The 230,686-nt window shown below is 37.3% G+C and carries 188 protein-coding genes, 2 tRNA genes, 1 other RNA gene and 2 riboswitches (2 of these 193 cut by a window edge); of the genes, 66 read left to right on the top strand and 125 right to left on the bottom strand.

What is annotated here, in order from left to right; genetic code table 11:
• Both EV201_RS03510 and EV201_RS03515 read right to left on the bottom strand, forming a co-directional pair.
• Positions 1 to 266 carry the start of a 3-hydroxyacyl-CoA dehydrogenase family protein gene (locus tag EV201_RS03510; RefSeq protein WP_130306014.1) on the bottom strand. The gene continues 1,066 nt to the left of window position 1, outside the view, so 266 of the gene's 1,332 nt are visible here — the first part of the coding sequence; the start codon lies at positions 264 to 266; the stop codon falls past the left edge of the window.
• Positions 267 to 299: 33 nt separating this feature from the next.
• Complete coding sequence (locus EV201_RS03515) at positions 300 to 1,079, bottom strand: enoyl-CoA hydratase/isomerase family protein (protein ID WP_130306015.1); 780 nt, start codon at positions 1,077 to 1,079, stop codon at positions 300 to 302.
• Positions 1,080 to 1,377: 298 nt separating this feature from the next.
• Here EV201_RS03515 and EV201_RS03520 point away from each other — a divergent pair, with 298 nt between their 5' ends.
• On the top strand, positions 1,378 to 3,204 hold the full coding sequence (locus EV201_RS03520) for a peptidase U32 family protein (protein WP_130306016.1): 1,827 nt from the start codon (positions 1,378 to 1,380) through the stop codon (positions 3,202 to 3,204).
• Positions 3,205 to 3,276: 72 nt separating this feature from the next.
• Here EV201_RS03520 and pyk read toward each other — a convergent pair whose 3' ends face one another.
• Positions 3,277 to 4,689: a pyruvate kinase gene (gene pyk, locus EV201_RS03525; protein ID WP_130306017.1), complete on the bottom strand. Its 1,413-nt coding sequence runs from the start codon at positions 4,687 to 4,689 to the stop codon at positions 3,277 to 3,279.
• A gap of 581 nt (positions 4,690 to 5,270) precedes the next feature.
• Positions 5,271 to 5,702 (bottom strand): type II 3-dehydroquinate dehydratase, encoded by a 432-nt coding sequence (gene aroQ, locus EV201_RS03530; RefSeq protein ID WP_130306018.1) that lies wholly within the window; start codon positions 5,700 to 5,702, stop codon positions 5,271 to 5,273.
• A 187-nt stretch (positions 5,703 to 5,889) separates the two neighbouring features.
• Between aroQ and xerD the strand changes: the two genes are divergently transcribed.
• The gene (xerD, locus tag EV201_RS03535) at positions 5,890 to 6,795 is read left to right on the top strand and encodes a site-specific tyrosine recombinase XerD (protein ID WP_130306019.1); all 906 of its coding nucleotides are present in this window, start codon (positions 5,890 to 5,892) and stop codon (positions 6,793 to 6,795) included.
• A gap of 79 nt (positions 6,796 to 6,874) precedes the next feature.
• Here the strand turns inward: xerD and EV201_RS03540 are convergent, their stop codons facing one another.
• The gene (locus EV201_RS03540) at positions 6,875 to 7,504 is read right to left on the bottom strand and encodes a hypothetical protein (RefSeq protein ID WP_130306020.1); all 630 of its coding nucleotides are present in this window, start codon (positions 7,502 to 7,504) and stop codon (positions 6,875 to 6,877) included.
• Positions 7,505 to 7,618: 114 nt separating this feature from the next.
• A complete protein-coding gene (locus tag EV201_RS03545) occupies positions 7,619 to 8,878 on the bottom strand; it encodes an S-adenosylmethionine:tRNA ribosyltransferase-isomerase (RefSeq protein WP_242610451.1) in 1,260 nt (419 codons plus the stop codon).
• Between the two features lie 142 nt (positions 8,879 to 9,020).
• Between EV201_RS03545 and EV201_RS03550 the strand changes: the two genes are divergently transcribed.
• Positions 9,021 to 10,040, top strand: coding sequence for a Smr/MutS family protein (locus tag EV201_RS03550; RefSeq protein WP_130306021.1), 1,020 nt, complete (start codon positions 9,021 to 9,023; stop codon positions 10,038 to 10,040).
• 77 nt (positions 10,041 to 10,117) lie between these two features.
• On the opposite strand, the gene EV201_RS03555 is transcribed toward EV201_RS03550, so the two are convergent.
• The 3 genes from EV201_RS03555 to EV201_RS03565 form a co-directional block, all read right to left on the bottom strand.
• Complete coding sequence (locus EV201_RS03555; RefSeq protein WP_130306022.1) at positions 10,118 to 10,723, bottom strand: LysE family translocator; 606 nt, start codon at positions 10,721 to 10,723, stop codon at positions 10,118 to 10,120.
• Between the two features lie 146 nt (positions 10,724 to 10,869).
• A complete protein-coding gene (locus EV201_RS03560) occupies positions 10,870 to 12,672 on the bottom strand; it encodes a lysophospholipid acyltransferase family protein (RefSeq protein ID WP_130306023.1) in 1,803 nt (600 codons plus the stop codon).
• A 284-nt stretch (positions 12,673 to 12,956) separates the two neighbouring features.
• Positions 12,957 to 13,793: a histidinol-phosphatase gene (locus EV201_RS03565; protein WP_130306024.1), complete on the bottom strand. Its 837-nt coding sequence runs from the start codon at positions 13,791 to 13,793 to the stop codon at positions 12,957 to 12,959.
• Positions 13,794 to 14,025: 232 nt separating this feature from the next.
• Between EV201_RS03565 and EV201_RS03570 the strand changes: the two genes are divergently transcribed.
• The gene (locus EV201_RS03570; RefSeq protein ID WP_130306025.1) at positions 14,026 to 15,870 is read left to right on the top strand and encodes a YgiQ family radical SAM protein; all 1,845 of its coding nucleotides are present in this window, start codon (positions 14,026 to 14,028) and stop codon (positions 15,868 to 15,870) included.
• An 89-nt stretch (positions 15,871 to 15,959) separates the two neighbouring features.
• Positions 15,960 to 16,685: a tetratricopeptide repeat protein gene (locus EV201_RS03575; RefSeq protein ID WP_130306026.1), complete on the top strand. Its 726-nt coding sequence runs from the start codon at positions 15,960 to 15,962 to the stop codon at positions 16,683 to 16,685.
• Positions 16,686 to 16,730: 45 nt separating this feature from the next.
• Here EV201_RS03575 and mnmL read toward each other — a convergent pair whose 3' ends face one another.
• On the bottom strand, positions 16,731 to 17,681 hold the full coding sequence (gene mnmL / locus EV201_RS03580; protein WP_130306027.1) for a tRNA modification radical SAM protein MnmL/YtqA: 951 nt from the start codon (positions 17,679 to 17,681) through the stop codon (positions 16,731 to 16,733).
• Between the two features lie 267 nt (positions 17,682 to 17,948).
• Here mnmL and EV201_RS03585 point away from each other — a divergent pair, with 267 nt between their 5' ends.
• Entirely contained in the window at positions 17,949 to 19,505 is a 1,557-nt protein-coding gene (locus EV201_RS03585) for a DUF4301 family protein (RefSeq protein ID WP_130306028.1), read from the top strand.
• Positions 19,506 to 19,583: 78 nt separating this feature from the next.
• Here the strand turns inward: EV201_RS03585 and EV201_RS03590 are convergent, their stop codons facing one another.
• From EV201_RS03590 to EV201_RS03635, 10 genes are all read right to left on the bottom strand, one after another.
• Entirely contained in the window at positions 19,584 to 20,273 is a 690-nt protein-coding gene (locus EV201_RS03590; RefSeq protein WP_130306029.1) for an IspD/TarI family cytidylyltransferase, read from the bottom strand.
• A gap of 75 nt (positions 20,274 to 20,348) precedes the next feature.
• Entirely contained in the window at positions 20,349 to 21,128 is a 780-nt protein-coding gene (gene map, locus EV201_RS03595; protein ID WP_130306030.1) for a type I methionyl aminopeptidase, read from the bottom strand.
• A 224-nt stretch (positions 21,129 to 21,352) separates the two neighbouring features.
• Positions 21,353 to 21,832 carry an S-ribosylhomocysteine lyase gene (locus EV201_RS03600; RefSeq protein WP_130306031.1) on the bottom strand — a complete coding sequence of 160 codons (480 nt, stop codon included), beginning with the start codon at positions 21,830 to 21,832 and terminating at the stop codon, positions 21,353 to 21,355.
• 66 nt (positions 21,833 to 21,898) lie between these two features.
• Positions 21,899 to 22,633, bottom strand: a complete 735-nt coding sequence (locus EV201_RS03605) for a 50S ribosomal protein L11 methyltransferase (protein ID WP_130306032.1) — start codon at positions 22,631 to 22,633, stop codon at positions 21,899 to 21,901.
• Between the two features lie 19 nt (positions 22,634 to 22,652).
• Positions 22,653 to 23,810 carry a trans-sulfuration enzyme family protein gene (locus EV201_RS03610; RefSeq protein WP_130306033.1) on the bottom strand — a complete coding sequence of 386 codons (1,158 nt, stop codon included), beginning with the start codon at positions 23,808 to 23,810 and terminating at the stop codon, positions 22,653 to 22,655.
• A 26-nt stretch (positions 23,811 to 23,836) separates the two neighbouring features.
• The gene (locus EV201_RS03615; RefSeq protein WP_130306034.1) at positions 23,837 to 24,832 is read right to left on the bottom strand and encodes a PLP-dependent cysteine synthase family protein; all 996 of its coding nucleotides are present in this window, start codon (positions 24,830 to 24,832) and stop codon (positions 23,837 to 23,839) included.
• Between the two features lie 765 nt (positions 24,833 to 25,597).
• Positions 25,598 to 26,176 (bottom strand): cytochrome b/b6 domain-containing protein, encoded by a 579-nt coding sequence (locus tag EV201_RS03620; RefSeq protein WP_130306035.1) that lies wholly within the window; start codon positions 26,174 to 26,176, stop codon positions 25,598 to 25,600.
• Positions 26,177 to 26,445: 269 nt separating this feature from the next.
• The gene (locus EV201_RS03625) at positions 26,446 to 26,664 is read right to left on the bottom strand and encodes a DUF6500 family protein (RefSeq protein WP_130306036.1); all 219 of its coding nucleotides are present in this window, start codon (positions 26,662 to 26,664) and stop codon (positions 26,446 to 26,448) included.
• Positions 26,665 to 26,788: 124 nt separating this feature from the next.
• Positions 26,789 to 27,631, bottom strand: a complete 843-nt coding sequence (blaOXA, locus tag EV201_RS03630; RefSeq protein ID WP_130306037.1) for a class D beta-lactamase — start codon at positions 27,629 to 27,631, stop codon at positions 26,789 to 26,791.
• 151 nt (positions 27,632 to 27,782) lie between these two features.
• Positions 27,783 to 28,691: a cation diffusion facilitator family transporter gene (locus EV201_RS03635; protein WP_130306038.1), complete on the bottom strand. Its 909-nt coding sequence runs from the start codon at positions 28,689 to 28,691 to the stop codon at positions 27,783 to 27,785.
• 280 nt (positions 28,692 to 28,971) lie between these two features.
• On the opposite strand from EV201_RS03635, the gene lon reads away from it, so the two are divergent.
• The gene (lon, locus tag EV201_RS03640; RefSeq protein ID WP_130306039.1) at positions 28,972 to 31,332 is read left to right on the top strand and encodes an endopeptidase La; all 2,361 of its coding nucleotides are present in this window, start codon (positions 28,972 to 28,974) and stop codon (positions 31,330 to 31,332) included.
• Between the two features lie 110 nt (positions 31,333 to 31,442).
• On the opposite strand, the gene EV201_RS03645 is transcribed toward lon, so the two are convergent.
• The 4 genes from EV201_RS03645 to tnpA all read right to left on the bottom strand — a co-directional run bounded on the left by EV201_RS03645 (position 31,443) and on the right by tnpA (position 35,729).
• On the bottom strand, positions 31,443 to 32,162 hold the full coding sequence (locus EV201_RS03645; protein WP_130306040.1) for a DUF6567 family protein: 720 nt from the start codon (positions 32,160 to 32,162) through the stop codon (positions 31,443 to 31,445).
• Positions 32,163 to 32,353: 191 nt separating this feature from the next.
• Positions 32,354 to 33,253: a hypothetical protein gene (locus EV201_RS03650; RefSeq protein WP_130306041.1), complete on the bottom strand. Its 900-nt coding sequence runs from the start codon at positions 33,251 to 33,253 to the stop codon at positions 32,354 to 32,356.
• Between the two features lie 400 nt (positions 33,254 to 33,653).
• Entirely contained in the window at positions 33,654 to 34,883 is a 1,230-nt protein-coding gene (rocD, locus tag EV201_RS03655) for an ornithine--oxo-acid transaminase (protein ID WP_207224370.1), read from the bottom strand.
• A gap of 390 nt (positions 34,884 to 35,273) precedes the next feature.
• Positions 35,274 to 35,729 (bottom strand): IS200/IS605 family transposase, encoded by a 456-nt coding sequence (gene tnpA / locus EV201_RS03660; RefSeq protein WP_130306042.1) that lies wholly within the window; start codon positions 35,727 to 35,729, stop codon positions 35,274 to 35,276.
• 265 nt (positions 35,730 to 35,994) lie between these two features.
• On the opposite strand from tnpA, the gene EV201_RS03665 reads away from it, so the two are divergent.
• Entirely contained in the window at positions 35,995 to 38,334 is a 2,340-nt protein-coding gene (locus EV201_RS03665) for a TonB-dependent receptor (RefSeq protein ID WP_165389572.1), read from the top strand.
• A 25-nt stretch (positions 38,335 to 38,359) separates the two neighbouring features.
• On the top strand, positions 38,360 to 40,405 hold the full coding sequence (locus EV201_RS03670; protein WP_130306044.1) for a BatA domain-containing protein: 2,046 nt from the start codon (positions 38,360 to 38,362) through the stop codon (positions 40,403 to 40,405).
• A gap of 95 nt (positions 40,406 to 40,500) precedes the next feature.
• Here EV201_RS03670 and EV201_RS03675 read toward each other — a convergent pair whose 3' ends face one another.
• The 7 genes from EV201_RS03675 to EV201_RS03705 form a co-directional block, all read right to left on the bottom strand.
• Positions 40,501 to 40,869, bottom strand: coding sequence for a NifB/NifX family molybdenum-iron cluster-binding protein (locus EV201_RS03675; RefSeq protein ID WP_130306045.1), 369 nt, complete (start codon positions 40,867 to 40,869; stop codon positions 40,501 to 40,503).
• 50 nt (positions 40,870 to 40,919) lie between these two features.
• Complete coding sequence (locus EV201_RS03680; protein WP_130306046.1) at positions 40,920 to 41,243, bottom strand: NifB/NifX family molybdenum-iron cluster-binding protein; 324 nt, start codon at positions 41,241 to 41,243, stop codon at positions 40,920 to 40,922.
• Positions 41,243 to 41,650, bottom strand: a complete 408-nt coding sequence (locus tag EV201_RS03685; RefSeq protein ID WP_130306047.1) for a DUF134 domain-containing protein — start codon at positions 41,648 to 41,650, stop codon at positions 41,243 to 41,245. The genes EV201_RS03680 and EV201_RS03685 overlap by 1 nt, the downstream gene beginning before the upstream one ends.
• Before the next feature lie 154 nt (positions 41,651 to 41,804).
• Positions 41,805 to 42,168: RNase P RNA component class A (rnpB, locus tag EV201_RS03690), an RNA gene on the bottom strand.
• A gap of 108 nt (positions 42,169 to 42,276) precedes the next feature.
• Positions 42,277 to 42,663: a YchJ family protein gene (locus EV201_RS03695; protein WP_130306048.1), complete on the bottom strand. Its 387-nt coding sequence runs from the start codon at positions 42,661 to 42,663 to the stop codon at positions 42,277 to 42,279.
• Between the two features lie 36 nt (positions 42,664 to 42,699).
• Positions 42,700 to 43,545, bottom strand: coding sequence for a hypothetical protein (locus EV201_RS03700; RefSeq protein WP_130306049.1), 846 nt, complete (start codon positions 43,543 to 43,545; stop codon positions 42,700 to 42,702).
• Between the two features lie 23 nt (positions 43,546 to 43,568).
• A complete protein-coding gene (locus EV201_RS03705) occupies positions 43,569 to 44,705 on the bottom strand; it encodes an MFS transporter (protein ID WP_207224371.1) in 1,137 nt (378 codons plus the stop codon).
• A gap of 93 nt (positions 44,706 to 44,798) precedes the next feature.
• Here EV201_RS03705 and EV201_RS03710 point away from each other — a divergent pair, with 93 nt between their 5' ends.
• Together EV201_RS03710 and EV201_RS03715 are read left to right on the top strand one after the other, a co-directional pair.
• Positions 44,799 to 45,314: a nitroreductase family protein gene (locus EV201_RS03710; protein ID WP_130306050.1), complete on the top strand. Its 516-nt coding sequence runs from the start codon at positions 44,799 to 44,801 to the stop codon at positions 45,312 to 45,314.
• Positions 45,315 to 45,382: 68 nt separating this feature from the next.
• Positions 45,383 to 46,339 carry a CobW family GTP-binding protein gene (locus tag EV201_RS03715; protein ID WP_130306051.1) on the top strand — a complete coding sequence of 319 codons (957 nt, stop codon included), beginning with the start codon at positions 45,383 to 45,385 and terminating at the stop codon, positions 46,337 to 46,339.
• A 62-nt stretch (positions 46,340 to 46,401) separates the two neighbouring features.
• Here EV201_RS03715 and EV201_RS03720 read toward each other — a convergent pair whose 3' ends face one another.
• Positions 46,402 to 48,333, bottom strand: a complete 1,932-nt coding sequence (locus EV201_RS03720) for a sensor histidine kinase (RefSeq protein ID WP_130306052.1) — start codon at positions 48,331 to 48,333, stop codon at positions 46,402 to 46,404.
• A 375-nt stretch (positions 48,334 to 48,708) separates the two neighbouring features.
• Between EV201_RS03720 and EV201_RS03725 the strand changes: the two genes are divergently transcribed.
• The gene (locus tag EV201_RS03725; RefSeq protein WP_130306053.1) at positions 48,709 to 49,974 is read left to right on the top strand and encodes a metallophosphoesterase; all 1,266 of its coding nucleotides are present in this window, start codon (positions 48,709 to 48,711) and stop codon (positions 49,972 to 49,974) included.
• A gap of 101 nt (positions 49,975 to 50,075) precedes the next feature.
• On the opposite strand, the gene EV201_RS03730 is transcribed toward EV201_RS03725, so the two are convergent.
• The 5 genes from EV201_RS03730 to EV201_RS03750 all read right to left on the bottom strand — a co-directional run bounded on the left by EV201_RS03730 (position 50,076) and on the right by EV201_RS03750 (position 56,465).
• The gene (locus EV201_RS03730; protein ID WP_130306054.1) at positions 50,076 to 51,260 is read right to left on the bottom strand and encodes a SpoIIE family protein phosphatase; all 1,185 of its coding nucleotides are present in this window, start codon (positions 51,258 to 51,260) and stop codon (positions 50,076 to 50,078) included.
• A 48-nt stretch (positions 51,261 to 51,308) separates the two neighbouring features.
• Positions 51,309 to 53,147, bottom strand: a complete 1,839-nt coding sequence (locus tag EV201_RS03735) for a [Fe-Fe] hydrogenase large subunit C-terminal domain-containing protein (protein WP_130306055.1) — start codon at positions 53,145 to 53,147, stop codon at positions 51,309 to 51,311.
• 48 nt (positions 53,148 to 53,195) lie between these two features.
• The gene (locus tag EV201_RS03740) at positions 53,196 to 53,447 is read right to left on the bottom strand and encodes a (2Fe-2S) ferredoxin domain-containing protein (protein WP_130306056.1); all 252 of its coding nucleotides are present in this window, start codon (positions 53,445 to 53,447) and stop codon (positions 53,196 to 53,198) included.
• Positions 53,448 to 53,527: 80 nt separating this feature from the next.
• On the bottom strand, positions 53,528 to 54,712 hold the full coding sequence (locus EV201_RS03745) for a SpoIIE family protein phosphatase (protein WP_130306057.1): 1,185 nt from the start codon (positions 54,710 to 54,712) through the stop codon (positions 53,528 to 53,530).
• 34 nt (positions 54,713 to 54,746) lie between these two features.
• On the bottom strand, positions 54,747 to 56,465 hold the full coding sequence (locus tag EV201_RS03750) for a [Fe-Fe] hydrogenase large subunit C-terminal domain-containing protein (protein ID WP_130306058.1): 1,719 nt from the start codon (positions 56,463 to 56,465) through the stop codon (positions 54,747 to 54,749).
• A 407-nt stretch (positions 56,466 to 56,872) separates the two neighbouring features.
• Between EV201_RS03750 and EV201_RS03755 the strand changes: the two genes are divergently transcribed.
• The 9 genes from EV201_RS03755 to EV201_RS03790 all read left to right on the top strand — a co-directional run bounded on the left by EV201_RS03755 (position 56,873) and on the right by EV201_RS03790 (position 63,398).
• Positions 56,873 to 58,738 (top strand): carbamoyltransferase family protein, encoded by a 1,866-nt coding sequence (locus tag EV201_RS03755; RefSeq protein WP_130306059.1) that lies wholly within the window; start codon positions 56,873 to 56,875, stop codon positions 58,736 to 58,738.
• A 109-nt stretch (positions 58,739 to 58,847) separates the two neighbouring features.
• A complete protein-coding gene (locus EV201_RS16340) occupies positions 58,848 to 58,997 on the top strand; it encodes a DUF5989 family protein (RefSeq protein ID WP_164977437.1) in 150 nt (49 codons plus the stop codon).
• A gap of 5 nt (positions 58,998 to 59,002) precedes the next feature.
• The gene (locus EV201_RS03760) at positions 59,003 to 59,377 is read left to right on the top strand and encodes an SxtJ family membrane protein (protein ID WP_130306060.1); all 375 of its coding nucleotides are present in this window, start codon (positions 59,003 to 59,005) and stop codon (positions 59,375 to 59,377) included.
• Positions 59,378 to 59,590: 213 nt separating this feature from the next.
• Complete coding sequence (locus EV201_RS03765) at positions 59,591 to 59,851, top strand: YtxH domain-containing protein (protein WP_130306061.1); 261 nt, start codon at positions 59,591 to 59,593, stop codon at positions 59,849 to 59,851.
• A gap of 71 nt (positions 59,852 to 59,922) precedes the next feature.
• Entirely contained in the window at positions 59,923 to 60,279 is a 357-nt protein-coding gene (locus EV201_RS03770; protein WP_130306062.1) for a hypothetical protein, read from the top strand.
• A 22-nt stretch (positions 60,280 to 60,301) separates the two neighbouring features.
• Positions 60,302 to 60,505, top strand: coding sequence for a hypothetical protein (locus EV201_RS03775; RefSeq protein ID WP_130306063.1), 204 nt, complete (start codon positions 60,302 to 60,304; stop codon positions 60,503 to 60,505).
• A 418-nt stretch (positions 60,506 to 60,923) separates the two neighbouring features.
• Entirely contained in the window at positions 60,924 to 61,508 is a 585-nt protein-coding gene (locus tag EV201_RS03780) for a Crp/Fnr family transcriptional regulator (RefSeq protein ID WP_165389573.1), read from the top strand.
• A 44-nt stretch (positions 61,509 to 61,552) separates the two neighbouring features.
• The gene (locus tag EV201_RS03785; protein ID WP_207224372.1) at positions 61,553 to 62,167 is read left to right on the top strand and encodes a cysteine hydrolase family protein; all 615 of its coding nucleotides are present in this window, start codon (positions 61,553 to 61,555) and stop codon (positions 62,165 to 62,167) included.
• A 31-nt stretch (positions 62,168 to 62,198) separates the two neighbouring features.
• Positions 62,199 to 63,398: a winged helix-turn-helix domain-containing protein gene (locus EV201_RS03790; RefSeq protein ID WP_130306065.1), complete on the top strand. Its 1,200-nt coding sequence runs from the start codon at positions 62,199 to 62,201 to the stop codon at positions 63,396 to 63,398.
• A 716-nt stretch (positions 63,399 to 64,114) separates the two neighbouring features.
• On the opposite strand, the gene EV201_RS03795 is transcribed toward EV201_RS03790, so the two are convergent.
• Both EV201_RS03795 and EV201_RS03800 read right to left on the bottom strand, forming a co-directional pair.
• Entirely contained in the window at positions 64,115 to 64,822 is a 708-nt protein-coding gene (locus tag EV201_RS03795; RefSeq protein ID WP_130306066.1) for a hypothetical protein, read from the bottom strand.
• 224 nt (positions 64,823 to 65,046) lie between these two features.
• Positions 65,047 to 65,229 (bottom strand): hypothetical protein, encoded by a 183-nt coding sequence (locus tag EV201_RS03800; RefSeq protein ID WP_130306067.1) that lies wholly within the window; start codon positions 65,227 to 65,229, stop codon positions 65,047 to 65,049.
• A gap of 654 nt (positions 65,230 to 65,883) precedes the next feature.
• Here EV201_RS03800 and EV201_RS03805 point away from each other — a divergent pair.
• The 7 genes from EV201_RS03805 (at position 65,884) to EV201_RS03835 (ending at position 74,282) form a co-directional block, all read left to right on the top strand.
• Positions 65,884 to 66,540 (top strand): hypothetical protein, encoded by a 657-nt coding sequence (locus EV201_RS03805; RefSeq protein ID WP_130306068.1) that lies wholly within the window; start codon positions 65,884 to 65,886, stop codon positions 66,538 to 66,540.
• A gap of 225 nt (positions 66,541 to 66,765) precedes the next feature.
• Entirely contained in the window at positions 66,766 to 68,964 is a 2,199-nt protein-coding gene (locus tag EV201_RS03810; RefSeq protein ID WP_130306069.1) for an AAA family ATPase, read from the top strand.
• 11 nt (positions 68,965 to 68,975) lie between these two features.
• Positions 68,976 to 70,865 (top strand): UvrD-helicase domain-containing protein, encoded by a 1,890-nt coding sequence (locus EV201_RS03815; protein ID WP_130306070.1) that lies wholly within the window; start codon positions 68,976 to 68,978, stop codon positions 70,863 to 70,865.
• 135 nt (positions 70,866 to 71,000) lie between these two features.
• Positions 71,001 to 71,756 (top strand): hypothetical protein, encoded by a 756-nt coding sequence (locus EV201_RS03820; RefSeq protein ID WP_130306071.1) that lies wholly within the window; start codon positions 71,001 to 71,003, stop codon positions 71,754 to 71,756.
• Between the two features lie 312 nt (positions 71,757 to 72,068).
• Positions 72,069 to 72,650 (top strand): Crp/Fnr family transcriptional regulator, encoded by a 582-nt coding sequence (locus EV201_RS03825; RefSeq protein ID WP_130306072.1) that lies wholly within the window; start codon positions 72,069 to 72,071, stop codon positions 72,648 to 72,650.
• Positions 72,651 to 72,701: 51 nt separating this feature from the next.
• On the top strand, positions 72,702 to 73,568 hold the full coding sequence (locus tag EV201_RS03830; RefSeq protein ID WP_130306073.1) for an SDR family oxidoreductase: 867 nt from the start codon (positions 72,702 to 72,704) through the stop codon (positions 73,566 to 73,568).
• Positions 73,569 to 73,730: 162 nt separating this feature from the next.
• Positions 73,731 to 74,282: a GNAT family N-acetyltransferase gene (locus EV201_RS03835; protein WP_130306074.1), complete on the top strand. Its 552-nt coding sequence runs from the start codon at positions 73,731 to 73,733 to the stop codon at positions 74,280 to 74,282.
• A gap of 154 nt (positions 74,283 to 74,436) precedes the next feature.
• On the opposite strand, the gene EV201_RS03840 is transcribed toward EV201_RS03835, so the two are convergent.
• Positions 74,437 to 75,030, bottom strand: a complete 594-nt coding sequence (locus EV201_RS03840; protein ID WP_130306075.1) for a 2OG-Fe(II) oxygenase — start codon at positions 75,028 to 75,030, stop codon at positions 74,437 to 74,439.
• Between the two features lie 262 nt (positions 75,031 to 75,292).
• Positions 75,293 to 76,579: a citrate (Si)-synthase gene (locus tag EV201_RS03845; protein ID WP_165389574.1), complete on the bottom strand. Its 1,287-nt coding sequence runs from the start codon at positions 76,577 to 76,579 to the stop codon at positions 75,293 to 75,295.
• Between the two features lie 327 nt (positions 76,580 to 76,906).
• Here EV201_RS03845 and EV201_RS03850 point away from each other — a divergent pair, with 327 nt between their 5' ends.
• Positions 76,907 to 77,056 carry a PspC domain-containing protein gene (locus EV201_RS03850; protein ID WP_129253925.1) on the top strand — a complete coding sequence of 50 codons (150 nt, stop codon included), beginning with the start codon at positions 76,907 to 76,909 and terminating at the stop codon, positions 77,054 to 77,056.
• A 94-nt stretch (positions 77,057 to 77,150) separates the two neighbouring features.
• Here EV201_RS03850 and EV201_RS03855 read toward each other — a convergent pair whose 3' ends face one another.
• Positions 77,151 to 77,528, bottom strand: coding sequence for a RidA family protein (locus EV201_RS03855; protein ID WP_129253924.1), 378 nt, complete (start codon positions 77,526 to 77,528; stop codon positions 77,151 to 77,153).
• 195 nt (positions 77,529 to 77,723) lie between these two features.
• Here EV201_RS03855 and EV201_RS03860 point away from each other — a divergent pair, with 195 nt between their 5' ends.
• The 3 genes from EV201_RS03860 (at position 77,724) to EV201_RS03870 (ending at position 80,997) form a co-directional block, all read left to right on the top strand.
• Positions 77,724 to 78,137 (top strand): VOC family protein, encoded by a 414-nt coding sequence (locus EV201_RS03860; RefSeq protein ID WP_130306077.1) that lies wholly within the window; start codon positions 77,724 to 77,726, stop codon positions 78,135 to 78,137.
• A 428-nt stretch (positions 78,138 to 78,565) separates the two neighbouring features.
• Entirely contained in the window at positions 78,566 to 79,795 is a 1,230-nt protein-coding gene (locus EV201_RS03865; RefSeq protein ID WP_130306078.1) for a PQQ-binding-like beta-propeller repeat protein, read from the top strand.
• 38 nt (positions 79,796 to 79,833) lie between these two features.
• Positions 79,834 to 80,997, top strand: a complete 1,164-nt coding sequence (locus EV201_RS03870; protein WP_130306079.1) for a hypothetical protein — start codon at positions 79,834 to 79,836, stop codon at positions 80,995 to 80,997.
• 145 nt (positions 80,998 to 81,142) lie between these two features.
• Here the strand turns inward: EV201_RS03870 and EV201_RS03875 are convergent, their stop codons facing one another.
• The gene (locus EV201_RS03875; RefSeq protein ID WP_130306080.1) at positions 81,143 to 84,166 is read right to left on the bottom strand and encodes a hypothetical protein; all 3,024 of its coding nucleotides are present in this window, start codon (positions 84,164 to 84,166) and stop codon (positions 81,143 to 81,145) included.
• A gap of 180 nt (positions 84,167 to 84,346) precedes the next feature.
• Here EV201_RS03875 and EV201_RS03880 point away from each other — a divergent pair, with 180 nt between their 5' ends.
• From EV201_RS03880 to EV201_RS03910, 7 genes are all read left to right on the top strand, one after another.
• A complete protein-coding gene (locus EV201_RS03880; protein ID WP_130306081.1) occupies positions 84,347 to 84,673 on the top strand; it encodes an ArsR/SmtB family transcription factor in 327 nt (108 codons plus the stop codon).
• Between the two features lie 77 nt (positions 84,674 to 84,750).
• A complete protein-coding gene (locus tag EV201_RS03885; RefSeq protein WP_130306082.1) occupies positions 84,751 to 85,182 on the top strand; it encodes an arsenate reductase ArsC in 432 nt (143 codons plus the stop codon).
• A 75-nt stretch (positions 85,183 to 85,257) separates the two neighbouring features.
• Entirely contained in the window at positions 85,258 to 86,337 is a 1,080-nt protein-coding gene (gene arsB / locus EV201_RS03890; RefSeq protein WP_130306083.1) for an ACR3 family arsenite efflux transporter, read from the top strand.
• Positions 86,338 to 86,602: 265 nt separating this feature from the next.
• Positions 86,603 to 87,133 (top strand): NADPH-dependent FMN reductase, encoded by a 531-nt coding sequence (locus EV201_RS03895; protein WP_130306084.1) that lies wholly within the window; start codon positions 86,603 to 86,605, stop codon positions 87,131 to 87,133.
• Positions 87,134 to 87,383: 250 nt separating this feature from the next.
• Positions 87,384 to 88,088, top strand: coding sequence for an SIMPL domain-containing protein (locus EV201_RS03900; RefSeq protein WP_130306085.1), 705 nt, complete (start codon positions 87,384 to 87,386; stop codon positions 88,086 to 88,088).
• Between the two features lie 188 nt (positions 88,089 to 88,276).
• The gene (locus EV201_RS03905) at positions 88,277 to 89,011 is read left to right on the top strand and encodes a lysophospholipid acyltransferase family protein (protein WP_130306086.1); all 735 of its coding nucleotides are present in this window, start codon (positions 88,277 to 88,279) and stop codon (positions 89,009 to 89,011) included.
• 10 nt (positions 89,012 to 89,021) lie between these two features.
• Complete coding sequence (locus EV201_RS03910; RefSeq protein ID WP_130306087.1) at positions 89,022 to 89,864, top strand: patatin-like phospholipase family protein; 843 nt, start codon at positions 89,022 to 89,024, stop codon at positions 89,862 to 89,864.
• 90 nt (positions 89,865 to 89,954) lie between these two features.
• Here EV201_RS03910 and rplS read toward each other — a convergent pair whose 3' ends face one another.
• The 5 genes from rplS to EV201_RS03935 all read right to left on the bottom strand — a co-directional run bounded on the left by rplS (position 89,955) and on the right by EV201_RS03935 (position 94,392).
• Positions 89,955 to 90,302 carry a 50S ribosomal protein L19 gene (gene rplS / locus EV201_RS03915; RefSeq protein ID WP_130306088.1) on the bottom strand — a complete coding sequence of 116 codons (348 nt, stop codon included), beginning with the start codon at positions 90,300 to 90,302 and terminating at the stop codon, positions 89,955 to 89,957.
• Positions 90,303 to 90,494: 192 nt separating this feature from the next.
• A complete protein-coding gene (locus tag EV201_RS03920; RefSeq protein ID WP_130306089.1) occupies positions 90,495 to 91,499 on the bottom strand; it encodes a dihydroorotate dehydrogenase-like protein in 1,005 nt (334 codons plus the stop codon).
• A 134-nt stretch (positions 91,500 to 91,633) separates the two neighbouring features.
• Positions 91,634 to 92,296, bottom strand: coding sequence for a YggS family pyridoxal phosphate-dependent enzyme (locus tag EV201_RS03925; protein ID WP_130306090.1), 663 nt, complete (start codon positions 92,294 to 92,296; stop codon positions 91,634 to 91,636).
• Between the two features lie 156 nt (positions 92,297 to 92,452).
• Positions 92,453 to 93,154: a response regulator transcription factor gene (locus tag EV201_RS03930; RefSeq protein WP_207224373.1), complete on the bottom strand. Its 702-nt coding sequence runs from the start codon at positions 93,152 to 93,154 to the stop codon at positions 92,453 to 92,455.
• A 5-nt stretch (positions 93,155 to 93,159) separates the two neighbouring features.
• Positions 93,160 to 94,392, bottom strand: coding sequence for a sensor histidine kinase (locus EV201_RS03935; protein ID WP_130306091.1), 1,233 nt, complete (start codon positions 94,390 to 94,392; stop codon positions 93,160 to 93,162).
• A gap of 302 nt (positions 94,393 to 94,694) precedes the next feature.
• On the opposite strand from EV201_RS03935, the gene EV201_RS03940 reads away from it, so the two are divergent.
• Complete coding sequence (locus EV201_RS03940; protein ID WP_130306092.1) at positions 94,695 to 95,102, top strand: hypothetical protein; 408 nt, start codon at positions 94,695 to 94,697, stop codon at positions 95,100 to 95,102.
• Between the two features lie 78 nt (positions 95,103 to 95,180).
• Here EV201_RS03940 and EV201_RS03945 read toward each other — a convergent pair whose 3' ends face one another.
• The 7 genes from EV201_RS03945 to EV201_RS03975 form a co-directional block, all read right to left on the bottom strand.
• Positions 95,181 to 95,804: a rhodanese-like domain-containing protein gene (locus tag EV201_RS03945; protein ID WP_130306093.1), complete on the bottom strand. Its 624-nt coding sequence runs from the start codon at positions 95,802 to 95,804 to the stop codon at positions 95,181 to 95,183.
• 68 nt (positions 95,805 to 95,872) lie between these two features.
• Positions 95,873 to 96,463 carry a YeeE/YedE thiosulfate transporter family protein gene (locus tag EV201_RS03950; RefSeq protein ID WP_130306094.1) on the bottom strand — a complete coding sequence of 197 codons (591 nt, stop codon included), beginning with the start codon at positions 96,461 to 96,463 and terminating at the stop codon, positions 95,873 to 95,875.
• A 69-nt stretch (positions 96,464 to 96,532) separates the two neighbouring features.
• Positions 96,533 to 97,054 (bottom strand): YeeE/YedE thiosulfate transporter family protein, encoded by a 522-nt coding sequence (locus EV201_RS03955; RefSeq protein ID WP_130306095.1) that lies wholly within the window; start codon positions 97,052 to 97,054, stop codon positions 96,533 to 96,535.
• Positions 97,055 to 97,121: 67 nt separating this feature from the next.
• Positions 97,122 to 98,063, bottom strand: a complete 942-nt coding sequence (nrfD, locus tag EV201_RS03960) for an NrfD/PsrC family molybdoenzyme membrane anchor subunit (RefSeq protein ID WP_130306096.1) — start codon at positions 98,061 to 98,063, stop codon at positions 97,122 to 97,124.
• Between the two features lie 21 nt (positions 98,064 to 98,084).
• Positions 98,085 to 98,618: a 4Fe-4S dicluster domain-containing protein gene (locus tag EV201_RS03965; protein ID WP_130306097.1), complete on the bottom strand. Its 534-nt coding sequence runs from the start codon at positions 98,616 to 98,618 to the stop codon at positions 98,085 to 98,087.
• A 3-nt stretch (positions 98,619 to 98,621) separates the two neighbouring features.
• Positions 98,622 to 100,856, bottom strand: coding sequence for a molybdopterin-containing oxidoreductase family protein (locus EV201_RS03970; protein WP_130306098.1), 2,235 nt, complete (start codon positions 100,854 to 100,856; stop codon positions 98,622 to 98,624).
• 341 nt (positions 100,857 to 101,197) lie between these two features.
• Complete coding sequence (locus tag EV201_RS03975) at positions 101,198 to 101,782, bottom strand: molybdenum cofactor guanylyltransferase (RefSeq protein ID WP_130306099.1); 585 nt, start codon at positions 101,780 to 101,782, stop codon at positions 101,198 to 101,200.
• Between the two features lie 198 nt (positions 101,783 to 101,980).
• Here EV201_RS03975 and msrA point away from each other — a divergent pair, with 198 nt between their 5' ends.
• Positions 101,981 to 102,595: a peptide-methionine (S)-S-oxide reductase MsrA gene (gene msrA, locus EV201_RS03980; protein ID WP_130306100.1), complete on the top strand. Its 615-nt coding sequence runs from the start codon at positions 101,981 to 101,983 to the stop codon at positions 102,593 to 102,595.
• 139 nt (positions 102,596 to 102,734) lie between these two features.
• Positions 102,735 to 103,313: a tetratricopeptide repeat protein gene (locus EV201_RS03985; RefSeq protein ID WP_130306101.1), complete on the top strand. Its 579-nt coding sequence runs from the start codon at positions 102,735 to 102,737 to the stop codon at positions 103,311 to 103,313.
• A gap of 91 nt (positions 103,314 to 103,404) precedes the next feature.
• Here EV201_RS03985 and EV201_RS16480 read toward each other — a convergent pair whose 3' ends face one another.
• Positions 103,405 to 106,851 (bottom strand): hypothetical protein, encoded by a 3,447-nt coding sequence (locus EV201_RS16480; RefSeq protein WP_207224374.1) that lies wholly within the window; start codon positions 106,849 to 106,851, stop codon positions 103,405 to 103,407.
• 520 nt (positions 106,852 to 107,371) lie between these two features.
• Between EV201_RS16480 and EV201_RS03995 the strand changes: the two genes are divergently transcribed.
• A complete protein-coding gene (locus EV201_RS03995) occupies positions 107,372 to 108,601 on the top strand; it encodes an MFS transporter (RefSeq protein ID WP_130306102.1) in 1,230 nt (409 codons plus the stop codon).
• 101 nt (positions 108,602 to 108,702) lie between these two features.
• Complete coding sequence (locus tag EV201_RS04000) at positions 108,703 to 109,617, top strand: glutaminase (RefSeq protein ID WP_130306103.1); 915 nt, start codon at positions 108,703 to 108,705, stop codon at positions 109,615 to 109,617.
• Between the two features lie 78 nt (positions 109,618 to 109,695).
• On the opposite strand, the gene EV201_RS04005 is transcribed toward EV201_RS04000, so the two are convergent.
• Positions 109,696 to 110,985 carry a cysteate synthase gene (locus EV201_RS04005; protein WP_207224375.1) on the bottom strand — a complete coding sequence of 430 codons (1,290 nt, stop codon included), beginning with the start codon at positions 110,983 to 110,985 and terminating at the stop codon, positions 109,696 to 109,698.
• Between the two features lie 269 nt (positions 110,986 to 111,254).
• Here EV201_RS04005 and EV201_RS04010 point away from each other — a divergent pair, with 269 nt between their 5' ends.
• Together EV201_RS04010 and EV201_RS04015 are read left to right on the top strand one after the other, a co-directional pair.
• Entirely contained in the window at positions 111,255 to 112,697 is a 1,443-nt protein-coding gene (locus EV201_RS04010; protein ID WP_130306104.1) for a TlpA family protein disulfide reductase, read from the top strand.
• An 83-nt stretch (positions 112,698 to 112,780) separates the two neighbouring features.
• Positions 112,781 to 113,128 (top strand): DUF6122 family protein, encoded by a 348-nt coding sequence (locus EV201_RS04015; RefSeq protein ID WP_130306105.1) that lies wholly within the window; start codon positions 112,781 to 112,783, stop codon positions 113,126 to 113,128.
• Positions 113,129 to 113,188: 60 nt separating this feature from the next.
• On the opposite strand, the gene EV201_RS04020 is transcribed toward EV201_RS04015, so the two are convergent.
• The 11 genes from EV201_RS04020 to EV201_RS04070 all read right to left on the bottom strand — a co-directional run bounded on the left by EV201_RS04020 (position 113,189) and on the right by EV201_RS04070 (position 130,647).
• Positions 113,189 to 113,710, bottom strand: a complete 522-nt coding sequence (locus EV201_RS04020) for an SRPBCC family protein (RefSeq protein ID WP_130306106.1) — start codon at positions 113,708 to 113,710, stop codon at positions 113,189 to 113,191.
• Between the two features lie 5 nt (positions 113,711 to 113,715).
• Complete coding sequence (locus EV201_RS04025) at positions 113,716 to 114,846, bottom strand: TlpA disulfide reductase family protein (protein ID WP_130306107.1); 1,131 nt, start codon at positions 114,844 to 114,846, stop codon at positions 113,716 to 113,718.
• A 144-nt stretch (positions 114,847 to 114,990) separates the two neighbouring features.
• Positions 114,991 to 116,256, bottom strand: a complete 1,266-nt coding sequence (locus tag EV201_RS04030; RefSeq protein WP_130306108.1) for a thioredoxin family protein — start codon at positions 116,254 to 116,256, stop codon at positions 114,991 to 114,993.
• Between the two features lie 227 nt (positions 116,257 to 116,483).
• The gene (locus tag EV201_RS04035; protein ID WP_130306109.1) at positions 116,484 to 117,629 is read right to left on the bottom strand and encodes a thioredoxin family protein; all 1,146 of its coding nucleotides are present in this window, start codon (positions 117,627 to 117,629) and stop codon (positions 116,484 to 116,486) included.
• Between the two features lie 132 nt (positions 117,630 to 117,761).
• The gene (locus tag EV201_RS04040) at positions 117,762 to 119,210 is read right to left on the bottom strand and encodes a RagB/SusD family nutrient uptake outer membrane protein (RefSeq protein WP_130306110.1); all 1,449 of its coding nucleotides are present in this window, start codon (positions 119,208 to 119,210) and stop codon (positions 117,762 to 117,764) included.
• Positions 119,211 to 119,276: 66 nt separating this feature from the next.
• Positions 119,277 to 122,414: a SusC/RagA family TonB-linked outer membrane protein gene (locus tag EV201_RS04045; protein ID WP_130306111.1), complete on the bottom strand. Its 3,138-nt coding sequence runs from the start codon at positions 122,412 to 122,414 to the stop codon at positions 119,277 to 119,279.
• Positions 122,415 to 122,516: 102 nt separating this feature from the next.
• Positions 122,517 to 123,959 (bottom strand): Kelch repeat-containing protein, encoded by a 1,443-nt coding sequence (locus EV201_RS04050; protein ID WP_130306112.1) that lies wholly within the window; start codon positions 123,957 to 123,959, stop codon positions 122,517 to 122,519.
• Between the two features lie 323 nt (positions 123,960 to 124,282).
• On the bottom strand, positions 124,283 to 127,552 hold the full coding sequence (locus tag EV201_RS04055) for a SusC/RagA family TonB-linked outer membrane protein (protein WP_242610479.1): 3,270 nt from the start codon (positions 127,550 to 127,552) through the stop codon (positions 124,283 to 124,285).
• 282 nt (positions 127,553 to 127,834) lie between these two features.
• A complete protein-coding gene (locus EV201_RS04060) occupies positions 127,835 to 128,842 on the bottom strand; it encodes a FecR family protein (protein WP_130306114.1) in 1,008 nt (335 codons plus the stop codon).
• Between the two features lie 140 nt (positions 128,843 to 128,982).
• Entirely contained in the window at positions 128,983 to 129,567 is a 585-nt protein-coding gene (locus tag EV201_RS04065; protein ID WP_129253885.1) for an RNA polymerase sigma-70 factor, read from the bottom strand.
• A gap of 144 nt (positions 129,568 to 129,711) precedes the next feature.
• A complete protein-coding gene (locus EV201_RS04070; RefSeq protein WP_130306115.1) occupies positions 129,712 to 130,647 on the bottom strand; it encodes a cation diffusion facilitator family transporter in 936 nt (311 codons plus the stop codon).
• Between the two features lie 269 nt (positions 130,648 to 130,916).
• Positions 130,917 to 131,048, top strand: a riboswitch (molybdenum cofactor riboswitch).
• A 97-nt stretch (positions 131,049 to 131,145) separates the two neighbouring features.
• Between EV201_RS04070 and EV201_RS04075 the strand changes: the two genes are divergently transcribed.
• From EV201_RS04075 to EV201_RS04110, 8 genes are all read left to right on the top strand, one after another.
• A complete protein-coding gene (locus tag EV201_RS04075; protein ID WP_130306116.1) occupies positions 131,146 to 131,691 on the top strand; it encodes a hypothetical protein in 546 nt (181 codons plus the stop codon).
• A gap of 4 nt (positions 131,692 to 131,695) precedes the next feature.
• Complete coding sequence (locus EV201_RS04080; RefSeq protein ID WP_165389576.1) at positions 131,696 to 132,871, top strand: molybdopterin molybdotransferase MoeA; 1,176 nt, start codon at positions 131,696 to 131,698, stop codon at positions 132,869 to 132,871.
• The gene (locus tag EV201_RS04085; RefSeq protein ID WP_130306118.1) at positions 132,855 to 133,655 is read left to right on the top strand and encodes a GTP 3',8-cyclase MoaA; all 801 of its coding nucleotides are present in this window, start codon (positions 132,855 to 132,857) and stop codon (positions 133,653 to 133,655) included. The genes EV201_RS04080 and EV201_RS04085 overlap by 17 nt, the downstream gene beginning before the upstream one ends.
• Positions 133,656 to 133,784: 129 nt before the next feature.
• Entirely contained in the window at positions 133,785 to 134,243 is a 459-nt protein-coding gene (gene moaC / locus EV201_RS04090; RefSeq protein ID WP_130306119.1) for a cyclic pyranopterin monophosphate synthase MoaC, read from the top strand.
• 45 nt (positions 134,244 to 134,288) lie between these two features.
• On the top strand, positions 134,289 to 135,224 hold the full coding sequence (locus EV201_RS04095; protein ID WP_130306120.1) for an MOSC domain-containing protein: 936 nt from the start codon (positions 134,289 to 134,291) through the stop codon (positions 135,222 to 135,224).
• Between the two features lie 136 nt (positions 135,225 to 135,360).
• A tRNA-Ser gene (locus EV201_RS04100) sits at positions 135,361 to 135,445 on the top strand.
• A gap of 684 nt (positions 135,446 to 136,129) precedes the next feature.
• Positions 136,130 to 138,580, top strand: coding sequence for a PAS domain-containing sensor histidine kinase (locus tag EV201_RS04105; protein WP_130306121.1), 2,451 nt, complete (start codon positions 136,130 to 136,132; stop codon positions 138,578 to 138,580).
• Between the two features lie 427 nt (positions 138,581 to 139,007).
• On the top strand, positions 139,008 to 139,220 hold the full coding sequence (locus tag EV201_RS04110) for a DUF5808 domain-containing protein (protein WP_207224376.1): 213 nt from the start codon (positions 139,008 to 139,010) through the stop codon (positions 139,218 to 139,220).
• A 58-nt stretch (positions 139,221 to 139,278) separates the two neighbouring features.
• Here the strand turns inward: EV201_RS04110 and EV201_RS04115 are convergent, their stop codons facing one another.
• From EV201_RS04115 to EV201_RS04190, 16 genes are all read right to left on the bottom strand, one after another.
• Positions 139,279 to 142,929, bottom strand: a complete 3,651-nt coding sequence (locus EV201_RS04115) for a sensor histidine kinase (protein ID WP_130306122.1) — start codon at positions 142,927 to 142,929, stop codon at positions 139,279 to 139,281.
• 107 nt (positions 142,930 to 143,036) lie between these two features.
• Positions 143,037 to 144,239, bottom strand: coding sequence for a 3-oxoadipyl-CoA thiolase (pcaF, locus tag EV201_RS04120; protein ID WP_130306123.1), 1,203 nt, complete (start codon positions 144,237 to 144,239; stop codon positions 143,037 to 143,039).
• Between the two features lie 18 nt (positions 144,240 to 144,257).
• The gene (locus tag EV201_RS04125; RefSeq protein ID WP_130306124.1) at positions 144,258 to 145,610 is read right to left on the bottom strand and encodes an aspartate aminotransferase family protein; all 1,353 of its coding nucleotides are present in this window, start codon (positions 145,608 to 145,610) and stop codon (positions 144,258 to 144,260) included.
• A 32-nt stretch (positions 145,611 to 145,642) separates the two neighbouring features.
• The gene (locus tag EV201_RS04130; protein WP_130306125.1) at positions 145,643 to 146,293 is read right to left on the bottom strand and encodes a 3-oxoacid CoA-transferase subunit B; all 651 of its coding nucleotides are present in this window, start codon (positions 146,291 to 146,293) and stop codon (positions 145,643 to 145,645) included.
• A gap of 2 nt (positions 146,294 to 146,295) precedes the next feature.
• A complete protein-coding gene (locus EV201_RS04135) occupies positions 146,296 to 147,012 on the bottom strand; it encodes a 3-oxoacid CoA-transferase subunit A (RefSeq protein WP_130306126.1) in 717 nt (238 codons plus the stop codon).
• Between the two features lie 36 nt (positions 147,013 to 147,048).
• A complete protein-coding gene (locus tag EV201_RS04140; protein WP_130306127.1) occupies positions 147,049 to 148,593 on the bottom strand; it encodes a hypothetical protein in 1,545 nt (514 codons plus the stop codon).
• A 274-nt stretch (positions 148,594 to 148,867) separates the two neighbouring features.
• Positions 148,868 to 149,518 carry a hypothetical protein gene (locus EV201_RS04145; protein ID WP_130306128.1) on the bottom strand — a complete coding sequence of 217 codons (651 nt, stop codon included), beginning with the start codon at positions 149,516 to 149,518 and terminating at the stop codon, positions 148,868 to 148,870.
• A gap of 31 nt (positions 149,519 to 149,549) precedes the next feature.
• On the bottom strand, positions 149,550 to 150,152 hold the full coding sequence (locus EV201_RS04150) for a hypothetical protein (protein ID WP_130306129.1): 603 nt from the start codon (positions 150,150 to 150,152) through the stop codon (positions 149,550 to 149,552).
• A 19-nt stretch (positions 150,153 to 150,171) separates the two neighbouring features.
• Positions 150,172 to 151,608: an alpha/beta hydrolase family protein gene (locus tag EV201_RS04155; protein WP_130306130.1), complete on the bottom strand. Its 1,437-nt coding sequence runs from the start codon at positions 151,606 to 151,608 to the stop codon at positions 150,172 to 150,174.
• A 324-nt stretch (positions 151,609 to 151,932) separates the two neighbouring features.
• Positions 151,933 to 152,142: a hypothetical protein gene (locus EV201_RS04160; protein WP_130306131.1), complete on the bottom strand. Its 210-nt coding sequence runs from the start codon at positions 152,140 to 152,142 to the stop codon at positions 151,933 to 151,935.
• A gap of 215 nt (positions 152,143 to 152,357) precedes the next feature.
• Entirely contained in the window at positions 152,358 to 152,588 is a 231-nt protein-coding gene (locus EV201_RS04165) for a hypothetical protein (RefSeq protein WP_130306132.1), read from the bottom strand.
• A 25-nt stretch (positions 152,589 to 152,613) separates the two neighbouring features.
• A complete protein-coding gene (locus tag EV201_RS04170) occupies positions 152,614 to 153,054 on the bottom strand; it encodes a hypothetical protein (RefSeq protein ID WP_130306133.1) in 441 nt (146 codons plus the stop codon).
• 377 nt (positions 153,055 to 153,431) lie between these two features.
• On the bottom strand, positions 153,432 to 153,674 hold the full coding sequence (locus EV201_RS04175) for a hypothetical protein (protein ID WP_130306134.1): 243 nt from the start codon (positions 153,672 to 153,674) through the stop codon (positions 153,432 to 153,434).
• Positions 153,675 to 154,210: 536 nt separating this feature from the next.
• On the bottom strand, positions 154,211 to 155,269 hold the full coding sequence (locus tag EV201_RS04180) for an HAD family hydrolase (protein WP_130306135.1): 1,059 nt from the start codon (positions 155,267 to 155,269) through the stop codon (positions 154,211 to 154,213).
• A 142-nt stretch (positions 155,270 to 155,411) separates the two neighbouring features.
• A complete protein-coding gene (locus EV201_RS04185) occupies positions 155,412 to 156,143 on the bottom strand; it encodes a hypothetical protein (RefSeq protein ID WP_130306136.1) in 732 nt (243 codons plus the stop codon).
• A gap of 467 nt (positions 156,144 to 156,610) precedes the next feature.
• Positions 156,611 to 157,537 carry a peptidase associated/transthyretin-like domain-containing protein gene (locus EV201_RS04190; protein WP_130306137.1) on the bottom strand — a complete coding sequence of 309 codons (927 nt, stop codon included), beginning with the start codon at positions 157,535 to 157,537 and terminating at the stop codon, positions 156,611 to 156,613.
• 1,129 nt (positions 157,538 to 158,666) lie between these two features.
• Here EV201_RS04190 and EV201_RS04195 point away from each other — a divergent pair.
• Entirely contained in the window at positions 158,667 to 159,410 is a 744-nt protein-coding gene (locus EV201_RS04195) for a slipin family protein (protein ID WP_130306138.1), read from the top strand.
• 250 nt (positions 159,411 to 159,660) lie between these two features.
• On the opposite strand, the gene EV201_RS04200 is transcribed toward EV201_RS04195, so the two are convergent.
• From EV201_RS04200 to EV201_RS04210, 3 genes are all read right to left on the bottom strand, one after another.
• On the bottom strand, positions 159,661 to 160,464 hold the full coding sequence (locus tag EV201_RS04200; RefSeq protein WP_130306139.1) for a Cof-type HAD-IIB family hydrolase: 804 nt from the start codon (positions 160,462 to 160,464) through the stop codon (positions 159,661 to 159,663).
• Between the two features lie 635 nt (positions 160,465 to 161,099).
• Positions 161,100 to 162,446 (bottom strand): sensor histidine kinase, encoded by a 1,347-nt coding sequence (locus tag EV201_RS04205; protein ID WP_130306140.1) that lies wholly within the window; start codon positions 162,444 to 162,446, stop codon positions 161,100 to 161,102.
• Positions 162,436 to 163,800, bottom strand: coding sequence for a sigma-54-dependent transcriptional regulator (locus tag EV201_RS04210; RefSeq protein ID WP_130306141.1), 1,365 nt, complete (start codon positions 163,798 to 163,800; stop codon positions 162,436 to 162,438). The genes EV201_RS04205 and EV201_RS04210 overlap by 11 nt, the downstream gene beginning before the upstream one ends.
• 265 nt (positions 163,801 to 164,065) lie before the next feature.
• On the opposite strand from EV201_RS04210, the gene EV201_RS04215 reads away from it, so the two are divergent.
• The 3 genes from EV201_RS04215 (at position 164,066) to EV201_RS04225 (ending at position 168,242) form a co-directional block, all read left to right on the top strand.
• Complete coding sequence (locus EV201_RS04215; protein ID WP_130306142.1) at positions 164,066 to 164,764, top strand: ABC transporter ATP-binding protein; 699 nt, start codon at positions 164,066 to 164,068, stop codon at positions 164,762 to 164,764.
• A 16-nt stretch (positions 164,765 to 164,780) separates the two neighbouring features.
• Positions 164,781 to 167,213 (top strand): ABC transporter permease, encoded by a 2,433-nt coding sequence (locus tag EV201_RS04220; RefSeq protein WP_130306143.1) that lies wholly within the window; start codon positions 164,781 to 164,783, stop codon positions 167,211 to 167,213.
• A gap of 195 nt (positions 167,214 to 167,408) precedes the next feature.
• Positions 167,409 to 168,242, top strand: coding sequence for an MBL fold metallo-hydrolase (locus EV201_RS04225; RefSeq protein ID WP_130306144.1), 834 nt, complete (start codon positions 167,409 to 167,411; stop codon positions 168,240 to 168,242).
• A gap of 268 nt (positions 168,243 to 168,510) precedes the next feature.
• Here EV201_RS04225 and EV201_RS04230 read toward each other — a convergent pair whose 3' ends face one another.
• The 27 genes from EV201_RS04230 to EV201_RS04355 form a co-directional block, all read right to left on the bottom strand.
• On the bottom strand, positions 168,511 to 170,385 hold the full coding sequence (locus EV201_RS04230) for a PQQ-binding-like beta-propeller repeat protein (RefSeq protein WP_130306145.1): 1,875 nt from the start codon (positions 170,383 to 170,385) through the stop codon (positions 168,511 to 168,513).
• A 663-nt stretch (positions 170,386 to 171,048) separates the two neighbouring features.
• The gene (locus EV201_RS04235) at positions 171,049 to 171,495 is read right to left on the bottom strand and encodes a C-GCAxxG-C-C family protein (RefSeq protein WP_130306146.1); all 447 of its coding nucleotides are present in this window, start codon (positions 171,493 to 171,495) and stop codon (positions 171,049 to 171,051) included.
• Positions 171,496 to 171,648: 153 nt separating this feature from the next.
• The gene (locus EV201_RS04240; protein WP_130306147.1) at positions 171,649 to 173,160 is read right to left on the bottom strand and encodes a glutamate synthase-related protein; all 1,512 of its coding nucleotides are present in this window, start codon (positions 173,158 to 173,160) and stop codon (positions 171,649 to 171,651) included.
• A gap of 209 nt (positions 173,161 to 173,369) precedes the next feature.
• Positions 173,370 to 176,192, bottom strand: a complete 2,823-nt coding sequence (locus EV201_RS04245; RefSeq protein ID WP_130306148.1) for a TonB-dependent receptor — start codon at positions 176,190 to 176,192, stop codon at positions 173,370 to 173,372.
• Positions 176,193 to 176,317: 125 nt separating this feature from the next.
• Positions 176,318 to 176,458 carry a hypothetical protein gene (locus EV201_RS16345; protein WP_165389577.1) on the bottom strand — a complete coding sequence of 47 codons (141 nt, stop codon included), beginning with the start codon at positions 176,456 to 176,458 and terminating at the stop codon, positions 176,318 to 176,320.
• 189 nt (positions 176,459 to 176,647) lie between these two features.
• The gene (locus EV201_RS04250) at positions 176,648 to 177,970 is read right to left on the bottom strand and encodes a Na+/H+ antiporter NhaC family protein (protein ID WP_130306149.1); all 1,323 of its coding nucleotides are present in this window, start codon (positions 177,968 to 177,970) and stop codon (positions 176,648 to 176,650) included.
• A gap of 354 nt (positions 177,971 to 178,324) precedes the next feature.
• Positions 178,325 to 178,427: riboswitch (SAM riboswitch) on the bottom strand.
• 375 nt (positions 178,428 to 178,802) lie between these two features.
• On the bottom strand, positions 178,803 to 181,394 hold the full coding sequence (clpB, locus tag EV201_RS04255) for an ATP-dependent chaperone ClpB (protein WP_130306150.1): 2,592 nt from the start codon (positions 181,392 to 181,394) through the stop codon (positions 178,803 to 178,805).
• A gap of 206 nt (positions 181,395 to 181,600) precedes the next feature.
• Positions 181,601 to 182,032: a VOC family protein gene (locus EV201_RS04260; RefSeq protein WP_130306151.1), complete on the bottom strand. Its 432-nt coding sequence runs from the start codon at positions 182,030 to 182,032 to the stop codon at positions 181,601 to 181,603.
• A 218-nt stretch (positions 182,033 to 182,250) separates the two neighbouring features.
• A complete protein-coding gene (locus EV201_RS04265) occupies positions 182,251 to 182,781 on the bottom strand; it encodes a hypothetical protein (RefSeq protein ID WP_130306152.1) in 531 nt (176 codons plus the stop codon).
• 195 nt (positions 182,782 to 182,976) lie between these two features.
• Positions 182,977 to 184,992: an ATP-binding response regulator gene (locus EV201_RS04270; RefSeq protein ID WP_130306153.1), complete on the bottom strand. Its 2,016-nt coding sequence runs from the start codon at positions 184,990 to 184,992 to the stop codon at positions 182,977 to 182,979.
• Complete coding sequence (locus EV201_RS04275) at positions 184,986 to 186,095, bottom strand: FIST signal transduction protein (protein ID WP_130306154.1); 1,110 nt, start codon at positions 186,093 to 186,095, stop codon at positions 184,986 to 184,988. The genes EV201_RS04270 and EV201_RS04275 overlap by 7 nt, the downstream gene beginning before the upstream one ends.
• A 163-nt stretch (positions 186,096 to 186,258) precedes the next feature.
• Positions 186,259 to 187,560: an amidohydrolase gene (locus tag EV201_RS04280; RefSeq protein WP_130306155.1), complete on the bottom strand. Its 1,302-nt coding sequence runs from the start codon at positions 187,558 to 187,560 to the stop codon at positions 186,259 to 186,261.
• Between the two features lie 49 nt (positions 187,561 to 187,609).
• Positions 187,610 to 189,496, bottom strand: coding sequence for a DUF4139 domain-containing protein (locus tag EV201_RS04285; RefSeq protein ID WP_130306156.1), 1,887 nt, complete (start codon positions 189,494 to 189,496; stop codon positions 187,610 to 187,612).
• Between the two features lie 231 nt (positions 189,497 to 189,727).
• On the bottom strand, positions 189,728 to 189,982 hold the full coding sequence (locus EV201_RS04290; RefSeq protein WP_130306157.1) for a hypothetical protein: 255 nt from the start codon (positions 189,980 to 189,982) through the stop codon (positions 189,728 to 189,730).
• Between the two features lie 123 nt (positions 189,983 to 190,105).
• Complete coding sequence (locus tag EV201_RS04295; protein WP_130306158.1) at positions 190,106 to 190,459, bottom strand: DUF190 domain-containing protein; 354 nt, start codon at positions 190,457 to 190,459, stop codon at positions 190,106 to 190,108.
• Position 190,460: 1 nt separating this feature from the next.
• Complete coding sequence (gene crcB, locus EV201_RS04300; protein ID WP_242610452.1) at positions 190,461 to 190,838, bottom strand: fluoride efflux transporter CrcB; 378 nt, start codon at positions 190,836 to 190,838, stop codon at positions 190,461 to 190,463.
• A gap of 504 nt (positions 190,839 to 191,342) precedes the next feature.
• Positions 191,343 to 192,353 carry a hypothetical protein gene (locus tag EV201_RS04305; RefSeq protein ID WP_130306159.1) on the bottom strand — a complete coding sequence of 337 codons (1,011 nt, stop codon included), beginning with the start codon at positions 192,351 to 192,353 and terminating at the stop codon, positions 191,343 to 191,345.
• A gap of 48 nt (positions 192,354 to 192,401) precedes the next feature.
• Positions 192,402 to 193,463, bottom strand: coding sequence for a hypothetical protein (locus tag EV201_RS04310; RefSeq protein ID WP_130306160.1), 1,062 nt, complete (start codon positions 193,461 to 193,463; stop codon positions 192,402 to 192,404).
• Between the two features lie 116 nt (positions 193,464 to 193,579).
• On the bottom strand, positions 193,580 to 194,998 hold the full coding sequence (locus tag EV201_RS04315; RefSeq protein ID WP_130306161.1) for a hypothetical protein: 1,419 nt from the start codon (positions 194,996 to 194,998) through the stop codon (positions 193,580 to 193,582).
• Between the two features lie 205 nt (positions 194,999 to 195,203).
• Positions 195,204 to 195,680 (bottom strand): hypothetical protein, encoded by a 477-nt coding sequence (locus EV201_RS04320; RefSeq protein WP_130306162.1) that lies wholly within the window; start codon positions 195,678 to 195,680, stop codon positions 195,204 to 195,206.
• Between the two features lie 1,092 nt (positions 195,681 to 196,772).
• A complete protein-coding gene (locus tag EV201_RS04325) occupies positions 196,773 to 197,066 on the bottom strand; it encodes a chaperone modulator CbpM (RefSeq protein WP_130306163.1) in 294 nt (97 codons plus the stop codon).
• Between the two features lies 1 nt (position 197,067).
• A complete protein-coding gene (locus EV201_RS04330; RefSeq protein WP_130306164.1) occupies positions 197,068 to 197,955 on the bottom strand; it encodes a DnaJ C-terminal domain-containing protein in 888 nt (295 codons plus the stop codon).
• A 388-nt stretch (positions 197,956 to 198,343) separates the two neighbouring features.
• A complete protein-coding gene (locus EV201_RS04335; protein ID WP_130306165.1) occupies positions 198,344 to 199,264 on the bottom strand; it encodes a peptidase associated/transthyretin-like domain-containing protein in 921 nt (306 codons plus the stop codon).
• A 1,089-nt stretch (positions 199,265 to 200,353) separates the two neighbouring features.
• On the bottom strand, positions 200,354 to 201,484 hold the full coding sequence (locus EV201_RS04340) for a transglutaminase domain-containing protein (protein ID WP_130306166.1): 1,131 nt from the start codon (positions 201,482 to 201,484) through the stop codon (positions 200,354 to 200,356).
• 231 nt (positions 201,485 to 201,715) lie between these two features.
• Complete coding sequence (locus EV201_RS04345; protein WP_165389578.1) at positions 201,716 to 202,375, bottom strand: hypothetical protein; 660 nt, start codon at positions 202,373 to 202,375, stop codon at positions 201,716 to 201,718.
• Positions 202,376 to 203,544: 1,169 nt separating this feature from the next.
• Entirely contained in the window at positions 203,545 to 204,183 is a 639-nt protein-coding gene (locus tag EV201_RS04350; RefSeq protein WP_130306168.1) for a hypothetical protein, read from the bottom strand.
• A 744-nt stretch (positions 204,184 to 204,927) separates the two neighbouring features.
• Complete coding sequence (locus EV201_RS04355) at positions 204,928 to 206,709, bottom strand: potassium channel family protein (protein WP_130306169.1); 1,782 nt, start codon at positions 206,707 to 206,709, stop codon at positions 204,928 to 204,930.
• Positions 206,710 to 207,536: 827 nt separating this feature from the next.
• Here EV201_RS04355 and EV201_RS04360 point away from each other — a divergent pair.
• The 3 genes from EV201_RS04360 (at position 207,537) to EV201_RS16600 (ending at position 214,302) form a co-directional block, all read left to right on the top strand.
• Positions 207,537 to 210,491 carry a M4 family metallopeptidase gene (locus EV201_RS04360; RefSeq protein ID WP_130306170.1) on the top strand — a complete coding sequence of 985 codons (2,955 nt, stop codon included), beginning with the start codon at positions 207,537 to 207,539 and terminating at the stop codon, positions 210,489 to 210,491.
• Positions 210,492 to 210,867: 376 nt separating this feature from the next.
• A complete protein-coding gene (locus EV201_RS04365; RefSeq protein ID WP_130306171.1) occupies positions 210,868 to 211,584 on the top strand; it encodes a LytR/AlgR family response regulator transcription factor in 717 nt (238 codons plus the stop codon).
• 261 nt (positions 211,585 to 211,845) lie between these two features.
• Positions 211,846 to 214,302, top strand: a complete 2,457-nt coding sequence (locus EV201_RS16600; RefSeq protein ID WP_130306172.1) for a helix-turn-helix domain-containing protein — start codon at positions 211,846 to 211,848, stop codon at positions 214,300 to 214,302.
• Positions 214,303 to 214,608: 306 nt separating this feature from the next.
• Here EV201_RS16600 and EV201_RS04375 read toward each other — a convergent pair whose 3' ends face one another.
• Positions 214,609 to 216,003 (bottom strand): MFS transporter, encoded by a 1,395-nt coding sequence (locus EV201_RS04375; protein ID WP_130306173.1) that lies wholly within the window; start codon positions 216,001 to 216,003, stop codon positions 214,609 to 214,611.
• A 339-nt stretch (positions 216,004 to 216,342) separates the two neighbouring features.
• Between EV201_RS04375 and EV201_RS04380 the strand changes: the two genes are divergently transcribed.
• Together EV201_RS04380 and EV201_RS04385 are read left to right on the top strand one after the other, a co-directional pair.
• Positions 216,343 to 216,427: transfer RNA gene (locus EV201_RS04380), tRNA-Ser, on the top strand.
• A 468-nt stretch (positions 216,428 to 216,895) separates the two neighbouring features.
• Positions 216,896 to 217,132 (top strand): GIY-YIG nuclease family protein, encoded by a 237-nt coding sequence (locus tag EV201_RS04385; RefSeq protein WP_130306174.1) that lies wholly within the window; start codon positions 216,896 to 216,898, stop codon positions 217,130 to 217,132.
• Positions 217,133 to 217,398: 266 nt separating this feature from the next.
• On the opposite strand, the gene EV201_RS04390 is transcribed toward EV201_RS04385, so the two are convergent.
• The 4 genes from EV201_RS04390 to corA form a co-directional block, all read right to left on the bottom strand.
• The gene (locus EV201_RS04390; RefSeq protein ID WP_130306175.1) at positions 217,399 to 219,303 is read right to left on the bottom strand and encodes a pyruvate carboxylase subunit B; all 1,905 of its coding nucleotides are present in this window, start codon (positions 219,301 to 219,303) and stop codon (positions 217,399 to 217,401) included.
• Positions 219,304 to 219,356: 53 nt separating this feature from the next.
• Complete coding sequence (locus tag EV201_RS04395) at positions 219,357 to 219,545, bottom strand: hypothetical protein (RefSeq protein WP_130306176.1); 189 nt, start codon at positions 219,543 to 219,545, stop codon at positions 219,357 to 219,359.
• A gap of 38 nt (positions 219,546 to 219,583) precedes the next feature.
• Positions 219,584 to 221,140 carry an acyl-CoA carboxylase subunit beta gene (locus tag EV201_RS04400; protein WP_130306177.1) on the bottom strand — a complete coding sequence of 519 codons (1,557 nt, stop codon included), beginning with the start codon at positions 221,138 to 221,140 and terminating at the stop codon, positions 219,584 to 219,586.
• A gap of 1,008 nt (positions 221,141 to 222,148) precedes the next feature.
• Entirely contained in the window at positions 222,149 to 223,204 is a 1,056-nt protein-coding gene (gene corA / locus EV201_RS04405) for a magnesium/cobalt transporter CorA (RefSeq protein WP_165389579.1), read from the bottom strand.
• An 86-nt stretch (positions 223,205 to 223,290) separates the two neighbouring features.
• On the opposite strand from corA, the gene EV201_RS04410 reads away from it, so the two are divergent.
• Positions 223,291 to 224,154, top strand: coding sequence for a mechanosensitive ion channel family protein (locus EV201_RS04410; protein ID WP_130306179.1), 864 nt, complete (start codon positions 223,291 to 223,293; stop codon positions 224,152 to 224,154).
• 85 nt (positions 224,155 to 224,239) lie between these two features.
• On the opposite strand, the gene trhA is transcribed toward EV201_RS04410, so the two are convergent.
• The 6 genes from trhA to EV201_RS04440 all read right to left on the bottom strand — a co-directional run bounded on the left by trhA (position 224,240) and on the right by EV201_RS04440 (position 229,277).
• Positions 224,240 to 224,887 carry a PAQR family membrane homeostasis protein TrhA gene (trhA, locus tag EV201_RS04415; protein ID WP_207224377.1) on the bottom strand — a complete coding sequence of 216 codons (648 nt, stop codon included), beginning with the start codon at positions 224,885 to 224,887 and terminating at the stop codon, positions 224,240 to 224,242.
• A 137-nt stretch (positions 224,888 to 225,024) separates the two neighbouring features.
• Entirely contained in the window at positions 225,025 to 225,690 is a 666-nt protein-coding gene (locus EV201_RS04420) for a hypothetical protein (protein WP_207224378.1), read from the bottom strand.
• 218 nt (positions 225,691 to 225,908) lie between these two features.
• Positions 225,909 to 227,219, bottom strand: a complete 1,311-nt coding sequence (locus EV201_RS04425; protein ID WP_130306181.1) for a glycosyltransferase family 4 protein — start codon at positions 227,217 to 227,219, stop codon at positions 225,909 to 225,911.
• A gap of 133 nt (positions 227,220 to 227,352) precedes the next feature.
• On the bottom strand, positions 227,353 to 228,318 hold the full coding sequence (gene rlmF / locus EV201_RS04430; RefSeq protein ID WP_130306182.1) for a 23S rRNA (adenine(1618)-N(6))-methyltransferase RlmF: 966 nt from the start codon (positions 228,316 to 228,318) through the stop codon (positions 227,353 to 227,355).
• 116 nt (positions 228,319 to 228,434) lie between these two features.
• Positions 228,435 to 228,713: a cupin domain-containing protein gene (locus tag EV201_RS04435; RefSeq protein ID WP_130306183.1), complete on the bottom strand. Its 279-nt coding sequence runs from the start codon at positions 228,711 to 228,713 to the stop codon at positions 228,435 to 228,437.
• 12 nt (positions 228,714 to 228,725) lie between these two features.
• The gene (locus tag EV201_RS04440; RefSeq protein WP_130306184.1) at positions 228,726 to 229,277 is read right to left on the bottom strand and encodes a GNAT family N-acetyltransferase; all 552 of its coding nucleotides are present in this window, start codon (positions 229,275 to 229,277) and stop codon (positions 228,726 to 228,728) included.
• Positions 229,278 to 229,542: 265 nt separating this feature from the next.
• Here EV201_RS04440 and EV201_RS04445 point away from each other — a divergent pair, with 265 nt between their 5' ends.
• Positions 229,543 to 230,442 carry a 4Fe-4S dicluster domain-containing protein gene (locus EV201_RS04445; protein WP_130306185.1) on the top strand — a complete coding sequence of 300 codons (900 nt, stop codon included), beginning with the start codon at positions 229,543 to 229,545 and terminating at the stop codon, positions 230,440 to 230,442.
• Positions 230,443 to 230,461: 19 nt separating this feature from the next.
• A protein-coding gene (nrfD, locus tag EV201_RS04450) for an NrfD/PsrC family molybdoenzyme membrane anchor subunit (RefSeq protein WP_130306186.1) crosses the window boundary here: on the top strand, positions 230,462 to 230,686 show its start. It continues 1,098 nt past the right edge of the window; the window shows 225 of its 1,323 coding nt (coding positions 1–225); the start codon lies at positions 230,462 to 230,464; the stop codon falls past the right edge of the window.

The following is a 230,686-nucleotide window of genomic DNA, read 5'->3' on the forward strand; positions in this document are numbered from 1 at the left end:
ACCAATTCGGTCGCATCTTTATACCATTCTCTAAGTTCAACGATGTTTTTCTCACCCGACTTTATTAATTGAGATTTAAGGTATTTCAACAAGCCCTCAAGTGCCTCAGGCGAAACATCAATAGCATTGATAACAAAACTTTCTTCGCGTTTGGCACCCAATTTCAATTTTCCAACTTCGAATGCCAAAAGAGCCATGATACCACTACCCATTTTACCAGCAGCACCAAGAAGACTTATGTTTGTGTATTTATTAATATATTTCATCTTAAAATTATGATTTTGAATTTTAAATAATAATTATTTCCAGTTTGGTTTTCTTTTTTCAATAAAGGCATTAACCCCCTCGATACGTTCAGTTTGGTCTGCCTGAAACAATTTTCCAAATTCTTTCGATTCAAGCGCTTCGGCTTCAGTACGAGTCATTTCTTTCCCTTCTCGAAGAATTCTCTTTAATACCTGAAGTGAGTTCGGACTATTCTTTGTTATTTTCTTAGCCAAATCCACTGCCACTATCATGACCTGATCAGCATCAGTCAATTTCTGCACCAAGCCCAAATCAAATGCCTCTGTTGCCTTTATACCACCAGCAAGCATCATTAAATACATGGCATGTCCCAAACCAATTTGTTTAAGAGCTTCAACAGTTCCGTTAAATCCCGGGATTAATCCAAGAGAAGCTTCCGGCAAACCAAGACGCGTTTCTTTATTTGCAATACGAATATCGCAAGCCAATGCCAACTCGAGCCCGCCACCAAGAGCAAACCCATTAATGGCAGCAATAACCGGAATGGGTAACTGAGCAATATGACGAAACACAGATTTGCCCTTTTCTGCAAAATCATAACCTTCCTGTTCGGTCATATCCTGAAAAGCTTTGATATCTGCACCAGCAACGAAAGCTTTTCCCGCACCTGTAATAATTAGGGCTCTAATATTAATCGACTCTTTTAGAGAATCAAGAAAAGCCTGCAACTCATCAAAAACTTCATCGTTGAGTGCATTTAAAGCATTCGGACGGTTCAAAGTCAGAATACCGATCTCTTCCCTTTCTTCATAAATCAGATAAGAAAAATTCATAAGATTGTTTATTGTGTAAGTTTTATTTGAAATCAATTTGTTGATTTATAATCAGAACGCATAAAAAAACAGAAACCATTTAAATTGCATTTCCGGTTTTCGAAATCCTTTGCGTAAGAGATCATAAATTTAGAAAAAAATGTCAGGAAATAAATTATATATTGATGAGATAATCAGGCTTGAACCTATTTGATGGAAGTGATACCATATAAAGCATTCGTTTTAGGCTAACTATGACTCCTCTTATTCGACGAAAAAATCAGCTTAAAAGCTTATCTTCGCAATCAAAATAAAGAATATGCGTAAAATTGAACTTTTAGCACCTGCTAAGAATCTGGAAACAGGGATTGCCGCCATTAACTATGGCGCAGATGCTGTATATATAGGCGCTCCGAAATTTGGAGCTCGTGCCGCTGTTGGGAATACTTTGGAAGATATTGGAGAATTAATTAAATACGCACACCAATATTGGGCAAAGGTGTTCATCACAATGAATACCATTTTGTATGACAATGAGCTTAAGGAGGCTGAAGCACTTATTCATCAGCTCTATAAATTGGGAGCCGATGCCCTTATTGTACAGGATATGGGAATTTTGGAGATGGATCTGCCTCCCATTGAATTGCATGCCAGTACACAGACGCATAACTTTGATTTGGAGCGTATTCAATTTCTTGAAAAAGCGGGGTTCAAACGTATTATTCTTGCCCGTGAACTTTCGTTAGAACAAATAAAAGAAATTCGAGCCAACACAAGTGTCGATTTGGAATACTTTGTGAACGGAGCATTATGTGTTTGCTTAAGTGGGCAATGCTATTTTTCTCATGCCATAACAGGACGTTCGGCAAATCGTGGCGAATGCAGTCAGGCTTGTCGAATGAAATACAATCTTGAAGATGCGGATGGCAATATCTTAGCTAAAGATCAACACCTCCTTTCGTTAAAAGATTTAAACCTTTCAAACGAAATAACAGATATTGTAAATGCCGGAATTTGTTCTCTTAAAATTGAAGGTCGATTAAAAGACATTTCTTATATCAAGAATATTACGAGCCATTACAGCGAAAAGCTGGATGCAGCCATTCATCACAACAAGGAACTTGAACGAGCATCATCCGGACATACTAAGGTCAACTTTAAGCCAGATCCTGAACGAACATTCAATCGTGGCTTTACTTCATATTTTTTTAAAGGTCGCATACCTGAAATTGCAAACTTCTTCTCTCCAAAATCACTTGGAAAAGAAGTCGGTAAAATCATAGCCGTTCGAAAAGATCATTTTCTTGTTAAGAGTAAATATCCCCTGCATAATGGAGATGGCTTGTGTTTTTTTAATAAAAATAAACTGCTTAAAGGTATTCAGGTTAATGGTGTTAAGGGCGATAAAATTTATCCTAACGACATGAGTATGATTTGTGATGGCGTCACGCTTTATCGCAATAACGATCATGAGTTTGCTAAAGAACTTAAACAAGATAAAAGTACACGTAAAATCGCCATTGATATTCTTTTAGAGCAGGTGGAAAATCAAATCTCCCTACAAATAACCGATGAGAATGGTGTTAGTGCCTCGAACTGTTTATCAGAAAGTTTCGAATTAGCCAAAAATGAAGAAATGGCCCAGGCCAATATCACGAAACAACTCTCAAAACTAGGGGATTCCATATATGATTTGAATACCATCCGTTTAAATTTGCAGAATACGCCCTTCATTCAAGCTAAAATATTGAATGAACTCAGACGTAAAACTCTGGATGACTTAACATCAAATCGAATTGAACTGGCACAGAAAGAAGAAACCAGGCCTCTCATCACTCACCCAAAATATTATGCCGATAAAATTACCTATATGGGAAATGTGAGTAATTGTAAAGCCGAGGATTTCTATAAAAAATGTGGTGTTGAAAATATCGAGAAAGCTTTTGAACTACAGAAGAATTTCGACGGAAAGACCATAATGATAACCAAACATTGCCTGCGTTATGAATTTGGCAAGTGTCCAAAAAAAATGAAGTCTATTGGAGATAAACCAGGACCGCTTTATTTAGTTGATAACAATAGAAAATACAGCCTGGAATTTAACTGCCAACGTTGTGAAATGAAAGTTGTTTTAATGCCAAAATAAACCTAAATCAAAAAAAAAGCAGATGTTCAAATAGAATTTGAACATCTGCTTTTTATATAAATATGTCATCAACTACACTTTATGCGTCAATTGGTAAACGTTTGATATTTCCATGAAATTAACCCCTTTTGAAGGGCCGAAACTACCTCCTAAGATAATCACTGAGTCTTCGTTAGTAAAATAGCCTTTTCCCATTAAGGTCAACATCGCTTCCTTCACATATTCATCACGGCTAGCCAATAGCTCTTTATAATCAGCTTCAACGCCATAAGAAAGAGCCAGTTCACGCATAACACGTTTCGAATAACAAAGAGCGTAAACAGGAACAGTCCCTCGGTAAGCCGATAAATAACGTCCGGTTCTACCCGTTAGCGTATCAGTTACAATTGCCTTTGTTGAAAGGAATTGAGATGCATTAACAGCTGATCGTGCCAAAACCGATGTAACCTCTTTATGTCTGGGTTCGCGTTGCAATTTATCAGGAACCAATTCTTTCTCAACTTCCATTGCGACCTCCGTCATGACTCTAACAGCCTCAATAGGATAATCACCATAAGCCGTTTCGCCACTCAGCATAATAGCATCCGTTCTATTGTATATCGCATTGGCAATATCACTCACTTCGGCACGAGTTGGACGAGGATTCTCTATCATCGAATGCAACATTTGCGTGGCAATAATAACAGATTTTTTAGCATCGATACATTTACGAACAATTCGTCTTTGAATCACTGGTATTTTAGCTGCTGGTATTTCAATTGCTAAATCTCCACGGGCAACCATAACACCATAAACGTATTCCAGAATCTCATCGATATTGTCTACACCTTCCTGATTCTCGATTTTGGCAATAAGCTTTATTTTAGATTCTCTTGCATCAAGAATTTTCTGAATCTCGATAACATCTTCTTTTTTACGAACAAATGAATGAGCAATAAAATCGATATCCTGATCAATTGCGAATTGAATAAAATCCCTATCCTTATCACTCAAGGATGGTAAGTTAATTGAGACACCTGGAATATTGACACTCTTACGATTCTTTAAAAAACCTTCGTTTTGAGCTTCAACTTTTAAATAATCATCTGTTTTCTCAATAACTAACAGCTCCAAATCACCATCATCAATCAGAATTCGGTTTCCCAATTCAATATCCTGCACAAAGAATTCATAACTCACTGCAAAGGTCTTTTCATCAGCAAAATCAGATTGAGAACCGACGATTTTCACCTGATCTCCTTTGGAAAGATAAATGTCTTTTTCAATTCCTATTGTTCTAATTTCAGGCCCTTTTGTATCAATCAATAAAGCTATCTTATCGGATACCTGACGCACATTATCTATAACCTTTTGAGCGTCGGCATGAGACTGATGCGCCGTATTAAGGCGGACAACATTCATACCCTCTTCAAAGAGTTCAGTTAAAAATTTCACATCACATTTCTTATCAGAAATTGTAGCTATAATTTTGGTACCTTTCTTCATAATTGAGTTTAAATTAATACAAAACACGCTAATTCGACACAAATATCGAATTTATGAAAAGGATAATGATCTTTATCAGAATTAACTAACGAGTATAATTTCAGATTAAAGGATAAGTAAAATTTTTAACAATGCAAAATAATTCTGGAAGTCGATAATCTTAACTAAACACATAAGAACATATTGCAAACAGGTGGTTTTTTAACAAAAAAGCCATTCTTCTATCAAATATATAACTCAATACTCTATCAGAGTTAAAAAATCAAGAGTTGAATATTCACACATTATCGTTAATTGAATTCACTAAAAATATGAATTCAATCTTCAGCATTTCCTTTTCAAAAACTAAGGTATGTATTTTATAAACTTTAAAATAGCGTACTACAGAATATTAAGAATGAGAGCTTTTATAAAACGTTTGCGGAACGAAAATTGGAATAAATCTAAATAAGCAAGTCAAATTTAACGATAAATTTCTCTAATGAATTTTAATCAATTCAAAACATTTATTCGTCAATTTTGATAAATAACAAAAAGGCAAATTGAATTTCAAACAAAACTTACCATTTGTCAAAAAAAAATTATTTGCTATTATTTAATTTTGTAAGAGCTTCAATTCCCAGGCGGTACGAATCCAAACCAAAACCTGCAATAACGCCAACACAACTTACACTAATTAAACTAACATGTCTGAACGGCTCTCTTTTATGAACATTTGAAATATGAACTTCAATCACAGGAATATCAACAGCCGAAATTGCATCACGTATAGCGACTGAAGTATGCGTGTAAGCAGCTGCATTTAAGACAATACCCTCATGAGACAATCGGCATTCATGTATCTTATTTATAATTTCCCCCTCTATGTTTGATTGAAAGTAATCTAAGGTGAAATCCGGAAATATTTGCTTGAGTTCCTCAAGATATTCTTCGAAACATTGCGCCCCATAAATCGTCTTTTCTCTGCTTCCTAATAGGTTTAAATTAGGTCCGTTTATGATTAAAATAGTCATTTCGTCAAAATTTCGGCTTAGTTTAACATAGAGTTTTTATTATCTTTTTGCAAATCTTACGTAATAATTTTTGACTCTGAATTATCATATTATCATAAAAGTACGTATATTGCTATCGTTAAAGCAAAACTAATAAAATAGTTTGATTAACAATTACAACTAAACTACATACTTAAAATTAATTGAAATGAATTGGACAACAACAATTGAGAATTTCAAGACTTATCTCACATTGGAAAAGTCTTTGTCTAAGAATTCTATTGATGCTTACATCAATGACATCACTAAACTAACAACTTTTTTCAAAGAGCAAGGCAGAACTGTCTCTCCAGAACAAGTTGTTTTGCAAGACCTTAAGGATTTCGTAACCTGGATTAATGATGCAGGAACAAGTCCTCGTACTCAAGCTCGAGTAATTTCGGGTATTAAAGCTTACTTCAAATATTTATTACTTGAAGAGGTTATTGACAGAAACCCAACCGCTTTGTTGGAAGCTCCAAAAATCGGACGTAAACTTCCTCACACTTTAACCGTGGAAGAAATTGACGTGTTGGTTAAGGCAGTTGACACAAACAAAGCTGAAGGACAAAGAAACAGAGCAATTCTTGAAACGCTTTATTCTTGTGGATTACGTGTTTCTGAATTGATCGATCTTAGAGTTTCGAATTTACATTTCAGAATGGGTTTCATTAAAATTCATGGTAAAGGAAACAAAGAGCGTTTAATTCCAATTGGAAAGAGAGCTAAAAAAGAAATCAAACTTTATCTTAAAAACTACAGAGGTAAATTAAACATCGATAAGGATAGCGAGGATATTTTATTCCTAAACCGAAGAGGTCGCAAACTTTCTCGTGTGATGATTTTCACTATCATTAAGAACCTTTCGAAAAAAGTTGGTTTAACTAAGAATGTTTCTCCTCATACTTTCCGTCACTCATTTGCTTCACATCTTGTAGAAGGTGGTGCTGACTTAAGAGCTGTTCAGGAAATGTTAGGACATGAGTCTATTTTGACAACTGAAATCTATACCCATCTAGATAGAGATTATCTAAAAGAGACAATTAAAAATTGTCATCCAAGATCTAAAGATTAATAATCAAAAAAAAGAGTAGCAAATTGCTACTCTTTTTTTTGTATCTGTATATTCCAGAAATTGTGATCTCTCATTCTATTTATAACTTCACAATATAGGCATCTGGAAAACCTTTTGAACGCACATCTCTCAACTCGCGTCTACAAACCCAATAGTTATCATAGCTGCGGTAAAAGTAGCGATAAAGATGTTCATCCTTATCAAAATTTTCATACAGTCCGGTCAATTTCAGCAAACTCAGGCGCGTTGCATTTTTGCTGGCAAAAACGTGAATGGAATATTTAAATTTAGGATTCTTCTTATTTTTAATCCCGTAAGTTTCTTCGTATAAGTTTCTCATTTTCTTTGAAAAACGCATGCGACTCACATCACGATAATAATTCCAGAATTCCCATTTTCCATAACGATTGATTCGAAAAAGTGTTTCCGGAGGTAATTCCTCTATGTAATTTTCATCGCTGACGCTATCTTTAGGTGAAGTCTTAACTTCAGCAGTAGACAGAGATTCCTTTTTCTTATTAGACTCTGGCTTTAGATTATGCTCCGTAGTTTTACATTCGGGTTCAATCTCAACAATTTCGGTATATTCCGAATTCTTAACATCATCAAGCTTAACTAAATTGAATAACTCCGGCGAAATCATGGGCGACAGTAAGCCTATAACAATCGATATAAGTAAACAAGCTACTATAAAGAAGAGATTTCTCATAAATGACGTATTCCTTTAATTAAGACGATGAATCCCAGACATTGAACCTTCGCAAAAATGACAAAAGCTCTTATCGGTAATAAATATAATAAATTCTATTCATATATCTTCACTTTAGGACTTCATCAATAAAGAACTATCGCCATAGCTCAAAAAGCGGAATTTATTATTCAATGCATAATCATAAATATCACGCCATCTTTCACCCACTAAGGCCGAAATTAATAACAACAAAGTACTCTGAGGTTGATGAAAATTAGTCACCAGCCCTGATATAATCTTAAACTCATACCCAGGAGCAATTATAATTTGCGTTGCGGCATTAAACAAGGACAGATTTTCCTTTTTCATAAAATCAATAATTGCCTGATAAGCATCAACACGTGAATAGGTCCCATCAAGATTGTAGGCATCCCATTGCTCCAATAAATAAGGATTTTCTTTACCTGTCAACAACTTAACTCCAAGCCAATATAAACTTTCAAGCGTTCGAACCGATGTTGTTCCGACCGCTACAATACCATTTTCGGCATCAATTATTTGTTGCAGACTATCCTTATTCACTTGAATATGCTCGGTATGCATTTCATGATCTCCAATCTGTTCAGCCTTAACCGGTTTAAATGTTCCCGCTCCAACATGAAGGGTTAATTCAGCTCTTTTCACCCCATTTTCATGCAGGCGATTAAATACAGAATCAGTAAAATGTAAACCAGCGGTAGGGGCAGCAACTGATCCCTCGTGTTTTGAATAAACCGTTTGATAACGAACTAAGTCCGTATTTTCAGTATCTCTATTTAAATAAGGTGGAATTGGAATTTTGCCCGTTAGTTCAAGAACTTCACTAAAGCTTAACTCCTGATTATCCCAGGTGAATTTTATTTCATGAGCCCCGTCCAGGTTCTCTATATGTTCGGCACACAGGTACTCTTCCTTACCTTCAAAAATAAAGCTCATTTTTAAAACTCCCGATTTCCACTTGCGCAGATTCCCGATAATACACTTCCATGTACAAACCCCTTTAGCTTGAAATGCCAAATTGTAATCAGCAGGATTAAGTGGTTCCAAACAAAATATCTCAATACGAGCACCGGTTTCCTTATAAAAAATCAAACGGGCTTGGATAACCTTGGTGTTATTAAAGACCATTGTTGTCCCTTCAGTAATTTCTTCAGGTAAATTTCGAAATCCTCGCTCCTGAATTTCACCATTCCTGTATACCAACAACTTTGATTCTTCGCGATTACCTAGAGGGTATTTTGCAATTTTCTCATCCGGTAAATCGTATGTGAAATCTGATATTTGAATGCACTGTGGATTCATTATTGTATCTTCGGTTCTAACTTCCATCTCTCCTATTATATTTCTCAACATCACAATTCTCCTAAGCCGGAGAATAGAATTGGTGTGCAAAAATAGTTAACTTTGTTCGTATTATAAAACAATGCCTCAGATTCCGCTCATTATGGGGAATATTTTAAAGGAAACAGGTCTGCGGCAATAAATCAGATATCACATGCAAATAAATATTGGAGATAAAGTCAGATTTCTAAGCGAAATTGGAGGGGGAAGAGTGACCCGAATTATAGATGCCAAAACCGTAATGGTTCTTAACGAAGAGGATGATTTTGAAATTCCAACTTTAAAAAAAGATTTAGTTGTTATCGAATCACAGTCAGAAGGGAACACCTCATCTTCGCACAGCCTCTCAACAACACAAAAGGTTAGTACGGCTAAAAGTGCACCGCTTAAAGTTCAAAAGGAAGATATCTATTTTGCCTTTGTACCCCGTGCGGGTTACGAAATCACCTCAAGTCCGCTTGAGCTTTATCTAATAAATGATACCAATTCGATACTTCTTTACAATTTCTTTAATCAGAATGGGGAAAAATTCGAAGGGATCACAACAGGAAATATTGATCCAAACTCAAAAATCTTATTAACCGAATTCGATCAAAAGGATTTAGGAAATTTAAGCGCTTTTCATTTTCAGATCCTATATTATCAATCCGGTGATTTTACCCCCAAAGCACCAATCAATAAAACGGTGAAAATTCAGGCTGTGAAATTTTACAAATCAAATTCGTACAAATTGACGGATTATTTTCACGAACAGGTTATACTTCATCGACTAACCGGTGAAGAAATAGAACACAAACTGGATGAACTCAGTCAAAAAGACTTTAATAAATTAATTCGGGAGAAAGAGGGCAAATCAAAGAAAATTGAAAGTCCTAAACTCAATCCAAAAACCGATATTCTTGAAGTTGATTTGCATATCAACAAACTGATTGACTCGGTGACAGGTTTCTCTAATGCGGATATCTTGAATTTCCAAATGGAAAAATTCCACGAAATCATGCGTGAAAACGAAGGCAAAAAAGGCTCTAAGATTGTCTTCATTCACGGAATTGGGAATGGTACTCTTAAACAAAAAGTGTTATCAGAACTAAAAAGAAAATACCGCAAACACAGTTCACAAGATGCCTCATTCAAGGAATATGGTTATGGAGCAACAATGGTAACAATCAAATAGACCATACGGCTTAACTCAAACAAAAAGGAGAAAGTAAATCATTACTTTCTCCTTTTTTTATACATTATATCTTACACTTACTGTAAAAATGATTTTATCGGTTCGAAGCAAGAAAGGAAAACTACAAAACCCAAAACGGCAATAATAATACCTGAAATTTTATTGATCCAAAACATCTGCTTCAGTCTGAATTTTTTTCTAAAAACATTTACCAGAGTTGAAAGGGCATACCACCAAAGTGCTCCTCCTAATAAGACACCTAACATCAAAAACAAAGAAACCTTAGTTGAGTTGTCGCCTCCAAAAACAGACGCACCAGCAAACATGGCTCCGAAAAAGATAACGGCAATTGGATTTGAAAGTGTCAGAAAAAAGATAGCCAAGAAATCACCTAACATCCCACGTTTCCCAGGAGATTGAGACTTCCGAAACTGTTTGATGGTATTGGTAAAGAAAATGCGTAAGCCTACAAAAACCAAAAATACAGAGCCAACCAATCGAAAATAAAATTCCTGAGCTTGAATAAAGTTAATAACAAACCCCAAACCTAAAATAGCAATTGATGCAAACAATGTATCGGCAGCAGCCGCTCCAAAACCAGAAACAAAACCAGCTAAACGACCTTTCTGTAGTGTTTTTTGAATGATTAAAACACCAATTGGACCTAATGGTATTGATGCCATAAGTCCTATAACAATTCCTTTAATTATATATTGAATATCCAAGTGATAGGCTTTTTCAAATAAAAAATTCAGTTGACAAAGGTCGTAATTTTATACTAAAACACCCCTGCTTCTTAAATATATTGTGTTAAAAAGAATAAAATTCCTTACTTTTTCTTTTCACGAGTCGTAAAACGAGTAGATACTTCATCGTTGTTAATTTCCTTCGTCAATGATTCAATCATATTTACAGGAACATCAAACAAATCAACAACAATTAAACCATCTAAACAGTCGTTAAAATTAGGGTCAATATTAAAACCAACAATCTTTGCATTTAAGGAAATATACTTCTTAAGCAAAACAGGTAGTTTATCGTTTGAAACTTCAAAATCGCCAATTAGTTTATCAAGCTTATTGATATCGCTCTTTGCAGCCTCAAGTAAGATATCCATATCGAGACCTTTTACCTTAACTTTAAATTTATTGCGCGACTTTATAAACTGTCCCATTTCATAATCGAAATAGTTACGCATGATAAATTTAATAATCAGATCTTTTGATGTATTGGAGTATTCATTGCTGATACTCACAGGACCAATTAAATAACGGCACTCAGGGTTCTTAAGTAAAAAGTACATAATCCCCTTCCACAACAGAAAAAGTGGCATCGGTTTTCTCTGATATTCTTTAACAATGAAAGATCGTCCAAGTTCAATCGATTCGCTTAAAACTGGCTGAAACGCTTTCTTCATCTTAAATAAAGATTGAAGATAAAAACCTTTCAATCCATATTTCTCAAGAATTTCCTTACCCTTTCCTACCCGATAAGCACCTACAATTTTATGATTTTCCTCATCCCAAATAAAGAGTTGATGGTAATACAAATCATACTCATCCACATCAATGCTTTGATTGGTGCCTTCACCAACTTCGCGGAAAGTAATTTCTCTTAAACGACCAATTTCATTTAAAACATTAGGAATATCATCAGAAGGCGCACAGTAAACTGAAAAGTTTCTGGATTTAAACAGAAGATGATCAGATAAGTTCGCAACTTCCTTACTGATTAACTCAGTATCAACTGCTGGAATAACATCTTCAGCCTTTTTCTTTTTAGACGCTGACTTATTCTCATAAAACTTTTTCACCTCAACAGCACTACCCAACATATAGGTCTTCGCTCTTAAAAAACGACCGTACTGATTGATATCAGTAAATCCTTTTTGATCTTTAACCGAAATTGGATTTCCAATGCGAATACGAATGGTTTTGTTCTTTTTATTCAATAATTCAGATGGTAATTTCACTGTTCTCAAAACAGGATGAATCATACCCATCAGGTAAAAGATCAAACTATTACTTCCCTGAAAGTGAATTGGAATCACAGGTACTTCAGCTTTCTTAATAAATTTCAAAATTGACGGTTGCCATTGCTTATCGGTAATATTTTTCGATTCTGACTGATAAGCAGACACTTCCCCGGCAGGAAAAATCCCCAAAGGAGCCCCATCACTCATATGACGTAAACCTTCTTTTATTCCCCCCATACTTGAAGCAACACCTTTTCTATCTTCAAATGGATTGACACCAAGAAAACAATTCTTTAACGGCTCAATCTTTTGAAGAAGGAAATTTGCCATTACCTTAAAATCCGGACGGATATCGCTAAGAAGTTTTATTAATAAAATTCCATCGATCCCCCCAAAAGGGTGATTGGAAATACTGATAAAACTTCCATCTAAAGGAATACGCTTCAACTCTTCCTCATCAAATTCAAACTTGATTCCCAGGTCATCAATTAAACCATCAATAAATTCGACACCCGTTTTTTCGCAATTTGCAGAATACAGATCGTTCAATTTATTTAACCGCAAAATATACATTAACAGCTTGGCAAAACTCTCTCCTCCAAACCAATTTAAACTCTCACTAGCTTTTAACAAATCCTTGGGATCAACCAATTTCATGCGTAATTATTTAATATTAATATGGCTTATAGATGTAGATTTCCAATCTATTATCTACAAAAACATGATTCCTAAGAATATGTATTCCACGTGTAATTTCTTATCTCAATTCTCAAAAAAAGAAGACTGAACACATTCAATCCCCACCAGAAAGAATCTATTTCAAACCAACAGTAAAAATGATAAAAACACCATTCCCAGCCAGATACAAAGTAGATCTCAGTCGTTTTTCAATCGAGTAAAAATAGCATTAATTCTCATAATAAATCAACATTCCTAATATTTTATATACCCACATCATTCCACTTCCCTTTATCATAAATACGAATGCTATCATAACCAGATTCTTTCAGCATTTCAGAGGCCTCGTCAAAATACAACAATAATTCATCGGGATGATGTGCATCGGTGCTTATCGTCATTGGAATTTGGTTTTTAAAACAAGCTCTCGCAAAATTTAAATCAGGATAAAAAGCCGGCGATTTTTTTGTGTAAAGACCACGGGTATTAATCTCAACAATACAATCCGTCTCTTTTATAACAGCAATCGTTTCTTTCAATAAATCCTGATACCATTTTTCATCTTCAGAAAAGTATCGACCTTTATTGTTCATCTTAATCTTATCGATATGCCCTATGATATCAGGCTTCTGAACAAGGATCATTTCGTTGACTTGTGAAAAATAATCTGCAACCATTTTTTTAATATCCCCCTGATATAAGCATTCCAGTCCGTGCGAATAATTCGTATCCGGTCCATCTAAAAATAAAAATTCATGATCAACAGGTGATTGAATCAGATGCACTGAACCGATCGTATAATCCAGGCCCAAAGTCTCTTTTACCTGGGCAAAAGGCTTGGTTATACCTGGAATATAATCCAACTCTAATGAAAGATAAACATCAATCTCATTTTGATATTTTTCTGACAAAGCCCTGATCTCACTCACATAATTGTTTAACTGATTCTCCGCCATATTCCAGGAAACCTCAACTGGAAAAGGGGCATGTGAAGAAAAACCAACAGATTTCATTTGTAATTCAATGGCACGCTGAATAAAAGCCTCTGCTTTAGCCTTCCCATCACAATAGTTTGTATGAGTATGATATGAAAAATACATTATAATTAAAGTTCAAATTTTATTAAAAGATACCAGGTCACCAAAGATAATAGATCGTCATAGCTCTGGTATAAATTAATGCTTCTTTAAAATCTTTATAAATAAAGTAGTAACTTTGCGCCAAAGTTCAAAAACAACAGGTTTTACCCTTCTCGATAAAATTTGGGCCCTGTTTAGAATATATCGAGCTGTTTGCTTTTTGCAATACAACTTGTCAATGAAAAGAATCAAGATGAAAGACGAGATATCAGGAAGATACAATCAATGGTTACCAACTTCGGCAAAAGAAGTGAAAGAAAGAGGCTGGGAAGAGCTGGATGTTATTTTATTTAGTGGTGATGCCTATGTTGATCACCCCTCATTCGGTGCTGCCGTAATTGGTCGAATACTGGAGAGTGCTGGATTAAAAGTAGCCATTGTTCCTCAACCTAACTGGCGTGATGATTTACGCGATTTTAAAAAGTTGGGACAACCTCGTTTGTTTTTTGGTATCACGGCCGGTAATATGGATTCCATGGTGAATCATTACACGGCTAATCGTCGTTTACGCCACGATGATGCCTATACACCTGAAGGAAAGCATGGTTTCCGTCCGGATAAACCCAGTATCGTCTACTCTCAGATTCTGAAAAAGCTGTATCCTGATACGCCTATTCTATTGGGTGGTATTGAGGCATCTTTACGTCGTGTCACACACTACGACTATTGGTTGGATGAACTAAGACCAAGTATTTTATGTGACAGTTCTGCGGATTTATTGGTTTACGGAATGGGTGAAAAACCCTTAAAGGAAATTGTTCGACTACTTAAAAAAGGCGTTCCTTTTGAAACCTTAAAAAATGTTCCTCAAACCTCTTTTATTGCAAAAAAAGGTGAAGCATATCCAACTAAGAAAAAGTGGGAAACGCAAGTCCTGTATTCTCATGAGGAATGCCTAAAAGATAAAAAGAAATTTGCAGGAAACTTCCGCCACATCGAAATGGAGTCGAATTCAATGTTGGCAAAAAAACTGGTTCAAGGCTATAAGGATTCGGAAGTTATTGTCAATCCACCTTATCCGGTAATGAAAGAAAAGGAGCTGGATGCCATATTCGATTTACCTTACACACGGATGCCTCACCCCCGCTATCAAGGGAAAACCATTCCTGCCTACGAGATGATTAAGTTCTCGGTAAATATGCACAGAGGTTGTTTTGGTGGCTGTTCATTCTGTACCATTTCTGCTCATCAAGGGAAATTTATTGCCAATCGTTCGAAAAAATCAATTCTTAAAGAAGTTGAGTATGTAACTAAGATGCCTGATTTCAAAGGCTACCTGTCTGATCTTGGCGGCCCTTCAGCAAATATGTATCAGATGAAAGGTATTTTCGAAAGTATCTGTCAAACTTGTCGACGTCCCTCGTGTATTCACCCCAATGTTTGCCCGAATCTGAATACCAATCACCAACCAATGCTGGATATTTACAAAGAAGTTGATAAAATTCCCGGCGTTAAAAAATCTTTTATTGGTAGTGGTGTGCGTTACGACTTAATGCTTCATAAAACCAAAGACGAAGAGGTAAATAAAGCAAATAAGGAGTATGCAGTTGAATTAATTAAAAATCACGTATCGGGACGATTAAAAGTTGCCCCTGAGCATACTTCCGATGAAGTATTGGATATCATGAGAAAACCTTCATTCAAACTGTTTTACAAGCTGAAAGAGTTTTTCGACAAAATCAATAAAGAAGAAGGTTTAAATCAACAATTAATACCTTATTTCATTTCCAGCCACCCAGGTTCGCAGGGTGTGGATATGGCTGACTTGGCTGTAAAAACGAAAGAATTAGACTTTAAGCTGGAACAAGTTCAGGATTTTACGCCTACGCCTATGACTGTTGCAACCGTCATTTATTACTCAGGCTATCACCCTTACACCATGCAAAAAGTGTTTACGGCTAAAAGTAAGCAGGAAAAGTTATCTCAACGTAAGTTCTTATTCTGGTATAAAAAAGAATATCGAAATGCCATTAAGACTGAATTGATCAATATGGGTAAAAAAGATTTATTGAAGAAACTTTTCGGAACGAAGGCTTAAAAGCTTCTTTATTTACAATATATATCGGCAAAGCCTTTTAAGTTTTGCCGATATTATTTACATTAGATCAAAATTTATAATTTCCCTTTATGTCTATCGTCTTTATGAAATTAAAACCCATAAGCTTTATTCTAATTCTTGTTTTGAGTCTTTCTTCGTGTACAAAAATGAAAGTCGATAAGCTAAATAAGAAAGGGATGGCCTTATTCGAGCAAAAGAAATACAAGGCAGCCAATCAGATTTTCTCTGAAATATTAAGTTTGGATAACAGCTTTCTTCCAGCCTATTACAATCGGGCAATTTCCTATTCATTTAGTTCGAAGAATGCCCAAGCCATAAAAGACCTCAATCATGTTATTAAGACTCAAGGTTATTCTGAAGAAGCCATCTTAAATCGAGGTGTCATCTATGAAAATATGGGTAAATACAAAGAGGCTATAAACGACTATGATCGAATTCTTGAGGTAAATCCGCATCATTCTCAAGCTCTTCACTACAAAGGCATTTCGTTATATTACATTGGGGATTTTGATTCAGCTATTACCGAATACGATAAAGCCATTAAAGAAGGCCTTGACGTTTCTGGTGTTTATTACAATAAGGCTGTTGCCTTGGATTGTCTGAACAAATACAAAGAAGCCATCGCGAATTACAGCAAGGCTATTAAAATTGACCAGAAATTTAAGCAGGCTATTTATGCAAGAGGTGTGGCTTACTACAATATTAAAGATTTAAAACTGGCTAAAGCAAATTTGGAATATGCGAAAAAATTAGGACACCCTAAAGCAGAACAAATGCTAAAGAAAATTCAGTAATTAAAATAAATACAACAGCTTAATCCTGATTACTTATTCTGGTGATCAGGATTTTTTATACAAGCGACCTTGCCAGGTCTCTCTTTCGACCAATCGTTTTTCAAGTTTTGCCACAAACTGGTAATTTTTAATCCCCCACTTGGGTGCAATCAGCCAGCCTGGAGGTGCCTGATTCACAAAACGATCCAACATCACATCCGGATTTATCCTCTCCATCACATCAATCACAAAGTCAATATACTCTTCCATGCCAAACAAATGGAAACGATTGGGATCTTCCTCGTACTCCTTAGCCATTGTTGTGTGATTCAAAATTTGCAACTGATGCAACTTTAAAGTTTCTATGGGCAAATTCGATAGTCGAATGGCATGTTCCAACATCAACTCAGGTGTATCATGTGGTAAACCATTCACCAAATGTGCACCAATATGAATGCCCCGATTAGCCGTAGCCAGGATTGTAGCCTCAGCTTCCTCATAAGTGTGTCCACGATTAATCGCATCCAAAGCCATGTTATTGGCAGACTCCACCCCATATTCAACTGCGATATAATAATCCTTAGCCAAAGTCTCCAAATAATCCAGTAAAGGTTCCGAAATGCAATCTGGTCGAGTACCAATCACCAGCCCAATTACTTTTTCATGAGAAAGGGCCTCTTCATACAAACTTTTTAAAAGTTCAAGCTCCCCATAGGTATTTGAAAAAGCCTGAAAATAGGCCAAATATTTTTGGGTTTTGTATTTACTCGCAAAAAACAAAATCCCCTTTTCAATCTGCTCTGTCACCGATTCCTTTGGAGTACAATAAGCTGGATTAAAACTCTTATTGTTGCAATAAGTACACCCTCCTGTTCCCTTACTCCCATCTCTATTGGGACAAGTAAAACCAGCGTCAATAGTCACTTTCTGAATGCGTTCAGAAAACTTTCTTTTGAAAAAACCAGGAAAATCGTTGTAACGCTTATTGTGTCCCCAAGGGTATATCTCTGTTTGCATAATTGTTTCGCTTTGCCGCAAAAGTACAAACTTATAAGCATTCTGCAACCTCTAGAGTTTCAGTCGTATTTATATCATTTCAGACGGTATTAGCCCCTTCGTTTTAAAGATCTAAACCATTCACTTTTTTAACTGACTTAAATCATTGTATTATTGATATTTAAGAAACCACCTTTTAATAACTTATCAAAATATAAGAGAAAATCGAGTTCATATTGAAAACAATTTTTTATATTGCTCCTTCGACAATTTACAAAAAGCAAAACCATGTTCTCAAAAAAAGACCTAAGCCTCATAAAAAAACGAGGTATGGACAAAGCCAAAATCGAAGAACAGTTAAAACACTTCGAAACTGGTTTTCCTAAAGTAAAGCTCATTAACCCAGCCATCATTTCTGATGGAATTATGAGAATTGATGATGAAGAATTGAAAGTTCTGAGAGATCAATACATCAATCGTCCCAAAAAACTTTCTGTCATCAAATTTGTCCCGGCATCAGGAGCAGCAAGTCGAATGTTTCAAAAACTCTACGATTTCTTAAACAACTACCACGAAACCGAAGAAGATTATCTGGCTTACATGAAAGATAAATCTCATGATGGCATGTTTAAGTTTTTCGAAAACATTCAAGATTTTGCCTTCTTTGTTGATTTAAGGGCTGCCTTGCAGAAAAAAAATATGGACATCGAAAGGTTACTTGAAAAGAATAACTTCAGAGAAATACTAAACACCTTACTCAATGCCAATGGTTTAAATTACAGTAATAAACCCAAAGGCTTGTTAAGATTTCATAAATACCAGGACTATTCCCGAACAGCTTTCGAAGAGCATTGGGCTGAAGCTTTGCATTATGCGAAAAACTATAAAGGCACCGCTCAGCTTCATCTAACCATATCTGAGGAGCACAAAAAACTCTTTGCCAGAAAGCTAAAGAAATCAAGATCTGCTTTTGAGAAAAAATACGATGGCAAACTCAAAGTGACATTTTCATATCAGAAAGCCTCTACTGACACCATTGCAGTAGATATGGAGAATAAACCTTTCAAGGATGTTGATGACAGCTTATTGTTCAGACCTGGAGGGCACGGTGCTCTTATCGAAAATCTAAACGAACTTAAAGCAGACTTGGTTTTCATTAAGAATATCGACAATGTTGTACCTGACAGACTAAAAGAGACAACCTACCAATACAAAGAAGCGTTGGCTGGTGTTTTATTAAAATATCAGAAGCAAATGTTTGAGTACATGAAGGAACTCGACAATCCAAAACTCGAACTGACTTCAGAAAGGCTTTTGGAAATGCTCAATTTTTCGGTCGACCAACTATGTATAAAAACGCCCAAATCGCTTAAAACAGATAACTTAACAAAACTTAGAGCTTATCTGCTTGCGAAGTTTAACAGACCTATTCGTGTTTGTGGTATGGTTGTGAATGAGGGGGAACCGGGTGGCGGACCTTTCTGGGTGAGAAATGCCGACAACTCATCAGCATTACAAATTATTGAAAGTTCACAGATTGATCTTGAAGATAAAAAACAAGCTAAAATCATGGGAGCTTCAACGCATTTTAACCCCGTTGATTTGATTTGTGGTATTAAGAACTACAAAGGTAAAAAGTTTGATTTAACTCAATTTGTAGATCCTGAAACAGGTTTTATTTCTAAGAAATCGCACAATGGGACACCATTAAAAGCCATGGAGCTTCCTGGTCTTTGGAATGGGGCTATGGCTGATTGGAATACTATATTTGTGGAAGTTCCAACAATCACCTTTAACCCTGTAAAAACCATTTTCGACTTACTTCGTGTTGAACACAGAAACTAGATAGAAAATACAACATACAAAAATGCCCCTCAAAAATTAAGTTTATGAGGGGCATTTTTTTATTTTCAAATTCAACTGCTAAGCAATCAGATTCTCACCTTTTGTTAAATCTTGCTCAAAGGTAATCTTGATATTCTTTTCATCCCCCTCAACAATATGAATAGCCTCATCTGGCAAATAATTTAAAACCACACCACAATCGTCGCTGGCTTTAAAATTTGGATCCTTCAACGCCAGGTTGTAGGCTTTCTTTATGATTTCACAAGGGAATGCTTGTGGGGTCTGAGCTCTGTAAAGAAAATCACGAGGAGGAACAGACTCAATGCATTTCGTTTGATTCAGTTTAAAAATAGTATCAGTACTCGGGATGGCAACAGCCACCGATTTCCCTTCAGCCAAACTCGAAAGTACATCGTCAATAATCCTCTGACTCACAAATGGACGAACGGCATCGTGAAAAATTAAATTCACATCTTTCTCATTCTCGTAAGCTGAAATAGCTGCCAAACTGGAATCGCTTCGTTCCTTACCTCCACAAAGAATCTTAGTCACCTTTTTAAAACCAGCTTCACGAACAATATCCTCAACATCGGCTACAAAATTCGAATGAATCACCACACAAATCTCAGAAATACCAGCATGTTTTTCGAAAATAGCCATGCTATGCTCAATAATCGATTTACCGGCAATCTTAAGAAATTGCTTAGGCAAGTAAGCGCCCATACGCTTACCTGTGCCCCCCGCAAGAATAACAGCTACATTTTTCATTTCAAAGTCGGTTAAAAAACAAAAGGTTAAATTGTAATTTAACCCTTTATCTTTAATTATTTTCTTATTCAGAATTTATTTGAAGATATCATACTCTCCAACATCTGTTAAAATCTCGTACCCCTCTTTGGTTACCAAAACAGTATGTTCAAACTGAGCAGACAATTTATTATCAATGGTACGAGCAGTCCAGCCATCTTTCTCGTCGATGACAGCACGGGCCTTACCCATATTAATCATTGGTTCAATGGTGAAAACCATACCCGGCTTCATAATTTCACCCGAGTTACGTTGTGCAATATGCTCAACTTGCGGCTCTTCATGAAAATCCATCCCAATACCATGACCACAAAATTCATAAACGACACCATATTTTCTGGCCTTAGCAAAACGACCAATAGCAAAACCAATATTCCCGAAGTAGTTGTCAGGTTTCACCTGCTCAATACCTAAATAAAGAGCATGCTCTGTATCCTCTACCAATTTTGCGGCTTTGTTCGAGATATCTCCAATGGTAAACATGGTACTGGTATCTCCATAGTATCCATCTAAAATTGTGGTCACATCAATATTCAAAATATCTCCATCTTTTAGAATGGTTTTCTCACTTGGAATTCCGTGACAAATAACCTCATTTAAAGAGATACAACTTGATTTTGGGTAACCGTGATAACCTAATGTCGCCGGAATGGCTCCATTATCACGCATATATTCTTCGATTAAATTATCCAGATAAAGCGTATTCACGCCCTCTTTCACATAATCGCTAATAAATTTAAGTGTATTTCCAGCCAATTGAGAACTCTTTCTAATGCCCTCAATTTGCTCTGCTGTTTTAATTATAATCTCGCTCATCTAGTTTTAAACCTAAAGATTAGAGCTGCATATCATCATGGAATAGTTCTCGATAAAATCCCTACACAACCCTTAATAAAAGAACACCCAAAGGTCTGCAATGATTCCTACTTTTGCAAACAAAAGCTTTCATAAATTTTTAAGTCATTATCAAATTCATCTATCATGAAAATCCACCCTGCTAAAAAAGCAAGGTGAATTTATTTTCATTTATAAACCTAATACTAAATTGGATAATTAAGATTATCATCATTTAAGTTTGTAAGCACCTGATCATAGAAGCGTTGAGCCTCCCAATTGGCCATAGGCAAATCATGACTCAAACTATAGCCACATTCAATACGTTTAGATCCCGGTATTTCATCCTTAAAGTTGGCCATAAACAAAAATAAATCTTTGGTCAGCTCAACAATATCTTCCGATTGGTAATCCCCATGTAAAATGACATAAAATCCCGTACGACAGCCCATCGGGCCAAAATATACGGTACGGCTGCCCCACTCCTCGCTGTTGCGCAAAAAAGTAGCTCCCAAGTGCTCCATGGTGTGCATGGCCTGAATATCCATAGCGGGCTCTCTATTGGCCAGTTTCAAACGAATATCGAAACTGGTTAGGGTTTCTTGCCCAATTTGATCTTTCCGTGATACATAAATACCAGGGTTTAATCTGTCGTGATCTACATTAAAACTATCTATTTGCTTCATCTTATTTCTTTTATAAATTTATTATTTTATCAACTCGTCACCTATACCCGAGCTTTATTTCTATACTTAAGCACCTTTCAATTTCAATTCGAAAGGATAAACCATAGCCTTCCAAATTCCTTCTTCCCGGAAAATATGGATCTTACCTGCCTCATTCAACTGCTTGTAAAACTCAATATTCTTTTCTACAAAAACTTTATTGGGTAAAGCGTAAGTATTGATCATACGAGCATGATAATTCTGACCAATTAACTGAAAAGTGCTCTTATAATCAGAAAGACTGCCCACATTAATATATAAACGGCTGTCAGCATGCATAAACTGAGGTGCTATTTCCAAAAATTGTATTAAAATCTCATTCCCTAGTTTACCTCCACTAATAGTCTGCGCTAAATCTTCACCCAAATTGAATTTATAATCTTCAGGTAAAATTTCCTGAGGAAGATTAGCGATAATTACATCGAATTGACCTTGCAAAGGACCAAAAAAGCTACCCGCAAAAGCCTGAATATCGACCTTATTTTTTTTTGCATTTTCTTTGGCATTCATAACAGATATCTCACTCGTATCGGTCGCCCAAACCTCAGCCCCCAATTGTGCCGCCATAACAGCGAGTATCCCACTTCCTGTTCCGATATCGGCCACCCGGTCACCAGCTTTAATCCGGATATTCTGAGCAAAAGGCACCACAAAATCGGATGGAGGAAACACATTGGGATGCAAATCTAAACGGATATGATTGCCCTGTAACTGATAGTCACGAACTTCAGGACGATCCAAAAAAAAGTTTTGACTTTTCATTTTCACAATTCTTTAATATTTAAAAATTCAACGCCTGAACCAAATCCTCAATTAAATCTTCTGTATCCTCTATTCCCACAGATACCCTAATTAAAGTATCTGTAATACCCAACTTCTTACGATCATCTGCAGGAACTGACCCATGTGTCATTAAAGCCGGTAATTCGATCAGAGATTCAACACCACCTAAACTTTCAGCCAAAGCAAAATATTTAAGCTTCGATAGAAAATTCTTTGCATCTTCAAGTTCTCCATCCAATTCAATAGCCATCATCCCACCAAATCCTTGCATCTGTTCCTTTGCCAACTCATGCTGTGGATGAGACTCAAGCCCCGGATAAATCACCTTTTTCACTTTAGGATGATCACTCAAAAATTCAGCTATCTCGATGGCATTTTTCTCATGCTGACGCATTCTCAGACTCAAAGTTTTAATCCCTCGAAGTACCAAATAACTATCAAAGGGCGACATCATTGCACCAGCAGAGTTTTGCATAAATTGAAGCTTCTCATACAAATCATCACGGCTGACCATCACAGCACCACCAATTGAATCGCTATGACCATTGATGTATTTTGAGGTTGAGTGCAAAACAATATCGGCTCCCAGCTCCAATGGATTTTGAAAATAAGGGCTCATAAATGTATTATCCACCACCAAAATCAAATTGTGCTCTTTGGCAATCAGAGCAATTCGAGCAATATCAGTCAGCTTCAACATGGGATTCGTTGGGGTTTCAATCCAAATCATCCTGGTTTCTTCACGAATCGCATCTTCAACTCGGGCAGGATTTGAACTGTCAACAAAACTAAATTCTATACCATAATTGGCTGTGAAAACTTTTCTAAAAAGCCTTTGGGTTCCGCCGTACAAATCATCGGTTGTAATCACATGATCACCCGATTTTAACAGAGCCAACAAGACCGTTGTCTCAGCTCCCAAACCCGATGAAAAAGCCAGGCCGTACTTAGCTTTTTCAATAGCCGCCAACTTGCTTTCCAAAGCCTTACGGGTTGGATTCAACGATCTGGAGTATTCGTATCCCGCTGTGGGGACTTCAACCTCTTGCCGTGCAAATGTGGTCGATAAATGTAGGGGAACAATAACATCTCCCGTTGTACCCTCCTGAAAATTTGGCTTCTCACCTATGTGAATTCCTTTAGTTGTAAATTTCATATCTTATCGTTTTAAACCTGTTTTATTTATTGAATTGATTCTAAGTTGTTTGCTTGCAGCAAGCCTTTTTCCCGCATCCACTGATCATTATAAAGACTGCTTAAATAGGATTTACCCGAATCGGGCAAAAGGACTACCACCACATCATCTTCATTAAGCTGTGCAGCTACTTGTAAAGCTCCATTTACAGCTGATCCAGCTGATGATCCAGCAAAAATGGCATCCTTAATCACCAATTCTCTGGCCGTAGCAAAAGCATCCTTATCACTTACTGTGATAATCTCATCTATGACAGAGAAATCAACCGTGTCCGGAATAAAATCTTCTCCAATCCCCTCAACCAAATAGGAATGAATAGCCCCCTGAGTTTTATAAAACTCATGCTTGTAAATAGAGCCCTCCGTATCCACACCAATCACCTTGATATTGGGATTTTGTTCCTTCAAATATTTACCAACCCCCGAAATGGTCCCTCCGGTACCGATACCTGCTACAAAATGGGTGATCTTTCCCGCCGTATCTCTCCAGATCTCAGGCCCGGTACTTTCATAATGTGCTCTGGGATTATTCTTATTAAAATACTGATTGGGTGAAAAGGAGTTGGGAATTTCTTTAAGTAATCGTTCAGCTACTTTATAATAACTCTGAGGATCATCAGGTTCTACTGCAGTTGGGGTACGAATAACTGTCGCACCATATGCCGTGAGCAAATCCTCTTTCTCCTGACTCATTTTATCGGGCATGGTAAAGATCAATTTGTAGCCCCTAAGTATGCCGACCTGTGCCAAACCCAATCCGGTATTACCCGAAGTCGGTTCAATAATGGTACCCCCCGCTTTTAAAAGTCCCTTTTTCTCGGCCTCATCCAACATGGCAATTGCAACGCGATCTTTACTGCTCCCTCCGGGGTTAAAACTCTCCATTTTACTAAGTAAAAGTGGCGCATGAGCCCGATTGATTTGATTCAATTTCACCAGTGGTGTATTACCAATGGTCCCCAATATATTCTGATAATATTTCATATTTTTCTTCTTATTTGTCTGTACAAAACTCTGGTTCAAGCTTTTAAACTCGAACAAAACTTTTCACTTTGGGCTGTAGCTTTCTTCCTATCCTCAAAAGAACAGTTATAAGGCTAAGTCAGCCAATTCCTGATGCTTACAAAACTGTAATATCAATCAGGACAAAAATTCAATGTGTTTTATCAGCCACAACAGACCGTTGTGGAAATACGAAGATGATAGGGTTTAATCTGTAAAAATTTCATGGTGCCTTTTCAAGATAATTATTCTGTTGCAATCTGTTTCAAATCTCATTAACTAATTTGCACGAACTTTTAAAGCGTACAAATCAGATTTCTCTTAACAAGAGCAACAACAGACGAATCTTGAAAAATGGGGCATTCCAGTTTGATTGGAAATAGACATGATAAACGGGTAATGATGAAAAAGAAAAAATGATTCATTGGGAGCTGTATTCCCTAATAGGTACATAGAACGTGCCCGCAAACTGTTTAGCAACAGCAGCAGCAGCAACACGTATGTGTTGCAGAAAATATATTTTCTATTGAATTCATTTTATTCATCGGGACAAAGCAAAGGCTTTTTTTTTAATCTCGCAAGAGAAAAACAAAAAAAAGACAAAAAAGTCTTATTTGAAATTTAGGCTGAACAATTCGAGATACTAAATAGAAGTCTTAAATATTAATCAATAGCACAAAAAAAACACTTCACGAAATCACGATCATAGTAATACCAAATATGCTTTTGCGAATCCATTGCTTCCATTCAATCTTCATCACGTGTTCCGCTTATCATCCTCGAAACAATTCCTTTTTGGTCAGAGAATTCAGCTATGAAAACGCCTGCCAAATGAATCACAATAAAAGAGATTAAATAATAAATAGAAAGCACATGTATCTCTTCCATCAATTCTTTTGATGATTTAGGTCCTAATTCAATCATTAGCCCTGTAGCTAAAGAAATGATTATGCAGATATAAAAAATAATATACAGCCATTGCTGAAATCTTAATTTAGCTGTTAAATCTTTACGCAATGGATTTTGATATCTCATGTAGCCAAACAAAGGAAGTAAAAATCGAATACTATATAATCCAACCAAGACATAGCCTATATAAATATGCCAGTTCCACATCGGCTGTCTTATTTTCTTAGCTAGCACAATAAGCTGTTTTTGCGATAAAACCTGATCCGTCCCATTAAGGTAATCTTGTATGATATTCGCAACATTGGTCTTATTCATCCAAGTTAATCTCAGAAAAATTGTCACTAATAACAACACGAGTGAAATGGCTATAGCCCAATGAATCAACCTATATATTTTGGAATATTTTTTCTCTTCCATAATTGTCTATTTTTGAAATAAATACATAAAAATAATGTGAGCGTTTAAAAATTCGATTACACATTTAGGCATGAATTTCATCACATCAATCTTTTCATGACAAATTTATCAAAACTGCCTGTTCTATTTATCATTTTATTAAAATGATGGGCTAAACTACAATTTTTTATATGAAAAATAGAATGCTTTATTCTTTAATTAGTTTTCCAATAAACTTTTAATATCAATTTTAGAACTTCACAAAATCCATAAGTTTTATATTTTCAATCCTATAATTCACGAACCATCATCTCTTTAATCTTTATTGCCTTTTCGAAATGATCAAGCTTGTGTGTCATAATCCACCACTCCGCAACCGCCATTAATCGTTCAGGATTCGTGTTCTTATTGGCAAAAAAGGCATAAAATGACAGACCTACATTTTCTCCTTTTTTCTCTATCTTCTCATTGCAAACCTCAATGATTCTTTGGCGCATGTTTTCATTCATAAAAATTGCTCTTAAATATTTTAGGAGGTATAATTTAATCTGTAACGGATCGTCTTTTACCGAATCTCAATTCAGCGAAATTGTTCTTCAAACGACCTCTATAATAACTGGGAATGATACACTTTTATTTCATAAACCCCATTTGCTTCAAGGCTTTCAATGTAATCTCTTTTCTTTTTGCAACAAATTTGTCAAAATCAAATTCCTTTTGAGGTTCTATATTTGTGGCAAAGAAATAAGTATCAGACTTGAATTCAATATACCCAACATACCAACCGTTATAAATGCTATTGGTATTGGATAAGCCAGTCTTTTCACTTAATTTATATTGATCGGTATGATCAGCAACAAACATCCGCTTCATTATTTTCTCTGTCCTTTCAGAAATGGGTAATTTTGACTGATAAAAGCTTTTCAAAAAATCTATTTGTTGAAACTGGTTAATTCGGGAATCTCCCTCCAACCAAAACATATCCAAATTGCTAGTATCCACTTTCATGCTACCGTATTTCATTTTAGCCAAATAAGCATTCATCCTTTCCACACCAATGCTTCTGGCAATATCCTGGTAACAGGGCACACATGAAAAATGGAATGCATCCCGAAGAATGAGATCCTGTTCCCATTTTTTCATCCACCTTTTCTTTCCATCCCATTTCAATAATGTGCTGTCATTTTTAACAATACCTGTTTCGAGTGCAATAATTGAGTTGGCAATTTTAAATGTAGATGCAGGCAGATGCCCCATTTTTGCCCGCTCAAAATTATTGGAATAATAAATATCCTTATTTAAGTCATAAATCAATACAGATCCTTCAACATTACAAGAATCAATAATGAACTGAAATTCTGGCTTTACTACCTGCTTTGTGATGATTGATTCATTCTTTTTATTGGTTGCAGATTTTTTCCCGTCAGAACAGGATAAAAACAAAATCACGATAGCAAGAAAAGGGAATATTTTCATTTTTTCAGGATTGGTTTTAAATGGTAAAATATTATAAATTTATAAACAAGATTAAGGTATAAATTCTAATTATGAAAGCTCAATCTAAAATAAAATGCCATTTTATTCTAAACCAAACCCCTCCTTCATCCAACAAATCATCCGGCTAATTTTATAATTCAACATCCTCATTCTTTTCACTAAACTCTATATGTTCTTCGGGCTCGATATGCACATGAACATGACACCGTAAAATTTCAGCTTTGATTTTATCTTCAATAAAATGTGCAATATCATGTGATTGAGGGATACTCAATTCGGGACTCACATGAATATTAAGTTCTACAAAAAATTCAGCACCTGCTGCCCTGACCTTTAGATCGTGATAGCATTCTATTTCGGTTAAACCATCAAGAATAAAAACAATTTTCTGATAAGTCTCTTCCGGGACTCTATCCAACAGAACATTGATTGAACGCTTCCCAAGTTTATAGGATATGTATATAACAATTGAGGCAACTATTAGAGCAGCAATACTATCTGCAATAAAAATTCCAAAATTTGCACAAATTAAGCCCAATAACACAACTAAGGAACTCCATATATCTGTCGAAAAATGCAAAGCATCCGCTTCTAAGGCTTGACTGTTATATTTCTTAGCAACCCGCATTAAGGCTCGCGAACGGCTTATATCAATCACAATTGAGGTAATAACCACAATATAACTCCACAGGTTAACTTCAATATGTGTTTCCCCCGAAGACAATCGGCTCACAGCTTCGTAAATAATCCAAACACAGGTAATCAACAACAAAACGGTTTCCAATAAAGCCGACAAATTCTCAATTTTACCATGTCCGTAATGATGATCAGAATCTGCCGGTTTATCCGATAATCTCACTGCAAACCAAGTGATCCCGGCAGCTACAAAATCCAAGGCAGAATGTAAAGCTTCGGACAAAATTCCTAAACTACCAGTTAGTAAACCTACTACTAGCTTGAAACTTGTGAGAAGAATAGCAGCTGCAACAGATAAAAATGCCACTCTATTTTTTTCTTTCCTTGCGCTTTCAATATCCATAACAGATCCATTATAATATTAGTCTGATTCTTGCTTATAATCGGGTATAAAGTAAAAGGTCACTTTTGATGTCATTTCTTTAATATTGACTTACAACAACAGTTCTTATTATATGCGTTCATCTAATTTATAAAAATAAGTTTGCAAACAAGTTCGTTTATCTCAGGAATAACTCATTTAAGAGATTTCCATCTTATTTCATAAATCAATTTCACTTTTTCCTAAGTCAGATTTTGATTAAATTTATTAGACCGATTCGTTCATTTAAATCTGATTCACCATGAATAAGAATAATCTTGTATTGGTTTCTGATATCTATCCCGATAATATTATTGTCTTACCCATTGAAGACAAACCTCTTTTCCCTGGAATCACGATCCCCTTAGAATATACAGGAATTGAATTTGTCAACTTGATTACCTATTCTTTTGAAAAAAATAATGGGTTTATGGGGATCTCCTATATCAAAGAGCTTGATGAAACTAATTTTTCCAATTCGGTTCTATTTAAAACAGGAACTTTTATCAAAATAATTAAGATTATTGATCGCACTGAAGACCAAATCAATTTTTTCGCTCAGGCTATTACCCGTTTCGAATACGTTAGAGAAACGAAGCGTGATCAGAAACGACACTGGACAGTCAAGTATCATATTCCTGAAAAAGTAAAAAAAACGGATGAACTCAAAGCCTATACTTTAGCCATTATCAATTCGGTAAAAGAACTGATCAAGCTAAATCCAATGTTGCAAGAGCAAATCCGCCTGTCTTTAACAAATGTCGGGATGCAAAACCCAGGCTTACTTATGGATATCATATCCTCATTTATGTCGAGTGATCCGCTCAAGTTGCAAGACTTACTTGAAACATTTGATCTGTACAAACGCAGCGAAAAATTACTCATTCTTCTGAAAGAAGAACTTGAAATTACGCGCTTGCAGGAGGATATTCAATCCCAAATAAGCGAAAAATTAACCAGTGATCAACGTGAATTCTTTCTTCGTGAACAGTTGAAAGTCATAAAAAAAGAGTTGGGACTGGAAAAGGATGAAAAAACGACTGAAATAGAAAAGATTGAAGAAAAAATCAAAAACCTTAAACTTTCAAAAGAAGCCGCAGATGTGATTTATGAAGAACTGGACAAATTAAAAATTCTGGATTCAGCCTCTTCAGAATTTCATGTTTCCCGTTCTTACTTAAATTGGCTAACCGATTTACCTTGGGGTCTTTTTTCAAAAGACAATTACGATATCAAAAAAGCCCGCAAAATACTGGACGAACAACACTATGGATTGGATGATGTGAAACAACGCATTCTCGAATTTGTAAGCACCATTGTTAAGAGAGGAAAGGTTTCGGGCTCAATCATATGCCTGGTAGGCCCTCCTGGTGTGGGTAAAACATCTATTGGTAAATCTATTGCTGAGGCTTTAGGGCGTGAATTCTACCGATTCTCACTAGGTGGCATGCGGGACGAAGCTGAGATAAAGGGACATCGGAGAACCTATATTGGAGCCATGCCCGGCAAAATCATACAAAGTTTAAAAAGAACAAAAACGTCCAATCCAGTCATCATGCTGGATGAGATAGATAAAATAGGCATCAGTTATCAGGGCGATCCAGCCTCAGCATTGCTCGAAGTTCTGGACCCTGAACAAAATTCTAATTTTCTGGATCATTATCTTGATGTTCGCTTCGATTTATCCAATATCTTATTTGTAACAACAGCTAATCAGTTGGATACCATTCCAAGGCCCTTATTAGATCGAATGGAGATCATTAAGCTCTCAGGATATATCTTAGAGGAGAAAATTGAGATTGCAAAGCGCTATTTAATTCCCCGACAGCGAAAAGAGCATGGATTAAAATCAAAAGAAATAGCAATAACCGACAGTGCCTTATCCAGATTGATTGATGCTTATGCCAGAGAAGCAGGTGTTAGGAGTCTTGAAAATCAAATCAAAAAAATAATGAGAAAAGCGACTCTAATTCTAGCCGAAGAAAAGCCTGGAAAACTTACTGTCAGCAATAGAAATATTATTGAATTTCTGGGGCAACCGATATTCTTCACAGAAGAGTTATATAAAAGATTATCTCCCGGAGTGACCCTTGGCTTAGCATGGACGGCCTATGGTGGTGCAACGCTCTATATAGAAGCCTCATCAATAAAACACGCTTCGGAAGGATTTAAGCAAACAGGACAATTGGGCAATGTCATGCAGGAATCAGCCGAAATAGCTTATTCCTATATCCGTTCGATATTGAGTAAAGACAAAAATGAAACCATCAATTCTTTTTTTGATAAGCATCTCATTCACTTACATGTGCCTGCAGGGGCGACACCAAAAGATGGCCCATCGGCGGGTATCACCATGGCTCTGGCTCTTCACTCACTTGCAACAAACCAAACCGTTAAAAAAGGAATAGCCATGACAGGAGAATTAAGCTTAACAGGAAAAGTTCTCCCCATTGGTGGTGTTCGTGAAAAGACTATAGCTGCTATTCGCGTTGGAATTCATGAACTGATTTTCCCCAAGGACAACAAAAAAGATTTTGACGATTTACCAGACTTCCTAAAGAATGAAATAAATGCTCACTTCGCTGATTACTTTGAAGATGTTTTGAAAATTGCTTATCCATAACCGATAAGCTCAAATAAAAGTTATCATAAAAAATTCAGGGACAGCTCAAATGAACTGCCCCTGTAATTGAATCTTTATCTTAAATTTTTCTTATTACATAAGACTCCTAATTATTCATTTATATAATCATGAGACTGAAACTTGCCATCACCTGTTTTTACAATTATTTTATCCAAACCCAAAGCAATAATTCGACCACTGCTTTTTACAGTATTATCATTTAAAGTTCTGGAGAAAATATACATATCACCCACCTTATAGCCTTTATAGTTTTTACTTTTGGTAAAGATTTTATCCGTAGATATTAATTTGGTTTTAGAATTTCCTTTAGGCGTTTTAATCAGAACCCTAACCTTATCGATATCCTCAATTGAAAGAATAACAGCATCTTCGTTTCTGTCAATATAAACAGAATCGCCAATCTCAAATAGCTCATTCGCTAAACTCTTCTTTGATAGTCTCTCTTTATACTTATCCGTATATGGATCGGCTTTAGAATCGTCAGTAAAACTCACAACATCTGCACTAACAGTAGCTTTCGTTTTATTAAAGAATGGGAAAAATGAACGTTTAAAATCAACTGTGAAATTGGCGTAGGTTTCGTTTGGTTTTAAAGGTCTGTTATTAATTAATTCTCGCTTAGCTTCTAAAACTAAGGCATCTTTTGAAAGCCCTCCAATACACAAAACTTGTTTAGTCTGTGAAACACCATAGGCAATGTCTTCATACTTTACATTTCGATTTAAGGATGAAGAACTGATCGCACCTTGATGCACAGCACAGGAGCTTAATAGTAAAAGGACCGAAAGTGGAATTAATAACTTTTTCATAATGGCGTGATAATATTTAATTGTGTTCGTTTTGTTTATGTCAAATTTAACGAAACACAACAAGTAAACAATATTCAAAACAAAAGTAAAACTATAAAAAAGCTTAAATAACCACCTCTTTATATATTAATATAAAAAAGGGATAGCTCTTATAAACCATCCCTCCATCATTATTATTTTAAACGACTCAATTAATTCATCAATATCTTATTAATGGTATTTTTTAGTTTCTCATTAACATCACCTTCCTTCACTTCAGCTTTTAAGCTCAACAACTCTTCAACAATCTGTTGCTTCTCCAAAGTTTGTTGCTGATTCTGTTTAAGAAGTCGTTCCTGAGTCTTATTATCACTATTCTTATCAGTTACGCCTGTCAACAAAGTATCAACTGTTGTAACTGCCCGATTCAAGATACGATAGAAAAGAGCAGCCGAAAAACCACCCAACATTGCCAATATAGGAACTGTCAAAAAACCAACCCCTGGTGATTGCTGCATCTCAAGTGAAGCCGGAATAAGAACAGCCATCATTAAACCCGCAATGAGTCCTAATACAAAACGGATCCAATAGGAACTTTCATATTTTGGATCGTATGTTCCATTGACGATGTATTTATTGGCCTGAAAAAGATTGCTAAAACAAGCCCCTAATGCAGCTGCCGAAAGAAAAAACATCAGATTAAGCAATAACTCAATACCATGATCAGCAAGTATGCCTTTTGAAACTGAAGCATTGTTGACGTGAGGAGATAAACTAATCAGAATAAAACCAACTAAAGAAAGTAGCGTTGTTGCCATCAACCTTCTAACAAGACCAACCGGGCCAAGAAAAGCTAGCCACTTATTCTTCTGGGCTTCCTTGTATAAAAGAGAGATGGTTTTGGGGCGAGCCGGAGCTACTTTCAGCGACAAACATTTATGTAGATTTAATATCTCATGACTCTCCCACTCGATAGCTTTCCCTTTATTGAGATCAATTATTTTCTTTGCCTCAACTGGAATTGCTGAACCTTCGGCAGAAAGATATTTAACCATTGCGATACATTCATCAATGAGATATTGTCCGATATTATTGCACACATTGAGTTCCATATTTTACGTTTAGGTGTATACTATCATTAATTTAAAATTGTTATCAATTCGATTTCAAACTTCAAAAAAAGGCCTCTGTAAATGTGATTCAACTTTATAAACAAAAGACATAATCAACTAATTCACAACACATAAAATACTAATTTAATCAATATTCATTAACAATAACAATTTAATTTATATAAACTATACATTCAAAACATCGACAATCAAGATAAAAAGCCCTAAGAGCAATCTCAATAGACATTCTGAAACATGTGAAACGCATATTGAACTTTGTAATCTCATAACGAGATCACAAAATCAAAATTCATTTTACTCTTAAAAACGAATGGTTAAAACATAAAAAAGGGACAGCTCTTACGAACTGTCCCTTTCATATAATTTAAGAATTCTTTATTTACTCGAATTCAGCCATTGTTTTCTTGATGATCTCAATAGCTTCACGCAATTGAGTTTCGTTAATTGTCAATGGAGGCGCGAAACGAATAATGTGTCCGTGAGTTGGCTTAGCTAACATACCGTTGTCGCGAAGACGCATACATACATCCCAAGCAGTTTTACCACCCTTAGGTTTAATCACAACTGCATTAAGCAGACCTTTACCACGAACAAGCTCAATCATATCCGATTTTACAGCTTGTAATTCTTCGCGGAAGATTTTACCCATAGCCTCAGCATTCTCAGCCAATTTTTCTTCTTTCACAACTTCAAGAGCTGCAATTGCAACTTCACAAGCAATTGGGTTACCACCAAAAGTAGAACCATGCTCACCTGGCTTAATGCAAAGCATAATATCATCATCAGCCAATACTGCCGATACAGGTACTACACCACCTGAAATAGCTTTACCAAGAATCAATACGTCTGGACGAACCCCTTCGTGATCAACAGCTAACAACTTACCTGTACGAGCGATACCAGTTTGTACCTCATCAGCAACAAATAGAACATTGTTTGCCTTACACAAGTCGTAAGCTTTCTTCAAGAAACCATCGCCAGGAACATATACGCCTGCCTCACCTTGAATAGGCTCAACTAAGAATGCACATACATTAGGATCTTTCAATTCTTTCTCCAATGCCTCAACATCGTTGTAAGGAATCACAACAAAACCTGGTGTGAAAGGTCCAAATCCTTTATATGAATCCGGATCAGTTGACATCGAAATAATAGTAATAGTACGACCGTGGAAGTTGCCATCACATACAATAATCTTAGCTTCGTTCTCAGGAATCCCTTTTACATCGTATCCCCAACGACGAACAAGTTTAAGTGCTGTTTCATCAGCCTCTGCTCCTGTGTTCATTGGTAATACTTTATCATATCCGAAATACTTCGTAACGTATTCCTCATATTTACCTAGATTGTTGCTATAGAAGGCTCGAGAAGTTAGGGTTAACTTTTTCGCTTGTTCCATCATAGCTCCAATAATTTTTGGATGACAGTGTCCCTGATTAACAGCAGAATAAGCTGAAAGGAAATCATAATATTGTTTTCCATCAGTATCCCATACATATACGCCTTCCCCTCTTTCTAAGACTACTGGTAGTGGATGATAATTGTGAGCTCCAAAATTGGACTCTTTTTCCATGTAGTCTGCCGCTGTCATTTTTGTTGTAGTGGTCATAAAAAACGATTTTATAAGGTTTGTAAATTTTAGGTTTATTTAATTTTGAATTTTGGTGAGCACAATTTTGTTATTTTTTTTAATAAAACAAATACTTATTCATAATTTTTTCATGTTAATTAACGTCTTTTAAAAATCGCTTCAAAGCCTTTAGTTCAAACAAGTCTTAAAAAGTTTAACAGTAAATTTATGTAATTATTATGCTTCATCCAACAGATACAGTTCATTCACATTTTCAAGAAAAAAATAGTTCGAAAATTTACTGTTAAGATTATTTGAATGCCTTCCGTGCAATTTTTTTTGAAAAAGATGAAAACTAAAAAAAAAGAAGAAATTGAGCCAAAAACTCTATTTCTTCAATTATAATCAGTCATACAGACAATATTGAGACTAATTCCAAAAGTATGATTCATCGTACTCAATAACTCCAAATTGTTCCATTATTTCGTCAACTTCTTCTTTATAGCTCTTATTATGGTGATGTTTTTTCTGATTTTGGATAAATCGTGTAACCACATCAATCTGGAAATGACTCACCGAAAATGCCCCATAACCATCCTGCCAATCGAAATCCTTATTGGTATGACCGATGCAACGAATCCATTCTGCAGACTCTTTTTTTACAGCATCAACAAGTGTCGAGAGTGCATAATCCTTTGATAAAGCAAATAGAATATGTACATGATCACTAACTGAATTGATCGTTAAAACCGGACTTTCAAATCTTTTAAAAACGGAGCTGATACAGGTATGCAATTTCAGTTCCCATATTTCTTTAATATCGGGGTTACGATCTTTGGTACTAAACGTCAGATGAACATAGAGCTGCGATAATGATTGTCCCATAACCTATTCTTTTTATAATTAATTAAAAAAAGGAAACTCAATTAGATATTCTAAATCAAGCGCTTACCTAATTTAACCAATTGCAAACCAATTAGCAAAAGCTTATGACTAACAAATTCTAAATCTCATATCATAATCTAAAGGATCTGTTGTATCTTAGCTTTCCCTATAATAACCTCTATCACATTAAATAATGCATAAAATTATCTTCATATATATTACATTTATCCTCATCGGTTTTTGCCCAAAGCTACATGCTCAGAATATGGCAACCATTAAAGGAGTTATTAAAAACGAAGACGGCAAAATCCTCTATGGTGTTCACATTTTAAACACAGCAAATTCGCAAACCACGACCTCTGACAAAGAAGGAGCCTTCCTGATCCATTGTGAAGCCGGGAAAAACATCACTCTGGAATTCACACATATTGCTTATCAAACTCTAGAAAAAGAATTCAGCCTAAAATCAGGTCAGACCATCGTCTTTAATCCCATATTAAAAGAAAATCGTCAAAGCCTGGATGAGGTCAACATTGCAGCCCAAATTAAATTACATAATAAGGGCATATATTTACAAACCAAAGAAATTGACAAAATAGCTTCTGCCGGTGGTGAAAGTATTGAGAACTTGTTAAAAACCTTACCCGGGGTGAGTTCGAATAACGAACTCAGTTCACAATACTCGGTGAGAGGTGGTAACTTCGATGAAAATTTGGTTTACATCAACGATATTGAGGTTTACCGTCCAAATCTAGTTCGGTCAAGTCAGCAAGAAGGACTAAGTGTCATCAATCCAGACCTTGTATCTTCAGTGCTTTTCTCACCAGGTGGCTTCGATGCCAAGTATGGAGATAAACTCTCATCGGTATTGGATATAAAATACAAAAACCCTCGTCGTTTTGAAGCCTCAGCTGATCTAAGTCTATTGGGAACCAGCGCGCACATTGCTAATGCAAGCAAAAATGGAAAACTGTCCTATCTTGCCGGATTTCGCTACAAAACAACCCGGTACCTATTAGCCTCACTTGATACCGAAGGCGACTACAATCCCAACTATAAAGATTTTCAAGCACTGATAAATTATTCGTTTAATAAAAAATGGAGTCTTCACTTCTGGGCAAATATCAGTAAGAATGAATATGGTTTTAAACCCAAGGACAGAGAAACAAATTTTGGAACCATAAGCGATGCCCTGCAACTAAAAATGTATTTTGATGGTCAGGAAAAGGACGAATATATTAGCGACATGGAAGCCCTCACCCTTAAATATCATCCCAACAGTAAAAGCTTATTTCAACTCATTACCAATAGGTATTCGACCACAGAAAAAGAACGATTTGATATTCAAGCGCAATACTATTTGCAGGATTTATTTATCAGTCAAGGTGGAGAAAAAGATCAATCTCTGGAGAATTTAGGAATTGGGACCTATCTCGACCATGCCAATAACAAACTGGAACGTGAGGTAAATAGCATCAAACTTAAGGCCGATCATAGCTTCGACAAGCTGCACCTTCAATGGGGCATAAAAGCTTTACACGAGAAAGTTGATGATCGAATAAACGAATGGCAATATCGCGACTCTGCTGGCTATTCCATCCCCTCTTCAGACACGAACACAGGTCTTGCCTATTCACGCCAAGCCTTAAACAGTATTTCGGGCACACATTTATCAGGCTACACGCAAGCCAATTACAATTTCAGCAATCAAACAGGTGATTTTCAAATAACAGCCGGACTTCGATACCACCATTGGACCTATAACAACACTTCATTTCTATCGCCCCGTTTTTCGTTTAACTTTGTTCCAAACTGGGAACGCAAAATGAAATTTCGCCTGGCAGTGGGCAACTATCAACAAATGCCTTCGTACAGAGAAAGCTTAAAAATTGATGGAGGGATCAGTCCTCAATTAAACACTCAGGAAGCCTGGCATTATACTCTGGCACATGAATACCTGTTTAAAATTAAAGAACGTGACTTCCGCCTGTCTTCCGAACTCTATTATAAAGATTTAAAATCGCTCATCCCTTACGATATTGAAAATGTTCGTTTGCGTTATTATGGGGATCAAAAAGCCAAAGGCTATGCCGCCGGACTTGAATTTCGTCTGAATTGGGAATATGTCCCTGATAGCGAATCCTGGATTAGTCTTTCCCTGATGAAAACACGTGAGGATATTTTAGGCGACAATCAGGGCTATATTGCTCGTCCAAGCGATCAACGATTTAATTTCTCCATGTTTTTTCAGGATTACATGCCTGGCAATCCCACATACAAAATGCACCTGACTTTAATATATGCAGGTGGTTTACCCGTATGGGTTCCCAAGTTGGGCAAGCAGGGACAAAGTTTTAATATGCCTGATTACAAGCGAGCCGATTTGGGGTTTTCAAAGGAACTTCTCGATACAAAGAAGAATAAGTATAAGGGACTGTTGAAGCATTTCAAATCCATGTGGATTGGTTTGGAAATTTTTAATCTATTCGATATTAACAACACTGTTTCTTACCTTTGGATCAACGATATTCGGGGGAATCAATACGCTATTCCTAACTATTTAACAGCCCGTAAACTAAACCTGAAGTTGAGTGCTAAATTCTAAACGAACTTAAAATCATCTGTGTTTTATGCCTTTACACTTTCAAAATCCTAGTATCCTGTGGGGACTCTTAAGCTTGATGATTCCTATTATCATTCATCTATTCAACTTTAAGCGCTTTAAAAAAATCTATTTCAGTAATCTGAAATTCTTAAAAGACCTTACAGCCGAAAATAAAAACCGATCTAAAATTAAAAAATGGCTATTGCTTGCCAGTCGTTTGATGGCTCTAAGCTGCTTAATTATAGCCTTTGCTCAACCCTATATTCCCAACCAAAACACATCAGTAATAAGTAAAAATCAAAAGAGTTCAGTTTATATTTATGTAGATAATTCCTTCAGTATGAATGCTGAAACTGAAAAAGGGATTGCCATTGAAATTGCAAAATCTAAAGCCATAGAACTTATTAATTCTTTAGCCGAAGATGTTCAAATAAAAATTCTTGATAATAACAACAAGGGAAAACTCCCTACACTAAGCAAGCAAGGAGCAATCTCAAAAATTCAGGCACTAAAACCATCGGCTGAAAGCAAGCTTTTCTCTCAAATTTTAAAAGAATGTCTACAAAATGATTCCAATGAGAATGATAAAATTTACCTATTCTCAGATTTTCAGAAATATCAGGCAGATTTCAACAAAATGTTACCTGATAGCAATCTACATGTTAACTTAATGGCTTTATCAACTCAAAGCCGAAACAATCTCTATATTGACTCCTGCTGGTTTGAAAATTCAGCGCATAAGATCAATCAAACAGAAGAACTCAAAATCAACATCCGCAACGCATCGAATGAAAGCTTTCGTAAAATCCCAATCAAACTCTATATTAATGACAGTTTAAAAACCATTTCGAATTTTGATATTGAGGCTCAGGAAAACAAAGAATTAGATTTACGCTACAAGAATAATCAGTCAGGTATTTATTCCGGTCGAATAGAAATAAGCGATTACCCAATTACCTATGACAACACATTTTACTTTTCTTATATGATTCAGAAAAGTGCTGAAATCATCAGTATTAATCAGGAAAACGAAAATCGCTACATCAATCAGCTTTTCTCGAATAAGCAATATTTCATCCTCAAAAACATTAACAAATCACAATTTCATCAGGAAGATCTAAGTAAAACCAAATTGATTATCTTAAATCAACTTACGGATATGCAAAGCGGTTTCAGACAAAAGATATCAAACTATATCCACAAAGGCGGCCAGGTGCTTGTCCTTCCGGCAAATGAAAATAATGATTCAAATAATGAACTCCTGACCGAATTGGGTGCCAGCCAGTTTACACAAATGGACAGTTTGAATAAAACAGTTTCGAGTATCGAGCTTGATGCAGAAATCTACAAAAAAGTATTTACTCAACTGAAAGAGGACGCGCGCCTGCCACAAATCTATCGTCATTTTAAATTGAGTGAGGCAAAAACCGGAATCAGTACCCCACTTTGGAAAACCAATACGGGAGAGAATCTATTCTCTCAAACACAATTGGGCCAAGGCAAACTCTATATCTCCAGTTTTAACTTCCATCCCCAATGGACCAATGCGATCAAGCATCCGATATTTGTCCCCGGGTTAATCAATATCGCACTAAACAACCAAGTTCATTCGCCAATCTATTATAAACTGGACGAAAGCGAATACGCTATTGCAAATGGCTTAAAATTAAACCACGAAAAAGCCATGTTTCACATCGAAAATAAAACACTCGGCATTGACCTGATTCCGGAACAAATTTCTCATTTTGACAGAGGATTACTTTTAAATACACATGGACAAATTAAAAAGGCAGGGAATTATTTCATCAGTCAATCCAAGCAAATTCTATCGGGAATTTCGTTTAACTACCCTCGCCAGGAATCAGATCTGACTTTTTATTCATCGGGTGAAATTCAAGATCTTCTGCAAAAACACAAGCTAAATTACAGCTTATTCGATATTGAAACTATAGATATGAGAAGCTTGATTGAGGAGCAAAAAAACGGAAACACCTACTGGAAATTATTTCTTCTTCTGTCTTTCTTGTTTCTGATAATTGAGGTCTTAATTCAAAAAATCAAATTCTTTTAAACCGACTGTCTTTAATTTTCAAAAAAAGTATAGAGCACTAAAAAGGGGAAAAGTTCATATCAGACTTCTCCCCTTTTCTGCTCTTTACTCCAAACCTAGTGCTGGCAAACGTGATCTGAATCACCATGTCCGGCACAAGTCGTTCCCGAGTCCACAACATTCTCTTGCAAGTAGGCCTCGGCCAACTCACGCACATCACCCGAACAGCCACGGTAAACCTGAATACCAGCCTGAGAAATTTTGTTAACAGCTCCCTGTCCCATATTCCCGGCAAGCATCACCTTTACGCCCATTTCGGCAAGCTGATTCGCTACATTTGATTTACAACCACACCCCTGTGGAGACTCCATTAATTCGATGCTACCAATCTTATTATCGGCAGTCAATTCAACAATCGAAAAATACTCGCAATGTCCAAAATGCGAATCAACCTGATTGTCTTTAGTTGGAATAGCTATTTTCATCTCTTTGTTATTTTTAGTTTTCATTTACTGAATACCCCTTATTCTTATATTTATTCGATACCCATCAATTTCAGAATATCCCCTAGTGTCTTGTTATTTTCATTCAGAATAATGAATTGCAAGCCCTTTGTTTTTGCTAACTGCTGCAATTTCAATCCTAACTCAAAAGCAATGAATGTGTCAACACCATTGTCCTGACAGAGTAAAGTCAGAATTTTAGGACCAACACCTTTCTCATCGTTTGCAAATGGATTTTCAACAAAGCGATAAGTCTTATTGGATTTATCAACCAAGACAAAATAGGGGCTTCTTGCAAATTTCGAGGACAATTGAGCCTCATTTATATTACTCATTACGGGAATTGCTGCTACCATTATGCTTCCTCCACTTTTAAAATATCAGAACTTGAACACAATGAACATCTTTTAAGCTCATCATCACCTGGCTTATTAAAATGCGACCGACAAGTCAAGCACTCATACCAGGTTTCATCATAAACAATCTTTCCACCTTCGATACGAATAGGGCTTGCCTCAATCAATGCCTTAGCAATTTTCTTGCGAGCTCTATCGTATATACGCGTCAGACTGGGACGTGATATTTCCATAATTTTCGACGCCTCAAGCTGAGATAAATTCTCATAATCGAGTAAACGAATCACCTCAAACTCTTCAATATTTAAATTAACTTCGTTTGAAGGATTGGCATAATACCCCTGGGGATTAAAACCTTTTACCCGCGGTGGAATTTGAATTTTAGAATTATTTCTAGGACGTGCCATATTCTTAAATTGATATTACGGCACAAATATAATGAACATATGTTCTAAACTGACTTTTTTCATAAAAAAAACGACCTCATTTTTTTGAGATCGTTCTAATTCGCTTTAAAAAGCAAGATTCCGTTTTGATTCCTTCATTGAATCAAGATTTTTAAAAGTTGGCAAACCTATAAGCCGGGTCCTGTTTTCCCCGAAAGGAACTTCTATCATTTATCTAGAACATAGGTCACCCTATGTCTCGAGCAATCTACCCCCCGACATCGACCGAGTAAAGTCTACAGCTGTCGGTATACTTGATCTTGCAAGCCATGAGGCACACAGCTGCCTATGTCACCACAAGCACTGGTGAGCTCTTACCTCACCTTTTCACCCTTACCCTATTTCCGAAAAAATAAGGCGGTTATTTTCTGTTCCACTACTATAAGCTTTCGCCTATCTTCCCGTTAAGAAGCATGGTACTCTGCCTTGCCCGGACTTTCCTCTCTTTCTTGCGAAACAGCGATAGAACGGTTTGCCGCTGCAAAGGTAATCTATTTTATGAGTTTATAATATCAGGCAATCGCCTTTCTCATTAAAAAAGTCAGTGTTTACTAACAACACAAGAAACAAGTCTCACTTTAAACTTCTTATTTTCCATCGACATAGAACCATTGTCCTTGTTCAAATCGGAAATACGAATCTTCAAGCATTTCGTGAATCTTACCTGCTTCGCTATAAAGGGCTTTAAATTTGACACGTCCTTCCTTATCTCCAGGTTTCCCTTTTTGAGTTGAGATCACTTGCAAACCAAGCCACATAACTGAAGCCGCCCACCGTTTAATTTCTGCTCGCTCACTATTGGGACGCGTTTCAGGAGCATAAGTTCTCATTATATAGTCGACATCAGCGACAGCAAAGGCTGAATACCGACTTCGCATCAACTCTTCAGCTGATTGTGCACTTCTTTTTCCGGAATGCAATGCCCCACAACAATTTTCATAACTTAAAGCTCTTCCGCAAAAACACTTCTTCATATTAATAATAAGCTTAAGGTTGAAAAATCGATAGCTCTATTTAAAATCTTTAAAGAAAACATCCAACTTATCGAAGTCCTGTTCTCCAATAAGTGACAAAAATCTCGCAAAGCCTGGTGCAACAGTTTTAAGTCCTTCCTTAATTTTAAACATAGCATTAAACTCTGTGATAAACTCAGCACGCATATCAAAAGTACTCACTAAAGTTTCATAGAACAATTTGAACAGATTCTTCTCGTTCTGCAACAAAGCATCGTCCAATGAGATGACCTTAAGTAAACTATTTAGTAACTCAGCATCTTTGTATTCAATCGCTACTGCTAACCCCTTTGTATAATGTGCAAATAACAACTGCAAGGACTCCTTGTCGTTGTAGGCAGGAATTGGTACGGGTGTAAACAAACAATCCTTATAGGTCTCAAGTGCCTTATCCTTTTCACCAAGACTCATCAACACAAATGCTTTCACATTGCAAAGAGCAAGCTGATAGAATTCTCTATACTGATCAAACACCAAATCCTTTTCTGATTGTTCCAATACGGGTAGTGCCTGTGAAAGCGATTCATTCAATTTAGCCTTCCCCCTGTTAATTGAAAACTCAGCCATATATTGCAAAGCCCAATTCAAGCCATAAACCCATTTTCCTGAAGTTGAACACGAAGAATACCCCTTAGCATATTCCTGCCCCGCTTCAGTCAATTCACCAAATAAAGCAAAAGCTGCTGCACGATGTTGAAGAATATCCAAAAAGAATCTGGGCTCCTCCTTTAATGCCATGTGAGTATTGTCATTCAAAAACTCTCTAATGATTTTTGGATCTTTCTCAGTAATTCCCTTGTTGTATAATTCAACCAGGCTTTTGTAGATATTTTCTGAAGTCATATAATAATAGTTCTATTAGAAACTTAATTTTCTATTTTAATTTTTTGAACAAACACAAGTGACACAACACATAGTATTGCTCCTGCAATAAAAGGAATTTGCCAATGCCACATCCACAATAAACCACCACAAACCGGTATCACAACAGCCGATATATGATTTATGGTAAAGCCAACTGCCATCGAAGGCGCAATATCTTTCTTATCTCCTGTTTTATGAAAATAGGTATTGATACCCATAGAAAAACCAAAGAAGATATGGTCGATGATATAAAGAATTGCAACCACCAATCCATTCTCAATAAAGGCATACCCCAAGAACACAAAAATCAGACTAATGTATTCCAAACTGAGCATTTTACGCTCACCGAATCGATTAATTCCCTTGGCGATATAAGGCGATATAAAATAAGTGATGATGTTATTAATGATGAAAAGCAAAGCAATATTTTGCACACTAAACTGATATTTCTGAACCAGCATAAACACGGCAAAAACAACAAAAATCTGTCGACGTGCTCCACTTAAAAAATTCAAAACATAGAACAGCCAATAGCGCTTTCGAAGCACCATCCCTTTATTCTGCGCTGGAATATCCTTATTTTCCGGTTTCCAGAAAAAAGCCCAAAAGGCTAACAGTACGATTATGACACCCGCAACAATAAAATTCATTTGCAGTGATAAGTGCCCAGCCAACAACCAAATAAACGCTCCCATCGCAACATTGGCAACTGCAGCCCAACTCTTCTGTTTTGCAAACACAAGAGGAGCCTGTTCGTAATTAAAATACTGAAGCGTTAAAGATTTATTCGTCGTTTCAAAATAATGAAAGCCAATCGACATGATTAGGGTAGTAAAAATCAGTCCATAAAACGAAGGGAAAAAACCTGTCATGGCCACACCTATACCAACCAACAATACTGAGATAGCTGACAAGCGATGTTCGCGTACAAAAAACAGAACGTAAATCACCAGAAGGGCTAAAAAACCTGGAATCTCTCGAACAGATTGAATCACCCCCAACTGAAAGCCATTAATTCCAACTTCGTCAACGGCCAAATTATTAAAGAGTGTACGCCAAGCCTGATGTCCTGCAGTTGCTGCAACCACCAACAGCATCAAATAGGCATACATTTTATTTTGTTTGAGTTCCTTCAGCATAGTACATGTATAAATTAGGCCTGCAAAGTTATAAATAGAAACTTTAATGGACCTGAAAAATTCGTATTTTTACAAAGAATTAAAAAGACAACTATGAGCTTAATCGATATTATCAAAAACCGTTACTCGGTTCGTGCCTACTTAGATAAAGAGGTCGAAGAAGAAAAATTACTTCAGATACTTGAAGCGGGACAATATGCCCCCTCTGCTGTCAACTTTCAGCCCTGGCATTTTATTGTGATTCGCGAAAAAGAAAATCACGCTAAGTTTTCTGAAATTTATCATCGCGATTGGTTTAACGAAGCACCTGTTTACATTGTAATTTGTTCCGACCACAGTAAATCGTGGAAACGCGCTGAAGATGAAAAAGACCATGCCGATATCGATGCAGCAATCACAACCGATCACATGACTCTGCAAGCAACAGAACTCGGTCTTGGCACCTGCTGGATCTGCAACTTTCATGTTCAAAAATGCCGTGATTTCTTTAATCTTCCGGATCATATTGAACCTGTTGCCATCCTGTCTCTAGGTTACCCTGATACAGAGAAACAACCCGTGAAAAAGAGAAAAAGCCTAGAGGAAATTGTGCACTGGGAAAAATTTTAATTGTTGATCTTTAATTGAAGACTTACAATTCACCATTTCACTATTAACAAGACGATTTAGCAACATATATGAGTAAGATACCCGTAACAGTTATTACTGGTTTTTTAGGAGCTGGAAAAACCAGTCTCCTAAATCAACTAATTAAAAATCATTCAGAAAAAAAATTCGTTGTTATCGAAAATGAATTTGGCGAAGAAAATATCGATTCTGAACTTGTCACAAACATTAACGATCAAAACTTATTTGAACTAAGCAACGGGTGTATTTGCTGCAACCTATACACCGAACTCTTTCTGGTACTCGAAAACCTGATCAAAACCAATCACAATTTCAATCATCTCTTAATTGAAACAACCGGGATTGCTGATCCAGGCAATATTTTAGCTTCATTTATATCTGATCCGGGTATTAAAGCAAAATTCGAACTCGACTCTGTCATTTGTTTGGTTGATGCGGCTAATGCAACTCAGGATTTGAAAAATGAAGAAGTTCTCAACAAACAAATTGCCATTGCAGACACACTTATAATCAACAAAATTGATTTGGCCACAAATGAGACTGTAAACAAACTCAGTTCAAAACTTAAAGAGATAAACCCGACTGCAAGCCTTCACAAAACAAGTCAGTCCGATATAAAAGACAAGCAATTACTGGATGTATATGCCTATAATCCACAGAACATCTATCAATTTTTGTTCTCAGTAGAAGGACAAACAAATTCGAAACACGAACACAGTATTGAAAATTTTTGTTTTAAAAGCGATCGCCCATTCAATCAAATGAAATTGGCTGCCTGGCTGGATGCCTTTTTACAATTCAATTCGGATACCATCTATCGTGTAAAAGGGATTCTGAATATCTCAGGAGTCGATAATCGCATTCTGTTACAATCCGTCCATACACAAATTCAGGCGACTGTAGGTCGCCCATGGACTAATGATAATAAAGAAAGTAAGATTGTGTTTATCGGAAAAACACTGAATCGGGAAGTGCTGGAAAAAAATCTACTGGAACTCTGTGACTAAATAAAAGCCACAACGATAGATAAACATCGTTGTGGCTTCACAAACCAACCTATGAAAAATATCTAATTAACTTCGCAAAACACATTCGGATTTATCAGTAATGCCGGGTCATAATCTACGTAAGGAAGTGTGAAATAAAAACAAGACCCCACGTTCTCAACAGATTCTACCCAAACTTTTCCTCCCATCGATTTCACAAAAGCACGTGTTATGGATAAACCCAGTCCCAATCCGCCATATTCTCGTATATCAGATTCCTGAACCTGTCTGAAATTTTCAAAAATAGTTTTAAACAGATCTTCTGAAATTCCTATTCCGGTATCTTTGACATAAAACTCAATCAAATCGCCCTTCTTATCATAGCCGATTTCAACACAACCATCGTCAGTAAATTTGATCGCATTATCGATAAGATTTCTGAATATTTTTTGAAGATATAATCGATCAGCACACACCTTTTTCACACTGATATTCTTAATCAATCTGATTTCCAAATTTTTCTGATCTGCTATTTTTTTATATTCCCTCTCCATATCTGATAACAATCCATCAATATCAATCAGCTCCATTTTAATATCTGAATGCCCCGATTGCACCTTGGCAATATCGACTATCTCATTCACAACATTCAACAACTGATTCGAGTTTTCAGAAATGATATCCAAATAACTAACTCGATCTTCCATACTAACATCGGGGGAGGCTAAAAATTCTGCAAAGCCAAGTATCCCATTCATGGGGGTGCGGATCTCGTGTGAGATATTATTCAAAAATGCATTTTTAAGTTCATCAACCTTACTGGCATCCAATTGTGCCTGAATCAATTCATTTTTAAGCAGATTCTCTCTTTTTGCGTAGTATATGAAAAAAAACAACAGTCCAAAAACCAACAAACCAACCGATAAAATCAGATAGGCATACTTCCGACTCATTTGAATAAAAGAGCTGGGTTTATTAATGACAATCCAGTCAGATGGAAAGGTTGAGGGAACAAGTTTTGCCTTCTTCAATTCCTTATAATCCAGATAACATTGGTTTGGACTTTCCTCTAAAACCGGAATCTCTTCAATGGCTTTTCCTTTCAAAATTTGATCTGCAATCTTCAACGCTTCCTGAGTCTGTCTGTAATGATGAATTAAAAAACCACCTACAATACCCTCATTCAGACCATGTTTCCATAAATGATAAATTGGCAAATCACTATTTTTCTTTAAAAAATCCAATCCTTCGTAAAAAGGCTTGTATTTAAAATCCTTATCCCTGTAAAGCGACAACAACAAAAGAGCCTTCTCCCCTTTTAGCTTTTTCAAATTCGTTTCAAACTCCGAAAAACTAAGTTCAGCCAAATTAAGCTCATGAACATTAATTGCTGTATTGTAACCTTTTAGATTCAGAACCCTATTCAAATCGGTTTTCCCTGATTCACTATTGTCACTAATCACATACATTTCCTCGAGCTTGGGGTTTAACGTCTTTGCGAGATTTATCGTTTCCTTTATTGATATATCTTCAACCACCCCGGTACAATGGGCATTTGCATTTTGTTTCCTGGCCAAGTCGATATTATTTATTCCCCAAAAAACAATGGGTTTGCCCTTAAACAGATCCTGCTCATATTTCAAAACATACTCCAAAGCATAATCATCTGCAACCAGAAATAAGTCATAGGGCTTCCTTTTGGACAATTTATAAGACAGAAAATCATGAAAATGCTGAACATATACATCGTCAACAAATTCTTTGCTATTCATGAACTCCACATCAATATGATAATGGGTTGTATCTATAAATTCCTGAATTGCTTTCGCAGAATGAATATAAGTTGGAAAATTGCTATTGTAAGAGTCAATTAGGCAAATTCTTTGTCGTTTTGTTTCTCTTACTTTTTGTGAAAACAGATTAAAAGGTAAAAATAAAACGACAATCAGCAGACAATAGTGCAAAGAACAGGCTCTATTCTTCACTCTCATAATTAAGGCATTATCTAATAGCATTCGGGTATATTTTGATCATAGATTAGTTGTAATGAATGCCCAATTTACTAATAAAGATAGGGACTTCCAAATTTTGACAAAAATACAAATAACATACACTAACATTTTAATTTAACCCATCAAACACTCTTTTCATATAGATTAATAGATACTTAAAGCTTAACATATCAATACAGTAATAATTAATCTTATATCGAATTTATTTATTAAATAATTCATCCTGTTAATGATCCAATCTTAATTAAATAATCCCAAAATAGAATCGGACATTTTTTTAAAACAAATGACAGAAAAACGAACAAGATGAATATCAGCTTAATAAGTAAGAAAAAAACTTATCTTTGTCGATGTTATTTTAAAAGATAAGAATCGAATATGAAAGCCAGCGCCTTTTTGATCATTCCACTTTTAATCTTCATGCTCATTGTGGATTTATATACCTACCGAGGTTTAAAACCGCTTATAAATAAAATCCCCAATGCCTTTGTCAGGAAGATATTTAAACAACTTTACTGGTTGATTTCAATAGGTATGTTTGCTGCTTTCGTTCTGTTCTTCTTACGAATAAAGTATGTCCAGAGAGCAGAAGCCTATGTCTATTTCAGCTACTTAATAGGTGCTTTTGCCCTATTTTATATACCCAAATTTGTTCTGATTCTTTTCGTATTACTTAAAGATGTGCAGAAGGCTGTGAGTTGGCTCATTAGAGCGCTTACAAATGTGAAGAAAGAAAATAAGTTTGAATCAAAATCGAAAAGAAAAATGGAACGATCCGAATTCCTGTATCAAATGGGCTTAGTGCTTGCCGCAATCCCCTTTGCCTCTATCCTGTATGGGGTCACCAAAGGGAAATTCAAATTTCGAATCATGCATGAAAGTTTGAACTTCCCTAACCTACCCAAGGCATTTCAGGGTCTGAGAATTGTACAAATTTCAGATATACATCTGGGGAGTTTTAATAAAAATTTCGAAAAAATTGAAAAAGCCGTTGAACTTATCAACGAACAAAAGCCTGATATCATTCTCTTCACAGGCGATTTGGTGAACAACTTTGCCGAAGAAACCGAAGGCTGGGCGCCAATATTGGACAAAATGGAAGCCCCAATGGGTAAATATTCAATTTTGGGCAACCACGATTACGGGGATTATTCCCACTGGCCATCACCTGAAGACAAAGCCGATAATCTTAAACGAATCAAAGACTTCCACAAAAAAATTGGTTTTAAGTTACTCTTAAATGAAACCGAAAGACTGAAGATTAATGATGATGAAATTGCACTGATTGGTGTTGAGAACTGGGGTAAACCACCTTTCCCTCAGCATGGAGATCTGGATCTTGCTATGAAAAACACGGACGATTTATCATTCAAACTCCTCATGAGCCACGATCCGTCACACTGGGAACAAAAAGTATTGGATACGGATATTGACCTCACCTTCGCAGGCCATACACATGGTATGCAATTTGGTATTGAAAGAGCTGGAATAAAGTGGAGTCCTGTACAATACAAATACCCACGCTGGGGCGGCTTATACAACGAAGGCAAGCAATTTATATATGTCAACCGTGGCTTTGGCTATATCGGCTTTCCCGGACGAATCGGGATGCCACCTGAGATCACTTTAATTGAACTCAACTAAGAGAATAAGCGTAAAAGTTATAAGGACAGGGCTTAAAAGGAACACGTTTACAAGGGTAAAAAGTGCACTTTGCTCTTTCTGATTTTCAGCCTTGAAAAAGTTTAAATAAAATTCAAATTCACATCCTTCAGGAACTTCTCCTCGAGCAAACGTACCACACGTTTGACTACAGTGCGGCGAATTTCCAACTCAACCGGCAGATTGGGATCCTGATGAGCCAGATTAATACGTGTTCCGTTGATGATAGAGATCTGATCACTTTGAAGCAGATAGTGTACAATCTGATCAGCGGGCCCTTCTCCCAATTGATAATTGGAATCATAATCCTCTAATATTCGAGCCACCTTACCAATGGTTAGAATCCCTTCAGTCACCAGATTAATGCCCTCCATATAAGCAATTGGAGGCAGTTCCGGATCGCTGATCGTCATACCCGGTGCAAATTTCAAGCCCAATTCTCTGGCAATAATTTCAGCTGTAGAACCACCACAAATGATTTTCTTTCCTTTAAAATGATAGACTCTCATAGCCAATTCCGAATCCTTTTCCATCTCGAATGGAGGTCCTGTACACAATAACAATTTGCGAGGCTCTCTAAAATAGATCACGCCTGCACTGGTGTCGTCCTTGGGTTCATCCTGATCGTTGCGCGAGGCACGTTTCACAATCCTCTTCCCAAGTGCATTGGACGAAATATAGGGTGAGGTTTTTATAACCTGTGTCACAAAATCAACAACATTATCGAGTCCCCAACCAAAAGGATAAGCCTGACTTCCCATACCCGACTGCATAATACCGTCAGACCAAAAAAGAATTCGATCCTCTTTTTTTGCATTAAACTGACAGGCTCTTAATACTTTTCCTTTGTTCTCTTCACTTTCAAGTTCAATATTCTCCCAGCCCGGATCGAAAAATTTGTCCCCCCGCATGATCACGCAATCGGGATTATCGAACTCCATAATTCGAGTCGTTCCATCGTATTCAATATCGACAATGGTAAACGTAGAATAGCTCACCTTTCTCACACTACACACAGGCAGCGTGTTCATAATAATCTCAGCAATGGTTTTAAAATCCTTATGCTCAATGGTAAAATTCATTGCCATAGATGCTGTCAGTGTAGCCAAAACATTGGCTTTCACACCGCTCCCCATGCCATCGCTAAGAATAACGATTGTGCGGTTTTCTTCCTTAATTCGTCGCGACAGAAAGACATCTCCACAAATCATGTCGCCATGATGAAACAATTGTGGGCAATCTATATCCAGGTGAAACTTCTCCTCCATAGGGATTTATAGTGTTAGTTTGGGCATTACCTCATTTATCCATCACATCTACTTATCGGTCGTGTGAGATTTGATGATAGAATTCAAAATTTTCTCTGTTTTAGATGCTGATTCGCCCAACAAAAAGGCAATTTGCTGAACCGTTTGCAGGTTCTCCTTTATCACATCTTTAGCACGGCCAATCACTTCCTCTTTGCGAACTTCCGGAGCATACAAATCGCGGACAATACCACCAACGACTTTATTCTTCTTAATGGTAAATACAGAGACATTAAATAAGCGACTACCAAAATGCACATCCTTTTTCAGAATATCTTCACCATTCATTAGTACGGTTGAAAACAGGCGATGAAAAGGAATAACTTTGGATAAGTCAGCATCAACCAAACCCGGGATAATTTCGTTTAACAGCTTGGTTTCTTCTCCCAGGAGATTAACAAAACTGTTATTCGACTCAATAATTTTAAGATTCTCATCAACAATGACAACACCTGTGGGAAGCTTCTGAAGCATAGCAGAAACCGTTTCGCTGGCTTCCATAGCTAATCGGTGTTCCTCTTTAGCTTTACTTTCCGATTCTTTAAGCGCAATCTTCGTTTGAGTCAGTTTTTCATTGGTTTCGCCTAATTTCTTGATATAGGCATTCATATTTTTAATGGTAACCGAAGAGCATTGCTCAAACTTGGCAAGCCCCTGAACCTTGGCTTCTGCAAATTTCCTGCAGGTTTCGTAACCACATGACCCACAGCCCAGCTGATCTTCAATTTTACTTTTCCCCATTTTATCGAGAACAGCCTGTACCTCTTCCTCTGTAGGAATAGGAAGTCTCATATCCTTCACCTTAAAATTTCGTGATAAATCGATATGCCTATAGGTATCTATTTCTTTTTGCCATTGCTTTTCATCAAAGGTGTTCAAGCGCTTACGCACATATTGAACAACCTGTGAGCGACGAGAAAATTTACGCCCCCCTTTTGATGTTCCAGGTCCCATAATACAACCATCACAATAAAAAAGATCGAGATGTTGATTCAGATTGCTACTGCTGTGAAATTCTTCCAGTGAGCGAAGAAAATTATTACGTCCCTCTGTGCTGATGATATTTCCCCGAAGCATGCTGTTATCAATTTCAGCAGCCTGAAACAAACCGTGGCTCACCGGGAAAAGCCCTCCAATACGAGCGAATGGTGGATCAAATTCTGAAAATTCAACCTTCTTCTCCGTAATGCCACTTTCCTTAAAAAGTTTTCTTAATTCAATAAAACTGAGAACAGCTTGAATCTCCCCATCGCTTTTATTAAAATATTTCACATCATCCTTACTCGCGACACAAGGAGAAAGCGAGACAATTTTAACATCCTGTCCGTATTTCTCACGAACCACCTTAGCCATTGCAATTATTGGATTGACTATAGGCGCCAAATTCTCAACCAAATCAGGGTAATAACGCTCCACATGATTCACTAAAACCGGACACTTGGTTGACAGGTAATACTTCCCGTGAAAATTATTGAATAACTCTTTGTACTTAAAGGCAACCAAATCTGCCCCGAAAGCTGCTTCAACCACGTAATTAAAACCCAACTCCCTAATCATCCCCACAAAGTGACGGTAATCGCTTATATCATCGAACTCACCGGAAATGCTTGGATCACAAATAGCAACAACCTTCTCATCACGTTTGAGAAGATCCTTCACGTAATCTTCCTCATTGCGATACACAATAGCCTCCTGAGCACAAATACTAACACAATTACCACAACCAATACAACGATTTGCAATAATATGGGCGTGATTATCTTCAATTTTAATAGCCTTAGCAGGACAAACCCGAATACAGGTATAACTCAGGTTACATTTATCCTTATTTGTGGTAATCAGTTGCATGGGACAGCGAATTTAGGGTGTAAAAATACGGGGATCAAAAGTCAGAACTTAGACTTCTTCAAACACCTTTTTCAGGATATCAATGGCTCCTTCGGCATCAACTTCCTTATAAACTTCGTCTTCGATCTTTAAAATTGGACCAACAGAACAGTTTCCTGTACAAAGTTCTCCATGAAAAAAGACCAGATCGTTCAAATTATTCTTGTCGAAAAATTCTTTTACAGACTGTAATGTCTTGCCATTACCTCTTGAGAAACAGGAACTCCCCAAACAAATGGTAACATCCTTTTTATCACTCATGGTATTATTTGATTATGTTTTGTTTTTAATTTTGATTATCGAAAATTTAACGGATTTCATCGCCGCAAGCTTCCAACCATTTAAATATAGCTAAGATCTACATCTTTCAAAAACTTTTCCTCCAAAAGCATCGCAATGTTTTTCACTACGGTTCGGCGAATTTCCAACTCGACAGGCAAATTGGGATCCTGATGAGCCACATTAATTTTTGTCCCGATAATGATCTCGATTCGATCACTCTCAAGCAATAATTTCACAATCTGATCGGCTGGTCCCTGATGAAGAACCGTGTTCTGATTGTAAGCTTTTAATAATCGCTGAACTTTTCCCAAAGTCAGAATGCCTTCGGTTAGGAAATCCAAGCCTTTTAAATAGGAAACCGGAGGCAGCTCAGAGTCTGTTATATTTAAATCGATTTTCAACTCTTCACCAAACTCTCTGGACAAAATACTGGCCGTTGTCCCGCCACAAGCAATCTTCTTCCCTTTAAATTCACTCACCTGTTTGGCCAGTTGTGTATCTTTCGATTTGCTGTAAGGAGGTCCTGTGCAAAGCAACAAATCACGGGGTTCACGCAAATACACTACCGCACATGAGGTATCATCCTTTGGTACGGCACCATAATTAGCCACAGCTCTGTCAACCACAGCACGTCCCAATTGCTTAGCTGACAAAAAGGGCTGACGCCTGATCATTCCCCTTACAAATTCATTTAAATTCTCCTGGCCCCATCCGAAAGGGAAACGCCTGCTCCCCATACCCGAATTGGTCACCCCATCCGAACAAAAAACAATCCGATCTTCTTTCTCTGCTTTGAAACGATAGGAAAACAAACTTTTACCGGAGTTGTTAGCCCCCTCTATACTCAATTCTTCACACTGAGGTTGAAAAACGTCCAGTCCTCTTAGAACCAGACATTCAGGACTATCGTAGCGTATAATACGTGTTTCACCATCGCATTCAATATCAACAATGGTGAAGGTCGAATAGCTGGCTTTGCGTTTACTGCAGATAGGCAGGGTTTTCATGATCACCTCGGCTGCCTTTCGGATATCCTTATTCACCCGCATGTAATTCAAAACCATCGAAGCCGTCAAGGTCCCCAAAACATTGGCTTTAACACCACTGCCCAAGCCATCGGAAAGAACCAGCAGGGTACGTCCCTCCTCTTTAATTTTCTCCGACATAAACACATCGCCGCAAATCACCTGTTTACCAGGATTCGTTTGCAAACACTCAACTTCTATATAATAATCAGAATGCATATCTGTTTCGGGTTCTTAATTTTAATATTTCTGATCAATTCTTATCTTCTGAAAGCGTATAAAACTCCACAATAGAGTTAAGCATATCCTCTGTTTCGGATGCATTCTCACCCAACAGATAAGCAATTTTCTGAACCGTTTCCAGATTCTTTTGGTTGACAGCCTTGGCCCGATTAATCACCTCCTCCTGTTGAATAAAAGGCTGAGACATATCACGAAGAATCGCCCCAACAATCTTATTTCGTTGAATGGTAAACAAACTCAAATGCAACATTTTATTCCCCAATCGAAAATCCCTTTCTAAATTATCTTCCCCTGTGGCCAGAACCGATGAAAAGAGTTTGTAAAATGGTGCGATCTTCTTCAAATCAGCATCTTTCAAACCCGGAATTGTTTCAAACAATTGCTCCATCTCCTCGCCCATTATACGGGCAAAACTCTGATTAGCCTCAACCACCTTCAGATCCTCGTTTACAATTAAAACTCCGGAAGGTATTTTGCCCAAAAGTGCTGTTGATTTATCGTGAGCAATTTTGCGCATATAGGAAGCGCACATATTGGGTTCGGACTTATCTTCGAGGTAAGCCTTGGCAAATTCCCGACAGGAATTGTATCCACAACCACCACAATTAATCTCATCCTTATCGGAGTATTTACCAATCATGTTCAGAGCCTCCTTGATCTTATTTTCAGGATGTTCTGGTTTCATAGCAACATCAATATTATCAAAATCTCTATCAATCGAAAAATTGACAACTTGTTCTTTAACTTCCGGTTCGGTCCGATTGATAATCTCCAATCGCTTTAATGCCCGGGAATATGATTTTCGGGTTCCCGGCCCATTGATACAGCCCCCTTCACAAGCCAAAAGTTCCAGAAACAACAAGCCCGATTTGCGATAATAATTCAAATCCTTAAGCACATCGTAAATGCTGCTAATGCCCGAGAAAGTCATAAAAACCGCATCGGTTGTCGAAGCATTATCCTTAATCCCGGCAATCATCCCCCCATCGATGGGATACAAAGCACCTCTTCCTGCCCGTCGGGGAACAAATTTCGACTCTGCATCCGACTCGTGAAACAATTCAGGCTCGAGCCCCTCTTCATCAAGCCATTCAGCCAAATCTTTAAACGATAGGGAAGCTTCGAGCAAATCTCCAAAAGCATCGCTTTCTGATTTTTTGGCAATGCAAGGACCAATAAAAACAATTTTACAGTCCTCGCCATATTCTTGCTTTAACAGCTTGCAATGCGCTAACAAGGGTGATAAAAAAGGCGTGATATAATTCTTATACTGAGGAAAGTGTTTACAAATCATCTCAACCACCGAAGGACAAGCTGAGGAAATATAAATACCGGATTGTTTTTCTTCTAAAAACGCGTTCACTTTTTGCGAAACCATCTCAGCACCCAATGCTGTTTCTGAAACATGAGCGAAGCCTAATTCCTTAAGGGCAGCAAGCAATTGCTCATCCTTTAGATTAGGGAATTCTGACATATACGAAGGGGCTAAAGACACCACCACCTTATCATGACGCTTCAATAAGGATTTCACTCGTGTTAAATCGTTGCGAACTTTTTTCGCATTCACAGGACAAACCAGCGTACAACTGCCACAGTAAATACAATCTTCATGTAAAATTTGTGCCGAATTATTAATCACTTTTATGGCTTTCAACTGGCACTCACGTATGCATTTATAACAATCCTGACAATCGTTTTGTTCGGTATAAACGGGCTTAAAAACATCCATTTTATGCAGATCTTACTTGTATTTAAATTTTAATCAAAGCTCTGAATTTATGTTTTTTATCGGAGCGATTTCAGGATATTCTAAAACACATACAAGTTATTCAGATGGGATTTAAATAAGCTTCTGCAAGTCCAAATGACCGATCCCGTCAGTCCCTAATTCGACAAGAGGAGAACAATAAAGGATAAAAACGTCTTTTTAATCAAATATCTTACATCTTTTTTGAAAAATATACTTAAATTAAGTACAGATCAAAGCTTAACATCATATCAAATATCAGAGATATAATTAAAAGCCATTGGAATGACAATCTGAAAACTATTTTAACAGCACCTGCTCTCAGGTCTGTTATAAGCTGAATACACACTAGAGAATAAACTTATCTTACAAGCTAAACATAGTTATTGATGAAAAAAATCCTCGGAATATCTGCGTTTTATCACGACTCAGCTGCTGCCATCACAATTGGGGGGCAGATTATTGCTGCCGCTCAGGAAGAACGATTTACAAGAATCAAACACACGCCCGATTTCCCAATTCATGCAATTAAATATTGCCTGGAAGAGGCCGGACTTGAAATTGATGAGCTCGATGCTGTTGTTTTTTACGATAAACCCCTGCTCAAGTTCGAAAGACTTTTACAAACCTATTATGCTTTTGCGCCCAAAGGTCTCCTGTCCTTTCTGAAGGCTATTCCTGTTTGGATCAACGAGAAAATGTTTCTTAAAAAGCAAATCTACAACGGTTTGAAAGAGATCGGCCCATACAATAAGAAGTCATTGAAACTCTTGTTCTCAGAACATCATCTGGCTCATGCTGCAAGTGCTTTTTTACCATCGGCCTATGAAAAATCGGCCATCTTAACCATTGATGGTGTAGGTGAATGGTGTACCGCTTCGATAGGAATTGGGGAAAAAGGTCAGATTAAAATATTAAAGGAAATGGAATTCCCTCACTCAGTGGGGCTACTCTATAGTGCTTTTACCTACTACATTGGGTTTACGGTGAATTCCGGAGAATACAAACTTATGGGACTGGCGCCCTATGGCGATCCCCAGGCTGATGAAACCCACGAATTTGTAAAACGGATTAAAAAGCATTTAATCGATATAAAGGAAGATGGTTCCATTTGGCTGGATCAATCCTATTTCAACTATGCCACAGGTTTACGAATGGTAAAAGAAGACAAATGGGAAAAATTGTTTGGTTTAAAACGTCGCGAACCTGAAGCAAAACTCGAACAGAAACATTGCAACCTGGCCCTTGCCATACAAATGGTAACCGAAGAGATTGTGATCAAAATGGCCAAAGAAGCGAAGCGACTAACTGAGGCTAATTTTCTCTGCATGGCGGGTGGCGTTGCGCTCAACTGTGTGGCCAATGGCAAACTGCTTCGTGAAAATGTATTTGATGACATTTACATACAACCCGCTGCGGGTGATGCCGGCGGTGCACTTGGCGCAGCCTTAGCTGTAAGCTCCATGTATTTTGGGGAAGAACGACTTTTCGATCCGAAAAAAGACCAAATGCGAGGGGCGTATTTGGGTCCTGAATTTTCTGAAAAAGAAGTGCAACTGATGAACCGAAAGGTCAAAAGTGTGCATCACTATTACGACAACTTTGCTGAACTGACGGAGTTTGCCGCTCAGCAACTCACCCAGGGCAATGTGGTAGGCTGGTATCAGGGCAAAATGGAATTTGGTCCCAGAGCGCTTGGCAACCGAAGTATTTTAGGTGATGCCCGAAACCCGGAAATGCAGAAAAAACTCAATCTTAAAATCAAATATCGCGAGGGGTTCAGACCCTTTGCCCCCTCTGTTCTGGCAGAAAAATGCAACGATTATTTTGATCTGAAAACGGGTTCTCCCTACATGCTATTGGTTGCTCCCGTTAAGGAAGAGAGACGCAAAGAATTGCCGGAGAATTATTCACAGCTTCCCCTTTGGGATAAGCTCTATTTTACACGAAGCGATATTCAATCGATCACCCATCTGGATTTCTCGGCTCGTGTGCAAACCGTACACCGGGATACCAACCCCAAATATTGGGATCTGATTACCGAATTCGAAAGACAAACCGGATATGGCCTGGTCGTTAATACCAGTTTTAATGTCAGGGGCGAACCCATTGTTTGCACCCCATACGATGCCTACCGTTGCTTTATGAGCACCGAAATGGATTATCTGGTTATCGGCAATTTTGTGTATTGTAAAACCGAACAACCCGATTGGGAAAACAAGGAAAAATGGACCGTTAAATTCAAGATGGACTAAATCAATTAAAAATTACGATAGGGTCAAAAAGGATGTTTATTAGAAAAACCTGAACAAATATCGGTATTGACCGTATGAATAAAATAGTTGCAACTAAAAAAATTGAAAGATGGATTTTTTAACTGACTTGTGGCTCTTTATGAAAGAGCGAAAAAAATTTTGGTTAGCACCCATTATCATCATCCTTTTACTGATTGGTTTATTAATTGTATTTGGGGGTAGTAGTGCCGTTGCTCCGTTTATTTACACCATATTCTAAACGCTATGAAACAATTGCAAGCAAAATCAGACCCCATAAAAACCGTTTTGGTTATTACAGTGGGAATGCTCATTGTATTTTCTATCAGCCATTGGAGATGGGCCTTTAATGCGGCAGTCATCATTGGTATATTGGGTATCGTATCCCCTTTTCTGGCGAAACAAATCGACTTTTTGTGGATGAAACTGGCTTGGGTCATGAGCCTTATCGTTCCTAATATTATCTTATCCCTTGTCTTTTATCTGTTTCTGACGCCCATTGCACTTCTGTCCAGAATTTTTGGAGAGAAGAATCAGCTCAATCTCAAAAATGCCAAACTCAGTGTCTTTAAAGTTTACAAAAAAGACTTTAATAAATCGAGTTTTGAGAAACCCTGGTAAGGCAAAAAGGTTCCCCATAAAAGGCTGCTCATTCAAAATTGGCAGCCACTTTGGCATTAGGAACAAACAGGTAATGCCTCAGAAGATAAAAATTAGGTCAAAGGCTCTATGTCATCGATAAAAAATAATTGACTCCTAACCAACAATTCACTAATTTTATGTAACACGTTACAAATCAAACTATTTTGTTGTCTCATTTAAAACATTAGCCTTATGTCAAATTCAGGAGGAGTTATTGCAGCTTTGTTAGCAGGCTGTGCAATAGGTGTGGGTTTAGGAGTTCTTTATGCGCCCGACAAAGGGGAAGTAACCCGCAAAAAGATGAAGAAAAAGGCAAAGGAAAAAGCTGAGGAATTCGAAGTTGCCTTTGACAAGAACATGGAGAAAGTCCGGTCTAAAATCGATGAGTTGATTGATGATCTGGAGAAAAAGATTGATTCTTTCAAAAGAAAAGAGAAAGAACAGGAAACCTAATCCTGATTGTCACAACAGTTCATCACAACAAGCAGAGTATTCTTAAATCAGTTCACTAAAAAACGACCGTATTGGAAAATATCCCAGAACAATTCACTCAACTGAAAGAATTACTAACTGAGTATTTCGACTCCAATCTGGAATATTACAAATTTTCCGGTTTTGAAAAACTGGTACGCCTTTCTGTGGCCCTCAGTATAACAGCCTTGTTTTTCTTGCTGACGATGTTTGCTCTGCTCTTTTTTGGTTTTGGAACAGCAGCTTGGCTGACCGATATCCTGGAGAGTGAAATATTTGGGTACGCAGGAACAGGCGCCCTGTTTCTGATATTGATCGGCCTGATTTATCTGCTTAGGAAGCCCTTGATTGAGCGCCCTTTAATCAAGCTCTTTTATAAGATACTATACAGCCAAAAGCACAAGGATTGAAACAGAATAAAAAAGATTTCGGATGAACAGATACAGATCACTTAAGGATATCGAAAAAGAGAAATATCGCCTTCACCTTGAACGGGAATTGGCCTACTACAAACTGAACTATTTTGTTCGGAATGCCAAAAACAATTGGAACCCGGAAAAACTGATTCAGAATAGCATTGGCGGTATGGTCTGCCGCTTTGTGAAAGGATTCATCCGAAACAAAAAAGAAGTCTAGAGTGCATCCATTTTATAAATCAAAGGAAGGTTAAATCCTCTTATCAATACGATAAGAGGGTTTTTCATTCCTGTGAAAACGCGGATTTATTTCTCCTCCACAGTGCTTCAAAATCATCACAGCCCTTCCCCTGTTTTTCAGTATAAATAAACATATCGAATCATCAATTCAGCCAAAATTAAGCTGATAGTTTTCGATTTTGCTTAGATTTGATTGTTGAGAAACGGACAACAAGTAAAATAACACCAACAGAAAGATGAAATAATCAATTTGATCCTGACATGCCTTCTTTACATTCAGGTGATGGCAAAATGGGATGGCAAAAGATTCAAACTCTTTAGACTGGATCATGTTGGGAAGTTTGAAATCTCGGGGGTAATTTGAATGTTAAAATTTAACTATTTGTTTAAAAATGATCGTGCCTAATCAAGACTTAAAACAACTCTTTGAGAAACTGGAACTACCGGTTGAATTTGAAAACGAGTTTAAAAACAAAGCTGAAATATTAAGCCTACAAAAAAATGATTTCTTCATAAAAGAAGGTGACGTCTGTTCATACATTGGAATCGTTAAATCGGGGAGTTTATATTCTTTTTTTGAAGATGATAATACAGACATACAGGTGAACGAATTATATCAGGCTTCATCATTTATTTCATCCTACCGAAGCTTTTTATCTCAAACACCTTCGCCAGCAAACTTCAAGGCTAATATGGATTCTGAAATATATGTGATTCCCTATGAAAAATACTTAAGCTTACAGAAGTCTATAAACTGGCTGACTTTTTTTAAAACTTTTAGTGATGCGCTTTTTGTCAGAAAATGCCTGAAAGAAACGGCTTTAATGAACTTCTCAACTAAAAAAAGATATGAGCTTTTAATTGAGCAACGTCGTTCAATTGAACAATTATTTCCCCAATACATTATAGCCTCTTATCTTAAAATGAGACCTGAAACACTATCAAGATTAAAAAGTCTTGACCTACATCAAGAGAAAGTTTAATCACCTTCGATTAGTTTTGTTTTAAAATTTAATCCGCATTTAAAATGAAAAAAACAGTCGTCATTGCATTCTTTCTAATTTCAATCTGTTCACTAAAAGCACAAGTAAAAGATATGAAAACAGCTCTCGTACTCATTGATATCCAAAACGATTATTTTAAAGACGGTAAAATGGAACTTTACAATCCGGAAAAAGCTGGAGACAATGCAAAGATTCTATTAAACGCCTTTAGAAAAAATAACATGCCCGTAATTCATATTCAACATCTATCAACACGAGCAGGATCTACTTTTTTTATCCCCAAAACATTAGGGGCAGAGATTAATGAACGGGTTAAACCCCTAAACAACGAGAAGATAATCATTAAACACTATCCCAATAGTTTCAGAGAAACTAACCTTTGGGATTATTTAAAAAGCATGGACATCGAAAAATTAGTTATTTGCGGAATGATGACTCATATGTGTGTGGATGCAACGGTCAGAGCTGCAAAAGACTATGGTTTTGAATGCCTTGTTGTTGGAGATGCTTGTGCGACTAAAAATCTTGAAATAAACCATGAAACGGTCAAAGCAAGTGACGTTCAGAAAGCCTTTTTAAGTGCTTTGAACTATTTTTATGCCTCGGTTGTAACAACTGAACAATTCTTAAAGCAATAAGAAATACAGCACACAACATTTTGTAGAAGTAATGACAAAAACAGAAAGCCTATCCCCCCAACAAGCCAGAAAACTGGTTCTGCTCTCGCAGGGATTGCCACCTGCCAGACAGACAGGATCAGCCATAGATGCAACACTCTCGGCTATCGAGCAGCTGGGGTACATTCAGATTGACACCATCTCTGTGGTTCAGCGGGCTCATCATCATACCCTGTGGAATCGAAACCCTCGTTACCAGAATGCCCATCTCGATCAGCTGATTGCCGACAAGCAGGTATTTGAATACTGGTCGCATGCGGCCGCCTACCTGCCCATGCGCGACTACCGGTACAGCCTGATTCGCAAACAGGCCATCGCCAGTGGGGAGCAAAATCATTGGTACGAACCCGATAAAAAACGGATGTCTGAGGTGCTCAAGCGAATTGAAAATGAAGGCCCCTTAATGGCCAAAGACTTTGAGCATACAGGAAAAAAAGGCGTTGACTGGATGAGCAAACCCGCCAAGCGCGCGCTGGAACACCTGTTTATGCAGGGCGACCTGATGGTGCCTTCCCGCAACAATTTCCATAAGGTGTACGACCTGACCGAACGGGTTCTGCCCAAAGAGGTGGACACCCGAATCCCCACACCTGAGGAACATGCCCGTTTTCTGATTACACGATATCTGGAAGCTAACGGACTGGGACAGGCAAGCGAAATGGGCTATTTGCTGAAAAACACAAAAAAAGAACTTGCTGCCGCTCTTAAGGACATGCTTGCCAATGACGAACTGATACAAATACAAACCGCCGGCAACAGCTATTATGCCTTGCCCCATGCCCTGGAGCTTTTGAGCAAACCGCTTTCCCGCAGCAAACTAAAGATCCTCTCCCCTTTCGATAACCTGCTTATCCAGCGAAAGCGCATGCAGGCTCTCTTCAATTTCGACTATCAAATAGAGTGTTATCTTCCCGAGGCAAAACGCCAGTATGGCTATTTCTCCTTACCCGTTTTGTGGGATGGGAAACTGGTCGCGCGAATGGACTGCAAAGCGGATAGAAAAACAGCTGTGCTGCACATCAGGCATATCGTTCTGGAAGCTAAACTTGTAAAAACCGAGGCTTTTGCTTTGGCCCTGTCAAAAGAACTGACAGCCTTTATGCTCTTTAATGCTTGTAGCTCGATACAATTGCACAAAACAACACCAACCAGCTTTAAGAATACAGTTCAAAATGCACTTAAAGGTTCATAAGCTAAATTAGCCTTTCGCTTAAGCCACTAGCCTTTTATATTTTCTTCCACTCAATCCGCCTTAGGCGGATCCTACTTTCTCCTACAGTCGAGAAAGTAGGCAAAGAGTCCGCCGACTGCAGCACTCGCTTACCCACTATCGATTCGAATCCTAAACGGCAAAAACTCCCTTCGGTCAAACAGCTTGCCGTTTTTTACGGCTTCTACATCGAGTGGGTCCCAAGCTGCGATGCTGAGGTCGGAGTCTCCTGCGTTTATTTAGCTTGTAAGATTCTATTTTTAGATTGGCCTCGGCAACGCAAGTGGGGCCCCATAGGTGAAAAAGGCGTTAAAAACAGACTGCTGTTTGAGTGAGGAACGAGCGAGTTCAGTCTGTTTAGACTTTGAACCGTTATGGGTCACTGAGTGCCGGAGCCATTGATTTTTGTTACTTTTCATCAAGGAAAAGTAAAGAAAGTAGCTTGAGCGAAAGGAAAAGCGTTCCCATTTCAGCAAGCTCAATGTCCACATTTTTGTTGCAAGTCCATTTAAATACCTAAGACCACCCCGCCGAACACGTTCGGCACCCCTCCTCTACGAGAGGGGAATTTATTCGTTTTTTTCAACTTTCGTAATTCGTAATTGAAAACTCGTCATTCTCAATTCGTAATTAAAAAGGAAAGCCCCCATCGCAATGATAAGAGGGCTAAACCTATAAAAAAAAAACGGTTGGCAAGACTAAGCCATATCCTCCTGAGTCTCTAGCTCGGTCGACTCTTCTTTAGAGCCCTTACTCGTAACCGGAAACTTAAACCATCTCAACATTTCCTGATTGTCGGCGTATATAATTTTGGCAGCTTTCATATATTTTGCCAATTTCTCGTAAATCTTATTCAAGCAAACAACACGATCATCCGTCGCCCGGCCTCTGTCAACACGACATTTGGTTTGCTGATCCATATTCATTTTTAACTTATCCTTTAGCTCAGCTATTTTTGTATACGTTTCTTCGGTCCAGGCCGATTCGGTCATGGCCTGCTTGTGAAGATTGGCAATGAGTATAAAGTCGGAATAGAACATGAACATGGCCCGACCCGATTTTCGTGCCGCTTCGTAGTCGTTAAACCCAAACTGATTCCAAATATGTTTCTTGTTGGGAAACACCGTTTCGATATCGAACTTACAGGACTGATAAAACCGGGCACATTCCTCTACACAGGTATTGATATTCTCAGTGGCCTGAGCCTGAATATCAATAAACACCTTATCCGAAGGAATCGTATTGGCCTCTGCATAAAGCACCTCTATTTCCTGTATGCGTTCAGGCGTGAAAAACACAGAAAAGTCTGTAAAACGAGACTGTTCCTCTTTAATTAAATTGACACTTTGGCTCACCCAGCTCATAAAAACTGCATCGGAGCAACTATACAATCGAGAATGGTTCATAATACAATAAATTTAAATTTTCACTTAATGTCATATGAAGCTACAAAGACTTATGATTACATCCAAGAATTTTAAATTTATTTTTATGTAATAGAAACGAAAGAACTAATGCAAAAGTCGTAGAACACCAACAAACATATAACAATCTATAAAACAAACATCAAGCAAAACAAACCCATATACAAAAAGGCATTTCTCAAAATATAAACCGATAAGCAAACCCTTTAATTATGATACACTACAGTACAACAAAGCAAATAAAGGGAAAATCGTTTAGCTGCTCCTCCTATCCCTTGCAAGGGTTCCCAAGTCGGTTGAAGTGTTCCGCCATCGCGTTGCAACACGCCGCCACTCGGTTGACATCTTCCGCCATCGCGTTGCAACATTTCGCTACTCGGTTGATGCATTCCGCCATCGCGTTATAACATTCCGCCACTCCGTTGGGACGTTCCGCCACAGCGTTGTTACTTTCCGCCACTCGGTTGATACATTCCGCCGCTCGGTTGAAGCGTTCCGCCACCGCCCAAAGACAACTCAGTGCTGCCCCTAAACAAACTGCTAACAAGAAAGAAAAAAACGACACAAAGCATTAACAGTACACTAAAACCGAAACACAAAACAAGGCCTGAATGAAACAAAGCCGTGCCGCCAGCCCACAACGCTTTCATCTAACATGACAAATGAATAAATACAAATCACAAACAAGGCAAGGCATTTATTCATAAAGAGAAAGGAAAACAAATTGGACTAAAGGCATAAAACAAAATAAGACGAAGAACGCCTTTCCCACAACACACCTACCCTAAAGTGTAGGTGTTCATAAGTTCCTAACAAAAAGAATCATAATTATTGAATAAAGCGGAATAATATCAGTGGATTATGCTTATTTTAGGTTTCGAAAAAATAAATCGGGATCTCTTTAGTCATTCGATTTATTAAAGAGCTGTTTTTATCCCTCCACTATGGCAGGATAACAACACCTTTTTTAAAAGATATATAAGAAATAACAGCCATATGGCTGTTTTAAACAAGTTGTGTGCAAGGCTAAGAAACAAACCATTATGAAAAAGAGTAAAATATTTGTTTTTAGAATTTCAAAAGGAAATGAATCAGGAAATCCGATAGGGAGATGCCCTTTAGATTATAGTAGAATTAAGAAAATTATTCGAGATTTAGACGAAGCGGAAATTTCGCCCATAGACTATGATAACAATGGGCATCTTGATTTTATTCACAATGAATTATGGAATATTAAAGTTCTAAGACAAGGTTGGGGAATTAAAAATCTAGATTTAAATCAAAAAATTCAACCTTGGATTGAAAATTATATGCTTTCAGGTAAAATTTATTGGGATACTGATATTGATTGTAACCAAGCAAAAGGAAGATGGAACATTTTAAAAAGGATTTTAGATATTAATGAAAATGACATTCTAATTATACCGAAAACATCTGAAAAGCACTTAAATGATTATAATAAGTTCACTGTCTGTCAAGCAAAAGAAACTTATTTTTTTGACTATCCTTTAGAAATACAAGATTTTGGACATTGTATCAAAATTAAAAATATAAAAGAATTTACATACGATAAAGCTACTTTAGAAAGAGGGGATTTTGGAACTCCTTATTTATGGGCTGTAACTGAAGTTAAAAATCACCATAGTAGATTCATGAAAATTAAAGATTTTATTCAAAGAGAATTTGAGGTAATAATATAAAGTCCTGCACACAACATTTTGTATAAGTAATAGCAGGAAATGTAGTGAATATCAAAGTTTGTATCCCGCTCAAACTGCGTAGTGGTTTACTTACTTCGCTTCGTTAGGCTCCCTTCGGTCGGTTGACGGAAAGTACCACGCAATCTGCCACTACTCATACAATTTGCCGTTATGCACAATTAATAAAATGACAATCTTAACACCTATTGAAAACTAAACTAGATTATGAAAATAGAATTTATAGACATTCAAAATTTTAGAAAGCTTAAGAAATCAAGAATTGATTTTTCTGAAAAAGAGACACTATTAGTCGGTGCTAACAATAGTGGTAAAACTAGTGCAATGGATGCAATGATTCTATTTTTTAAATCAAAGAATAAATTTGAAACTAGAGATTTTACTCTTTCCAATTGGAAAACAATTAATTCAATAGGTGAAAAATGGATAAACACCAAAGAAAAAGAAGACCTTGATTTAGGTATTAAACAATGGGAGAGTCTAGTCCCGACAATTGATGTTTGGCTAAATGTAAAACCAAATGAAATTCATTATGTCCACCACTTAATACCAACTTTAGATTGGAAAGGTGGATTACTTGGAGTTAGGTTAAGGTTGGAACCAAACAACTTAGAAGAACTATATACGGAATTCTCAACCAATTTTGATAATGCAAAGACAATATTACAGGCAAGTAAATCAAAGAAAACTGATTTCAAAATGTGGCCTAAGGATATGTGGGATTTCTTGGATAAGAAGATAAATAATTTATTCTCAGTCAAGTCTTATTTGCTTAACCCTGAGCTAAACAAAGAAATGCAAGAATTACCTGATACTTCCGTTGCTCTTGAAACCGACGCATTTTCAGGTTTAATAAAAGTAGATATTATTAATGCACAACGGGGATTTTCAGGGACTAATGCTGAAGAAACAGAATTATCAAATGTTAAGAATTTATCAAGTCAGTTAAGAAGTTATTATGACAAACACCTTAACCCTTTTGAGAACCCAACCCCTGACGATATTGATGCTTTAAAAGCAATACAAGAAGCAAAAGATATTTTCGATACTAATCTAAAAGAAAGCTTTAAGGATTCATTAGGAGAATTAGAACTCTTAAACTACCCAGGTTTTGGAAATCCTAAGATTACCTTATCAAGCAGATTTAATACAGTTGAAAGCTTAAATCATGATTCGTCTGTTCAGTATAGTCTAGATGATAAACAACCAGAATTAAGTTTACCTGAGAAATATAACGGATTAGGTTATCAAAATTTGATTTCAATTATTTTTAAACTAATTAGATTTCGCGATGAATGGATGCAAGTTGGTAAAACATATAAGCAAACACCAGATGCTCCTATAGATGATGATTTTGAGCCTTTGCATCTAGTTTTAATTGAAGAGCCAGAGGCTCATTTGCATGCTCAAGTTCAACAAGTGTTTATCAACCATGCCTATAAGGTTCTACGGAATAATAAAAATTTAAAAGGCAATGATAATTTCTCTACTCAGTTATTAATTAGTACTCATTCTAACCATATAGCTCACGAAGTAGATTTTGCATCATTAAGATATTTTAAGAGGTTAAAAGCGGATAATGGAGATGTTAATACATCTACAATTATCAACCTTTCAGAAACGTTTGGAACAGAAGATTCTTCAACTCGATTTGCGATAAGGTATCTTAAGACAACGCACTGTGATTTATTTTTTGCAGATGCGGTAATTATGGTTGAAGGCCCAGTAGAAAGAATGCTTGTGCCTTATTTTATTAAGAAAATGACCAATCTAAATAGTTGTTATATCTCAATACTTGAAATTGGTGGTAGTCATGCGCATAGACTTCAACCATTAGTTGAAAAACTTGGGATAATTACACTTGTGATAACTGATTTAGATTCAATAAACAAAGATGGCGTAAGTAATGGTAAAGTACAGCCAGAAAAGCTTAAAGAATATAGAACGGGTAATGACACATTAAAGAAATGGCTACCAATAGAAGAAAAATTAGATGCTATTTTAGAACTTGATGAGTCTAAAATGTCTCATGCCAAACTCCCAATTAGGGTGGCTTTTCAAAAAGGAGTTAAAGTATCAGATGGCTCAAAAGATATTGAAGTCTATCCATATACTTTTGAAGATTCTTTGGTAATGGAGAATCGGGATATTTTTAAGAAAATATCAGAGTCCTCTGGATTAATGAAAAAGATGCATTTAGCTTCTATGGAAACTGACATCAAAGAATCAGCAAAAAAAATGTATGAGGCAATAACAGCAGATGGTGCAAAAAAAGCTGAATTTGCTCTTGAATTGTTGTTTTTTGAAGAACCAAATAAATTAGAAGTTCCTAATTATATAAATAAGGGGTTGGAATGGCTTGAGAAACAATTATTAAGTATTGATAAAGGAATAACAACTAAATAAAGTCTTCAAAAATGGCTATTCAAACAATAGACAATAATATTGATAACGGTGTAGACAGTGAACTTTTTGATTGCTTAAAACTTGAATCTCCTAAGAGTTTTTTTCTGTTTGCTGGTGCAGGTTCTGGAAAAACTCGTTCGTTAGTCAATATATTAAGAGAATTTGAGCAAAAGTATGGTAAACAATTTCGTTTAGAAAGGAAAAAAGTTGCAATCATAACTTATACAAATGCAGCGGCTGATGAAATAATACATAGGTCAGAACATAGCTCGATTTTTCAAGTTAGCACTATTCACAGCTTTGCATGGGGCTTGATTAAAAACTTCACCAATGATATTAAGTCATGGATTAAAAGCAATTTAACAGATGAGATTGCAGACCTAGAAGAAAAGCAAGCAAAAAGTAAAAACTTGCAAAATAAAACTTCACTAGATAGGGCAAAGAAGATTACATCCAAAAAGAAAAGATATGCAAATCTGGATAACATCGTTAAATTCACATACAATCCTAATGGAGATAATATTACTAAGGATTCTTTAAATCATTCCGAAGTAATTAGCATTGCTGCATCTTTTATTGATAATAAAGCATTAATGCAAGATATACTCGTTTGCAAATACCCAATTGTATTAATAGATGAAAGTCAAGATACAAAGAAAGAGCTAGTAGACTCATTCTTTCAATTATATAATCGAAAAAAGGATTCTTTTTCATTGGGACTTTTTGGAGATACAATGCAAAGAATATACTCAGATGGTAAAGAGAAGCTAGGAGAAAATCTTCCTGCTGATATGCTGCAGCCAGCAAAAATAATGAATCATCGTTCTAATAAACGCATTATCAGATTAATAAACAACATTAGGAAAGATGTTGATGGACAAGAACAAAGACCAAGAACAGAAAAAGCAGAAGGTGTTGTGCATTTCTTTATCTGTAGCAGGGGGTTAGATAAAAATGAAGTAGAAAATGATATTTCTGTTCGTATGTCTAAAATCACTGAAGATTCAAAATGGGATATTGGTTCGGAAGAACACGAAGTAAAAACTCTGATTCTTGAACATCATATGGCTGCTCGCCGTATGGGGTTTATCAATTTCTTTGAACCATTATATAGAGTAAGTAAATTAAAGACAGGCCTACTCGATGGGTCATTAAGTAGTTTGAATTTTTTCACAAAGACTATTTTGCCACTTGTAAAGGCTTACGAAAGTGATGATAAATTTGAATTGGCTCGGATAGTCAAAAAGAACAGTAGGCTTTTAAAAAAGGAAACGTTAAAGAAAAGTGAAAATCAAATTGTAGATATACAAAAAACTAATGAAGCTCTCTCATCTTTATTTTCATTATTTAAAGATAGTAATGAACCGAATTTATTGGCTGTTCTTAAAAATATCCATAAGTCTCAATTGTTTCCCATTCCAGAAACCTTGTTGCCAATAGCCTTAAGAGAAGATAGAGCAGTATCAGATAGTGCAGAAGAGAATATAGATGAAATTATAAATGCTTGGGACTCTGCTTTGTTAAGCCCATTCTCTGAAATCAGAAATTATGATGTTTACTTATCAGAAGATTCAAAGTTTGGAACACACCAAGGGGTAAAAGGTCTTGAATACGATAGAGTAATGGTAATAATTGATGATGAAGAAGCAAGTGGATTCATGTTTAGTTATGACAAACTTTTTGGAGCTAAGGGACTAACAACGACTGATGAAAAGAACTTGGACGAAGGTAAGGAAACTGGTATCGACAGAACAAAACGGCTATTTTATGTTGCATGTAGTAGAGCAAAAGAGAGCTTAGCAATTGTAGCATATACTGATAATATGGAAAGTGTGAAATCTACAATAATGTCAAACAATTGGTTTGAGGAAAATGAAATAGAAATGATAAAAGAAATATAAATAAAAGCGCATACACCCCGCTAGCGCGAGTTGTAGCTCGTGCTCTGCAGAGCAGAAATGAAAAATAAAGGCTGCCTCTCTCACGATTGGCAGTCTTTTAAGGCAAAATCGTTGCTACAAATATCAAAGATTACTATGAAAAAACTACTACTATTTTTAATCATCACCTCATACCTATTACCAAACACTTTAAAAGCTCAAAATGAAGGTGAAATTGCAGTTGCTGCAGCAGGAGCACTTCTTACGATTGGTGCAGGAGTAGCTGCTGTTGAACAAATGAAAGAAAGGGCTGAGTTAACAGCAACGCAATGGATTTTAGCGAACCATCCTGAACTTACTAGTTTCTCATTAACAACATTAGATTTTGATGGAAAAAGATTAAAAGATCTATCTGCAACTTCAGTGATTTCTTTCAAAATTCAAGAATTTAAACCTACTGACAATCCTGTTCTTGATGGGAAAAGACAAATATTATTTGGTTTTACAAGCCATGGTTGGATTACACAGTATGGAATTGATTTTGACAAGGTAGATTGGTTTTTAATAGACCAATCAGAATGGATGAATATGATGACTTCATATGTAAAAGTTGCATCTACTGAAACAGATGACAATAGTATCAAAGAGAAATTAAAGAATGGTAAAGTTGTAAACAGAGGAGTGAAAATAAACAGCAAGCTAGTCATTCCTTTCTTTAAGCTATCAGGGGATATGTATGTCGTTACAGATTATTCAGACAAACTAAAATTACTTTATAATGAAAGATCTCTAGGTATATATCTTAAGGAAACAATGAGTTTGGTTCAAATTGAAAGAAAAAATATAATTGACATCCACTATTTCTTTTTAAATAAAGCCCGGGCGGCGCATAATAATTATGCCGGTTGGTAAAAGTATCCCCCGCTAGCGCGAGCTTGTAGCTCGTGCTCTGCGAATGCAGAAACAAAAAACTACTGGTAACGAAAGCTAAATTTCATGTGCGGTGATACCAATTTGAAAGCTAAGTTCAATTAACAAACACCAGCAAGCCAACTAAATGGATTTGTATAAAATTATAAATTTATGCGGTGTGCTTCTTTAGGGTGTTACTCACTGCGTTTGTGAGCTCCCGTTAATCGGTGGGCAAGAAAACTGTTTTAATCGCCCACGCAACTTAACAAGACCCTTGCTAATGCAAAGAAAGCTCAGTTCATATTTGAAAACATGAATAGATTAATAGAAAATATAAAAGCATATATCCCACTTCGTGAACATGAAATTCAGTTGCTTAAAGGCGCTGTGGATAAAAAAAATTATCAAAAGAATGAGATAATTTTCACCGAAGGAAAAATATCGGACGAAATCTATTTTGTTACAAAGGGGTGTGTCAGACTGTTTTATAATGTAGATGGTAACGATAAAACAGCCTTCTTTTATACAGAAGGACAATTTATATGTGCCGGAGAAAGCTATACGTTTAATACACCTGCAATTGAAAATTATCAAGCAATTGAACAAACCGAGATATTTGTCTTTGGAAAATCAAAAATTGAAAGCTTATTAAAAGAAGTTCCCAAATTTGAGGTGATTGCCCGAATAGCCACTGAGAATGAATTAATAACTTGCCAAAAGGTCATTGCCTCGTTTGTAACAAAATCAGCAGAAGAACGCTACATCGATTTATTAAATACAAACGGAGAATTATTCCAGCGTGCTCCACAGCAATATATTGCATCGTTTTTAGGTGTATCTCCTGAAACTTTAAGTCGAATTAAAACCCGGGTATTCAATAAAAAACGTTCTTGACGATAGTCAAGAAAATATGGATCTGGAACCTCTAACTTTGTAATAAAAAAGATGAATTCAAAGAAAGTTTTAGTGGCAGGAGCAACCGGATATTTAGGTCAGTATTTGGTAAGAGAACTCAAAAATAGAGGTTTTTGGGTGAGAGTTTTAATTAGAAAAGAAGCTCAAAAAAGTAAATTTCAAGATGTTGACGATTTCTTTATAGGTCAGATAACCGAACCAAATTCAATAAAAGGAATAACAAAAAATATTGATTGGGTTTTCTCTACCATTGGCATTACCCGACAAAAAGATGGAATGACTTATATGGATGTTGATTATCAGGGGAATTCAAATTTACTGAACGATGCTTTGAAAAATAAAGTTGAAGCATTCCAATATATTTCCGCAATTAATGGAGAAAAGCTGAGAAATCTAAAAATATTTGAAGCTAAAGAACGATTTGTGGATGAATTGAAAGATTCAGGAATCAATTACTGTGTGTTACGTCCGAACGGATTCTTCTCCGACATGAAAGATTTTCTTAATATGGCAAAAGCTGGTCGGGTTTACTTATTTGGAGATGGAAACCTGAAGCTTAATCCAATTCATGGCAAAGATTTGGCAAAGGTTTGTATTGATAAAATGATTTCGGGTATAGAGGAAGAAACAGTAGGTGGCATTGATATATTCACTCAAAATGAATTGGCTGAGCTGGCATTAAAGGCATGGCAAAAACCAGTAAAAATCAGTCATCTTCCTGATTGGACAAGACGATTTACGATTGGCTTATTAAGAACCTTCACATCTTCAAAAACTTATGGTCCAATTGAATTTTTCTTGACAGCAATGGCTTTTGATAACATTGCAAAGCAATATGGTACCAATAGACTTGAAGATTTTTTTAATTTAGAGGTGAAAAGAATGAAGGAAAAATAAGCACTAGCTACAACATTTTGTATCAGTAAGGGCAGGCAATGTGTTAAATCTTAAAGTTTAGCTTTGCTGAGCTCCCGTTGGTCGGTGGACAGGAAACTAGCGCACAATTTGCCACGACTCATACAACTTACCATTATAGCACATTAAAGGAAAACCCATCAGATGACAAATAAGACGATAGAAGAAAGATGTAGTTTTAATACTCAGCGACTAAGTGTGAGTAGCTGGACTAATCAGCTTAAAGAACCGGATTCTGAGAAAAACCTTGCAGAAAAAGTAATTGAAATATTAACTCCGAATGTTACTAAAGCGCTACCCGATGGATGGCAAAATATTTCGACAATAGTTGGTGCTCAGGAATGGATAAATGAAAGAGATGAAGAAAGCCATTTTCTAACTGTCCGACTATTAAAAACCAATGAAACAATAGGCTTTATTTTTCTCTACGAAGCTGATTCGGAACAAAAATACGATGATCTGCGTTTTGGTTATCTCTTATCAGAAAAAGTTTGGGGTAAAGGACTGGGAACAGAATTGATTGAAGGTTTAATCAATTGGTGTAAAGCTGAAGGAGATATTAAACGAATTTCAGGGGGCGTAGAGTCTGATAATATTGGGTCTATTAAAGTCTTGGAAAAGACTGGATTCATAGCTTCAACAGTAGACAATCCAACAGAAGATGTGGTTTTTTATGAATATCAATTTGATATTTAATAAACATATGATGATGTTTAAAGGAAAAGGAAAATTTATTTGGACACCCGCTAACGCAAGCTTGTAGCTCGTGCTCTGCGGAGCAGAAATGAAAAATAAAGGCTGCCTCTCTCACGATTGGCAGCCTTTTATTTTCATCTCATCGGCAAAGCAATTAACCCGTTTTAAACCAGCCCGTAATACTAAGGCGTTGCTGATTGCAGCTTAAAACTTCGTGTTCGAGATCGGTACTTTTAAAGAACACACAAGAGCCATTCTTTGGGTTGATTATTTGCTTGTGGTTTTCATGATAGATGCATAGGTTGCCTCCATCCTCTTCTTTCCAGTCCACATTTAAATACATTATCATGGTAAAGGCCCGGCTCTTATTATCCTGAAATTGATCGAGGTGCCTTTTATAGAAAGTTCCCTTTTCGTAGAGGGCGTAATGAAATTCGTAAGCTGTAATGCCCGTATAGCAGGTCCGGTTCAGATAGCTTACAAATTCATCCATTTGGTCGAGAAATTGGTTCTCAAACACATCCTTATGGCTGCGATCTAACCAAAAAATCTTATCGCCACGATTCGATAAATCGATGGTTCGTTTGGCCCTATTCCCTATACCTGCTTCTTTAAGCTGATTCCCGGAATTTAAGGCGATTAAATTAACTCTAAGTGCTGTGGCCAGGCTATCGCTTAAAAAGCGCTGACTTACACCAACCTGCTTGTCGATATAAGTGCTGACAATATCTTCATATGCTTTCTGCATCCTTGTGGAATAAAACGACACTCAGTGTGTGTATCGCTTAAACAATGTAATCTTTTTTAAGGCAGAAACAGCACAATACCGGATTTATAAATCCGGTATCTCAAAAGCAGACAAGCACCCGCTAGCGGAATAAAAAGGCTACCAATCCCCGATTGGCAGCCTTTCTTTATCTCATCAGCATCAGGTAAGGATGCAGTGCATTTTTTACAAATTCGATTCAAACACATCCGGATGCATGAAATCCTGATTGGGTAACATTCTCTTAAGCTTGCGCATTAAGTCTATCAATGACCCATTTATTGGTCACACTTTTAGGCCTGATAATTGGCTGTCCCAATCCCTGTGCAAGGATATTCTGGGCACAAAATCCCATGACTCTGGACACTCCAAACAAAACGGTATAAAAATCGAATTCATTCACCCCGTAATAATGCAGAAGTGAACCCGACATGGCATCAACATTTGGCCATGGATTTGCCACTTTACCTTCCTTATAATGCATTAAAATATCCGGAACAATTGAGAAGAGTTTCTTTGCAATCTTAAAACAAGGGCTACTCGCGCAATTGCTCTCACCAAAATTCATAAAAGCCGTAAATCGTGGGTCGGTCACACGCAATACCGCATGCCCGTAACCCGGAATCACATGACCTGAATTAAGAACGTCTAAAATATGCGTTCTCAACACATCCTCATCCGGATCGGCCCCAAGTTTTTCATGAATATTGAGAATAAATCGTAAACATTCCTGATTGGCTAATCCATGCAATGGACCGGCCAAGCCGTTGAGTCCGGCAGATACGGCATAATACAAATCCGAAAGCGCTGAATTGACCACCCTTGATGTAAATGCGCTGACATTGCCGCCTTCATGATCGCAATGCAAAACCAAATACAGACGCATTAAATCGGCAAAGCCCTCATCATCGTTCACACCCAGCATATGTGCCAAATTAGCCGACCAATTTAAACCGGAATCATGTGGAATTAATTGGCCATCGCCAAATCGTATTCGATAGATCCCGCCTGCAAGTGCGGGTAACTTTGCAAGTATATTCATGGCATCCTCCAGGGTATATTGCCAATAATCCATTTTTTTCAGACCTTTTTGATAGGCCTTCTTAAAAACAGACTCATTCTCCATGGATAAAATACCGAGGCTCAGCATGGTCATTGGATGTGTATCTTTGGGCAGACTACGCAAAACATCCCATACGTATTGAGGGACCTGGGCACGTTTATTCAACTCAGTCTGAAAATTAACCAACGATTCCTTATCCGGAAATTTCCCGGTAGACAAGAGAAAAAATATTTCCTCAGGCAACTTATCCGAAAATTCATCTGTGGTATACCCGCCAATATAAAGCCCCGAATAAGGATCAACATAGGATGTGTTACAAGCCAATGCAACCAATCCACGCATTCCACCATATATTTGCCCGACGCTAACTTCCGCAACAACAGAATCACGACCTTTGGCAAAAATTTCATCAATTTCTAACTGCAATTCAAGTAGATGATTTTGAATTCCTTTTTTTAGATCAGACATACCCATTTAATTAATACGTTTAAAAACAAATCTGCAATACAGTGTATAAAACGACACTTTATAAGAGAAGGAGGACTCTTAGTAAGTTACGAAAAAAAGGCTAATCAAGGAAGTCAACACATAGATTACGAACCGCTTAGCAAGTAATATATAGTGAGAATAAACAGTCCCTTATTTTTTGTTCCTTCCCTATACCACCCACTCTCATTTTAATCAGTTCATGAAAAATAAAACAGGGCAAATGCAGCTTGCTGTAGCGAGCTCTTCAAAAGACAAGAAAATATTTCGTATTTTTAAATCAATATTTAAATCTAAAAAGTAAAAATTATGATTTTAGGCGTTGCCGAATGGCTAAGTGGAAAATTGGGTTGGGATGTGAAACTGATCAGAATAGCTTTTGTTGTGTCTGTGCTATTTTTTGGAGCTGGTATAGGGCTGTACCTAATCTTGTGGTTGGTAAAAATGTTTTCGAAATAAGACTGTTACTTCAAAACACATCATCCTTTAAAATACATAAAAGGCTGCAAATCGTGGATTAGCAGCCTTTCATTATATCATCACGAAAGTGAAATTATTTCACAGCAATGGTTTCGATTTCAACCAAGGCACCCAAAGGCAAATCTTTAACGGCAAAAGCTGCACGAGCCGGACAATCTTCGGTGTAATACTCACCATAAACCGCATTCATTTCAGCAAAACCGGCGATATCGCTCAACAAACAAGTTGATTTTACCACATCCTTATAACTGTAACCCGCTTCTTCAAGAATGTAACCAATGTTTTTCATTACCTGCTCGGTTTGCTCTTTCACGCCACCTTCAACAAATTTTCCTGTAGCCACATCAACCGGTAGCTGACCTGAAATATATAAAGTCCCGTTAGCTTCTACGGCTTGAGAATAAGGACCAATAGCCTTAGGGGCTTTTTCTGAATTGATAAAACGTTTCATGTTTATAGTTTAAATGTTTGTTAATAGTTGAAGCCTTTCAGTAGATATCAAAAAGCAAATCTGCTTAAAGCCTGATAACTTTAAATCTTCATGAACAAAAATAAAAAAAAATGGATAAGCCCCTTTCCCGATAAACAAATTTGTGAGGATTGTTTAATATTCTTTATCTTCAGTTTGAAATCTAATACGAATTATATGAAACGGGTAACAGGAATAGGCGGCATCTTTTTCAAGTGCCAAAATCCAAAATCGATGAAAGATTGGTATACCAAACATTTGGGTTTTAATACCGATGATTATGGCACATCATTCGAATGGCGCCAGGCGGATGATGCCAATAAAAAGGGGTTTTCGGTCTGGAGTCCTTTTGATGCCAATACCAAATACTTTGAACCTTCGGATAAGGAATTCATGGTGAACTACCGGGTAGAAAACCTGGAATGGTTGCTTGAAGAACTCCAAAAAGAAGGCGTGGAAGTTTTAGACGAAATTGAGTGCCTGGAATATGGGAAGTTTGCCCACATCATCGACCCCGAAGGCAATAAAATTCAGCTTTGGGAAGCCGACGACGAGGAATACGATACTATGGCAGAAGGAAGAACCAAATAAAGGTTAAAGGAAACAAGATTAAAGTGTAAAGAAAAAAGATTAAAATATTGATTTGGGATTGATGCTTTTCCAAACAATGGAAAAACACCCCTCTCCCTGCCGGAATCTCCCCTAAAAGGGAGATTTTTTTTGTTGGAGCTTTCGGAAAAATACGGACATTGAGCAAAATTGAAATGCGAGTATTTAAATGATGGCACTAACGAATCGGGACTTCAACTACAATCAGAAGACATCAGGATATTTTCTATGACTTTGTGAGCTTTTTAGACCTTTTGACTTTTTATCCTTTATCCTTTCACCTTCAAAAGAAATCGTGCAAAGATCACCTTTCATCTAATTCTTATTTTGTTCACAACTTCTTACGGGTAAACATGCTTATCTTAGGTATGAAAACAAAACAACATTTCTAAACCCTGGAAAAACCCAAAATGAAGAAACGAACAATCTATTCATCCATGCTGGCATTTGTCTTAATGCTGCAGTCCCCCATCACTTTTGCTCAAAAAAGTGAAGACTGGACCCAATTCAGAGGACCTTCCCGTTCGGGAATCTCAACGGAAACTATAGCAGACAGCCCAATGATCAATCCTACACCAGAATTAATCTGGAAGAAAAAAATTGGTTGCGCCTTTTCAGAAATAACCATCTCAGGCGATAAACTCTATACCATGCTCAGTGAAAAAACAGACAGTCTTTCCGGCTGGGAATATATGGCAGCCTTCGATGCCCAAACAGGGAAAGAAATTTGGCGAAACAAAGTCGATTCTATCTTTATCGATAAGGATGGCTTTGGCGACGGTCCCCGATCGACCCCACTGATTGGCGAAAACACAATTTTCAGTTTTAGTAGCTACGGCAAGTTAACCGCACATGCTAAAACAGATGGCAAACAATTGTGGCAGGTCGACTTTATGAAAGAGTTTGGCAGCACACTGCCTCGTTGGGGCTTCTCCTCATCTCCTGTACTGGTTGACGACGTCCTGATTATGGAAGCGGGTGGCACCGAATCGAGAGCTTTTGTGGCCTTCGATCAGAACACAGGCAAATTACTTTGGGCTAAAGGCAAGGGAAATGCCTCCTACTGCTCTCCTCTTGTGGCTGAAATTGAGGGTCAAACACAAATCATCTTCGCCAATCAGAAAACCTTATCCTCTTACAACAGCAAGGGCGAAACCCTTTGGACTTACGCCATGAAAATGAACGCCCCTACAGCCATGCCCACATTGGTTGATGCGAATAAGATTTTTATTTCTACTGTCCGCAGCTCGGGTTTCGAAATTGTAGAAGTTAAAAACAATACGGTAAGTGAAGTCCTGCAAGCACCTACCATGAAAAACGACTACAGCTCAACCATCTATTACAAGGGTTATTTTTATGGTTTTAATGTGGCGGCCCTACAATGCATATCTGCTGAAACAGGTGAGAAAAAATGGACCAAAAGAGGTTTTGGAAAAGGGAGTCTGATTTTAGTTGGTGATAAACTTCTGGTGCTTTCAGACAAGGGGCAGTTGATTCAAATTAAAGCCGACCCAACAGCCTACAGCGAGCAAAGACGCTTTCAGGCCATTGAAGGAAAATCGTGGACAGCCCCCTCATTTGTTAAGGGTAAAATCTACGTAAGAAACCAAACTGAAATGGCTTGTTACAAATTAAATTAATTGGATTAGTGATTTATTACGATTTAAATATTCGAACAATGAACAAAAAAATATATCAACTCGTCTTAGTCTGTCTTTCGCTTTGTTTGCCAAGCCTGCTTGTAGCTGAAAATGTAGAGACCATCATCGCCAAACATATAAAGGCACACGGCGGACTCGAAAAATGGAATCAGGTTGAAACAATGAAAATATCTGGTCGGTTTACAGCCTTTAGTATCGAGAAGGAATATATGGCCTGGAAAACACGTTCGGGTCAGTATTACGCCGACTTTCAATTGGGACAACATCGGGTTATTGAGGCTTTCGATGGCAAAAATGGCTGGACGATAGATCCCTGGCAGGAAATCGCTTATGCCCGACGCATTAACTCGGGCGAAGAAAATGTTTTTGCTCAGAAAGCGGAATTCACGACCCCATTTTTCAATTACAAAGAAAAAGGGCATCAGGTGGAATTCATTGGGAAAGAAAAACTTGAAGGACTTGACGTTTTTGTTTTGAAGCTCATACGCTCAAACGGCAAGATTGAAAAATGGTATCTGGATGCCAACAGCTATCTGGAATACAAATGCGAATCCAAGTGGGTCGACTTTGCATTTGAAATGCCTTCAGAGACTTTCTTTGATGATTTTAGAACCGTTGATGGTCTCGTTATGCCCTTCTTTATTGAACGGACTTTTTGGCAACGCGACCGAGTGCTACAAATTGAAAAGGTGGAAATCAACCCGGGCTTTGATCAAAACTGGCTGATAATGCCCAAAAGAGAAGAGATAAAAAAACTGGCCTTCATGCAAGGGAAATGGAATGTGAAAATTGAGGCCTTGACACGAAGAGGAACCTGGCGCCCTATGGGGCAGACCCGTTCTGTTATTGACTTTTCAGATACAAATATCCTTCAGGAAAAGATAAAACTCGAACCCGACCTTCCCAGGAATATGACCATAAACTATACCTATAATGAAGCAAAGGGAAAATACAGGATTTCTGCCCTCGACGATTTATCCTCTACCTTTGAAGTTTTCGAGGGGGATTTCTCAGGTCAGGATTTTGTTTTTGATAATTCAGTTGAGAAAGAAGAAACTTATACCCAATTCTCAATTGGTGACAGAACGGATAAGCGTTTTATTCTGACGAAGAAGATCTCTCACGATCAGGGAAAAACCTGGCAACCAAACAGTAGGTATACTTATACACGTAGCGAATAATACAATTTCAATCAGAATATTAGCCATCTCAATCTTAGTTGAGGTGGCTTATTTTTTCATTAATCATTATAGGATTGTTTTCTCTTACTTCACCTTTTTTAGACCTTCGACTTTTGGACTCTTTAACTTTTCAATCTTTTCGCCCTTACAAATCAAAGCTGTACGACAAAAGTAAATTCCCAAATACCGAATTTGTTTCATTCTCATAGCCCAATCGGAATCCCAAATTCAAAGGAATGGGTAAACGTAAGACATGCATATCAGCCGTAAACTCAAGTCCGGCAGAAGCGATTTTATTATCAAAATTCACCCTTAAATTGTCAGTATTGATATAATGCCCCTGCTCCATTCCATAATCGATAAAAGCTCCCATCTTAATTCGTTTGATATAGGCTAAACCGCCCAAACTCCAATCCGGATAAGCAAGAGGCAGACGATAATCCAAGCTCATGATTGAACAATCCAGACCCAAAAGATTGGATACCCCACGCGGTGATTTTATTGTATTTCCAAAACTTGTATTGAGTGTGGTACGATGCTGATAAGCTGCATAAACACTTAAACCGTGATGCTTAACCAAACCCGGGAAATGAAAGAGTCCAATTCCGGAGAACACATTCCCCGCATTAGATGCTTTCGAAAGACTATTGCGATAGTCGACCTGTAGAAATTGAGCCCAGGGCGATTGCAAATCGCGCTGCGAAGCCTTGATTGAATGACTGAAGTATAACTGGTATTCCAGTTCCTCGAAAGTTCTGTTTGCAATATTCAAATTATAAGACTGAGGGTTGAATCCAGGACTCAAGATTTGTGTTTGATAATCCGTAAACTGATAGATATTATATGAAAACTTGGGTCTTAAAAATGTCGCATGTCGCCCCGATGATAAATTAAAAGGCAGGCTTACCGAATTTTCCCACTCCAGTTGCTTCCACTCCGTATCAAGGGGTAATGTATCGTCTTCTCCCGTACTCATATTCTTACGTTGTCCCAAATAGGCCAAAGAAGGCTTTCCATATTCCAGTTTTGAATTGAAGATGGGAAAGAAACGCTGATAGGATAAATTCAGATAGAATTGGCCCTTATCGTAGCCCTCCTGCTTTTTGTATCCCACCGTTGTAAATAACGTATTCAATAAATTTTGACTGGAAGCCGAAATGCCAATATCCATATTTTCTTCAGTAGGCGAAATAAAAACGGGTGCCCAGGAATGAAAATTAAAGCTATGTGCCAAACGATTGTAAGGCTTAACATGCCATTGCGCCAAGTTAGAAGTATCAGGATGAAGCTTCTCACCCAACTGATCTGATAACTGCTCTGCCAATGGGAACTGATAAAGCTCACCCTCCTGCTTTTTCCACAAGCAGTTATCAATATCTACAGCATGTGGCTCATAACCATCGGCCGAATAGTCCGAATAGTAGAGCGTATTGTGGCTTGCATCGAAATAGGGGTCTCTGGCTCCAAAACGAGAGGATGTCAGCTGTGACACTTGTCCACTCTCCCATTCATAGGCAAAAATATTATCAATGCCCGTGTGTGAAGACGTGAAAAACACATACTGATCACTAATCTGAGGCTGTGAAATATTTGTTTTCCCAGAGCGATACAAAAGCCTTCTTTTTTCAGACTTCAGATCAATCTCAACCAGACACTTTTCATCATTGGACTGTATCATCACAACAATGCTTTCATCATTTTTAGCCCATTGGGGTGTCATGAATAATTCATTTACACCTGCCTTTATCCTCTGAATAATTTCATTGGTGTTTTCATCTATAATCACGAGCGCACCCGTTCCATCAGTATGCATTTCAACGGTTAAAATACGTTTCCCATCCTTAGAAAATACGGGAGCAAAACAATTGTGCTTCTGCTTGTATGTTTTTCGCTTGCCGGTTTTTGTATCGTAGCTCACCATTAAGGCTTTATCGGCATGTTGCCAACGCAGATCAGCCTTATATTCCGACCATAAGAGCTTTCCGTTTTTATAATCATACCCTATTCTGTAATCAAAACCAGGAATAAAAACCGTCTTTTCCTTCCCTTGCGCATCAATTGAAACAAAGGACAGTGCATCTGCCAATCCTGTTTTGCTTAGCAAGAGGTCTCCTTCATCACTTAGGTGCGGGAAACGGTAATGGGTGTAAATAGCCTTGGGCTGAATAATCGATTTTGATGGCGCAGCAATAAGCTTTCTATCCTGAACTTGCCACTCCCATTTCAATTCCGACATGACGTCCGCATACAGGGTCAATTTGCCGTCTTTGTGCGTGTTGAGTTCTTGCACTTGATCCCAATCGATGTTTTCCACATCAAATTCAGCATTTGCATAAGCAGCCTGCCTCTCTTTAAAGGCATCAAACACGCTATTTCGCTTATGCATCATCCCTAACTTTAAACCTGTAGAGAAACAATTCACCTTCATCGACTCCTCCCCAACTTTACGAAGGGTCTTTTTCCAAAAGTCATCGCCATAATGCTCTCGCGATTTTCCAACCAAATAATAACCCAAGGTGTAACGATTTGGGATAAAATCCTTATAAGATCCCAAAACAGCTTTGTCATAAGAATAAGCGCCTTTTTCGAGTAACTGAGCTCTTAACTCCTGTTCAAATTCAGGTTGACGTCCTCTCCCCGATTCACTCAGTGCCGTTTCCATACAAACAGCGTCGCCTTCCATAAACCAGCCTGGCAAATACAAGCCAACAACCAAAGCTGTAGCCTGCTGCCCCAATAGGGTATTCAGAATACGTGTAAACCCCCGCTCCAATATATCCATCTGAATAATATGACGATACTCGTGTGTTGCCAGATGATTCAACCAATCCTGACTGTCACCATCCTGAGGGGCTGTTGCATAAAGTTCCATCCGCTTGGGTGCCCAAACAACCAAACCATTTGATGTGGCAGATTGCGTATGCAGTACAATTGAAAACTTCTTGGGAATGTGTTTCAAATCTTTACCGGCTTTGGTTTTCAAATCCTGAAAAAGAGAAGCTAAATAACGCGCCTTAGACTCGTATTGAATTGGAAATACGATTCGAAAATCTTTGGTATTAATCTGCTTCCATTCCAGGCTTGATGGCTCTTGACCCGTGCTGTAATACTGAGAAAAGGAAGCCGTTGAAATCAACATCAACGCCAGAAAATAGAGAATCGTTTTCATAGGTGTAGCAATCATTTTTTGTTAAGTCCCAAAAGATACTTTCTTTTCTTGAAATGACAATACATTCAGCAGATATGCGAGCAAAATCGAGCAAATTTTGTCTTCAATCTAAAAAATTAACAATTCCTTAAACTGAATTCTAAAACAATGTCGTATGTTTGCGACATAAAACATTAGCCGATGAAAAAATTAGAACTATTCGATAAACATCAACAGGACTTGGCCAAGTGGGCAAAAGTTTTGTCACATCCCGCACGTATTGCCATTCTCCAATACTTAGCCTCATGCAATACCTGTATATCTGGTGATATTTCAGATCATTTGCCCCTGAGCCGAACAACAGTCTCACAACATTTAAAAGAACTGAAGGAGATTGGCTTAATCAAAGGTGAAGTTGAGGGATTAAAAATGAGATACTGCCTAGATGATAACGCAATAGAAGCATTAAATCAGATTTTTTCTGATTTTGTCACCAGCATTCAACCCAAAAACAAAGAAAAGTGCTGAATCATTAACAATCGGTATTTAAGAAAAGAAAGAACTAAAGTCATAAAGTCAAATTCTAAAATAATAAAAACAAATATATGAAAGTCCTTATTTTATGCACGGGCAATTCGTGCCGTAGCCAAATGGGTGAAGCCATTTTAAGAGATATTAATCCGGAACTAACCGTTGTATCAGCCGGAACAAAAATTGCCAGTGAGGTTCACCCTTTGGCCGTGAAGGCGATGGCTGAAATTGGAATCGACATCAGCGATTTAAGACCTAAAATGGTCGATGTTTTCCTTGAAGAAGGTGTTGACTTTTTGATCTCGGTTTGTGGTGGCGCTAAAGAGGCTTGTCCGGCATTTATTGGCCCGGTTGGCAAGCGTTTACACATTGGCTTTGACGATCCGGCTTATGCTGAAGGCAACGAAGAAGAAGTCATGAATGTTTTCAGACGGGTGCGTGATGAAATTCGCCGTGATTTTGCCAAATTCAACGAAGACTATATTCTTAAGGGTCAAAAAGCCTAAAGGTCGAAAAGTCAAAAGAAATTTTTAATAACTAACTAAAGACAACTGTTAACCAAAATAAACCACAAAAATAAAATGGGAAGTTTAACTAAAAAATTATCTTTTCTGGATCGGTATTTAACCCTCTGGATATTTGTAGCCATGGCTGCAGGCGTTGGATCAGGATTTCTTTTTCCAAACATTGCCAATTTCTGGAATTCCATGTCATCAGGCAGTACCAATATACCAATTGCCATCGGACTGATCATTATGATGTATCCTCCCCTGGCAAAAGTAAAATATGAAGAACTAAAGGATGTTTTTAAAAACCGAAAAATCCTCTTACTCTCCTTGGTTCAAAACTGGATTCTAGGCCCCACATTAATGTTTGGTCTGGCTATTTTATTTCTAAGAGATTACCCCGAATATATGACGGGCTTAATCCTGATAGGCTTAGCACGATGTATTGCCATGGTGATTGTTTGGAATGATTTAGCAAAAGGAGACACCGAGTATGCAGCAGGTTTGGTTGCTTTCAACAGCATATTTCAAGTCTTCTTCTTCTCGATATATGCCTACGTTTTCATCACCCTTTTACCACAATATTTCGGTTTGGAAGGCTCGGTAGTCAATATTACCATGAGTGAAGTTGCTGAATCCGTTTTCATCTATCTTGGAATTCCTTTCTTAGCAGGGATGTTGACACGTTACTTGCTTCTGAAAAGAAAAAGTAAAGAATGGTATCAGAAGAAATTCATTCCAAAAATCAGTCCTCTGACTTTGGTAGCCCTGTTGTTTACCATCTTTGTGATGTTCTCTTTAAAAGGCGAACACATCGTTCAACTGCCTTTCGACGTGGTGAAAATTGCGATTCCTTTATTGATCTATTTTGTGATCATGTTTTTGGTTTCGTTCTTTATGGGTAAAAAAATAGATGCGGGTTATGAGAAAACAGCAACCCTTTCATTCACTGCGGCGAGCAATAATTTTGAGCTTGCCATCGCAGTTGCCATTGCAGTCTTTGGGATTGATTCAGGCGTTGCTTTTGCTGCAGTTATTGGTCCACTGGTTGAAGTTCCGGTACTGATTGCCCTTGTTAATCTATCTCTTCTATTCAAAAGACAATATTTCAAGAATAAGGTCGTTGTTAAGAAATGTGCTAATGATATAAACTAGAATAGCATATTTCTATTTCATGAACGTTTATACTTACAACTAAACCGATATGAATATGCTAAAAGCCATCCTGAAAAGGGTGGCTTTGTTGTTTCCTTTTTATTCGATGAGAGCTAAATCATTTCTTAAACTACTTTAATTTTAATGATCTTTTAATTGCAGAGCTTTGTATTAGTAAGAAAGAGAGGTATCAGCCGGATAAACCATATACGGTTTACGAACTGACTCTCCTATTTGTTAAATCTTTTAAAATAAAATAATACAGATGAAAAAAATTGCAGGAATCTCAACCAGTAGCAGTTCTAACTCAATTAACAGAAAACTATTAATCAATGCATTAAATCAGATTGATCAGAACAATACCACATTAATAGACTTAAACCCAAACATTCCAATTTATAGTATTGATATTGAAGAACGAGATGGCATTCCAGAGGAAATTCAGAGCTTATTCACCGAACTTCAGAGCTACGATGCTTACCTGATAGCCATACCGGAACATAACGGATCCATTACGGCCTTGTTCAAAAACACGCTGGATTGGCTGTCACGTATCAATCAAAATATCTTTGGAAAAAAAGATATCTTATTACTAAGCACTTCTCCCGGTCCTAATGGCGGTAAGTATGCCACTGCTCATGTGAAAAACTTTATTCCTTTTCTAGGTGGTAATGTCGTATCTGACTTTAATTTAGGAAGTTTTTACGACAATTTCCAAAACGATTTCATTACAGATAAACTGATAAATACTGAATATACCGAAGCACTTAAGCATTTCAGAACCGTTTCAGTATAAAGCAAGCTTTAGGAATTGGATTTTCAACATTCTGATCCTACTACAAAATTAATAGACTTTAAGCCATCCCTAAGGGTGGCTTTTTTATTACACCTTCATAGACATTTTTCATTTGGAAACGAATTGGCATTAAAATTGCTTTGTTATCATCTTTATCGAGTAAATAATAATTTGTGAAAAGGTGTTAACTTAACGCAACCATTCAAGATTATCGGAATCATAAAAAGTAATTAACTAAAAACATATTAGTATGAGACAACTTATTCTATTGGGCTTTGCCCTTATGATGACACAGTTTTCGTTCGCTCAAGCCGGAACGAAAAATTTTATCGACCAAAATTATATCGAGGTTAACGGAAAAGCTAAAATTGAGGTTGTGCCTGACCAAATCTATCTGAACATTAATTTGAGTGAAAGAGATACCAAGAATAAAGAGAGTGTCGACAAGCTGGAAAAAGAAATGCTGAACACCTTAACAAAAATTGGTCTTGATATCGAAAAACAAGTTTCAGTTGTTGATTTCACAAGTAATTTCCAAACCTACTTTCTTAAGAAAAAAGATATCATGAAATCGAAAGTCTATCAGGTTATTGTTCATGATACAAAGACCCTTTCGATGCTATATCGTTCTTTGGAAGAAATTGGAATTTCGAATATTAATATTCAGAAAGTTGAACATTCCAAGATAGAAGATCTTAAGCTTGAATTAAAAGTGAAAGCCATTAAATCTGCCAAAACAAAAGCAAAGACTTTAACGGCTGCACTTGATCAGGAAATTGGCAAGGCCATTTACATCAATGAAAGTTCTTACAGTACCTATCAAGCTCGTCCGCAAGCTAAAAGAATGATGATAAGAGGTGTGTCAAGTCTGGAAATGGCAGATGAGGCTCCTCAGATTGAATTCGAAAAAATCAAACTTGAATGCCAGATCATGGTGCGTTTCGAACTGAAATAAGCTGACTTATAGAAAAGTAAATTCTTATATCGAAAGTATTATTCCGATATTTACAAACGATAGTTGAAAATCAACTATCGTTTTTTAATTTTGTGCAGTTTAAAATTTAAGGATTCGATAGAACTTAAGCTTGATAAAACGAATCGCAACAGATACATTAATTAAATCGCATAAAATATTTCTTATTGATGAAAAAGTTACTGTCATATATAAGCACCCCACTTTTCTATTTTTCATTCATCCTGGCTTTAGTGGTTTTTCATCCCATACAAGTGATTTGCAGAACCCTATTCGGCTATAAAGCCCATAAGGTTTCTGTTGATATCCTGAATTATATCCTGATGCGATTGGTCATCCTTATCGGCTTCAGAGTAAAATTCAATAATAGAGTTGATCTACCAACAGATCGCCCCATTATTGTTGTATCAAACCATCAGGGAACCTACGATATCCCTCCCATTGTTTGGATGTTCAGAAAACACCATCCCAAGTTTATTTCAAAAATCGAACTGGCTAAAAATTTACCCAGTATCTCCTACAACCTGCGTCATTCAGGAGCTGCCCTAATCAATCGCAAGAACAGAACACAGGCTTTGGCAGAAATCCGAAAGCTTGGAAAATTAATTGCTGATAATAATTATTGTGCGTGTATCTTTGCAGAAGGAACACGAAGCAGAACAGGTAAACTGAAACAATTTAAGTCGGGCGGACTGGCAACTTTATTGGAAGAAGCTCCCAATGCTCTAGTTGTCCCTTTTGTGGTTGATGGCAACTATAAAATCGAAAAAAATGGTAAATTTCCACTCTCTTTTGGTGAGAAAGGAACCTACACCGTATTGGAACCAATTGAACCTTCTGCCTACACGCCTGAGGATTTAACCCTGAAAATTGAAAACCTTATCCGAACCGAACTCGGTCAATAAAAACTATGTTATGCCAGCAAAAACTGCTTTAGTTGTCGAAGGAGGTGCCATGAGAGGCATATTCTCAGCTGGAATCATGGACCAATTCCTTGAAGATCAATTTAATCCATTCGATATAATTATCGGCGTTTCGGCAGGTTCAATTAATGCAGCAGCCTATCTGGCAGATCACAAAGGACGTAACTTTGAAGTTTATACCAACTACTCGCTCCATCCCGGATACATTAGTCTTAAAAACTTTATAAAGGGAAAACATTTTATCGATCTCGATTGGCTCTGGCAGGTTACCGAAAAGGAACTTCCCATCAACACAGACTTGCTGTTTGAAAAAGATATTGATTTTGAAATTGGTTTTACAAAAAATGAAAGTGGAGAAGCCTTCTTTCTAAATCCAAATGCAGAAAACCTAAGCCATTACCTCAAAGCCTCGTGCACGATTCCGCTCTTCTATCGTAATTTTCTTAAAGTAGATGGACAGATTGTTTCTGATGGCGGTGTTGCAGCCCCTATTCCTGTTGAACGAGCCTATGAAAAAGGCGCTACTCGTATTATGGTGCTGCGTTCGAGACCCGAATCGTACCGCATGCAGAACGGTTTTGAATTCAAACTAGCCAACCTGATATTTGGCAAACACAAGGGACTTCTGGAAGCCATCAAGAATCGTTACAAAGTTTACAATCAATCTATCGATTTCATGAAAAATCCGCCTGAGGGCGTCGAAATAATAGAAATATGTCCTCCGGAACATTTCAAGACCACCCGATTCACTCAAGACTACGAAACCCTTATTACAGATTATGAAATCGGTAAAAAGATGGGCAAAGTTGCCATTGAAAAATTCAACCAGATCTAATTCAATGAAGACTTCAATCCAATAAGAAACCTTTAGATATAAAAAAAGCCTTCCAAATGGAAGGCTTTTTTCAATATTCTTAAAAGCTGATTAGAATCTTCTTTCTTTAATTCTAGCTTTTTTACCAGTAAGAGCACGTAAGTAGAAAATTCTAGCTCTACGAACACGACCTCTTTTGTTCACTTCAATCTTATCGATGAATGGAGAACTCATTGGAATAATTCTTTCAACTCCAACGTTACCAGACATTTTACGAATAGTAAAAGTTTTGGTTGTACCAGTACCTTTAATTTGGATAACTACACCTCTAAAGATTTGAATTCTTTCTTTGTTACCCTCTTTAATTTTGTAAGAAACACTAATAGTGTCACCTGCTCCGAAAGCAGGAATCTCAACGCCTGTAGCAAATGCTTGCTCAGCAACTTTAATTAAATCCATCGTATTGATTTTTTTTAGATTCACGAACGCAATATAAACATATAACTGTCTTGATGCCAGAGATTACGCACGAATTCGCCGCAAATGTAAGGATTTTTTCTCAATCTGCAAGAGTAAAAATTAAGCAAATAACAATAAAGCATAAAAAAAGTCCGAACACTAATTCGGACTATAGTATGATAGCAAGACGTTCTATTGCAGAACCTCTTTTTTAGAATTTGAAAAATATTTCATAAACTGAGCTCTTTCATACATTGCTGAATCCTCAACACTGCCATAACTCAATTTACCTCTAAATTCGTCAACTGTTTTATATTCCTTCTCTTGCATCCACTTGGTAATATCAGTGATGATATCAGACACTCTGTCAAAACCATTTTCGTAAATCGTAGAGCAAACCTGAACTGTTTGAGCACCTGCTAACAACTGCTTAATTGCCGCTTTACCATCGTGAATACCGGTAGATGCCGAAATGTCGATACCACGAATTTTATCGCTGATCATTCCAACAAAACGCAATGATTTACGGATATCAGCAGGAGAACTCAACACTTCAGCTGTAGTCATTTCCATCTTGTCGATATCAATATCCGGCTCGTAAAAGCGGTTGAACAAAACTAAAGCATCTGCACCATCTCCATTCAAACGGTTAGCAACAGCCATCATATTGGTAAAATAGATCCCCAATTTCATTGCAATCGGAATAGTCACCTGCTTTTTTACTGCTGAGAAAACATCGAAATACAACTTTTCATACGCCTCTGAAGATTTGTTTTTATCGTTGGGTACAATAAATACATTCAACTCGATAGCATCAGCACCAGCCTTCTCAATCTCTTTTGCAAAGGATGTCCAATCTTTGGCTGACACACAGTTGATACTAGCAATTACAGGAATCGAAACAGCCTTTTTGGCTTCACGAATCAGTTCCAGATAGTTCGAAATTGAATTCCCTTTCACATAATTAACAATATAATCTTCAGCCTCAGGATAGGCCGTATTTTTAGGATCTGAAGAAATTAAATGCGACGCTTCATTGGTGATTTGCTCTTCAAACAGAGATTTCAAAACAACAGCGCCAGCACCTTTTTCTTCCAATATTTTAATTTTACGAACAGAGTTGGTTAAACCAGAACTGCTAACTACAATGGGATTTTTTAAAGTCAATCCCATATAGGTGGTTTCAAGATTTATCATGCTAGTATTCTTTATTTTTTTTGATTGAAACAAATATAATTAATTCAAGGAATCAATTATCATTTAAACGGACTTAATCCTATATCAAACAAGAATTAAGATCCTTTAAGATTAACAGGTTTACACCACAAAACTTATCTGGCACCGAAAATTGAGCTTCCTACTCGTACCATCGTACTGCCCTCTTCAATGGCCAATTCGTAATCACCGGACATTCCCATGGATATTTCTTTAAAATCAGCCTTATCTTTGAAAAACTCCGTTTTTAGTATTTCAAAATTGGTTTTCAGTTGTTTAAATTCCGAACGCACCTGATCCTGGTCATCGGTAAACGTTGCCATCCCCATTACACCAACAATATTGATGCCCTCAAGATTTTTAAACTCCTCTGAATTCAACATTTCTCTGGCTTCATCTAAAGCATATCCAAATTTACTCTCCTCCATGGCGATATGAAATTGCAATAAACAATTGATAACACGATTGTGTTTCAGAGCCTGCTTATTGATCTCCTTTAGAAGTTTCAGACTATCTACAGCATGAATAAGATGAACAAATTCTGCAATATATTTAACCTTATTGGTCTGTAGATGTCCAATAAAATGCCATTCAATATCTTTAGGAAGATCTTCAAATTTTTGTTTTAACTCCTGAGGCTTATTCTCGCCAAAAATCCGGTATCCCCCTTCGTAAGCCTCTACAATATCCTCTTTCGGTTTAGTCTTTGATACCGCAATAAGCTTAACTCTTTCCGGGATGCTTTTTAAAACCTGCTCTATATTCTTTGAAATACTCATTTTATCATATTTAAAATCCTCCCCAAAATTACAATTTTAGAAAGGATATTGAAATTTAGCAACACAATAATTGGGATCGCTTTTATCTATATGCAGATCGAATTTATTTTTTCGTTTTCAAAAAACATCAAATACCCTAAATCTTTTCAAAAAAGCCTATTTGGTACCATCACTCAAAATAAAACCAACCCCATGCACATTTTCAATCTTAATGGCCGGATCCGGTTTTAGATGCTTTCGTAATTTCGTGATAAACACATCAAGGCTTCGACCCATAAAATAATCATTCTCACCCCAAACCTTCACCAGAATATCTTCACGCTTAACCAATGAATTTCGATTATTGCAAAGCATAATCAAAACATCAGCCTCTTTTTTGGTAATACGAGTCGTCTCGCCCTTGTAGGTGAGCTCAAGATTTGAATGGTCAAATTCAAACTTCCCAATTTTACATTTGCATTCTTCCTCAACAACAGGCTTAAACGAACGCTTAAGTACGGCATGAATTCGCCTAACCAATTCATCTTCATCAAAAGGTTTCGTAATGTAATCGTCACCACCTAAATCAAAACCATTCAACTTATCTTCCTTTAAGGATTTTGCAGTTAAAAAGATAATCGGAATATTGTCGTTCTTTTTTCGAATCTTACGCGCCAATGTAAAACCATCCATCAGAGGCATCATCACATCCAAAAGGCAGAGATCAAATGTATTAGACATAAAGGTCGATAAGCCCTCAACGCCGTCACGTGCCAGCGTTACAGTAAAACCTTCCATGCCAAGAAAATCTTTCATTAATGAGCCTAAGCTGGGATCGTCTTCTACCAGAAGGATATTGGGAATTTTTATCGTACTCATAAAATTTAGCTTAATGGTAATATAACAGTAAATGTACTACCAATATTCTTTTTACTCCAAACTTTAATGCATCCTTTATGCGCGTCAATAATCATTTTCGAATAGGATAAACCGATTCCAAATCCTTTTACATTATGAACATCACCAGTCTGCGCTCTGTAATAACGATCAAAAATATGCTTCTGTACCTCCCTTGTCATACCAATGCCTTTGTCACTGATTGAAACCAGAAGCTGGTCATTTTTATTTTCAGTACAAATTTTTATTTGCGGATGACCATCTGAATACTTGATAGCATTGTCTATCAAATTCTTGAACACATCCTGAAGCAGATCTTTATCCACATTCACACAATCATGATCGGCTTTCAAATCGTATTCGATTTGCCCTTGCTTTTCTTTCAATTGAATATCAAGACAAACAGCACATTCAGTAAGTAAATTGTGAATAGACACTTCATTGGTATTGAGCTTCAATTCGCCCCTTTCTATACAGGCCAATTTGAGCAATTGCTCGACCTGTGATCGTAATCGATTATTCTCAGTGTGTATAATATCAGAATAATGCGCTACATTTTCCGGTTGTGATAAAACCTTCTCACGTTTAAGCATGCCACATGCCAGTGCAATACTCGCCATGGGTGTTTTAAATTCGTGAGCAATATTATTGATAAGATCTGTGGTTCTACCCAAAATCTTCTTATCTCTCATTAAGGATAAAACCGTGATTCCAAAAAGCGTAAATAAAATGATAATCGCGATCAAAGATGCCATAAACATGGTACCCATACGATCAAGCAAGTTTCTTTCACGTTTATCAAAATAGACATTCAACATGGCTTTATCATCACTCAAAGCCTTTTGCATGCTGTAATAAAAACATCGACTATGAGGTTGCTTATCAGCTTTGGATAAAACTTCTATTGTATAGCTCGATTCAATCTGATGCTGTTTAAACTTATTATCGATTATCGTATTCAGGCGTTTTATTTCAGACTTTAACCTGGCACTATCCGACTTGGATTTGAGCTTTTTCATACACTCACTCATCTCATAACACGACTGCTGATCCTTCATGAATTCACTTACCGATTCATGAAGAGCAAGTCCTACAACATGCCTGAACTGTTCTTCATTCAATCTTCTGGCCTGATTAATCCATTGAACTTGTATCATCAATAGAATGATCAAAACTAAAATAGAGACGCCTATAAATATTTGAGATTTATATCGATTCATATGTATTCTTTAAAAAAGAGTGAAACAAGCCCACTTTCATTCTGTTAAAATTTCAAATTTATTCGGAATTTAAACGATAAAAAAGATGATAAACAGATTCCTATTCACACTGAGGGTCAAAACCTCCAATCAGGTTAAAACTCTTTTAATCAACCGAATTATGATTCAAAAATAGCCTTTATTTATTAAAAGTTGAGTCCATTAACAATTCGTTAACAGAGGACTCGTATATCTTTTTATTATCTTTAGCATACAATTTTGAACTGGAATTGAATTTTATAAACTATTTTAAATTAATAATTATGAAAAAATTAGTATTCGGACTTCTGTTTGTTTTCTCAATGAGTTTAGTAAGTGTTGCAGCTAACCAAATTACGAGTTCTGACTCAGATATCACTCTAACTCAACAACAAGATCAGAAAAAAGACACTAAAAAAACTGATAAGAAAGCATGTTGTAAAAAAGCTGAGAAGAAGGCTTGCTGTACAAAAGCTGACAAAAAAGAGTGCAAAGCTGATTGCACAAAAGCATGTTGCACTAAAGCTGCAAAAAAAGAATGTACTAAAGCGGACAAAAAAGCGTGTTGTACTAAAACTGTTAAAAAAGAATGCTCTAAAGCAGACAAAAAAGCGTGTTGTACTAAAGAAGCAAAAACAGCTTGTAAGGCTGATTGCACAAAAGCTTGTTGTAAAAAAGAAGCTAAGAAATAAGCTTGCTAAAGCTAAAAACAAAAAAAGTGCTTACCAATCGGTGAGCACTTTTTTTTATACTTGATGGTGCCAAAAAGATTAACATCCTCCCGCAGCACGTTTTTTCTTCTTTCTTCTCTTAACAACAGGTTTAGATGAACTCAACACTTTATTGTCTGTAGTGCTAACACTACCACCTCCGCCAAGAGCCATACCTGCTCCTTTACGGAAATCGTATTTTGCTATTTCATCATCCGGACTGGTTGATGCCGGAGCTGTTGGGTTCATAATGGTTTCAACCCAATAGTTCAAACCACCCTGCATTACATAATTATTTTCAAAGCCCAATTGACGAGTAATCATCCAAGCCTCATTCGCTTTTAAACTTCCATTTGAATAAAAAACATTCATCTTCACATCCTGATCCAAAACATCAGCCCAGTCTTCAGATAAAATCTCAGAGATAGGAATATTGATGGCATTGGGTAAATGAAACTTCTCAAATTCATTCTGAGCTCTCACATCAATCAGCTGAAACGATGGGTCTTTCTGTATTACCCTATCAGCAATTTCATCGGTACTCATAAACTGTGCACCTTCCTGTGCTTCCACAAGCAACTCTTCAGCCGTCAGTTTATAAGCCTTTGTCGTATTTTCAGGTACAGCTGCAATGATTAATCCCAAGGGTAAAAATACTGCGGCTAATTTTAATCTTATATTCATGATTGTAGAATTACAAATTTTAAATTACGAATCAAGAATTTATTCCAAAATCGTAATTCCTAATTGATTTAATACTCTTCTCTTGGAAATTTTTTCTCAGCCCATTCGCCAACCCAAAACATACCAAATGCTGCAGCAATTAAACCAAAAGAAAATAACCCACGAGATAATCCTAAAAATTCATTAATGGTTGGAGTTCCCATAAACTCAGCCTTATAAAGCTCTTCAAACATAGGGTAACCTTCAGTAAAGAAGATAATTCCTAATAATAATCCTCCAATAAATGCTAATGCATCCAGTTTTCCTATCGAAACGGCACAAACTGCAGTCCCCGGACAAAAACCACCCATGATAAAACCAGCTCCCATAATAATTCCCCCAACAATGGCAGAATGTAAATAAGTTGGATTAATATAAACCAGACTCAAATCAATCCATCCAAACAGGCTAAAAAATAACATGCCTAACAAAGCTGTGATGGCAGCCGTGAAAAACACTTTTAATACGGTTGTATCGTAGCCATAAAACATCCCCGCCAATTTTCTGCTGGATGAAAAACCACTCGACTCTAACACAAATCCAAAACCAATACCTATTAAAAAGGCTAAGAACAAATTGGTTTCGGGAGAAATTAATTCATTTACTATTAATGGTCCCATAATATTTTTTTATTTTGATTTCAGAATCTAACTTTTCAATCTTATAAGTTAATTCTTAGAAACTAATTTTTAAATCCAGTTTTTACGGAAGAAATAAGCCAAAGCGAATGCCGTTCCGAAAATAAAAGCCATTGTGATAAATCCTCCCAAGGATAAGACAGCCATTCCGCTCAATGCAGAACCGGAAGTACACCCCCGACCTAACTGGGAACCAAATCCGAATAAAACACCACCAATAACGGCAAAAATCAACCTTCTTTTAGACGAAATTTTGGGAGAATGCTCCACTTTAAATTTTAACCGCTTGGCAAAAGTTCCCGATAAAAATCCACCAACCAAAACGCCTAGCACTTCAAACACCAACCACGATTTCATTGGGCTTTTATGACTTGCGTTGTAGTCTTTATAAAAAGTCGCATTCTCAGTATGACTAGGTGCAACTGTATTGGCCGTGCTCACAACCACTGATTTTAATGCTCCGCTGGCACCCAATCCTCTACCCGAGATAAAATTGGCTGACAACAAAACCAAACCCAATAGGATACCACCAATATATGGGTTCAGATATTTCGTTTTCTTTACTTCGTTCATATGATTTATATTTTACTATCCCGGTAGACGAGACAAGATTATAAACTCTTCTTTTCTTAGTCTTAAATTAGTATAACCAACGACTGGCTTGACCTGCATAGGCGATTACAAAACGCAGCATTAAACTTCCGAATAAGACCAAAACAACTGGAATGGCCACCGGAATTTTAAACTTCCGCAATTCTAAAATCTCAAGAATAGCTGGAACAATCATACCAAGGATTACTACAAAAATCCAGAATGGAGCCGTATAAACACCACCTAAGAACAAATTTGCTGCCTCAATTTGCACCTGTGAACTCGCCATAAATCCCATAAACATGTGAATGATTAAAAACAGTTCAATGCCAATAATCATCAAATCAAGTTGGGCAAAACGCTTTCTTTCTGCATGGTTTTTCGACAACCAAATGGTAATAGCGGATCCCGCAGACAAACCGGAAGCCAAGAATAGTGGGCCTAATATTGATGTATTCCAAAGAGGACGAGCATTGAAGGCCGAGAACAGGATTCCCGTATAAATACCCAGGATACCAGATGAAACCAACATGACCCAAGCCAAAACTTTTTTGTTCTTCTCGAAAAAAGCCAACACATCTTTTATAATATCAAATTTCCAATCCCACCTTGGGAAAAGTTCTTTGATATGTAAAGCACACCACAAGATTGACAAAGGGGTAACCAGCATAAGGGTCCAAGCTCCCCACGACATAGGTGATTCCAACTTAATCGTTGTGTAAAGTTGCCAAAAATATAACTTATGATGCAGGTCTAATAACAGAGCAAGCAGACCAACAATAAGAGCAACAGGTGTTACAAAAGGAGCAATCTTTACTGCAGTTCGGTAATCATCTTCTCTGTTTCTGATGGTATATAAAGCAGCAAAAAACAAGACTCCGGCTGCCAGTCCTCCTAAAAACAGATACAAGGGAATCTCCCAATGCCAAATCTGAAGCTGAGGATCGATAAGCAGATTGTTTCTACCACTAACAATTATTTCTTCACGCATGATATTAAATCGTTATTTAGGTTAGATTAAAAAGTATAATTGAGGATTGGTTCCTGCTTCAGGAATTAAAGTCTTCCATTTTCTCTTTTTAAGAATCATAGAAACCTCAGATCTGGGATCATCCAAATCACCAAAATACATACACTTAGTTGGGCAAACAGAAACACAAGCCGGTTTCATCCCTTTTTTAACACGATGTAAGCAAAATGTACACTTATCAACATAGCCTTCAGGATGAACAAAACGCGCATCGTAAGGACAGGATGTAATACAAGCGCTACAACCTATACATTTGTCTTTTTCAACCAGAACAATGCCGCCTTCGTTATAATGACTGGCACCTGTGGGGCAACAACGCACACATGGGGAATTCTTACAGTGATTGCATCGCTCTGAACGAATTTCCATTTCAAGCTGCGGATAAGTACCATCCATCACCTCTACGACCCAATCCCGACAGTAACCAATCGGCACATCATTCTCGGTTTGACAAGCCACTACACAGTCGCTGCAGCCCACACACTTTTTGGTATCGATAGCCATTGCATATCTCATAGTTTAGGCCTCCTTTTTATTATCAAATCTAAATGTTACAAAATTTCCTCTCATTCCGGTTCCACCCATAATTGGATCCGTCATCACATTGGTGATAAGCTGCGTATCACTGGCACCTTTACCAAAACAACGTTTCATTCGCTTGTCTGCATGTCCAAATCCATGAACCATGTAAACAGAGTCGAATCGGATACGTTCTGTAACTCTTACCTTAATTGAGAAATCGGAAATAATGCCATCTTGATTTTCCAGATAGACATATTGATCATTTTTCAATCCCCACTCCTTAGCAACTTTAGGATTAACCCAAACGGTATTCTCATCCATCAAGTCTGTCAGGTTAGGATTGTTGGCCGTACGGCTAAAGGTGTGCATAGGTGCACGTCCATAGATTAAACGGTAGTAACCTTCCTGTGGTTCAGGATGCTGAACAAATACAGGCATTGGCTCAAAACCTTCATCAGCAAGTGCCGTAGAATAAAGCTCAATTTTACCAGTATTGGTGTTGAATTCTACATCTTCATCCTTAGCAAAATACAGGTCATCAACTTCACGTTTGATACGCTTAACACCAATTCGTTGCATTTCTTCCAATGAAGTCCCTACCTGCTGTAATTCCCAATCTATTTCATCTTCCAGATTTTCAAATGGGAAATAGTCCAATAAATCTAGTTTCTTAGCCAATTCTCTTGCCATCCAATAAGCTGGCTTCGTATTATATTTAGGCTCAACCGCAGGCATTCTAAGCGCAATACTTGGCTCTCTACCTTGTGATACTCTTAAAGAATCATAGCGCTCCAAGTAAGTGCACTCCGGTAAAACCACATCTGCATAACCTGTAATCTCCATCGGCATGGTATCCACCACCGCAATAAGATCAAGTGCCTGAATCGCTTTAAGTGTATTGGCTTGATCAGGTAAAGTGTTAATTAAATTAGTCCCATTTACAATCCAGGCTTTAATTTGATGCCCCAATTCAGGTGTTGGCATAGAGGCATCGCAAAGACCTGAAGCCAGTGCCAAGTCAGCAAGATTATACTTCCCTCCTAAAGCCTCGCGCCAGGATTTATTTGGTTTTGGAAACTTGGGTAGTTTATAATGTGGAACAGATGCTTTTTCAGGATTGTAAAAGCCACCACGTCTTCCCCAAGAACCCAATAAGGCATTCAAAATAGCGACAGCTCTTATTCGCTGCGTATCATCTCCATACCAGGTAACATGACGTCCTGGATGAACAATTACAGCAGGAGCAGCATCAGCCATAGCCCGTGCCGTTTCTCTTATTTGTTGCGGCTTCAGGGTTGTTACACCATAAGCCCATTCAGGGGTATACTGTTGGACATGCTGTTTTAGTTGTTCAAATCCATAGCAATAACGCTGAACGTAGTCTTTATCGTAAAGTTCTTCATTGATGATTACATTCATCCAAGTCAAAAGCAACGCAATATCCGTTGATGGTTTAATCGGTAACCAAAATTTTGATTTACTTGCTGCGGTTGAAAAACGGGGATCTACAGTAATGATGGTAGCTCCTTTGTCAATCGCATCAGACATTTCCTGAACCTGACCATTGTGCATATTCTCACCAATATGAGAACCAATTAGAACCAAACACTTGGTGTCGCGAATATCTGTATTCTCGGGCGAGTTAACACCTTGTCCGTAAGTTGCAATAAAAGCAACCTCGCGGGGACCTCTGCATTGTGCATAGGATGGGGCTGCAATATTATTTGAGCCTAAGCCCTTTAATACTTTGCCAAAATACTTCCCTCCTGAACCGTGAGAAAAAAGAGCTAATGATTCCGGACCATATTCATCCTTAACTTTAGTCAGTTTTTTAGCGATGTAATCAAAAGCTTCATCCCATGTAGCTTCACGAAACGTTTGCTTTCCTCTTTCTTCTGTTCGAATCAAAGGCGTCTTTAATCTATCCTCATCGTTGTACATACCAACACCGCCGGTACCACGAGGACAAAAACGTCCATTACAGTTCGGATCATCATTGTTACCAATGATCTTCTTTATGCGACCATTCTCATCCTTATAAACCCAACCGGCACACTTCCAAAAACATACTTCACAGTAGGTAGGGGTGCGTGTAAAATCGAAGGGTCCCTTAAAATGGGATGGATTGGTTTTAACCAGATTGCTGGCGAAAGCATCTAAAAGGCTTCCTCCAAAGATTAATCCGGCAGCGCTTAAAGAACTAATTTTTAAAAATTGTCTTCTGCTATTCATATGATACTAATTTTCATATTTAGGTCGTATGGAAATATCCATAGAATTTAGGTCTTCTTATTTATCTATTTCAAATACAAGCATCCTGCAGGTGATAAAAATTTGGCTTAAATAAATTTTGAAATCTTTAGCTAATAAGGCTTCAAGCTCAAAACCTACACACATCAACACATCTAGAAACTTACATTTATGTATGTAAACATATATAAAAAGACCAATGGAAAAAATGTTTTAAAATCACAGATAATATTTTAGATCAGTTCTAAAGAACAAAAAACATCAATCACCTTGAAATTAGCAATGTACAGATCTATTTAGATCGTTAATAAATAGAATTATATTCATACTTTAGAGTCTGAAATATCACCCATACTGTTGTAGTTTGAGAAGATTTTTGAAGCGTAATAATCAAGATCTGAAGATGGCTTAAAATAGAGTGCCCCCATACTTGAAAGGAGATGCATCATTTTCAAACTCCTGGATTCAAGCGCTTTATGGAAGAAATCTGATGCTGATGAAGCGTAGGCCGCAGCTAAAGGTTGCTTACGGCCTGATTCGTCTATGGGAACAATAGCATTGCCCTTCAATTGATTCAATAAATCAGTGAACAATTCGGTAGGTATATGAGGGGTATCGCATGAAATAACAAGATAGACATCTGCCTCAATAGCCTTCATACAAGTACTGATTCCGCCAATCGGTCCACAATCAGGAATTTCATCGGCAATCATAGGTAAATCAAGATAGGAATAAGCGTCATTAGCAGTGCTGATTACCAAGTCATGACAAAGTGGTCTCAAACTATCAATGGCATACTCGATCAAAGCTTTGCCTTTGTACTTCACCAAGCCTTTTTCCTGCCCCATCCTCCTGCTTTTACCGCCGGATAATACGATTCCTACAATTTTGATATCCTTATTTTGCATGCTTAAAACTAAATAAAAATATCCTTTTATAATCCTATGAATAATGAAAATACTTAAGTAGAATTCATCAAATCAATCCTGATAATTAACCAGACATTAACATCTTTTTATTTTATTTTCATCCCTAAGTTCGTACCTTTAGAATGATTTCAAATAAGAGTTTTTATTTCAACTGAGAACTTCAAAAACTGAAAAAAAATGAAACTTAAACTAGTAATAATAGGCCTGTTAATCTCTATATTTAGTCAGGCCAACACACAATCAGGAATGGAAAAAAAGAATACTGAAATAGCTACACTAGGAGCGGGTTGCTTTTGGTGTGTCGAAACAATTTTTGAAGAATTACAGGGTGTTATTGAAGTTGAATCGGGCTATATGGGAGGAGAAACACGCAACCCGAGCTATAAAGATGTTTGTACAGGAGAGACAGGGCATGCTGAGGTTTGTCAGATAACATTTGATCCCAATGTTATTGGTTTTGAAGAACTTCTCGAAGTTTTTTGGCAAATTCACAATCCAACAACTCTAAACAGACAAGGGGCTGATGTTGGAACCCAATACCGTTCCGTTATTTTCTATCACAGTGATAGCCAAAAACAAATTGCTGAAGATCTTTTAAATACCCTTGATAAATCAGGAGCTTGGGACGATCCAATTGTCACAGAAATTTCTCCTGCTACAGAATTCTATAAGGCAGAAAATTATCACCAGGATTATTATAACCTGAATAAAACACAACCCTACTGTAGTTTTGTAATAAAACCCAAACGTGATAAGTTCAGAAAAGCATTTAAGAGTAAACTAAAAAATTAATACCTTGATGTGGTGATTTGATAATGTGAAGATGTGAGGATTAATAAACAAAAGAGCCTTATATCGATCTACACTAGCACAATACTTGCTGTTTGGTGCAATGAAAACACAATATGCAAATTGAAATAAAAAGAACATCATGAATAAACTCATCACTTTACTGGCTCTTAGTGTACTCAGCTTTGCCTCTGTTGAGGCTCAGAATGTAGAGCGCTATAAAAATTACCACGACAAGGGTAGAATGTTGATTTTGGAGGGCAAGTATCAAGAAGCGATTGCTCAATTAGATACGGCGATTATAATCATGCCCTATTATGCCAGAATCTTTCAAGACCGAGGTTATGCCTATATGCAACTTAAAAATTACAAGCTTGCTGTCCGGGATTTTGATCACGTCTTAAAAAAACAACCCTACTTGAATGAGGTCAAATTACAAAGAGGCATGGCTCTTTATCATTTAAACTATCTGGATGATGCAGAAAAAGATCTCATCAGTGTAAGAAAAGCAAGACCAGATAAAAATTATGAAGCTGAGTATTATCTGGATAATATCTATAAAGAAAAAGAATTATTACGCTATCAGGAACAGGAAAGAATCAATGAATTGAGGTATCAAGCAGAATGTCGCCGATTGGAAAGAGCCAGACACAGAGAAGATGTCATTTGGAATACGGTTGTTCCGTTGGCTTTTTGGACCTCGCTTTTTTTAAGCTGGTAAACCAAGAACTCAGTTATACTTTTCAGAAGATAAACAAAAAGCTCCACCCAGTTTGGGTGGAGCTTTTATCTGGAGTAAAACTACAAAGAGATTATTCCCCTTTAAGTTTACTTTTAGGCTTTTCACGATTCAGCATATCAATGGTTTTTTGATCAAGTTTTGACACTTTCCATTCGGGTTGCTCAATCTCTGTTTTTTCCTGAGCGGTCAACCATTCGAAGTTATACAGTCCTTTCAAAACTTTCTCTTCCTTCTCTTCTGCTGACATACCATCAAAGGCAGCACGACGCTCAGCCGCTTCTTTTTGCTTCTGTTCTTCAATCTCAGCCTGTTCGTTATAGAAAGCTTCAGCTCTAAGATTCTTAAGATAAGGCAAGGCTACTGTTGGGAATAATTCCAACAACAACATTTCCTTCTCAGTCTGAGCCAACTTCACACCACCAAACTCTTCCAATACAAAGTTTTCAGGTGCTTTATATTTACTTACGTCATACGACGTTGCTTCACGCTGACCACAGATTTTCTGACGGAATTCCGGATCGATATCGATTGGCGTTTCGCCATACTCCCCTTTCACCAAATTGAAGAACTGATTGTTCACATTGGTATAAGGTGCTTTGCCGCTATTCACATCCAAAACGTAGTTAACAGCCTGAACCCCGATAATTTGTGACGATGGTGTAACCAAAGGAGGACAACCTGCTGCCACACGAACCTCAGGCACTTTCTTAAGTACGGTTGGCAATAAGTCTTCAAGACCCAATCCTTTCAACTGAGCCAACATATTGGTGTACATTCCACCTGGAATCTCAGCATCTTTAACCGCTTCATTGGGTGCAGGGAAATTGAACCAGGCATCAATGGCATTACAAACCTCAAGTAGCTCGGCCTCCTTATCAGCCTTAGCCAATACAATTGCCTTCTCGAAAAGCGCATCGATATCAGCAGGTAAATAATCTGCAGTGATATCGAACTCTCGAGGGAACATTTTGTAAGAATCAAATTCAGCAATTCGCTCACGAATACCTTTCAATTCTGCATTAATCTTCACAACAGCATCCAAATCAACACCAGTATCCAAGCCAAGCTTATCAGCAAAAATCTGAATGATCTCGAAAGCAGGAGCTGCAGGTCCGCCAGCAAAGTTTAAAATATTAGTATCAACAATATCAACACCATTTACAATAGCCATCAATACAGCTCCCAGACCATAACCCGGTGTACAATGCGTATGGAAATCGATAGGCACCTTTACCTCGTTCTTCAGACGCTTCACAATTTTTCCTGAAAGTGATGGAGGAATCAATCCCGCCATATCCTTTACAGAAATCATATCAGCACCCAAAGCTTCCATCTGCTTCGCTTTATTTATGAAGTAATCAACATCAAAAATCTTCTTAGGCAACTTTTTACCCGAAAACATGGCTTTAATGCGCTGCTTACGTGTGAATTTCGGATCAACCGTATAACACACAGCACAGTCAGCAATACCGCCTGCTTCCTTAATATATTTAATGGTGGTTTCCATATTATTAACGTCATTCAGACAATCGAAAATACGCATAATACCCAAACCACTTTTTACTGCATTTTTATTGAAACCTTCAATTACCGATTCCGGATATGGGCTATATCCAAACAGGTTACGACCACGAGAAAGAGCAGTCAGATAAGAAACGTCTCCAATCTCTTTCTTAATTGATTCCAGACGATACCATGGATCCTCATTGAGGTAACGCATTACGGAATCTGGAATGGCACCACCCCAAACTTCCATGGCATAGAAATTAGCTGCTTTATAATAAGGCAATACTTTCTCAATCTCATGCTGAGGTACACGGGTTGCAAATAAAGACTGCTGACCATCACGCAAGGTCAAGTCACGAATTTTAAGCTTGCGGGTACGTTTGATTTTTGATCTTTCAGCAGCAATTGCCTTTCTGTTAGCCTCACGCTTCGCCTCAAATTCAGCCTTACGCTTACCTTCCAAATAGCCTTTTGCTACCAGTGGGAATAATTCCAATAACATGAACTCTTTATCGTCCGTAGCCAATTTCACATCGCCATATTGGGATAAAATGGGGTTCTCAGGAGACTGATATTTGCTCACGTCATAATCTTCTTTCTCAGCCTTACCTGTAATTTTTTCACGGAATTCAGGAGCAATCTCGATAGGTGTTGTACCGTATTCGCCCTTTACAAGACTGAAAAATTGGTTGGAAACATTGGTGTAAAACTGACGACCGGAATTCTCATCGATCACACAATTTACAGCCTGTACCCCAATGATTTGAGAAGAAGGAGTTACCAATGGCGGACAACCTGCATCCAGGCGCACCACTGGTACAACTTCCAACACTCTCTCGAGCAGGGTTTCCAAACCTAAAGCTTTCAACTGGTTCAGCATGTTGGTATACATACCGCCAGGAATCTCGGCTTTCTTAACCATTTCGTTAGGAGCCGGGAAATTAAAATATTTTTCGATAGCATGACAAGCTGCTAAAAGCTCATCTTCTTTATCTTCATTAGCATACTTAATTGCATCATCGAATAATTGATCGATATCAGCAGGTAGCTTATCTTTAGTTATATCAAATTCGATAGGGAATTGCTTGTAGCTATCAACTTCAGCCAAAGCACCCAAACGAATTTCTTTTAGTATTTTATTAATCTCAACAACCGTTTTAGCATCTCCATCCAATTCAATGCCCAATTTCTGACAGAAAAGATAGATCAACTCGTAGGCAGGAGCCGCAGAACCACCAGCAAAGTTCATGATGTTTGTATCGATAATATCAACACCATTAATTATCGCTGTAAGAGCTGAAGCCAACCCATAACCCGGGGTTGAATGAGAATGAAAGTCAACAGGAACAGTTAACTCCTCTTTGAATCGGCGAATAATCTGACCGGCACGCGAAGGTGAAGCCAAACCTGCCATATCCTTTAAAGAAATCATATCGGCACCCATAGCCTCTAATTTCTTTGCCAGATTTACGAAATACTCAAGATCAAAAATCTGATCAGGTAGATTCTTTACAGTCAATCGGTCACGATCTTCTTTTTTCTCAGGGAATTTTGAATCCACCGTATAACAAACCGCACAATCGGCAATACCACCAGCAGCTTTCACATACTTAATGGTTGATTTCATGTTCTCGATATCGTTAAGACAATCGAAAATACGCATGATCCCCAGACCTGATTTAACTGATTGTGTATTGAACTTTTCAATCACCGACTCAGGATAAGGACTGTAACCAAACAAATTTCGTCCACGCGACAAAGCAGTCAGTTTAGAAACATCACCAATCTCTTTTTTAATCGATTCAAGACGGTACCAAGGATCCTCGTTCAAATAACGCATCACCGAGTCAGGAACAGCACCACCCCATACTTCCAAAGCATAAAAACCCGCTTTTTTATACAAATGAAGAACCTTCTCAATTTCTGCCTGAGGCATTCTTGTCGCAAAAAGCGATTGTTGTCCATCTCTTAAGGTAAGATCTCTAACTAGTAATTTCCTATTTTTAATCATATCCCTAAACTTGATTAGAAATGCAACAAATGCTGCATTTAATTAATTATGTGCGTACGTGAATTCAAAACAACATTTCCTGTTTGTCTTTCGATTCCAAATTTATAAATACTTTCATATTAAAGAAACAATTCTTCATTTAACCATCTATGTTCTACAATACCTGCACTTAATGATTTACATGACTTTTATCATTAATGATTTTTTTCAATATTAAATGCATTTTATTGCAAACGATATAGACCCATTGATGGATTTTACAGTAATTTCACACAACAATCTCATGACCAAAAACATAACCCCACAAACAAGAAACACAAATACATAATTAACCTTAATTTTGTACTGTTAATAATTAAGTTTGTAATTATATTTCATTTAAAATGATCTGAAGTCCGAATCTGTTCTACAACATGATACAAACATGATTTTTTATTCAAATTCTTTTATTAAAACCGAGCTACAAGTCTAAAAATCATTTCTTATTTTGCATTGAAGCTCCAATTTATCCTCTTTTAATATGAATATTAAGCTTAAAAATTCCCAATACCGAAAGTTCTGTGCCTATGGCTTCCTTAAAAACCTCCGTTTTTTTGATGCCTTTCTCATCCTTTTTCTTTTAGATAAAGGAATGAGCTACACCCAAATCGGGACACTTTATGCTGTCAGAGAAATTATTACAAATCTGTTCGAGATTCCTTCCGGACTGATTGCTGATAATTACGGACGGAAAAAATCTCTGGCTGGAGCTCTTCTTATATTCACACTCTCCTTCCTCATATTCTGGCTATCAAACAATTTCTGGTTTTATCTGCTAGGCTTTGTTATATTTGGTATGGCCGATGCCTTCCGTTCGGGTTCACACAAAGGCATGATGATGGATTATCTGAAACTAAATAATTGGATGGACTTCAAATCTGAATATTACGGACATACCCGATCGTGGTCACAACGTGGCTCTGCCCTATCTTCACTTATTGCAGGACTTTTAGTTTTAATCGATGGTAATTACCAGAACATATTTATCTATTCTGTGATTCCCTACGGCATCAACTTCATTCTAATCCTAAGCTACCCTTCTGATATTGACAAGGCCATTAATCACAAACAAAAAGAAGATAAGTCTTTAATAAAAAGCTTTTACAGTTTATACAAGGTGATGAAGCAAAAATCAGTATTCAAACTAGTAAGTACTTCTGCATTCCATACCGCTTATCTGAAGGCTTTAAAAGATTACATACAAGCTATCATGCTGGCAATTGCTCTTCTGATTCCTAATTTTATTGATCTTGACCAGGATAGACAAAACGGACTAATCATAGGAGTCCTCTATTTTATTATTTATTTACTGACAGCCTACGCATCTCAGTATTCTGCCTTCATCCAGCAAAAAGCACCTTCCAATTTCGTCAGAAAAACGCTCTTTTTAGGCCTCAGTTTTGGTGTTGTTTGTGGTATTTTCTATGTCTCAGAAATGTGGATTGGCGCTTTTATAGCCTTTACCCTTATCTATATTATAGAGAATGTTCGCAAACCCATTTTAACTTCATTTGTTGCTGACCATGTTCCCAATGAACTCCTAACTTCCGTTTACTCTTCACAATCACAAATCCGAACCTTATTTTCAGCTGGTATCGCCTTTATTTTTGGAATCAGCGCCGATATTTGGGGTATTGGTTTATCCCTGATTATTGTCTCCGGAACACTAATTGTACTTGCCGGTTTAATCAGTTACAGAAAGAAATCTTAAAAAATATGTCAAGCCGAAAAGGATGTAAAACTTGTTTGATGAATCATCTTCACACATTAACAAATTCATTACTTTTGAGCCATACAACATATTTATAAAAAATGGAATTTAAACAGATACTTCACGACATCTACTCCGAGCTTGCAGAGAAAAATGACAATGGACAAGTTGCAAGTTATATACCAGAATTGGCTAATGTTGATCCCAATAAGTTTGGCATTCATTACAGTTCACTTGAAGGGAATAGTTATGGTCTGGGCGATCATCAGGAAAAGTTTTCATGCCAGAGTATCATTAAGGTTTTATCACTTTGTCTGGCAATTAAAAACGAAGGTGTGGGAATATGGAAACGCGTGGGTGTTGAGCCATCAGGTACTCCATTTAACTCCTTAGTTCAGTTGGAATACGAACACGGCATTCCTAGAAACCCATTTATTAATGCAGGTGCCATCGTTATTTGTGATATTTTGATGAGTCAACTCGAAAATCCAAAGGCCGATTTTCTGGCTTTTGTACAAAAACTGGCTTTTAACTCAAATATCAATTACAATCCCAAAATTTCAGCATCTGAAAAAGCGCATGGTTACAGGAATGCAGCGCTCATCAACATGATGAAATCTTTTGACAATATCGAGAATTCAATTGAAGACGTTTTAGACTTCTACTACGACATCTGTTCCATTGAAATGACTTGCGAAGAATTGGCACAAACCTTTCTGCTTTTCGCAAATAATGGTTGCATTCCAAACTCAAATGAAAGAATAATCACAACCAGTCAATCCAAACGTATTAATGCCATTATGCAATGTTGTGGTTTTTACGACGAAGCGGGTGAATTTTCATTCAAGGTGGGTTTACCTGGTAAATCTGGAGTCGGAGGTGGTATAGTGGCTATTCATCCGGGTAAATATTCAGTAGCCGTTTGGAGTCCCCGATTAAATAAGAAAGGGAATTCGTACAAGGGCATTTTAGCTTTAGAAATGCTGACCACAAAATCAGAACTTTCAATATTCTAAAATCTTATTATTCCACGAAAAAGCCGCGAATCAAACAATTGATTCGCGGCTTTATCCTTTATCCTTTATCCTTCAAGACTAGAATAACTTTTCCAGCACTTCTTTTACAGTTTCCATATCAGGATCGATATCAAAAACATGTGAAGGCTTAAGATAAGTCACTTCTTTTTCTCTTTTAATTCTCTCTTCACCACCTCCGGTAATATTTAGCATGATGCAGGCATCTTTATCAAGCTTGCCTTCCTGAATTTGTTTAACCAAGGTAGCAACTGCAACAGCAGCTGCGGGATGAATATCGTTTCCTTCGGTTTCAAGAAATAGTTGAGCAGCTTCAAGTGCTTCCTCATTGCTGGCAACCAAAACATCACCACCTGCGTCTTTCATCGCATCGAACAAACCTCCTGCAATTGGATAGGGCGGTTTACGATTCGACAAGACTTTAGCATCAATCTCTTCAACTTGCTTACGAGCCAACTCATCCTCCAATGGCAACATAGCACGGGAATCAGCTTTCCAGGCATCATAAATTGGAAGGAATGGCGCATTTTGAGAAACCATCAATTTCATTTTATTCTGACCATAACGACCATCCTCGATAAAACGAAGATTCGCTTCCCAGGCAGCAATAGCACCTGTTCCACTCCCAACAGCCTGAAAGTAATAATCAGGAATCTGACCAATCTCGCTAACTGCTGACAGAACCGTAGTTCCCATACCATCGCGACGAGCCACATTTTTGGCTCCACCTTCGGCCACAAAGCCATCCAAAGCACAAGCCAGATTTGACAAATGTATCGCATCGAAGTAATCACTACCCGATTTGGTTGCAATTAAACGCACATTATCTTTAATCGGCTCATCGAACCAAAGTGCTGACAAGTTATCTTCCGGAACCGAAAGAAGTAATGGAATATTATTATCAGAACAAACACGGGCAAAAGCTCTGGCTGTATTACCGGCTGAGGCAACTACTAAAACCTGATCGGTTGAATTTAATCGACCACTAACAGCATATGCTTCAGTTTCTTTAAATGAACACGTACGAAAATTGGCTCCTTTCTCAGGCCAATAACCGCTGAAAGTGATATACAAATTAGTTAAGCCTAAATACTTTGCTAAACCTTCACTCTTATAAGTTGCAGGCGCAGAAGAACCTTTTAGAGTTTTACGAATTGGTAGCCAATCAGAAAATTTATAAATCCCTAGAGAATTATCTTTCACTTCCAATTGTTTATTTTCATAAATCGCTCGAATTAAAGTAGGATAACTTTCGCCCGGTGCATCCAAAGTCCAACCTTCATCTTCAAATTGTTTACCTGTTTTTACGGATTCCAGTTTATATTGAGTCGCTTGAAATTCTTTTGTCATGCTTAGTAATGTTTAATTTTTTTTGAGACCCTAAAAATAGCAATTGATTATTAGATATCAATTAAGTCTCTTCAGAATCTATTAACTGAAAGTTAAAAGCTGGAAACTCCCAGCATAATTCACCCTTTCAGAACCGCAAGATCAATGCAAATTACGGTATTTATGATTCAATTAACAATTATTGACGTTTCAATTCATGAGATCGGCTATTTTAATTCCAATATTTTGTAATTTTCAGCTTTGAAATTTTTCACCTATCAGTTATACACATGAAATTACTTTACAGATCTTTCATGCTGCTTTCTGCAGTTATTCTTGGAAGTTTTAGCAGTCATGCTCAAAACTTAAAAATTGATATCAAGCTTGAGAATGTTAGTGATAGCTCTGCTTACCTTGCCCACTATCTGGATGGGCGAATTTTTGCCGATGATACCACCCAACTTGTCAACGGAGTTGGTTTATTTCAAAAAGACAGTTTACTGGATCAAGGCATCTACGTGGTCTATTTACCTTCACAAAAATATTTCGATCTCTTAATTGGCAATGACCAGGAATTCTCAATCAAATCGAACTCGGCTGATTTTGTCAACATGCTTACGATTAAGGGTTCTAAAGAAAGTGAGGCTTTTGCTGATTTCCAAAAATTTATGAAAGCTAAAACTGAAAACAGCAGAAAACTCCAGGCCGAATATAAAGACAAACTTAAAGACGAAAAAGCTAAGGCTGAATACCGTGAACTTTTTAAAAAAGCCGACAAGGAAGTTAAAGCCTATATCAAAACCTTGAACGAAAAATTCCCTAAACCCAGCTTTGTATCCGAATTTGCCAACTTCACGCTTTCTCCTGAAGCTCCGGATTTCAACGATTCTATTGCTGCTGATTTTCCTGATCGTGATAAAGAAATTAAACTCAGAAATTACCTTTGGACAAAAAATCATTATTTATCGAATCTGAATCCTGCCGACGATAGATACCTTCGCACCCCTTTGCTAAAAGATAAGCTGAAGTTTTTCTTCGAAAACATACTCATTCAACAACGCGATTCCATCGTTAAAGAATCAGTCAAGCTGATTGAGCAAGCTCGTCCCAACAAAAAATGCTTTCAATATTACACCCAATATGCGCTTAACTATGCCATTAAATCAAAAATTATGGGTGTCGATGCTGCTTTTGTCGATTTGGCCAGACGTTATTATTTGAGTGGACAAGCCACCTGGGCTGATTCAACACTGATGGCCAATATAAAAGAACGAGTGATTAAACTTCAATACAATTTACTTGATATGAAGGCTCAGGACTTGGCTCTTGAAACCATTGATGGCGAATTTGTAAGGCTTCACGAAGTTGATGCCAACTACACCATTCTGTATTTCTTTGAAACCGATTGTGGTCACTGTAAAAAAGTAACCCCTCGCCTAATACCTGAAATACTTGAGCCTTATAAAGACTTAGGCCTCAAAATAATGGCCATTTACACGCAGCAAGATAAAGAAGCATGGCAAAAATACATTGAAGATAACGAACTCTACGATTTTGTAAATTGCTATGATCCCAATTATCAAAGCAATTTTAGAATCTTTTTCGATGTGTATTCAACCCCAACCATCTACCTTCTAGATAAAAATAAAAAGATCATTGCTAAACGATTGGATTTAGAAAACTTAAAGGGTTTTCTTGATCATGAACGAAAAATGAAAGCAGAGAAATCGTAAGCCGTTTAAAATTAAAACACTTAAGCTATCCTTCTGGGGTAGCTTTTTTTAAGTCATTCTCAACAAAAAACAGCCCCCTCGAGATGAATACAAGCGAACTCCTGCATATTCTGCAAGTCATTGTTCATTACGGCTTACATCTTTTATTTCCCGGAGCTGTAGCCTGGTTTTTCTTCAAAAATCAATGGAAAAAGGCTTGGTTGATTATGCTTGCGACCATGCTGGTTGATTTGGATCACTTATTGGCCACACCCATATTCGAAGCAGGACGATGCAGTATTGGTTTTCATCCCCTACACTCCTATTACGCTATAGCGGCTTATTTTATCATGGTTTTCTTTCCAAAATTCCGAATAGTAGCCATCGGCTTACTACTGCACATGTTTACCGATTTTCAGGATTGTTTGTGGCTTACGATTCTTAACAAATAAAAAAAGCTCGATAGATTCTATATCTATCGAGCTTTTAAATTGGTAGTTAGTCGGTTCTTCTTAGTTTTCCATGTATTTTTTCAAACCTTTTAAGGTTTTAGAAAATTCAGATCCCAACTGTGCAATTAATTTACCTTCCGATACACCTTCTTTTGCTTTTAAGTAACCTTTAAAAATCACCTTACACTTATTAGGTCCGTAGGCTGTTACATAATAATGAACAGCAACATATTCAGCAGGCATATACTCATCAAATGGCGTAAAACAGATGTGCTTATTATCTGGATCGAAAACCAATACAGTTTCCAATCTTGGCGTTCCATCTGCCATTACCATTTCACGAACCGCATCTAGTCCATTACCATCAGCCAAAGATGATTTAACCAAAGACGGAACATATTCTTCTACTTTTTCAAGAGAAGCAATCAGTTTCCAAACATCGTTAGCCGAAGCTTTAATGGTTACTTCTCTCTTAACCTTTGGAGGTAACATTTTAGCAGGTTTCATTTGTGCAGAAACACATCCAAACAGACCACAAACCATCAAAAAGAGTAGGGCTATTTTTAATTTTGAATTCTTCATACCTCTTATTTAATTGTTTCTTCTAATTTCTTAGTTAAAGATTCACCACGTAATTGCTTACCCACAATCTTACCTTCTTTATCCAACAGAATAATGTAAGGGATTCCAGAGAACTGATACTCTTTCATAATATCTTTTCCAGAACCCGGAGCTTGAATTTGTGGCCAAGGCATATTTTCCTGACGCATTGCTTTTTTCCAGGCATTCTTACTTTTATCAATAGATACACTTAAAAACTCAACACCTTTATCTTTATACACCTCATACAATTCTTTCAAATGAGGAATTTCGTTTCGACATGGTCCACACCACGACGCCCAAAAATCAACAACCAAATACTTACCTCTAAAACCCTTAAGGCTAACCATTTGACCATCCTTAGTTGGAAATTCAAAAATTGGAGCTTCTTTACCAATAGCCAATCTCTCTTTTTGTGCTTTAGCTTCTGCTCTAGCTTTCTTATAATCTAACAATGGCTGGTAATTCGGATTCTTTGCCTCCAAAGTTTTAATAATTTTCTCAACCAAAGGTTTATCACTTTCTTTTCTTAAAGAACTCAATAAAGAGATAATTGAATTGCGATCAGAATAATGCTCAGCTATATAACGGGTTCTGGCATCCAGATCATCATAACAAGCGTTATAACCTTTACCGGCAACTTCTTTCCACTTTTCACAATCTGATAATGATGCTTCATACATAAGTTTTCCTGCCGCAATCATACTTTGGTAATTACGGTAGTAATTAAAGGCTATTAAATTCATCACCTCATTGTTTTTCCCACCATTAATATACACGTAAGGTGGATTCTTAATCTTCATTTTAGCAGTATCCTGACCTCTGAAATCAACCTTCAAATCCTCATCTTCAGCCCAAAACTGAACTGACTGCCACTTCTGACAATCCAATGTGTAAACACCTGGCTTATCTACCTTCATCTCAAACTTATAAGTCCCATCAGGATTCACAGTTACAGAATCAATTATGGTTTTATCAAAACCATTTCGCTTAATAATATTCATTTTAAAACGATTATCAGGAAACTTAACATTTCCCTGAATCGTAATAGTATCTTTTACTGGTGCCTGGCACGAGCAAAGAATTAAAGCTATAAAAGCAACAAGTAAATTTTTCATTTTTTATTTTTTTATTCCATCCAAAGATGGGATGATCGCTAGTTTACGTTAAGATTCTGCCAAACCTAAATTTTTAGCAATCGATTAAAATTTATTCCAGAGTGAATAGGGCTTGTCGAATTAATAATAATCAACAAGCTTTATTTATTTCTTCTTTCCTTTTGCAGATTTCATTCCACCCATTTTAAATGCCGGGATTGAAATTATTTTTGTACCTGCTTTCTCTGCCTCTAGATCCGCTTTTTTAGAAGCTGATTGTGTTGCCTTAGCTTCTTCAGCATGACCAACTAACTCCAACAAAATAGCTTTTGTTGCTAAATAACCAGATTTATGCTCAGGGCGAGTCTCGTTTACTGAAGCGTAGTCTGCCCAACGTAGTGCTCTCTCTAGCATCATTTTATCTTTTGACACTTTAGCAATGGTCGAAGCTGCAGAATCAAAATATCTATACTTATTTTCGTTCTTATTCAATAAAGAAAAATCAAGAGCAGCATCAACAGTGTATACATATTTGTCCCAATCATTCAAACGAGAGTATTCATTCTTTAAAGCAATAGCGATCAACTCAGAAGCCCTATCATAATTTGAATTTTGCAGATCAATAATTAAAGTATCGAAACCAGCTTTGTCATACTCACGCCCTTCACCTGGATAGAAATAAGAGTATTCTTCAATTTTCTTATTGTAGGTTTTATAGATTTTTGAATCGATTTCATCAGCGCCAACAACTTCTGCTAATTGGTTTCTATTTTTCACAACAAAACGAAATTCATTGGTTGCCGGATTTCTCATAAAATACTTCACAATATTCCAGTTCTCTTTCTTCAACAAATCTTCTTTGTTTAAGCTAGATATATAAGCATCGGCTTTTTCAGCTTCCTCTTTACCCAAATTTGCCATACGCAATGATCTTAAATAAGAAAACATGAATTCTCCGTCGCGTTTCCCCGCTTCGTACTCTTTTTGCAAAGCAGCAAAATTTTTGTCATCCGATTGCGCTTCTTTTATATAAGCGATAAACTCGTCAGCACTATAAGCTCCGACAACACGATGAATAACTTCACCTTTAGCATTAATTACCAGAAAAGTAGGATAAGCATTAATTTTCCAACCTGGCTTTAGAGCAGGCCCCTCTCCTTTTTCCATATCGAGCTTATAGTTCACAAAATTGGCATTGAAATAATCAGCAACATGATCCTGTGTAAACACATCCTTGGCCATCATCTTACATGGTCCACACCAAGAAGTATAGCAGTCAACAAAAATCAATTTATTGCTCTTCTTAGCCTTTTTTAAAACCTTGTCCCATTTTGCATGTTCAAACTCAACAGAACGATTCTGTGCCATTGAAGCTGTAGAAATAAAAAGCCCCAAAAGAGCCAATACAATCACTGTTAGTAAATTTTTCATGTTATTATTTTAAATAAGTATTCTATTGCCGAGACGAAACAGCCTGCCAGCTGCCAAAGCCATAAAGTAGATCGTCCGATAATAATTAATAGATTATAATCCTTTTAGTTACGACGAGATATGCGTCACTCATCCAAAGCAAATTTCCCGTCATCAGTTTAAAGACCCTAAATTTTGATTTATACCTTAATTAAGACATGGTAATTTTCACGTTTATTTTTAATATTTTATTTTTCCCCTAATAGATCAGCTTTCAATTTTAGAAATGCATTTTTAAAACCAGTATTCAAATTTTTAGTTGCCAAGCCCATATCACACCACTTAGCTGCCTCTTCACGAAGAGTTTTATCTTCTGTTGCTTTATTTATAGGCAGAGCATAATTATATAGCGACATCAGGCTCTTATCAATTAAACCCGATTCCAAGTATTTAGAGACTGTGCTTACAAAAACCATCCAATCTTTAAGAGTTCTAGCTGTTGCGATCTCTGAATAAGCCAAAATATTGGCTTTATCCTTAATCTTAAATTTTTCAAGATCAGATTCGAATTGTAACTTTCTTGCAAGATTCAGGTGAAAATCTCCCGATTCACATTTATCACAAAGCTGATTCCCTTGACGTAAAAATGTGAAGTAAATCTTCTCGGCAACTTCTTTTTCACCATACAAACCTTCAAACTGCTCTCTATTTGTCAATAAATACTGAAAAGCTTTATTATCTGTATTATTGATATACTTTTTTACCAGATCCCAGTTTTCCCGGCTTAGTAACTTATCAGAAGTCAAGTCATCAAAATATTTTACGATAACCATCTTCAACTTTGCATTTTCACCTGCAGATTCAAGCACCTTCAAGTAATTAACCAGAAACTTGTAATCAAAAACGCCTTCTTTTTCATAAATTTCGTTGTAATCAGAAAGATTCATCTCACCATTTAAAGCTTTATTAGCAAATTTCAGGAAGTCAGATTTAGGCATGGAACCAACAGCCTTATGGTCAATTTTTTCGTTAGCATCGATAAAAATCAAAGTTGGATAGGCAGTAACCCGCAGTTTTGATTTCAGACTTAAACCTGGTTCTTTCTCCATATCTAACTTCACATTCACAAAGTTTTGATTAAATAAGTCTCCCACTTCAATATCTGTAAAGACGTTTTTAGCCATCATTTTACAGGGACCACACCAGCTTGTATAAGCATCAATAAAAATGAGTTTGTTTTCATTTTTAGCCTTCTTAAGAATCTCCTGCCAAGAGCTATGCACAAATTTAATCCCGGTATAATCTTTACTATCTGATTGCAGTTGAGCGTATGATTCCTGACAAAAAAACAGACAGAAAGACAAGCAAACAAGTATTGTTTTAATTTTATTCATCAGTAAAAATTTAGGAATAGAATTCACCTGACACCCGGAAAAACTTGTATCATCAAGTTTCTCCTGATATCAGGAATGATTGTATTCAATTAAGTTGAAAAGAAACAGTCAAATAAATGACTGAGTTGAGATTTACAAGTAGCCCGGATTCTGAACCAAACTCCCTTTTGTAATATCGATTTCTCGCTTGGGAATTGGTAATACATAACGACCAGCAGGCACATCCTCGTATACACCATCACCATTTTTAAACTGAAGTTTTCTCCCGGTACGGATAATATCGTAACGATGTAATCCTTCAAAAGCCAGTTCTTTCTCGCGCTCAAGCAGAATACGATCAATTAAATCCTCAGTTGTAGCAAAATCAGAAAGATTGTAATCAACAAAAGCAGCATCAGCACGACTAGCAATTCGATTCAATAAGTCAACAGATTCCTGCACCTTGCCTTCTGTTCTGGCCAAAGCTTCAGCACGTATCAAATACATTTCTGACAGGCGAATCATAGGGATATTATCACGTCCATCTTTGTGATTAAACTTACTGGTTGTAAATTTACCCGGGTTGTATGTTGATAAAGGATTCCCTTCCCAGATCAAATCTGTTATTCTTTGATCGGTACCAGAAAATTTTCCTAAATAATCATCGGATACATAACCAACCGATTTTGAATAATAGGGATAATAATGTGTACCAAACTGATGATCTCCCCCATTGAAAGTTAAAGGGATTGCATAAATAAACTCTTCATCTAAATCTACATCAACCCCACTGCTAATTGGAAATACAGAACGAAGATAAGGTGCTAATCTATAAGTAGAGTTATTAACAAAAAATGCAGATTCTTCCGCTGCTTTTTGAAAATTCCCCATATATAAATACACTCTTGAAAGTAATGCATGTACACTTCCCTTCGTTGCGCGAGCTCTGGTTTCTAAATCATCATCGTATTCAACCCTCAAATCGGGTAAAGCATCTGTCAAATCTTTAACTATTTGGATGTAAACTTCATCATTTGTAGAACGCTTCAATGCATTATTTGAAACAAATTCTGTTCCCGCATAGGGAGTAAGCTGTAAGGGTAAACATAAGCCATCCTTTTTTCCTTCCAAAGCTCCATCCCCGTACAAACGCAGCATAACTAAATAATTGTAAGCTCTTAAAAATTTAGCTTCAGCCACGTGCTGCTTCTCAAGATCCTCATTATAGGTTCCCAACTCAGGAACTGACTTTATGATAACATTAGCCACATTTATTGCCGAATAGGTCTTAGACCATATTTCTTCAGCCGTATAATCATCTGTTAATAACTTACCTGACACCAAGGCCATACTGTATGTGCTCGTCACCTCAATAAGTCTTGTTGTCACATCTCCTATGGTATAAGCAGTTTGCTTATTCGCCTCATAGGTTTTATTGTAAACATCCATTAAGGCTGATTCGGCGGAAGCTGCAGTCTGAAAAACTTCAGATTCAACAGTAGTATCCTCTGGAGCAAGATCAAGTTGTTTATCACAAGCTGTTAAGCTACCAACAATAGCTAACAGAACAAGACCATATATATTAATAACTCTATTTTTCATTTTTTTGAAATTAGTATCTTGACACTATACTTTGCATCAGGAATAATTACAATAAACTCTCTTATATTATCTTAAACCAATTTTAAGCCCAATCTGTATGGCCTTTTGCTGAGGTATGGTCAATTCATCATTTCCTGCATAAGCAGCTGATGAGCCAAAGGCACTCACCTCAGGATCAGGACCAGAATAATTCGTCCAGGTTAGTAAATTCGATCCTTTCGCATAAAGTACCAAACTTTCTAATCCCAGTTTACGAATTCTATCCGTATTAAAGCGATAAGATAATGAAACATTTTTCAAACGCACAAAAGACCCATCTTCCAGGAAACGGTCAGTCTCCCTACTAACAGTGTAATCTGTACCTCCTCCAATTTTTCCAGGAGTAGACAGATTATACTTTTTCGGAATCTCAGTTTTATGTCCTGCAATTATCCACTCATCCAAAATTTCAGTACTCAGATTCCTGTTTTTATTATCCGTATACGTTAAAAGTTCGGCACGAGTTCCGTTCATTATTTTTCCACCATAGGAAAAACTCAACAGCGTACTCAATTCAAGATTCTTATACGTAAATATATTTGTAAATCCACCTGTAAATTCTGGCATTCTATCGCCCATTACAAATTTATTATCGTACGCTTCCTTATTATTTATAGATGCTGGAGGTGTGGTCGAAATGCTCCCATCTGAATACCTCCATAAAGGATTACCCGTAAGAGGATCAACACTATGCCAATCGTACAAAAACCATGCTGTTGCCGATTCTCCAACCTGATAATAGGCATAGCCAATTTCTGATCCTCCTGCAACATATCCCTTCAGGTTAAGTTTTGTTACCTTATTGGTATTCCTTGCAAAATTTAAATTCGAAGTCCACTTAAATTCTTTATCGATATTTACACTGGTCAATGATATCTCTATCCCCTTATTTTCCATATCAACCAGATTTTGTATTTGAGAAGAATAGCCTGAATATAAGGGTACACTTGAACCAATTAACATGTCGATACTTTTCTTATTATAATAATCAAACGTTAAAGAAAACCTCGATTCAAATAACGATACGTCTAATCCTATGTCAACGGTATGCGTTTTTTCCCATTTCAGGTCAGGATTACTAGCTTGCTGCACTTCAAGAATATTAGTATTACCGTACTGTTTAGCGTAGTCTCTAGCCACATATTGACCTTGATTGCCGTAATAGCCACCTGAACCGGAGATACCTGAAAATCCTAAACTCGCACGAAATTTCAGATCATCAACCCATAGGTATGGTTCCATAAATTGTTCCTCAGAAATTCGCCAACCTACCGAAAATGATGGGAAACCAACATATCTTTCGTTTTTATTAAATCGAGAAGAACCATCTACACGATAGGTTACTCCTGCCATATATTTGTCTTTCCAACGGTAGTTCATTCTACCAAAAAACGAGACCATAGCCCATTCTCTTAAAACGGCACCATCAACTCGAGAATCGTTAGCCGAACCAATACTTAAGACATCGTTCGTTGGAAAATCTGTAGCTGCAATCCGAACATAGTCTTCCTTTGAAGTTTCGAAGCTTTGACCTATAACACCCGTGAATACATGCTCACCAAATTCTTTATATATTGATGCTGTGTTATTAATAACAAGCTTTAAATTATTAATATTTGTTTGACTTGCACTTCCTTGAATAATCTCAACCTCTTTACCCGCATCAATCCCTTTGTATTCTTTATTACGATTATAAGCTTTTGAAGACATTAAATCAATACCAACTTCAGTCTTAAGGGTTAACCACGACAAAGCTTTGTATTCAGCATATAAATTACCTATAACACGCTTATCCTTAACGAAGTTTATATCCTCCTTAGCTTTGGCAATTGGATTAAATCTATCGCGATCGCTCTGAACAAAAACGTAATCTCCATTATCATCTTTAATGCGTGTATTGGGAGCAGCAAGTAATGAATTCCGATAAACACTACCTGAGTTCAATGAGTTATTATCGGTATAAGACAAACTTATATTATTTCCAAAACGAAATTTCTCGCTTGATTTATACTCATAATTAATTCGGGCGGTATAACGTTTAAAATCATTATTAATCACATACGAATCCTGGTCCAGATAATTTAGAGATAAAAAATACGTACTTTTGTCTGTTCCTGCAGAAACCGTTGCCGAAATATTATTGGTTACTGCCGTACGTGTTGCAGCATCGAACCAATCCGTATTATACCCCTTGGTAAATGGATAAATACCATTGGTATTTGCCCCTAAAAAACTATTATAAAAATCAACATATTGATCTCCATTCAAAACATCAGGAACATCAATAGGACTAGCAACTGAAGTAGAAATATTAAGGTCAACTTTAGGTAAACCTTTTTTTCCTTTTTTAGTCGTAATCAGGATAACACCAGCAGCACCTCTCGATCCATAAATAGCCGTCGCATAGGCATCTTTCAACACCTCGATGGATTCAATATCATCCATATTCAAACTCGCCAAAGGGTTTCTCTCGAATTCAGATGTTGCCCCAATAGAGCCTGATGTCGTATTCCCACCCATTGCAACCATGGGAACACCTCCGGACTGAAAAGAAGTTGAAGCTCCGGCACCAACTCCATATACAGGAACCCCATCAATAATATAAAGCGGGTTATTATCAGCAGAAAGCGATGTAATTCCTCGAATAGTTATCGCTGTAGCACTGCCAGGAGTTCCACTTGCAGAATTAACCTGCACGCCCGCAATTTGACCTGAAAGTGCATTATCAACACTTAATGCAACTTGATCGATCTGTTCAATATTAACAGATGATACCGCACCTGTTAAGTCGCGTCTTTCCTGTACACCGTAACCAATTACGGCTATTTCTTTAAGCGATATATTATCGGGACTCAGGATCAAATCGAAATGCGTTTTAGTCCCAATTTTAATTTCTTTTGATGTATAACCTATTGACGAAATCAATAAAACGTCGCCTGGGTTAGCCACAATAATAAAGTTACCATCAAAATCGGCTGCTACACCATTGGTTGTTCCTTTTACGATAATTGTAGCACCAACTACAGGCTGATTATCTTCCGAACATTTGAGTGTGCCCGTAATCTTAATTTTCTTTAATTCCTGAGCTTTAGTAATTTGAGCCTTAACACTCAAAGTCGATAAGGACAGTAATATGGAAAAAAGGGCTAAGAGTATTTTATACATGATATTGAATTTTACTACATGTTATTTGAATACAAATGATAACCTCAACAGAAGTTTATTTTAGGAGGCCACCTGCCAGTAACCTCCTAGTCGAAATTCAAATTAATTTAATGTTCCTTTCCAAGAATCTGTCAGTATTTTAGCTGTACCATCAGCTTCAGCACCTTTCCCACCAAAAATATGAACCACATTTCCATCTTTGACAAATGCATGACCTGCACGTCCTGCAAAACCCTCTGGCAATGCACCTTCAGTAACCTTTGTCCAGTTTAAACCTGCATCTTCTGAAACCCAGGTTGCATTCGATGGTACTGCAATTTCAGTGCTTTCATCCATCTCACCTGTAGCCACATTACCACCTATTAAATAGAATCTGTCGTTATACACATAGCAAATATGACCGGCACAGGCATCAAATGGTTTTTCCACAGCTAATTTTGTCCAGTTAATGCCATCAGCTGACTTATATACATCGTTAAAATATTGATTCGGATATCCTGTACGTCCACCAATCAGATATAATTCATCATTATAAACCACCAATTGACTTTTAGCTCTGGCAACAAAGTCTGCTCCAAAATCAGCTTCCAAATTAGTCCAGGTAGCCCCACCGTCGGTCGATTTCCATGCATCAGCAATCGCACCTTGAGGAGCACCATAAGCTACTGAAAAACCACCAACCACATATAAATCACCATTCATATTGGCAACGGTTGGTTCAGTTCTTATTGAAAAGGAATTAACTTCAGGTGCTGCACCCCAACCTTCGTAGTCGGTTTGTGTAGTTGTAATCTTCTCCCAAGTAGCCCCGTCTGTTGAAGTCCATACTTTATTAACACCATTACCATCACCGGTTCCGCCACCAAAATAATCTGAGTATGACAAACCTCCCAGTAGTAATTGCTTATCGCCATGTTTCACAGTTGCAGATCCAACTGCAATACCATAATCCTGGAAAATAGTAGAAGAAACTTCAGTAAAGGCGACACCATCAGTAGATGAATAAATTCCTGCTTCATGATCACCATAAACTGCAGCTCCTTTAAGACCTCCTACAACAAAATACTTACCATCCAATTCGAAAGCTGTCATTTGAGTATACAATGGGAAGCCTGCATTAGGGGATAAATTTGTCCAGGCAGACAACTCGTTAGCTACATTAACTCTTACGGTGTAACTGATTGTATTATCACCATTCTCAGCAACAACAGTAAAAACAACATCATTTGTAAAATCCATACTTATTGATCCACTTACCTGAGGAATACCATCGATATTTACTTGAGCCAAAGGTGCAGCACTAAATACTGGTGTTAATGCAGAAGCGTCAAATCCGTATGGCAAAGCAATTTGATTGGTAATAACATTATCGCTCCCAATGGTAAACTCATAATTTTCAAGAGCTTCATCAGCAAATCCAAAGTTTAAAAATCCTGTTAAATCACTCAATTTTTTCTCATCATCGCTACAAGAAGTGAACACACTACTCAATAAGATGGCCATAAGTGGTAAAGCCATTTTCCATGAAATTCTTAAATTTTTCATAAACTTTAATTTTAGGTTTTAATTGGGTTTATTATTCGGATTCTATCGTTCAAAATTCGATTTCTATGACTGACTCAGACTCTTGTTTTATCAATCTTTTCATCACATTTTCACTTCTAACAATCCATTTTCTGTTTAACTTAACTCACCTAACACCTCAAAAACATAGAAAAAGTCTATCCCAATTACCAGCTGTGAAGCTGATATTATGTAATCTTTGATATGTTTCTTAAGATTTTTTCCGGTGCGGTTATCTTATCCTGCCAGATTCAATAACCTTTCATTTACTACATATATTATTTATTTTTACTTGACAAGTTTGTTTATAAGTTAATTCTTAAGCCCAAGCTAAAAGACTTTGACTGCGGCATGGTTACTTCATCGTAACCTGAGAGTAACGAAGATGAACCAAAAGCGCTCACTTCGGGGTCCACTCCTGAATAGTTTGTAATTGTAAATAAGTTAGTTGCCTGAGCGTAAAATTTAACGCCTTCAAGTTTCATTTTTTTCACAATCGATTTAGGTAAATAATAAGCCAACACAAGCCTTTTAAGACGAATAAATGAGGCATCCTCATAAAAACGTGAGCTTGTTCGACTGGTGATATAATTGTTTGTACTGGTTATTGATTGATTCAATAAGGCAGGTTGATTCGTCATATCCCCCTCATTTTTCCAATAATTTAATACATCCGGTGATAAATTATAGGCCTCACTTGTTGAATAAGTATGTAAAAGAGCTGCTGTTCCATTCATCATTTTTTTACCCGATACAAATATTAATGATGTATTTAATTCAAAACCTTTATATGACAGGCAGTTATTTATCCCACCTGTAAACGTTGGAATTCCTGAACCAAAAGCTTTTCTATCTGTATTATCCGACGGTGGTATTTCACTTAAAATCCCATTTTCATATTGCCATATCGGATTGCCGGTGGCAGGATTGACACCCTTCCAATCATAAAGGTAAAACTGAGCAGCTTCCTTTCCTTCCTTGAAATATTTATAAGCCTGATCAGCTCCCCATACCTCTTCTCCAATATAATTAATCGCAACCACTTCGTTTTTATTATAGGCGGTAGACAACAGCATGCTCCATTTAAATTTCCGATCAATTAATTGACAATCCAGATTCATTTCAATTCCTGTATTCTTCATCTTCCCCACATTCACCCATTGTTGCTCGTACCCCGAAACAGCAGTAACATCTGTAAATAGAAGTAAATTATTGACCTCTTTGGAATAATAATCCAAACTTGTCTTTAACTTCTCATGAAAAAAAGACAAATCAAGTCCAAAATCAAAATTCTTTGTTTTTTCCCATGAAATATCCAATTCGGCACCATTATCTTCAGATAATATAGGCGTACCTGCATAATTCAGATTATTGGGATGTGTTTGATATGTCCGCAAAGCACCATAGGTATAAGTCGATTGCTCCACACCCGAATAACCAAAACTTGAACGTAGCTTGAATAAGTTTAAAAGTGAATTTTCAACATCAGACTTTATGATCCAACCGAGTGAGAATGCAGGAAACATTTGATAACGGTTACTTTTTCTGAAACGAGACGAACCATCAATCCGATATGAGAGACCCGCGAATAACTTCTGCTTGTAATTATAATTCAAACGACCAAACCATGAAGCCAGAGCAAACTTACGCCTATCCATTGTATAATTACTCAAATCAAGATTCCCACTAGTGTTTAAGCCCCATAAATCTTCAAAAAACACTTCTTCTTCTTTTTGTCTGGATTGCTCAAAACTCTGACCTAAAACAAATTTCATCGAATGATCTTCAAAAGAATGAGAACCATTTATTGTATTGGTTACAATCCATTTACGAGAATAACCATTACTTTCGATTGAATTTTTTTTATCAGGGCTGAATCCATTTCTATAAGCCGAAATGGCATCAGTTTCAATCAAATTAATGCCAAAATCGAATCGATATGACAACCAATTAGTCAATTCTAAGTCGAAATAAACATTAGCTATAGTATAGGTATCATTCACTTCTCCTCTGCCTGTTGTTGCCATGGCAAGCGGATTTTCATAATATGTTCCATACGGATTGCCCATATTCACGAAACGATAATCCCCCTCTTCAGTATAAACTGGCACATTGGGCGCTTTCAGGATCGCATCGCGATAAATTTTAGGTGCTAATAAAGCATTGTTCTTTTCTGAAGTAATTGCCAGATTTGCACCAATCCGGACCCTTTCCTGTACTCTTTGTTGGAAATTAAAGCGTCCCGTATATCTTTTATAGTCAGAATTGATAATGTAACTCTCCTGATTCAGTTGCGAAAAACTCATATAAAAGAAGCCGTTATGTTTTTTGCTCTGAACTGCTAAACTCAATTTATTCCCAACAGCATTTCGAACGACCAAATCATACCAATTTGTATTGATCTGATTTGGAAACACAACTTCTTCATTTTTTAATTCGCTATAATAGTTACTATATAAGCTGGCATACTCATTGGCATTCATTAATTCAGGTTTCCCAACCGGTTTTGACAGACTCGACTCATATAAAAAACTGGCACTTATCCCTTTTTTCTTCGGTTTTTTAGTTGTAATTAAAATTACTCCTGCAGCACCTCTGGACCCGTATATTGAAGTTGAATAGGCGTCCTTGAGTACTGAAACAGATTCAATATCCTCAGGATTAACCATATTCAGGGCATTCTTTCTAAACTCACTTGTCTCCCTAATATCATCATAGACATAATTATTAAGCAATCCAAAGGCGGAACCATCCTGCGACTTAACTGTTATTTGATTCAAATTCTCTTCGCTAGAAAAAAGAGGCACACCATCTACCACAATAAGAGGACTATTGGCATCAGGCTGAAGGGATGTCACACCTCGTATAGCTATTGTTGAAGCACTTCCCGGTGCTCCTGAACTTTTCTGAAACCACAACCCACTGGTACTGCCTGCCAGTATATCATCAAAATTATTAGGAACTTCACCACTAACCAAAGGAGATATTGAACTAACAGCACCTAGTAATTCTCGAGTTTCTTCTTCGCCATACCCAATAACATTGACCTCTTTCAGACTGATCATATTGGGTTTTAAACGAATGTCCTCTATAATATTTAAACCAACAACCGTTTCAAAACTAACAAAACCTATCGCTGTAACTAAAAGTGTATCACCCACATTACACTTCAGATTGTAATACCCATCTTTATCACTAGCAGTCCCATAAACCTGATTTCTCACACGAATGGATGCCCCAACAATTGGTTGACTGTCATCATCACACAGGACACGTCCTAAAACAATCTTCTCTACCCTAAGTATTTCAGACTTCTCAATCAGGTTGGAAGATTTAATCAAAGTCATAGGTATACCTTCCCCCCTTTCTTTAATGATGATTTTATCCCTGTAAATAATAAAATTTAAACCAATAGGTGTTAAAACATAGTTAAGCAACGACTCAATAGGCATGCTTTCTTGAGGAAGAGACTTGATTTTCAGATTTTGGAATTTCGCTGAATTATAGACAAAAGAAAAGTCAGATTGTGCTTCGAGAGTTTCAACAAAAACCTCAAAACTCATACCAACTCTCATGCCTTCCAAAGAAATAAGATTAGATTGTGAAAAGCTTACAGAAGTAGTAAATAAACATAAAAAAAACAAAATTGAGAACACACCCATCTTTAAACCAGCCTGAATAACAGTGGCTTTACAAACAAAAACTGATTTGTTCGTATAGTATGGATATTTTTTCTTAATTTTGTGACACATAATGTTTTTTGAAGTAAATCCTTTTATTTCAACGACATTTACTTGACAAGTAAATTTACTACATGTTATTCAGATACCGAAAAGCTGCCACTTTTCGGTATTTTTTTATTTAAATTTCCCAACTCCTCCAATTAGAATTACATCATCTTCAATCTTGTATGAAAATTCATTGGTCATCTCAAGAATTTTGAAGAGTTCATCAAGTCTTTCATTTTCGAATTTTGCTGTGATTTTTAAATCTTTAAGACTGCCATCCAAAAATTTAAGTTTCACACCATACATCCGGTATAATGATTTTGCCATCTCTGACAAACTCGTGTTTTCAAAATATAATGCTTTTTTCATCCAGGCTACATCCATGGCATTATCCACATCGAGTTTAGCCATCGTGTTTTTAGCCTTATCAATAATTCCCTTATTACCTGGAATAAGTATTAATGATTTTGATGCTTCAAAAGCAACCCGTCCGCTTATAACAGAAGTGGAAATCTGTTCATCCTCAGAATATGCTTTTATATTAAAAGATGTTCCTAAAACCTGAACATGACTGTCCTCCAGACCAATTACAAAAGGCTTGCTCTCATCTCTTGCAACATCAAAAAATGCTTCACCTTCAAGATAAAGTGTACGTTCATTGGCTTCAGAATCAATCTTATATTTCAAACGACTATCACCATTCAGATAAACAGTTGACCCATCGGCTAATAACTGTGTTTGTTGAACACCAGCCTCTGTTTCAACTAAATTGTATCCAATTAAATTTAAATGTGAAAAAGGATACGTTATTTCATAATAGCTCAAAGCTCCCAATGAAATAAAACTCACAACAGAGGCTGCAACTTTCATCCATCTTATCGATTTCTTTCGATCAACATGCTTATTAAAATCAACAACTTTAGTCTCTTGATTGATTTTATTTTTAATATCTGTAAAAACGCGTTTTTTATCTTTATCGTCAACTATCAGAAGCATCTCTTCCCATTGTTGACGTCTTAATTCAAAGTCCTGCTTATTCTCCGGCTTTTCCCTCAGCCAGTCATCAAGCAGACTTTTCTCCTCATTACTAGCACTATTGGCTAATACCTTGGTTATTATATGATGAATATCGTTCATTTTATTATTTCGAAATAATAGCTTTTAACCTTAAGACCCCAAGACCAATAAATATCCCTAAAAAAAATTGATCTTTTTTATAAAAATTTTCAAGATTAAAAACAAAATACTAAAAAAAGAGAAGTGTGAGAGCTTTTGACCTATCGCTTCTTTATTGTGAAATCCCCCAAAGATTGACTAATGCGTTTAATTGCAATTCTCATTTGAGTATCCACAGTATTGACTGAAATATTTAATTCAGAAGCAACTTCTTTGTATTTAAGGCCATCGAAACGAATCATTTTAAAAATTGCTTTGCATTTTTTTGGCAAGTTTTCAATAGAATCGTTAAGTAATTCTTGTAGCTCATGCGCTTGCATTACTTCATCTGGAAGTGCAACCGGATCTGAAATATGATATGCCTGTTCATCCAAAGATTCGTTACTAAGTCTGGAATTATTTCTGATATAATTTAAAGACAAATTGCGAACAGAAATAAACAAGTAGCTTTCAAAATTTTTAATCTGATCCAATTCTAATCGCTTTTTCCATATCCGACAAAACACATCAGAAACAACCTCCTCAGCTAAGGGTTTATTTTTAAGATATTGAAAAGCCGTGGCATACATTTTTGAGTAGAACAGATCAAAAATTTGCTCAAACGCACGCTCATCATCTTTTGAGGAAAGTTGATGAATTAGATTCTTAATATGATTTTGGTCAACAGACAAACTAGGGTAAATCATTTAAATTTGGGCTCCGTAAAAGTGCAAAATAATGTTAATTTCTCTACACGAAATCAATATTTTTTTTGAACACAGATAACGTCATGCTCACACAAATGACATAATAATAGACAATAACAACTTTAAATCAGCAAACTAAAGATCCTACTTACTATCCTGATTAACCATGCTTTCATCGCCACAAAAACCATTGATCTCAGGCTGAAGGGTGACGTGATTGATGTCAAATTTATCGTTTAGAATATGCTCCACCTGATGGAGAATTTCATTGACTTTACTCAAACGAATATCTTCCTTAAAACTGATATGTGCCTCAAAATTGATTTGTTTATCATCAAGCTGCCAAACATGAACATGATGCATATTATTGACTTCAGGTATGTTCTGCAATTCTTTATTTATTTCTTCAAGATCGACTTTCGATGGAGCAAACTGCATCAAAATTCGAACACTCTCCTTTACCAAATCCCAACTTGAATAAACCAAATACAAAGCGATTCCAATAGATAAAACTGAGTCCACCCAAGCAACATCCCACAAATACATAGCCAATCCCCCTAATACAACGGCAATAGATGAAATCATATCCGAAAGCAAATGCAAATAGGCCGAACGCATATTCATATTATCCTGGGCATCTTTCTGAACCAACAAAACACTCAAGCCGTTTAATACAATTGACAGGCCACCCAAAATCATGATCCAACCCGTTTGAACGTCAACAGGATCAGAAAAACGAGAAATAGCCTCCTTCAATAAAAAGAAAGCAATTACGATTAAGGAAACCGCATTGATTAAAGCTGCTAATATTTCGGCGCGTTTGTAGCCATAGGTTTGCGAAGGGGTTTGGTCCTTTTTTGAAAGCTTACTAGCAAACCAGGAAATAATCAAAGCCAATACATCACTAAAGTTATGCATGGCATCTGACATCAAGGCCAAACTTCCCGAAATAAAACCTCCTACAACTTGCGCTAAAGTGATACCAACATTTAACAAAATAGCTATCCCAAGATTTCGTCCTTTTAAATCACCATGGCTGTGCGAATGGCTATGCTCATGCTTATGATTGTGTTTTTCCATATTTCTTTAAACAATGTATTATCTAAAATAGTAGGCAAAAGCCTTGTGTGCGAGCAAAAAAGCCAGACACATAAAGATAAACAGATTATTTTTATCGAAATTAATTATAAATAATAATTCTTCTTAAATCCGAATAAAAAAATCAACACATCACAACTCATTCATATTGAATCATCTTACCCCATTTTTTAATTCAATCCAACAAGAAGATCTTACACATCCTAACATATACATATTTCTAGATTCATTAATATTTCTATCTTTACCTCCATCATGAAGACTCCGAGTTATTAATAACTAAGCCTTTGGTACGTTTTAATAACCGATGGGTAAGGTAGGAAACTTAATTACCTCCCGCAGGACTGGATCCTAAATTGGAAAGGAGAGATATGTGATTTGGCTTCTGGGCTCTATACACCAATAAAATAAAACCCAATATGCTAAATAACAGACAACTCCATCTAATAATTAAAATAGAGTTTTCTTAAATTTAGCAGAGTGGAAAATATTTACAAGAATATATTACTAATAGCCGGAACCGGGCAAAACGTTGGCAAAACACTGTTTGCCAGCAAAGTCATTGCACACTTTGCCAGCAGGTTTCCTATTGTAAGTATTAAAATATCTCCCCATTTTCATTTTCTCGATCCGGATATCGTCATCTTGGACAAAACTGCGGACTATACCATTAGTAAGGAAACAAATCCCAATGGTAATAAAGACAGTCAACGATTTCTTATCGCAGGATCGAAGGAAGTTTATTACATTCAGTGTTTGGATAATAGATTACATCTGGCTTTTAACAAACTTGTTCAATATCTTCCTGAAAACTCGCCAATAATATGTGAGTCTGGAGGATTAAGACAATTAATTAAACCGGGTGTATTTTTAATAATCAATAAAAAAAGCAGTACTAACATAAAACCCCAAGCTATCAGAAACAGAGAACTTGCTGATAAATGGATTGAATTCGATGAAGCCGACTTTGATTTCAAGCCTGACAATCTTCAATTTTCTAATCTTGGCTGGACCATTCAAATCTAACCCTATGATTACATTTAATGAGGCTTTAAAAACTGTAAAACACGCAACTAAAAAGTTGGAAAAAGAACATATTGAGCTATCAAAATGTTTGAATCGTGTATTGGCTGAAGATGTCGTATCGACCATTTCCATTCCTCCATTCAACAAATCTGCGATGGATGGTTTTGCCTGCCGACAAACTGATTTAGCAGAGACTCTGGAAATTCTTGAAACCATTCCGGCTGGAACACCTCCAACAAAGGTGATTGGAAAGAATCAATGTTCCAGAATTATGACCGGAGCAATGGTTCCTGAGGGTGCTGATTGTGTGGTTATGGTTGAAAAAAGCGAGATTGTAGATCCGAATCATGTTCGGTTTACGGATACAAAAACAAAAACGAACATCTGCATAAAGGGCGAGGATATTCAAGAGAATGATGTGGTTCTAAAAAAGGGGACTCGCATTAAAGCACAACATATATCTGTTTTAGCAGAAATTGGTTGTGCCAAACCTCTGGTTTACCAAAGGGTAAAAGTTGGAGTTATTGCAACAGGCAGCGAATTGGTTGAACCACACGAAACGCCAGGATCAACACAAATCAGAAATGTCAATTCATGGCAATTATTGGCTCAACTTGAGAAAATTGGCATTACTGCTAACTATTATGGTATTGTTGCCGATTCAAAAGAAACAACAAAAGAAGTGATAGCCAAATGCATTGAAGAAAATGATATGCTGCTTATCACAGGAGGCGTTTCGGTTGGAGAATATGATCATATTCCACAAATATTGAAGGAATTAGAATTCAATATTTGGTTCCACACACTAAGCGTAAAACCTGGTAAACACACTGTTTTTGCAACCCGTCAGGGGAAATATGTATTTGCAATGCCAGGCAATCCGGTTTCCTCATTTGTTCAATTCGAACTTCTAGGGAAAGCACTTGTCTTCCGCCTGATGGGACACGATTACAAACCGGCTATTGTTCGCTTGCCAATTTCATGCGATTACAAGCGTAAGCGCACAGATCGTTTGGAATTTATACCCGTGCGCTTAAATGCCAACAATCAGGTTATTCCGGTCAGCTATAATGGTTCGGCCCATATTAATGCATTCACTCAGGCTGATGGAATAATGGCTATTCCTCGTGAAGTTGATGAGTATACAGAAGGAGAATTCGTACATGTTAGACAAATATAACCGAAACATAAGTTACCTCAGAATTTCAGTTACGGACCGATGCAATCTTCGTTGCACCTATTGCATGCCCGAGGAAGGCATCGATCTGATAGCACACGAAGAGATGCTCAGTTTTGAGCAAATTATCGACTTTGTAGAAGAAGCCGTTAAAACGGGCATTACAAAAATTCGTTTAACGGGAGGAGAACCTTTAGTTCGAAAAGGCATTGTTGAACTGGTCAGACTTATTGCCAATGTTGAAGGAGTGGAAGACCTGGCTCTCACTACAAATGGTATTTTACTCGAAAAATATGCTGAACAATTGGCTAGTGCAGGCCTTAATAGAGTCAATATTAGTTTAGATACACTTAATCCTGCCATATACAGAGAAATAACCCGCTGTGGCGATATTAATGATGTCTTTAAAGGAATCGACGCAGCAAAGAAAGCGGGTCTTACACCCATAAAAATCAATTGTGTGCGCATGCCGGATAGTAGCGAGACTGAATTAATCGCTCTGAAAGCTTTTTGCCAAAACAACGAGCTCGACTTACGCTTTATCAGACAAATGGATCTTGAATCCGGAGATTTTTCAATTGTTGAAGGCGGTGAAGGTGGCAATTGTAAAATATGCAATCGCATTCGATTAACTGCCAATGGCAAAGTAAAACCCTGTCTTTTCAACAATAACGAATTCGATATCAAAAGACTTGGTGCTAAAGACGCCATAAAAAAAACGATAGAGAGCAAGCCTCAAGAAGGAAGTCAAAACAAAATTGGGAAATTTTATAATATTGGAGGATAATGTTGATACGCTGATTAGATAATGTGAGGATTAAGGATAGATGTTTATACACGAAAGAAACAAACAGCCCGCTCCTCCACCTCAAAAACAGAACACTTTTTCACCATTTCACACTTTTACAAATAAAATATGACCACTAATAAATTCAGCCATATCGATAAAGACGGCAAAGCCAATATGGTAGATGTCGGACATAAATCTCAGCAAATCAGAGAAGCAAAAGCCTCAGGTAAAATCATTTTATCAGCAAAAACAGTCGAACTGATTCGCGATAACAATCTGAAGAAAGGTGATGTTTTAACCATTGCTGAAATTGCAGGAATTCAGGCAGCAAAACAAACAAGCCAACTCATCCCCCTTTGTCATACCCTTCTCATCACAAAAGCTGAAGTCAAATGCAAACTAATCGACAATGGCGTTCAAGTAAATACACGTGTAAAATGTATCGGACAAACGGGTGTTGAGATGGAAGCCCTTACCGCTGCTAGTGTGGCCTTATTAACCATATACGACATGTGTAAAGCCGTAGATAAAAACATGGTTATGGAAAACATCAAATTAGATGAGAAAACAAAGCTTGATATTTAAGCTTTTTAACAAACATCAAACCGGCAATAACCAATCCAAATAAACATGACAAAAATAGATATACTCTCAGTTAATATTTCTGATAAAAAAGGGATCATTAAAAAACCAGTCCCGTCAATCGAATTAAATGCAAGAGGTGTTGCAAAAGACGCACATGCCGGAAATTGGCACCGACAAGTGAGTTTACTGGCTCAGGAAAGTATCGATAAATTTTCAGAACAGGCAAAACGTAAAATTGCTTTTGGTGAATTCGCTGAAAACATCACAACACAAGGTCTTGTTTTGCACAAAACAGCTCCCTTAGATCGATTTATCATGGGTGAAATGGTTTTAGAAGTGACTCAGATCGGTAAAAAATGCCATGGTGATAACTGCAGTATTTTTCGTGAGGTTGGAAATTGTGTGATGCCCAAAGAAGGTATTTTTTGTCGTGTACTCAAAGGAGGTGAGCTAAAAGCAGGTGATCAACTGAAATATCAGCCTCGAATCATGAAAACACTTATTATAACACTAAGTGATCGGGCAAGCAAAGGTGAATATGTTGACAAGAGTGGTCCTCTTCTTAAAAAACTGACTGAAGATTTCTTTAAATCAAAAAACCGCCATTATGAAATTGAAACCCTGATCATTCCTGACAATGAAGAACAGTTAAAAACGATTCTGTTAAAAGCTCAGTCAGAAAAATACGATATGGTTTTCACAACTGGTGGAACAGGAATTGGACCTAAAGATATTACGCCCGATGTGGTTAAACCATTATTGACCAAAGAGATTCCTGGCATCATGGAATTGATTCGTGTGAAATATGGTATGGAAAAAGCCAATGCACTTGTGAGTAGAGGAATAGCCGGAGTTATGAATAAAACATTGATTTACACACTTCCAGGTAGCCCTAAAGCTGTAAATGAATACTGTTGTGAAATTTTCAAAACTATTGAACACTCACTATACATGCTGAATGAGCTGGATTTACATGGTTAAGTATTTTTTACCAATTCTTATTCTGATAATCAAAGCATTCGAATAAATATTGAATACAAGTGCATTTTTTATTTGGTAGAAGTGCATTTTTGACTTACATTTGCACCCGTTATCAGAACAGATAATAAGACATATTGGAGAGATGGCAGAGTGGTCGAATGCGGTAGTCTTGAAAACTATTGTGCGGCAACGTACCGGGGGTTCGAATCCCTCTCTCTCCGCTGAATGAAGCATCAAGGTAGGAATACTTTGATGCTTTTTTTATAGCATAAACTTTCATGGGATGAGAACGCCAAAAGGGGTTCGTAACATGTTCACGACGAGCTTGCCAGGAGTCATCCCTCTCTCTCTCTCTCCGCCTTCGCCCGACATAGCAACAGCTGTGTCGGGCTTTCTTATGCATTAAACCCCAATACGAAGTCGGATAAAAACAGTTTATGGGCTACGGCGGAAACATCCGCTTTAAAGCATCAAGGTAGGAATACTTTGGTGCTTTTTTTTATAGCATAAACTTTCATGGGATGCGAACACAAAGGGGTTCGTAACATGTTCACGACGAGCTTGCCAGGAGTCATCCCCCTCTCTCCGCCTTCACGCGCCAGAGCAATTTACTGCAATGACAGTTTTTTTCATTTTATTAAGTCAGAACAATAAAACTCAGATTCGGGCCACATCTGATACATCTACATCATATTCGCCCACCAAAGAAAATTTGAATTAACTCAACACCCATATTATACATAACGAAATCTAACAAAACTCAATATTACTCTTTCTTATGTCAAGAATAAATTAAACGAAACACATGAACTTATTGTACAACAAGGAGATTGATGTTTATTTATATTGATTTTAAATAAAAAGAACAGGATAGCTTGAACTAAAAATTATAATACTTTCGACGAATGAAGGATAAAAAAGGATTCAGATTGGATGTTTTAGAGAAGTTGTACAGAGGGGAATCTAAAGCCTGTATTTTAAACCTGATCATTACACAAGCAAAAACAATTATACCAGAATCAACCTGTTTCATACATAGTATGGACGATATGGTAAAAGATTTATTATATGAAACTGCCACAGTTTTAGCAGACTCTTGTGACAAAGCCAATTACGAACACCTTACTACAAATGGAATAAGATCTTGTTGCTCTAATCACTCTATAGATATTAGTGTAGTTGAAGAAGATATTCAAACTCCTCCCTTTGGGATGAATTACGAGGACTTCGCTCAACAAACGGATTTAATCGTTTGCTGGGCAGAACCCATAAAAGATCCTTCTGGAGAAGTATTGGGAACTCTCACCATCTATCATCAAAGCTATACTACCCCCAAAAAAAATGAACTTGATTTGATTGCAGAACTCGCTGATTTAACGGCTATTGTTCTTGACCGATTCAAAATTATCAAACAACTAGAGGATAGCGAAAGTAAATATCAAAAGTTAGCTAACGCGAGTAACGATGGAATCTTTATTATAAAAGGCGACAAAATTATTGAGGTAAATAAACGTGCCGAAGAGATGACCGGCTATTCCGAAATGGAACTATCAAACATGTCTATTTTTAATTTCATGGGCGAAGAAAACTGGTCGTCAGACTACATTCCGGATCTACCCGGGGAAAGACATCATATAGAAGCCACCGCCATAAACAGAGCTAAAGAGAAATTAAATGTGAGTGTTAACATCAAGGAGTCAACCTTCAACGGTGAAACGGTCTGTTTACTTTCTGTCAGCGATCACACAGATATAAGACGGGCTGAAAAAGAACTCAAAAAACTTTCACAAACGGTTATCCAAAGTCCTGTTTCGGTCGTTGTAACCGACTGCGAAGGCCATATTGAATATGTTAACCCGAAATTCATGGAACTCACGGGATATGATTTAAATGAAATTAAAGGTCAAACCCCAAGTATTCTAAGTTCAGGCAACACGCCTTTATTTACCTATAAAAAACTATGGAAAACAATCAAATCAGGGGAGAATTGGAGTGGTGAATTGCAAAACAAGAAAAAAAATGGTGAGCTATTTTGGGAAAATGCCACCATTTCAGCTCTAAAAGACAAGAGCGGTCAAATCACTCATTTTATAGGCGTTAAAGAGAATATCACCCAAAGAAAACGACAAGATCAAATTAAGGAAATCATTTTCAATATCTCCAATGCAGTCCTGTCTCAATCGACACTAGTCGACTTTATTCTATTTATTAAGAAAGAGTTAAGCAAACTGATTAACACAAAAAATTTCTTTGTTGCCCTATATGATGAAACAAAAGAATGTTTTCATATGCCTTATCATGATGATGAATTCGATTCTATTGAAACTTTTCCTAAAGGAAAATCCATATCAGGCTGGGTAATTGATCATGGTGAAGCTCTGCTTGCAGATAATGAAACCTTAGATGCCATGCAGGCAAAAGGTGAAGTCGAACTTTTCGGAGAACCATCGAAAATATGGTTGGGTATGCCATTAAAAGAGAAAGGAAAAACCATAGGCGTACTGGTGATACAAAGCTATGATAATGAAAAAGCAGTCACCGAAGAGGACAAAGAAATATTAGAATTGGTCTCACATCAAATTAGTATTTCAATTGAGAAAAAAAGAACAGAAGAACAACTTAACAAAGCCTTATTAGATGCCAGAGAATCTGATCGTTTAAAATCCGTTTTTCTCACGACTATGTCTCACGAATTACGCACTCCCTTAAACGCCGTTTTGGGTTTTTCCAGTATCGTTGACATGGATACTCCCATAGAAACAGCCGTTGATTTTTGCAAAATGATTCACCAAAGCGGAGAACATTTGTTGAATATTGTTGAAGATTTGTTTGATATCTCCCTAATTGAAACGGGAAAGATCAGAATGACCTACAGCACAAACTCTCTTTCGGGATTATTAAATGAAATTCATGATATGATTATTGCCGAACAAATCAGCATGAATAAAACGAATATTGATTTGAAACTGGTTATCCCCGACAGTGCTTCCTTGTTTATGCTTAAAACGGATCCCAAACGTTTCAAACAAATCTTTCTGAATCTTTTAAAAAATGCCCTAAAGTATACCGAAAGTGGGCTAATAGAATATGGATTAAAAGATTATGACTCCCAATCAGAATTGCCTTTTCAGTTTTATGTGAAAGATACGGGCATGGGAATTCCTGAGAACTTACAAAAAAGTATTTTTGGTATCTTCCGACAAGCCAATGAAACCCTTGCCCGAGAACATAACGGTATTGGCTTAGGCTTATCTCTTTCTCAAAATCTGGTTGAACTACTGGGTGGGAAAATCTGGGTTGAATCAAAACTTGGAGAAGGTTCTACCTTTTACTTTACACATTCATCCTGCTTATAAAAATCTCAGTATTTTTTTAACTCATCACACCCTATTTTCAAGAATAAAAAGGTGCAGCCTTTCAGCTGCACCCATCTATTTTAACCCCATTAAAATAGATATAAAAACCTTTTTGATTGAATTGAAATCCTATTCAGCAACCCTAGCTTTTAATAAGATTATCATCATTTTTTAAAAATGATGCAAAAATTGAGTAATGGTTGCGTCAGAATTTTAAAAAATCAAATTTTAATAAAGACACTTCCCTCCTTCTTCTTCATCAAAAATTTTGGCAAAAAACAGAATTAAGTCTAATGATAATTTGATCTGATTACAAATAGAACTTCGATTCAGAAAATTGGTTTATAGAATTCAAAAGCATTCTTAATATTATTAAATTGGTCTATTGCTTGCAGTGAATGAAACAGAAGCCAATAAAAAAACGGATATGAAACGAAAAAATGAGAATTACGATATCATGAGTAAAAATCCGGCAAACTGGAGAGGTATTTTTTATTACAATCGTAAGGATCCAAGAATAAGAGTTCCCAAACAAGATCCCAGATTAGGTTGGACTCTAAACTTTGCAAGTCCCTATGCCTACCTCTTTATAATTGCCATAATGGCTATTATTGCACTTTCTATATATTTGGGTTTATAGCTTATACATTGATTGCCTAACTCCTTAATACTTGGAATGCAACCCTGAGTATTACAAACTAGATATTCCTTTTCTCGCAAGGGATGGTAAAAAAGAAGCTTGTGCCTTTACCTATTTGGCTTTCGCACCAAATGGCTCCATAATTTTTTTGCACAAATTCGTGACAAAGTATTAACCCCAAACCTGTTCCCTTCTCTCCTGAAGTTCCAACTGTTTTATACTTCACATCAATACGAAAGAGCTTTTCCATATTTTCAGATGAGATGCCAACTCCCTCATCTTTAACTTCTATCTCCAGAAACTTTTGTTCTTTTCTAACATTAACTTCAACAAGCTTGCCTGAATTGGTGAATTTTACGGCATTGTTTATCAGATTACGCAAAACCGTATTAATCATCTGGCGATCGGCATAAGCCATATAACTTTCGGTCAAATTGGTTTTTAGGTGAACCCCTTTCTTCTCAGCAGGAATACGATGCAAATTGATATTCTCTTCAATCTGCAAAGAGAGATCAAACTCCGAAGGCGAATACTCAATAAGACCTCTTTGCGATTTGGACCATGTGAGCAAATTCTCCAATAAATTATAAATCAACTCGGCAGACTGATGAACACGCTTTAGAGCAATCAGCTTATCCTCCTCATCCAAATTATTATAATTCTCATCAAGGACCTGGCTCAAAGAATACAGACTGGCAAAAGGATTTTTCAAATCATGAGCTAATATGGAGAAGAACTTATCCTTAGTGGCATTCAGCTCATCAAGTTCTTCTTTTTGCTGACGCAATCGCTGTTCGGCTTCCTTCCGTTCGGTGATGTGACGCGAAACGATGGTAATACCCGTGAGGTCAGCTTGTGCATTCCGGCGTGGACTAATTTTTGCATTAAACCAACACATACCTTCCTGATTGACACAATAATCGAATTCATGAATCAAATCACTGTCCTGAAGCCGATCAAAAGCGATATCTAATTCCTCCACAACACGTTTGGGAAATCCAACTTGGGTATAATGCTTCTGCAAAAAGAAATCCGGATTTTCATAAAGGGGATCCTGGTTACCAGGATTATAAAATTCCTGAAAAATGCCATCACGATCGAGAACAAAAACCAAATCATTTAAAGAAGAGATGGTCGATTTCAATTTCTCTTCGCTTTCTTCAACTCTTTCCTTTTGCAAAGCAATCTCTTTTGTGCGTTCACGAATCCCTTTTTCAAGAATACGTTTTTCACGTTTCAGATTTCTAAGTCTCAACCTCATGATTCCCATCACCAAGAGAAATCCCAATAAAATATAAACTGCATAAGCGTAAGGACTAAGCCACCAGGGGGGTAAAATCCGAATCTCAAGCTTAGTAGGAACCTCATTCCATCTGCCATCATTATTAGTTCCCTTTACAAGGAAGGTGTAGTGTCCACTAGGCAAATTGGTGAAATGCACGAAATGTTGATTCCCCAGCTCAAGCCACTCATCTACAAGCCCCTCCATTTTGTAGGCATATCTATTTTTAAAAGGTTTAGTAAAATCTAAAGCGGCATAAGAAATGGTAAATGAATAATCCTTGTAAGTAAGATTCAATCTATCGGCATAAACATTGAGTTTTTGCTTTTTGCCTCCCCTTTCTTTTTCAAAAGAAGTAATAACAACCGGAGGTATAAAGTTATTATCCTGAAGAGAATCCGGGTGAAATGAAATCAAGCCATCCATACCACCAAAATAGACTGTTCCCTTTTCATCCTGATAAACAGCCTTTAAATTAAATTCCCCGCCTTGAAGCCCCTCATTGACAGAGTACGATTTTATCGCATTTGTTTTTGTATTCAACATGGCCAAGCCATTTCCCGTAGAAAACCAAAGATTCCGGTTTTTATCCTCAATGATATCATAAATGATATTACTGGGCAAACCCTCTTTCATGGAATAATACGTAAATACAGAATCCTTTTTATTGAACCGATTGATCCCGGTACTGGTACCAACCCAAATATCACCTTTATTATCCTCACAAAGTGAAATCGTGAAATTATCACAAAGAGTATTGGGGTGCCCATCCTGATGTGAATAATGCAACATTCGATTCTCGTGAGGCTGGTAGCAATCCATACCATTCAATGTCGCAATCCAAACAAGACCATCACGATCCTCCAATATAGAATAAACCAGATTGCTGCTGATACCATAAGGTTCCTCAGCGCCGGAGCGAAAAAAGCGCCTTGTTTTGGTCTCAGGATTAAATTGTATGATTCCATTCCCAGTCCCAATCCATATTTTTCCATCTGAATTCTCTGTGATGCAATAAACCCGATTGTTTTCAAAAAAATCTAGCGTATCTATGTCGAAATACGTATTAAAAGGAATAAAGCTTTGCTTTTGCTTATTAAAGAGACTAACCCCATTGCGAGTTCCCATCCAAATTCTGGATTCACGGTCTTCAAACAAAACATGCACATGATTGTTTGAAATATACCTGTCCCCTTCGAATTCCGAAGAATAATGCAACATTTCCCTGGTTTCAGGATTATAGATATTCAAGCCTTTAGCCCAATTTCCAACCCAAAGCCGCTTATCCTTATCAATATAAATAGACCCAATAATATTATCCAACAGATCTAGTGATTTCGGATCATCTGTTTTCTTATAGCTTTGAAATTTCTTCATTTTTAAATCGGCTCTATCGAGACCGGCAATCGTTCCTACCCAAAGATTCTTCGAGCTGTCTTCAAAGAGAGAATACACAATATCATGCCCAATATAATTCGTATTATTGGGTCCGCTTCGATACAGACTCAAGTCAAATTCACCCGTTTCCCAACTCCACTCCATACGGTTCAGACCACCCTCCTCAGTCCCAATCCAGTACACCCCATTACTGTCCTGAATAATGGACCGAATATAGCTTGTACTTAACACATGAGCCGTATCGCCTTCATTCCCTAAACGAAAAAAATCCTGAGTCTGATTCTTATAAAAATTGAGTCCATCTTCAGTTCCGACCACAATATTTCCAATCAGATCTTCGTAGAGAGCCGTGATGTGATTATGGGAAATGGAATGAGGATCAGAAGCCTCATGACGGAAATTGATAAAGGTTTTATTTATTGGATCAAACACACTTAGTCCATCCGAAGAACCTAACCAAATCATTCCCTTACTACTCTTAAGTACAGGAAAACCAATATCATGTAAAGCACCGTCGTATTGCAAGTTATTGGTAAAACTCTCCAAACTATCGGTCAGATAATTATATCGGGATAAAACCGGGGGAAAATTGATGTAAACAAACTGATCATCAGCAACGACACCATACACAAACTTATCGGGCACAATAGAATCACTGAGTTTGTGGGGGATCACTGAGAAAGCTCCCGTTCTTTTATCATATCGGTTCAATCCCTCTTTAGTTCCAAGCCAAATGTTACCCTTTGCGTCTTCGGTAATATCAAATACCCAGTTGTTGGAAATTGAGGTTTTGTCCGTGGGGTCGTAAAAGAAATTCTCGAAGCTATAACCATCAAACTTATTTAAACCATTTTGAGTGGCAAACCACAAATAGCCTTCTGAATCCTGAAAAATGCGTTTAATCTCACTTTGTGAAATACCATCCTCAACCCCGTAATGCTTAAAGGTCATCAATTGAGCCTGTACATTTAAAGCCTGACACAATAGAAAACTACAATTAAAAAGAACTATTAGGAATCGGAAATTCATATATTCAGAACGGGTTAATGTTTAAGCATTAGTAATTTACGTTTTTTTTATCACATCAGAAGTTTCATTCAATTTATTAAATCCAAGATGATTAGTAAAATTAAGGCTTATACCTTTTCAAGCACAAGGGCAATTCCCTGGCCTACGCCGATGCACATGGTACAAAGGGCTTTTTTTGAATTCGAACGCTGAAGTTGATAGAAGGCCGATGTCACAATTCTGGCTCCACTCATTCCCAGTGGATGCCCCAGGGCAATAGCGCCACCTAGAGGATTAATCCGAGAATCATAGTCATCCAGACCAAGTTCACGGATACATGCAAGTGCTTGTACAGCAAAAGCCTCATTCAACTCAATAATATCCATATCATCCAGTTTCAAACCTAAATATTTTAACAGCTTTTGGGTTGCCGGAACGGGTCCCATTCCCATAATACGAGGTAACACACCCGCAGGTTTCATTCCCAGAATTTTAGCTTGAGCCTGCAACCCATATTTCTTCACGGCTTTCTCCGAAGCTATAATCAATGCAGCTGCGCCGTCGTTCACGCCTGAAGCATTCCCGGCTGTTATGTTTCCATTTTCACGGATGAGAGTCTTCAAGGAAGCCAGTTTTTCAAGTGAACTTAAGCGAGGATGTTCATCTTGGTCAACAATTAGGGGCTCACCTTTTCGTTGAGGAATCCTAACAGGAATAATTTCTTCAGCAAAAAATCCCTGGCTTTGTGCATCATGGGCTTTCTCCTGACTCCAATGTGCAAACTTATCCTGATCCTCTCTGCTGATTTTAAATTTATCAGCTATATTTTCTGCCGTCTCTATCATCGATTCGGTTCCATACATTTTGTCCAAAGCTGAATTCACAAAGCGCCAGCCTATGGTGGTGTCATAAAATTTCTGCGATCGCGAAAAAGCCGTTGGCGCCTTCCCCATAACAAAAGGAGCACGCGACATACTTTCAATCCCCCCCGCAATAATCAAATCAGCTTCACCTGCTTTTATGGCTCGTGCAGCGCTTCCAATAGCATCCATCCCCGAACCACATAAACGATTGATGGTTGCTCCGGATACCGTTTCGGGATAACCCGCCAGTAATAAAGCCATTCGGGCGATATTTCGATTATCTTCGCCTGCCTGATTGGCACAACCCATCAAAACATCATCAATATCAGACGGAATTATATTGGGGTTTCGTTCCAATAAGGCTTTCAAGGGAATTGCGGCAAGATCATCGGCTCTTACCAAAGACAAAGCACCGCCATACTTGCCTACGGGGGTTCTTACAGCATCGCATATATATACATCAGTCATAGTCTTATTCTTTTATAATTATTGAAGAGAGTCCAATTGTGGTTTAAAGCGTTTAAACATATTTAAAAAGGCCTGGGATAAAATATCAATCTCTTTTTGGGTCATCGCCGTTGAAAACATGCAGGCAAGCGTATTGATCATCATTATTTTTTCCTCATAAAAAAGATAATCCAACATCTCATTGACCAGTACTTTAGCTTCCTGATTTTGATAAGCCTCTCGATAAGTTGTAGGAGCCTTTGATTTTAAATGCAAACGAAACATCGATCCCGCTCCGGTTATAGAAACCGGAACATCCGCAATTTGAATGGCTTCCCTTATTTGAACAATGGCTTTTTGTGTTAATGCATTTAATTTCAACACAGCCTTTTCATCGAAAAGTTCCATAGCAACCCGACCAGCTGTCATACTTACGGGGTTTGCTGAAAAAGTTCCCGAATGAGGAAAAAGAAGTTTGCTTTCTCTTGGATCGAGAACTTTCATAATATCGGAACGACCTGCAAAAGCCCCCACAGGAAAACCGCCACCAATTATTTTACCTAAAGCCGTCAGGTCAGGTTTTACGGTATAGTTTTGTTGTGCGCCAGCATAACTCACACGGAATGTCACCACTTCGTCAAAAGCAAGAAGGGCTCCATTTTTGCGTGTCCATTTATAAATGGCTTCAATAAATTCAGGCTTTCCTGGCATGAGTCCCACACGATGAGGTACCGGATCAACCAAAACACAGGCAATTTCATCAGCGTGTTCATCAAGTATGGCTATGGTTCTTTCAATATCATTGTAGGGATAAACAATAACATCATTTAATGCCCCCTGAGGCGTACCATTGGCGAGAGGAACACTATTCGGATGATTTATATCCCCCCAGTTTGTTGGATTGGCATTTTGACTCACTTCTGCATAATCATAGGTGCCATGATAGGCGCCCTCGGCCTTGGCTATTTTCGCTCGTCCTGTATAAGCACGTGAAGCTTTTATCACGGCCATCACCGCTTCGGTTCCCGAATTGACGAATCGGATTTTCTCAAAGCCCGGCGCCCTGTCGCATAACAATTGAGCATGAAGCACTTCAGCCTCAGTTGCCAGTGTGTATGCCGTTCCTTTCCTAATTTGTTCGATAACAGCATCCACAATCTTGGGATGTGCATGACCATGTATTAATGCAGCCATATTGTTTGCAAAATCCAGTCTCTGAACACCTTCAATATCGGTTACATAACAGCCACTTGCATGACTAATATAATGAGGATAAGGTTCATGAAAAAGCGTATTTCGACTAACACCTCCCGGTATAAACTGACAAGCCTGATTGTATATTTCTTCACTGCTTCGTTTTTGCTTACGAGAAAGAATATGAGGATTATCCATAATTATAAATGAATGAGTTTGACAGAATTTCGCTATTGTTCGTACCGATTGAGTTTGGCATCCGTTATTTTTTGCAAGTCGTCGAAACAAATGCCAGGTGCCATTTCTCTAACATAAAGACCATCTGGCTTGACATCAATAATCGCCAGATTGGTGTAAATGCAATCCACAACGGCCTTTCCTGTTAATGGATAAGTACAGCTTTCAACAATTTTTGATTTGCCCGTTTTTGTTGTGTGCTGCGTGATAACCAATATGGTTTTAACACCAGCAACCAAATCCATCGCCCCACCAACCGAAGGGACTGCACCTGGTTCCCCTGTGGACCAATTGGCAAGATCACCCCTTTGAGACACTTGCAAAGCACCCAGCACACAGATATCAATATGACGGCCTCTAATCATGGTAAAACTATCGGCATGATGAAAGAAGCAGGCCCCTTTTATACTTGTAATGCTCTTTTTCCCTGCATTAATCAATTCCGGATCTTCTTTCCCAACTTCGGGTGCAGGTCCCATTCCAAGCAAACCATTTTCGGTATGATAAATCACCTCTCTACCTTCAGGAACATAGTCTGCAACCAATTCGGGCATACCAATTCCCAAATTCACATAAACGCCATCCGGAATATCCAAGGCCACCTTTTGTGCCATCTCATTCCGATTCCATCCCTTTTTAATCATCTTTAGCTCCATGGGTACCTCCTATCTTCAGCAACAAGTTTGGCTTCATCAGCCGGTTTTGTGATTTCAACAAGCCGTTTGACAAAAATCCCTGGTGTTACCACACATTCCGGATCAATCTCGCCCAGCTCAACAATTTTTCTTGTTTGTACAATCGTCACATCTGCTGCGGTACACATGACGGGGCCAAAATTCCGCGCCGTTTTATTGTAGATTAAATTGCCATAGCGGTCAGCAGCTTCGCATTTCACCAAAGAAAAATCAGCCTTTATTCCATATTCCATCACACAAGTCAAGTCATTAAATATTCGGCTTTCTTTTCCTTCTGCCAAAGGTGTGTTAACCGAAGTGGGTGTATAAAAAGCCGGAATACCTGCTCCTCCTGCTCGTATTCTTTCGGCTAGTGTCCCTTGAGGGACCAGTTCCAATTCAATCTCTCCTTTGGTATACAAATCGGGGAAAACCGTAGAGTTCGCTGTTCTGGGGAAAGAACAAATCATCTTCCTGACGCGTTTGTGTGCAATCAGTGCCGCAAGACCAACCTGCCCGCTTCCGGTATTATTACTGACTATCGTTAGCTCTTTAGCCCCCTGATCAATAAGAGCATGAATGAGTTCAATCGGTGTGCCGGCATTACCAAATCCACCAATCATGATGATGGCTCCATCAAAAATATCTGCGACAGCATCGGCTGCTGATTTTACAATTTTATTTATCATTAGTGGTCTATTAAAATGAAATTGATCAACTTAAAATCATAACTTATTCAGTCTTCTCCCCAAAGCTTCCTGCTTCTCGTTTTCTATCTCGATCAGTTCGTCTTCAAAGAAATGTTTTTCCCCTTCGAAAGGAATGAGTTTTTCAAGCGTGTTTTCCTTCTCATCGTATTTAGCAAGGAAAACCGGATCCATCCATTCCATATTTCTCGATTCGTTGAATTTTAAAGCAAAGACTTTTTGCCCCTGAATATCAAGGGTACCCAGTATAGATATCTTTCCTGCCGATGAGGTCATGGTAATGTATCGTGAAGGTCGATTGATAGAAGGCAATGAACGGTAGATCTTACAGAACACCTTATTTATCTCAGACAAGGGAACCGTAAAATAGTGATGTTCTCCGGTTGGTCGGGCACAATAGATGGAATGGAAACCTACTGAAAGCATCGCAAAGATATTTCCAAGGTCGATCCAGTTTTGTGCAGAACGTTCAATATCCACTTTGCCCTTTTCATCCGTGAATAGACTAATGTGGTTCATCATCGGACTCTGACTCTTTACAACAACACCATATAAGCGCAAACGACGTATGGCAGCAATCGTTGTTGGGTTTAAAACTTCGCGTGGGGTTGAGAAATGCGACATCCAAACCAACTGAACACCATTATCAGTTAAGATTTTAAAGAGCTCCAGAATCTTCTGATAGTCGTGCGTTAAAAACAGATCAGGTTGGTAACTCAATGCTCTCGATCCAATCCTTAAGGTTTTAATATGAATCAGTTCCGGATCTTCAACCAGTGGCATCGCATAGGCTTTGAGTCTTTCGTAGGGCATGTATCCCCCATCACCACCCGTCAACAGCAAATCGGTCACTTCCTTATGCTTCCTCAGGTAATCGTGAACGGGTTTGATATCGATCTGATTAAACATATCCTCGTCTCCTCGTACCTGTGCATGACGAAAACAATAGGTACAAAATGCAAAACAGGACTGAGTCGTTTGATCAAAAATAAGCTGGCATTGCGGGTATTTGTGCTGACTTCCTTCCAGAACAACCAAGTCTCCCTCGTCATTTTCGAACCAGGGTTTGTTTAACTGTTGTTTCCCATCGTGAGGGTTGGTGTTTCTTCTAATATAATCCGTAATTAGACTTTGTCTCTCCTCTTCAGATTTGGCTTCTTTATAAGCCTTAAGGGTTTGAGGGTTCATCATCCCCGGCTGTGGAAAAACGAGCTGAAAAAGAGAATCCTGTTCATAGTTTTTCCAATTAATGGCATTCAATACAAATTGGGTTGCTAAAAAACGATAAACCTGAATAAAAAGTTCACGTTCCAGTTTATACCCTATATCAATACCATGGTGATTGAGTATGTCAACAATTTCACGAAAGCCATTTAATCCCGCATAATGTTTTTGGGTCTTAAACATGAGCTCCCGCGACTCCATTATCGCCGAATGATTGGGATAGTTGGCATGCAGACGATTCAACAGGCCCAGAGGCAACAGGTTTTCTTTTTCAATAATCGAAGAGCTCTCATTACTGAAGTGTTGTCTCTCCAAAATGCTTTTCAAAGTATTTTCCATAATCCATGCCCTTCTTTAGATTCGAAGTCTCTTAAATTTATGAAAATCAGATACACAAAGCAACTTTAAAAGAACTTCTTTATGATCAAAGCACACAAAAGCATCTCACATGATACGGGAAAGACACACATCTATAAGTAAAGAGAAGAATTTCTTTGAAGAGGATATAGCCCCGATTTACTCTCATAAAAAAAAGTGTAGCCTCAGGACCACACTTTTTATACACTAATATAGTGTTCTTATTTTATTTTTTCTGACAATCCTCTATCGGACATCAATTCACTTCAAAAACAAAGGGTTCAACCTGAACATCTTCAGGTAAATTCTTAAACATACTTTTGTCCAGTTTAAAAATCCCCGCTTTTTTCAGAATGATGTTTAATGTTATTTGCTTTGTCCACTCACCATTTACAATTTGTGTTGAACTGGCACGGCCTACAACCTGAAAAATATCGGTCTGCTTTAGCTCTATAGAATAATCTGAAAATGAGTGATTGGTTAATTTAATTTCAGCCTCCCCTTCCAACCTGCAGGTCTTAGGCATAAGGATTTTGACACATTCCATTTGACGCTCAATCCCATAAATACGAACAACATTTGATATGAATTCCCGACCAAGCATCTTGATTTTATAGGGACCAAAGCTATTCGATCCCAAAGCGGTCGGTTTCACCGAGATAAAAGTCGAAAAGTTATTCCCAACATGGTTGGGATTGAATATCGCTCTAAGAGTTTGCGACATGGATGCCCCTTCTTCTTGTTCCAGAGCCTCACATTCAATACCTTCAAGAACAAACCTCAACTTAACCTGATCACCTATAACTACTGTATCCTTAACTGCCTGAACAACAAACTTCACATCATTTTGTCCGTAAACCATTGGAATAAAACAGAAGGATAATACAACAATTAATACGCTTTTCATATCCGTTTTTTATTTGATTATCATTTTCACGCTATCCTATTATTTTCAGATCAGCTAGTCTATCAATAATAAGCATATGCAGATCAATTAAACCACAAACAAAGTTTTTACATCCCGCTTTTCTTTGAATAACAGACAACCATTCTGCTTTTTGTAATTCTAAATCGGTTTTATAGGCTGCAGAATAGATATTGTACTCTAAAAATGCCTCTTGAATCTCTTTCGTTAATAATCTCTTCAGTAAATCCGGCTGAGAGCTTTTAATCAGGTAACGCTTATCGAAAGCGTAAGAATCAACTTCAATTTCGGGTTCACCAAATTTCTTAAAAATCCTTTCAATAAAATCCTCCCAGCTAAGAAGCATGTCAAAATCAAGCCTTGATCTAAAATCCATTTGAAACTTCATCGGTCTGGTATCTGAAACAGAAATATGAATGGTCCATTTTTTATATGGGATCCTAATTTGATGAATCTCTAGCTCACAACCCGAATTGAATTTAATCTTAAACTCCCCATTATAGAGTTTAGCAACCTCTTTCCACATATCACGTTTCGGGAAATTATCGGTATAGCCATAGGATGGTGACTGTAAGATCTCTTGAAGCAAGCTCTTTTCATCTTTTTCTTCTTTCATTTTATAACTTATTGGTTCTTTAATTCGTACCCAAAGAACTTATCTGCTCTTTTATCCAAACCGACATATCATTCAAAACCTCTTCAGAAATGGTTTCTTCGATTGCCTCAACTTCGTCGAGATATCCGGTATGGCAATGCTGAAAGAAATGATTCAGATTTGGGTAAGATTTGATTTTGTAATTGGTTTTTCCACTCGCATTAAAGATGCGTTTAAAACCACTTAAGTTTAAATCAGCTAAAACCTGCGTATCCTTTTCTCCATTAAGAACCAAGAAGGGAGCTTTCACCTTAGGCAGATATTCTGATGGTTTATAAGCAATGAAATAACGAAACCAGGGGATCATCATCATCTTATAACGCGCTAATGCAGGTTTCGTATCAATGGTTTCAAAACCATCTACCGTCTTCATGTCAAAATAGTCCTTTACTTCAGCATCCTGATTTGCAATCCAGGGACCAATCAAAGCTTGCTTAATACTAAGCTCAGCCCGCTTGTCATCCTCCTGGTGCATGATAATATTCAGGGCTCTCTTCTCGAAAGAGATAATACTGTCAACCGTTACAGTAGGCAGACTGCGTATTAAGGATTTCTTTATTTGTGAACTGATAATTCGATCGCCGGATACACCCACTCCAGCCAGGGAAACGATAAAAGCCAAATCGTTCCGTTTCGATCCAATAATAGACGCAATCAGACCGCCTTCGCTGTGACCGATCAAACCAATATTCTGCAAATCCACATCGGATCTGCTTTGCAAATACTTAATTCCCGCAACAACATCCATAGCAAAATCATAAGATGTGGCATTTTTCAATGTCTCCCGACCTGTGCTGGCGCCCACACCTCTGTCATCTACTCGCAATACAGCAATTCCTTGTCGGGTGAGATAATCAGCAATCACTAAAAAGGGTTTATGTCCCATTATGGACTCATCTCTATCCTGCTGTCCGCTACCTGTAATCAAAATAGCCACAGGATGTTTACCTGCTTTTTTAGGAATCGTCAGCGTCCCTGCCAATTGTATACTTTTATCAAAATTGAAATAAGATACCGCCTCTTGTTTATAAGTTAGAGGTCCTCGGGGATTCTGAGGTCTTTTAAGTTCGATTTTCTTTCTCAGTTTCAAAGGAAAGCTTTGACCCGACTGCAACCAATTGCCTTCAATCAAAGTATCGCCCTGATATTCGCCAATAAACTGCGCATGAAGCATACCCGAAAACGAAATCCGAAGGCTATCACCCTCAATCATGCATTCAGAGGATACGTAATCCTTCAGCCCTTGCATGGGCACATCAAGCAGACAGGTATCCTGATCGAGTTTAAAAATTAATTTCAGCTCAAAACCTTGAACGAGCAAAGCGCCCTCCCATTTTGCAGGTTCCCTTTTTGTTGATGCCAGACTCGAAATTGAAAAGCTAAGGACTAATGTTATAAAAATAAGCAGCTGTTTCATCTTTTGTTTCTTTGTTCTACCTGTCCCGACCGACAGGTTTATATTTTGTTATTGAATCTTATTCTTTAAATGCCGACCACTTTTCTCCACCTCTTGGTTTCTGAACGGAGACAATTAACTCCAACACCACCCCGCCAAGCAGAGCTTGGCACCCCTCCTCTGCCGGAGGGGAAACTTATTGACAGCTCCAAATTTTTCTCCTCTTGGTTACAAAGGAAACAATCAACTCTACAGCTTCATTATAAAGACAAGCCTTTCCCCTCCTTTACAAGGAGGAGTACCCGAACGCGTTCGGGGAGGTGGTTCAACTTTAAACTCCAATGACTATTTGAACAGATGATTCGTTTTACGATTCACATTTCGATTTTGTATTCGTATCACCACATAATTTCCCAATGCGGCTATTGATGTTCCAATGATGGTATAATAAATATTGATATCAACCTTCATCAACGAATACATTTCCAGTCCTCGCATAACAATCAATATAATTATGGAGACGATAAAATACCACAAGTTTAATTTCTTGTTCATACTAATCCTTTTTTATCTTAAAATCAATTAAGCTTGCTTTGGCTTCTTCCTAAACAAGGTTACTATTAAAATACCAAATCCAGCCCCATACAATATTCCGTTATAGAGATCAACAAGTTCCATATCAAGACGATCATGATCACCGTCCTTTAAAATACTGATTAATACAGCGGACATGACTAATAGGCATGCTACGATTATTGTATTTCTTTTACTCATCTCTTTTTATTTTGAGAGATGTTAATTGGTTCTGTTCTAACTTGATTATTTACATTTCGTAAAATATTCCCCAAAAAGATTCCAATTCCTGAACCCAGAAATGCACCATAAAGAAAATTTATTAATTCACCATCCAATAGGGTATTCCCATCAATTCTTAGAATTTCAATCAAGAGCGATACTCCAATCAGAACTGCCGAAACAAAAAGTGCTTTCTTTTTAGTCATTCCTCAATTATTTATAATTCTTTATTCAAATAGAATAGATCCCCGTATCAGGATTCAGGCTGTATTCAGCATTATCTATTTCTATTTTCTTATATCTGGTAAATGAACAACAGTCTTCACTGAGTCTTTCAGCATCCACATATAAATCGAATATGTTTTCAGAGCCGATATTTATTCTGTAATTCACAATTTCGGTTTGCCAGCCAATTGTATATATTTCAATCAAATTGATGTTATTTTCATCTATAAAATTGAATTCAACCCGATGGTCTGAGGCATCTAAAATTTCAATATCATCAGGCTTGAACCTACCACTTGTAAACACATTTTCACCTGTACCCTTATCAGTCAGGTTAAATGCAAAATAATTGGGAGGCGTAAAACAGGCTCCACATTCTTCTTCATAAGAACAAGCTGTCATCATGAAAATGATAAGAATTAAAAAGGAGATCATTCGATTTTTCATGGCTCTATTATTTAAGTCAATGTATTATTTCAATCAAATTAACAACACTCTGTCAAACATCTCAATTCATCAGGAGGGGATAATGATTTGTACCATCCCGTCAAGCAGAGCTTGCCACCCCTCCTCTGCGGGAGGGGAAACTTATTAGCCGTTCTAAGTTCTTTCTCCTCTTGATTCCCTAATGGAGACAATCAACTCTACAGCTTCATTATAAAAACAAGCCTTTCTCATCCTTTACAAGGAGGAGTACCCGAACGCGTTCGGGGGAGGTGGTTCTAACTCACCGCTTTTCTTCTCCTACTCAGATTTAACATGAAAATAGCTCCATAGATTAAAACCTAAGCCAAACACTTTTATCCTGTGAATCAAGACTATTTTCAAACTGAATAATCAGAATCAACGGATTCATCTTCTTTCTTCCATGCAAGGAGACATATACCTCCCCAAATAATAAGAACAAGGAAAATTCCAACAAACAATAAACTCTCAGCCTCATCCATAGACAAACCCATAATTACGAAAAGGTACAGAGCCCACAACGAATCAAGCACAAGCTGACCAAGCCAGTAAGCTATTTTGCCTTTTCTACTTAATCTTTTTAAGAACAACTTATCTAACATGATAATATATTTAAATTAATCGTACTCATAGAATCACAACTCACCAAATTTATGAAAATTAGAAAGCAAACAATAAATCAGGATAAAGTAAAACTCAAGTCATACATAAAATAGAATAAATCTATACAATTATACTTCGACAAGATCTCAACTACACTCGATATGGCAGCTTGGTAACCGTACTCGATGCAATGGCTCAATAGTTCACTCATGCTCTATTCAGTCTTTTCTATCTCTTGAAAGCTAAATCTTTTATGGATATAAAACTAAAGGACGGGCTGAGGAAGCAGAAAAGGAAACGATTTCTCCTCTTGTTGCAAGTCCAAAGTCTACTTTAAGCCCCTTCGGGGTTTGGGGTCTATGTTTAACGCCTGGCATAAAAAAGCTGTGGCACTCCTACCACAGCTTAGTCCTGACTTCTTTAAAATTCAAGCTTTCGTAGAGCTTAAGCTTAATGTTTTACAAAAAACATATTTGCTTTATGCAACAGTTGCAAATAAGACGTCCTGTTTTTGTTTTATTTTCTTACAAGACATCTATTTTATAAATACTGAATTATATTTAAAACACTCACTCATATTTGCTATGTACCAGCCTTGTTTATTCATAATTTCTTTAAAAATATCAAAACTCCAATTCTGTGAACAATAAGGTTCCTGATTCCAATTTTCACATACTTTGTAACTAGTTTTATAGGCGGGATACGCTTCTTCCATTGAATCTGAATCGTGGTTAATCAGAACACAAAGTGTAGGGTGCTTTGTATTCGATGAAGTAAGCGAGAACATGTCAAAATCATTGACCGTATTACCAAAAGCAAGTATCGGCTTTTTGCCTATACGGTTGTATATATTAATCGCTTTACCTGATGATACATTTGAAAGAAAATTTTCAGAATCAATATAGAACTCGGGACCTTTGCCTTTTAAATGGGTAATGGTTTTGTATTTTTGTAGTGACCCAATAATGTGAGATGGAGGCAATTGATTGAGTGTTTCTACATTTTTCACAATCCCCCAAATAAACTGTTGTGATGAGCCTGAAACAATATAGATCTGAAATTTATTCACTAGCAAATAGTGAATGAGTTCGATCATAGGTTGGTAAAACTGCTTACTCAACACCCGATCTTCCGGATTTTCTTTTGGTATGCAGGAATTGACAATGGTCCTGGTATTTCTGGTCGTTAAAGCGACAATTGAATCAGAAACAATGCTACCGGGTAAATATCCATTAAAGGCATTGAGGACTGCACCCTGCAGTTGTTTGACACTATCACTACAGTTGGGAATTCGTCCAAATGCAAGGTCATATGCAAAATACAGTTCCATTGAAAAAGGACGTTCACAGGCAAGCGTTCCATCCATATCAAATACAGCAATTCGATCGTCTTCAGGTACAGCATCAGAACCTGAGCCCGTAACTTTTTTCACATAATCCACAAGGATATTTATTGAAAACGTCGTATCAATCCTGGTCTCATTCCACGAAGAAAGATATTTCTTTATTGTTTTTTTATTTTCACTATGTCCAGGGTTTGAACTACTGACAAGTGTTGAAATAGCAATAAGAACAAAAAGAATATTTTTTTTCATAATTCCGAATTTTAGTGAACTATTGTTTAATTGTAATTTAAAACGCAACAACAAATTAAGCTGCATACCTAGAACAGGTCATTAAGATTCCCTTTCTTTTGTTTATATTATTCACACTCTCTTTTTCACTTTCGAACAGACATTATTGAAAGTCAGCAGCTTTTTCTTTCTTATCGTCTGATGTATTTTGCAAGCCGCTAATTTTATCGAAAGTTGATATAAACTCTGGTTCTATTTTTTCCCATCTGGCTAAGGCCTCAGGGTATCCCAAATTTAAATAGAAACAATGTTCCTTAGCTAAACCAGCCCCCCCGCTATTATCCGATTCATCATTCCAACTATCTGCATAAGCTTTAACATTTTTCAAACCTCCAAGACGGTTTTCAGCAAGCCATGTAACGATATCTCCCATTGGTTTAATCTCCGGAATATTCTCATCAATGCTAAAAACAGTATTACTTGATTGATGTAACATGACATAGAAACCATAATCTGCTCCCCAAGGGTTTGATCCAATTACGATATAGTCTTTCATTGATGTACTTGGACAATTGTTATCACTAAAAATACCAGGCCACCAATCCGGATCATCCATTATGGTATTCATACTTGACTTATCAAATCTCACCCATGTATCTATAGTCGAAAGAGTTGCTTCGGGACAAAAATCAAGATTGCATCCAGCTGGAATGTTTAATGCGCTGTAAATGCGAATTAATTCTTTAAGCCTGGGTTGAAGTATAACATCTTCTTTAATCTGGAAAGCTTCAATTTGTTCTGCACTTGCTCCCGGTACCAACATAAATGAAAACGGAGACCAAAATGAGATTAGCTCATCCCATGCTTGTTTAGGTGTTGTTAAATTTTTATTCATTATAGAAAATTTTAATATTAAAAAAAGGGAATCTCCTCATATAAAACCACCACATATTACCTTAACCGGTATGTATACCCACCTATCACATTCATCTCATCTACCAAACACAAAGGTTTTTACTCAAAAACAAAAATCAATCAAAAACAAGTATTGTATTTAAAGTCTATTAAATTTATGAAAAACAAATAGCATACAATGAATTAATACACAGTAAAATAGATGGAATACATAAAATAGAATAAGTCTATATAATTATGATACTTCGACAAGATCAGGAAACAGAAGAGGAAACGATTTCTCCTTTTGTTGCAAGTCCAAAGTCTACTTTAAGCCCCTTCAGGGGCTTGGAGTCTATGTTTAATGCCCATTAAAAAAAGCTGTGGCACTCCTACCACAGCTTAGTCCTGTTCGTTTTATCAGAATAGACCACCAGCGTAATAAAACAAACAGATTTCTCTTAAAATTTATTCAACTGGCAAAGTAATCTCTAAAGGAATAGCCTCCATTTTTAAATTCAACCTCCTTTTTTCCGAAGCATATCGCCTAATCGGAACATAAAGCGTTTTATAGTTGATGTTCTCAATTATGAGTCGCTGCTCGCCCGCAGGGAAAGATTTAAATCTAAAGGTCCCTTTATTGGTAATATCAGTCTCCATATCAAGTCCTTCAACCTTTACAGAACCTAATGAAACAGGCTGATTTGTTGCCTGATCGGTTAAATACCCAATCAGATCGTAAGAATGGTGAACACCTTTGGCTTTTTGTCGTGTCGCAAAATAATGGTTGACAAATTCAGGCTCGGTTGCGCGTAAGTTTTCGATACTGCGATCGAGCTCTTTGCTCAATAGGCTATTGGTCTCTTTCATGAGCTCGGCAAAACTCTCCTGCGCTTGTTTCATATCTTTCTTCATCAGAATCTGATCCGAACGGCTTTGTGTAAAAGCATTAAAAACAGACTCCAGGTTTGCCAGGCTGGCTTCGGTAATTGAAAAAGCTGCCAATTCGGTCAGGTTTGCCTTAGCTAGTTCAATACACTGATCGGTAAATGCAATCAGATCAACTTCTTTATCACGTTGTAATTTCGATTTTGAGGTATTCACCAAAACCAACATTTTTACATCCTGTTTGCTATTGGCAAAGCAAACCAGCGCATTGGAAAAAGGATAAAGCTGATCAATTAATGTCTTTTTTAAACTCGCCTTTACCTCGGTTAACCAAACTGTGGGTTGGTCAATTTTTTCCCTCAGGCTCAAAAGCCTGCTTAAGGAAATTCCAAACCTATCGGCTTGCGCTTTAGTTGTCACATTGGTTTCGTACCGAGACTTATTCTCAATCAACGTCTTATTCGTTTCCGCATAAGAATCCAGCTTTAAATTGTTATACGTATTCATCTCAAAGTGTTTTGTGCCGTAAAATTCAATAGAATAAACACCTCTTTTGGGGATTGAATCTCACTGCTGATTCATAATAGAAAAAATTAATTTGTATTGATTGTTCATGTATGGGAATTGTGTTCAGATTCTCCACAGAAGCCTTTTATTCAGAAGATTTTATGTGTTTCATAGTTTATAAACATCCGATATTTTCCAAAAGATTTAACATGTATTGAAAACCATTTAGTTCACATTGAATCCTATTCTGCATGCTTCGAAAGTCATTTTGCTGTTAATGAAACTGATTTTCATCTTTTCAAAAATCATTTTCTTGCTTTCGAATCTGATTTTCATCTTCCCGAAAAGCATTTAGCTGCTTTCGAATTGCTTTTTATACCCATCGAATTTGATTTTGCTTTTTTCGAATAGCATTTAGCAGCCTTCGAATTCAATTTCGTTCTCGTTGCAAAGCTTAAAGCTCTTTCTGAATTGCATTTTGTTTTTTCTGAAAAGCATCAAGCAGCTTATGTACGCTTTATAGCAATCATCTCGTTAAAATAAGCCTTAGAAATATTGCTGACAACGAACATTGTCGAGGGGAGTGACTCAGCAAATTGGAAATACTTTGAATAGCGTTTCTAAAGTATTTAGAGAGCAACTTACAGAACAAAACTTCATCTTATAATCTGCAAGCAAGTCCGCCATGGTGGTTGAATTGTAGATCTAAGTTAAAGAATAATTTCTTTAAACTCCAAATAAAAATGACTCTTAACATCAAAAATGTGTCATTTATCACACAAAAGCACCTATTCAGAACAAAGCCAATAGGCAGATTTTACGAGGGATTTCCAAATAAACTGGATGCTATCATTATTTTTTCACCCCATACACAATTGTTAATACCCAAAGCTAAGAATAAAGACAAAAACCATTATTAAAGACTGAATTGATGGTGTATAGAGGAATCAAAATCCAATTAATACGGGAGAATTATTTTGCTCCTTTATAAAAAGGCAAAACAATTTGGCTAAAAAACACCCGCTATGTATGCAAAAACAAATTTTGTCCCAGCTCGCTGTTTTCGTAAATTTATAGTAGCAAACTTAACTCTTACAATAAGATTATCAATCATTTAAAAACAAGCCTTATGAATGCTCTATTACTTTTCAGCCTTGCTTTTATTGTATTTTTATTAAGTGGTATCCGAATCATTTTCGAATACAAAAGAGCTTTGAAATTCCGATTTGGGAAATACGTCAAGCTACTTAAACCAGGCTTCAGGTGGGTGATCCCTCTGGTTGAAACCATTCAAATTGTTGACATCCGTGTGATTACCATTAACATCGATTCACAGGAAGTGATGACCGAAGACAATGTACCTTGCAGTATAGATGGGGTTGTTTTTTTTAAGATTGATGATCCCGAAAAAGCCGTATTGGAAGTTGAAGAATTCAAATTTGCCATTATGCAGCTGGCTCAGGCCGCCCTAAGAGATGTGTGTGGAAAGGTTGAACTCGATACGATTCTATCGAAACGAGAGGAAATGGGGAAAAACATTAAACACATTGTTGAACAGGAAACTCAGGCATGGGGTATTATCATTATCGACGTGAAGATTAAAGATATTCAGTTGCCTGAAAACATGAAACGGATGATGGCCAATCAGGCTGAAGCCGAACGCTCACGCAGAGCTCGAATTATTCTTGCTCTGGCCGAGGAACAAGCTGCTGAAAATTTATTGGCCGCTGGTAAACTCATCGACAAATCACCTTCAGCTATTAAACTAAGGCTTTATCAAACCCTGGCCAATATTGCCTCTGAAAAGAACTCAACCATTCTTTTCCCATTCCCGGAGGAGGTTTTGCCAAGGAATACAAAAAAGGAGGAATAGGTGGTATTTGCTCGTACCTCAAATTAATATGACTTTCCAGGAAACTCATAAGCCCCTTCATGAGTTTGGGTGAAGAATGTAAACAAAACGAGACCTGACAGGTTTATAAGCAAGACGCAAATAAACCTGTCAGGTCTGTGGTAAACATGGTTGAAACAGAAAAAAGCCACTCACAGACTGCAAGTGGTTTGTATTTTGTTTTTATGAATCTATAGGCGTTTTCGAATTTCAAGTCGTTATCTCTTCCCTCTTAAACCAGAATATATTTTTCGACCACCTCGGCAACACCATGATTATTATTGGAGGCCACAATAAGATCAGCTCGATCGCGAAGTTCTGGAGTCACATTATCGACCCAAACGCCCAAGCCGGCATATTCGACCATGCTTAAGTCGTTGCCAGCATTGCCTACAGCGATAATCTCCTCACGGCTAATACCTAGCTTCTCAGCCAAACGGGCAATACTTGCTGCCTTATCAATTCCCTGTGGCATCACCTCAAGGAAAAAAGGTTTCGAAAGAGCGACACTCTCATTAGGTTTCTCTTTCTTCAATTTGGCTTCAATAGTTTTCAGATATTCAGGTTCCTGCAACAACAGACATTTAATTGCCGATCCGGTCACAGCGGTCTTAAAGCAGTCAACTTTATTGAATTTCATCTGCGTTAGCTCAACCTCCACATCGATGTATTTCGAGATGGATTCACTGATGATGCTATCGGAAGTATAGGTAATGATATCCACATTATTCGCCATACTAAAATCGTGCAAACTGTGTATTTGCTCTTGAGAAAGGCTCTGCTCAAAAATATTTGCCTGCTGAGTTAAATCGGTAATCACCGCCCCATTGTATGAAATGATATAGGAACCGTATTTTTTTAAATCGAGCTCCTCGGCATACTGAAGCATAGCAGGCGTTGGACGTCCTGAAGCCAAAACGACATAAACACCCTGCTCCTGTGCTTTCATGAGCATTTCTTTGTTTCTATCTGATATGCTGTGATCGTCACGCAAAAGCGTATCGTCAAGATCAAGCACTAACATTTTATATTTCATCTGTTTACAATTGTCTGTTTTTGCCACATGCCACTCAGCATGAGCCTATCATCCTACCCCTGTATATAAAACTTACCTGTCATGACCGTTTCATCTGTCCTGAAAACATTATGAATGATCACAGGCAATCCTGACCTATGAATATAGACCGTCATGATTCTGTCTGATAAAATTCCGGGAATGGCTCCTTTTATCTCACTATTCTCCTCTCTCCTTCACAAATCCACTCTTCTCTTATTGGGGAAACTGATTTTAGAGATCGCAACCCATTTTCTTGAGATATGGAGCCTTGAGGCTTTCAATTTTCAGCCTGCGAAAGTATAAACAAATATCGATTTAGCGGCAAGAACAACTGTTCTATTTGCAAATCAGGGCGTAAAATAAAAAAGGTGCAGCCTTTCGACCACACCCGACCTATTTTAACCCCATTAAAATAGATACAAAAAATCCTTATCTCGCTTAATGATGCATTGTTTAAATACATCGACACGAAAAACATTTTTTTAATAAATCCTTGTCGTTTTGGACAAAAACAAATACAAGTATTTTTAACTTTAGGTTAGATGAAAGAATTGCACAAAGGTTGCGTTAGGATCTAAAAAAATATATATATTTTTTTTAGCTATGACTCATAATCAATTATACGACGGAAAGTTGAGTTCAACCTTGCAGCCTTCACCATAAACAGACTCCAACGAAATTTTAGCCTGATGCAAACGCATAATTTGTCGGGTAATACTCAAACCAATACCCGAACCATTCTCTCGTGTCGTGAAAAAGGGCACAAAAATATTTTTGATATCATCTGCTTTTATTCCTACACCATTATCAATGATTTTTATCAGGGTATTTCCCTCATTGGCTCTGCTGGCAAGCACCTGTAGAATCCCCCTATCGGTAATGGCATGTTGCGCATTCTGAATCAAATTGACCAAAACCTGAACCATGAGTTTTTCATCAGCCTCTATTAACAGATCATCTTCTTCGATAGAAAAGTGGTAATCAATTTTTGTATCATCATCCAGGGCGAGCAAAGCCTTAACATGCTCAAACAGATGTTTTAGACTGACCCTTTTTAATTGGGGTTTTGGTATTCGGGTGAGTTGACGGTAGTTATCTACAAAGTGCATCAAGCCCTCTCCTTGTTCCTGAATCACTTGTAAACCCAGTCGGGTTTTAGACAGGTTTTTCTCTCCTATCACACTTTCAGCATCAATCTGAGAATACGTTTGAACAAGTGTTTCTGAAAGTGAAGTTAAAGGCGCAATGGAATTCATAATCTCATGCGTCAGGACGGATATTAAACGCTGCCAGGACTCCAGCTCTGTGGCATCCATTTCACTTTTAATATCAGTGAAAGAAAGCAATTTCCAGTTTTCATTACCGAGCTTGATACAGGTACAGGATACAAGCAAATGCAAGGTTCTTTGTTTGACTTGCGTTTTTAAGACCCGACTCTCACCCGCTTTTATCCTCTGAAAAAGTTCAACCAAATTGGGATCCGTTTTCAATAAGGCTTTTATACTCACCAAATGATGTACTCCCAATAACTCCCTCCCCTTTCGGTTGATCCCCTCAACCATGCCCTGAGAATTAAAAGTCAGGATGCCCACGGCTGCATTCTCTATAATGGCATCACTTACAATCTCCTTCTGTTGGTATTTCATGCGAAGGTCTTTAATAATCTGATTCACCCCTTGCATGCTTTCTCGCAAAGCATCAAAGGATTTTCCTTCACCATAATGCTGCAGGTTGAGTGCCGTTTCATCATTTTTAACCGCCAGAAAAAATTGACTCAGTAATCGATTCGTTGAATTCAGATCGTGTAGCATACGGTAAAACAAATAAAGAATCAGAGCCATAGGGGCAAGAGCTAAAAGTGGGTAAACACTCACCCACAACAACCAGCCCATAGAAACAGAAAGAAGCACAATCAAACTGAGTTTCAATATTAATCGCACAAAGAGTTTCTTATAAATCATACTTCTTTAGTTTATTATAGAGTGTCGGACGGGTCACACCCAATTCATTTGCAATACGACTCATATTCCCCTCGTGATGCTCCAGGGCCAAAGCAATGATTTCCTTTTCCATATCAGCCAGACTGGTTGCTTTGTATTTCCCATTCCCCTTAGGGACTTGATGAAAAAGGAACTCATCTGCCATCAGTTTGTTGTTATCAGTAAGAATCACGGCCTTCTCTATGGTATGCTGCAATTCTCTCACATTACCCGGCCAGTTATATTGTATCAGCTTATCCAGAGTCTTTGACGAAAAGCACAGTTTAGGTTTGTCGTACTTTTGAGCATACTTACGCAGATAAAACTCAGCCAAAACGGCAATATCTTCTCCCCGTTTGCGCAATGGCGGCACATCAATATGTATGGTATTGATTCGATAGAGTAAATCTTCACGAAATTCCCCCTCGGCAACCATTTGTATCAGGTTTTTATTCGTGGCACAAACCAAACGAATATCAATCTCTCTGATTTGATTATCCCCCAAACGAATCAGTTGACGGGTTTGCAAAACGGACAGGAGTTTTGCTTGCATAGGCAAAGACAAATTACCAATCTCATCGAGAAAAAGGGTGCCACCCGAAGCCAATTCGAATCGGCCTGACTTATCGGCTTTAGCATCAGTAAAAGCACCTTTGACATGCCCAAACAGCTCACTCTCGAATAAGGATTCGGATACGGCGCCCATATCAACTGTAATCAGTGCAGCCTCCCGCCTTGCTGACTGGGCATGAATTTCACGAGCGATCAGCTCTTTTCCTGTGCCATTCTCACCCAATATGAGAACATTTACATCAGTAGTCGCAACTTTTTGTATAATCCTGTTTAAATTGAGCATAACCTTTGATCGCCCTATCATTTGAGTTTCACTCCGATTCAACACCTGGGTTAAACTTTGCTTCTCACCTTCCAGCCGATCAATCTTCTGTTTTGATTGCCGCAACTGAATAGCTGTTTGGATGGTCGTAATCAATTTTCTGTTATCCCAGGGTTTCAAAACAAAGTCCACAGCCCCTAACTTAATGGCTTTAACGGCCAGTTCCACATCGCCATATGCTGTCAATAGAATAATACTGAGCTTGGGATCGTGTTCCACTATTTTAGTCAACCAATAAATGCCTTCGTTACCCGTATTCACGCCTGCCGAAAAGTTCATATCCAACACCACGACATCAATCGCATGATTCTCCAGTGTACTCAACAGACAATTGGGATTAGATAAGGTGATCACCTCATCAAACTCATCCTGAAGCAGGAGTTGCAAGGCCACCAGGACGGATTTTTGATCATCAACAACTAAGATTTTTCCAGTAGACATAATTTCATAACTTTAGCTCATCAAATGTAAAAATAAGAAGCAAACCAGTCAACATAGTGTAAAATATTCTTACAGTCATTTTCATTTTTTTTACAATTGAAAAGCACTGTTCCAGAGATTTAGAACAACAAAACCCTGATTCTCTACACATAAACTCTTGTGGCATACCGATTGATTATCGATTTAGAACATAACGACAAGATCAATATCAAAAACTTGATCTGTATGAAATCAATAAAACAATCGTATCACAAAAATTATTGGCATGATAAAAATTGAAAACCTAAGCAAAAGATTCCGAACCGAAGATGTTGAGACTACCGCACTCAATCAAATTAATATTGAAATAAAAGAAGGTGAATTTGTTGCCATTATGGGACCCTCGGGTTGTGGCAAATCAACCCTACTTAATATTTTAGGTATGCTTGATAGTCCAACTTCAGGAAACTATTATTTTAACAAGCAGGAAGTCGGCAATCAAAAGGAAAGTCAACGCAATGCCATACGTAAAGGCAATATCAATTTTGTATTTCAAAGCTTTAACCTGATTGATGAGCTGAACGTTTTTCGCAATGTGGAGTTGCCTCTCAACTACCTTAATGTAAGTAAGGCTGATAAAAAGGCCAGAGTCTTAGAAGTTCTCGACCGCATGAAAATTGGGCATCGCAAGCACCATTACCCACAACAACTCTCAGGTGGACAACAACAGCGTGTAGCTATTGCCCGTGCCGTATCAGCCAACCCCAAACTTCTGCTTGCCGATGAGCCTACAGGTAATCTGGATTCTAAAACCGGGCTGGAAGTGATGAATCTACTCACCGAGCTCAATAGCGAAGGAACAACCATTGTGATGGTCACCCACTCTGAGCGAGATGCTGAATTTGCTCACCGCGTTATTCGCCTGTTTGATGGTGAAGTGATGACAGAAAAAACCGCCAAAGAATTCGCTACGATTAATTACTAAGCTAACACCAGAACCCATGATATTGAATCAAATTCTCAAGAATAAAAAATGGTATGGCATCAACACCCTAGGTATAGGACTTGCTTTTGCTGTTGCCCTTATCATATTCACCCACGTAAAAAAAGAACTCTCCTACGATAACTTCCACTCAAAGGCGGATGATATTTATCGTATCACAACCGAAGATCAACAATTAGAAGGACAACCACCAACATCGGGTATAGATGGGAAATTAATCCTTCCTCTTTATACAAATTTTCCTGACATTAAAGAAGTGGTTCGTCTTATTCACCCGGACAATACAGTTATAACTGCGGACAAAAATAATTTTTCAAGCAACCAGCTTTTTTTCACCAATAGCCAATTCTTCAAAGTTTTCGATTATAAATTATTACGAGGAAACAGAACAAGTTTATTTAATCAACCCAATCAGGTGGTTATTAGTAAAAAGACAGCACTGGCTTATTTTGGTACAGAAGAAGCTATCGGTAAAGAAATTAGTATTCAAGTCCAATACTTGTATTCAAAATCGGGCAATTATACCGTTGCTGGTGTTATGGATGACTTTCCAGAAAACTCACATTTTAAAGCAGATCTGTTATTTTCTATAAATAATAATGAGGATATCAACCAATTTCATACCTATACATATCTCTTATTACAAAAAGAACGAAACCTAAACTCTCTAAAGAGTTTAATAAATGCATACTGGAAGAAGAATACCAAGGACGGAGAACCTGATCCAATTTCTCAACTCATGCCCCTAAGAGATATTCACCTGTACAGTCACAATGCTGATGAGATGAGTACAAATGGTAGTATGACCTCCCTGATCATCTTAATTGCAGGTGCTTTGATTGTTTTTCTGATCGCCTTTATCAACTATACCAATTTAAATTACGTGCAGTTTATTACAGATCTCAAAGATTTTAAAGTCCGGATGATCAATGGCGCTTCCTTAGTCGATTTGGGTCAGATCATTTTTATTCGATCACTTATTCCCATCAGTTTTGCCATTCTTTTTGGTGGACTATTGGCTTATAATTTCGATACCATAAGTGCATCATCCTTTAATCTGGACATCTCAGCTTTCGATTTACTATGGATAAGCCTCATCTTTTATCTGATCTTTGCCTTGGCTTCACTATTACCATTGGCAACAACAAAAGTATCTAAAGACTTGGCTCGTTCACCTTATCAGGGATCTAAGAAGTTTGTAGCTTCACTCCTTTTCCAGTTTATGCTATCCATTGCTGCCATTATCACAACTATTGTCCTGCATAAACAAATCAATTTGGTGAATAACCTGCATCCCGGAGATGAGAAATCTGCTATTGTTGTTATGACGGATGTTCCCTATCATATGATTGCCAAATTCGAAGTTTTAAAGGAATCCTTTTTAAAACATTCCGAAATCCGAAATGTAAGTGCCGCCTTCTACAAACCCGGGCTTAACATACCTTTTTCTTATCCCTTTGAGATGGAAGGCGCTGATAAAACTGTCGAAAAGAAACTCAATATGTTTTCCATTGAAGAAGATTTTTTCAAGCTGTTTAATATCAAACCACTGGCAGGCTCATTAGATATGGGTATTACTTCATCAATACCATGGGAAAATATTGCCCTTAGAATACACGATCAAAACCCAAACAAAGATGAATTTATAAAAAATCTTAACAATTATACCAAAGAGCATGGTGGCTTTCAGGAAAAATATATTTTAAATCAGTCAGCATTAAAAGTGCTAGGCATTCAGAACCCTGAAGATGCCATCGGAAAATCTTTTCAATTCAATTTTATGGCTCCGGAACTGTTTCAAAAAGGTAAGGTGATTGCAGTGATTGGGGACTTGCACTATGGTGACATGTTTTCCAAGGAAGAGCCTATGGTTTTAGCTTCAAAAAATCTATTCAACAGTACCTTTATTGCAAAGATTGATCCCCGTAGAAAAGCTGAAGCACTTCAATCATTAAAAACAGAATGGGAAACTCTGTCACCTGATCATCCTTTCAGATATGAGTTTGTTGACGATTTGTATGAACAGATTTATTTTAACCAATACAAAGAGATGAAAGCTTTAACTCTGTTCTCCATCCTATCGATTGTTCTATCTGTATTGGGTATGTTTGCTTTGTCTTCATTTAGCATTCAACACAAAACCAAAGAGATTGGTATCAGAAAAGCCAATGGATCCACTTCTTTAGAAATTCTGACCTTATTGATAAGAGAATACACACAGTGGGTTGTTGTCGCCTTTCTGATTGCTTGCCCCATTGCCTATTATATCGCAAGAGATTGGCTGAGCAACTTTGCATATCATATTGAACTAAGCTGGTGGATATTTGTAGTATCCGGTGTTATGGCATTAATCATTGCTATACTAACGGTCAGCTGGCAAACCTGGAAAGCCGCTACACAGAATCCTGTGGAAGCACTTAAGTACGAGTAAATAAAAAACCGTTTCCTATTTACTTGCAAAGAAGACTTCCTCATTCCTGGGAAGTCTTCTTACTATTTTAGCCAGAAACAATTTACTTATTTAAATTCCATTTTGTCTTTTCTATCTGCAAGCAAGTCCGCTGTATAAAGTTTGAATTTCCTTTAACTTAATTATCTTTAAAGCTCATTCAAATATTCAATTCTCATGAAAAGATTAGGTCTTATTTTCTTTTTACTTCTACTAATATGTACTTCATGTCAGAAAAAGAAAGGGGATTGGTTCACCGTGGAGAAACTGGATAATAAAACTTATCGCATTAGGGAAAATCAGAGTAGTCAAGGCAATAGCTCCTACCTTATTATTGGCGATAAGGAAGCCCTACTCTTCGATTCAGGGTCAGGAGAAAATAAGACCGGGGACATAAAATTACTAGTCGATTCTTTAGCCGGAGAGCCGGTTACTTTATTGCATTCCCACTTTCATTTCGACCACATTGGGAATAGTAAAGCTTTTCCAGATGTTGCCCTACCCAATCTGCCAGATCTTCAAGATCGCCTGGGTGAAGATTCTTGCATTCATATCAGAGAACAGGAAAGTTTAATACCCCAAACTTGCATCTTAAAAATAAGAACGCAGTATCCCATAAATACAGAATTTAATCTGGGGAACAGAAAAATCAGCATTTATCATACGCCCGGTCATTCTCCCTGGTCTTTCACAATTGTTGATAAAAGAGGCAAATATCTCTTTGTTGGCGATTTAGCTTACAAAGGTCTTTTATTGGTTAATGATCTTGATGAATATCAAAATAGCCTTAGTCAGCTGATTCAGACTTGTGATTCATCCTATCAAATTCTTGCAGCACATGGAAATGAAGATCTGCTCTATTCGGATTTGGATAAAATCAGACTCGCTCTAAAAGCATTTCAGAACAAGAGACCAGCACCTAAAAAGGAAATCAATCTATTGGGCAATAGAAAAAAGATGTATGTTATTGATGGAATTCCATTTATTTATGATAAAACGGTGAATTATTAAAAAATTTTAATTTCAATTCCTCCTATGATCTAGAAGAGACTTAAACAGGTATTGAATTCAATTCCTAAAAGATGACATCTATATTGAGGTTTCAGTCTATCTGAAAAAGAAGAAAGATTATTCATAGAGTTATAGGTGAATCCACACAAAGAAAATGAAATTCAAATCTTTAGATTAAAGGTTTAGTCACTTCAACACACACGATCTTTTGTATCAAAAAAGGAGGTTGCTTTAAAAACAACCTCCTTATTTTTTTGTAGTTATATTCTTATAACTGATATGATCGAATTAAGTGATTCTTCTCATTTACGACAATGACATTATCCACTTCATCAATTAAGTAATTGGGCGTCTTATCCAATAATTCAATTTGTAAGTCCGTAGCTCCAGTCTTTTTATTTACCTTATAAATAAAATGTTGGTTTGGTGCATTCTTATTCTTCACCTTAGTAACAATGAACTTATGGCTCTTTATTGATTTTGAATTGGAGTATCTGGTTTTTGTTATTTCAATAACCGGTACCATATCACCACTTGTACTTTCTAAATACAAACCTCCTTGAACAGTCGTTTCTGATGTCCCATCAGTTTGATCTGCTGAGGTACGGTAAGCCCCATTGGATAATGAAGAAAGCATTTCTATATTATCAAGGTTTCCTTGAATATCAAAATCTACACCAGCTATAAACAAACCCAATTGAGCAGCATTCTTTAAACCACCCAAATCAGATGCAGGCTCAAAGTACTTTGTATATTTCACTTTCCCAGATGGCTCCAGTAAAGAAACATGTTGTCCAGTCTGTAACAGATATCCTGACCCATCAATGTATTCAGCCATTAGGGGTGTCTTCCTTTTTACATTTTCAAGTTCGACATCCTCAGCAAAAAGTTCTATTTGACCTGACTTCAAATCAAACTTATATCCCTTTTTATTCTCAAACAAAATAACTTTATCTTCGGTCTCGTCATATGTTACAGCCGGAATTGCTTTAAATTTCACATCTCTTTTCCAAACATCCTTCCCTTTTTCAAAATCTAAAATATTTGAACGCTCTGTCGAAATATATAAAACGCCCTTTTCAGTTGGTGTTACATAGTAAGAATAACCTTTTACCTTACTCTCCCATATTCTCTTTCCACTTTTATCAACCAAACAAATTGAACCTTCCTTTTCATTTTTACCAACTGCAATAAATCCTTTATCGTGAGCGATAACTTCCTCTAGAAAATCAATTTTAAAACTCTTTTTCCATTTAAAATCATTGGTTTTGGGATCAATAATATTAAAGCCTTCAGTCTCTACAAGAATTAAATTATCTTCATTATCTGGTCTTACATCAACAAGTGTTCCTTTTAACTTTAATTTTCCTGGTGTGATATCCTCACCATTAGCAGGATTAAGAACTTTGAGTTTTTTTGATTTCTTCACGCCAACATACAAACTGTTATTTATATCAGAAAAAACCAATGCATTGATCTTTTTGTTAGCTTCATATTGCCATACCACCTCACCACTGGTCGAGTTAATGGTATATATTTCATTATTAATACCTAAAATAATATTATTATCTTGATTAAAGAATGGACCATGATTAACAAAAGAACGTTTTGTGTATTTATTCATTAAACCTTTAGATTCACCCAGACTGGCTATCCAATCCATTTTCCATGTTTTAAGACTAAAACACATCATTTTACGTAGATTTCCTTTAAGTAACTCAAATAAAATAATTCCCTTATTAGGAATTAATGTGAAATCCTTGATTCTATACTGTTCATCTTTCGTATCAAATAAAATATCTCCATTACTTGAATTAATAAGAAGACCTCTCATCTTTCCAACAACAGGTACATATTCTACATAGATTATTGGAAGTCCATCAATATTCATATAACTGTTCTTATCCACGGCCTTTAATTCAGTATTCTGCCATACGATTTCACCAGTTTTATTATTCATTGCTAGCAATCCTTTAGCGCCAGACGCAATAATAAGACCATCATTGGATTGTTTGATCCATCCAACTTCATAAAGGGCTTCTTTCAGATCAACTTCCCACATTTTATTTTGTGAATAAGCTGGTTTAACTAATAAAAGACTTACAACTGTTAAGACAAAAAGTCTCATCATTGATTTATACATAGTATTAGGGTTTTGGTTAGTTTCACTTGAAAATAGTCACGAATACAAAAATCATTCAAAATATATTTATTCAATTTGACTGTTAAATAATATTTTCATCTGGATATTTGACACCACAGACAAAAACCTATTAAACAAAGAATTAAATCATCACAAACAAGATTAATCAACGATTAAAAACGTAACTTTAAACAAGTAGACATTAATAATAATTACAGATTTATTTAAATTTCATTATAAAAACACAAACTTAACAATGTTTTAAAATTATAAGCCTCAAAAATTATAATTATAGTAATAAATAACTAAGATTTACAGAAATACTAAAAAATATACTGTAAATAGGCCCAGAATCCGGATTAAATAAAATAATAATTACGCACTTATAACTTGCACTGCAAAGAACAATAACATATAAAACGATAAATTTTACGTATTATTTAATTGAGGCTTGTGAATTAATTTTTAAAATCAAACTCAAGTATTAGAATGAAGACAAGACATAGATAGGCATGATTTATAGTAGGGATTTGTTCTATAAAAAGACACTCAAATATGCAGAGACAGATGTATTAATTCTGCTAATAAAATATCCCAATCAGAACATTCTATCAAAGATCATTTTACATTATGTTTTTTTCAGAAACTTTTGGGGAGTGTTTCTTATTTTTCACCTATTAGTGATTCTACCATCTTAATGGAATCTGAAATACAGGTAGAACATACATTTTTCTTCAAATCCATATCCTTGAATCGGTTTTCGCCCTCTTCAGTCTTAAAATCACAATCTAAAAGTGCCTTACAATCCAAAGAACCATGAAGCGCTTTGAAATCGACTGAAAATTTTTGAATCATCTCATTGGTAGCATTTCTGGCTTCTATATTTTCAAAATGCTTCTGGCTGTTGTAAATGCCCAAAGCCATAAATGATCCGGTAACAGCACCACAAGTTTTCTGAAGCTTGCCCATACCGCCACCAAAACCACTTGCAATAGATAATGCAAAACCTGGATCAAAATTTAAGTGTTCGGCATATGCTGTCAATACGGATTGCGCACAATTCATCCCATTATAAAACGAGTGTATGGCTTTTTCTTCAATTTCTTTCATCAGATGATTTTTTTACTTACAAGGGATTAAATGCTTCCTAATATAGTTATGGGAAACAAGATAATGACAAATATAACACTATTACGATCCCAAAAGCAAAAGAGGAGGCAAACAACAAGCACCTCCTCTTTAATTTATTTTTAAATCTATGATTCATCTGATACCCCCATATTTGATTCCGGTCAAGTCAGCCATCTCCTTTTTCCATGTCGTAATATCATTCTCATTAAACTGATTCAGGTGATGGTGCCCACAAGCCCTTGCCATAACCTTCATCAATTGAGTTGAAGCTGTGAAAAAATTAAACAATTGTTGAGCTGACTTATCCACATTTATCAATTTCCGTAATTCCGGATTTTGAGTTGCAACACCCGCGGGACAGTTGTTGGTATGACACATTCGCGCGGCAACACAACCAATGGATTGGATAGCAGAATTGGCCAAAGCGATACCATCCGCTCCCAGCGCCATTGCTTTAATAAAATCATCAGGAACTCGAAGCCCTCCTGTAACAATCAGAGTCACATCCTTTTTGTTTCGTTGATCAAGATATTTCCGTGCTCGAGCCAAAGCTGGAATCGTAGGTACAGAAATATTATTGCGAAAGATTAAAGGTGCTGCTCCGGTTCCTCCTCCTCTTCCGTCAAGAATAATATAATCGGCAGAGGCATCCAGCGCAAATTGAATATCCTCTTCGATGTGATTGGCTGACAACTTAAAACCTATTGGAATACCACCCGTTACCTCTCTAACCTTATTCGCAAAATTCTTAAAATCTTCAACCGTATGCAGATCTTCAAATGTTGGAGGTGAAACAGCAGGAGTGCCTTCTTTCAAATTTCTAACCTGGGCAATCTTCCCTACTACTTTATTGGCTGGCAAATGTCCACCCGTTCCAGTTTTGGCGCCTTGCCCTCCTTTAAAATGAAAGGCTTGTACACGCTTTAATTTATCCCATTCAAAACCAAACTTAGCCGAAGCGTATTCATAAAAATAATGGCTGTTTGCATGCTGCTCTTCATCCTGCATACCACCCTCACCTGAACAAATTCCTGTCCCTGCTAATTCGGCTCCTTTGGACAATGCAATTTTAGCTTCTTCAGACAAAGCTCCAAAGCTCATATCAGAAACAAAAAGGGGGATTGCTAAACGCAAAGGTTTTTTCGCATTAGGACCTATAACAAGTTCTGTTCCCACAGGAACATCCTCCATCAGTGGTTTTGTTGCAAGTTGAGCCACCAGGATTTGAATATCTTTCCATTGAGGTAAACTGGGACCGGGGACCCCCATTGCATCGACTTCACCATGAGATCCCATTTTCGACAAACCATCTCTAGCCAATGCTTTAATATGAGCTAAACTTGGTTCCTCTTTTGTCGGTTCAATATATGAAGCTTCAGGAATTTTAGATTTTATCTCCACCTCCTCTAATGTCTTGTGCGTTCCATCGCAGTAAGGCAAATTTTTGCTTTGTTTACACATACACAAATAAGCTTCACCTGATTCTTTAGCTGTAAATGCTATAGGTTTAAAATCGGTTGTTCGATGTGAACCATCACAAAAGGGTTGTCCCTTAGATTCACCACACGCACAAAAATAATGTTCTTCACCTTTCTGTAATTCAACAACAATAGGTTTTTTGCCTGCTCTCTTGGGTACACTCATTTGATTCATTTTTAGATTAGAATTACTCCTCAATTTAAAAACTTATATCAAGTATTCATAATATTAAAAACCTATTTTAAGCAAGAGTTAAAAAAAAGAGCTGCAATTTTAGAATTGCAGCTCCTTCTGATAAATATCGATTTTTCGATTTGAACGATTAAGTTTTACCGATCATTGTTGTATAATAAAACAGTCTTTGGGATACATATTTAAATTTTAAATCCAAGTCTTGCAAAATAATATCCCCCATTTGCTCCAAACTGACTGACAATACGCGAATACTTAAAACGACCTTCGCTTTGATATTCTTCCCTATTTTCATCCGGATAGACATTAAAAATATTGTTGGCTCCGATAGTCAGACTCAAATAATCCGTTATATGATATCCCAAACTCAAATCAGTCACAATTTTTTCAGAGTACGTCTGATCAACAGGTGATTCCTCAGTTCCTTGTCTATCTGTTACCGAACCGAAACGTACATTATTCAACTGAGTAAAGAAGCGTTTATAGGAATAGCTAATTCCAAGATTAATCTTACTCTTAGGAGTCGCTGTCTCCAGACGTGCCGTTTCTTCCCGACTAAAAAATTCCTCCTTGCTGGCTTTTAAGCTGCTTGGAATGTGTACATCAGTCACACGGGTTTCATTAAAATTGGCCGCTAAAGTAAGAGCCAGTCGATTCTCACCAAAGCTTTTACGATAAGACAAAATCAAATCTAAACCTTTGGTTCGGGTATCAACGGTATTGGCAAACAATTGAGCTTCACCTGCATTAACCGAACTCAGAATCTGGTACAATTCTGGTTCCTTCGCCTCGTCTGCACTCACATTACCTGAAAGTAAAATTCGATTGTTCACATCTATCCAATAACCATCCAAAGTCAGGTCAAGGCCTCTGGCAAGTTTCCATATTAAACCCGTGCTGTAATTAACCGAACTCTCATTTTTCAATGCAGGAACACCAATCAACTTAGCCACCCGACTATCGTTTCTGAAGGTCCCAACCTCAGAACTCACAACCTCACCATTTCTTTGAGTGAATAGTGTTGCTGTATTATTAAAGAAACGCTGTTGAAGCGAGGGAGCTCTGAATCCTGTACTAAATGCTCCACGCACAGCGAAATTAGGGCTAAGCTGATAACGAGAAGCAATTTTCCCATTAAAAGTCTGTCCAAAATCAGTATAATCCTCAAATCTTCCTGCAAGAGAAATAAAGAAATTTTTCGTAAAGTTCAGTTCCAAATCTGCGTAAAGAGCAATATTTGAACGAGACTCATCCACCTCATTCTTAGGCTGAAACCCTGGGAATACCTGAGCGCCACCCGGTCGTCCGTAGAAAACATTCGTTGTCTTATTCTCATTCAGATAGTTTACACCATCAAATTCTTCAATCACCTGTACATTACCATAATTACGATACGAAGCTTCTTCCCCAGCACTCACCCTATAAATTTCATTTCGGTATTCGGCTCCCAATGCCAGATTCAGACCTTGCAGAATATCATCAAAATAGCGATCGAAATCCAGATTAATTGTATTCTGCGTCAATTGAAAACGCCCCGCATCAAAGCTTGTAGGCGATGTAGTCCCCATAGATGCATTCAGGGTGTTTCCAATGATAAATCGGAAAGAATTGGTGCCATAGGTGTTCGATAAATCCACATGCCAATTCCCTACTTCTCCGCGAATACCTGCAGATAAAGAAGCATCAATAATTCTGGCATTAATTTCGGGCAGAAAACCCTTCGGGTAAATTGTACTCACATTTCTCGATTGATTAGGCAAACGATAATACCCCGTTGAGTTTCCCCGACGGGAATTGATTCCTCCAAAGACATATAATTCTTGCTTATCATTCAAAGGAATCCCCGAATTAAGAAACAAGGCTGCATTCGCGGCTTCTGAATCACCTGCTTTAAGACTGAATCGTCTGCGTCCGCCATTCTTAGTAATTAAAGCCTCCTCTTCCTCAGTCGTTAAATTATTAGTGATGGCATTTTGTGTATTAATACTGGCAGCCTCCTCAGCAGATAAAGTCGTTCCAGACTGGAATGGACTCAAATCGCCTTCCTGAAAATCTTCACTAAATATTCCTTTTCCATCAGTTTTGTACACCGCACCCGTATACAAAGCCGCTCTATCGGTATGCCCTCTTTTCTGATACTGCCCGGTAAGATTAATGAAACCCGATTCTCCTACTTTAATACCATAATTGGAATTAATTTGTACTTGCTTGCCATCGCCTTCATAGGTCTGACCCGTATTGATAGAAGCAATCACCGTGTCAGTATTTTTTTTAAGAACAATATTAATAACACCAGCAATGGCATCAGACCCATATTGAGCAGCAGCACCATCTCTTAACACTTCGATGCGCTCTATAGTTGCTGTAGGAATTGTGTTTAAATCAATCCCCGAAGAACCACGCCCCGCAGTAAGCGTATTGTTCACAAGTGAAGACGAATGTCGACGTTTCCCATTAATCAGAACCAACACGTGGTCTATCCCCAGCCCTCTTAATGAAGCAGGATCAACATGATCCGTTCCATCCTGAACCGTGTATCGATTCGAAGAAAAGGAAGGAGCTACATAATTCAAAATCTGACTCAATTCCAATTGGGCAGACTGCTGAACCACTGCTTCAAGTGGAATAATATCGACCGGCGTAGGCGTTTCGATTACTGATCGGTTTCGATTACGACTCCCCACAATTGTGACCTCGTTTAAACCAACCTGTTCCGGACTCAGACCTACTTTAAGAATAGTCTGATTTCCGAGTTCAACCTGTTTTGTCTGATAGCCCACAAACCTTAATTCAACTAAGGGATATTTCCGATCGATCCCCAACTGAAATTTTCCCTCCTGGTTGGTAATGGTTCCAAGTGTTGTCCCCGGAATCACAACACTTACTCCTGGCAAAACTTCTCCTGTTTGAGCATCAGTAACTGCTCCTGAAATGGCTTTTTTTTGTGCTAATACAGATCCTGACAGGATCAATATATATAGTAATGGTAATATTAACTTCTTCATTTTTTTATATTTTCAGTCAATAAGTCTCCAAAGCTTTTTGAATAATATGACTTGTTTTATAATATTTCTTTTTGATAGTCTTTTAAAAGACCAAGATCTTATTTCATAAATAATGGATAAATGTCTCACATCCGAACCAAACACATCATATCCATACAAGCTACAAATACCCAACTAATACCATAAGCAACTCGTTTTTTCCACTGATGCCTGTTCCCATCCCAGGAATCTAAAACACCGACTGTTTCTTTTCTTTCCTTAAACATGATTTTGATTTATGAATGCACTTTATTTAGTTCTCAATAAATGTGATTTATCTATATCGGACAATTGATAAAAAACGATCAATTACCGACCTATTATTCATTTAAAACAAAGCATAACAATCCTATTATCTGTTCGTTCACACGACAAACAGACTGAGATTCAAGCCTCACTAAATTTTAATGAAAAACCTACATTCGCTTTTTAATAATGCGATCCCAAAAAGGAGAATAAATGGCCAATAAACTAAAGCCTAGCAACACTAAAAGGTAATGCACATTGGGTACCAATTCCCAATAAGTCAATCTACCGGATGTAAATCCCAAAAGAATCAGAACCTGTGCGCCATAAGGCAAAATTCCTTGTGAGATACAGGAAAAAATATCGATCAGTGCTGCTGTTTTCCGCTTGTCAATACGATACGTTTCACTTATTTGTTTAGCTATGGGCCCTGTTATAATGATGGAAACGGTATTGTTAGCTATAGAAAAATCCGTGAGAGAAACTAAGGCGCCAATCCCCAATTGAGCTGACTTACGTCCTCGAACACAGGCTTCAACACTCTTCAATAGGTAGTTAATACCGCCAGCTTCCCTGACAAGTGCAGCCAAACCTCCTGTTAGCATCGAGAGTAAGAAAATCTCTGACATATTATTAAATCCCTCGTATACACGCTTTCCGAGTTCCAAAAAACCAAAATGACCTGTAGCCATACCAATTATCCCGGCTGAAATACATCCCAAAGTTAAAACGGTAAAGACATTAACACCCGTTATTGCAAGAATTAGAACCAAAATATATGGTAAGATTGACAACAGAGAATAGTCTGCAGGTATTAATGGTATTGAATGCTTTACAGGTGCAATATTGCCTACATAAAAGAGTATTATTAAGCATAACAGAGCTGCTGGTACAGCAATATAAAGGTTAACTCTGAATTTGTCTTTCATCTTACAACCCTGTGTTTGTGTGGCCGCAATGGTCGTATCTGAAATCACTGACAGATTATCGCCAAACATGGCGCCTCCCAAAAGACTGCCCATTAAAAGTGAAAGCGACACCCCACTACTCTCGGCTAAACCAACGGCAATGGGTCCTAAAGCGACAATTGCCCCCACAGAAGTTCCCGTTGAAATTGAAAGAAATGAAGCCAGAAGAAAGACTCCTACCGCCAGATACTGAGAAGGAATAAAACTCAAACCCAGATTCACTGTAGATTCAACCCCTCCCATAGCACCAGTTACAGAGGCAAATGCTCCAGCCAAAAGATAAATCAAACACATGGTCAAAATCTTCTGTTCACCACAGCCTTTGAGCAGCGTATTGAATTTTTCATCACTTGTGCCTTTCAAAAATAAAAAGGCAGTTATAATACCTAGAAATACAGATATGGGTGAAGGAATCGCATAGAAATCTTCCAAAAGAATCCCGGCTCCCAAAAAAGTAAATATAAATACAGCAAAAGGTAGCAAAGCTATCCCATTACTTGGTTTAATGCTCTGGTTCGTAATCATGGTACTGAAATAAAGTATATGGTATGACTAATTGTTAATGATAAGCTGAAAGGGGAGTCCCTAATTTCCGGAGGTCTTCTAATGTTTGATTTTCTATCCTGCTTTAACAAACCAGTTGCTGTAAGAAGTACAGTAACAAGGTCTGATATCAGAGAATAAAATCAAAAAAGAGTAATGAAGGTCAAAACATAAAATGTCTGACAATATGATTCCGGTAAAAAAACGGGTTTAACACATCCGCATACACATTCGCATACAAAGCATAAAAAAGGCTTCGTTAGGAATTAACTTCCCCAATAAGGGAATTAAGAATGGGTGTTCGAAATTGCAGAAAGTATTGTTCATTTCTAATTTAATTTATATTCTCCATAACTATTGGATCAGGACTTAGCACCTTAACTGGTGTCAGGTTGCTAGAGTTTCATCGAGCCTGTCTCTCCACTCTTCTGTATAAATCAACTATTTCTAATTGAAATTGACGCTGCAAACATAGAGAGCTTTTTTTATCTTTCCAAGCCCTCTTTAAGTACAAAATCAAAAATACATCTCTTATGTTTAAATTATATTTCGGGTTTATGTTTTTTTAAACGAACAAACAAATCCTCATACTGAGCTGATTTTAAACAACTAACAAAACACAAATAATACGTCAAAATAAATACCCGAAGGTCTTTATTTTTTCTTGAAAGTTTTTTGAAACAAAACTAAGAAAACCAATTTCATGTTTAAAACATGACATCTTTCACTACATATGTATGAAAAATAAAAAAGGTGCAGCCCCAAGACTGCACCTAATTCTAAAATATAAACCTCAAACTTACTAAGCCCTATTTTATGACTGATTTTTAAAAACCAGCTTTTCCCCCTCCAGTTCAATCGAGATAGTATTCTCAGAAATCAGTCTTCCCGACAAGATCTCTTTGGATAGCGGATTGAGAATCATTCGCTGAATAACACGCTTGATGGGTCTGGCTCCAAACTGAGGCTCAAAACCAACATCAGCCAAATGAGAAATAACATCTGCTGACACTTCCAGTTGAATATCCTTTTTAGCCAGCATGCTTTTTAAAGCACCAATCTGAAGCTCTACAATTTGTTTAACTTCCTCAATATTAAGAGGCGTAAACATCACGGTTTCGTCAATCCGATTCAAAAATTCCGGACGAACCGTTTGTTTCAACAGTTTTAGTACTTCAATTTTAGTTTCATCCAACACGGCCATCCGCTTATTCATATCGATATTCTCCAATTTATCCTGAATAATATGGGCTCCCATATTCGATGTCATAATAATGATGGTATTTCTAAAATCCGCCACTCGGCCCTTATTATCCGTTAATCGACCTTCGTCTAAAACTTGCAACAGAATATTAAAGGTATCCGGATGTGCTTTCTCAATTTCATCCAAGAGCACAACTGAGTAAGGCTTGCGTCTGACGGCTTCAGTTAATTGTCCTCCCTCGTCATAGCCCACGTATCCCGGAGGAGCCCCAACCAAACGGCTTACCGCATGACGCTCCTGATATTCACTCATATCAATACGAGTCAAAGCATTTGCATCGTTGAAAAGGTACTCGGCCAAAGTCTTAGCCAACTCCGTTTTTCCAACACCTGTTGTTCCCAAAAACAAGAAACTTCCAATGGGGCGACGACTGTCCTGCAAATCGGCACGCGAACGACGGACTGCATCTGCCACAAGTTCAATCGCCTCATCTTGCCCGACCACACTCTTATGCAGCTCATCTTCCAAATACAAGAGCTTCTCTCTATCGCTACGCAACATTTTTGAAACGGGTATGCCCGTCCATTTTGCCACCACCTCAGCAATATCTTCGCTGGTCACTTCTTCTTTGATTAAAGCCGTCTCCTGATTGGCAACCAATTCATTTTGAAGTTGATTCAACAGTTCTTCATCTTCTTTAATCTTGCCATATCTAAGCTCAGCAACCAAACCGAAATCACCATCACGTTCAGCTCGGTCAGCCTTCTGTTTGTGATCTTCAATCTGCGCCTTTACCGATTGCACTTTTTCCACCAAATCTTTTTCCAAACGCCACTTGGCATAAATACCTTCCCGACTTTCCTTAACATCAGCCAGTTCCTTTTTTATCTGTGAAATCTTTGCCTTATCCTTATCGCGCTTGATGGCTTCCAACTCAATCTCGTATTGCATAATCTTACGATCAAGCACATCCAACTCCTCGGGTTTGGAATCGATTTCCATACGCAATTTTGCTGCCGATTCATCCATCAAGTCAATCGCCTTATCGGGTAGAAAACGATCGGTTATATAGCGTTGTGAAAGTTCGACTGCCGCGATCACAGCACTATCCTGAATCCTCACTTTATGATGACTCTCATACTTATCCTTAATACCACGAAGTATCGAAATGGCACTTTCCCTATTGGGTTCACTAATCATCACTTTCTGAAAACGACGTTCAAGCGCCTTATCTTTCTCAAAATATTTCTGATACTCATCCAGTGTGGTTGCTCCAATCGCACGAAGCTCGCCACGCGCCAAAGCGGGTTTTAAAATATTGGCTGCATCCATGGCACCCTGACCACCACCAGCACCAACAAGGGTGTGAATTTCATCGATAAACAGGACAATTTTTCCGTCTTCAGCAACCACCTCTTTTACTACAGCCTTAAGCCTTTCTTCGAATTCACCTTTATACTTGGCTCCGGCAATTAGAGCTCCCATATCCAGAGAATAAATAATCTTATCCTTCAGGTTGTCGGGGATATCCCCCTTCACCAAACGATGGGCCAAACCTTCAGCAATGGCTGTTTTTCCTGTACCAGGCTCACCAATCAGCATGGGGTTATTCTTCGTTCTTCGCGATAAAATTTGCAAGATTCTACGAATCTCCTCATCCCGACCAATTACAGGATCCAATTTACCATCATTGGCCAGCTTATTCAAATTACGTGCATACTTGTCAAGAGAATTATAACTATCCTCCTGCGATTGCGAGGTCACATTCTTCCCCTTACGCAATTCATTAATAGCCCCAGAAAGATTGCTTTCAGTTAAACCATTATCTTTCATCAAACGTGAAATCGCATCCTTAGCCTTTAGCATGGCGATTAACAAATGTTCGATTGAGACGTACTCATCTTTCATTTTTTTTGCAATGTTTGCCGCATCGTTCAATGTGTTTACCGAATCACGCGACAACATAATTTCACCTCCCTGAACTTTGGCAAAGCTTTGAATAATATGATCAATTGTTTTTTGAAAAATCTCCGCATTGATGCCAATCTTTTTTAAAATAAAAGGCAAAACATTTTCATCAAGTTCGAAAATGGCTTTTAAGATATGAGCGTTCTCTATTTGTGGATTTTCAAAACCCTGAGCTATTTGTTGAGCATATTGTATCGCTTCCTGCGATTTTATGGTGTAGTTATTAAAATTCATAGTTCCTTATTTTGATTATTTATAAGTCGACTCATAGTATTCAAAACACATACCCTTTCATGTATTAAGTCAAATTGACAGAAATTGGAATCAAGCATCTGACATAATAACACTATTAAATTATTCAAAACTGCTTTTTAGACAAAAAAAGTGCAGCCCCAAGGCTACACTCAAACGATCAATTCAAAACATCAATCTAAGCATTGTTAATGTGCTTCATCAAAGCTCACCATCCACTGTATACCAAACTGATCGGTAAACATACCAAAATAAGATCCCCAGAACGTTTTATCCATAGACATAATCACCTTCCCATCTTTGGACAGCTTATTATAAAAATTATCTGCAGCCTCCTTACTATCCGCTGCAATTGAAATAGAAAAATTATTCCCGGCTTTAAACTGACTCGCCCACTCTCCGCCAGTATCACTTCCCATCAGCACTGTTTCTTTGCTAATAGGCAGTGAAACATGCATAATCTTATTCTTGTCCTTATCGGAAATTGGACATTTAGGATCTGCAGGCATATCGGCAAATTTTGCCACATGAGAAAAATCACCACCAAAAACCGATTTATAAAAATTAAAGGCTTCTTCGCAATTCCCATTAAAAGTCAGATAAGTGTTAATTGTTGTCATTTTTGAATAATTTAAAAACGAATTTATATAAAATGGTTGTTTAGAATCTTTATTATAGTCTATCGCAGTTTGACCAACAGAATATCAATTTATGAAAATTTTGAACAGGAAGCAATATTATTCGGACACAGACCTCTTTTATACATCAAAACTAATAATCAATAAAAAAAGCTGCCCCTAAACGAGACAGCTTCACAGACTTCGAATCTTATATTTTATTATTTTTTCTTGGTAAGCTTATTTACACCAAAACAGGTATAATCTTTCTTTGGAAATGACACTTCAAAACTTGTTTCAATCTGATTATCAGAAAGAATTTTAACCGTCCAACGTGCTTTTCCACCCGGAACAAAGTTCTCGATCACTTCGGTATCGAAAACCAATAGCGAATCATTCGATAATGAATCGTTTAAAACGTATTGATTGACGTAGCCTTCATTATTAAATTGCCGATAAACAATAACATCCCGACTCTTATCATACGAAATAAAACCTCTGTCAATATGATGCTCACCTTCAGGATTGCGTTCAGTAGGATCAAACCTGGATTCATTTTTTATTTCAAGATATTGGCCTCCCATCACCAACTGACAGCTGGATTCAATTTGAGATTTATTATTGCCAAAGCCACTGCCCGTTCCCGACCAATCTCCGACCATAGCTTTTAACCTGACAAAATGATTTGTTTGTCCAAAACTATGACAACAAGCCAATAACAATCCAACAAAAATAAGGGATAATTTTTTCATATTCATCTGTAATAGGTTTTCAATCGTAAGAGTTAGATATTTAGTTAAATCGACCAAATATATAAAATCCGAGCGAAGACACCACCTCTAATAAACTTAAAATGCACGGGAGGCTTCTTAAAAGAAAAATTAAAAATAAAAGCCAAAGTTTTTCAACTTCAGCCTCCATGCAAACTTGTAGTTAAATTGATTATTTTATTTTGAACCTATTTTATATCGATTAAAGCATCTGTTTATCAAGAATAATAACTCGTCTTTTAATATGGGTTTCGCTATATAGTCGTTACATCCAACTTCAATCGACTTTTCTCTATCGCCTATTAGCCCTAGAGCTGTTTGAGCAATAATGATCACATCCTGATTGGTTTTTCTGATCTCACGAGTAGTATCATAGCCATCCAGCAGCGGCATTTTCATATCCATTAATATTAAATCAAGATGCGGATTCGCATTAAAAAGATTAAGTGCTTCTATCCCATTTTTAGCAAAGATTATATCCTTACAAATCTGTTTGATCTGTGTTGCCATTAAATTTCTAGACACCTTATCATCATCAACGATCAATACATTTAATTTTTCATTTTCAAAAGTTGAACGATCAGTCAGTGGAGTAAGTTTGTAATCATTCGTGTCATCTGCTTTTACATTGCAAGGTAAACTAAAATAGAAAATTGATCCTTTTCCGAGTTCACTCTCCAACCAGATTTTCCCACCAAGCATTTCAACATATGCCTTAGAAATCGATAAACCCAAACCTGTTCCTTCAAAGGCTCTTTGGTTACCTATATCTGCCTGAATGAACCGATCAAAAATTGCTTTTTGTCTTTTGGGATGTATGCCAATTCCTGAATCCTTCACACAAAATACAAAACAGTCTTCTTTCTTCTCAACCTGAATTTCAACATAGCCCTTAGAGGTATATTTAATGGCATTATTAACCAGATTCATCAAAATAGCAAGCAATTTTTCCTTATCGGTATTGGACTGAATTTCTTCTAAAGGCAATAATTTACTTAAGCTAAATTGTAAATTTTTCTCATCCGCATTAGACTTAAAAAAAGAATAGACATCATGAATTAATGCATTGATATTAATTGGGGAAATTGTGATTTCCATTTGCCCGGATTCAATCTTCGAAATATCAATCAAATCATTAATGACTGCCAGCATACGCGCACCACTTTTTTCTATCAATTCGATATATTCCTGTTGCTCACTCGCACCAAGCATAGGCCTTTTTAAAAGGTTGGTAAAACCCAAGATACCATTCATTGGCGTCCGAATCTCGTGACTCATATTGGCAAGAAAGGCCGATTTTAATCGATCACTTTCTTCGGCTCTTTCTTTTGCAATCATTAACGCCTTTTCTGCCTCTTTTCTCTCTGTTATATCTTCATGTGTCACAACGATATATTCAACCTCTCCTTTTTTATTATGAAGGGGATATATGCTTGACGACAACCATTTGTCACAATTTCTATCAATACCATTAAACTGACTTTTAAGTCTGAACAGATACTCAGGAACAATAATGGTTTCTCCTTGATAAGCTCTAAGAATGTATTCTTTCATTCCCATTTCCCGGACATCTTCACTTTCTAAAACATTAAACTGATTAATGGTTTCGGCAGCTTCAACACCCCAAAATTTCTCATAAGCTTTATTTACAATTACTTGACAGCCGTTTCTATCATAAACTTCCATTATTCTGGGAGACTCTTGCATCAAAAGAGAAAGTCTGAATTCACTCTCTCTTAACTTGTCTTCAGCCAACTCTCTTCTTTTTATTTCATTAGCTTGAATCAATACCCTGCCCAGGTAATTGACTGTATTTTGTAACTCTTTTACGAAAAAATGATCAAAAGCCTTATTGCGTCCTAAAATCAACATACCATAGCCATGCAGACAAAAGCTATAATAATAATGATCGTTTAAAACATATTTTGGACACTCTTGTCCCGGGTCAATATCCAAAGAGCAAAAATAAGCCAATACACTGGCCCACTCATCAGATTGACTCGCAACAATAGGAATAGTCATCAACTCGCATAAGCCTTCATTGTCTTTTTTTAAAACACCAGCAAGAAAACAATTAAGTTTTCGCAAATAAAGCGGCATCGTTTTTTTAAGAATCAATTCTTCCTCCTTTTCGAAGCTAATACTGAAAACCAATTCCAAAAGTATCTCAGCTTGTAAACATTTCTCTACCATATCCCAATTGCTATAGTCTTGTTGTAAATTTCCAAAAAAGAATCCCCCTCATTTGCTATTTCACCCAGGCTTAGAATACCCGAAACCTTTTTATTCTCCGATAGGATTCCCAATTCCATTCCATAGGTTTCATTCATGAACAAAACACGCGAAATACAATCGATGCAAAAAAGAGCATCATGATCCATCTCATTTTGAAGATTGGATAAGGCCAAATCTTTTGCATTTGAAGCCCCCTCAAGAAGCGATTCCAAATCACCATTCAGTATTTTAATGTATTCTCCTTCGCGTATCTCATCAATCAGCTGAAGCCCCTCAGATGTGAGCCAAATGGGATCTCTCACAATCATTTCTGCATCAAGCTTCTCTATACCTAAAGGATAGGATTTTGCTATCTCATAGAAATTATCTGCCGTTATTTTTTTGCCCGAGTGAGCTTCAACAAAAGTTTTGTAAACCTCAACAGCAGGTTCCCAATTAATCGTTTGAACCAAATTATGATCTGTCTGAGTAATCTTTAAAACATCCGAGATGGCTTTCCAACCATGGGCAACACCCAAAGTCATTTTTTTATCAGCCCATCCGATGACTGCTGCGTTAGCATGTATACCTTCGTTGGAGATAATACATGGTAATGATTCAAAACTCAAAGAGCCTGCCCCACCTCCCACATAACTGGTATTCATTCCAAAGAAATCAAATAGGGATTCAATAAAACTGACCTTATGTGAACTCAAGGCATCTACAAAAACAAATAACGAACTTTGACTCGCTAATGAATCCACTTGAACATCCTTTAATTGCTTCAAAAAATCCTCAGAGTTTTCATTTAAATCAAAAAGCTGGGTTTTTATCTCAAAAGACAAAGGAAGTAATAGGACGCCACTGTTTTTACGCTCACCTTCAAAAATCAATTCAGGAAAGACACCTCCGATAAAAGGCTTTTTTATTTCGTTCAGTATAGGGGCTAAAAGATCTTTGGTATAATGATCGGCATCTGCCATCAAGAACAGAACCGCCTTAGTCTGTTTTTCCTGTTCCAATTCACGAATAGTGTGCTCCAGATTTACTAAATCATGAGCATGAATATAAATTGATCTCATATCTAATACAATCAGTTAATTCTATAGGCTCAAAATAAGGACTCACCCTTAAAATTAACAATAAATATTTAAGATCAAAAGTTTAAACAACATTATAGCAAAGCTTTACAAAAACAGATAATTTTCATAAAGGATAAAAACCCAGTTTTATCAGACAATCTTTTCAGATCTGTTTTATTTGATTCGTAAGCATTTTAGCGAGATTAAAAAACAATTCAACGCTTGGCAATAAGGCTCGTTCATCGATATCAAAATCAGGGGTGTGATGTTGCAAACACTTCGTGTTTAAGGAAGCTCCAACACCTATAAAACAAGCTTTCCCTCCCCTGTTCTGCACCTGATGCATCAGTGAGGTAAAATCTTCACTCCCCCGATTGACCTCATCCGACAAAACAATATCAGAAAAAAACGAAATCTTTTCAGCCTCTGATTTAATGCATTCAGCAAGTGCACTATCGCCCACAGCTCCTGAAGCTTGCCCCTGCTTAAGAATCTCAAAGCGACAATTCTGCTGACGGGCAGATGAAGCTATAATTTCCTGAGCCTCCTTAAACAATAGACTTTCTCGTTCCTGATTATTAGCCCGCAATTCAAGCTCCAGACTTGCTTTGTCAGCTATAATATTTCGAGCAGTTCCACCTTCCACTCGCCCAACATTGACTCGACTGAAACCCTCACCCTGATATTGTATCGCATGCAAGCCTACAATGCAGTTTGCTGCAGCCAATATGGCATTATTCCCTTTTTCGGGACAAATACCAGCATGAGCCGCTTGCCCATAAAAAATAACATCCAGCTTATCGGTCGCTGCGGTTCCATTCTGGGAACAGACCAGTTTTCCCAAAGGCATATTACTCCACAAGTGAGCAGCCAGAAGGTAGTCCACATCTTTTAGAAAACCCGATTTCACAATAGCAGCAGCCCCTCTAACCCCCTCTTCGGCGGGTTGGAATAACAATATAATTTTTCCTTTAATCTGATCTGAATGCGTACCAAGGTAATGTGCAACTCCCAAGCCAATAGCCGAATGGGCATCGTGTCCGCAAGCATGCATGACAGCACAATTCTCAGACACAAAGCCCTTATCAAAGGGGATGTGATTCTCTGTCATCGCCTCTTCTATGGGCAAAGCATCCATATCAAAACGAAGAGCAATAGTAGGTCCCTCACCACAATCGAGTATGCCCGCAACCGCTGTACAATGATTGGCAAAGGGTTTCAGCTTTTCTGTACCATAGAGCTGTTCTGCCCTTTCAAAAGCAAGTTTATTCTCCTGCTCCGAAGGCAAACCCATCAGGCCAGAAGCCTGCATCACTTCGGCCCCCTTTTTTACCTCAAATCCCAGTGCCTCTAATTCATCAGCAATAAAAGCTGCGGTGGCATATTCGAGCCAAGCCAATTCAGGCTGCAAATGAAAATGCCTGCGGTAGGCAATCGTTTTTTTCTCAATAGACTTATTTATCATCCCAAATTATTCTTTACAGTACAAAATAAAGCAATAATTCAATAACGACTTACTCAATTATCAATCGTCTTGATTTTGGATATTTCACAGAATATCTTAATTCCAGTTCTTTTTTCTTCGTCGGTTCTAAGCTAAATTCCCACTTTATTTCGCCCTGCTCTTTATCCTGCTTAGCACCACTTATCTTTTGAATTTCAACCTCAATTTCTTCGAGTTGAGAAACAGGAACCTGATCGAGTACAATCATCTGAATAGTTTGACTCTTGTTATTCTTGATAGTTGTTCTCCATGCACGAGCTTCTTCCTTTTTTGAGCCAATAAATTGTCTGGTGGTAAAATCTTTTAATTTCTCACGCTTAATACTTACATTCTTATCGCTTCCCATTGAAATTTGCAAAGTATCTGATGCATTTTGAATATCTAAAAGTGTTTTCCCAACAAAAGTTCCTTCGAAAAAGATATTCGCTTCCCCTTCGAGCAATTTGTATTTTCCCCATTCATTGATATTTGCTATCAAGAAAGCATCCTGATTAATTTTAGGAATACAGAAATACTGATAAGATGCTGGCAGTTCATAAACAGCCATATCAACCGAATAATTTTTATTATCAGATTTCACAGAATAAGGTGTTTGAATCTCAAACTCGACGTTCATTTGTTTTTCCCTAGTCTGAAAAGGAATAGAAAGACTTGAGTTGCTTCTGCTTTTAACTCTTTCTTTTTTCTTTATATTTACACCAGCAACCTGACCTTGAAGTGCTCTCAAATTTCGCTTAGAAACGCCATATCCCGTAACAACAACCTCATCCATACCAACATTCTCTGTCTCTAGAGTGACATTCATTACCGAACTGCTTACAGCTAAGGTTTGAGATTTCATACCAACAAAAGAATAAGTCAATTGATTTGAATTGGCAGGAAGCGTGATGGAATATCTTCCATTGATATCCGTCACAGCTCCGATTGTTGAACCAACAACAAAAACACTTACACCTGGAAGAGCCAAACCATCATCAGCGGAAACAACTTGCCCACTAACCAAATTGATCGATCTGTTATATACAGGAGGATGCGAATTGTAATCTAAAAAATAAGGTTTCAGCTCCGGGGCCACACCTGAGATCTTTGGATTTGATGAAGAAAACTTAAGTTTCACATTATTCCAGGCCACCTTGGTATCTTGTCGAAGATTTGCCTTGTAAATCAACTCTAGTGGTTCATTGATGTTTTTAGCACGTATGTCATAGGATGGAAACCACCCCGCATTCCCAACAAAGTACGACAGTTCAAATTTTGAAATCGTTTTTGATTTTGCTTCTACTTTTACCACAATTTCACCATTGGCATAGATTTTTTTACTACTAATCGTTTTCAATTGATTCTCAAGACCTGAGCGTTTCTTCATCAATTCAGATTGGGTATTTTCCCTTTCAATCTTCTTCAATTTCAAAGCTGTTAACTTCGTACTATAAAAATCAGAGGCTTCTTTCAAATTAGCCATACTAACCTGATTGTACTTACCACTTATGGCACAATTCTCTTTTAATAAGCTCAGTTCTTCATTGATAATAGACATGTAGACTTCTTCCAACCTCAACTGTTTATTTAAATCCTTAAGCTTCGATTCAATAGCTATAATCTCCTTGGGTTTATCAAGCTTATCAATAAAATTTTGCTGATGATTTACCGACAAAACAGTTACATCACCAATAGCTTTTACCTGTACACTTTTTGCATCAATAAAAGGTGACAGGTTTACGAACGTTAAAAGAGTGACTCCTGGCATCAGTTCAACTGATTTTTCACGAGAAAGCTGAGCTCCCTCAATAAATACAGTCGCAGCCTTAACCTCTGTTTTAACTTCTTTCTTATTAAATTCACTTGCATATGTATGACCAAATAGCAAGCACAAAACAATTAAATTAAACACTTTCATTCCTAATCAATTTATAGTCAATATTCTTTATTAGCAAAATCATCCCATCAAACAAATTCACCCCTCATACTCCTCCCTTGGGTTCCTGATCGCGTTGCCCGAGCTTACAAAAGGAAGTCGAAAGAAAGAATGAGTGCCTGAGACACGAAGGCAAGCAGATTCTGTTAATCTGATATTTTCATCAAACTAACAGGCCTCCTTTATCTTTAAAACTTCTTGTAAAAACTCAAACTAACTTGATGAAACAGATCGATACTCAATCTCCTTATATATAGCCCTAAGGTCTTTACAACCCATCACAAACAAAGGAAACAGAGCTATTGGAACGAACAGTAAAGGCGTGAAACCAGTAGTAAAATACATAAAAGTTGTCAGCACAATAAGCAAACTCAAGAGCACGGCAAATATGGTGAGAAGCATAATGTAAGTTCTCTTCTTAAGTTTGAGTCTTTCCAAACTCAAAGCAGCTAGCTTGTCTTGTTTCATTATTTTAGGTTTTAATATGTGGTTAGGTTTTAACGGATGAGAAATCAAGATGCCCCAATCTCTCTCATTTCAAATCTTCTAAATTACAACGCCTTACAGGATACAAAACACTCATACCAGCCTTTATTTCTTTATGCCCGACTTCAATAATTTAATTTTAATGGGCTCAAGATAAACCAGGCAACCCTTAGGCATTTTTAAGAGTTCAGGTTCAATCAACTGATAAAAGGTCTCAAGCATTTCCGTTTCATCAACCATTTCAATCATTATGGGCAATTTCTCGGTCAGTTCCCAAAACTTTGAAGAGCTAATATGGGTGCTGCTTAATCCGTACCCCATAACACCACGATACACGGTTACTCCGGATATCCCTTTCTCCTTTGCCAGATACACAATGTGTTCATAAAGCAATTTCATTCCCATTTTGTCTGTCGAACTTGCGTATATTTTTAAAACGCTATAATCTTTTGACTCCATATTACAATAAGTTTGATGTGATGAAACCCAGATAAACGGCTAGAAAACCGAATAAAATACTCAGAGCCGTATATAAAAACACCGAGAGAAATTGCCCGTTATGCATCAACATGAGATTCTCACTGGTGAAACTTGAAAATGTTGTAAACCCACCACAAAGGCCAACCATTAATAATAACCTGAGATCTGCGGTCAGAATGGTACTCTTATCTGAAATACCCATTAAAAGACCGATAATAAAACTCCCCAGCACATTCACACTAAGGGTTCCAATGGGAATGGCAAAAAAAGCAATATTGAGATTCAGCCTTGAAAGAAAATATCTTGCAACACTTCCAACAAACCCTCCGATTCCAATTAACAAGATGTTCTTAATCATGATATATTTGAGTTTTTTATAAACAGCTGCAATAAAGGTGTCATTTTACATGAGATCGTTTTTAATTTTCAAATTCTACTGTTGATACAACACAAACTTCTTAAAAGATACACATAGAACGATTGCCGACGTTCACAGTCAGACAAATTGCTTCGAATTACAGCATTCCTAAATTAATAAAATTCAAAAGCAAACAATAAATTAAAGCTGAGTAAAATATACAAGAAACATAAAATAGAACCCTTCTATATAATTATGACTAACAGAAGAATCGACACAAAAATGAAAGGAATCAAAGGTGAATTTCTAAAACATAAGACGTTCCATACTCAAGCACATTTCGACGAGGCTCAATGCCCAATAAATCGGACAAAAAACAGCACATAAAAAAGGTGCGGGACTCCCCCCACACCTTTAGTTTCTCCATCAAAATCCCTCTCACCGGACTTGCTTCAAACTTGTTTTTAAACCTTAAGCCCAAGGGATCTTATCAATTATAACAGATCAAATACACTGAGTCATTTCCCTTTTGGAGTCCGTATGAATTTCATGCGCTTGTTTATTCAGCAACGAAACAATAAGAGCGACGGCTACACCCGCATTGTGTGCACCCGAAACATTTTGAGCATACACTTTGGGATTCACATCAGTCGCAAACATCTTGTAGCGATCAACCTCTCCACTCACAAAAATGAAGGGTGGTTTGTGTTTCTTAAGGTGATCTTTTGCAGCCTTATAAATCAGACAATGGGTTGTCTCCAATGAAACCCCGTTGGGGTCATGAGGATAGTGAGCCGCGAAGGCCGCACCGGTTTCTCCATCCTTTTGGGCATATAGGCTATAATCGGTTACATTCACATCACCCAAGGCAACAAAATCTTTATCTACATAAACCTGCTGACCCTCCAATGCAGGATTGGTGGGAGGACAAAGCATTAATTGACTGTAATCTGTAAAATCCACAGCCTTCAGCTGATCAATAAAAGTGGTCGATCCTGATTCCATAATTTTATCCCAGGAATGACATTGGTAATGGCTCTTTGATTGATCATCGCCACCATTGTGCATAAACACCCGACTCCCAATCACCACCGAACCATTAATATTGGACGATTTAAAAACGGGATTATGGGCCAGCCCCGGACCTGAAGAGGCCGTTCCTACTGCAACAACCAATTCAATTTTCTTTTCTATGTCGTACTTAAAAATGATAGGCAGAAGCTTCATTTTTTCTTCCGAACTCGATTGGAATTCCTCAGGGCTGCAACTCAACAAATCGGATATACACCAAACTTCAATTGTTTTGAAATCTGTATCCAAAACCAATCTTGGAAGAGTATCCTCAGCACGAGTAGATTTCACGGGTCCGTAGGAAGGATAAGTCAGGCAAGTTAGCCGGGCATCCAACTCGATACCACATTGTTCGTTGATATATTTGTTGGTCAACACCCAACAAACCGGATCACACTCCCAGTACTTATTGACAACGATAATAACTCTTGTTTTTTTGCTCATAATAATTGAATAATAGATGTAATAGAAATACGATAGTTTAAGATAATTTTAAGGCGCATCAACTTTGGGAGATAAGGGAATCACCTCGCTAACCCATGCAATGATCTGTATGGAAGGCTTATGGGACGCAGGCCCTGACATCAGAAAAGGCCCCAAATAGGCCGTATCGCTACTGGCCAACGACTTATCCATAATCGTTTTATCATCCTGGTGCCAGTTGGCATTCAATTTAACGTCTCTGGCAATCAGCATGCCTGTAGGAATCAGAGGAAAGGCTCCCTCGTTTACCTTAGATGAACCCGAAGAACAAAAACCGGCCTGCTGACCTGACAAGTACCACTGATTCATTTTAAACAAAAGAAGATTAAACCAGGGGCGTCGAAACTCAACAAAAAGGTATTTCATGTCGAGGGATTCAATTTTCGTTTCAGGGTTCATTGCCTGAGTTGTTTGCCCTCCCAAATTCCATTGCAGCTTTTCTTTTCCTTGAATCGTTCCAAAAAGACCATTCTCAGAACTGTTGTTTAGATCAACCGACACCTCACTAAAACGGCTAATATCAGCCGTCGCCCAATCTTCAGGACTGGCATAAACAGGTCTCCAATCACCGGAGGTGCCATCCATATCCTGAAAATATTCTTCTTCGAATTGTTTTTTGGCATTGGCGATCACACCACTGACAAAGGGGTCGTTTCTCAGAATGGTGGCCCCATTCAGAAAATTGGCATACAACATTTCGGTTGAATATGAGGATGCAAAATAATTCGGATCGAATTTTGGAACCGGATCAACCAATTGTCGAAAAGCAAACAGGGGTTTCAAATCGCCATTGGGATTGGAACCGGATCTCGCGTCTTTATAAGCATCAGGATCAAGACTAACGGGCAGTTGATTCAATTGAAAAATGGGTTTGTTTTGCGGCTGGACATCAAGTACATTGCCAGCCAGGGAAGGATTTCCGATCAAGGAGGAAGCCTGCTGAAAACCTGAGGCAAACTGGTTGCCGGAAAAGCTCAGACCTGCTTTTTCAGCTGATCTCAAATCGGCGGTCTCGAATTCGCTCGCTCTGGGTATTTTGACTGAATTGGCTATTGCTTTTATTAAATCCATCGTCTTTTTTCTAAATCATTACAAGCTGTAAACAAGCTTTTCAAACTTTACTCTCATAAGGCAGGTTTAATAAGAGGTGAGCTACAGACTCACCTCTTTTGATCTATCAAGGGGAATTAAAATAATTTTGCTTCGCCTTGTTGATTGGCACTTTCAAGTTGTTTTGCAGCTTCCGGTGGACTATAAGGCATGATGCTATTGATCCATCCAATCAACTGAAGTCCTGGCAACTCAAGTGTTCCCCCATCAAATTTCGCCTGGAAATTGCTTTTCGACGAACTATGAGAATAACTTCCGCTCACACTGAATGGTCCCCATCCGCCTGAAGCTTTGGTCGAAATTGATTTCGCAATAAAGCTTTTATCTTCAGAAGAAAAATCGGCTGTAATTTTCACATTACGAGCAATAATAAAACCGGTTGGAATTAATGGCATAATCCCCAATAGGTTTTCAATTTGAGCATTTGAAATGCCACCCTTCTCAATACCATTCACAAACCAATCCTTCATTTTCAGAATCAATGGATTGAACCATGAACGCTTAATGGTTACATTAATCAGTTCGGCTTCCAGTGTTAAATTTTCAGCATCCATATGCGATCGCTGCTCTTCTGAACTTCCGGAAACACCACCTGAAGCATGCCACAAGCCCCAGCTTCCACTAGCTTCTGACGCATATTGAGTCGCAGAACTACTGGCTGTTTTATTTAAATAAGAGCTTTTGAATGTTAGTTTTGAAGCCTTACAGCTGTCATCGTACCAATTGGTAGGCAAGGCATACGAAGGCAGCCATGGGTTGCCACCAGGTGTAGATGGTGCCATTTGATGCTGTTCATTAATCATCTTAATGCTTTCAGCAATTACATATTTAACCGCATCGTTGATGGTAGACACAAGGGCATTCTGAGCCTCTTCAACTTCGGCTTTGCTTGCACGAACCCACTTGTTCCATGCCTGATCCAGAGTCAGCTGCAGCCCGGGTGCAACAGCATTCCAAGCTCTTTGATCTTCTTTTTTGTCCAAATCGTAACCATCATAAGCCGTACGATATCCACCAACAGCCGTAATATAAGCCGCTTGTGCCTCATCGTAAGCATCAGCCTCAGGACTGGGTTCGGTCACAGTTTTAACCCCACTCATTGTCTTCTTCTCAACTTCCACATTAAGGAAATTGAAAGCCTGCTGATAGAGTTTCTGCTGGTCGGGATTGGGTTTACTATCCGAGTTCGCACCTCGAACGATAGTCCCGTATACATCCGATATTTTTTGACCCGAATCGCTCCACATGGCATCGGTGTTTGGCAAAGCATCTACCATCGCCGAAAAGAGTTCAGCTTTGGTTAAACTTCCATTGGGATTTCCCGGATTCATCATATCCACAAAATCATCAGGATTGATGACAATATTCTTTGCAAATTGAATAAAGGTTGTATCCTTATGCCAGGAAGCAACCTTACCATCAGGCGAGTATGTGATGGCATCAAAAAGACGATCGTATAAACTTTCAAGAACTTGTTTTTCTTTATCAGGTGTCATAATTTCAATTTTAATAGATTAAATGAATTAATTAAATCAGGCCTAAAGGGACAGCTACATGATAAAAAACCTCTGCATGTACTATATCAATCATGCCCCTTTGCAAATCAGCTACGAAACCTCATTGCTTCGGTATAATCATCCGATTTTTTCGTAGGAAAAGACCTGAGAATGCTCCGGGAAACGCCGGAATATAAACCTTCAACTAGTGTTGTTTCGCCATCTGATTGGTCAAGCTTCTCGCTTCAGCCCAATTGATTTGACCCGAGTTCGCTCCAATAACAACATCATTACCTAAATTGGTTCTAAAATGCCAGTGCGGTTCAATTGCAGCAGGATGAACCAAAGGCCAGCTTAAGCAAATCTGAGTAAATTTATCGCCTCCATTTTGTGTGTGGAAAATTTGAATGGCTTCTTTAATTCCAATTTTATAGTCGTCAAACGCCACAATTCCAAGCGGACACATAACCGGTTGTGCCATTGTTGTTCCCATCAAAGGCGCCTGAGCGGAATAATAAGAATAACAGTCCCCATCCTTTGAACGCAAAACAATATCCCAACCTAAAATGTCACTTAGATCTGCCCCCATACCGTGCTTAATACGAGCTGTTTTTCTTAATAGGCCATTAAAATTGACACCAGTTTCTTTTTTAGCGCTAGCTAGTAATTCTGAAATTTTCATAATTTTGTTTTTAATTTTATTTTAAAATTGAGTACGGCATAGGCGACTGCTCACATGATATGGATACTTAATTCGCACTTAAAACCTATATCTTGTGATATTCGCTTATGCTTAAGCTTTAGTCACTTGACCTCCTTCCTTTTTTAAATCTCTATTCATTAAACGATTCTTTTTTATATCTCTTATTTTAAGGGGTTTTAACTCAAATCGGCAACATAAAACCGATAATGCATTCGTGTTTAAAATTGAATCTCTATAAAACATATCAATTACTACAAAAAAGTTATACGGCATGACTTAGACCTTGATTTAAAATCGAGGTCATCTGTGAAGAAAAAGGGAGAATCTTATTTCTTCTTTTTGGTGGGATCGTTAAAATAAACCTGCTGTACCTTTATAAAACCAACACATAAAGCTTTTATAAGAACAACCGTTATTTTTGATTCAATTCAATAATTCAAACAGCTAAAAAGCTGTATATCATATTCTAAAATAAAGTTAAAGAAAAAAAACTTTAAACTCCAAATCGACTAAACATTAACCACTGAAATTCGGTCACTTATCAATGAAAAAACAACATTCACGACACATTAGATGTATTGATTTTACTACAGACTCACTCTATTTTCGAACAGAACGATTTTTTTTTATATCAGGATGTATTTCTTTATTTCGTATTGAAACTCACTATTCGAAAACGAATATTTATCCGGATTTAACAATTCAATTGGATGGGGTCTATTCAATAACAAGAAGGCCCTAAATGTCTTCACTGGAATTTCTCATGGGATTGACACTAAAATGTTTGGCTGTAGTCTATTCGTGGAAGGCTTATTTATGATCGGCTCAAAAGATGGCCCCTTTTAAGCCATATTCGTTTTACGAAAGCTTCAGAAAGAACGGGACGTTGAGAACTTGGTGCGATATTCTGAAAAAACGATTCGCACCCCAAGGCTTTATAAGTCATCAGATAATAAAACAAGAGGGCAAACAAGACGCCAGGACATACACCAGTTCCCTCAGGAGCCTTTCCCGGAATTGCTCCCCTTATGCTCCTGCAGAAGTTTGGAGCAAACCGACAACAAATTTGACTTAATCGTTTTCATAAAGTCTTAATCTGTTTCTCAAAGCATTTAATTCGTCTCTCAATGCCTTTTCTTTCTCTAAAAGATTAAATACGACATCGATGCCTTCAATATTAACGTTTAGCTCGTGATGCAAACGGATCATTTTTTCGAGGTCACTTATTTGGTCCTGATGTATAAATTGATCTTGTTCAATGATTACAATTTGAATCAGTCCTGTTTGGTACAAAGCATCAATAAATGAAAATTCAATCTCGTAGTGCGAACAAAGGGTGGTTATTTCAATTAAATTCTTTTCCATATTAGCCTATTTTTTGTAATTCTTTAAATAGCTCCTTTTCTTTCTCGCTCAGGTTTGTAGGAATCTTAATCAGGTAGGTGATTATGAGATCGCCAAATTCGCCCTCCTTCTTATAAACAGGAAAGCCCTTCCCTTTCAACTTTACTTTAGTTTCGTTTTGTGTTTCAGGTGCTATTTTTAGTTTCACTTTGCCATCAAAAGTATCCACCATAATCTCGCCGCCTAAAAGTGACGTGTACAGGTTTAGATAAACATTTAAATATAAATTATTACCATCCCGTTTAAATTGTGTCCGATTGATAATGATAAACTTAATGTACAGATCGCCATTGGGTCCGCCATTCAATCCCTGGCCTCCCTTTCCTTTTATTTTAATCACCTGACCATTCTCCACACCTGCGGGTATGGTCAGCCGTATATTGTTATCATTTACAGTTAATACCCGCTTATGCGTTGTATAAACGTCTTTTAAATCCAAATGCAATTCGGCATGATAATCCTGACCTTTAAATTTGGGATAATGAGCCTGCCTGTAAGAAGATCGTTTTCCTCCAAACATAGACTCAAAAAAATCCGAATATTCCTGACCTGAAAACCCTTGCTGAGCAAATCCATGCTGAGACTGTTGTTGCCTTTGATATTGGGCTTTTTCATATTCCTCACCCTGTTTCCAATCCTTACCATACTTATCATATTTATTGCGATTTTCGGGCACGCTCAACACTTGGTAGGCTTCATTTATTTCTTTGAATTTGATCTCAGCTTCCTTATTGTCGGGGTTTAAATCCGGATGATATTTCCGGGCGAGTTTTCGATAGGCCGCTTTAATTTCCTTTACACTTGCGGTTTTCGAAACGCCCAAAATCTTATAATAATCTATAAATGCCATTAAATTATTTTTAGTTTATTTTTATTGGGCATACAGGTCTTTTTAAGGACCATGCACTTTCTTTTTATAATGCTATCAATCTATAAGCAACACAAGAAAATCACCGAACAAGCACCTTCAAGTTTTCCCATAATCAATAGGGTCCCCACTGATATCTCAACTTACAGATTACAACTTAAATTACAAAATTTTAAAAGCAAACAATCAATCGAACTATCGCAAAATCAGAAACATATCTAAAATAGAACCCATCTACATAATTAGGAATCCTTAATGAGAGGCATAAAAAAGGTGTGATTTTCTCCAATCACACCTTTTACTGATATGTAAATGCCAATCCCACCAAAGAATCAAACATTTACACAAGCTATCGTCACCCCCAAAAAAATCAGAGGTGATCAATAGATGCCGGTTCCAGAAACACATCCAGACGATCGGTCACACCAAAATTGTGAACCAGTGTAATGATCTGGCTTTTATAATTGGTTGCACTAAATTCAATTGGAAAAGTCCCGGCATCGAGATGTGAAATGCGAAAACCACCTTCTGCACCTCTTATGCTATGCACAATCTCAGCCTCTGGAATCAAAACCCGGGCATTCGGAACGGGTTTTCTGGTCCGACTATCCTTCACCGACCCGATTAGGGCCATTTTTCTACTTGCGATGCGTTCCCGTCGGACCGCCTGCAAATAAGCGGCATAAACTTCAGGATCGGATAACTTGAAGAAACTCTCCATCAGTTTATTCAACTGATCGATCTGTAAACGATCTATTTCCTTAGCCAGACTTTCGATTGTGAGCGTGGCACTTTCCTTTTTCTTAATCATCTCCTGAGGCAAAGCCATATATGACTCCAGAGCCGAACAATTGTCCTTTAACAACTGAAGCATTTCAGCACTAATGCCCATCTCTGCCAGGCTTTCAGTATTCATATCACAGTACTCAATAATACTAACTGCCTTATGCTTTATGTTCAGAAACGACATCCGCAGCAATTTTTTATAGGTACTCTTGTAGTTCTCAATATCATTCAACTGATTCTTATTTAAACAGTTGGTATAAATCAGGTTCATAATACTGATTAAACTATGAGCCAAATTTTCTCGTCGCTGTGTTTTGGCAAGGGTGTATCCCCTGTTATCGGCTGTTTGAATCAAAATAGCTTCATTAAGATCGACTCCCAACTTCAACAACTTGCCTATAAGCGTCCAAACCAATGGGATCGCCTCTAATTTTGACTTAAATTCTGTTACAAAATCATTAAACTGGTACAACATTTTTTGTACGGGTATAAATTTCTTATTCATAACTTCAGATTTAAAAGATTAATAATTAGTCTATCACATTTCGCAAAAATGCTTATAAACCGAGCTCTCTTAAACTTCAAAATTGTATACGCTTAATCCTTTCCATCATTCTAAACAAAAAACAGAATACTTATAATTTAAAGGTTGAACAATCTAACCAATCAATTTCTGTGTCATAAACACAGGCCTCTGTGTTGCCATCGCCATAAGCCATATTATCCTCACCGCCATCTGTTTCGCAACCCCGGGCATTTCTATCATCAAACCTAGAGGTTTATGCACCAACACCACAGTCTATGTCATCAACACAAAGGCCTGTGCGACCTACTCGAAACACGAATGAAAAGATTTGATTTTCTGTGTTATAAACGTCCTATTTTATGTCAGAATCATTTTTATCAATGTTAAAAACAACTTCCTCTATCGAGGAAATAAAAACAAACAAATTAACAACATCAGATTCTGAGTCGAAATCAGAAACCTCCGTTTAGAAATAAAAGGCGTCTTATTTCCAATTTTTGGTGGGATTGTTAAATTATAAGTATACCGATTACTTAAAATCAATATAAAAAGCTCTTCCGGAAGAAACTTTTAGAGAATTAATAGCTCTTATAAGTCAAACTTATGATTCAGATACTTAATAAGCTATGGATCATTTTCTACAACAAAGTTAAATAAATTATTCTTTAAGCTCCAAACCAAAAATTCACTTGTCAGGAAAAAAAGCTCATTCATCAACTAAAAACATGCATTAAAGTATGTTTCAACCCTCTGATTTTATTGAGATTCCCGAACAATTAAGAATCTGTTATTTGCGTATCAAATAATTTCAAAAAATATTCACACTCCATTTCAATCCTGATCTTTTTCCCTAAACATCAGCTAAACAGAACACTATTCGAAAACGAAGATATCTTATTGTTTTATAGTTTTCACACCTAAAATGAGCCAAAGATAGGGAGCTGATGAGTGGGCATTAAAAAACCCAAAGCTGACGAGCTTTGGGTTATTTCTTTGAGGTTTGCGGTAATTGGTAGAGGGCACTTGCCCTGCCATTACTTAAAACAAAATATTGAGCATTAGTGCTTATTATTCAGGTTTAGCCCAAAATAGATCAGAATTATTTGTCTTATAATTCACAAATTTCACACCTGTCTTATTATTTGTAAATTCACTTTTTTGCGGATTTTGCTCAATCCCATCTAAAGGCAAAAGTTCAATATATGTGATCTCTTTTCCACTTTCCGAAGTTTCAGTATTATAACCACTTATTAATGGAACTTGAAGTCTGTAAAGGTTTTTAGCCATATAAAATTCTAAATAATGTTCTTTTGACTGTAAGTTCGTTCTATTCCAGTTTGCATCAGCATTCAGAACTAATGGTAGCCCTTGGATTAGTCTTTCCCTGACTTCTTGAATACCAAGCAAATTCCCTTTTTCGTCCATTACATACGCATCAAATGTTGGATCAATCCAAATCCATTTGTTCAACTCTGTGCTGTAAACCATATTTATTACGTGGCAATCATTAAATTTAGTTTCTCTAGGCATACAGGTGATATACCTTGATTTAATTCCCATAGATAAATAGCATTCATTGAGCATTGTTGCCATCATTCTACAGTTTATTCCGCGATTTTCAATTTTACAAGCATTCACTAATTCAATAGCATTCTTATTCTTTGGATTATAGCTATTTCCATCGTGTTTTACGATATTATGAACCCAATGCAAAAGATTAAAAATCTGTAAAAGTTCACTTCCATTTCCTGCTATCGAGTCTAATTTTAAGGTTTCCCGAGTTTTAATAAGATTTGAATTATCCTGAGATTGGTATGTAAATTCGGGAATATAGCGATTATCTGAATTATTATATTCGCTCGCTTTTCTTAATACTTCTAATTTTGATGGCTCCCAAACTATTCGAGTTCTTGCCGAATCTTTCTCATTAAGTAAAATAACAAAATCATATTGTTGGTTAGGTTCAATATCAAATGAGATTGAATCGATATCTGTATAAAAGGTTACCTTTTTTGCTGACGTCGTATAAATATCCGGATTAGCATCTGGTGCAATTCTCCAAGCATTTTTTTTCAGAGTATTGCCATCTTTAATATCAACTTGTGGTGAGTTTGCTTTTACAGTCTTCAGTTCACTTTGTGCAACTATTGCTTGTGTTGAAATCACTAGCACAATAAGGATTAGGATTTTAAGTTTCATAGTTTATATTTCATTATTTGTAAAAGGTTAGTGCTGTATTACCAACAACCAAAGGGAGCTCACGAAACGAAATGAGTAAACCGTTAAAGAAGTAAGCCGCATATATTTGTTTATATTTTGAACAAACCAATTTAATTGGCTTGCTGGTGTTTATTAATTGAACTAAACTTTCAAACTGCTCATCAACGCCCATGAAATTTAGCTTTTGTTGGCAATAGTATTTTATCCCTCTCAAGAAATAAGTATAGCATTTAACTTTTCACCTTTTGAATTCAATATATATTCATAAGGTTCTTGCTCAGATAAACTTCTCAAACTAACCTCACCAGAACTAGTAACTTGTCTAATTTGTATTAGACCAGCGCTCAACAAACTACCACTGTACTCATTAGATAAAGTTTGTCCAGAATTAAAAATGCACAAGTTCATTAAATCTGGTAAATATGACCGATTAACAATTTGAGAGAATTCTATAAATTCTTCTAATTCAATAAAACCACTAATAAATGATTTAAAAATTTTGGCAATTATTTCTGGTTTATCCGAGTCGTCAATCTTATTAATTATTTCGAGTAAACTTTCCCCTATTCTATTTTGATACTTTTTGTCATTATCAATTTTAGATCTCATTTCAGCTTTCTCTTTTTCAGAAAGATTGCCAAGTTCATTTATGAATTTCAATAATTTTTGGATGAATAAATGATCAGAGATACTATTCGTAATTTTGTAAATACTTTTTAAAGTACCTATAATAGGAATCTGATCAATAGTATCATTTTCAATTATCGCATCTAAAGTTAATTCCCCCATTTCAGAGATAATGTCTTTAGCTCCATTATCACTTATCGTCTCCATAAGAGAGTTTTCTATGGTCATTAGTTCTTTTGTCATTTTTATATTATTGCCAACGGGCTTGCGAAGTTTTGTGGGCTTTCGAAACAATTCACTTTCAAATCCGCACTTAGCCAAAACTTTTATTTACATTAATTCAAATTATAAATTGACAAATCAAAGATTTGGCGGTGTTGCAACGAAGAACTGCGATTGATTTACCCGCTAACCCCGCATTACATATAACTTTTGTTGTAAACAGTGTTTTATAATTTCTTCTATATTTCTATTAATTTCATAAATGTAACTCTTATTCAATTTCAAGAATTATTCTTTCAAAACTCACCAAACTTGTATATTAAAAGTAATATAATTCCGTAAAATAATATTAAATTAAGAATAACATAAGTAATGCGCTTTAGTTTACTCATATCGAATGCTCTTGAATTCCAAATAATAATCAGTAAATGGTATGGAATGAAAAAAAATTGTTCAATAAAATTAGAGGTGTTTAATAAATTTAAGGTTATAGATATTGGAACAAATACTATAGTCCATAAACTTACATTGTAAATATTTAAAACCAGATGTTCGTATAAGTTCCTTTTATATTTAAAAAAGGTTATGAAACTTAAAAAAGTTAATATGAAAATATTAAAAGAGAGAAGAATAAATTGAGTGGAAGCCTTACTTGTGATACTAACTCCTAAAAAATCCTTAGCGAAAATATAATGTAATAAAATGAATAAGGATGCCATTGTGAAGAATTTTCCAGGACTGTAATAAAATTTCCGAAATCCATTCCAATAGTTTAAAACTAATGTTTTGGGTTGGCTTAATCCGATTCGAATATTTCGGAAAAAAGATTTTTCTAATGAAAAAATACTACCAAATAAATCTCCTAAAAATGTTATGAAATTAATTCTACCACCATTATAATATTGTCCACACTTTGAGCAATATTTATCATTTATTTCACTTGAACATACAGAACATTTCATATTCTCTGAGGTTTTATTTGTGGTGTGTGTTAACGTTCAGTATAAAAAATCGTAAGTGATTTTGAAGCTCTTACCTGTCAAGTTGCACTGAGCCAAATTTGCGTTTTGACACAAATTTAAAGTTTTAAAACAAACCGTCAAATCGCAGATTTGGCGGAGTTGATTAAATGTGCAAATATTCCGTAAACCACTGAGCCACTTATGTTTTTTATACATTGTTGGCATTAGTTATTCCTCAGTCAGTAATTTTTTTAACTCTTTCAAAACTCGTAGTGACTTACCTTCAAACTTATCTTCTTTTCCGACCGACATTTGCTCATATACATCTAACGCCCAACTTGAATAAGTTCCAAAATCCTTCGTTCTTAACAATCCTTTTATCGTAAAAATATTTATCACGGGTGGAGCAAAAACAAAACTGCTCAAATCTTCTTTTTTGAGCGAATCAATCTGTTCATTTACCTTCTTTAGTGTATTATAAGAGTCAAAAAAAGAAACAATATCGTTAGTGTAAGACTCCGTAATCCAATCTTTAATTTTATCTAAATCTGATACATTTACAATTTCATAATCACTTATATAATCTTGTCTTTTAGAACTTGTATGAATGGTTTTTAATTCATACCCTAAATCATGTTGTTTATATAAATCAGAAAGAATATCTTCCACTTCAAGAAATCTCACAGAACCTGACATAACTCCAACGAATTTAAAACCTTCATATGTTCTAGTCGTTGTGAAATTAATGCTGAGAATTTTATCATCAAGTTTCTTCTCTAGCCATATTGAACTATTTCCTTGGTTACAAGGAGTCCAGTCAGAATCGAATAGTTTTGCCAATTCTATAATTAATTCTTTTCCTTTCATAAACTTCTAATCATTAACCAATCTGTAATTTGAATTGGGTCTGTTTTAATTAATGCCAACTTGTTTATATATTCACAAAACCTGACATTTATTTCCGTATAAAGAATCTATTGTACAGGTTTATGTTATTCTATTATTTTTCAATAAAAATAGAATCTATCAAATTTATGAAAACAATTGTATAAACAGTATTCTCAATTAAAGCAAAATGATAAGCTGGCGTTAAATAGAAAGAATAAAATTAAGTTAAGGCATGTGTCTCCACCCCGCCTTGCTGCGCAAGCCACCCCTCCTCATAAAGGAAGGGAAACTGTTAGTTAATCAAATCATATTATTTCTTTATAATTCCACTCCTCTTCAATAAACTCAGAAATCAAGAAGGAAAACTCTTAGCTGATTTTGAGTGAGTTTGCAATAAATTAAAAAGCTCTTCTTTCTCCTCCTTTTCAAGGAGGAGTACCCAAACTTGTTTTGGAGAGGTGGTTAGAATTGAGAAAGGTTTTGAAGACTAAGGAAACTGATAGAGAATTTTATTAACCTGATTCAAGTTTGGTAAAAAACAAGTACCAGTCATACCCTGATATCTAAACCTTACTTACAATCAGAACATTATATTCAATTTGCCACCTATTTCTTCTCTCCTTCTACAGGTTCAGGAAGCAATTCGGCGAGCATTAGGGCACCCTATATTTCGCCAAGCTCAATACAGAGGCACGTGTTAGAGCCCGCAAATATGCTCTCCCACTAGTTTTGTATCATCTGACTTATTAGTGAAACACTAAAAATACTCAACAGGAACCAGCCTAGAAATCCTTCGATTATGGTTATGTATCGCGAGGCTCCCTTTACAGGTATTGCTCCAAAACCAAGTGTAGAAAAAGAATTAATGCTAAGCGTAATGGAATTGAGCGCACGAATTATTCCAAGGTAAATCAGGTAGATCAAGACAGAAATGACCACTGTAAGCCCCACAAACACTTTGCGTGCAGATTTAAGATCGATCCATCGCCCTTGTAGCAGTTCCGTTCTTCGGTAGATAAAGCTTACAAGTTTGTATTTGATTACTGAAAACAGATACAAAGGCTTTCCCAACAAAACAATAAACAATGGGACAAGCGCCTTGTTCTCTTTCATTTCTTTTTTATATTCGGCAAAGGTTTTAAATTCCTCTATATAATTCTCGGTATAAAAATCTTCCAGGCGTTGTTCCGAGCTGAAATATTGCATAATGGTTCTATGCTTTTTAATCAAAAAGGCTCTATTTATACCATCCCAATCGCTGTAAAAAAAGAAATACACTGCAGCGAAAATAAGAATAACCCACATTGAAATAATCAAGGATTGTACCGGATTGGTTCCATATTCTGAAAAATATTTCAGGAATTGGTTAAATCGCCAATTGAACCACTTATTAGTACTTCGATCCAATTGGTACAAATGGTGATATTTAGCCGTTTCCATATCCTTCAACTGTTTATAACAGGCGTTGGCCGATTCCATATCCCCCTGGGTTCGGTACATCGAATAAAACTTTCGATAGGAGTTGTTTAATTCATTGAAATAGTAAATATTGGAAATTAAGGTGTCTGTTTTATGGGTTAAGGGTGCTTGCTCATAATTCCGATACAATCCAAGACCTACCGAATCGATTTGGCACCAATTAAAAGAGGTATTGTCTTTAGGAAGATTGAACTGATGCATTCCAAAGGGTTGCTTAAACTTACAGTTGCGAACGGTAAGATTTTCCTTTACTGAACAGGCTGTAAAGTCCAAAATACTGTTGGAAAAATCGATCCCTTGAAAGTGAATAACATCATATTTCCCACCTTTAAAATATAGTATTGGCATCACTTCAGTGGGCAATATTTTGCAATTGTACAAAGCAAACGAATTTATCTTCTTTTCATTCTGGCTAATCCTAAAAAGAAACTGATAAGTTTGATTTTCTTCTTCAAATCCGTAACGTTTTTGTATAATCCTATGGTCGGTATAGAGTGAGCAATTACTGAATAAAAGAACGCTAATTTGTAATTCAAGCACGACAGTTCTTTGAAGTATAGAGCAATAACTAAATTCTATGGTTCCCAAATTTGAATGCATAAAATCCAGCCCTTGCTTAAATGTGCAATTGTAAAAAATGAGTTGAGAAGCTCCCTCGCAATAATAAAAAGTGATATTATTCTGAAAAATTAGGTTTCTAACTTGACAGGTTTTGTTATTCGGTAATTTGCAATTCTTAATTGCAATTGTTGGCAATATCGTTTTTACACTTTTTTTGTCCTTATCTGTTGGCTTAGTGTATCTGGATAGCATAGGAGCATACAAAGAATCTTGTGTCGCATCATAAAAGATTTCGGTATCTTCTAACTCATATGCCTCGTCTTTACACTTTTCCATTTCCTTTACCCATTCGCTGATGGATATTTTTCTTTTGTATGTGTTCTGAGAAAATAAGTGAGTGCTAAGGGCGACATTACATAAGAGAATTAGGAAGATAATTTTTGTTGCCTTATTTATTCTATTCATACCATTCATCTTTATTTGCTACAAGGGTTATGTAAGTTGCTATGCCCTTACAACTCCCTATCTATTTAAATATCAAAAACCTAAGTGTCGGTAATATATAACGCTCAAAACCAATAAAACGGCTTACATTTTTGCAAGAGGAGATAAATTTATGAAAACAATTGTATAAACAGTATTCCCAATTAAAGTAAAATGATAAACTGACATTAAATAGAAAGAATAAAATTAAGTTAAGGCTTGTGTGTGTGAAGCACCACCCCGTCGAGTAAACTCGCCACCCCTCCTCATAAAGGAGGGGAAACTGTTAGCTAAATCGAATCTTATTATTTCTTTATAATTCCACTCCTCTTCAATAAACTCAGAAATCGAGAAGGAAAACTCTTAGCTGATTTTGAGTGAGTTTGCAATAAATTAAAAAGCTCTTCTTTCTCCTCCTTTTCAAGGAGAAGTACCCAAACTTGTTTTGGGAAGGTGGTTAGAATTGAGAAAGGTTTTGAAGACTAAGGAAACTGATAGAGAATTTTATTAACCTGATTCAAGTTTGGTAAAATACGGGTTCCATTCATAGCCTGATATTTACAGCTTACTTATAATCAGAGCATGACTATTCAATTCGCCACCCATTTCTCATTTTTGGAGATCGCAAACTACCGGAAAGACAAAAGATAGCACGATTACAGCTTATTGAAGATGCGTTTTTCTATTTACTGATAATATTCACCTATCTACAGATAATAAATAACTCTCTACTGATTTTTTTAACGAAACGATCAATTCATTTTTAAGTTTATGTTATGAAATGTTTATTAACCTAATCCCCCTTAATTATGAAAAAATGTTTTACTCTTATTTTTATTTTTGCATTTATCTGTCATTCGACCTATGCGCAAGAAATCGAAAAACAGAAACTTGACAGAAACGGTCACCCAACATTTATTAAATTCAACACTCAAGGCAAAACGAAAGCTGCTTCCAATACAGAAACGAAAGCCGTATTGTCTGGTTTGTTTAATATGTCAACAAATGATGCGTATAAATCGTTAAGATCAGAAAATGATCGCAATGGCTATACTCATGAGAGATTCCAACAATATCATAAGGGAATCAAAGTAGAAAATGGTATTTATATCGTTCATAGTCGTAATAAACTCATCGAATCGTTAAATGGTAACTATAAATTAATCAATGAGATTAACACGACGCCTACTCTCACCGTAAATGATGCCCGTGAAAAAGCAAAAGCTTTTGTTAACGCTGAAGAATACATGAGCACGGACAACAAAGATTTATACACAGAACCTGAACTCGTTATTGTTGCTCATGATTACGGCAAAAATCCTAAGGCTATTCACGAAATGGTATTGGCCTATAAAATTGATATTTATGCGACAAAACCTTTAAGTCGTGATTTTATCTATGTAAATGCACATACCGGAGAGATTGTTCATACGAATGCGCGTCTTCACCGAGCTAATGAAACCGGTTCTGGAGTCACACGCTATAGTGGAACAAAAACAATCAACACCGAAAGTTATAGTAACTATTACAGATTAAGAGATTACACCAGAGGTAATGGTATCGTGACTTACAACTGTAACCAGGGAACAAGTTATACAAATGCAGTCGATTTTACTGATAATGATAACAATTGGACTCAAGCTGAGTATGATAATTCGAATAAAGATAATGGTGCTTTAGATGCTCATTGGGCAGGCATGATGACCTATGATTATTTTAAAAACACATTTAATCGTAATAGTTTTGATGGTAATGGTGCGTTAATGAAAACCTATGTTCATTTCGATGTGAATTATGACAATGCCTATTGGAATGGTTCTGTTTTCACTTTTGGCGATGGAAGCTCCTTTGATATTTTAACCTCTCTAGATGTTTTTGGTCATGAATTCGGACATGCTGTTTGTTCATATACTGCTGATCTTAACTACCAAAATGAAGAAGGTGCTTTAAACGAAGCATTCAGTGACATTTGGGGTTGTGCGATTGAACACAAATATGCTCCAAACAAAGACACATGGGCAATGGGTGAAGATTTAGGTTCAGCACTCCGCTCAATAAGTGATCCAAAATCGAAAGGTTTACCCGATACTTATCAAGGTACAAATTGGGCCCCCCTTTCAAGCAGTCCCAGCAGATATAATGATTATGGTGGAGTTCACACAAACAATGGTCCTTTCTGCTACTGGTTTTATTTAATAAGCGAAGGTGGTTCCGGAACAAATGATAAGGGTGACGCTTATCAGGTAGCAGCTATTGGAATTGATAAAGCAGAACAAATTGCATTTCGAATTGAAAGTCAATATATGACTTCAAGCTCGAATTACGCAGATGCAAGAACATTTGCTATACAAGCAGCTCAAGATCTTTATGGAGCAGGTTCGCAGGAAGAAATTTCGGTAACCAATGCCATGTATGCTATTGGTGTTGGTACACCTTACGGTGAGATTGATGATTCATACTGTACTTCAAAAGGTAGTGATTTTAGTTATGAGTGGATTTCGGAAGTTGCTATTGGAACAGATTCAAATTCATCTGGTGCAACGGGATATTCCGATTTTACAGATAAAATCATAACGCTTGAGCCTGGCGCAACAGTTAATTTAACTTTAACGCCTGGTTATGCCAGTACAGCATATAATGAATACTGGAAAATCTGGATAGATTATAATAAGGACTTTACCTTTAGCGCTGACGAATTGGTATATGATGCAGGCGCTGTAAATAGTGGTGTTGTCAATGGAAGCATGACCATAGACGCCTCTGCAAGCGGGACAACACGTATGAGAATTTCTATGAAATATAATGGAGCACAAACGACTTGTGAGACATTTAGCTATGGTGAAGTTGAAGATTACAGCGTGACATTTGGTGAACCATCAGAGGATACAGAAGCTCCAAGTGCACCTACAAACCTGACATCTTCGGATATCACAGATACATCATGCACCTTGAACTGGACAGCTTCAACAGATAATGTTGCTGTAACAAATTATCGGGTTTATCAAGATGAAAATTTAATAGCAACAACAACAAATACCACAACAAGTGTAACAGGTCTTTCAGCATCTACGACATACAGCTTTTATGTCACTGCTATAGATGCTAAAGACAATATTTCAGCTGCAAGTAATTCGTTAGATGTAACAACGACAACAGCTAGTTCCAATAACTTAACACTAACGATTACATTCGATAAATATCCTGAAGAAACAAGCTGGGCACTAAAAGATAGTAATGGATCAACTGTTGCTTCAGGAGGAACATATAACTCGCAAGCAGATGAATCAACTCTTGTTATTCCCATTGATGATTTAGCAGATGCATGTTATGAGTTCACTATTTCGGATGCTTACGGTGATGGTATTTGCTGTGCCTATGGAAACGGTTCATACAAACTTGAAACCAGCACAGGAACGATCTTAGCATCAGGCGGATCATTTGGATCATCAGAGGTGACGAGTTTCTGTCTACCTGGTACAACTTACGGTATTACCGCTACGAATTCTAATATTAATAATATCGTAACAAAACCTGCTGTTAATATATATCCTAACCCAGCCAGCTCGTACATTAATGTACAGGTTACAAATGCTAAAACAAATGGTAGCCTTAAAATTTATAGTACAACTGGAAACTTAATAAAAGTTGTTAAGATGGAAGATAATGAGAGCACAATTAACATCTCAGAACTTCCAACGGGCTTATACCTTATCTCAGTCGAGACGAAAAAAGAGCTTATAACCAAAAAGTTTATCAAAAAATAAAATTTGAAAAAAAACTTAAGGCTATTTTCTTTTAAAAGTCCGATGCATATCAATTAACTCAAACCGTTTTATTTGTCTATGCAAAAATGAAGAAAGTCCGGTATTGAACCGGACTTTCTTATATGCAATAAATATCGGTTTAATGAGAAATGATTGGCAATAGCATGATGATATGAAACTCATAAAAGGCAATAATCGTTTAACGCACATTCAGCTAAAACCATTCAATGCAGTTTAACCATAACAATTAATTGACAAATATTATATTTTTACTGATTAAAAACATATATTTGTTGATTAATCTTAAAATCAATTGATTTCATTCGTATAAAGTTGAATTTAAGTTTACGTGTATTTCCAAACACCCAGAACCATTATGATAAAATGCATTGCTATTGATAATGAACTTTTAGCTTTAAAACAGATCGAATCTTATATCGATAAATCTCCCTTTCTTGAGAAGCTTGCAATTTATACGAGTCCTGAAAAGGCTATAGATGTTTTACAAGAAAAGCAAGTTGATTTGATGTTTATTGATATTGACATGCCCGATTTAAATGGTATCGACTTTGTTAAATTACTTGACAATCCTCCCATGGTGATTTTCACTAGCGTAAACAGTCAGCATGCAATTGATGGGTTTCGTTTAAATGCCATTGACTATCTACTTAAGCCTTTTAATTACTCCGAATTCTTAAAATCAGCACATAAAGCTAAAGCCAGGTTTAAAATTCATCACCCCATTACAACTCCGGATAAAACAGAAAACAATTTTCTTTTTATTAAATCGAATTACAAAACAATTAAAATTGATTTAAATCACATCAAATATATTGAGTCCATAAGCGAATACATGAAGATTCATTTAGACAACTCAACCGAAGTGATGTCGTTGTGCAGCTTAAAATCAATTGAAGATAAACTCCCTGATTACAAGTTCATGCGTATTCACAGGTCGTATATTGTGAACCTGACTAAAATTTCTGTAATCGATCGAAACAGGATTATTTTTGATGACAAAATCTACATTTCTGTCAGCGAGAAATACAAAAGTAAATTCCAAAACTGGGTTAATGAAAATATTCTTGTCTAAACTTTAACACGCCTTTGTTTTTATACAAAAAACAATTTTGTCCTGGATGAAATAAGAATTCGTTTGATTAATAAATCAGCAAACAAGCCATACAATTACCATATTTAATCAGTAAGAATCTGCGTCAAACTCTTACTTTAACCTTTACTCTTTAATTTTATTTTAGTCTTGATAAAGCTTTATCCTTGATTTTCCTTTCCCCTTTACCCCCATTCTCCATCTAATGTATTAATTTTACTGATTATCATTTTTCACAATCAGATGGCAGAGAACAAAGAGCTGAAACTGGCTTACGACTATATAGAGAACACCAACACCAATATTTTTCTCACAGGAAAAGCCGGGACGGGTAAAACCACTTTTTTGCACCGCCTGCGTCAGGAATCGCTCAAACGCATGATTGTGGTTGCCCCTACGGGTGTGGCTGCTATTAATGCGGGCGGGGTTACGGTTCACTCTTTCTTTCAGTTGGGATTCAGTCCCATTATTCCCGAAGATGAATACACCAATAAGGGGGAACAAGCACCGGAAAAACGATTCAACAAAACCAAGATCGATATTATCAAGTCTCTCGATTTATTGGTGATTGATGAGATTTCGATGGTTCGTGCCGACTTGTTGGATGGGATTGATTCGGTACTGCGTCGATATCGCAGATCGAAACTGCCCTTTGGCGGTGTTCAACTGCTGATGATTGGCGATTTGCAACAACTACCACCCGTGGTGAAACAGGAGGAATGGTCAATACTGAGTCGTTTTTACGAAACCGAGTTCTTTTTCAGTTCGCGTGCCTTGAAAAAATCACCTCATATCTGTATCGAACTCAAACATATTTATCGTCAGAAAGACGAAACCTTTATTCGTATTCTCAACGAAATACGCAACAACCAACTCTCTGATCAGTCGCGCCGCAGGCTGAATGCCAATTACAAACCCGATTTCGATCCGGACGATAAGGATGCCTATATTACACTGAGTACGCACAACCGTAAGGCTGAGGAAATCAACGAGATTAAACTGGAAAAGCTTGAAACTGACAAAAAAAGTTTTACGGCCAGTATAGATGGCCAATTTCCTGACTATTCCTTCCCTACCCTGGAAGAACTGGAACTCAAGAAAGGGGCTCAGGTGATGTTTGTGAAAAACGATTCGCAGTCAGCCAAACGGTTTTATAACGGCAAAATTGGAGTGATTACCTTTATGGATAAGGATAGCATCAGCGTAAAATGTGAGGGCGACGAGGATGTGATTGAGGTTGAGAAGGAAACCTGGCAGAATATAAAATTCAATATTAACGAAGAAAGCAAGGAGATTGAGGAAGAAGTGATTGGCTCCTTCACACAATTCCCTTTGAAATTGGCCTGGGCCATCACCATTCACAAATCGCAGGGTCTCACTTTTGAGAAAGCCATTATCGATGCCGCTTCGGCCTTTGCACACGGACAGGTCTATGTAGCCCTGTCGCGCTGCAAATCGCTTGAAGGCATGGTGCTGAAAACACGCATCAATCCTCAGGGCATTATCTGCGACAGCTCGGTAGCCAGTTTTAATAAGGCCATGCAAGAGAATCCGCCCAAACAGGAAGACCTATATAAAGCCAAGCGCGACTATCAGCTCTCTCTGCTCAAGGAACTCTTCGATATGGATTTGGTTTACCATTATTGTTATCGACTGAATAAAGTATTTGAGGCTTACCCCACCACTTCTCAGGGCGATTGCAAGGAAAAACTGAAGGCCGTCATCGATCAGATTAAACCCGAGCTGGTTAAGGTTGGGCAACAATTCGCCAATCAATTGTTTCAGATGTTTGGCGATTCAGCCAATCTGGAAAACGACAAGCTTTTTCAGGAACGTCTGAACAAGGCTTGCCAATATTTTATTCCCAAGCTTGAACTCTATATTCTTGAACCCGTTCATCAGGGCTATTTCGATACCGATAATCAGGCTTTGGAGAAAACAGTGAAAGAACTGCGTCTTCGAATTGTGGAATTAACGCGTGTGAAACTGGCCTGTATGCTTTACTGTCAGCATGGTTTTGTTTTAAAAGATTTCTTGGAACTTAAGGCCAAAGAGCATCTTAAAACCATCAGCTTCAAACGCATGCCAAAGCAAGAGGATTACTCGGCTGTTGTGGACTATCCAGAACTTTTCAAACAGCTTAAAGATTGGCGATATGCCAAAGCCGATGCCCAGAATACAGGCGTGGCTTCCATCATCAGTCTGAAGGTGATGGTTCAGATCTGCAACAGTCTGCCTCAAAATAAAATGGCTTTTAAGAAGATTAAAGGCATGGGCCCTAAAAAGATTGACGAATTTGGACTGGAACTTTTGAAACTGGTAGATGCTTTCAAAAAGGAAAACAATCTGTCGCAGACTCCCGATATATTTTCATCCGCACAAACTGAAGCGCCAAAGAAAGTAAGTAGCAAAGAGAAAAGTTATCAGATGTTTAAAGAGGGCAAGAGTATTCCGGTGATTGCAGCCATGCGCGATCTGACTCGTTCCACTATTGAAGAACACCTGACCTATTATGTGGGGATCAATGCCTTAGATGTCAGTAATTTTGTTGAATATGAGACCTTAGAAAACATCATGGCTTATTTCGACACACACGAAATACATGCACTCAACGATGCCAAACGCGATTTGGGAAAAGATGTTAGCATGAGTGATTTGCGCTTTGTTTTAGCGCATTGGGAGAATGTTAAGCATAAATAATCATGCCGGATAGGTGCGATAAAAGAACTACTATATAGTTTTAGTTGGATGAATTATTCTTTAAACATTTTTTCTCTTTATTTACTTTTCCTTGATGAAAAGTAACAACCGAGTGAAGCAAGCTCACGAACATCTTAATGCGAGTAAAAATCATCCCTATCGTTCAGAACCGGCACTCAATCGACTATTGTATACAGTATATTCGTCATTTCAATCCTCTTTTATTCACAAAAAGACAAAAAAAATCTCCCCTGAAATTCAGGGGAGACAATAAGGCTTCGAAGCAAGCTCAGAGGAATTCTATATCTAGGCTTCTTCAAGCGCTTGCTTGGCATCCAATTTTCGGGTTACTCGTCCGAATATGATCAGGGCAATAGCAGATGTCGCAGCAATGGCTACAAAATAATACCAGATATAATGAGCATGAACTGAAGCTTGTTCCCATGCAGCATGGCTCTCGAACAACTTTGGATCCGGACAGTATCTTGACAAGAGGTATCCCGATAATCCAAAACCTAAAATTGATGAGATGAATGAATGCAGATGAGAGAAACCGAGATACATTCCTTCTTCACCCTTAGGTGCCTGCAAGGAGAAATACTCAAGGAAACGTGGCGAAATAAAGGATTCGGCAAAACCCTGGAATACAATCCCTATAATCATCATAAAGGCAACCGGATGCATACTAACAATTGATTCAACATCCAGAAGGTTACCAGCTGCCATGCACAAAGCTGAGACCGGCATTATGAACATACCAACGGTCATGGAAAACAGAGCTGTCTTCTTTCTCATCATCTGAGTAATCAGACCCACAAAAAGGAAAACAATCAAAGGATTAACGTTAGCATACCAGGAGGGTGAAGCGCCTTCGCCTGCCATACGCAAAACATACTTTGGCATGGTAGCGTACAGTTGGTGCTGAACCATCCAAAATCCGGTTACAATCAAAATCAAAGCCACCAAACGTCCATTTGCAAGCACCTTCAGCAAGGCATCCCAGATTTCACGAATGGTCTTGCCCTCTCCTTCGTGACGAGTGGTCTTAAAAAAGAAATAAACGGCTATCAGTCCAAGTAAAGTTGCTCCAGCCGAGAAATAATTTAAGGTAATTAATCCTTCATTTCCCATTGCCTCACGCAATGGCTTTACAATCGTTTTCCCGGAAAAGGCTCCAATATTTACCATTGTGTAGAAAATAGAAAAACCTTTCGCCCGGTTCGCGACAGTCGTTTCCTTAGCAACGGTACCTGTAATTACCGATTTAATGAATGATCCACCAATCATTATCAGGATAATAATTGGGATGATAAACCATTTATGCAAACTGCTCTCTAATCCTGTAAATGTTGTAATCTTGGTATATTCTACCAGGCCTGCGGATTCGAGCATGGTTGGGAAAATAGCTAAACCAGCATAACCAACGGTTAAAAGGGAAAATGCTAATAGTAAAGCAGACTTAAATCCCATTTTATCGGCTAATGCTCCACTAAAAGTTGGCAATAAATACAAACCTCCAGAGAATAAACCAGAAATCATAGCCGCTTCCACATCTGTAAATCCTAATATTCGGGATAGGTAAATTGTAATCACAATAAAAACCCCATAATAAGCAGCTCTTTCCAATAATTCAACCGAATTGGCTACCCAAAAAGCTCTGGAAAAGCGCTCCTTTATCGTACTCTTTTTTTCAATACTCATTTTAACTCACAGTTTAATTTATTTAAGGTATAGTTGTCGCACATTCAGACCGCAAAAATAAATTGACTTGCCTGCTCCACAAATAGGGAAAACCCGACTTTCCATCTCAAACAAAAATTAGACCGAACAGATTTATTCCCTAAACACTCTTACAATTTCGGACATAAAAACGGAATCTCATTTTTTATTTCAATTAAACGAGCAAATTAAAATCATTAATGTCAATCAATTGCTTGTTTTAACAAAAAAATATTCCTCCAGATGAGCCTGTATATTTGCGAAACAATCTTTTTTGACTTACATTTGCACCCGTTATCAAAACAGATAGCAACACGTATTGGAGAGATGGCAGAGTGGTCGAATGCGGTAGTCTTGAAAACTATTGTGCGGCAACGTACCGGGGGTTCGAATCCCTCTCTCTCCGCCTTCGCCCGACGTAGCATTAGCTGTGTCGGGCTTTTTTTATACATTAAACCAAAATGCGAAGTCGGGTGAGTTAAATACCGGGCTACGGCGGATACATCCTCATCATATTCATCCCCCAATACAATTCACTGTGTCCATGTGCTTATTTTTATGCACTAAACCCAAATGCAAAGTCGGGTGAGTTAAATTCCAGGCTTCGGCGGATACATTCGCCCACCAAAGTAGTTTTGTGACAACAAGCTTTTCCTTGTTTACGCTAAAATTTCCTACACAATTAGGTAATCAAACCTCCAGGCTAGATTCTCCACCATAGCAATTTATTACTTAGGTGGACAGCGGATAAACTTTCAACAGAACACACTCAACATCAATACCGTAACGAACACAAAATCGTTATAAAAAAAAATATCAGCTTGACGAATTCATGATAAGTTCGTAATTTCAAGACTCTACCAAACTTTGAAATATGTACTACGTCTACATTCTACAATGCTCGAATGGAAAATTATACACGGGTTGTACTTCAGACATTAACAAACGTCTGGAAAGACACAATAATGGCCACGTTCCATCTACAAAAAACATCCGTCCACTAAATCTTATTACTTATACTACATTCATTGATAGATATAAAGCTTTTGAATATGAAAAGTATTTAAAATCAGGATCTGGGAGAGCATTTGCAAAGCGACATCTTATATAAAATGGATTTTTTTTCACACTTAACTTTCGTGAATTTGAACCCTAGAGGGAACATGATAAATTCAGAGGAGTCATGCCCCCTCTCTCCGCCTTCGCCCACCAAAGTAGTTTTGTGACAATAAATTTTTGGAAATGTGAGACTGTTTTTAATCTATGAACTTGGCAACGCAGGTGAGGCCCATAGAGAGTAAACTTCTGGGAAAATAAAACAAAAAAAGACCCCCTGAAAATAAATTCAGGGGGTCATACTCAATTATTAAATAGTCATTAGGCCTTTGGCTCAATTACTAAAAGCAAATCGCCTTTAGCAACAGAATCACCAGAATCACATTTAATCTCTTTTACAGTACCTTCGGCTTTAGCATCAAGATTATTCATCATCTTCATCGCTTCAAGTACCACTAGTGTATCTCCAATTTTTACTTCATCACCAACTTTCACTTTGCACTCCACAATCATACCTGGAATTGGTGCAACAACACTTCCTGTGGCAAATTCGTCAGCGGCAGATTCCTTTTTCTTACGACCTTTAAATTGAGGTGCAGCTGGACCGTTAGGATCATTGATTTCTACAGTAAAGGTTTCGCCATCAACAGTAACTTCAAGCTCACGTCCCTTACCTTTTCCTTTAGAAGTCAGTTCGCCAGAAAGGGCTTTTCTGATTAACTCTTGCTCTTTCTCAACTTCTGCCATAGTTTTTGCTTTGACATCAGCTGGTACTTCTTCCAAACCATATTTCCATTTCAAGAAACGTTTTCCTGTGATAGGATAAAGTGCGCATAAAACTTCGTCATCAATATCTTTAGCAAGATTTCCGAATTCAGTTTTAACCTCTTCCATCTCTGGCTCAAGAATAGATCCTGGACGAGCTGTAATAGGCTCTTCTCCTCGAGGATAACCTTCAAGAGCTTTCTTTTGAACCTCAGGATTAATTGGATGAGTCGTTTTACCATACAATCCGTAACAAAGGTCTTTTACCTCTTTGGTAATTTGTGCATATTCTCCTTCATAAGAGTCGAATAATACATTGTTTACTGTTTGTACACCAACAATTTGAGATGTAGGCGTAACCAACGGAATATTACCTAGATCTTTACGAACTTTTGGAAGTAAACGATATACTTCTGGTAACTTATCCAGTGCATCCATAGCTTTCAACTGATTTACTAAGTTAGAAAGCATTCCACCCGGAGTCTGGTGCAATAACACATTGATATCCGTCGTAGCGTACTTAGGGCTATTATCTAAGTGCTTGTATTTAGGAATGTATTTCTCCATTTCTTCAGCAATCGCATTAATCTTATTAATGTCCATTCCTGAGTCACGGTTTGTTCCCAATAGCGACATAATCATTGGCTCAACAGCAGGATGAGAAGTACGGTAAGCATAAGGTCCGATACAAGTATCAACAATATCCACACCTGCTTCAATCGCTTTGAAAATTGCCAAGTCACCCATACCTGAAGTAAAGTGAGTATGCAAGTTAATTGGGGTATCTGTAAATTTCTTGATTTCGCGCACCAAATTATAAATATCATAAGGAGCGATCAAGCCAGCCATATCCTTAATACAGATAGAATCTACACCAAAGCTTAAAAGATCTTTTACCTTGTTGATATAGTATTCCATATTGTATACTTCACCACCCAAACGAGGTTGGTTCAACGTATAGCATACAACACCTTGTAAGTGCTTCTTGTTATCTTTAATAACTTTAGCCGCAGTTTCGAAATTTCTGAAATCATTCAGTGCGTCAAAACAACGGAAGATATCCATACCATTATCGATTGATCGCTGAACAAAAGCCTGAACCACATCATCTGCATAATTACGGTATCCTACCACATTTTGCCCACGAAGAAGCATTGAAAATGGTGTTTTAGGCATATGCTTTTTCAATACTCTTAGACGCTCCCATGGATCTTCTCCCAAGAAACGGTGCATCGTATCAAAAGTAGCACCACCCCATGTTTCAACCGCATTATATCCAGCTTCATCAATCATTTCTGCTACAGGCAACATATCTTCTGTACGACCGCGAGTAGCGAAAAGCGACTGGTGACCATCACGTAAACTTACGTCATTAATCTTAATTGGATTTTCAGCTTTTGGACGATCATTGTCAAAATTAAGTTGGGTCATTTGTAAAACCCCGTGCTTATCGTATATCATCTTCTTATTTTTTTTATCAATTATTACTTTTCCCAACTAACAGGAAAATAGAATTATGCACTTCGTAGACTTCGACCACGAAGCTGTACAGTCTTACGTTTAGACATCATCATTTTAATGCCAGTACGTGCCCAAGAACCATTAGTCGAACCTCCAACTTTTAATGCTTCAGCTTTCTCTAACTCTATGTGGTGAGCAACTGCTATAAGAACTGCTTTTTTAATCTTTTCTTCTCGAGTCATAATTATTGGTATAAATAATTAATTTATTAAAGTCTTTCTTACAATGGAATATTTCCGTGTTTCTTAGCTGGTAAAACCTCCGCTTTTGTATGCATCGCTCTCAATGCATCAATCAATCGAGCACGCGTTTCACTTGGAAGAATCACATCATCAATATAGCCACGCTGAGCTGCCAAATAAGGAACGTTAAATGCTTCTTCGTACTCCTTAATTTTCTCATCAGTCTTAGCTTGCTTATCATCAGCAGCAGCAATTTCTTTTTTATAAGTAGAAATAACCTCTACAGCACCTTTAGCACCCATTACTGCAATTTCGGCAGTTGGCCAAGCGAATACCATATCAGCTCCCAATGGCTTAGAACACATTGCCAAATAAGCTCCACCGTAATCCTTACGTGTTACCACAGTAAATTTAGGTACAGTAGCTTCTGCATAACTCCAAAGTAGTTTTGCACCGTGGCGAATAATACCACCTAGCTCTTGTTGTACGCCTGGAAGGTATCCCGGAACATCTACAAATGTGATCATTGGAATATTAAATGCATCACAAGTACGAACAAAACGGCTAATTTTATCAGAGGCATCAATATCCAAACAACCTGCCTGAATTAAAGGTTGATTTGCGATAATACCTACCGAACGATTGTCTAATCGACCAAAACCAATGATTGCATTTTCTGCATAGTACTCGTGTACTTCGTAGAATTCCCCCTGGTCAAGGACTGATTCAATAACAGCCTTCATATCGTAAGGTGTTTTTGGATCGTCTGGAATCATCGTATCCAGTTCGTCGCAAACACGCTCCGGATCGTCACCCATTTGCAATTGAGGTGTTTCCTCAAGGTTATTATTAGGAAGATAACTTAAAAGATCGCGAATAGCCTCGATTGTTTCTTCGTCGGTATCACAAGCAAAGTGTGCATTACCACTTTTGGCATTGTGAGCCATAGCTCCACCCAGTTCTTCAAAAGTCGTCTCTTCACCTGTTACTGTTTTAATTACATAAGGAGAAGTAATAAACATGTGACTCTGCTTCTTCACCATGTAAACAAAGTCTGTCATAGCTGGTGAATAAACTGCACCACCGGCACAAGGCCCCATAATAGCGGAAATCTGTGGGATTACACCAGAAGCTCTCGAATTACGCATAAATACCTCACCGTAACCTTTTAGTGCATCAACACCCTCTTCTACACGTGCTCCACCAGAATCATTAAGTCCAACAATAGGCGCTCCGGCACTTACTGCCAAATCCATTACTTTACAGATTTTTGCAGCATGCATTTCACCTAAAGATCCTCCACGCGAAGTAAAATCCTGAGAGTAAGCAAAGACTGTTCGTCCATTCACTAAACCATGACCAATAATTACGCCATCAGCAGGAATTTCTGTTGTTTCAAAGCCAAAGTTCGTACAACGGTGTTCCACAAACATATCCAACTCTCTAAAACTTCCTTCATCAAAAAGCAAGTCTATTCTCTCACGTGCGGAAAGCTTACCTTTTTCATGTTGCTTGGCAACACGAGCTTCTCCGCCCATCTTTTTAACTTCTTCTCTTTTTTTCTTTAAGAGATCTAACTTTTCAGATACCTTCATTTTATATTTTTTTTCAAGTAATTTGCTAAGAAAATCTCAAGGAATTTCTATTATACTTCAATTGCTATTCAATTTTAAACCTAAAAATTTAAACCTCTTGTTTAAATTACAATCCAGTTTAAAGAATTATTTCATTATTGATGGACGAATATAAATACTTTCATTGAAATAATAAACTGTTTAAAAACACCAACTCATGTCCGTAAACGTTTGTATATCAATCGACACCACTACAAACCTCTCACGTACTCCCTTATTTTTCAGACAATTAAGTCGCACAAGACGACTTTTATCAAATTAGATCAAAATTTTATAAGAAATACTATACAACATATAGATAGGTGAATGAAAACACTCATTGTGGTAATTTTCAATGTCATTTTCTATCAAGGAAAGAATACATACGAATAACTCCCCTCCTAATATTTCATTCAAACAGCAACTAACAATCACCAAACTATCTGTTAATGGGTAACATTACTCATTAATATCGAAATGCTAATGCTTATTTTTTCGTACATATAAAAATCACTCCAATGTCTCCAACAACTTATAGGGATGACACGAAAATTTAACAAATTGATTAAAAAATAACTGACTATGGCTGGCGAAAAAAAAAAGATTTAGAACATAGGAAGTCAGTTCGTAGGATTGTTTATAAGGCATCATACATATAAAGATTTATTTCTCTATTGGGTGGTGGATGCAATCATTTTCCCGTGAAAGAAAGATGACATGATCAGTAAAATCATTTCTATAATTTAGACTTCAATTGAAGTTTGATGATATTACCCAAAGTAGTCGTCCTAATTTTAATGAAATTTCAACTCTCCGCCTTCGCCGCCTGAACAGTTTTTAAACGACTAGCATTTCTTTTGCGCTAATTCCTTCCGACATCGAGAATACTTAATTCGGGAGTAAAGAAAAAACGATTCGGATCCTCAATCTGTATGAGAACCCGAATAGCCTTAATTGTTATTTTCAACTGTAATCCGCTCTAAAACTGGATTACATCCATTTCTTTTTCTTAAACCAGATTCCCATTCCAACTGCCACTACAAGCATGATAAATAGAAGGTAGAAATAACTATATCGGTAATTCAGCTCCGGCATATTGGAAAAGTTCATACCGTAAATACCAGCTAAGAAAGTTAGAGGAATAAATATGGTAGATACCAAGGTCAGCAACTTCATTATTTTATTCAGCTGATTATCCTGCATGGATTGATAGGAATCATTAATGGCATTTAAATTATCTCTTAAAAAATCCAACTGATCAATTACAAACATTACATGATCTTCCGTATCTCTGTAATATTTAATATTATCCTTATCAATCAGATCCAATTCCCGGGTAATAATCTGGTCATACACCTCTTTTAAAGGGAGGATACTACGACGTGCTCTAAGCAAAATGCGTCTGTATTCCCTTATCCGGCCGGGAATATCATGTCCCATATTTTGAACTACATAATCATCAAGCGTTTCGAGGGTATCGTTCCCCATTTCAATCAGTTCAAAATAGCAGTCAACAACCAAATCTGCAAGCACAAACATTAAATAATCGGCACCTTTTAATCTAATATTTCGGCCTTGATTCTTAAGTCGTGATATCGCGGAATCAAAAATGGGATCTTCAGAATCGATAAATGAAAGAACAAACTTATCACCCAACACAAAATGAGCAGGAATGGAAGCATAGGATAAGGGACCTTTTTCAGCTTTAACCATCTTAAGAGAGAGAAAACAATAGTTATCCAACACCTCAAACTTGGGTCTCAAAAAGGTGTTTAAAATATCTTCCAATACCAGATTGTGGATATTGAATTGAAGACCTATATTTTCCAAAGCAGGTACATCAACGCCCTTTAAATTGATCCATGTCACAAAATCAGAATCATCTTTATTGAATTTCACCCTTTCCAAATTACTTTTGTATTCTTTAAAGTGGAATTCATCGGCATTAAATCGAATTTCCTGAATGGAAGCTTGACTTAGATTTTGTTGCCCTACATGAACTAAAGAGCCGGGAGGCATTCCTTTTTTAGAGGAATTTTTTTTCATTTTTTTTTGTGGCATGATTTGAACAGCTATGAATAATATTACCTTTAATATAATTATTTTAAATTTAATCAATATTCGTTTTGAAAATGGAAACGCTTGAAATTATTCTAAAAGATCTTGGGCTCGGCTATAAGCTTTTGTTTATAACATGTGTTGCAGTAGCCGGATTTATTGCATCAAAACTGATTCGATTCTTTATGACCCGTGTTCTGAAGAAATCTGCCACCAAGCTAAACGTTGATCCAACCAATTATAATTTTCTAAAGAATGCGGTGAGTTTCTTAATCTTTATCACCGTTGTCATTATAATTTTCTACTCCATCCCTGAACTGAAAAGTGTAGGTATTAGCTTGCTGGCCAGTGCCGGTATTTTTGCTGCTATATTGGGTTTCGCATCACAACAAGCCTTCTCGAATATCATTAGTGGTATTTTTATCGTCATCTTTAAACCCTTTAGAGTAGGCGATTATATTAAGATTGGCGATTTAAACTTTGGGAATGTTGAAGACATCACCCTGCGTCATACGGTGATTCGCAATCCTGAAAACAGACGCGTTATTATCCCCAACTCAGTTATCAGTTCGGAAACCATCTTAAATTCGACAATATCAGATCCTAAAATCTGCTCGTTCCTCGAAATTGGAATCAGTTACTCCTCGTCCATAGATCTGGCAAGCCTCATCATGCAAGAGGAAGCAATGTCGCATCCAAATTTTATGGATAACCGAACCGAAGAAGAAATCAAAGATAACCTACATCCCGTTTGTGTGCGTGTCATTCAGCTTGCAGATTCCAGCGTGGTTCTTAGAGCCTATATTTGGGCGGAGAATTCTGGCAATGCCTTTGTGATGAAATGTGACCTGTTTAAATCAATTAAAGAACGATTTGACAGAGAAGGTGTTGAAATTCCATTCCCACACCGAACAGTCTACGTCAAACAAAACCAATAGCCAATCCCTTTTTGAAACCCAATAAGGCCACCCTTTTAATCATCAAAAAGGGTGGCCATATTGTTTCCAACAAATTCCGATAAGCTTAAATCACATACAAATAAATACTCATATAATGACAAAAACAACCCATCAGCACTAAAACATGAAAACTGGCATGATTGAGCGGAATTCGTTTGATGCTATATAGAATGGCGCCAATAGTGTAAGCCAGACCTCCGGCAAAAAGCCAATACAAACCGCCTTCGGCAAGATTTCCGACAAGAGGCTTATATATGAAAACGACCATCCACCCCATAAATAGATACATCAGGGTTGAGACCAAAGAAAATCGCCCCGTAAAAAAAAGCTTGATACTAATGCCCAGTAAAGCAAACAGCCAAACGGCTGCAAAAGCAATGAGTCCTGTTCTCTCAGGTAAAGTCACCAAACAAAAGGGCGTATAAGTTCCCGCAATCAGAACATAAATAGAAGCATGGTCGAAAATTCTCAAACGCGCTCTTTTTATGGGATCTGTCGCCCGATGATAAAAAGTAGATGCGGCAAAAAGAATCATCATACTCAGTCCAAAAATTGCGAAGCTAAGCAGATGCTGCGTTTCACCATATAAATAAGCGGATCTGATTAAGGCAACACAACCGATACATGAAACTAAAAAACCGAAAGCATGCGAATAGATGTTTATCTTTTCTTCGAGTGGGGAGTAGGTTTTATTCGAGGGCTTTTGCATCATATAAATATAGTTTAGACTTGAATCTTTAATGACTAAAGTTAAACAATAAGCTCATATTCAAAAATTTCTTTAGCATTCAAAAAGAGGATCATCTTAACGGATGATCCTCTTTTTTTATTCGCTCTAAATGAGAGCATCTAAATAAACTCCTGTCTACTCATTTCTAATATCGTTTGAACCTGTCCTGAAATCCCGACTATCTCAGAGGGAAATTCCATATCGAATGCAGCTGTCCCAACAGTAAATGCTGAAGCTCCGGTCGTTTTAACCACCCCTATTCTCTCCTGACTATCGATACTGCCCGCGACAATAACAGGCTTCGTTGAGCTTTTGCAAACCTCCTGAATCAATAAAGGAATATCTTTACCTGTAAATCGGTAAGCCAGCAAATCCAATCCATCTACACCATCAATAGCTGTAATCGCTGCAGCATGCGCTGCAATTTCGGGAATCGTTCCAGTCAGAATACTTGGATGATCTTCGATCTTTCCTACAAAAGGATAATATTTTAAGGGGTGATCTTTAACCAAAGGAGCAATGAGTTCCGGTCGGGTTCCTCCCAATAAGTAGTCAACATTCAGATCCATGGCAACCTTAGCTGATCTCTTTTCGCTCTCGGCATCCAAACTCACTACCTCCAGATAAACCTGAACGCCTTCCTTTCTCAGATCCCCTGCAAGACTCTTTAATTCATCAATGGGCAAACCAATATCCTTGAAACCAATATGCTTTGCTCCTGCAGCTGCAATCTCCTTCACATAACCTCTTGCATCAGATACGGTCTGATCATCCTTTGTCAACATAAATATAAAATCGATACTCATCTTTCTTCTTAGTCGTTTGTTGTTTTGTGTTTGAAAAACAAAAGTAGCATTTTATTAAATGCTACTTCATTTATTTTTCATACCGCGAATATATCCACATCTGCACAGACGCGAATCATTACAGCTCAAATAACACCACCCCGTCAAAAATCGCGAATAATCAGGATACACCCTATCTGTGGGTGGAGGAATTTATATTACTGAACTGACAATTTATTATTCTCTAAAAATTGTTTGTAAATACCAATAAGCTTATCTGCCTGAGCGTAGATATTAAATTCCTTTTCCACCCCTTTTCGCGCATTAGCGGATAGTTCTTGTAATTGGTCATCCGCAACTAAAAGATCTTTCAAAGCTAAGGCTAGTGTTTCCGGACTGTTGTTTTCATAAATGACACCGCCCCCTGATTTTCCAACAATTTCGGGAAAGGCACCCAAGCTAGGTTGTACAACGGGTACACCCGAAGCCATACTCTCCAGCAAATACAAACCAAAGGCCTCCCCGTTTCGCACAGGAACGGAAATTAATCTGACCTTTGAGAAGAATTCATGCCTGCCTGCTCCATCAAAATCGTCATGAAACACCACCTGTTCTGTTAAATCTGCCTGCTTTAATTTTTGTCGGACTTGTTTGATTAGAGCTTTGTCCTCACCTGTTGATCCACCGGTTAAAATCAGTTTCACATCGTCGAAAGCCGGATCTTTTTTTAGTTGAATAAAGGCTTCCACTATAATGTCGAAACCATTGGCTTCACACATTCGGGAGATATATCCAATGTTGCGTTCTTTCTGATCAACAGCAATATATTTATATTCTTCCGGATCAATACCTAAATGGTTAGTGAACAGCTTCTCTTTGGAAATGTTCATTTTTTCAAGGGAAACACTTGCATAAAAATCGCTGACCGCAACAAAAGCATCTACATATTCAGCCTTAGTGCTCATTAGCGCCCAAATTTTATTCCGAAAGGAGTCTTTCATGGCATCAACCCAAACATCCTCGTCTTGCAAGGAACAGATGAGAATGGACTTCGGAAATGCTTGTTTCAGTTTTGGCGCTAAGCCCAACAAAAGAGCATTCGACAAATGAATAACATCGGGATTTAAATATTCCGACATCCATCTGACCATCCGGTTCAATTCTTCTTTTTGCTTGCCTTCCTCGCCCATCAACATGGAAACGGTCATTTCTTCCAATCCTTTGGCATTGGTCGATCCGGCCATACGTGCAGCCAACTTCAACATGGGACCCGAGTTCAATAGTCGATCAACCCAGGCAGGAGCATGTCTGAAAACAGGATACAATTGCTTTAGGTAAATACTAATAGCTCCATAAAAAACAGGAATCTCATTAAGGTCGTGTTCATCGGAAAACAAAGGCAGGTACATGGGCAATTTGGTCACCTGGTGCCCCTGCTTTTTCATGGCGAGATGAAACTTATCGTCGCGTAAACAGTTACCACAATAAAAACTCCCCCCAGAACCGGGTATGATTTGTAATATATTCATAGGTGTGCTTTGTATTGAACACACAAGATAAGAAAAAGCAGAATGAAGTTAATGCTTCATTTCAAATGTGGGAAATAAATAAGAGGATGATCATGACTGATCATCCTCTTCTATATTTTTAAGATGCTTTTATTTATTTCCAGCGGGTCTCTCTCCACTCCTTCTGCTCTTCGGTCGTTAGGAAGGTCCAGGCCACAATACGGCTGGTTTTGTTCCCCTGTCCCATAGGGATAACTTCCACTTTCTCTGCTCCCATTGCTTTTAGTGTTTTATCAACTAATTTTAAATTCGATTGTTTGGAAACAAGGCTTGAGAACCAAAAGCAGCTCTTACCAAACTTCTTACTCTCCGAAATCATGGTCTTCAGGAAACGACCTTCTCCGCCTTCGCACCACAACTCGTTGTTTTGTCCTCCAAAGTTCAACTTTACAGCCTGCACTTTCTTGCCACTCAAATTCGTCACCTTACGTTTTGATGCCGTATGTGCATCTTCGGCCGAAGCGTGGAATGGCGGATTACAAACCGTCATATCCACACGCTCTTCACGAGTGAATACGCCATAGAAATAATCCTTAGAGCTGGGCTGCAGGCGGCATTCAACATGCCCTTTTAGTGAAGGATTCAATTCGATGATCTTATTCGCAGAAGCAATGGCAATAGGATCGATATCGGTACCGATAAAAGACCAGCCATATTCTATACGCCCCACAATGGGATAAATACAATTGGCTCCCACCCCGATATCCATGCATGTAATTTTGTCTCCTTCAGGCATCACACCGTAATTGCTGCTACACAACAAATCGGCAATATGGTGGATATAATCCGCTCTACCCGGAATAGGCGGACATAAATAGTTTTCAGGAATATCCCAATCACTCAAGCCATAATAATGCATTAACAAAGCCTTATTCAGTATTTTAACTGCCTTAGGATCGGCAAAGTCGATGGATTGATCGTCGTACTTATTCAGCACAACAAAGGATTCTAAATCGGGACAGGTCTCAATTAGTTCTTTGAAATTGTAACGCTCACGATTCTTATTGCGAGGGTGTAATCTTGATTTTATTTTGGCGTGTTCTTTCTTATCCGGAAGCATAGCTCTTATAATCTGTATGTGAATAATCTATACCGAATCGTTTATAATAAACAATCAGTAATCTGCAAAAATACGACTATTTTAAGGATAATGCTCACAAAGCTGCCATTCGATTTCTATGATTTGGGCGAATACACTAATAAAACCTCCATGTAATCCTGAGGAATCATCCAATGATCGGTATGGGGCGATATTTTACAGACGGAGCCTTTTTTCACTTGTTCGCGTTTATCTCCATTTACAATGATGCCTTCCCCATCGGTGATGTAGCATATTTCCCATAGGGGATGCTTATGTCCTCTTCCTTCTTTATGAAACACGAGAACTTCTGATACAATTTGACCGTCTTTTTCAAGAAGGATCTCCATGGTTCCAAATGATGTTTTTCTCTTCATCCTTATAACTTATTACGTATTCATCTCCCATTCATCTTTCAAAAGGGCATAGATCACATCATCAAACCACTCACCATCAATCAGGATACTCTGCTTGAAATGCGCCTCTTTCCGAAAGCCCAAAGCTTCGACCATTTTAATTGAGCTGGCATTGCGGGGATCGATGGAACAGATGATTCGTCGTTTATTCAAATCCCGAAACAGGTAACGGATGATTGCGTTTAAAGCCTCACTGGCAAAGCCTTTCCCGTGCTGATTTTTAGCCAAAGTGCAGCCAATCTCAACCTGGTACTTATCCTCATCGAAAAAGTGAATGCCTAAATCACCAATCAATTCACCATCCTCTTTCTTAATAATACCAAACTGAAACCAGGAATTGTACTGATCGATATCTGGGGCAATTTTCGCTATAAACAAACGAGCATCATCAAGCGTCTTGGGAATCCATCCCTGATATTGATTGGTAATGGCATCCGATCGATACTTAAATACCGCCTCAGTATCATCAGCATTAAGTCCTCTTAAAACCAGACGCTCTGTATTGATTCTTATGCTTTCTTCCATTTCAAATATTTTCAATTTTAATCTCTCATAACCCCTTATGCATAACTTAAATTCTAAGATCGCATCAGCTTCTAAAGCTCTAAAATAACAAAATAAGCAGCAATCTTACTCCCTTAACTGGAATCATATTTTTTTCAGAAAAAAACACACAAAATAATTCTCCCAAATTTAACCAATGGCATTTGACCTATTATTTTGTATATTTATAAGAAGCTAAACAGCTGATATTTCGCAAACTCGTTTCACATTTAATTAATTCGGCAAAATGAAAAAACAGGACTCAGACCGTTTTACCCGACGAAATTTAATTAAATATACAGGCCTTCTGGGGGTCGGTTCAATACTTGGCGTTAAATTTCTTTCATGTACATCTCCATCTCACCCCGAAGGAAAAAAGATTAAAGTGATGACCCCTGACGGGAAACTTATGGAGGTTAATGAGGCCCATTTATCCATGGCGCACCCCCATCCTGCATCTGTTGAAGAATCCAGAAAAGGGATTCCAGGTAGGAAATTTGTCATGGTGGTTGATTTAGCCAAATGCAAAAATGCCAGAGAGTGTATCAAAGCCTGCGAACATCATCACAATTTAACCCCGGACCGACCTTTTATTAAAGTTCTGAAAATTCAGGATAATCCCAGATCGGCACCTTACTGGATGCCAAAAAAATGTTTCCAATGCGACAACCCACCTTGTGTTAAAGTCTGTCCCGTGGGCGCAACCTTTAAACGATCAGATAATATTGTTCTTATCGATAATGAAAGATGCATTGGTTGCCGATTTTGTATGGCAGCCTGCCCTTATTCCGCTCGTGTGTTTAATTGGGGAAAACCCAAGCAAAGTAAAGAGGTGTTGAACCTGGAATATTCTCCCGAGGCAAGTACACCAAGTAAAATTGGAACGGTCGAAAAATGCGACTTTTGCCCGGATATGATTCGAGGGAAGAAACTTCCTCATTGTATCACAGCTTGTCCCAATGGGGTGCTGTATTTTGGTGATGCCAATGAGGATACGGTTACCAATGGTGAAGAAACCGTTCGCTTAAGCAAGCTCCTTCGTGAAAAGGCAGGATACAGATATCTGGAGGATTTGGGTACCGAACCCAATGTATACTACCTGCCTCCGGTTGACCGCCTATTCCCATTTAAAGACACTGAAGCTTAATATCTGAAAACAAAGCAATATGAAGAAGCATAATGATCAAGTGATTGACAAGCTCTTAAATTCTGTAGGCCGACACAATCCTGTTTATAAAATATGGATTGCAGTTCTTTTAGTCATCATCTCTATAGGATGTTTTGCCTATTACCGACAACTCAGACTGGGACTTGTGGTAACGTCCATGAGGGATTACACATCATGGGGCATATACATTTCTAATTTTGTCTTTTTTGTAGCCGTCAGTCTG

The organism is Ancylomarina subtilis, assembly GCF_004217115.1.
Taxonomy (GTDB): Bacteria; Bacteroidota; Bacteroidia; order Bacteroidales; family Marinifilaceae; genus Ancylomarina; species Ancylomarina subtilis.

Bases quoted from the DNA above. Each gene is read 5' to 3' on its own strand.
- EV201_RS03790 (WP_130306065.1), top strand. From the start codon at position 62,199: ATGACAAAAACAGAAAGCCTATCCCCCCAACAAGCCAGAAAACTGGTT.
- EV201_RS04060 (WP_130306114.1), bottom strand. From the start codon at position 128,842: ATGAACGATATTCATCATATAATAACCAAGGTATTAGCCAATAGTGCT.
- EV201_RS03835 (WP_130306074.1), top strand. From the start codon at position 73,731: ATGACAAATAAGACGATAGAAGAAAGATGTAGTTTTAATACTCAGCGA.
- EV201_RS04135 (WP_130306126.1), bottom strand. From the start codon at position 147,012: ATGATAAATAAAATTGTAAAATCAGCAGCCGATGCTGTCGCAGATATT.
- EV201_RS04010 (WP_130306104.1), top strand. From the start codon at position 111,255: ATGAAATTACTTTACAGATCTTTCATGCTGCTTTCTGCAGTTATTCTT.
- EV201_RS03635 (WP_130306038.1), bottom strand. From the start codon at position 28,691: ATGGATATTGAAAGCGCAAGGAAAGAAAAAAATAGAGTGGCATTTTTA.
- EV201_RS03560 (WP_130306023.1), bottom strand. From the start codon at position 12,672: ATGAAATTGGTTGATCCCAAGGATTTGTTAAAAGCTAGTGAGAGTTTA.
- EV201_RS04440 (WP_130306184.1), bottom strand. From the start codon at position 229,277: ATGGAAGAAAGCATAAGAATCAATACAGAGCGTCTGGTTTTAAGAGGA.
- EV201_RS03905 (WP_130306086.1), top strand. From the start codon at position 88,277: ATGAAAAAGTTACTGTCATATATAAGCACCCCACTTTTCTATTTTTCA.
- EV201_RS04160 (WP_130306131.1), bottom strand. From the start codon at position 152,142: ATGAACAAGAAATTAAACTTGTGGTATTTTATCGTCTCCATAATTATA.
- crcB (WP_242610452.1), bottom strand. From the start codon at position 190,838: ATGATTAAGAACATCTTGTTAATTGGAATCGGAGGGTTTGTTGGAAGT.
- EV201_RS04145 (WP_130306128.1), bottom strand. From the start codon at position 149,518: ATGAAAAGCGTATTAATTGTTGTATTATCCTTCTGTTTTATTCCAATG.
- EV201_RS16480 (WP_207224374.1), bottom strand. From the start codon at position 106,851: ATGATTAAAAATAGGAAATTACTAGTTAGAGATCTTACCTTAAGAGAT.
- EV201_RS03775 (WP_130306063.1), top strand. From the start codon at position 60,302: ATGAACAGATACAGATCACTTAAGGATATCGAAAAAGAGAAATATCGC.
- EV201_RS04320 (WP_130306162.1), bottom strand. From the start codon at position 195,680: ATGAAAATTTCAGAATTACTAGCTAGCGCTAAAAAAGAAACTGGTGTC.
- arsB (WP_130306083.1), top strand. From the start codon at position 85,258: ATGGGAAGTTTAACTAAAAAATTATCTTTTCTGGATCGGTATTTAACC.
- EV201_RS03740 (WP_130306056.1), bottom strand. From the start codon at position 53,447: ATGAGTGATAAAAAGGATGTTACCATTTGTTTGGGGAGTTCCTGTTTC.
- EV201_RS04390 (WP_130306175.1), bottom strand. From the start codon at position 219,303: ATGATATACGATAAGCACGGGGTTTTACAAATGACCCAACTTAATTTT.
- EV201_RS04315 (WP_130306161.1), bottom strand. From the start codon at position 194,998: ATGACACCTGATAAAGAAAAACAAGTTCTTGAAAGTTTATACGATCGT.
- EV201_RS03900 (WP_130306085.1), top strand. From the start codon at position 87,384: ATGAGACAACTTATTCTATTGGGCTTTGCCCTTATGATGACACAGTTT.
- EV201_RS03945 (WP_130306093.1), bottom strand. From the start codon at position 95,804: ATGAATATAAGATTAAAATTAGCCGCAGTATTTTTACCCTTGGGATTA.
- map (WP_130306030.1), bottom strand. From the start codon at position 21,128: ATGAGCGAGATTATAATTAAAACAGCAGAGCAAATTGAGGGCATTAGA.
- EV201_RS03845 (WP_165389574.1), bottom strand. From the start codon at position 76,579: ATGTCTGATCTAAAAAAAGGAATTCAAAATCATCTACTTGAATTGCAG.
- EV201_RS03665 (WP_165389572.1), top strand. From the start codon at position 35,995: ATGGCAACCATTAAAGGAGTTATTAAAAACGAAGACGGCAAAATCCTC.
- EV201_RS03520 (WP_130306016.1), top strand. From the start codon at position 1,378: ATGCGTAAAATTGAACTTTTAGCACCTGCTAAGAATCTGGAAACAGGG.
- EV201_RS04250 (WP_130306149.1), bottom strand. From the start codon at position 177,970: ATGATTACGAACCAGAGCATTAAACCAAGTAATGGGATAGCTTTGCTA.
- EV201_RS03925 (WP_130306090.1), bottom strand. From the start codon at position 92,296: ATGAGTATTTCAAAGAATATAGAGCAGGTTTTAAAAAGCATCCCGGAA.
- EV201_RS03870 (WP_130306079.1), top strand. From the start codon at position 79,834: ATGAACAAAAAAATATATCAACTCGTCTTAGTCTGTCTTTCGCTTTGT.
- EV201_RS03680 (WP_130306046.1), bottom strand. From the start codon at position 41,243: ATGGTAGCAGCAATTCCCGTAATGAGTAATATAAATGAGGCTCAATTG.
- EV201_RS04000 (WP_130306103.1), top strand. From the start codon at position 108,703: ATGGAATTTAAACAGATACTTCACGACATCTACTCCGAGCTTGCAGAG.
- EV201_RS04225 (WP_130306144.1), top strand. From the start codon at position 167,409: ATGAAAAGATTAGGTCTTATTTTCTTTTTACTTCTACTAATATGTACT.
- xerD (WP_130306019.1), top strand. From the start codon at position 5,890: ATGAATTGGACAACAACAATTGAGAATTTCAAGACTTATCTCACATTG.
- EV201_RS03515 (WP_130306015.1), bottom strand. From the start codon at position 1,079: ATGAATTTTTCTTATCTGATTTATGAAGAAAGGGAAGAGATCGGTATT.
- EV201_RS03545 (WP_242610451.1), bottom strand. From the start codon at position 8,878: ATGTTGAGAAATATAATAGGAGAGATGGAAGTTAGAACCGAAGATACA.
- EV201_RS03610 (WP_130306033.1), bottom strand. From the start codon at position 23,810: ATGAAATTTACAACTAAAGGAATTCACATAGGTGAGAAGCCAAATTTT.
- EV201_RS04155 (WP_130306130.1), bottom strand. From the start codon at position 151,608: ATGAAACAGCTGCTTATTTTTATAACATTAGTCCTTAGCTTTTCAATT.
- EV201_RS04115 (WP_130306122.1), bottom strand. From the start codon at position 142,929: ATGAATTTCCGATTCCTAATAGTTCTTTTTAATTGTAGTTTTCTATTG.
- EV201_RS04085 (WP_130306118.1), top strand. From the start codon at position 132,855: ATGTTAGACAAATATAACCGAAACATAAGTTACCTCAGAATTTCAGTT.
- EV201_RS03875 (WP_130306080.1), bottom strand. From the start codon at position 84,166: ATGAAAACGATTCTCTATTTTCTGGCGTTGATGTTGATTTCAACGGCT.
- EV201_RS03725 (WP_130306053.1), top strand. From the start codon at position 48,709: ATGAAAGCCAGCGCCTTTTTGATCATTCCACTTTTAATCTTCATGCTC.
- EV201_RS04200 (WP_130306139.1), bottom strand. From the start codon at position 160,464: ATGAAATATAAAATGTTAGTGCTTGATCTTGACGATACGCTTTTGCGT.
- EV201_RS04220 (WP_130306143.1), top strand. From the start codon at position 164,781: ATGATATTGAATCAAATTCTCAAGAATAAAAAATGGTATGGCATCAAC.
- EV201_RS03840 (WP_130306075.1), bottom strand. From the start codon at position 75,030: ATGCAGAAAGCATATGAAGATATTGTCAGCACTTATATCGACAAGCAG.
- EV201_RS04310 (WP_130306160.1), bottom strand. From the start codon at position 193,463: ATGGATTTAATAAAAGCAATAGCCAATTCAGTCAAAATACCCAGAGCG.
- EV201_RS04180 (WP_130306135.1), bottom strand. From the start codon at position 155,269: ATGAAAAAAAATATTCTTTTTGTTCTTATTGCTATTTCAACACTTGTC.
- EV201_RS04080 (WP_165389576.1), top strand. From the start codon at position 131,696: ATGATTACATTTAATGAGGCTTTAAAAACTGTAAAACACGCAACTAAA.
- EV201_RS03935 (WP_130306091.1), bottom strand. From the start codon at position 94,392: ATGAATCGATATAAATCTCAAATATTTATAGGCGTCTCTATTTTAGTT.
- EV201_RS03800 (WP_130306067.1), bottom strand. From the start codon at position 65,229: ATGCATCAACCGAGTAGCGAAATGTTGCAACGCGATGGCGGAAGATGT.
- EV201_RS03645 (WP_130306040.1), bottom strand. From the start codon at position 32,162: ATGAAAAAGTTATTAATTCCACTTTCGGTCCTTTTACTATTAAGCTCC.
- EV201_RS04265 (WP_130306152.1), bottom strand. From the start codon at position 182,781: ATGAAAAAATTATCCCTTATTTTTGTTGGATTGTTATTGGCTTGTTGT.
- EV201_RS04045 (WP_130306111.1), bottom strand. From the start codon at position 122,414: ATGTATAAAATACTCTTAGCCCTTTTTTCCATATTACTGTCCTTATCG.
- EV201_RS03760 (WP_130306060.1), top strand. From the start codon at position 59,003: ATGAAACAATTGCAAGCAAAATCAGACCCCATAAAAACCGTTTTGGTT.
- EV201_RS03550 (WP_130306021.1), top strand. From the start codon at position 9,021: ATGCAAATAAATATTGGAGATAAAGTCAGATTTCTAAGCGAAATTGGA.
- EV201_RS04190 (WP_130306137.1), bottom strand. From the start codon at position 157,537: ATGAATACGTATAACAATTTAAAGCTGGATTCTTATGCGGAAACGAAT.
- msrA (WP_130306100.1), top strand. From the start codon at position 101,981: ATGAAACTTAAACTAGTAATAATAGGCCTGTTAATCTCTATATTTAGT.
- EV201_RS04105 (WP_130306121.1), top strand. From the start codon at position 136,130: ATGAAGGATAAAAAAGGATTCAGATTGGATGTTTTAGAGAAGTTGTAC.
- EV201_RS04260 (WP_130306151.1), bottom strand. From the start codon at position 182,032: ATGACAACAATTAACACTTATCTGACTTTTAATGGGAATTGCGAAGAA.
- EV201_RS03745 (WP_130306057.1), bottom strand. From the start codon at position 54,712: ATGCATTCTGATTATTATATAGAAGTTGAGTGTTTGCAAACGAATCCT.
- EV201_RS03920 (WP_130306089.1), bottom strand. From the start codon at position 91,499: ATGATAAATCTTGAAACCACCTATATGGGATTGACTTTAAAAAATCCC.
- mnmL (WP_130306027.1), bottom strand. From the start codon at position 17,681: ATGCAAACAGAGATATACCCTTGGGGACACAATAAGCGTTACAACGAT.
- EV201_RS04285 (WP_130306156.1), bottom strand. From the start codon at position 189,496: ATGAAAGTGTTTAATTTAATTGTTTTGTGCTTGCTATTTGGTCATACA.
- EV201_RS03710 (WP_130306050.1), top strand. From the start codon at position 44,799: ATGAGCTTAATCGATATTATCAAAAACCGTTACTCGGTTCGTGCCTAC.
- EV201_RS04325 (WP_130306163.1), bottom strand. From the start codon at position 197,066: ATGGAAAAGAATTTAATTGAAATAACCACCCTTTGTTCGCACTACGAG.
- EV201_RS03590 (WP_130306029.1), bottom strand. From the start codon at position 20,273: ATGAAAAATGTAGCTGTTATTCTTGCGGGGGGCACAGGTAAGCGTATG.
- EV201_RS03615 (WP_130306034.1), bottom strand. From the start codon at position 24,832: ATGAAATATTATCAGAATATATTGGGGACCATTGGTAATACACCACTG.
- blaOXA (WP_130306037.1), bottom strand. From the start codon at position 27,631: ATGAAAATATTCCCTTTTCTTGCTATCGTGATTTTGTTTTTATCCTGT.
- EV201_RS03685 (WP_130306047.1), bottom strand. From the start codon at position 41,650: ATGGCACGTCCTAGAAATAATTCTAAAATTCAAATTCCACCGCGGGTA.
- EV201_RS04350 (WP_130306168.1), bottom strand. From the start codon at position 204,183: ATGAAAGGAAAAGAATTAATTATAGAATTGGCAAAACTATTCGATTCT.
- EV201_RS03820 (WP_130306071.1), top strand. From the start codon at position 71,001: ATGAAAAAACTACTACTATTTTTAATCATCACCTCATACCTATTACCA.
- EV201_RS03605 (WP_130306032.1), bottom strand. From the start codon at position 22,633: ATGAAAAGTCAAAACTTTTTTTTGGATCGTCCTGAAGTTCGTGACTAT.
- EV201_RS04435 (WP_130306183.1), bottom strand. From the start codon at position 228,713: ATGAAGAGAAAAACATCATTTGGAACCATGGAGATCCTTCTTGAAAAA.
- EV201_RS03830 (WP_130306073.1), top strand. From the start codon at position 72,702: ATGAATTCAAAGAAAGTTTTAGTGGCAGGAGCAACCGGATATTTAGGT.
- EV201_RS04395 (WP_130306176.1), bottom strand. From the start codon at position 219,545: ATGACTCGAGAAGAAAAGATTAAAAAAGCAGTTCTTATAGCAGTTGCT.
- EV201_RS04125 (WP_130306124.1), bottom strand. From the start codon at position 145,610: ATGGATAATCCTCATATTCTTTCTCGTAAGCAAAAACGAAGCAGTGAA.
- EV201_RS04345 (WP_165389578.1), bottom strand. From the start codon at position 202,375: ATGACAAAAGAACTAATGACCATAGAAAACTCTCTTATGGAGACGATA.
- EV201_RS04385 (WP_130306174.1), top strand. From the start codon at position 216,896: ATGTACTACGTCTACATTCTACAATGCTCGAATGGAAAATTATACACG.
- EV201_RS04290 (WP_130306157.1), bottom strand. From the start codon at position 189,982: ATGAAACAAGACAAGCTAGCTGCTTTGAGTTTGGAAAGACTCAAACTT.
- EV201_RS03940 (WP_130306092.1), top strand. From the start codon at position 94,695: ATGAAAAAATTAGTATTCGGACTTCTGTTTGTTTTCTCAATGAGTTTA.
- EV201_RS04150 (WP_130306129.1), bottom strand. From the start codon at position 150,152: ATGAAAGAAGAAAAAGATGAAAAGAGCTTGCTTCAAGAGATCTTACAG.
- pcaF (WP_130306123.1), bottom strand. From the start codon at position 144,239: ATGACTGATGTATATATATGCGATGCTGTAAGAACCCCCGTAGGCAAG.
- rplS (WP_130306088.1), bottom strand. From the start codon at position 90,302: ATGGATTTAATTAAAGTTGCTGAGCAAGCATTTGCTACAGGCGTTGAG.
- EV201_RS04270 (WP_130306153.1), bottom strand. From the start codon at position 184,992: ATGGTAGAGAAATGTTTACAAGCTGAGATACTTTTGGAATTGGTTTTC.
- EV201_RS04235 (WP_130306146.1), bottom strand. From the start codon at position 171,495: ATGAAAGAAATTGAAGAAAAAGCCATACACTCGTTTTATAATGGGATG.
- EV201_RS03600 (WP_130306031.1), bottom strand. From the start codon at position 21,832: ATGAAGCAAATAGATAGTTTTAATGTAGATCACGACAGATTAAACCCT.
- EV201_RS04445 (WP_130306185.1), top strand. From the start codon at position 229,543: ATGAAAAAACAGGACTCAGACCGTTTTACCCGACGAAATTTAATTAAA.
- EV201_RS03675 (WP_130306045.1), bottom strand. From the start codon at position 40,869: ATGAAAATAGCTATTCCAACTAAAGACAATCAGGTTGATTCGCATTTT.
- EV201_RS04140 (WP_130306127.1), bottom strand. From the start codon at position 148,593: ATGGAAAATACTTTGAAAAGCATTTTGGAGAGACAACACTTCAGTAAT.
- EV201_RS03865 (WP_130306078.1), top strand. From the start codon at position 78,566: ATGAAGAAACGAACAATCTATTCATCCATGCTGGCATTTGTCTTAATG.
- EV201_RS03585 (WP_130306028.1), top strand. From the start codon at position 17,949: ATGTTCTCAAAAAAAGACCTAAGCCTCATAAAAAAACGAGGTATGGAC.
- EV201_RS04295 (WP_130306158.1), bottom strand. From the start codon at position 190,459: ATGGAGTCAAAAGATTATAGCGTTTTAAAAATATACGCAAGTTCGACA.
- lon (WP_130306039.1), top strand. From the start codon at position 28,972: ATGAATAAGAATAATCTTGTATTGGTTTCTGATATCTATCCCGATAAT.
- EV201_RS04055 (WP_242610479.1), bottom strand. From the start codon at position 127,552: ATGAGAGTTGGTATGAGTTTTGAGGTTTTTGTTGAAACTCTCGAAGCA.
- rlmF (WP_130306182.1), bottom strand. From the start codon at position 228,318: ATGCTTCCGGATAAGAAAGAACACGCCAAAATAAAATCAAGATTACAC.
- EV201_RS04340 (WP_130306166.1), bottom strand. From the start codon at position 201,484: ATGAAACTTAAAATCCTAATCCTTATTGTGCTAGTGATTTCAACACAA.
- rocD (WP_207224370.1), bottom strand. From the start codon at position 34,883: ATGACCACTACAACAAAAATGACAGCGGCAGACTACATGGAAAAAGAG.
- EV201_RS03995 (WP_130306102.1), top strand. From the start codon at position 107,372: ATGAATATTAAGCTTAAAAATTCCCAATACCGAAAGTTCTGTGCCTAT.
- EV201_RS03570 (WP_130306025.1), top strand. From the start codon at position 14,026: ATGAAAGACGAGATATCAGGAAGATACAATCAATGGTTACCAACTTCG.
- EV201_RS04065 (WP_129253885.1), bottom strand. From the start codon at position 129,567: ATGATTTACCCTAGTTTGTCTGTTGACCAAAATCATATTAAGAATCTA.
- trhA (WP_207224377.1), bottom strand. From the start codon at position 224,887: ATGATGCAAAAGCCCTCGAATAAAACCTACTCCCCACTCGAAGAAAAG.
- EV201_RS04110 (WP_207224376.1), top strand. From the start codon at position 139,008: ATGAAACGAAAAAATGAGAATTACGATATCATGAGTAAAAATCCGGCA.
- EV201_RS03540 (WP_130306020.1), bottom strand. From the start codon at position 7,504: ATGAGAAATCTCTTCTTTATAGTAGCTTGTTTACTTATATCGATTGTT.
- EV201_RS04355 (WP_130306169.1), bottom strand. From the start codon at position 206,709: ATGAATAGAATAAATAAGGCAACAAAAATTATCTTCCTAATTCTCTTA.
- EV201_RS04275 (WP_130306154.1), bottom strand. From the start codon at position 186,095: ATGAGATCAATTTATATTCATGCTCATGATTTAGTAAATCTGGAGCAC.
- EV201_RS03755 (WP_130306059.1), top strand. From the start codon at position 56,873: ATGAAAAAAATCCTCGGAATATCTGCGTTTTATCACGACTCAGCTGCT.
- EV201_RS03795 (WP_130306066.1), bottom strand. From the start codon at position 64,822: ATGAACCATTCTCGATTGTATAGTTGCTCCGATGCAGTTTTTATGAGC.
- EV201_RS04005 (WP_207224375.1), bottom strand. From the start codon at position 110,985: ATGACAAAAGAATTTCAAGCGACTCAATATAAACTGGAATCCGTAAAA.
- EV201_RS04175 (WP_130306134.1), bottom strand. From the start codon at position 153,674: ATGTTAGATAAGTTGTTCTTAAAAAGATTAAGTAGAAAAGGCAAAATA.
- EV201_RS03895 (WP_130306084.1), top strand. From the start codon at position 86,603: ATGAAAAAAATTGCAGGAATCTCAACCAGTAGCAGTTCTAACTCAATT.
- EV201_RS04420 (WP_207224378.1), bottom strand. From the start codon at position 225,690: ATGTTGACAAAGGATGATCAGACCGTATCTGATGCAAGAGGTTATGTG.
- EV201_RS03750 (WP_130306058.1), bottom strand. From the start codon at position 56,465: ATGGATGTTTTTAAGCCCGTTTATACCGAACAAAACGATTGTCAGGAT.
- EV201_RS04165 (WP_130306132.1), bottom strand. From the start codon at position 152,588: ATGACTAAAAAGAAAGCACTTTTTGTTTCGGCAGTTCTGATTGGAGTA.
- EV201_RS03855 (WP_129253924.1), bottom strand. From the start codon at position 77,528: ATGAAACGTTTTATCAATTCAGAAAAAGCCCCTAAGGCTATTGGTCCT.
- EV201_RS04210 (WP_130306141.1), bottom strand. From the start codon at position 163,800: ATGTCTACTGGAAAAATCTTAGTTGTTGATGATCAAAAATCCGTCCTG.
- corA (WP_165389579.1), bottom strand. From the start codon at position 223,204: ATGAAAAAAAATTCCTCTAAAAAAGGAATGCCTCCCGGCTCTTTAGTT.
- EV201_RS04410 (WP_130306179.1), top strand. From the start codon at position 223,291: ATGGAAACGCTTGAAATTATTCTAAAAGATCTTGGGCTCGGCTATAAG.
- EV201_RS04040 (WP_130306110.1), bottom strand. From the start codon at position 119,210: ATGAAAAATAGAGTTATTAATATATATGGTCTTGTTCTGTTAGCTATT.
- EV201_RS04230 (WP_130306145.1), bottom strand. From the start codon at position 170,385: ATGTATAAATCAATGATGAGACTTTTTGTCTTAACAGTTGTAAGTCTT.
- EV201_RS04195 (WP_130306138.1), top strand. From the start codon at position 158,667: ATGAATGCTCTATTACTTTTCAGCCTTGCTTTTATTGTATTTTTATTA.
- EV201_RS03785 (WP_207224372.1), top strand. From the start codon at position 61,553: ATGAAAAAAACAGTCGTCATTGCATTCTTTCTAATTTCAATCTGTTCA.
- EV201_RS16600 (WP_130306172.1), top strand. From the start codon at position 211,846: ATGGCAGAGAACAAAGAGCTGAAACTGGCTTACGACTATATAGAGAAC.
- EV201_RS03885 (WP_130306082.1), top strand. From the start codon at position 84,751: ATGAAAGTCCTTATTTTATGCACGGGCAATTCGTGCCGTAGCCAAATG.
- tnpA (WP_130306042.1), bottom strand. From the start codon at position 35,729: ATGGGACAATCATTATCGCAGCTCTATGTTCATCTGACGTTTAGTACC.
- EV201_RS03975 (WP_130306099.1), bottom strand. From the start codon at position 101,782: ATGCAAAATAAGGATATCAAAATTGTAGGAATCGTATTATCCGGCGGT.
- EV201_RS04020 (WP_130306106.1), bottom strand. From the start codon at position 113,710: ATGAAGAATTCAAAATTAAAAATAGCCCTACTCTTTTTGATGGTTTGT.
- EV201_RS03880 (WP_130306081.1), top strand. From the start codon at position 84,347: ATGAAAAAATTAGAACTATTCGATAAACATCAACAGGACTTGGCCAAG.
- EV201_RS04365 (WP_130306171.1), top strand. From the start codon at position 210,868: ATGATAAAATGCATTGCTATTGATAATGAACTTTTAGCTTTAAAACAG.
- EV201_RS03735 (WP_130306055.1), bottom strand. From the start codon at position 53,147: ATGCAACTGATTACCACAAATAAGGATAAATGTAACCTGAGTTATACC.
- EV201_RS04375 (WP_130306173.1), bottom strand. From the start codon at position 216,003: ATGAGTATTGAAAAAAAGAGTACGATAAAGGAGCGCTTTTCCAGAGCT.
- EV201_RS03910 (WP_130306087.1), top strand. From the start codon at position 89,022: ATGCCAGCAAAAACTGCTTTAGTTGTCGAAGGAGGTGCCATGAGAGGC.
- EV201_RS03695 (WP_130306048.1), bottom strand. From the start codon at position 42,663: ATGAAGAAGTGTTTTTGCGGAAGAGCTTTAAGTTATGAAAATTGTTGT.
- EV201_RS03650 (WP_130306041.1), bottom strand. From the start codon at position 33,253: ATGGAACTCAATGTGTGCAATAATATCGGACAATATCTCATTGATGAA.
- EV201_RS03625 (WP_130306036.1), bottom strand. From the start codon at position 26,664: ATGAATGAAAACATGCGCCAAAGAATCATTGAGGTTTGCAATGAGAAG.
- EV201_RS03670 (WP_130306044.1), top strand. From the start codon at position 38,360: ATGCCTTTACACTTTCAAAATCCTAGTATCCTGTGGGGACTCTTAAGC.
- EV201_RS03860 (WP_130306077.1), top strand. From the start codon at position 77,724: ATGAAACGGGTAACAGGAATAGGCGGCATCTTTTTCAAGTGCCAAAAT.
- EV201_RS04240 (WP_130306147.1), bottom strand. From the start codon at position 173,160: ATGAGTGTACCCAAGAGAGCAGGCAAAAAACCTATTGTTGTTGAATTA.
- clpB (WP_130306150.1), bottom strand. From the start codon at position 181,394: ATGAATTTTAATAACTACACCATAAAATCGCAGGAAGCGATACAATAT.
- EV201_RS03805 (WP_130306068.1), top strand. From the start codon at position 65,884: ATGAAAAAGAGTAAAATATTTGTTTTTAGAATTTCAAAAGGAAATGAA.
- EV201_RS03815 (WP_130306070.1), top strand. From the start codon at position 68,976: ATGGCTATTCAAACAATAGACAATAATATTGATAACGGTGTAGACAGT.
- EV201_RS03720 (WP_130306052.1), bottom strand. From the start codon at position 48,333: ATGCTATTAGATAATGCCTTAATTATGAGAGTGAAGAATAGAGCCTGT.
- EV201_RS03810 (WP_130306069.1), top strand. From the start codon at position 66,766: ATGAAAATAGAATTTATAGACATTCAAAATTTTAGAAAGCTTAAGAAA.
- EV201_RS03620 (WP_130306035.1), bottom strand. From the start codon at position 26,176: ATGGAAGAGAAAAAATATTCCAAAATATATAGGTTGATTCATTGGGCT.
- EV201_RS03565 (WP_130306024.1), bottom strand. From the start codon at position 13,793: ATGTATTTTTCATATCATACTCATACAAACTATTGTGATGGGAAGGCT.
- EV201_RS04215 (WP_130306142.1), top strand. From the start codon at position 164,066: ATGATAAAAATTGAAAACCTAAGCAAAAGATTCCGAACCGAAGATGTT.
- EV201_RS04280 (WP_130306155.1), bottom strand. From the start codon at position 187,560: ATGATAAATAAGTCTATTGAGAAAAAAACGATTGCCTACCGCAGGCAT.
- EV201_RS03575 (WP_130306026.1), top strand. From the start codon at position 15,960: ATGTCTATCGTCTTTATGAAATTAAAACCCATAAGCTTTATTCTAATT.
- EV201_RS03950 (WP_130306094.1), bottom strand. From the start codon at position 96,463: ATGGGACCATTAATAGTAAATGAATTAATTTCTCCCGAAACCAATTTG.
- EV201_RS04305 (WP_130306159.1), bottom strand. From the start codon at position 192,353: ATGAGCAAAAAAACAAGAGTTATTATCGTTGTCAATAAGTACTGGGAG.
- EV201_RS04185 (WP_130306136.1), bottom strand. From the start codon at position 156,143: ATGAATAAAAATTTAACAACACCTAAACAAGCATGGGATGAGCTAATC.
- EV201_RS04015 (WP_130306105.1), top strand. From the start codon at position 112,781: ATGAATACAAGCGAACTCCTGCATATTCTGCAAGTCATTGTTCATTAC.
- EV201_RS04095 (WP_130306120.1), top strand. From the start codon at position 134,289: ATGACAAAAATAGATATACTCTCAGTTAATATTTCTGATAAAAAAGGG.
- EV201_RS04070 (WP_130306115.1), bottom strand. From the start codon at position 130,647: ATGGAAAAACACAATCATAAGCATGAGCATAGCCATTCGCACAGCCAT.
- EV201_RS04130 (WP_130306125.1), bottom strand. From the start codon at position 146,293: ATGATTAAAAAGGGATGGAATCGGAATGAGATGGCACAAAAGGTGGCC.
- EV201_RS04035 (WP_130306109.1), bottom strand. From the start codon at position 117,629: ATGAATAAAATTAAAACAATACTTGTTTGCTTGTCTTTCTGTCTGTTT.
- pyk (WP_130306017.1), bottom strand. From the start codon at position 4,689: ATGAAGAAAGGTACCAAAATTATAGCTACAATTTCTGATAAGAAATGT.
- EV201_RS04330 (WP_130306164.1), bottom strand. From the start codon at position 197,955: ATGGCATTTATAGATTATTATAAGATTTTGGGCGTTTCGAAAACCGCA.
- EV201_RS03825 (WP_130306072.1), top strand. From the start codon at position 72,069: ATGAATAGATTAATAGAAAATATAAAAGCATATATCCCACTTCGTGAA.
- moaC (WP_130306119.1), top strand. From the start codon at position 133,785: ATGACCACTAATAAATTCAGCCATATCGATAAAGACGGCAAAGCCAAT.
- EV201_RS04030 (WP_130306108.1), bottom strand. From the start codon at position 116,256: ATGAAAAATTTACTAACAGTGATTGTATTGGCTCTTTTGGGGCTTTTT.
- EV201_RS16345 (WP_165389577.1), bottom strand. From the start codon at position 176,458: ATGTTTAAGGAAAGAAAAGAAACAGTCGGTGTTTTAGATTCCTGGGAT.
- EV201_RS04360 (WP_130306170.1), top strand. From the start codon at position 207,537: ATGAAAAAATGTTTTACTCTTATTTTTATTTTTGCATTTATCTGTCAT.
- EV201_RS04025 (WP_130306107.1), bottom strand. From the start codon at position 114,846: ATGAAAAATTTACTTGTTGCTTTTATAGCTTTAATTCTTTGCTCGTGC.
- EV201_RS03965 (WP_130306097.1), bottom strand. From the start codon at position 98,618: ATGAGATATGCAATGGCTATCGATACCAAAAAGTGTGTGGGCTGCAGC.
- EV201_RS04050 (WP_130306112.1), bottom strand. From the start codon at position 123,959: ATGAAAAATTTAAGAATTTCATGGAAAATGGCTTTACCACTTATGGCC.
- EV201_RS03850 (WP_129253925.1), top strand. From the start codon at position 76,907: ATGATTTTAGGCGTTGCCGAATGGCTAAGTGGAAAATTGGGTTGGGAT.
- EV201_RS04205 (WP_130306140.1), bottom strand. From the start codon at position 162,446: ATGATTTATAAGAAACTCTTTGTGCGATTAATATTGAAACTCAGTTTG.
- EV201_RS03955 (WP_130306095.1), bottom strand. From the start codon at position 97,054: ATGAACGAAGTAAAGAAAACGAAATATCTGAACCCATATATTGGTGGT.
- EV201_RS04425 (WP_130306181.1), bottom strand. From the start codon at position 227,219: ATGAATATATTACAAATCATACCCGGTTCTGGGGGGAGTTTTTATTGT.
- aroQ (WP_130306018.1), bottom strand. From the start codon at position 5,702: ATGACTATTTTAATCATAAACGGACCTAATTTAAACCTATTAGGAAGC.
- EV201_RS03705 (WP_207224371.1), bottom strand. From the start codon at position 44,705: ATGCTGAAGGAACTCAAACAAAATAAAATGTATGCCTATTTGATGCTG.
- EV201_RS03555 (WP_130306022.1), bottom strand. From the start codon at position 10,723: ATGGCATCAATACCATTAGGTCCAATTGGTGTTTTAATCATTCAAAAA.
- EV201_RS03970 (WP_130306098.1), bottom strand. From the start codon at position 100,856: ATGAATAGCAGAAGACAATTTTTAAAAATTAGTTCTTTAAGCGCTGCC.
- EV201_RS03765 (WP_130306061.1), top strand. From the start codon at position 59,591: ATGTCAAATTCAGGAGGAGTTATTGCAGCTTTGTTAGCAGGCTGTGCA.
- nrfD (WP_130306096.1), bottom strand. From the start codon at position 98,063: ATGCGTGAAGAAATAATTGTTAGTGGTAGAAACAATCTGCTTATCGAT.
- EV201_RS04335 (WP_130306165.1), bottom strand. From the start codon at position 199,264: ATGAATAAGAAATTTATACCCGTACAAAAAATGTTGTACCAGTTTAAT.
- EV201_RS03700 (WP_130306049.1), bottom strand. From the start codon at position 43,545: ATGACTTCAGAAAATATCTACAAAAGCCTGGTTGAATTATACAACAAG.
- EV201_RS04170 (WP_130306133.1), bottom strand. From the start codon at position 153,054: ATGAAAAATCGAATGATCTCCTTTTTAATTCTTATCATTTTCATGATG.
- EV201_RS03930 (WP_207224373.1), bottom strand. From the start codon at position 93,154: ATGAGTACGATAAAAATTCCCAATATCCTTCTGGTAGAAGACGATCCC.
- EV201_RS16340 (WP_164977437.1), top strand. From the start codon at position 58,848: ATGGATTTTTTAACTGACTTGTGGCTCTTTATGAAAGAGCGAAAAAAA.
- EV201_RS03985 (WP_130306101.1), top strand. From the start codon at position 102,735: ATGAATAAACTCATCACTTTACTGGCTCTTAGTGTACTCAGCTTTGCC.
- EV201_RS03715 (WP_130306051.1), top strand. From the start codon at position 45,383: ATGAGTAAGATACCCGTAACAGTTATTACTGGTTTTTTAGGAGCTGGA.
- EV201_RS04245 (WP_130306148.1), bottom strand. From the start codon at position 176,192: ATGAAGAAGTTAATATTACCATTACTATATATATTGATCCTGTCAGGA.
- EV201_RS03730 (WP_130306054.1), bottom strand. From the start codon at position 51,260: ATGGAGGAGAAGTTTCACCTGGATATAGATTGCCCACAATTGTTTCAT.
- EV201_RS04400 (WP_130306177.1), bottom strand. From the start codon at position 221,140: ATGAAGGTATCTGAAAAGTTAGATCTCTTAAAGAAAAAAAGAGAAGAA.